This is a genomic window from Pseudomonas sp. A214 (genome assembly GCF_900156295.1).
Classification (GTDB): domain Bacteria; phylum Pseudomonadota; class Gammaproteobacteria; order Pseudomonadales; family Pseudomonadaceae; genus Aquipseudomonas; species Aquipseudomonas rhizophila.
Map to the genome: position 1 here is coordinate 5,253,219 of NZ_LT707062.1, position 225,568 is coordinate 5,478,786.

Annotated in this window: 216 protein-coding genes, 2 tRNA genes, 7 pseudogenes and 1 riboswitch (1 of these 226 running past the window's edge); of the genes and pseudogenes, 103 read left to right on the forward strand and 122 right to left on the reverse strand. The window is 60.3% G+C overall.

The window, feature by feature from the left end:
- The 5 genes from BW979_RS23370 to BW979_RS23390 form a co-directional block, all read right to left on the reverse strand.
- Positions 1-39: the beginning of a YcgL domain-containing protein gene (locus BW979_RS23370; protein ID WP_047227944.1), read on the reverse strand. Its footprint begins 255 nt before the window's first position; the window shows 39 of its 294 coding nt (coding positions 1-39); its start codon is at positions 37-39; the stop codon falls past the left edge of the window.
- A complete protein-coding gene (gene rnd / locus BW979_RS23375; RefSeq protein ID WP_076385932.1) occupies positions 36-1,169 on the reverse strand; it encodes a ribonuclease D in 1,134 nt (377 codons plus the stop codon). The genes BW979_RS23370 and rnd overlap by 4 nt, the downstream gene beginning before the upstream one ends.
- A 121-nt stretch (positions 1,170-1,290) precedes the next feature.
- A complete protein-coding gene (locus BW979_RS23380) occupies positions 1,291-1,932 on the reverse strand; it encodes a class I SAM-dependent methyltransferase (protein WP_076385934.1) in 642 nt (213 codons plus the stop codon).
- A gap of 70 nt (positions 1,933-2,002) precedes the next feature.
- Positions 2,003-3,652 carry a phosphoethanolamine transferase gene (locus BW979_RS23385; RefSeq protein WP_076385936.1) on the reverse strand — a complete coding sequence of 550 codons (1,650 nt, stop codon included), beginning with the start codon at positions 3,650-3,652 and terminating at the stop codon, positions 2,003-2,005.
- 191 nt (positions 3,653-3,843) lie between these two features.
- Complete coding sequence (locus tag BW979_RS23390; RefSeq protein ID WP_076385938.1) at positions 3,844-5,226, reverse strand: glutamine synthetase family protein; 1,383 nt, start codon at positions 5,224-5,226, stop codon at positions 3,844-3,846.
- A 522-nt stretch (positions 5,227-5,748) separates the two neighbouring features.
- Between BW979_RS23390 and BW979_RS23395 the strand changes: the two are divergent.
- Positions 5,749-6,051 (forward strand): annotated as a pseudogene (locus BW979_RS23395) (LysR family transcriptional regulator); the annotation flags it as partial.
- Positions 6,052-6,157: 106 nt separating this feature from the next.
- On the opposite strand, the gene BW979_RS23400 reads toward BW979_RS23395, so the two are convergent.
- The 5 genes from BW979_RS23400 to BW979_RS23420 all read right to left on the reverse strand — a co-directional run bounded on the left by BW979_RS23400 (position 6,158) and on the right by BW979_RS23420 (position 10,890).
- Positions 6,158-6,523 carry a 5-carboxymethyl-2-hydroxymuconate Delta-isomerase gene (locus BW979_RS23400; protein ID WP_047227950.1) on the reverse strand — a complete coding sequence of 122 codons (366 nt, stop codon included), beginning with the start codon at positions 6,521-6,523 and terminating at the stop codon, positions 6,158-6,160.
- Between the two features lie 227 nt (positions 6,524-6,750).
- Complete coding sequence (locus BW979_RS23405) at positions 6,751-8,835, reverse strand: DUF6311 domain-containing protein (RefSeq protein ID WP_076385940.1); 2,085 nt, start codon at positions 8,833-8,835, stop codon at positions 6,751-6,753.
- Complete coding sequence (locus tag BW979_RS23410; RefSeq protein WP_076385942.1) at positions 8,832-9,215, reverse strand: GtrA family protein; 384 nt, start codon at positions 9,213-9,215, stop codon at positions 8,832-8,834. Before BW979_RS23410 ends, BW979_RS23405 begins: the two co-directional genes overlap by 4 nt.
- A complete protein-coding gene (locus tag BW979_RS23415; protein WP_076385944.1) occupies positions 9,212-9,919 on the reverse strand; it encodes a class I SAM-dependent methyltransferase in 708 nt (235 codons plus the stop codon). Before BW979_RS23415 ends, BW979_RS23410 begins: the two co-directional genes overlap by 4 nt.
- 2 nt (positions 9,920-9,921) lie before the next feature.
- Positions 9,922-10,890: a glycosyltransferase family 2 protein gene (locus BW979_RS23420; protein ID WP_047227954.1), complete on the reverse strand. Its 969-nt coding sequence runs from the start codon at positions 10,888-10,890 to the stop codon at positions 9,922-9,924.
- A gap of 337 nt (positions 10,891-11,227) precedes the next feature.
- Here BW979_RS23420 and BW979_RS23425 point away from each other — a divergent pair, with 337 nt between their 5' ends.
- From BW979_RS23425 to BW979_RS23435, 3 genes are all read left to right on the forward strand, one after another.
- Positions 11,228-11,419: a YegP family protein gene (locus BW979_RS23425; protein ID WP_047227955.1), complete on the forward strand. Its 192-nt coding sequence runs from the start codon at positions 11,228-11,230 to the stop codon at positions 11,417-11,419.
- Positions 11,420-11,563: 144 nt separating this feature from the next.
- Positions 11,564-12,370 carry an AraC family transcriptional regulator gene (locus tag BW979_RS23430; RefSeq protein ID WP_076385946.1) on the forward strand — a complete coding sequence of 269 codons (807 nt, stop codon included), beginning with the start codon at positions 11,564-11,566 and terminating at the stop codon, positions 12,368-12,370.
- Between the two features lie 102 nt (positions 12,371-12,472).
- Positions 12,473-12,844 (forward strand): cupin domain-containing protein, encoded by a 372-nt coding sequence (locus BW979_RS23435; protein ID WP_076385948.1) that lies wholly within the window; start codon positions 12,473-12,475, stop codon positions 12,842-12,844.
- Positions 12,845-12,876: 32 nt separating this feature from the next.
- On the opposite strand, the gene BW979_RS23440 is transcribed toward BW979_RS23435, so the two are convergent.
- From BW979_RS23440 to dapA, 9 genes and pseudogenes are all read right to left on the reverse strand, one after another.
- Positions 12,877-13,647, reverse strand: a complete 771-nt coding sequence (locus BW979_RS23440; RefSeq protein ID WP_269458117.1) for a phytanoyl-CoA dioxygenase family protein — start codon at positions 13,645-13,647, stop codon at positions 12,877-12,879.
- Positions 13,648-13,661: 14 nt separating this feature from the next.
- Positions 13,662-14,450, reverse strand: a complete 789-nt coding sequence (locus tag BW979_RS28220) for a methyl-accepting chemotaxis protein (RefSeq protein WP_373685099.1) — start codon at positions 14,448-14,450, stop codon at positions 13,662-13,664.
- A 69-nt stretch (positions 14,451-14,519) separates the two neighbouring features.
- Positions 14,520-15,296, reverse strand: a pseudogene (locus BW979_RS28225) (MCP four helix bundle domain-containing protein); the annotation flags it as partial.
- Positions 15,297-15,501: 205 nt separating this feature from the next.
- Positions 15,502-17,091, reverse strand: a complete 1,590-nt coding sequence (locus BW979_RS27500; protein WP_076385954.1) for an Ig-like domain-containing protein — start codon at positions 17,089-17,091, stop codon at positions 15,502-15,504.
- Between the two features lie 350 nt (positions 17,092-17,441).
- A tRNA-Ser gene (locus tag BW979_RS23455) sits at positions 17,442-17,531 on the reverse strand.
- An 83-nt stretch (positions 17,532-17,614) separates the two neighbouring features.
- Positions 17,615-18,328 carry a phosphoribosylaminoimidazolesuccinocarboxamide synthase gene (gene purC, locus BW979_RS23460; protein ID WP_025212375.1) on the reverse strand — a complete coding sequence of 238 codons (714 nt, stop codon included), beginning with the start codon at positions 18,326-18,328 and terminating at the stop codon, positions 17,615-17,617.
- 28 nt (positions 18,329-18,356) lie between these two features.
- Positions 18,357-19,115, reverse strand: coding sequence for an MBL fold metallo-hydrolase (locus BW979_RS23465; protein WP_047227962.1), 759 nt, complete (start codon positions 19,113-19,115; stop codon positions 18,357-18,359).
- Positions 19,116-19,119: 4 nt separating this feature from the next.
- The gene (gene bamC, locus BW979_RS23470) at positions 19,120-20,235 is read right to left on the reverse strand and encodes an outer membrane protein assembly factor BamC (RefSeq protein WP_047227963.1); all 1,116 of its coding nucleotides are present in this window, start codon (positions 20,233-20,235) and stop codon (positions 19,120-19,122) included.
- A gap of 17 nt (positions 20,236-20,252) precedes the next feature.
- On the reverse strand, positions 20,253-21,131 hold the full coding sequence (gene dapA / locus BW979_RS23475; protein WP_076385956.1) for a 4-hydroxy-tetrahydrodipicolinate synthase: 879 nt from the start codon (positions 21,129-21,131) through the stop codon (positions 20,253-20,255).
- A 316-nt stretch (positions 21,132-21,447) separates the two neighbouring features.
- On the opposite strand from dapA, the gene BW979_RS23480 reads away from it, so the two are divergent.
- Positions 21,448-22,008, forward strand: coding sequence for a glycine cleavage system protein R (locus BW979_RS23480; protein ID WP_047227965.1), 561 nt, complete (start codon positions 21,448-21,450; stop codon positions 22,006-22,008).
- A gap of 10 nt (positions 22,009-22,018) precedes the next feature.
- Positions 22,019-22,492 (forward strand): peroxiredoxin, encoded by a 474-nt coding sequence (locus BW979_RS23485; RefSeq protein ID WP_047227966.1) that lies wholly within the window; start codon positions 22,019-22,021, stop codon positions 22,490-22,492.
- A gap of 135 nt (positions 22,493-22,627) precedes the next feature.
- Here the strand turns inward: BW979_RS23485 and BW979_RS23490 are convergent, their stop codons facing one another.
- Entirely contained in the window at positions 22,628-23,698 is a 1,071-nt protein-coding gene (locus tag BW979_RS23490; RefSeq protein WP_047227967.1) for an AI-2E family transporter, read from the reverse strand.
- A gap of 29 nt (positions 23,699-23,727) precedes the next feature.
- Positions 23,728-23,967 (reverse strand): sulfurtransferase TusA family protein, encoded by a 240-nt coding sequence (locus tag BW979_RS23495; RefSeq protein ID WP_047227968.1) that lies wholly within the window; start codon positions 23,965-23,967, stop codon positions 23,728-23,730.
- Between the two features lie 98 nt (positions 23,968-24,065).
- Here BW979_RS23495 and BW979_RS23500 point away from each other — a divergent pair, with 98 nt between their 5' ends.
- Positions 24,066-25,499, forward strand: a complete 1,434-nt coding sequence (locus tag BW979_RS23500; protein WP_076385958.1) for a M48 family metalloprotease — start codon at positions 24,066-24,068, stop codon at positions 25,497-25,499.
- Between the two features lie 63 nt (positions 25,500-25,562).
- Here the strand turns inward: BW979_RS23500 and BW979_RS23505 are convergent, their stop codons facing one another.
- The 4 genes from BW979_RS23505 to rpoE form a co-directional block, all read right to left on the reverse strand.
- The gene (locus BW979_RS23505) at positions 25,563-26,990 is read right to left on the reverse strand and encodes a DegQ family serine endoprotease (RefSeq protein WP_076385959.1); all 1,428 of its coding nucleotides are present in this window, start codon (positions 26,988-26,990) and stop codon (positions 25,563-25,565) included.
- 226 nt (positions 26,991-27,216) lie between these two features.
- The gene (locus tag BW979_RS23510) at positions 27,217-28,164 is read right to left on the reverse strand and encodes a MucB/RseB C-terminal domain-containing protein (RefSeq protein WP_076385961.1); all 948 of its coding nucleotides are present in this window, start codon (positions 28,162-28,164) and stop codon (positions 27,217-27,219) included.
- A gap of 9 nt (positions 28,165-28,173) precedes the next feature.
- Complete coding sequence (locus tag BW979_RS23515) at positions 28,174-28,761, reverse strand: sigma-E factor negative regulatory protein (protein WP_047227972.1); 588 nt, start codon at positions 28,759-28,761, stop codon at positions 28,174-28,176.
- 30 nt (positions 28,762-28,791) lie between these two features.
- Entirely contained in the window at positions 28,792-29,373 is a 582-nt protein-coding gene (gene rpoE / locus BW979_RS23520; protein WP_003172477.1) for an RNA polymerase sigma factor RpoE, read from the reverse strand.
- A 555-nt stretch (positions 29,374-29,928) separates the two neighbouring features.
- Here rpoE and nadB point away from each other — a divergent pair.
- Positions 29,929-31,545, forward strand: coding sequence for an L-aspartate oxidase (nadB, locus tag BW979_RS23525; RefSeq protein ID WP_076385963.1), 1,617 nt, complete (start codon positions 29,929-29,931; stop codon positions 31,543-31,545).
- On the opposite strand, the gene BW979_RS23530 is transcribed toward nadB, so the two are convergent.
- A complete protein-coding gene (locus tag BW979_RS23530) occupies positions 31,514-31,966 on the reverse strand; it encodes a protein YgfX (RefSeq protein WP_047227974.1) in 453 nt (150 codons plus the stop codon). The two genes, nadB and BW979_RS23530, sit on opposite strands and share 32 nt — an antisense overlap.
- Positions 31,950-32,204 carry an FAD assembly factor SdhE gene (locus tag BW979_RS23535; protein WP_007930227.1) on the reverse strand — a complete coding sequence of 85 codons (255 nt, stop codon included), beginning with the start codon at positions 32,202-32,204 and terminating at the stop codon, positions 31,950-31,952. The genes BW979_RS23530 and BW979_RS23535 overlap by 17 nt, the downstream gene beginning before the upstream one ends.
- 149 nt (positions 32,205-32,353) lie before the next feature.
- Here BW979_RS23535 and ygfZ point away from each other — a divergent pair, with 149 nt between their 5' ends.
- Positions 32,354-33,295 (forward strand): CAF17-like 4Fe-4S cluster assembly/insertion protein YgfZ, encoded by a 942-nt coding sequence (gene ygfZ, locus BW979_RS23540; RefSeq protein WP_076385965.1) that lies wholly within the window; start codon positions 32,354-32,356, stop codon positions 33,293-33,295.
- 36 nt (positions 33,296-33,331) lie between these two features.
- The gene (locus BW979_RS23545; protein WP_047227976.1) at positions 33,332-34,153 is read left to right on the forward strand and encodes an HDOD domain-containing protein; all 822 of its coding nucleotides are present in this window, start codon (positions 33,332-33,334) and stop codon (positions 34,151-34,153) included.
- A gap of 183 nt (positions 34,154-34,336) precedes the next feature.
- Here the strand turns inward: BW979_RS23545 and BW979_RS23550 are convergent, their stop codons facing one another.
- Together BW979_RS23550 and BW979_RS23555 are read right to left on the reverse strand one after the other, a co-directional pair.
- Positions 34,337-35,728: a sensor histidine kinase gene (locus tag BW979_RS23550; RefSeq protein ID WP_047227977.1), complete on the reverse strand. Its 1,392-nt coding sequence runs from the start codon at positions 35,726-35,728 to the stop codon at positions 34,337-34,339.
- Positions 35,721-36,392 carry a response regulator gene (locus BW979_RS23555; protein ID WP_047227978.1) on the reverse strand — a complete coding sequence of 224 codons (672 nt, stop codon included), beginning with the start codon at positions 36,390-36,392 and terminating at the stop codon, positions 35,721-35,723. Before BW979_RS23555 ends, BW979_RS23550 begins: the two co-directional genes overlap by 8 nt.
- A gap of 235 nt (positions 36,393-36,627) precedes the next feature.
- On the opposite strand from BW979_RS23555, the gene BW979_RS27985 reads away from it, so the two are divergent.
- The 5 genes from BW979_RS27985 (at position 36,628) to BW979_RS23575 (ending at position 40,884) form a co-directional block, all read left to right on the forward strand.
- Positions 36,628-36,753, forward strand: a complete 126-nt coding sequence (locus BW979_RS27985) for a hypothetical protein (RefSeq protein WP_256676726.1) — start codon at positions 36,628-36,630, stop codon at positions 36,751-36,753.
- Positions 36,754-36,844: 91 nt separating this feature from the next.
- Entirely contained in the window at positions 36,845-37,822 is a 978-nt protein-coding gene (locus tag BW979_RS23560; protein ID WP_047227979.1) for a Bug family tripartite tricarboxylate transporter substrate binding protein, read from the forward strand.
- Between the two features lie 57 nt (positions 37,823-37,879).
- Positions 37,880-38,338 carry a tripartite tricarboxylate transporter TctB family protein gene (locus BW979_RS23565; protein ID WP_047227980.1) on the forward strand — a complete coding sequence of 153 codons (459 nt, stop codon included), beginning with the start codon at positions 37,880-37,882 and terminating at the stop codon, positions 38,336-38,338.
- 1 nt (position 38,339) lies between these two features.
- A complete protein-coding gene (locus BW979_RS23570) occupies positions 38,340-39,854 on the forward strand; it encodes a tripartite tricarboxylate transporter permease (protein ID WP_047227981.1) in 1,515 nt (504 codons plus the stop codon).
- The gene (locus tag BW979_RS23575) at positions 39,847-40,884 is read left to right on the forward strand and encodes an AbrB family transcriptional regulator (RefSeq protein ID WP_047227982.1); all 1,038 of its coding nucleotides are present in this window, start codon (positions 39,847-39,849) and stop codon (positions 40,882-40,884) included. The genes BW979_RS23570 and BW979_RS23575 overlap by 8 nt, the downstream gene beginning before the upstream one ends.
- Positions 40,885-40,995: 111 nt before the next feature.
- Here BW979_RS23575 and ung read toward each other — a convergent pair whose 3' ends face one another.
- Positions 40,996-41,688, reverse strand: coding sequence for a uracil-DNA glycosylase (gene ung, locus BW979_RS23580; protein WP_047227983.1), 693 nt, complete (start codon positions 41,686-41,688; stop codon positions 40,996-40,998).
- Positions 41,689-41,819: 131 nt separating this feature from the next.
- On the opposite strand from ung, the gene BW979_RS23585 reads away from it, so the two are divergent.
- Positions 41,820-42,932 carry an enoyl-CoA hydratase/isomerase family protein gene (locus tag BW979_RS23585; protein ID WP_076385967.1) on the forward strand — a complete coding sequence of 371 codons (1,113 nt, stop codon included), beginning with the start codon at positions 41,820-41,822 and terminating at the stop codon, positions 42,930-42,932.
- Between the two features lie 215 nt (positions 42,933-43,147).
- Here the strand turns inward: BW979_RS23585 and BW979_RS23590 are convergent, their stop codons facing one another.
- Positions 43,148-43,534, reverse strand: coding sequence for a hypothetical protein (locus BW979_RS23590; protein ID WP_076385969.1), 387 nt, complete (start codon positions 43,532-43,534; stop codon positions 43,148-43,150).
- Positions 43,535-43,840: 306 nt separating this feature from the next.
- A riboswitch (guanidine-I (ykkC/yxkD leader) is annotated at positions 43,841-43,942 on the forward strand.
- 60 nt (positions 43,943-44,002) lie between these two features.
- Between BW979_RS23590 and BW979_RS23595 the strand changes: the two genes are divergently transcribed.
- The 12 genes and pseudogenes from BW979_RS23595 (at position 44,003) to BW979_RS23650 (ending at position 57,100) form a co-directional block, all read left to right on the forward strand.
- Positions 44,003-45,070 (forward strand): putative urea ABC transporter substrate-binding protein, encoded by a 1,068-nt coding sequence (locus tag BW979_RS23595; RefSeq protein WP_076385971.1) that lies wholly within the window; start codon positions 44,003-44,005, stop codon positions 45,068-45,070.
- A 15-nt stretch (positions 45,071-45,085) separates the two neighbouring features.
- Complete coding sequence (locus BW979_RS23600) at positions 45,086-45,901, forward strand: ABC transporter permease (RefSeq protein WP_076385973.1); 816 nt, start codon at positions 45,086-45,088, stop codon at positions 45,899-45,901.
- Complete coding sequence (locus BW979_RS23605) at positions 45,898-46,686, forward strand: ABC transporter ATP-binding protein (RefSeq protein ID WP_047227987.1); 789 nt, start codon at positions 45,898-45,900, stop codon at positions 46,684-46,686. Before BW979_RS23600 ends, BW979_RS23605 begins: the two co-directional genes overlap by 4 nt.
- 13 nt (positions 46,687-46,699) lie before the next feature.
- Entirely contained in the window at positions 46,700-47,425 is a 726-nt protein-coding gene (locus BW979_RS23610; protein WP_047227988.1) for an urea amidolyase associated protein UAAP1, read from the forward strand.
- Positions 47,426-47,436: 11 nt separating this feature from the next.
- Positions 47,437-48,078, forward strand: a complete 642-nt coding sequence (locus tag BW979_RS23615) for an urea amidolyase associated protein UAAP2 (RefSeq protein ID WP_047227989.1) — start codon at positions 47,437-47,439, stop codon at positions 48,076-48,078.
- A 302-nt stretch (positions 48,079-48,380) separates the two neighbouring features.
- Entirely contained in the window at positions 48,381-52,010 is a 3,630-nt protein-coding gene (uca, locus tag BW979_RS23620) for an urea carboxylase (RefSeq protein ID WP_076385975.1), read from the forward strand.
- Positions 52,011-52,032: 22 nt separating this feature from the next.
- Complete coding sequence (gene atzF / locus BW979_RS23625) at positions 52,033-53,817, forward strand: allophanate hydrolase (RefSeq protein ID WP_076385977.1); 1,785 nt, start codon at positions 52,033-52,035, stop codon at positions 53,815-53,817.
- A 301-nt stretch (positions 53,818-54,118) separates the two neighbouring features.
- Positions 54,119-54,730 (forward strand): annotated as a pseudogene (locus tag BW979_RS23630) (GGDEF domain-containing protein); the annotation flags it as partial.
- Positions 54,723-54,941, forward strand: a complete 219-nt coding sequence (locus BW979_RS23635; protein ID WP_047227993.1) for a cysteine-rich CWC family protein — start codon at positions 54,723-54,725, stop codon at positions 54,939-54,941. The pseudogene BW979_RS23630 and the gene BW979_RS23635, both read left to right, overlap by 8 nt.
- A 36-nt stretch (positions 54,942-54,977) precedes the next feature.
- Complete coding sequence (locus BW979_RS23640; protein WP_076385981.1) at positions 54,978-55,670, forward strand: pseudouridine synthase; 693 nt, start codon at positions 54,978-54,980, stop codon at positions 55,668-55,670.
- A gap of 309 nt (positions 55,671-55,979) precedes the next feature.
- Positions 55,980-56,864, forward strand: coding sequence for an alpha/beta fold hydrolase (locus BW979_RS23645; RefSeq protein WP_047227995.1), 885 nt, complete (start codon positions 55,980-55,982; stop codon positions 56,862-56,864).
- A 162-nt stretch (positions 56,865-57,026) separates the two neighbouring features.
- Positions 57,027-57,100, forward strand: a tRNA-Gly gene (locus BW979_RS23650).
- Positions 57,101-57,173: 73 nt separating this feature from the next.
- Here the strand turns inward: BW979_RS23650 and BW979_RS23655 are convergent.
- From BW979_RS23655 to BW979_RS23670, 4 genes and pseudogenes are all read right to left on the reverse strand, one after another.
- A pseudogene (locus tag BW979_RS23655) lies at positions 57,174-57,412 on the reverse strand (type II toxin-antitoxin system HicB family antitoxin); the annotation flags it as partial.
- 185 nt (positions 57,413-57,597) lie between these two features.
- Positions 57,598-57,783, reverse strand: coding sequence for a hypothetical protein (locus BW979_RS23660; protein WP_076385983.1), 186 nt, complete (start codon positions 57,781-57,783; stop codon positions 57,598-57,600).
- Between the two features lie 101 nt (positions 57,784-57,884).
- Positions 57,885-58,079, reverse strand: a complete 195-nt coding sequence (locus tag BW979_RS23665; RefSeq protein ID WP_047227996.1) for a hypothetical protein — start codon at positions 58,077-58,079, stop codon at positions 57,885-57,887.
- Between the two features lie 214 nt (positions 58,080-58,293).
- Entirely contained in the window at positions 58,294-58,659 is a 366-nt protein-coding gene (locus BW979_RS23670; RefSeq protein WP_076385985.1) for a DUF6124 family protein, read from the reverse strand.
- Positions 58,660-59,283: 624 nt separating this feature from the next.
- Here BW979_RS23670 and BW979_RS27505 point away from each other — a divergent pair.
- Positions 59,284-59,898, forward strand: a complete 615-nt coding sequence (locus tag BW979_RS27505; protein WP_156893530.1) for a hypothetical protein — start codon at positions 59,284-59,286, stop codon at positions 59,896-59,898.
- A 363-nt stretch (positions 59,899-60,261) separates the two neighbouring features.
- On the opposite strand, the gene BW979_RS23675 is transcribed toward BW979_RS27505, so the two are convergent.
- Positions 60,262-60,732 carry a hypothetical protein gene (locus tag BW979_RS23675; protein WP_076385987.1) on the reverse strand — a complete coding sequence of 157 codons (471 nt, stop codon included), beginning with the start codon at positions 60,730-60,732 and terminating at the stop codon, positions 60,262-60,264.
- A gap of 131 nt (positions 60,733-60,863) precedes the next feature.
- Here BW979_RS23675 and BW979_RS23680 point away from each other — a divergent pair, with 131 nt between their 5' ends.
- Positions 60,864-61,250, forward strand: a complete 387-nt coding sequence (locus BW979_RS23680) for an Imm41 family immunity protein (RefSeq protein ID WP_076385989.1) — start codon at positions 60,864-60,866, stop codon at positions 61,248-61,250.
- Between the two features lie 412 nt (positions 61,251-61,662).
- Positions 61,663-62,655, forward strand: a complete 993-nt coding sequence (locus BW979_RS23685; protein WP_076385991.1) for a TerC family protein — start codon at positions 61,663-61,665, stop codon at positions 62,653-62,655.
- Between the two features lie 112 nt (positions 62,656-62,767).
- Here the strand turns inward: BW979_RS23685 and BW979_RS23690 are convergent, their stop codons facing one another.
- The 3 genes and pseudogenes from BW979_RS23690 to BW979_RS23700 all read right to left on the reverse strand — a co-directional run bounded on the left by BW979_RS23690 (position 62,768) and on the right by BW979_RS23700 (position 65,363).
- The gene (locus tag BW979_RS23690) at positions 62,768-63,979 is read right to left on the reverse strand and encodes a hypothetical protein (RefSeq protein ID WP_047228000.1); all 1,212 of its coding nucleotides are present in this window, start codon (positions 63,977-63,979) and stop codon (positions 62,768-62,770) included.
- Positions 63,980-64,655: 676 nt separating this feature from the next.
- Positions 64,656-64,877 (reverse strand): annotated as a pseudogene (locus BW979_RS27910) (hypothetical protein); the annotation flags it as partial.
- Positions 64,878-64,883: 6 nt separating this feature from the next.
- Complete coding sequence (locus BW979_RS23700; RefSeq protein ID WP_047228001.1) at positions 64,884-65,363, reverse strand: Lrp/AsnC family transcriptional regulator; 480 nt, start codon at positions 65,361-65,363, stop codon at positions 64,884-64,886.
- 145 nt (positions 65,364-65,508) lie between these two features.
- Between BW979_RS23700 and BW979_RS23705 the strand changes: the two genes are divergently transcribed.
- From BW979_RS23705 to BW979_RS23715, 3 genes and pseudogenes are all read left to right on the forward strand, one after another.
- The gene (locus BW979_RS23705) at positions 65,509-66,138 is read left to right on the forward strand and encodes a LysE family translocator (RefSeq protein ID WP_047228037.1); all 630 of its coding nucleotides are present in this window, start codon (positions 65,509-65,511) and stop codon (positions 66,136-66,138) included.
- Positions 66,139-66,390: 252 nt separating this feature from the next.
- Positions 66,391-66,607: pseudogene (locus tag BW979_RS23710) on the forward strand (type II toxin-antitoxin system HicA family toxin).
- A 1-nt stretch (position 66,608) separates the two neighbouring features.
- Entirely contained in the window at positions 66,609-67,019 is a 411-nt protein-coding gene (locus BW979_RS23715) for a type II toxin-antitoxin system HicB family antitoxin (protein ID WP_047228002.1), read from the forward strand.
- A gap of 137 nt (positions 67,020-67,156) precedes the next feature.
- Here BW979_RS23715 and BW979_RS27655 read toward each other — a convergent pair whose 3' ends face one another.
- Positions 67,157-67,303 carry a hypothetical protein gene (locus BW979_RS27655; protein WP_171061408.1) on the reverse strand — a complete coding sequence of 49 codons (147 nt, stop codon included), beginning with the start codon at positions 67,301-67,303 and terminating at the stop codon, positions 67,157-67,159.
- A gap of 166 nt (positions 67,304-67,469) precedes the next feature.
- Here BW979_RS27655 and BW979_RS23720 point away from each other — a divergent pair, with 166 nt between their 5' ends.
- Positions 67,470-67,883, forward strand: coding sequence for a low affinity iron permease family protein (locus tag BW979_RS23720; RefSeq protein ID WP_047228003.1), 414 nt, complete (start codon positions 67,470-67,472; stop codon positions 67,881-67,883).
- 47 nt (positions 67,884-67,930) lie between these two features.
- On the opposite strand, the gene BW979_RS23725 is transcribed toward BW979_RS23720, so the two are convergent.
- From BW979_RS23725 to BW979_RS23740, 5 genes and pseudogenes are all read right to left on the reverse strand, one after another.
- Positions 67,931-68,839, reverse strand: coding sequence for an SDR family oxidoreductase (locus BW979_RS23725; RefSeq protein ID WP_076385993.1), 909 nt, complete (start codon positions 68,837-68,839; stop codon positions 67,931-67,933).
- Positions 68,840-68,915: 76 nt separating this feature from the next.
- Positions 68,916-69,419 carry a DUF4142 domain-containing protein gene (locus tag BW979_RS23730; RefSeq protein ID WP_076385995.1) on the reverse strand — a complete coding sequence of 168 codons (504 nt, stop codon included), beginning with the start codon at positions 69,417-69,419 and terminating at the stop codon, positions 68,916-68,918.
- Between the two features lie 289 nt (positions 69,420-69,708).
- On the reverse strand, positions 69,709-71,058 hold the full coding sequence (locus BW979_RS23735; RefSeq protein WP_047228038.1) for a sensor domain-containing protein: 1,350 nt from the start codon (positions 71,056-71,058) through the stop codon (positions 69,709-69,711).
- 85 nt (positions 71,059-71,143) lie between these two features.
- Positions 71,144-71,263, reverse strand: a pseudogene (locus BW979_RS27510) (LysE family translocator); the annotation flags it as partial.
- A 13-nt stretch (positions 71,264-71,276) separates the two neighbouring features.
- On the reverse strand, positions 71,277-71,693 hold the full coding sequence (locus tag BW979_RS23740) for a VOC family protein (protein WP_076385997.1): 417 nt from the start codon (positions 71,691-71,693) through the stop codon (positions 71,277-71,279).
- 267 nt (positions 71,694-71,960) lie between these two features.
- Here BW979_RS23740 and BW979_RS23745 point away from each other — a divergent pair, with 267 nt between their 5' ends.
- Positions 71,961-73,196, forward strand: coding sequence for an aminotransferase class I/II-fold pyridoxal phosphate-dependent enzyme (locus tag BW979_RS23745; RefSeq protein ID WP_076385999.1), 1,236 nt, complete (start codon positions 71,961-71,963; stop codon positions 73,194-73,196).
- Between the two features lie 12 nt (positions 73,197-73,208).
- Positions 73,209-74,372 carry an MFS transporter gene (locus BW979_RS23750; protein WP_076386001.1) on the forward strand — a complete coding sequence of 388 codons (1,164 nt, stop codon included), beginning with the start codon at positions 73,209-73,211 and terminating at the stop codon, positions 74,370-74,372.
- On the opposite strand, the gene yiaY is transcribed toward BW979_RS23750, so the two are convergent.
- Complete coding sequence (yiaY, locus tag BW979_RS23755) at positions 74,369-75,517, reverse strand: L-threonine dehydrogenase (RefSeq protein WP_047228009.1); 1,149 nt, start codon at positions 75,515-75,517, stop codon at positions 74,369-74,371. The two genes, BW979_RS23750 and yiaY, sit on opposite strands and share 4 nt — an antisense overlap.
- 140 nt (positions 75,518-75,657) lie before the next feature.
- Between yiaY and BW979_RS23760 the strand changes: the two genes are divergently transcribed.
- Complete coding sequence (locus BW979_RS23760) at positions 75,658-76,677, forward strand: DUF4917 family protein (protein ID WP_047228010.1); 1,020 nt, start codon at positions 75,658-75,660, stop codon at positions 76,675-76,677.
- 96 nt (positions 76,678-76,773) lie between these two features.
- On the opposite strand, the gene BW979_RS23765 is transcribed toward BW979_RS23760, so the two are convergent.
- From BW979_RS23765 to BW979_RS23790, 6 genes are all read right to left on the reverse strand, one after another.
- Positions 76,774-77,118 carry a YegP family protein gene (locus tag BW979_RS23765; protein ID WP_047228011.1) on the reverse strand — a complete coding sequence of 115 codons (345 nt, stop codon included), beginning with the start codon at positions 77,116-77,118 and terminating at the stop codon, positions 76,774-76,776.
- A 68-nt stretch (positions 77,119-77,186) separates the two neighbouring features.
- Positions 77,187-77,768 (reverse strand): DJ-1/PfpI family protein, encoded by a 582-nt coding sequence (locus BW979_RS23770; RefSeq protein ID WP_047228012.1) that lies wholly within the window; start codon positions 77,766-77,768, stop codon positions 77,187-77,189.
- A 231-nt stretch (positions 77,769-77,999) separates the two neighbouring features.
- A complete protein-coding gene (locus tag BW979_RS23775; protein ID WP_076386003.1) occupies positions 78,000-79,217 on the reverse strand; it encodes a class I SAM-dependent methyltransferase in 1,218 nt (405 codons plus the stop codon).
- A gap of 150 nt (positions 79,218-79,367) precedes the next feature.
- Complete coding sequence (locus BW979_RS23780) at positions 79,368-79,985, reverse strand: TPM domain-containing protein (protein WP_076386005.1); 618 nt, start codon at positions 79,983-79,985, stop codon at positions 79,368-79,370.
- 28 nt (positions 79,986-80,013) lie between these two features.
- Positions 80,014-80,736 carry a TPM domain-containing protein gene (locus BW979_RS27990; protein WP_076386725.1) on the reverse strand — a complete coding sequence of 241 codons (723 nt, stop codon included), beginning with the start codon at positions 80,734-80,736 and terminating at the stop codon, positions 80,014-80,016.
- Between the two features lie 110 nt (positions 80,737-80,846).
- Positions 80,847-81,455 (reverse strand): LemA family protein, encoded by a 609-nt coding sequence (locus BW979_RS23790; protein ID WP_047228016.1) that lies wholly within the window; start codon positions 81,453-81,455, stop codon positions 80,847-80,849.
- Positions 81,456-81,717: 262 nt separating this feature from the next.
- On the opposite strand from BW979_RS23790, the gene bglX reads away from it, so the two are divergent.
- A complete protein-coding gene (gene bglX / locus BW979_RS23795; RefSeq protein WP_047228017.1) occupies positions 81,718-84,009 on the forward strand; it encodes a beta-glucosidase BglX in 2,292 nt (763 codons plus the stop codon).
- A gap of 126 nt (positions 84,010-84,135) precedes the next feature.
- Here bglX and BW979_RS23800 read toward each other — a convergent pair whose 3' ends face one another.
- The 5 genes from BW979_RS23800 to BW979_RS23820 all read right to left on the reverse strand — a co-directional run bounded on the left by BW979_RS23800 (position 84,136) and on the right by BW979_RS23820 (position 88,430).
- Positions 84,136-85,293, reverse strand: a complete 1,158-nt coding sequence (locus tag BW979_RS23800) for a phospholipase D-like domain-containing protein (protein ID WP_047228018.1) — start codon at positions 85,291-85,293, stop codon at positions 84,136-84,138.
- 1 nt (position 85,294) lies between these two features.
- Positions 85,295-85,885 (reverse strand): YceI family protein, encoded by a 591-nt coding sequence (locus BW979_RS23805; RefSeq protein ID WP_047228019.1) that lies wholly within the window; start codon positions 85,883-85,885, stop codon positions 85,295-85,297.
- 100 nt (positions 85,886-85,985) lie between these two features.
- The gene (locus BW979_RS23810; RefSeq protein WP_047228020.1) at positions 85,986-86,297 is read right to left on the reverse strand and encodes a hypothetical protein; all 312 of its coding nucleotides are present in this window, start codon (positions 86,295-86,297) and stop codon (positions 85,986-85,988) included.
- A complete protein-coding gene (locus tag BW979_RS23815) occupies positions 86,294-87,388 on the reverse strand; it encodes a serine hydrolase domain-containing protein (RefSeq protein WP_047228021.1) in 1,095 nt (364 codons plus the stop codon). Before BW979_RS23815 ends, BW979_RS23810 begins: the two co-directional genes overlap by 4 nt.
- A 169-nt stretch (positions 87,389-87,557) precedes the next feature.
- Positions 87,558-88,430 carry an acyl-CoA dehydrogenase gene (locus BW979_RS23820; RefSeq protein WP_047228022.1) on the reverse strand — a complete coding sequence of 291 codons (873 nt, stop codon included), beginning with the start codon at positions 88,428-88,430 and terminating at the stop codon, positions 87,558-87,560.
- A 145-nt stretch (positions 88,431-88,575) separates the two neighbouring features.
- Here BW979_RS23820 and olsB point away from each other — a divergent pair, with 145 nt between their 5' ends.
- Together olsB and BW979_RS23830 are read left to right on the forward strand one after the other, a co-directional pair.
- On the forward strand, positions 88,576-89,331 hold the full coding sequence (gene olsB, locus BW979_RS23825; protein WP_047228023.1) for an L-ornithine N(alpha)-acyltransferase: 756 nt from the start codon (positions 88,576-88,578) through the stop codon (positions 89,329-89,331).
- On the forward strand, positions 89,331-90,122 hold the full coding sequence (locus BW979_RS23830; protein ID WP_047228024.1) for a lysophospholipid acyltransferase family protein: 792 nt from the start codon (positions 89,331-89,333) through the stop codon (positions 90,120-90,122). Before olsB ends, BW979_RS23830 begins: the two co-directional genes overlap by 1 nt.
- 145 nt (positions 90,123-90,267) lie before the next feature.
- Here BW979_RS23830 and BW979_RS23835 read toward each other — a convergent pair whose 3' ends face one another.
- Positions 90,268-90,852, reverse strand: coding sequence for an acyl carrier protein phosphodiesterase (locus BW979_RS23835; protein ID WP_047228025.1), 585 nt, complete (start codon positions 90,850-90,852; stop codon positions 90,268-90,270).
- 156 nt (positions 90,853-91,008) lie between these two features.
- Here BW979_RS23835 and BW979_RS23840 point away from each other — a divergent pair, with 156 nt between their 5' ends.
- From BW979_RS23840 to BW979_RS23855, 4 genes are all read left to right on the forward strand, one after another.
- The gene (locus tag BW979_RS23840; RefSeq protein ID WP_047228026.1) at positions 91,009-91,311 is read left to right on the forward strand and encodes an ArsR/SmtB family transcription factor; all 303 of its coding nucleotides are present in this window, start codon (positions 91,009-91,011) and stop codon (positions 91,309-91,311) included.
- A gap of 17 nt (positions 91,312-91,328) precedes the next feature.
- Complete coding sequence (locus BW979_RS23845; RefSeq protein ID WP_047228027.1) at positions 91,329-92,495, forward strand: MFS transporter; 1,167 nt, start codon at positions 91,329-91,331, stop codon at positions 92,493-92,495.
- Between the two features lie 32 nt (positions 92,496-92,527).
- Positions 92,528-93,577 carry an alkene reductase gene (locus BW979_RS23850; protein ID WP_076386007.1) on the forward strand — a complete coding sequence of 350 codons (1,050 nt, stop codon included), beginning with the start codon at positions 92,528-92,530 and terminating at the stop codon, positions 93,575-93,577.
- Positions 93,578-93,905: 328 nt separating this feature from the next.
- The gene (locus tag BW979_RS23855; protein WP_076386009.1) at positions 93,906-94,412 is read left to right on the forward strand and encodes a hypothetical protein; all 507 of its coding nucleotides are present in this window, start codon (positions 93,906-93,908) and stop codon (positions 94,410-94,412) included.
- Positions 94,413-94,623: 211 nt separating this feature from the next.
- On the opposite strand, the gene BW979_RS23860 is transcribed toward BW979_RS23855, so the two are convergent.
- Positions 94,624-95,256, reverse strand: a complete 633-nt coding sequence (locus tag BW979_RS23860) for a TetR family transcriptional regulator (protein WP_047228030.1) — start codon at positions 95,254-95,256, stop codon at positions 94,624-94,626.
- A 265-nt stretch (positions 95,257-95,521) separates the two neighbouring features.
- On the opposite strand from BW979_RS23860, the gene BW979_RS23865 reads away from it, so the two are divergent.
- The 5 genes from BW979_RS23865 (at position 95,522) to BW979_RS23885 (ending at position 104,122) form a co-directional block, all read left to right on the forward strand.
- A complete protein-coding gene (locus BW979_RS23865) occupies positions 95,522-96,679 on the forward strand; it encodes an efflux RND transporter periplasmic adaptor subunit (protein WP_047228031.1) in 1,158 nt (385 codons plus the stop codon).
- A gap of 3 nt (positions 96,680-96,682) precedes the next feature.
- On the forward strand, positions 96,683-99,847 hold the full coding sequence (emhB, locus tag BW979_RS23870; protein ID WP_047228032.1) for an efflux RND transporter permease subunit EmhB: 3,165 nt from the start codon (positions 96,683-96,685) through the stop codon (positions 99,845-99,847).
- Positions 99,844-101,301 (forward strand): AdeC/AdeK/OprM family multidrug efflux complex outer membrane factor, encoded by a 1,458-nt coding sequence (gene adeC, locus BW979_RS23875; protein WP_047228033.1) that lies wholly within the window; start codon positions 99,844-99,846, stop codon positions 101,299-101,301. The genes emhB and adeC overlap by 4 nt, the downstream gene beginning before the upstream one ends.
- A gap of 265 nt (positions 101,302-101,566) precedes the next feature.
- Positions 101,567-101,731: a hypothetical protein gene (locus BW979_RS27515; protein ID WP_153387482.1), complete on the forward strand. Its 165-nt coding sequence runs from the start codon at positions 101,567-101,569 to the stop codon at positions 101,729-101,731.
- A gap of 1,137 nt (positions 101,732-102,868) precedes the next feature.
- Positions 102,869-104,122, forward strand: coding sequence for an OprD family porin (locus tag BW979_RS23885; protein ID WP_076386014.1), 1,254 nt, complete (start codon positions 102,869-102,871; stop codon positions 104,120-104,122).
- Positions 104,123-104,891: 769 nt separating this feature from the next.
- Here the strand turns inward: BW979_RS23885 and pcaC are convergent.
- From pcaC to pcaR, 10 genes are all read right to left on the reverse strand, one after another.
- Positions 104,892-105,284 carry a 4-carboxymuconolactone decarboxylase gene (gene pcaC / locus BW979_RS23890; RefSeq protein WP_047228308.1) on the reverse strand — a complete coding sequence of 131 codons (393 nt, stop codon included), beginning with the start codon at positions 105,282-105,284 and terminating at the stop codon, positions 104,892-104,894.
- 11 nt (positions 105,285-105,295) lie between these two features.
- Positions 105,296-106,096: a 3-oxoadipate enol-lactonase gene (pcaD, locus tag BW979_RS23895; protein WP_076386016.1), complete on the reverse strand. Its 801-nt coding sequence runs from the start codon at positions 106,094-106,096 to the stop codon at positions 105,296-105,298.
- A gap of 12 nt (positions 106,097-106,108) precedes the next feature.
- Complete coding sequence (locus BW979_RS23900; protein ID WP_076386018.1) at positions 106,109-107,473, reverse strand: 3-carboxy-cis,cis-muconate cycloisomerase; 1,365 nt, start codon at positions 107,471-107,473, stop codon at positions 106,109-106,111.
- A 210-nt stretch (positions 107,474-107,683) separates the two neighbouring features.
- The gene (pcaG, locus tag BW979_RS23905; RefSeq protein WP_047228311.1) at positions 107,684-108,250 is read right to left on the reverse strand and encodes a protocatechuate 3,4-dioxygenase subunit alpha; all 567 of its coding nucleotides are present in this window, start codon (positions 108,248-108,250) and stop codon (positions 107,684-107,686) included.
- A gap of 1 nt (position 108,251) precedes the next feature.
- Positions 108,252-108,956, reverse strand: coding sequence for a protocatechuate 3,4-dioxygenase subunit beta (pcaH, locus tag BW979_RS23910; protein ID WP_076386020.1), 705 nt, complete (start codon positions 108,954-108,956; stop codon positions 108,252-108,254).
- A 37-nt stretch (positions 108,957-108,993) separates the two neighbouring features.
- Positions 108,994-110,199: a 3-oxoadipyl-CoA thiolase gene (gene pcaF, locus BW979_RS23915; protein WP_172833803.1), complete on the reverse strand. Its 1,206-nt coding sequence runs from the start codon at positions 110,197-110,199 to the stop codon at positions 108,994-108,996.
- Positions 110,196-110,978 (reverse strand): CoA-transferase subunit beta, encoded by a 783-nt coding sequence (locus tag BW979_RS23920; protein ID WP_171061413.1) that lies wholly within the window; start codon positions 110,976-110,978, stop codon positions 110,196-110,198. Before BW979_RS23920 ends, pcaF begins: the two co-directional genes overlap by 4 nt.
- The gene (locus BW979_RS23925; protein ID WP_047228315.1) at positions 110,975-111,832 is read right to left on the reverse strand and encodes a CoA transferase subunit A; all 858 of its coding nucleotides are present in this window, start codon (positions 111,830-111,832) and stop codon (positions 110,975-110,977) included. The genes BW979_RS23920 and BW979_RS23925 overlap by 4 nt, the downstream gene beginning before the upstream one ends.
- 292 nt (positions 111,833-112,124) lie before the next feature.
- The gene (locus tag BW979_RS23930) at positions 112,125-113,471 is read right to left on the reverse strand and encodes an MFS transporter (RefSeq protein ID WP_047228316.1); all 1,347 of its coding nucleotides are present in this window, start codon (positions 113,469-113,471) and stop codon (positions 112,125-112,127) included.
- A 292-nt stretch (positions 113,472-113,763) separates the two neighbouring features.
- Positions 113,764-114,606, reverse strand: coding sequence for a pca regulon transcriptional regulator PcaR (gene pcaR / locus BW979_RS23935; protein WP_047228317.1), 843 nt, complete (start codon positions 114,604-114,606; stop codon positions 113,764-113,766).
- Between the two features lie 562 nt (positions 114,607-115,168).
- On the opposite strand from pcaR, the gene BW979_RS23940 reads away from it, so the two are divergent.
- Positions 115,169-115,369: a hypothetical protein gene (locus tag BW979_RS23940; RefSeq protein ID WP_047228318.1), complete on the forward strand. Its 201-nt coding sequence runs from the start codon at positions 115,169-115,171 to the stop codon at positions 115,367-115,369.
- Between the two features lie 362 nt (positions 115,370-115,731).
- A complete protein-coding gene (locus BW979_RS23945; protein ID WP_047228319.1) occupies positions 115,732-117,207 on the forward strand; it encodes an inorganic phosphate transporter in 1,476 nt (491 codons plus the stop codon).
- Between the two features lie 254 nt (positions 117,208-117,461).
- Here the strand turns inward: BW979_RS23945 and ccoM are convergent, their stop codons facing one another.
- The 3 genes from ccoM to BW979_RS23950 all read right to left on the reverse strand — a co-directional run bounded on the left by ccoM (position 117,462) and on the right by BW979_RS23950 (position 118,322).
- Positions 117,462-117,578: a cytochrome c oxidase subunit CcoM gene (gene ccoM / locus BW979_RS28020; RefSeq protein WP_025212288.1), complete on the reverse strand. Its 117-nt coding sequence runs from the start codon at positions 117,576-117,578 to the stop codon at positions 117,462-117,464.
- A gap of 146 nt (positions 117,579-117,724) precedes the next feature.
- Positions 117,725-117,886: a hypothetical protein gene (locus BW979_RS27660; protein ID WP_171061412.1), complete on the reverse strand. Its 162-nt coding sequence runs from the start codon at positions 117,884-117,886 to the stop codon at positions 117,725-117,727.
- A gap of 94 nt (positions 117,887-117,980) precedes the next feature.
- The gene (locus tag BW979_RS23950; RefSeq protein WP_047228320.1) at positions 117,981-118,322 is read right to left on the reverse strand and encodes a hypothetical protein; all 342 of its coding nucleotides are present in this window, start codon (positions 118,320-118,322) and stop codon (positions 117,981-117,983) included.
- Positions 118,323-118,570: 248 nt separating this feature from the next.
- On the opposite strand from BW979_RS23950, the gene rapA reads away from it, so the two are divergent.
- Complete coding sequence (gene rapA, locus BW979_RS23955; protein ID WP_047228321.1) at positions 118,571-121,417, forward strand: RNA polymerase-associated protein RapA; 2,847 nt, start codon at positions 118,571-118,573, stop codon at positions 121,415-121,417.
- 230 nt (positions 121,418-121,647) lie between these two features.
- On the opposite strand, the gene BW979_RS23960 is transcribed toward rapA, so the two are convergent.
- From BW979_RS23960 to BW979_RS23970, 3 genes are all read right to left on the reverse strand, one after another.
- Positions 121,648-122,532, reverse strand: coding sequence for an ATPase (locus BW979_RS23960; RefSeq protein WP_076386024.1), 885 nt, complete (start codon positions 122,530-122,532; stop codon positions 121,648-121,650).
- 108 nt (positions 122,533-122,640) lie between these two features.
- Complete coding sequence (locus tag BW979_RS23965; protein ID WP_076386026.1) at positions 122,641-123,633, reverse strand: NAD-dependent epimerase/dehydratase family protein; 993 nt, start codon at positions 123,631-123,633, stop codon at positions 122,641-122,643.
- A 56-nt stretch (positions 123,634-123,689) separates the two neighbouring features.
- Positions 123,690-124,583 (reverse strand): LysR family transcriptional regulator ArgP, encoded by an 894-nt coding sequence (locus BW979_RS23970; protein ID WP_047228324.1) that lies wholly within the window; start codon positions 124,581-124,583, stop codon positions 123,690-123,692.
- A gap of 96 nt (positions 124,584-124,679) precedes the next feature.
- Here BW979_RS23970 and BW979_RS23975 point away from each other — a divergent pair, with 96 nt between their 5' ends.
- The 4 genes from BW979_RS23975 (at position 124,680) to BW979_RS23990 (ending at position 130,009) form a co-directional block, all read left to right on the forward strand.
- Positions 124,680-125,282 carry a LysE/ArgO family amino acid transporter gene (locus tag BW979_RS23975; protein WP_047228325.1) on the forward strand — a complete coding sequence of 201 codons (603 nt, stop codon included), beginning with the start codon at positions 124,680-124,682 and terminating at the stop codon, positions 125,280-125,282.
- A gap of 175 nt (positions 125,283-125,457) precedes the next feature.
- Complete coding sequence (locus tag BW979_RS23980) at positions 125,458-126,054, forward strand: superoxide dismutase (RefSeq protein ID WP_047228326.1); 597 nt, start codon at positions 125,458-125,460, stop codon at positions 126,052-126,054.
- 304 nt (positions 126,055-126,358) lie between these two features.
- Positions 126,359-128,410 carry a putative bifunctional diguanylate cyclase/phosphodiesterase gene (locus BW979_RS23985; protein ID WP_076386027.1) on the forward strand — a complete coding sequence of 684 codons (2,052 nt, stop codon included), beginning with the start codon at positions 126,359-126,361 and terminating at the stop codon, positions 128,408-128,410.
- A gap of 264 nt (positions 128,411-128,674) precedes the next feature.
- Complete coding sequence (locus BW979_RS23990; protein WP_047228328.1) at positions 128,675-130,009, forward strand: imelysin family protein; 1,335 nt, start codon at positions 128,675-128,677, stop codon at positions 130,007-130,009.
- A 215-nt stretch (positions 130,010-130,224) separates the two neighbouring features.
- Here the strand turns inward: BW979_RS23990 and BW979_RS23995 are convergent, their stop codons facing one another.
- The 4 genes from BW979_RS23995 to BW979_RS24010 all read right to left on the reverse strand — a co-directional run bounded on the left by BW979_RS23995 (position 130,225) and on the right by BW979_RS24010 (position 132,810).
- Positions 130,225-131,460 carry an RNA polymerase sigma factor gene (locus BW979_RS23995; protein ID WP_076386028.1) on the reverse strand — a complete coding sequence of 412 codons (1,236 nt, stop codon included), beginning with the start codon at positions 131,458-131,460 and terminating at the stop codon, positions 130,225-130,227.
- Positions 131,460-131,936: an SRPBCC family protein gene (locus BW979_RS24000; protein WP_047228330.1), complete on the reverse strand. Its 477-nt coding sequence runs from the start codon at positions 131,934-131,936 to the stop codon at positions 131,460-131,462. Before BW979_RS24000 ends, BW979_RS23995 begins: the two co-directional genes overlap by 1 nt.
- Positions 131,937-131,963: 27 nt before the next feature.
- Positions 131,964-132,308: a YciI family protein gene (locus tag BW979_RS24005; protein ID WP_047228331.1), complete on the reverse strand. Its 345-nt coding sequence runs from the start codon at positions 132,306-132,308 to the stop codon at positions 131,964-131,966.
- A gap of 67 nt (positions 132,309-132,375) precedes the next feature.
- A complete protein-coding gene (locus BW979_RS24010; RefSeq protein ID WP_076386030.1) occupies positions 132,376-132,810 on the reverse strand; it encodes a YybH family protein in 435 nt (144 codons plus the stop codon).
- Positions 132,811-132,952: 142 nt separating this feature from the next.
- Between BW979_RS24010 and BW979_RS24015 the strand changes: the two genes are divergently transcribed.
- Complete coding sequence (locus BW979_RS24015) at positions 132,953-133,459, forward strand: GNAT family N-acetyltransferase (protein WP_076386032.1); 507 nt, start codon at positions 132,953-132,955, stop codon at positions 133,457-133,459.
- 111 nt (positions 133,460-133,570) lie between these two features.
- Here BW979_RS24015 and BW979_RS24020 read toward each other — a convergent pair whose 3' ends face one another.
- Entirely contained in the window at positions 133,571-134,059 is a 489-nt protein-coding gene (locus tag BW979_RS24020; protein ID WP_047228334.1) for a GyrI-like domain-containing protein, read from the reverse strand.
- Positions 134,060-134,134: 75 nt separating this feature from the next.
- Positions 134,135-134,800, reverse strand: a complete 666-nt coding sequence (locus tag BW979_RS24025; protein WP_047228335.1) for a LysE family translocator — start codon at positions 134,798-134,800, stop codon at positions 134,135-134,137.
- A gap of 210 nt (positions 134,801-135,010) precedes the next feature.
- Between BW979_RS24025 and alaC the strand changes: the two genes are divergently transcribed.
- Positions 135,011-136,228: an alanine transaminase gene (alaC, locus tag BW979_RS24030; RefSeq protein WP_076386034.1), complete on the forward strand. Its 1,218-nt coding sequence runs from the start codon at positions 135,011-135,013 to the stop codon at positions 136,226-136,228.
- 168 nt (positions 136,229-136,396) lie between these two features.
- Here alaC and BW979_RS24035 read toward each other — a convergent pair whose 3' ends face one another.
- The gene (locus tag BW979_RS24035) at positions 136,397-137,749 is read right to left on the reverse strand and encodes a GntP family permease (RefSeq protein WP_047228337.1); all 1,353 of its coding nucleotides are present in this window, start codon (positions 137,747-137,749) and stop codon (positions 136,397-136,399) included.
- A 92-nt stretch (positions 137,750-137,841) separates the two neighbouring features.
- Entirely contained in the window at positions 137,842-138,375 is a 534-nt protein-coding gene (locus tag BW979_RS24040) for a gluconokinase (protein WP_076386036.1), read from the reverse strand.
- A 215-nt stretch (positions 138,376-138,590) separates the two neighbouring features.
- Here BW979_RS24040 and BW979_RS24045 point away from each other — a divergent pair, with 215 nt between their 5' ends.
- The 3 genes from BW979_RS24045 to BW979_RS24055 all read left to right on the forward strand — a co-directional run bounded on the left by BW979_RS24045 (position 138,591) and on the right by BW979_RS24055 (position 141,041).
- Positions 138,591-139,622 (forward strand): LacI family DNA-binding transcriptional regulator, encoded by a 1,032-nt coding sequence (locus tag BW979_RS24045; protein WP_047228339.1) that lies wholly within the window; start codon positions 138,591-138,593, stop codon positions 139,620-139,622.
- Positions 139,623-139,781: 159 nt separating this feature from the next.
- On the forward strand, positions 139,782-140,336 hold the full coding sequence (locus tag BW979_RS24050; RefSeq protein ID WP_076386038.1) for a hypothetical protein: 555 nt from the start codon (positions 139,782-139,784) through the stop codon (positions 140,334-140,336).
- Positions 140,337-140,618: 282 nt separating this feature from the next.
- A complete protein-coding gene (locus BW979_RS24055; RefSeq protein ID WP_047228341.1) occupies positions 140,619-141,041 on the forward strand; it encodes a GNAT family N-acetyltransferase in 423 nt (140 codons plus the stop codon).
- 121 nt (positions 141,042-141,162) lie between these two features.
- Here BW979_RS24055 and def read toward each other — a convergent pair whose 3' ends face one another.
- The 3 genes from def to BW979_RS24070 form a co-directional block, all read right to left on the reverse strand.
- Positions 141,163-141,702, reverse strand: a complete 540-nt coding sequence (gene def, locus BW979_RS24060; protein WP_047228342.1) for a peptide deformylase — start codon at positions 141,700-141,702, stop codon at positions 141,163-141,165.
- A gap of 2 nt (positions 141,703-141,704) precedes the next feature.
- Entirely contained in the window at positions 141,705-142,649 is a 945-nt protein-coding gene (locus BW979_RS24065; protein ID WP_047228343.1) for a YihY/virulence factor BrkB family protein, read from the reverse strand.
- A 175-nt stretch (positions 142,650-142,824) separates the two neighbouring features.
- Positions 142,825-143,016 carry a CsbD family protein gene (locus tag BW979_RS24070; protein ID WP_047228344.1) on the reverse strand — a complete coding sequence of 64 codons (192 nt, stop codon included), beginning with the start codon at positions 143,014-143,016 and terminating at the stop codon, positions 142,825-142,827.
- Between the two features lie 195 nt (positions 143,017-143,211).
- On the opposite strand from BW979_RS24070, the gene BW979_RS24075 reads away from it, so the two are divergent.
- Positions 143,212-143,589 (forward strand): hypothetical protein, encoded by a 378-nt coding sequence (locus BW979_RS24075; protein ID WP_030139341.1) that lies wholly within the window; start codon positions 143,212-143,214, stop codon positions 143,587-143,589.
- A gap of 225 nt (positions 143,590-143,814) precedes the next feature.
- On the opposite strand, the gene fadD1 is transcribed toward BW979_RS24075, so the two are convergent.
- Complete coding sequence (fadD1, locus tag BW979_RS24080) at positions 143,815-145,506, reverse strand: long-chain-fatty-acid--CoA ligase FadD1 (protein ID WP_076386040.1); 1,692 nt, start codon at positions 145,504-145,506, stop codon at positions 143,815-143,817.
- Between the two features lie 368 nt (positions 145,507-145,874).
- Positions 145,875-147,563, reverse strand: a complete 1,689-nt coding sequence (fadD2, locus tag BW979_RS24085; RefSeq protein WP_047228346.1) for a long-chain-fatty-acid--CoA ligase FadD2 — start codon at positions 147,561-147,563, stop codon at positions 145,875-145,877.
- Positions 147,564-147,808: 245 nt separating this feature from the next.
- On the opposite strand from fadD2, the gene BW979_RS24090 reads away from it, so the two are divergent.
- Together BW979_RS24090 and BW979_RS24095 are read left to right on the forward strand one after the other, a co-directional pair.
- Positions 147,809-148,753: an alpha/beta hydrolase gene (locus tag BW979_RS24090; RefSeq protein ID WP_076386042.1), complete on the forward strand. Its 945-nt coding sequence runs from the start codon at positions 147,809-147,811 to the stop codon at positions 148,751-148,753.
- Between the two features lie 40 nt (positions 148,754-148,793).
- Positions 148,794-149,264, forward strand: a complete 471-nt coding sequence (locus BW979_RS24095; RefSeq protein ID WP_003184579.1) for a MaoC family dehydratase — start codon at positions 148,794-148,796, stop codon at positions 149,262-149,264.
- Positions 149,265-149,418: 154 nt separating this feature from the next.
- Here the strand turns inward: BW979_RS24095 and BW979_RS24100 are convergent, their stop codons facing one another.
- From BW979_RS24100 to BW979_RS24115, 4 genes are all read right to left on the reverse strand, one after another.
- Positions 149,419-150,282 (reverse strand): efflux RND transporter periplasmic adaptor subunit, encoded by an 864-nt coding sequence (locus BW979_RS24100; RefSeq protein ID WP_076386044.1) that lies wholly within the window; start codon positions 150,280-150,282, stop codon positions 149,419-149,421.
- 10 nt (positions 150,283-150,292) lie between these two features.
- Positions 150,293-150,499, reverse strand: a complete 207-nt coding sequence (locus tag BW979_RS24105) for a DUF1656 domain-containing protein (RefSeq protein WP_047228349.1) — start codon at positions 150,497-150,499, stop codon at positions 150,293-150,295.
- Positions 150,486-152,486 carry an FUSC family protein gene (locus BW979_RS24110; RefSeq protein WP_076386046.1) on the reverse strand — a complete coding sequence of 667 codons (2,001 nt, stop codon included), beginning with the start codon at positions 152,484-152,486 and terminating at the stop codon, positions 150,486-150,488. Before BW979_RS24110 ends, BW979_RS24105 begins: the two co-directional genes overlap by 14 nt.
- Positions 152,487-152,645: 159 nt before the next feature.
- Complete coding sequence (locus tag BW979_RS24115) at positions 152,646-153,110, reverse strand: ferritin-like domain-containing protein (RefSeq protein ID WP_047228351.1); 465 nt, start codon at positions 153,108-153,110, stop codon at positions 152,646-152,648.
- A gap of 205 nt (positions 153,111-153,315) precedes the next feature.
- On the opposite strand from BW979_RS24115, the gene BW979_RS24120 reads away from it, so the two are divergent.
- Positions 153,316-153,552, forward strand: a complete 237-nt coding sequence (locus BW979_RS24120) for a DUF3820 family protein (RefSeq protein ID WP_047228352.1) — start codon at positions 153,316-153,318, stop codon at positions 153,550-153,552.
- A 12-nt stretch (positions 153,553-153,564) separates the two neighbouring features.
- Positions 153,565-154,752: an aminotransferase class V-fold PLP-dependent enzyme gene (locus tag BW979_RS24125; protein WP_076386048.1), complete on the forward strand. Its 1,188-nt coding sequence runs from the start codon at positions 153,565-153,567 to the stop codon at positions 154,750-154,752.
- A gap of 242 nt (positions 154,753-154,994) precedes the next feature.
- Here BW979_RS24125 and BW979_RS24130 read toward each other — a convergent pair whose 3' ends face one another.
- The 3 genes from BW979_RS24130 to zwf are packed head-to-tail and all read right to left on the reverse strand — an operon-like array spanning position 154,995 to position 157,847.
- Positions 154,995-155,660 (reverse strand): bifunctional 4-hydroxy-2-oxoglutarate aldolase/2-dehydro-3-deoxy-phosphogluconate aldolase, encoded by a 666-nt coding sequence (locus tag BW979_RS24130; protein ID WP_047228354.1) that lies wholly within the window; start codon positions 155,658-155,660, stop codon positions 154,995-154,997.
- 17 nt (positions 155,661-155,677) lie between these two features.
- Positions 155,678-156,391: a 6-phosphogluconolactonase gene (pgl, locus tag BW979_RS24135; protein WP_076386050.1), complete on the reverse strand. Its 714-nt coding sequence runs from the start codon at positions 156,389-156,391 to the stop codon at positions 155,678-155,680.
- Positions 156,378-157,847 carry a glucose-6-phosphate dehydrogenase gene (zwf, locus tag BW979_RS24140; RefSeq protein ID WP_047228356.1) on the reverse strand — a complete coding sequence of 490 codons (1,470 nt, stop codon included), beginning with the start codon at positions 157,845-157,847 and terminating at the stop codon, positions 156,378-156,380. The genes pgl and zwf overlap by 14 nt, the downstream gene beginning before the upstream one ends.
- Positions 157,848-158,043: 196 nt before the next feature.
- Here zwf and BW979_RS24145 point away from each other — a divergent pair, with 196 nt between their 5' ends.
- Positions 158,044-158,904: a MurR/RpiR family transcriptional regulator gene (locus tag BW979_RS24145; RefSeq protein WP_171061416.1), complete on the forward strand. Its 861-nt coding sequence runs from the start codon at positions 158,044-158,046 to the stop codon at positions 158,902-158,904.
- 134 nt (positions 158,905-159,038) lie between these two features.
- On the opposite strand, the gene BW979_RS24150 is transcribed toward BW979_RS24145, so the two are convergent.
- The 11 genes from BW979_RS24150 to edd all read right to left on the reverse strand — a co-directional run bounded on the left by BW979_RS24150 (position 159,039) and on the right by edd (position 172,711).
- Positions 159,039-159,893 (reverse strand): D-hexose-6-phosphate mutarotase, encoded by an 855-nt coding sequence (locus BW979_RS24150; RefSeq protein ID WP_047228357.1) that lies wholly within the window; start codon positions 159,891-159,893, stop codon positions 159,039-159,041.
- Positions 159,894-160,050: 157 nt separating this feature from the next.
- Complete coding sequence (locus BW979_RS24155; protein WP_047228358.1) at positions 160,051-161,397, reverse strand: carbohydrate porin; 1,347 nt, start codon at positions 161,395-161,397, stop codon at positions 160,051-160,053.
- A 144-nt stretch (positions 161,398-161,541) separates the two neighbouring features.
- Positions 161,542-162,702, reverse strand: a complete 1,161-nt coding sequence (locus BW979_RS24160; RefSeq protein ID WP_047228359.1) for an ABC transporter ATP-binding protein — start codon at positions 162,700-162,702, stop codon at positions 161,542-161,544.
- A 2-nt stretch (positions 162,703-162,704) separates the two neighbouring features.
- Positions 162,705-163,550, reverse strand: a complete 846-nt coding sequence (locus tag BW979_RS24165; RefSeq protein WP_047228360.1) for a carbohydrate ABC transporter permease — start codon at positions 163,548-163,550, stop codon at positions 162,705-162,707.
- Positions 163,543-164,451 carry a carbohydrate ABC transporter permease gene (locus BW979_RS24170; protein ID WP_047228361.1) on the reverse strand — a complete coding sequence of 303 codons (909 nt, stop codon included), beginning with the start codon at positions 164,449-164,451 and terminating at the stop codon, positions 163,543-163,545. The genes BW979_RS24165 and BW979_RS24170 overlap by 8 nt, the downstream gene beginning before the upstream one ends.
- 180 nt (positions 164,452-164,631) lie before the next feature.
- The gene (locus tag BW979_RS24175; RefSeq protein ID WP_047228362.1) at positions 164,632-165,933 is read right to left on the reverse strand and encodes an ABC transporter substrate-binding protein; all 1,302 of its coding nucleotides are present in this window, start codon (positions 165,931-165,933) and stop codon (positions 164,632-164,634) included.
- A 116-nt stretch (positions 165,934-166,049) separates the two neighbouring features.
- On the reverse strand, positions 166,050-167,309 hold the full coding sequence (locus BW979_RS24180) for a D-mannose isomerase (protein WP_047228363.1): 1,260 nt from the start codon (positions 167,307-167,309) through the stop codon (positions 166,050-166,052).
- Positions 167,310-167,553: 244 nt separating this feature from the next.
- A complete protein-coding gene (locus BW979_RS24185) occupies positions 167,554-169,023 on the reverse strand; it encodes an ATP-binding protein (protein WP_047228364.1) in 1,470 nt (489 codons plus the stop codon).
- Complete coding sequence (locus BW979_RS24190; RefSeq protein WP_047228365.1) at positions 169,013-169,744, reverse strand: response regulator; 732 nt, start codon at positions 169,742-169,744, stop codon at positions 169,013-169,015. The genes BW979_RS24185 and BW979_RS24190 overlap by 11 nt, the downstream gene beginning before the upstream one ends.
- 184 nt (positions 169,745-169,928) lie before the next feature.
- Positions 169,929-170,888, reverse strand: a complete 960-nt coding sequence (locus BW979_RS24195; RefSeq protein ID WP_047228366.1) for a glucokinase — start codon at positions 170,886-170,888, stop codon at positions 169,929-169,931.
- Positions 170,885-172,711, reverse strand: coding sequence for a phosphogluconate dehydratase (edd, locus tag BW979_RS24200; protein WP_047228367.1), 1,827 nt, complete (start codon positions 172,709-172,711; stop codon positions 170,885-170,887). The genes BW979_RS24195 and edd overlap by 4 nt, the downstream gene beginning before the upstream one ends.
- 219 nt (positions 172,712-172,930) lie before the next feature.
- On the opposite strand from edd, the gene gap reads away from it, so the two are divergent.
- The 7 genes from gap to BW979_RS24235 all read left to right on the forward strand — a co-directional run bounded on the left by gap (position 172,931) and on the right by BW979_RS24235 (position 181,112).
- The gene (gap, locus tag BW979_RS24205) at positions 172,931-173,932 is read left to right on the forward strand and encodes a type I glyceraldehyde-3-phosphate dehydrogenase (RefSeq protein ID WP_047228368.1); all 1,002 of its coding nucleotides are present in this window, start codon (positions 172,931-172,933) and stop codon (positions 173,930-173,932) included.
- 171 nt (positions 173,933-174,103) lie between these two features.
- On the forward strand, positions 174,104-174,622 hold the full coding sequence (locus tag BW979_RS24210) for an RNA polymerase sigma factor (RefSeq protein ID WP_047228369.1): 519 nt from the start codon (positions 174,104-174,106) through the stop codon (positions 174,620-174,622).
- A gap of 169 nt (positions 174,623-174,791) precedes the next feature.
- Entirely contained in the window at positions 174,792-175,697 is a 906-nt protein-coding gene (locus BW979_RS24215; protein WP_442962060.1) for a FecR family protein, read from the forward strand.
- A 118-nt stretch (positions 175,698-175,815) separates the two neighbouring features.
- Positions 175,816-178,410 (forward strand): TonB-dependent receptor, encoded by a 2,595-nt coding sequence (locus tag BW979_RS24220; RefSeq protein ID WP_076386054.1) that lies wholly within the window; start codon positions 175,816-175,818, stop codon positions 178,408-178,410.
- Positions 178,411-178,577: 167 nt separating this feature from the next.
- Positions 178,578-179,168 carry a biliverdin-producing heme oxygenase gene (locus BW979_RS24225; protein WP_076386056.1) on the forward strand — a complete coding sequence of 197 codons (591 nt, stop codon included), beginning with the start codon at positions 178,578-178,580 and terminating at the stop codon, positions 179,166-179,168.
- Between the two features lie 135 nt (positions 179,169-179,303).
- Positions 179,304-179,738, forward strand: a complete 435-nt coding sequence (locus BW979_RS24230; protein ID WP_047228373.1) for a YbaN family protein — start codon at positions 179,304-179,306, stop codon at positions 179,736-179,738.
- A 27-nt stretch (positions 179,739-179,765) separates the two neighbouring features.
- A complete protein-coding gene (locus tag BW979_RS24235) occupies positions 179,766-181,112 on the forward strand; it encodes a CoA transferase (RefSeq protein ID WP_076386058.1) in 1,347 nt (448 codons plus the stop codon).
- Positions 181,113-181,202: 90 nt separating this feature from the next.
- Here the strand turns inward: BW979_RS24235 and arcD (BW979_RS24240) are convergent, their stop codons facing one another.
- Positions 181,203-182,630 (reverse strand): arginine-ornithine antiporter, encoded by a 1,428-nt coding sequence (gene arcD / locus BW979_RS24240; RefSeq protein WP_047228375.1) that lies wholly within the window; start codon positions 182,628-182,630, stop codon positions 181,203-181,205.
- Between the two features lie 395 nt (positions 182,631-183,025).
- Between arcD (BW979_RS24240) and arcD (BW979_RS24245) the strand changes: the two genes are divergently transcribed.
- The 6 genes from arcD (BW979_RS24245) to BW979_RS27665 all read left to right on the forward strand — a co-directional run bounded on the left by arcD (BW979_RS24245) (position 183,026) and on the right by BW979_RS27665 (position 188,766).
- On the forward strand, positions 183,026-184,453 hold the full coding sequence (gene arcD, locus BW979_RS24245) for an arginine-ornithine antiporter (RefSeq protein ID WP_047228376.1): 1,428 nt from the start codon (positions 183,026-183,028) through the stop codon (positions 184,451-184,453).
- 31 nt (positions 184,454-184,484) lie between these two features.
- Positions 184,485-185,741 carry an arginine deiminase gene (gene arcA, locus BW979_RS24250; RefSeq protein WP_076386060.1) on the forward strand — a complete coding sequence of 419 codons (1,257 nt, stop codon included), beginning with the start codon at positions 184,485-184,487 and terminating at the stop codon, positions 185,739-185,741.
- 71 nt (positions 185,742-185,812) lie between these two features.
- Positions 185,813-186,823, forward strand: coding sequence for an ornithine carbamoyltransferase (locus BW979_RS24255; RefSeq protein WP_047228378.1), 1,011 nt, complete (start codon positions 185,813-185,815; stop codon positions 186,821-186,823).
- A 180-nt stretch (positions 186,824-187,003) separates the two neighbouring features.
- Complete coding sequence (gene arcC / locus BW979_RS24260) at positions 187,004-187,933, forward strand: carbamate kinase (RefSeq protein WP_047228379.1); 930 nt, start codon at positions 187,004-187,006, stop codon at positions 187,931-187,933.
- A gap of 64 nt (positions 187,934-187,997) precedes the next feature.
- Positions 187,998-188,357 carry a DUF5064 family protein gene (locus BW979_RS24265; protein WP_047228380.1) on the forward strand — a complete coding sequence of 120 codons (360 nt, stop codon included), beginning with the start codon at positions 187,998-188,000 and terminating at the stop codon, positions 188,355-188,357.
- A 232-nt stretch (positions 188,358-188,589) separates the two neighbouring features.
- A complete protein-coding gene (locus BW979_RS27665; RefSeq protein ID WP_172833804.1) occupies positions 188,590-188,766 on the forward strand; it encodes a hypothetical protein in 177 nt (58 codons plus the stop codon).
- A 7-nt stretch (positions 188,767-188,773) separates the two neighbouring features.
- Here the strand turns inward: BW979_RS27665 and BW979_RS24275 are convergent, their stop codons facing one another.
- Positions 188,774-189,667 (reverse strand): helix-turn-helix domain-containing protein, encoded by an 894-nt coding sequence (locus tag BW979_RS24275; protein ID WP_076386064.1) that lies wholly within the window; start codon positions 189,665-189,667, stop codon positions 188,774-188,776.
- A 163-nt stretch (positions 189,668-189,830) separates the two neighbouring features.
- On the opposite strand from BW979_RS24275, the gene pobA reads away from it, so the two are divergent.
- Positions 189,831-191,021, forward strand: coding sequence for a 4-hydroxybenzoate 3-monooxygenase (gene pobA, locus BW979_RS24280; RefSeq protein ID WP_076386066.1), 1,191 nt, complete (start codon positions 189,831-189,833; stop codon positions 191,019-191,021).
- 51 nt (positions 191,022-191,072) lie between these two features.
- Positions 191,073-192,608 (forward strand): MDR family MFS transporter, encoded by a 1,536-nt coding sequence (locus BW979_RS24285; protein WP_156893533.1) that lies wholly within the window; start codon positions 191,073-191,075, stop codon positions 192,606-192,608.
- A gap of 145 nt (positions 192,609-192,753) precedes the next feature.
- Here BW979_RS24285 and BW979_RS24290 read toward each other — a convergent pair whose 3' ends face one another.
- Positions 192,754-194,103 carry a spinster family MFS transporter gene (locus tag BW979_RS24290; protein ID WP_047228383.1) on the reverse strand — a complete coding sequence of 450 codons (1,350 nt, stop codon included), beginning with the start codon at positions 194,101-194,103 and terminating at the stop codon, positions 192,754-192,756.
- Between the two features lie 364 nt (positions 194,104-194,467).
- On the opposite strand from BW979_RS24290, the gene BW979_RS24295 reads away from it, so the two are divergent.
- Positions 194,468-196,645, forward strand: coding sequence for a hypothetical protein (locus tag BW979_RS24295; protein ID WP_047228435.1), 2,178 nt, complete (start codon positions 194,468-194,470; stop codon positions 196,643-196,645).
- Between the two features lie 297 nt (positions 196,646-196,942).
- Here the strand turns inward: BW979_RS24295 and BW979_RS24300 are convergent, their stop codons facing one another.
- On the reverse strand, positions 196,943-197,248 hold the full coding sequence (locus tag BW979_RS24300; protein ID WP_047228384.1) for a DUF2288 domain-containing protein: 306 nt from the start codon (positions 197,246-197,248) through the stop codon (positions 196,943-196,945).
- A 339-nt stretch (positions 197,249-197,587) separates the two neighbouring features.
- On the opposite strand from BW979_RS24300, the gene BW979_RS24305 reads away from it, so the two are divergent.
- From BW979_RS24305 to BW979_RS24345, 9 genes are all read left to right on the forward strand, one after another.
- Entirely contained in the window at positions 197,588-198,715 is a 1,128-nt protein-coding gene (locus tag BW979_RS24305) for a branched-chain amino acid ABC transporter substrate-binding protein (protein ID WP_076386068.1), read from the forward strand.
- Between the two features lie 229 nt (positions 198,716-198,944).
- Entirely contained in the window at positions 198,945-199,868 is a 924-nt protein-coding gene (livH, locus tag BW979_RS24310; protein WP_047228386.1) for a high-affinity branched-chain amino acid ABC transporter permease LivH, read from the forward strand.
- Positions 199,865-201,121 (forward strand): high-affinity branched-chain amino acid ABC transporter permease LivM, encoded by a 1,257-nt coding sequence (locus BW979_RS24315; protein WP_076386070.1) that lies wholly within the window; start codon positions 199,865-199,867, stop codon positions 201,119-201,121. Before livH ends, BW979_RS24315 begins: the two co-directional genes overlap by 4 nt.
- A complete protein-coding gene (gene livG, locus BW979_RS24320; protein ID WP_047228388.1) occupies positions 201,118-201,885 on the forward strand; it encodes a high-affinity branched-chain amino acid ABC transporter ATP-binding protein LivG in 768 nt (255 codons plus the stop codon). Before BW979_RS24315 ends, livG begins: the two co-directional genes overlap by 4 nt.
- Positions 201,886-202,587 (forward strand): ABC transporter ATP-binding protein, encoded by a 702-nt coding sequence (locus tag BW979_RS24325; RefSeq protein ID WP_047228389.1) that lies wholly within the window; start codon positions 201,886-201,888, stop codon positions 202,585-202,587.
- Positions 202,588-202,805: 218 nt separating this feature from the next.
- Positions 202,806-203,111: a BufA1 family periplasmic bufferin-type metallophore gene (locus BW979_RS24330; RefSeq protein ID WP_047228390.1), complete on the forward strand. Its 306-nt coding sequence runs from the start codon at positions 202,806-202,808 to the stop codon at positions 203,109-203,111.
- Between the two features lie 24 nt (positions 203,112-203,135).
- On the forward strand, positions 203,136-204,005 hold the full coding sequence (gene bufB / locus BW979_RS24335; RefSeq protein ID WP_047228391.1) for an MNIO family bufferin maturase: 870 nt from the start codon (positions 203,136-203,138) through the stop codon (positions 204,003-204,005).
- Positions 204,002-204,772 carry an HvfC/BufC N-terminal domain-containing protein gene (locus BW979_RS24340; protein ID WP_076386072.1) on the forward strand — a complete coding sequence of 257 codons (771 nt, stop codon included), beginning with the start codon at positions 204,002-204,004 and terminating at the stop codon, positions 204,770-204,772. The genes bufB and BW979_RS24340 overlap by 4 nt, the downstream gene beginning before the upstream one ends.
- A complete protein-coding gene (locus tag BW979_RS24345) occupies positions 204,769-205,245 on the forward strand; it encodes a DoxX family protein (RefSeq protein ID WP_076386074.1) in 477 nt (158 codons plus the stop codon). Before BW979_RS24340 ends, BW979_RS24345 begins: the two co-directional genes overlap by 4 nt.
- 125 nt (positions 205,246-205,370) lie before the next feature.
- Here BW979_RS24345 and BW979_RS24350 read toward each other — a convergent pair whose 3' ends face one another.
- Positions 205,371-206,285 (reverse strand): LysR family transcriptional regulator, encoded by a 915-nt coding sequence (locus BW979_RS24350; protein WP_076386076.1) that lies wholly within the window; start codon positions 206,283-206,285, stop codon positions 205,371-205,373.
- 104 nt (positions 206,286-206,389) lie between these two features.
- Between BW979_RS24350 and BW979_RS24355 the strand changes: the two genes are divergently transcribed.
- The 3 genes from BW979_RS24355 to BW979_RS24365 all read left to right on the forward strand — a co-directional run bounded on the left by BW979_RS24355 (position 206,390) and on the right by BW979_RS24365 (position 209,411).
- The gene (locus BW979_RS24355) at positions 206,390-206,989 is read left to right on the forward strand and encodes a short chain dehydrogenase (RefSeq protein WP_047228395.1); all 600 of its coding nucleotides are present in this window, start codon (positions 206,390-206,392) and stop codon (positions 206,987-206,989) included.
- Between the two features lie 59 nt (positions 206,990-207,048).
- On the forward strand, positions 207,049-207,723 hold the full coding sequence (locus BW979_RS24360) for a COG3650 family protein (RefSeq protein ID WP_076386729.1): 675 nt from the start codon (positions 207,049-207,051) through the stop codon (positions 207,721-207,723).
- Positions 207,724-207,797: 74 nt separating this feature from the next.
- Entirely contained in the window at positions 207,798-209,411 is a 1,614-nt protein-coding gene (locus tag BW979_RS24365; protein ID WP_047228396.1) for an NAD(P)/FAD-dependent oxidoreductase, read from the forward strand.
- A gap of 154 nt (positions 209,412-209,565) precedes the next feature.
- On the opposite strand, the gene BW979_RS24370 is transcribed toward BW979_RS24365, so the two are convergent.
- On the reverse strand, positions 209,566-210,663 hold the full coding sequence (locus tag BW979_RS24370) for a PLP-dependent cysteine synthase family protein (protein ID WP_171061417.1): 1,098 nt from the start codon (positions 210,661-210,663) through the stop codon (positions 209,566-209,568).
- A gap of 263 nt (positions 210,664-210,926) precedes the next feature.
- Here BW979_RS24370 and nhaA point away from each other — a divergent pair, with 263 nt between their 5' ends.
- Positions 210,927-212,117, forward strand: coding sequence for a Na+/H+ antiporter NhaA (gene nhaA / locus BW979_RS24375; RefSeq protein WP_047228398.1), 1,191 nt, complete (start codon positions 210,927-210,929; stop codon positions 212,115-212,117).
- Positions 212,118-213,171: 1,054 nt separating this feature from the next.
- Here the strand turns inward: nhaA and BW979_RS24380 are convergent.
- Positions 213,172-213,636, reverse strand: a complete 465-nt coding sequence (locus BW979_RS24380) for a glycine zipper 2TM domain-containing protein (RefSeq protein ID WP_047228399.1) — start codon at positions 213,634-213,636, stop codon at positions 213,172-213,174.
- Positions 213,637-213,808: 172 nt separating this feature from the next.
- Here BW979_RS24380 and BW979_RS24385 point away from each other — a divergent pair, with 172 nt between their 5' ends.
- Positions 213,809-214,045 (forward strand): hypothetical protein, encoded by a 237-nt coding sequence (locus BW979_RS24385; protein WP_076386078.1) that lies wholly within the window; start codon positions 213,809-213,811, stop codon positions 214,043-214,045.
- Here BW979_RS24385 and pdxH read toward each other — a convergent pair.
- The 4 genes from pdxH to dinG form a co-directional block, all read right to left on the reverse strand.
- Positions 214,042-214,689 (reverse strand): pyridoxamine 5'-phosphate oxidase, encoded by a 648-nt coding sequence (pdxH, locus tag BW979_RS24390; protein WP_047228401.1) that lies wholly within the window; start codon positions 214,687-214,689, stop codon positions 214,042-214,044. The genes BW979_RS24385 and pdxH overlap by 4 nt on opposite strands.
- 24 nt (positions 214,690-214,713) lie before the next feature.
- On the reverse strand, positions 214,714-215,826 hold the full coding sequence (locus BW979_RS24395; protein WP_076386080.1) for an OmpA family protein: 1,113 nt from the start codon (positions 215,824-215,826) through the stop codon (positions 214,714-214,716).
- Between the two features lie 118 nt (positions 215,827-215,944).
- Entirely contained in the window at positions 215,945-217,090 is a 1,146-nt protein-coding gene (locus tag BW979_RS24400) for a serine hydrolase domain-containing protein (RefSeq protein WP_076386082.1), read from the reverse strand.
- A 161-nt stretch (positions 217,091-217,251) separates the two neighbouring features.
- Positions 217,252-219,396, reverse strand: coding sequence for an ATP-dependent DNA helicase DinG (gene dinG / locus BW979_RS24405; protein ID WP_047228404.1), 2,145 nt, complete (start codon positions 219,394-219,396; stop codon positions 217,252-217,254).
- Between the two features lie 99 nt (positions 219,397-219,495).
- Here dinG and BW979_RS24410 point away from each other — a divergent pair, with 99 nt between their 5' ends.
- The gene (locus BW979_RS24410) at positions 219,496-219,960 is read left to right on the forward strand and encodes a CopD family protein (protein WP_047228405.1); all 465 of its coding nucleotides are present in this window, start codon (positions 219,496-219,498) and stop codon (positions 219,958-219,960) included.
- Positions 219,961-220,084: 124 nt separating this feature from the next.
- On the opposite strand, the gene BW979_RS24415 is transcribed toward BW979_RS24410, so the two are convergent.
- The 4 genes from BW979_RS24415 to BW979_RS24430 form a co-directional block, all read right to left on the reverse strand.
- Positions 220,085-220,843: a collagen-like triple helix repeat-containing protein gene (locus tag BW979_RS24415; RefSeq protein ID WP_076386084.1), complete on the reverse strand. Its 759-nt coding sequence runs from the start codon at positions 220,841-220,843 to the stop codon at positions 220,085-220,087.
- The gene (locus BW979_RS24420) at positions 220,836-221,108 is read right to left on the reverse strand and encodes a DUF1145 domain-containing protein (RefSeq protein WP_076386086.1); all 273 of its coding nucleotides are present in this window, start codon (positions 221,106-221,108) and stop codon (positions 220,836-220,838) included. Before BW979_RS24420 ends, BW979_RS24415 begins: the two co-directional genes overlap by 8 nt.
- A gap of 145 nt (positions 221,109-221,253) precedes the next feature.
- The gene (locus tag BW979_RS24425) at positions 221,254-221,979 is read right to left on the reverse strand and encodes an OmpA family protein (RefSeq protein ID WP_076386088.1); all 726 of its coding nucleotides are present in this window, start codon (positions 221,977-221,979) and stop codon (positions 221,254-221,256) included.
- Between the two features lie 90 nt (positions 221,980-222,069).
- On the reverse strand, positions 222,070-222,765 hold the full coding sequence (locus BW979_RS24430) for an OmpA family protein (protein ID WP_076386090.1): 696 nt from the start codon (positions 222,763-222,765) through the stop codon (positions 222,070-222,072).
- A 192-nt stretch (positions 222,766-222,957) separates the two neighbouring features.
- Between BW979_RS24430 and BW979_RS24435 the strand changes: the two genes are divergently transcribed.
- The 4 genes from BW979_RS24435 to BW979_RS24450 all read left to right on the forward strand — a co-directional run bounded on the left by BW979_RS24435 (position 222,958) and on the right by BW979_RS24450 (position 224,708).
- Entirely contained in the window at positions 222,958-223,455 is a 498-nt protein-coding gene (locus BW979_RS24435) for a DUF6231 family protein (protein WP_047228410.1), read from the forward strand.
- 14 nt (positions 223,456-223,469) lie between these two features.
- Complete coding sequence (locus BW979_RS24440; RefSeq protein WP_047228411.1) at positions 223,470-223,946, forward strand: YchJ family protein; 477 nt, start codon at positions 223,470-223,472, stop codon at positions 223,944-223,946.
- A gap of 67 nt (positions 223,947-224,013) precedes the next feature.
- Positions 224,014-224,499: an LEA type 2 family protein gene (locus tag BW979_RS24445; RefSeq protein ID WP_047228412.1), complete on the forward strand. Its 486-nt coding sequence runs from the start codon at positions 224,014-224,016 to the stop codon at positions 224,497-224,499.
- A gap of 5 nt (positions 224,500-224,504) precedes the next feature.
- Complete coding sequence (locus BW979_RS24450; protein WP_047228413.1) at positions 224,505-224,708, forward strand: SEC-C metal-binding domain-containing protein; 204 nt, start codon at positions 224,505-224,507, stop codon at positions 224,706-224,708.
- 177 nt (positions 224,709-224,885) lie between these two features.
- On the opposite strand, the gene BW979_RS24455 is transcribed toward BW979_RS24450, so the two are convergent.
- The gene (locus BW979_RS24455; protein WP_076386731.1) at positions 224,886-225,443 is read right to left on the reverse strand and encodes a cysteine hydrolase family protein; all 558 of its coding nucleotides are present in this window, start codon (positions 225,441-225,443) and stop codon (positions 224,886-224,888) included.
- Positions 225,444-225,568: the final 125 nt, after the last annotated feature.

Here is a 225,568-nt window from a genome sequence, read left to right on the forward strand (position 1 = left end):
TTTCTTCGAGCTTCGGTAGATCGAGCAGATACGTTTCAAGGCTGTTCTCCGGCGGTGGCCAGGCTGTCGAGCAGCGCCTGGCCCATCAATTCGCGGCGCCAGCCACGCAGCGAATCGGGCAATTGGTAAGGGCCCTCGGGAAAGCCGCTCTTGATCAGCGCCTCGAGGGTTTTCTTGCGCAGCATCAGTTCAGGGGCGATTCCCAGGCGCTCGGCCTCAGCCTGCCCCAGTGCCCGCAGACGCTTGACCAGCGCCGAAGCCTCGATGGGCAAGGGTTCGGCCACGGCTGGCGGCCATTGTTCGGGCGGCACGCTGGCGGCGCGTTTTATCAGCTCCAGCAGGAACTCGCCGTCCTGGCGCACGGTACGCGGGTGCATGTCTTCGATTTTCGCCAGCGCGCCGAGGTTATCCGGCTGAGTGCGGGCCAGGGGCCACAGCGAGTGCTCGCGAATGACCCGGTTACGCGGCAGGTCACGAGCCCGCGCTTCCCGCTCGCGCCAGGCGCATAGCTCGCGCAGCACGGCCAGTTGGGCACGGGAAAGTTTCCAGGCCAGCTTGGCCTCACGATATACCTCATAGGGGTCGACTTCGCGACGCAGGTTGGCCACCAGCTCGGCGCCATCCTCCAGGACCCAGGCGTATTTTTCGTCAGAAAGCTTCGGGCGTAGCTGTACGAAAACTTCCGCCAGATGCACTGCATCTTCAGCGGCGTAGCTGATCTGCGTTTCCGACAGGGGTCTTTGCAACCAATCAGAGCGGGTTTCGCCCTTGGGCAAGTCGATGCCCAACACGTCCTGTACCAGCCGGGAATAACCCATGGAAAAACCCAGGTTCAGGTAAGCGGCGGCCAATTGAGTGTCGAACAGCGGCGCAGGCAGGCTGCCGGTCAAGCGCAGCAGCACTTCAAGGTCTTCGCTGCAGGCGTGCAGCACCTTGAGCACTGCCGGGTTTTCCAGCAACGCGGCCAGGGGCTTCCAGTTGTCGATGGTCAAGGGGTCGATCAGATAGGCACGCTCGCCGTCGCCGATCTGCAACAAACCGGCAATGGGATAAAACGTGTCGACCCGCATGAATTCAGTGTCGAGGGCGACGAATGGCAACTGCTGCCATTGGGCGCAAAACTGACCGAGGCTATCGTTGTCGCGAATCCAGTGAATATCGATGGCCACACGGCTCTCCCTTGAAGAATGGCGCGCAGTATATATCGCCGTCAGCGATTGCGAGCATCCATAGAGCGGGAGCCTGAGAGAAATCGCCTGCGCGAAGGCAAGAATAGTCCTACATCGGGAATTAACCGGCCTTGCACAACGCATAAACCCGCGTCAGCGCAAACCCGGGCAGAAAATCCTGGTACCACAGCAGGGTGAAACCGGCCTGGCGGAACTCGGCTTCAACTTCAGCCTTGTCGGCCAAGCCGCGGTGCGGTGCAGGTCCGATGTTGAGGCGACCTTCAATTTGCACCGACACAATCACCGTGTCACGGCTGACCCGATGAAATTCGCGCAACAGCGCCAGCCGATGCTCACTGGCCTTGATGTGCCGAAACAGTTGCAGACACAAAATACAGTCCACCGCGTTAGCCGACAGGCCGAGGGTGAATGCCGAACTGGGAAAGGTCGTGACCCGCTCCAGCAACGCGCCGCCATGGTGGGTGCGGGCGTGATCGAGCATGTCTGGCGAGGGGTCCGCCGCCAGGATCACCCGGTTGGCATGTTCGGCCAGCACCGGCCAGAACCGGCCCGCGCCACAGGTCACATCCAGCACCAGCCCCGGTTCACCGGCGGCTTTCAAGGCATTGCGGACCAATTGCTCGTCACGCCAGAACGCCAGGCGCAGTCGCCTGGGCGCCGCTTGACGGCAAATGCGCGCGTGTTCCCGGTCATGATGCCTGGCGAACTCGATCTCTACGGGGGATGGGGGTTGCCCAGACATACCAACCGCTCTTGGGAAAGATGAATAGGAACAGGCTAACCACCCGTACGTGAAAAAAAAGTCGAGGCGCTCACTGCCGGGCCAATACCCCGTCAATGACCGCGCCACGGCAACCGGCAAACAGGTCCAGGTCCCGGTTGTAGACCTTGCTGTTGACTTCCAGCAGCCCGAGCATCGAATGAAACAGATTGTCCTGGCTCAAGGGCTTGTCCCGGCTCAGTTGCAGGCAATGGGTGTCGACGGAGAAGGACTTCTGATAGCTGTCGGAAAACCAGGCCAGCATCGCCACGTGTTTCTGTTGTTCCGGGGCGAGCATGTAGGGCGTGCCATGGAGAAACAGGTTGTACTCGCCCAGGGACTCGCCGTGGTCGGACAGGTACAGCATCGCTGTGTCGACCTTGTCCTGATTGGCCCGCAGCAGCTCGATCAGGGTCGATAACACATGGTCGGTGTACACCAGCGTGTTGTCGTAGCCGTTGACGATGCTCTGGCGGCTGCAATTGTTCAGCGCATTGCTTTGGCACACTGGGGTGAAATGTTCGTATTGCTTGGGATAGCGCTTGAAATACTCCGGCCCGTGACTGCCCATTTGGTGGAGCACCAGCACGGTGTCCTTGTCGAGGGTGTCGATGAAATGCTGCAGGCCCTGGAGCAGAATTTCGTCGCGACACTCACTGTTGGCGCACAGGGCCGGGTCTTTGAGATTGCTGACATCCTGCACAGTGACCCGGTCGCAAGTGCCTTTGCAGCCCGACTGATTGTCACGCCAGATCACCTCCAGCCCGGCGCGCTTGAGCACATCGAGCAGGCCTTCTTCGTTCCTGGCCTTGCTGGCGTCGTAGTTCTTGCGGCCCATGTTGGAAAACATACACGGCACCGATACCGCGGTTTCCGTACCGCAGGAGTGCACATCAGTGAAGGCGATCAGGCCAGCTTCTTGATTGAGTTGCGGCGTGGTATCGCGGTTATAGCCCAGAATGCCGAAGTTCTCGGCACGGGCGCTCTCCCCCACCACCAGTACGGTCAGGGACTTGCGGGCATGGGTTTGCCAGACCGGATTACGACTCGCATCCTCTCCCAAGGTTATGAAGGGCTGTTTGGCCGACGCGACCTGTTCACGCAAGTACCCGATCGACGCACCGATGTAGTTGCTCGGTACCACCATCAAATGCAATTCATGATGATTGCGAAACAATGAAGACAACCCTTGGTAATTGGCCAGGGCGACCATGCCGATCACCGCCGCCGACACCCCACTCACCACTAACTTGCTTAACAGTTCTTTGGGCCAGCGGCGATAGCTGATCGGCGTTTTAAATAACAACCAGGACGGCAACACGCCTAATAAACCGAGGTAGGCAAACAACTTTAACGACAATAAATCACGCACCTCTGTGGCATTGGTTTCAGCAAAGTTACGAAACATCCCGGCATCGATCAGCACGCCATACTGAGCCATGAAGTACGCCACACCGGCGCTGATCAGAAAAAGCAACATCAGCACAGGCTTGAACAGCCCACGGAACGCTACCAGTGTCAGCACCAGGTTGAAGGCGAACAATACCAGCACCGCAAACGCCACGCCGATCAGCACGCCCCCGCCGTCACCTGCCGTAATGGTATGCAGGTGCTGCCAGAGCACAACGTTGAAGCCCACTAATAAAAAGACACTGGCGACCAGCGTCACCCACTCGGGGCGCACGGGTTTAATGGTCAGCATGAGGTTTTAAAGTTTCCTGGAAGTTGCGCTATGGAAAGCAAATACCGCAGGAAAGTTTGAAAAACTACTGTGCTACGGCAACACAAACTTTAGGCAGGTCACTATCAATTTTTCGTGAAAAAGTTGCCATTAAATAATTTTTCAAGTAGCAAGCCGCACGTCCGATCCGACGTGCAGCTTGTGGGCTCAGTTCAAGCCTGATGGATGTACCAACGCCAGTCCTGCTCTCCGACCTCGCCCATGAACTGACGGTATTCGGCGCGTTTGACCGCCAGGTACACCCTGAGGAACTCATCGCCGAAGGCTTGCCTGGCCCAGGTCGAGGCTTCAAGCGTGCGCAAGGTGGTGAGCCAGTCGGTGGGCAGCAATTCGCTCGCCTGGGCATAGCCGTTGCCCGCCACTGGCGCACCGGGATCGCACTGTTCACGAATGCCGCGATGGATGCCGGCCAGTATCGCTGCGGCGGCCAGGTACGGATTGGCGTCGGCACCACAAATACGATGTTCGATATGCCGCGAAAACGCCGGCCCGCCCGGTATCCTCAGGCTCACGGTGCGATTGTCCACGCCCCAGGTTGCCGCCAGCGGCGCATAGCTGTTGCTCTGGAAGCGCCGGTAGGAATTGGCATTCGGACAGAACATCAGCAGTGAGTCGAGCAACGTGTCGAGCATCCCGCCCACCGCATGACGCAGCAGCGGCGTGCCATCGGCGGCTTCGCTGGCAAACAGGTTATGGCCCTCGCGATCCGCCAGGCTGACGTGCATGTGCATGCCCGAACCCGCCAGTTCCGCGAACGGCTTGGCCATGAAACACGCCTGCATGCCGTGTTTATGCGCCACGCCTTTGACCAGACGTTTGTAGCGCACCGCCTCATCCATGGCCTGCAAGGCATCGGTGCGGTGTTGGAGGGTGATTTCCACTTGGCCCGGCGCGTATTCGGAAATGGCCGTTCGGGCCGGGATCCCCTGCGACTTGCAGGCGGAATAGAGGTCCGCCAGGAACGGTTCGATCTGTTCCAGCTCGCGCAAGCCATAAACCTGCGTGGCACCGGGTCGACCGCCATCAGCGTCCCGCGCCGGTTGCGGCCGGCCCTGGCTGTCGCGCTGCGCGTCCAACAGATAGAACTCCAGCTCCGCCGCCATCACCGGGTAATAGCCATCGGCCTGCAAAGCGTCGATCACTTGACTGAGCAAATAACGCGGATCGGCGATGGTCGCGGGCATGCCTTCCTGAGGATGCATGCTGACCTGCACTGCCGCAGTGGGGATCAGCCGCCAGGGCATTCGCTGCAAGCTGCCGCTGATGGGATAAGCCCGGCAATCGATGTCGCCAACATCCCACACCAGCCCGGAGTTTTCCACGTCGTCGCCATTGATGGTCAACCCGAGAATGGTACTGGGCAAGGGCCGCCCACTTTCGTAAAGCGCCAGCAACTCATCCCGGTGCAGCAGTTTGCCCCGAGGCACACCGTTGCTGTCGAGAATAAACAGCTCGAACAGCTCAATATCCGGATTTTGCTCCAGGAACGCCTGGGCTTGATGCAGGGGGGCAAAAGAGAGGTGGGCAGAACTCATGAGAACGCTCGTATTTTCATGTCGGACGGGCGACAAAGCACCGTCAGCCTGTGCTCGCGATCAACGAACACTGTTTAGGATCAACAGGAAATACAAGTATCTGGAGGACGGGCGTGGCGACAATGCCAGAGTGCCCAAAAAGCCAGTTCAGAGGGCAGCGCACACAGCGTGGGAGAGACCCCGGACATAAACCTGCCCACCGGCCCCATTGCGGCGAATGAAGGGTATTGGATTGCTGCGGGCCAACCGTCCATAAAAGACATCACAGGAAACACACTTTGGCAGAGTCCCACGTCACCAAAGCCGGTTAAACCTTGATTTGATGGAGCTTGGATCGCAATGAGCTAAACAATCGGCCAGAGAATCGAATGCTGAACGATCCGTCGTGTTCATTACATTATCTGTCCCACTCGCGACCGTGAAACCGCTCGCCTGGCATTCTCCTGGGACGATCGTTCCGTTAGGATCAAGGGTCTGGTTTGCGCAAGATCCGCGCAAGGAGCACAGAGAGAGACAGAACGGATGCTGAACAGTAACTCCCTCAGAAAACTCGATATGCAAGACCTCATGGTGTTTAACGCTGTGTACGAGCAAAGCAGCGTCACCGGTGTATCCGAGGCTTTGTGTGTCAGCCAGTCAACGGTCAGCTACTGCCTCAAGAAACTGCGGACCTGTTTCGACGACGAGTTGTTCATCAACACCCGCACTGGCATGCGCCCCACTTATAAAGCCGAGGGCATGTACAAGCATGTGCGCGCCATCTTGCAGAGTATCAACCTGTGCCATGCCGGTGCGGCCACGGTTGATCCCGCCCGGCAAACCATCAAGCGCCTGAAGGCTTGTCGGGATTCACCTTGAAACGCCGTGCAGCCAGGCCGCTGATAGCACCTGGCTGCGCGAGCGGATCGTCAAGACGCGAAGCACCTGACCCTCAGGCGCCGACGACAGCCTTGGCATAGGGGCCTCGGTCGATGTCGAGGATTTCCACGCACAGTTGCACGGAAACGTCAGCCGGCCATTCGCCCACCTCCTGGATTACCTCCAACAGTTTTTCGGCCAACTGCTTCTTGACCTCTGGCGAACGGCCGCTCAACAAGGCCAGCTTCACATGCACGAAACCGCGCTTTTCGAAAAGGGTGCCCACCAGGAAATTCTCGATTTTCACAGCCCGGCTTTTGATGTCCGACTCGGCAGCGAACTGACCGGAGGCCACCAGCGTATTATTCAGACGCAACAGTACGACACCCTCGTCAAACTTGGGCAGGTTGGCGGTGTACTCCATGTGCAGGTGAGGCATGTGTTCGACTCCTGTTCGAAAATATGACGATGTGGTTTCAGCCGTCGCAACCATACCTCGACTTTACTTGGCTGACGCAGGTTTTGTTTCGCGCAGCGGAATTTGCAGCGCGCCGGCGCGCTCACGCATGAACGCTTCCAGCCGTATCAGCGTTTCGAAAAACAGCCTCAAATTGTGCATTCGGCGCTGCGCAAAAAACCTTGAAGCACACGATAAAGACGTCCGGCTTAATTCACCGTCAGAGACTTCAGCCCCAACGCCATGACTCGCTCGTCGCTCCCCAACCCCAGCGCCTTGGGACTGACCGCGTCGGGTAGATGAAACTGCACACGCACCTGCCCATCTGCGGCAATCGCTTCGCGGATGGCCGGGCTCAATGACAGCTCCAGGGTGTTCTCCTGCATGCGGGTCAGTTGCGTCGACAGGGCCGCAACGCCATTGATCGAGACCTCGATTCTCTGCCTGGTATGCAGGGGCTGTACGAACGCCGCAGCTTCGATCGAGAGGGCGCGGGCCTCAGGGGGTACACGCAATACAAGCTCTGCCTGAGCACCTTCCGACCAGGTGCCCCAATCTTCGACGCGCCCCCAGCCGCTGACCAACATCGCGTTTATTCGGTTGAACACCTGGCGCTCACCTGGCTTGACCTGCACGTCCAGCGTCTCCTGCGCTATCGGTGGGCATTGGGTACAGGTCTTCCATCCCGGTGCCAGCACCACGAGGCCATCAAGACGGGTCAGCAGATCGGTCTGACGATTAACGGTTTTGATCGCTTCGAGCGCGGTGCGGCTGTCGAGAATGTAGAGGGAATCCGCTTCATACTGACCGGTGGCGAGCATTTGGCCAGCGTGCCGTTGAGCGTGTTCGATCTCCCGAGTGCCCATCCGCCCCAAGTACACGCTATCGGTTTCCAGACCATGGTTCTGGGCGTATTGGCTGATCAACAGCCAGTTGTCCGGCTGATTCTGCGGCAACAACGACCGGACCTTGGCGTAGTGATTTGCCGCGCTGGCCCAAAACGGGTCGGCCAGGGGCGTCGGCCAGCTCGAGGCGGTCGGCATCATCCGGCTCTTGCGCAGGCCTGCCCACCCGCTGCGGGTATCCAGAACCTGCACCACCAGGGCGACAGCCAGCAGACACACCGCAGCTCGTGGCTTATTGCCTCGGACCACCAAAAAGATCAGCGTAAACACGAGAATGTAGAACACCGGCCAGAACATCCTACCGGCCGCGCGAAAGACGTTCGCCAACTGCTCGATGGTTTTCGGCAACCAGTAATGCACATCCAGCATGCCAATACCGAGCTTGTTGGTCAGTGAAAAAAGCGTCAGCCCGATCAGCGCCAACAGCAATAGAGGTCTGCGACGCACGGCCTCCGCCAGGCCGGTGTTGCCTTGCAGCAGTGCCACGCCGGCGCAGATCGCCAGCATCAGCACCCCCAAACCCAGGTAATTGAAACCCTCGTAGTCCCCGGGCCCTTGGGGCATGTCGCGCAATACGTATGACCAGCCACTGGGGTTCACCACCGACAAGAGATTCAGACGATACAAGCCAAAACCACCCGCCACGGTCCCGCCGCCCACACTGAAATAACCCGCTTGCCAGCAGCAGAATGCGACCAGCAGAAACAGACCGGCCAGCTCAATCAAGGCATTGCGCCGGGGTAACCGACCCTTGATGGCTTTGCTGGCCAGATCAGCCAGCCAGATCAATGCCACCATCGCCAACAGATAGGCATGCACCAGCGCCGTCGCGGCCAATAGCACGCCCCAGGCCAGGCGTCGCTTTTGCAGACCGGGCCGCAACGCCAGGTACAGCGCCGCCAGGATCAGGAAATGCCCGGACAAGGAAAGATGCCCTCCCATGCGCAGAAACATCGGGGGCGAAAACACGAACAACCCGGCCCCCAACAACCTGATCCAGACCGAAGGCGTCAGCAGCCCCACCAGCTTCCAGGCAAACCAGGCCTGCAGGACAAAACACGCCAGCAGCCACAGCCCGAAATACTGGAACGTCTCGGGAAGCCAAGCATTGAAGGGCTTGAACATGAACGCCAGCAGCGGGTTGGAATCGGAAAAAATGATCCCGTTGGCCAACTCCAAGCCATAGGAAGGGTTCATGCCCAACGGAAAGGTCCAGGGCGAATCACGGAAAAACGCCCATCCCAGATAATGAGTCGCCGCATCGCCCTCCCCCAGCCAGGCGATATTCGTCGGGTTCAACACCCGAGGGCCGATGACCATCAGAAACGCCAGCACGCCCAACAATACGGGCAACAGGGAAACCAGATAACGCTCGCCACGAACGGTCATCGATACGTCCAGAAATTATGCAAGATGAAGGTAAACACCGGGATGATCAGCGCCACGGCAGCAATGCCTGCCAGGTAATTCAGGCCCGCGCTCTGCGCCACCCAGGCCACCAGCATCGCCAGCCAGAATCCGCCGATCGACACCACCACGAAACGGCCGAGCGTGCGGCCATGCAATCGGCTGGAGAAACTCCAGAGCGTGTTGATCAGGTAAGACACCACGGTTGCCACCACAAACGCAAAACCGTTGGCCAACGGCGGGCTGGCCAGGATCAGGTGCACAAACAACACGGCAGCCAACACATGCACAGCGGTCACGAACAAGCCCGTCATGGCGAACCGCAGCCCACGTCGCAGCAACGGCGACCGCGTCCAGATCATGGTTTTTGTGCCAGACAGAACACCGTCAGGCCGGCCACGCGATTGGCGCCCATAAACGCAAGCTCCAGGCTGCACAGCGACTTCAACACGCCATTGACCAGCGGATGATGCCGAGTGAGCGAGCTGGCCGGCGCGCCGGACGTGTTGCGTTGCAACAGGCGCACGGCGGCGGCGATCGGAAACACCAGGCCGAAATAGTAAGCGCTTTTGTGCACCTGCAAACCCGCCTGGGCCACGACCCCCTCCAGTTGCCCGAGGGTGTAACGGCGTTTGTGTTCCAAAAACACATCATGCCCGCTCCAGAGAAACTGGAACGCCGGCACGGTGATCAGGAAGCGGGTGCCAGAGGGCACCTTGTCGACATAAGCCTTGAGCAGGCCCATGTCATCGCCCACGTGTTCCAACACATCCATCAACAACACCAGATCCGCGTCCAGCGCGTCGATGGCGCGCCGGTAGTGGACGGGTTTGCCGGCGGTGCTGGCATCGGAGTCGGCCGGGTAACTGATGTCCACGCACCAGGCCCGGGCCGTCTCGGTATGGGACAACAAGTGATGGGAAAAAAAGCCCGATCCGGCCCCCACATCCAGCAGTGTTTTGGCCGATGTGCCTTTGAGCATGTGGAGCATGGCGCGCGCCTTGGAACGATAGTACCAATGCTGCCCGATATCAGGCCCCAGGATGTCGGTTTCCTTGAGATCCATTGTCAGTCCTTGGCGTCATAGATGCGCCGTACCAGAAAAACCGGTCGGCGTTTGGATTCAATATAGGTCCGGCCCAGGTATTCACCCAGTACGCCGATGCCGATCAGTTGCAACCCGCCCAGGAACGTGACTGCCACCATCAGGGAGGCATAGCCTGGCAGATCGACCCCGGAAATCAGCGTCCGTAGCACGATGAACACGGCAAACGAAAAGGACACCAGCGAGACGCTAAGCCCCAGGTAGGTCCAGATACGCAGCGGTTCGGTGCTGAAACTGGTGATGCCCTCCAGGGCAAAGTTCCACAGGCGCCAGCCGTTGAATTTGCTTTCACCGGCCGCACGCTCGGGCCTGACGTAATCCACGACGGTGGTTCGAAATCCTACCCAGGCAAACAAGCCCTTCATGAAGCGTCGGGACTCGGGCAGGCTCTGCAGCGCATCGACCACACAACGATCCATCAGCCGAAAATCACCGACATTTTCCGGTAGCTTGTGGTCGGCGATTTTATTGTGCAGCCGATAGAACCCGTTGGCGGAAACCTGTTTGGCCCAAGAGTCGGAGTCACGGTTTATGCGATGGCCCAGTACCACCTCGGCACCGTTGCGCCAGTGGGCGATCATTTGCAGGATCACCTCGGGCGGGTCCTGCAGGTCGACGTCGATCGGCACCACCGCCTGGCCACGAGCCGCTTGCAGACCGGCACTCAGCGCCGCTTCCTTGCCGAAATTGCGGCTCAGGTCGACGATCCGGATGCGCGGGTCGGCTCGCTGTTTTTCCAGCAACAGCATCAATGTTTCGTCGACACTGCCGTCATTGACGAACACCAGTTCCAGGGTCACCAGCGGCTCGTTCGCAAAAACCCGATCGACTCTGGCGATAAACAAATCTATGGACTGGACTTCGTTGAAAACTGGAATGACAAGCGAAAGCGCTAGACATCCTTGCAGATCCGCTCCTGGATATTCAGTCACTTGATGGCTCTTTTTCTTATAGGTTTTTCCAGTCCCATCGGGCTCCCAGCCCCCGGGTTCCCCGGACCGGACGTCAATGACAAACGTCTGAATCGGAATGTATTAAGCAGGACCGCACAAGGCAACGCAAGAACGAAACCGGAACTTTATCCAGCCCCGCGCCCCCAAGATGACCTGTTTCCTGAAAAGGGTCGCCGGAGCAAATCCGAATCCACATCGGCAATATTTGATAACGAATGGAAACGAATTTCCCATAGCCAAAACTATCAGCTTGGCTAGGCTTGGAGCGACATGTGCAAAGCATGTCTTGAATGAATTAATCGCAGGGAGCGAACCGATGTATTTTGAGATCTACAGGCAGACCCGAGGCACCCAGAGCACTGGAAAAGGCCAATGGCGGTGGCGCTTGAGAGCCGGCAACCACGAAACGATCGCCAGCGGCGAATCCTATGTGAACAAGGCTGACTGCCTTCACGTCATCGGGCTGATCAAGAGTGCCCAGGGTGAGACACCCGTGAAAGAAATCTGAAACAGCGACGCACTGTACGACCAGTAAGCCGCCCTGCGTAACGAGCAGCTTTCTGCGTTCCGAAGAATCCGGATCTCGCTTTTTCCTGCGCCAAGGCATATCAGACAGGTATCGTGTGCAGACAAAAGCGAGAGGCCGGTCTAAATGACTCAATCAAATCGTGAGCGCGACTGGCTGGTGCGGGCTCCTGAATCGCGGAAAATGGAACGCATCGAAGCCTATTTCAGTGGCCATGGCTACACCACCCACCGGCATGACACCTACGCCATCGGCGTCACGCTTTGCGGTGTTCAGAGCTTCAACTACCGCCATAGCAAACGCCATAGCCAGCCCGGCGGAACCATCGTCCTGCACCCGGACGAAGTTCACGATGGCGAAGCAGGCACGAGCGACGGCTTTCGCTACCGGATGTTCTATGTAGAGCCCTCCGTGATCCAGCAAGTGCTGGGCGGCAAACCCTTGCCTTTCATCAAAGGAGGGCTGTCGAACGATCCTCACCTCAATGTGGCTACCCGTAGATTATTGCGCTGCATGGATCATCCACTCGATCCGCTGGAAGAGGAGGACGGCATCTACGATGTGGCCCAGGCACTGGACAGCGCAGCGGGTAACCGGCGTGGGCGGCGATTGATCGACTACTCGGCGGCAGAGCGCGCACGACTGTTCATTCATGATGCCCTTGACCAGCCCATCAGTCTGGATGATCTGGTCCAGGCCAGTGGCCGGGATCGATGGAGCCTGTCCCGGGACTTTCGCGCTCTGTACGGCACCAGCCCCTATCGGTATATCAACCAGCGACGCCTGAATAAAGCCCGTCGTCTGGTTATCCAGGGCATGCCATTAAGTGAAGCGGCCCTGGCGTGCGGCTTTTTCGATCAGAGCCACATGACCCGGTTACATAGCCAGGCTTTCGGCATTTCACCAGCACGCTGGCTGAAGATGCTGCGCTGACTTCGGGTGCCGGGCCCCACAAAAGCTGCACAATCATCCAATACCTGCTCAGGCTCAGGCAGTAAGGTCGCGCTCACCCCCTTCACAAGACGAGCATTCCCCATGAGCACTCACTACTCCCCCATCAATTTCGCTCAGAAATACACACTCTTCCAGGAACAGTGGGCCCCGAAAGTCGTGGCCGAAATGAACGACTACCAGTTCAAGATCGTCCGGCTCGAAGGTGACTTCGTCTGGCATACCCACGCCGATACCGATGAAACCTTCATCGTGCTGGAAGGCGAGCTTCGCATTGATTTTCGCGACGGCGCGGTGACGATTGGCCCAGGCGAGATGTACGTGGTGAAAAAAGGTGTTGAGCACAAGCCCAGCGCCGCACTGGAAGTGAAATTGCTGTTGATCGAACCTCGCGGTGTCATTAACACGGGCGATGAAACCAATGAGCGAACAGCGGTGAATGATGTCTGGATCTGACCTCGCCCCGTGACGTAACCGATGCCAGGAGGTCAATCGTACTCAGCCTCCTGGTGATCGCCCAACAGGCGCCGTTGGCGAGGTGTCGCGGCGGCCAGCACAGCAGGGTTGAATTGCCAGTACAGATAAGGCGAGAACTTCTGCGCGATCATCCGCCGGCCATAGTGAACCTGCAGCATATAACGTGAACGATCGACGCTGCGGTTCTCGCTGCCGGCATGCCACAACTCGCTACGCAGCACCAGCACATCACCCGCTCGACACAACACCGGTTGCGCGACGCGCCCTTGCCATTGCGTTTCGCCCGCCACGGGCGCCCGCCCCGCCCGATGACTGCCGGGAATGACGCAGGTGGGGCTCAGTTCGGCATTGATGTCGTCGAGGTAAAACTGTGCGGTGAAAATCTGCATCGGCAACTCGAAAGCTGGATCGGCCAGAAGCTGTGGTGGCAATGCCATCGCCAGGTAATCCAGGTGCAACGGGGCGCCGACAAAACCGGGGTGGCAACGCCAGGCTGTCTGCCCAATGATGTGGCAATCATCCCCCAGAGCCGCCTCGGCCAGCTCGATCACCCCTTCCATATCGAGAAACGGCAACCAGAACGGATCACGATTGAACACGCACTTGTAGTGATCGATCACGCCGCTGTAGTCCCAGTGCTGAGGCTTGAGGCGATCGATTGCAAGGCGCAGATCGGTGATTTGCGCGGTGCTCAACACCGCGGGCATCAGGACGAAACCGTCCTGATGCAGGGCTCGCAAGCGCTCGCTGGTGAGCGCCGCCAAGGCTGGGAGAGTGCTCACCATCGCACCTGGGCTCAGGTGCGGAAACGGCCGGTCAACTCCGCCAATGTCCTCGACAGCCCGGAAAGCTGCTGGCTGGCATGCATGCTCTGGGCAGAGTTCTGCGCCGCTTCGTTGGACAGGTCGCGAATGTCGGAGATGTTGCGGGCGATTTCCTCAGTGACACTGCTCTGCTCTTCGCAAGCGTTGGCGATCTGCGCGGCCATATCGTTGATCCGCTGTATGGAACCGCCCGTGCCGCTGAGCACCTGATCGACACTCGCTGCCCGCTCGACGCTGTCACGGGCCTTGGTGCTACCGACGTGCATGGCTTGAACGGCCTTGGCGACACCCGACTGCAAGCGCTCGATACGGACCTGGATATCCTTGGTCGAATCCTGGGTCCGCGCCGCCAGCGCCCTGACTTCGTCAGCCACGACCGCAAAACCGCGGCCTTGCTCGCCGGCTCGCGCAGCCTCGATGGCGGCGTTCAGTGCAAGCAGGTTGGTCTGTTCAGCGATGCCACGGATCACCTCGAGGACCGCGCCGATACTGGAAGTTTCCTGGGCCAAGGCCTCGATGGTTCCCGACGCGCTTTCCACTTCCTGGGCCAGTTGGCGGATCGATTCGATGGTGCTGCTGACAACGTCGGCACCGTCACGGGACTGACTGGTGGCCTGTTGTGCAGCATCCGAAGCATTCAGCGCGTTGTGGGCGACTTCATGCACGGCGGCGCTCATCTGGGTCGCGGCGGTGCTGACCTGATCGAGTGCCGCATGCTCGCTGCTGATCAGTTGGTCATTGGTCGCGGCCATGCTGGCCATGGCGCGAGCTGCGGCATCGACCTCCCCGGTCACCCGGCCCACCTCGGCAATCAGCGGCTGCAGTTTGTCGAGAAAGCGGTTGAACGCGCTGCCGAGCTGGCCCAACTCGTCAGCCGAACGAACCTCAAGACGCGCCTTCAAATCACCGCCACCCTCCGCAATCTGCTCGACGCGGCTGAGCAAGCGACGCATAGGACGCAGCACGACCATTGGCAAGGCAACAACGACCAGAATGCAGCCAAGCAGACCGATCAACAGAATGGCGCCCTGATACACCCCCACTTTCTCGCCATTTTCTATCGCCGCATCTCCCTCGCGGTGGGACGCCTGGTCTTCCAGCTCGCCAAGCTTGTCGATGGGATCACGCATGGCCTCGAACAGGCGTTCGCTGTCACCAAAACTCAGTTTGCTGGCCGCCTCCCTATCCCCCACGGACAGCTCAATTACTCGTCTCGAAACCTGCTTCCACTTTACAAAAGCGTCATTGAACTGACTGACCAACGCCTGTGCCTCGGCATCGGGCTGCATCGCCGCATATTGCTGCACGCGATCATAAGCCTGCTTCGCATTCTCCTCATGACTGGCGCTCAGCGCTGTCAGATGCTCGTCCGCATGACCATCGAGCAGACTACGCTCGGCAACAAAAGCCTGGTAAAGATCGCGATCGGCATTGAGCAGCAAGCTTATGGCCGGCAAGTAACGCTTGGTCAGCTGTGTGCTGGACGCCGTCACCTGGTCGATGCCTCGCATCCCCGACCACCCCATCAACACCAACAAGAGCGCCAGAAAAGCAATCGGCAGGGTAATTTTCCAGCGAAAGCCCAGGTCGGCAAAGAACCGCATCATGGGGGGCACTCCTTCTATGGGGGTTAGCCTTCTTATCGGCAGGCATGCCTTGAGCTATAGACCATTAGTCTGATTGACACAAAGGAGGGGATTGTTTTAAAGGGCAGGCGAAGACGTTTTTGATCGTCTTGACCGAGGCCAGGGTTTCGGTTGAGGTTAGTGAAAACACCGTCGCCCTGCCCTGCAACGTCCGACACCGGAACGGTTAGAGTTTTTTAATTGCCGGAAAAATGTCCCCGCCGTGCCGGGTTACTTCGGCAGGATTCGGATCATTCAGCGAGAAGGCCAAGGCGTAGGGGCCGGGCGCTCCATCCGATGTCCAGTACAAAGACTCGGGCCAGCTCAATGCCCGCGCCACAAGCCCTTCGGATGGGAAATAGATTCCCCAGAATCTCTTCATTTGGGCCAGATCAAGGTGCAGCTCAGGGTTGGGCCGCACAGCTGAGAAGTTTGGGTCCCACCACATGTTGTCGATACGCTCCACCAGTCGGACACCCGAAAATGTAAGCACGTAGAAGGCCGTCCGACCACTTGCATCGGTAGCGATTATCCGTGCCGACCCATTTCCCGCAGCCCGCACAAGACCCGACTCCGAGTCTACGAGGGCAACCTCCTCGTTCGAGGATGCGTATTGATAAGGAGGTACGCCCCCCGTAGCCGTACGCGTATAAGTTGCAGTTGCGTCATCCGGAGGCATCCTGGGTGGTCGTCCACGCACGATAAAATAATTCGATGCCGTTTGACTGTGGTCCTGTCCGAAACTCAGCGGCTCCAGCACTGTGAAGGTGTAGGCGAGTGACTCCGGGTTGCTGCCGTAGACCGCCTTGGCGGTGAAGCTGTGCTCACCGACGGCCAGACCGATGACGGCGAAACTCCAGATACCATTGCCCTCGACGTGGGCAGAGCCTTTGAAATCCGCACCGTCAAAAATATCCACTCGTTGATCGCCACTGGCGGTGCCGCTGAGCACGACCGAGGTCGCCACAGTGCTTGTGCCATGCGGAATTTCAACCTCTTTGTCGTCTTTCACTGAGGTGATTTCTGGCGGAGCAAGTCGGTTCAGATGAATATCCAGAAAGTACACTGACGACTGACTGGAGTTGCCCAACTGGTCAAAAACCCTAAACTCGACCTGCGCCCTGCGGTTGTCACCCGCTTCCTGGAATTTGTCGGTAAACAGTGTCCTCACCTCCGGGACCGGGGCGTCGTCGGCAATCTCCCATTCATCGGTCGCATCGCCCACCAGAAATCGAATACGGTCGTAGCGCCGCCGGTAGCTGTAGTCGAAACCGAACGTCACGCCTTGCGCTGCTCGCTCGGCGCTGACACCCGCAGTGACAACATCGGAAGGGATCATCAGGTCCAGGCTATCGGGTGCGGGTTCGCCTGGAGCCCGTCGGTGGTACAAAACATTCATATCATTCGATGTTCCGCCACCACCACTGGGACGGGTCACTTTGTAGTACAACCGATTGACGCCTTGAACCAACCGTCCATGAGGCAAGTAAAGGCGCAGACGTTTGTTTTCTTCCCTGATGATATCGCCAGCCGAAGGAGTCGCGTCGTCATTTACATACAGGTCGACCTGGTCGTCAATCTCCAATGTCCCGCCGCGACGCGGGATCTCGAACCATGGGTCGACCAGACATTCAAGCCCCAGAGCCTGATCGTCGTAAATCCTTTTGGGGATACCTCCGTTCGCAAGATTGGCTGGCTTCACTGGGGTCACCCAGCCAGGGATGATCACGGGGATCAATTTGAAAAGCTCATTTAACTCAGAGGACTGAATATCCATCATGTTCTCCTGGCAGGTGGCGGGGCGTGGATCTCTGGGCGACGCCGTTATCACACTCCAGGCAGGAGAACCTGGCTACTGTCAGAACTAACAGGTGCGGGGAGATTTACGACAAATGGCGGGTTGAGGGGAGAGCCCTTGCGCGCCACAAATTCTCATTGCGAAGAGACCTTTTCCTGAAGAGCCCCAGTGCCGGAAAATCTTTACCAGGGAAGAATGTTTCGCGTGGACCGACGATGGCCGGCGCCGGTTCGCCAGCAGTTTGTCCAACGATGCCCTGAATAAAAACCTGAAAACGAAAAAGCCCCTGAAATGTTCAACCATTTCAGGGGCTTAGTCGTATTCAATAATGGCGGAGAGATAGGGATTTGAACCCTAGGTACTGTCGCCAGTACAACGGATTTCGAATCCGTCCCGTTCGGCCACTCCGGCATCTCTCCAGTGGCGCGCATCATACCAGCACATTCGCCGGAAGCGAACCCCCGGGCGAAATTTTTTCCGTGCTATCAGATGCTTGCGTCGATTACAGCGGCACGCCCAGACGCTGGGCAACTTCTTCGTAGGCTTCGATGACATCACCCAGACCCTGGCGGAAGCGGTCCTTGTCCATCTTCTTCTTGGTGTCCTTGTCCCAGAGGCGGCAGCCGTCCGGGCTGAATTCGTCACCCAGGACGATGGAGCCATCGCTGAACACACCGAATTCAAGCTTGAAGTCCACCAGCAGCAGGCCGGCGTCGTCGAACAGCTTGGTCAAAACCTCGTTGACCTTGAGGGACAACTCCTTCATGCGCGCCAGTTGCTCGGCGGTGCCCCAACCGAACGCCACAACGTGGGATTCGTTGATGAACGGGTCGCCCTTGGCGTCGTCCTTCAGGAACAGCTCGAAGGTGTATGGGTTGAGCTTCATGCCCTCTTCCACGCCCAGGCGCTTGACCAGGCTGCCGGCGGCGTAGTTACGCACGACGCATTCGACCGGGATCATGTCCAGCTTCTTGACCAGGCATTCGTTGTCGCCCAGCAACTTGTCGAACTGGGTCGGCACACCAGCAGCTTCGAGCTTCTGCATGATGAAGGCGTTGAACTTGTTGTTCACCATGCCCTTGCGGTCCAGTTGTTCGATGCGCTTGCCGTCGAACGCCGAGGTGTCGTTGCGAAACAGCAGGATCAAGCGGTCTGCGTCGTCGGTCTTGTAAACCGATTTGGCTTTGCCGCGGTAGAGTTCTTCACGTTTTTCCATGATGGGCTCCGCTTGCTAAGTAGATGGGCTAGGCGATATGTCGCCAGTCGAGCCCTGAATCTTGATCGGCCAGTTGCAGCCAGTCCGGGTCGCACCCTAGGGTGTCGACGAAACATTGCCGGGCTAGCTGCGGCAGGTTGTTCTTGCTGCTCAGATGGGCCAGGACCAGGTGTTGCAGGCCTTGCCAGCCCAACTCGGCCACCAGGAACGCCGCCTGGTGGTTGTTCAAATGTCCGTGTTCCCCGCCTACCCGCTGCTTGAGAAAGTACGGGTAGTACCCGCGCGCCAGCATGTCACGGCAATGGTTGGACTCGATCATCAATGCATCGAGATCCCGGTAGCTGTCCATCACCCTGTCGCAATACGAACCCAGGTCGGTCAGCAACCCAAAGCGCCGCTCACCGTCGCTGAACACATACTGCGTTGGCTCCCGGGCGTCGTGCGCCACGCTGACCACACTGACTTCCAGAGCACCAATGCGCAGTTGCTCGCCACCGGCGACGAAGCCAGCAGGTTCGATGGGCTTACGCAGCCCCTCCAGTGTTCCACGGCTCAGGTACACCGGCAGATTGTAGCGCCGAGACAGCAAACCCACGCCATGCACGTGGTCGGCATGTTCGTGGGTTACGAGTATCGCGCTCAATTGCGCCGGGTGCACACCCAGGCGCAACAGGCGTTTCTCGGTTTCTCGCAAAGAGAAACCACAATCGACCAGCACATACGTGCCGGCGCTGGCTATCAGCGTGCCGTTCCCTTGGCTACCGCTGCCGAGAACGGCAAAACGCATCGGATCAGCCCAGGTTGTCCTGAATCACGCTCAATACCTTGCGGGCCACATCGGCCGGCGCCACGGTGTTGATGTTTTTCTCGACGGTCACCTGAACGTTGTCACCCACCTTGCTCAGGCGAACCTGATAACGCTCGGCACGGGCTTCAATTTCTTCCTTGTCCGGCGCGCTGCCGAACAGACCGCTGAAGAAGCCAGGCTTCTCATCTTTCTTCTCGGCCTTTTCGGCGAGGTTGATGTAGTACAGGCCCAAGCTGCGGTTGATGTCTTCAACCCGCCACTCACCTTGTTCCAGCGCACGACCTACGCTCGACCAGGCGCGATCCAGGTCGGAGCCGACGTTGAGCACCGGGTTGCCGCTGCCGTCTTCGCTCAGGCTGACGCGGCTCGGGACGTCGAAGTCCCGGGATGCAAGCATCGAAACCGAACCGCCCTGTTCTGCGGTACGGCTCATGCTGGCGAGCATGTCGTCCACCAGCGCAGCGTCCAGGCCGGTGTTGACCGAACGGTTGGTGAAGGCCACATCGGCGGTACTACCGGCAGGGCGTTCAGCGCTGACCACGTAGATTTCACTGGTGTTGCGCTGCACGCCCGGCTCGATGCGAACCCGCACGCGGCTTTCGCTGTCGGCACCGACACCGGCGGCGCTCAGGCGCTTGGCCATGGCGGCGGACAGCTCATCGGCACGTTGCCAGGTCGTGGTGAATTCGCCCGTTTGCGGGCGCTGCTCATCCAGGCGGAAACCGTTGTCCTGGAAGAACTGGATCGCCACGGGCCAGACTTCGGCCGGTGGATGCTGGGCCATGACCCAGCTTGAATCGCCACTCTTCTGCAGGGTGTAGTCGCTGGCATCGGCCATGGCTGAGAGCGGCTGTGGACGGGGGACGATGTATTCACCCTTGACGCTGTCGTCGGCCACATTACGCGGGATCGGCAACAGCGGATCCAGACGTTTGGCGACATTGACATCGGGAGGCAGTTGCATCGGTGCAGTCTGTTGCGCTTCCAGGTAATCGCTACCACGGTCGCGGAAGTAACCTTCCGGGCCCCAGACCCATCCGCAGCCACTGGTGCTGGAGATAATCAAGGCAAGTGCGGAAAGTCCGGCCATTCGCTTCATGCGTTGTACTTCCTCAATTAAACCAGGACGCCCGACTGGCGCATGGCCTGCCGAAGCGGTTCGTGACAGGCTTCGCTCAGCCAGGTGAGCGGCAGGCGGATGCCTTGATGCATCAGGCCCATTTCAACCAAAGCCCACTTCACCGGAATCGGGTTGGCTTCGATGAACAGATCCTTGTGCAACGGCATCAGTTTTTCGTTGATTGCCCGCGCGGTCTCGGCGTCGCCCTTGAGCGCAGCCTCGCACAGGTCGGCCATTTCGCGCGGAGCGACGTTGGCGGTGACGGAGATATTGCCCTTGCCACCCAGCAGGATCAGCTCGACCGCGGTCGGATCATCGCCGGACAGCACGATGAAGTCATCACTCACGCCAGCGAGGATGGCCTTGGCGCGGTCCAGGTCGCCGGTGGCTTCCTTGATACCGATGATGTTCGGCACGGTGGAGAGGCGAATCACGGTCTCGGCCTGCATGTCGCAGGAAGTGCGGCCGGGAACGTTGTAGAGGATCTGCGGGATGTCGACCGCTTCGGCAATGTGCTTGAAGTGCTGGTACAAGCCTTCCTGGGTTGGCTTGTTGTAGTACGGCACGACCAGCAGGCACGCGTCGGCACCGGCTTCCTTGGCGTTGCGGGTCAGCTCGACGGCTTCGCGGGTCGAGTTGGCGCCGGTACCGGCGATAACAGGAATCTGGCCAGCGACCTGCTTGACCACGGCACGGATGACTTCGATGTGCTCGTTGACATCGAGGGTTGCCGATTCGCCAGTGGTACCGACGGCGACAATGGCATGGGTGCCGTTTTCAAGGTGGAAGTCCACGAGTTTGCTGAGGCTGGCCCAGTCAAGACGCCCTTGTGCATCCATGGGTGTGACCAGTGCCACCATACTGCCCGCAATCATGAAACCGCTCCTGCCGGAAAAAGAGAGCGGTAATGGTACTGGCGCCAAGATGCTTGTACAAGCGAACTACCATTCCCCTTGGCGATGGTTTTCGCTACCCTTCAGGCTTTGATCGGTACCGATAAGCTCATACGCCGGTTCCCAGCCTCCGTTATTCGTCGCCACAAGCCCCATTCCTGCGTTTGTCCTGCCGAATTCCCGCCGTCCCGGAATGCAGCGCAACCCCAGGCACAGGGCTTGAGTCGTTCGTTTATCCCGGTCTGTCGCCGTGCCGAGCTGCAAAAGTGCCGACCGCTCATCGCTTTAGGAATGCTGCATGTCCACCCCCACAGTCCGCGAACAATTCCTTGTTATCAGTGCCCTTGGCGCCAACCCCATGGAGCTGACTAACGTCCTGTGCCGCGCCAGCCATGAAAATCGCTGCGCCGTCGTAACTTCACGCCTGACCCGTCATGGCGAATGCAGTGCGCTCGTGCTTGAGATTTCCGGCAGCTGGGACGCCCTGGCCCGCCTGGAAGCGAGCCTGCCGGTGCTGGCCAAGAAACACGCCTTCACCGTCAACGTGGTGCGCAGCGCCGCCCTGGAGAACCGCCCCCAGGCCCTGCCCTACGTGGCGTATGTGAGTTCAGCCTATCGCCCGGACATCATCAACGAGCTGTGCCAGTTCTTCATGGACCACCATGTCGAGCTGGAAAACCTGACCTGCGACACCTACCAGGCCCCGCAGACAGGCGGCACCATGCTCAATGCCACGTTCACCGTGACACTGCCGGCCGGCACCCAGATCAGTTGGCTGCGCGATCAGTTCCTGGATTTCGCCGACGCGATGAACCTCGATGCCCTGATCGAACCGTGGCGCCCCCAAAACCCAATGTAAGGAAGCGTTCATGGCCGTTGCCATCGACCAACCGGTTACCGATTTCCAGGCGCCCGCCACCAGCGGGCACACCGTCAGCCTCGCGGCCCTTAAAGGCAAGCAGGTGGTGATTTACTTCTATCCCAAGGACAGCACCCCGGGGTGTACCACCGAAGGCCAGGGTTTTCGTGACCAGTACGCCCAGTTCCAGGCTGCCAACACCGAAGTGTTCGGCGTATCGCGCGATAGCCTCAAGTCCCACGAGAACTTCAAGTGCAAGCAGGAGTTTCCGTTCGAGCTGATCAGCGACAAGGACGAAGCCGTCTGCCAGCTGTTCGACGTGATCAAGCTGAAAAAGCTCTACGGCAAGGAATACCTGGGCGTTGATCGCAGCACGTTCCTGATCGACAAAGATGGCGTGCTACGCCAGGAATGGCGCGGCGTGAAGGTGCCGGGGCATGTGGATGCGGTGTTGGCGGCGGCGCAGGCTCTGAACAAGGCCTGAAGTTTTTTGTTGCCTGTTCTGGCGCTATCGCGAGCAGGCTCGCTCCCACACTGGATTTTCGGCGTTAACAAATCCCCTGTGGGAGCGAGCCTGCTCGCGATGAGGCCACCCGCCTCGCCGGATAAGTAGCGGCTGCTACAGCAACGGCGCCACAACCGGCTCACGGCTCGGCCACGCATCCAGCACAGCCTTGAACAGTGTTGCCAGGGGAATGGCAAAGAACACGCCCCAAAACCCCCACAGCCCGCCAAACAGCAATACCGCGCAGATGATCACCACCGGATGCAGGTTCACCGCCTCGGAGAACAGCAGCGGCACCAGCACGTTGCCATCAAGCGCCTGGATGATCCCGTAGACGGCCATCAGATAGATGAACTGATCGCTCCACCCCCATTGGAACAGCGCGATCAACGCCACGGGCACGGTCACCACCACGGTCCCGACATACGGCACCACCACCGAAATGCCCACCAGCAGCGCCAGCAATGCCGCGTAATTGAGCCCCAGGGCCACGAAGCCGATGTAGGTCACGCCGCCGCAGATGAAAATCTCGATGACTTTTCCGCGAATGTAGTTGGCGATCTGGCGATTCATTTCCTGGGCCACCCGGGTGATCAGCGCCCGCTCGCGAGGCAGATAGCCACGGACCCAGCGCCCGATCATTTCCCGATCCTTGAGAAAGAAAAACACCAGGATCGGCACCAGCACCAGGTAGATCATGATGTTCACCAGAAGCGGCAGGCTGGACAAAGAAAACGTCAGCGCCCACTGGCCGAACTTGCCGATCTGGCCGCGCACCACCTCTATGGCCTGCAGTACCTGTTCATCGGACACCAGATGCGGATAGCGCTCCGGCAACAGCAACAACAGCGACTGCCATTTGACGAGCATCCCGGGCAATTCGTTGAACAAGGTCACCAACTGATGCCAGAGCAGCGGCATGATCACGACGACGAACACCACCAACACCCCCATGAACAGGGCGAACACCAGCCCTACCGCCATGGCGCCAGGCAGCCGCATCCGTTCCAGTGTCGTGACCAGCCCCTGCATCAGGTACGCCAGCACCATCCCTGCCAGCACCGGCGCGAGCATGCCGCCCAGCGTGAGGACTGCCGTGAAGGCCAGGAACAGCAACACTGCCAGCACCACCGCCTCTTCGTCGGAGAAGTAGCGCTGGATCCAGTCGCGTAACACTTTGAACATTAAAAATCCTTAAGGGCCGCTGTTGATTTTCAGGCTTTCTTCAGCCAATAACGGTAGACGCCGTTGTCGTCTTCTTCACGCAGCAGCGTATGACCGGCCAGTCGGGCAAAGGTGCGGAAATCGCGCTGGGAGCCCGCATCCGTTGCGGTCACCTTGAGCACGGCGCCGCTGGCCAGGCGATTGAGTTCCAGCTTGGCCTTGAGCAGTGGTAACGGACAATTCAGGCCGCTGGCGTCCAGTTCGGCATCGGGGGCTACAGCATCGGTCATCGGTTCACTCCGCAGCAGGTCGTTGAGCGACTTAGAATATCTGGTCCCGGGCCTGGTGTCCGGCTACAGTAGGGTCTTTGTCGACTAAGGCTTCGTGCATGACATTTCTGCGCCCCACCCTGCTGACGCTCGCTTGCCTGCTTGCCTCACCGGGCTTCGCCGACGACCTGCCGTCACTTGGCGACGCCAGTTCTGCCATCGTCTCGCCGCAACAGGAGCACCAGTTGGGTCGCGCCTGGCTGGCCTTGCTGCGCAGTCAGGTCTCACAGCTCAACGATCCACAGCTCAAGGACTACGTCGAGTCCAGCGTTTACAAACTGGTGGAGACCAGCCAGGTCAACGACCGACGCCTGGAATTCATCCTGATCAACAGCCCGCAGCTCAACGCTTTCGCCGCACCCGGCGGAATCGTCGGGGTCAACGGTGGACTGTTCCTCAATGCGCAGACCGAAGGTGAATACGCCTCGGTCATGGCCCACGAACTGGCGCACTTGTCGCAACGCCACTTTGCCCGGGGCGTCGAAGCTCAACAACGCATGCAGGTGCCGATGATGGCAGCGCTGCTGGCCGGCATTGTGATCGCCGCCGCCGGTGGGGGTGACGCCGGGATCGCGGCCATTGCCGGCACCCAGGCGGCAGCCATCCAGGAACAACGGCGTTTCTCTCGCCAGAACGAACAGGAAGCCGACCGCATCGGCATCCAGAACCTGGAAAAGGCCGGCTATGATCCGCGGTCCATGCCGACCATGTTCGAACGGCTGATGCGCCAGTACCGTTTCGACGCCAGGCCCCCTGAATTCCTGCTGACTCACCCGGTGACCGAGTCCCGAATCGCCGACACCCGCAACCGCGCCGAACAGGCAAGGCCAGGTGGCATCGAGGACAGCATGCGTTATCAATTGATTCGTGCACGGGTCAAGTTGATCTACGAAGAAACTCCGGGGCTGGGCGCCAAGCGTTTCCGGGCGCAGCTGGATGAAAATCCGAAGAACGACGTGGCCCGCTATGGCTTGGCGATCGCGCAGATCAAGGGTGGCCAGCTGAATGAGGCCCGGGAAAACCTCAAGCAGCTCCTGGCCAAATCGCCCAACGAGATCATCTATAACCTGGCCCAGGTCGATCTGGATATCACCAGCAACAAGCTGCCAGACGCTCAGGCTCGCGTCGACCGGATGCTGACCCAGTACCCGGGCAACTATCCGCTGAATCAGGTGCGCGTCGACTTGCTGCTCAAGCAGAACCGCCCCGCCGACGCCGAGAAGGCTCTGGAGAACCTGCTCAAGACTCGTCCGGACGATCCGGATGTCTGGTACATGGTGGCAGAGACCCGCGGACTGTCGGGCAACATCATCGGCCTGCACCAGGCCCGCGCCGAATACTTCGCCCTGGTGGGCGACTACCGGCAGGCCATCCAGCAACTGGACTTCGCCAAACGGCGCGCCGGCAGCAATTTCCCGCTGTCGTCACGCATCGACGCCAGGCAGCGCGAGCTCATGGAGCAGGAGCGCATGGTCAAGGACATGATGGGCTGAGTCTTTTCGGACACAAAAAAACCGCCTCTTTCGAGGCGGTTTTTTTTGGGGACAGCTAAGCGATCACTCGGCCAGCTTGAAGGTAATGAAACTCGCACGGCCCTGACGCAGAACCCGCATCGAGACCGAACGATTCTTCGGCAACGCCTTGGCGATGTCGGTGAACTCCTTGGCCGAACCGATTGCCTGGTTGTTCAGGTGAGTGATGATGTCGCCTGGTTGCAGGCCGATCATGGCCGCAGGCCCCTCCTGCACCTCCTTGATCACTACACCACCTTGCAGCTCCAGGGTCCGTTTTTGCTCTGGCGTAAGCTCCGCCACAGCCACGCCCAGACGATTGCTGCTACGTTCCACGCCTGACTTGGCCAGCGAGTCCAGCTCCTTGCCTTCCTCAGGGATGGCGCCGACGGTCAATTCGACGTTTGTGCGCTTGCCTTCGCGAATCACTTCCAGATTAGCCTTGGAACCGGCCTTGAGGGCGCCCACCAGATGTGGCAAGTCAGCGGACATGACGATCGGCTGGCCATTCATGCTCAGGATCACGTCGCCCACTTGCAGGCCACCCTTGGCAGCCGGACCACCATCCTGAATCTGCGCCACCAGCGCACCGGCTGGTTTCTCCAGGCCGAACGACTCGGCCAGGTCCTTGTTCACTTCCTGAATGACCACGCCCAACCAGCCGCGGCTGACCTTGCCTTCGGTTTTCAGCTGATTGGACACGTCCATGGCGACGTCGATCGGAATCGCGAAGGACACGCCCATGAAGCCGCCCGAACGGGTATATATCTGGGAGTTGATCCCCACGACTTCACCGTCGAGGTTGAACAGCGGCCCACCGGAGTTGCCTGGGTTGATCGGCACGTCGGTCTGGATGAACGGCACGTAGTTTTCGTTTGGCAGGCTGCGACCGATGGCGCTGACGATGCCCTGGGTTACGGTATGGTCGAAGCCAAACGGCGAACCGATGGCCACGACCCACTGGCCGGCTTTCAGGTTCTGGGATTTGCCCAGCTTGAGCACGGGCAGATCTTTCCCTTCGATCTTCAGCAACGCCACGTCAGAACGCGGGTCAGTGCCGATCAGCTTGGCCTTGAGCTCACTGCGGTCTGCCAGGCGCACCAGGATCTCGTCGGCATCGGCAATCACGTGGTTATTGGTCAGGATGTAACCGTCGGGCGAAATAATGAAACCCGAGCCCAGGGACTGCGCTTCACGCTGACGGCCACCGCCAGGCGAACGCGGTTGCGGCATCCCGCGCTCGAAGAACTCGCGCAACATCGGCGGCAAACCTTCCAGGTCCGGCATCTGCTGATCCATCACCCTGCGTTCCGGCAGTTTCTGGGTGGTACTGATGTTCACCACCGCAGGCGAGGCTTGCTCGACCAGCTCAGTGAAGTCAGGCAATTCGACCGCCATAGCGGGAACGGCCTGACCGAGCACAAGCACAGTGGCAAAGATGGAAAGATAGGTTTTCAAGCGTGGTATCGACATACGGCTCCCGTTACGACGAGCGTGGTTAAGCGATATGGAGCAAGAAATACCAGGGGAAGATACGCCGGTATTTTTGTTCCGCAAACAGGCAAGGCCAGAGCCGAGCGGCTCTGACCTATAGAAAAAAAAATGAAGTTTTGCAAATGAAAATGCTGACAGAAAGTTTCGGCATTTCGATCAAGTCCCGACGCTGTAAGCCTCTTGCCCAATCGAACCACCCTGGCAGCTATTGAGTCGCCGTGGCATCGGAACGCATGGAGAGCGCGATCCGTTCCGCTGTGCCGATGGGAATTTCGCCGACCACCGTGACCATCATTTCGCCCTGGGGCGTCGTGAGTCGACGCGAAACAGCTGCTGTCGGGCCGAGCTGCGTACGCGTGTCGGTGACAGTCGCGCCGTTCAACGGTTCCAGAAACACCGAGAAACGAGCCAAGCCATCATCGTACATCAGGCTATTGACCTGAACGTTGGTTTCCGGATCCTTTCTCATCGCACTGCTGGTCAGTTCGAAGCCCGGTGGAAGCCAGTCCGAACGCCATGCAGTTTTCGCCATGGCACTTTTAGCTGGGGTCTGCGCTACTACCTTGCATTCGGCAGTGGTTTGCAGATCAGCGTCGGACGGTGCCGTGATATTCAAGCGTGTGAACTGAAAACGCTCCAGCAACTGGCCCTTGTCATTGAGCAACAGAGACTTGAGCGGCAGGCCGGTCTCTCGGTCCAGATGCAGTTCGAAACCATAACGATGCTGGTCCTTGGGCGTCAGCGCCACAATCACCGCAGGGCGCCCGGCCACGCGCGACTTGCCAATGACGGCAAGATCATACCAATTCTTGAGTTTTTGCGGATCGAGCGCACGTGCCGTGCCTTCAGGCGTATTCCCCACCCCAGCGATCAAGGAGCCGCTTACGCATTGAGTACGTCCATCAATGCGCAGGACTTCCTGTGCCGACCCATCGAGCTGGAGTAACCGCTCGCGGACTTTGCCATCCTGGACACGATGCCAGATGTTATGGGTAGAAAAACTACCGTTACGCTCGTAAACGAAAGTGCCCTGGAAGCTTTGCTGTTGCTCGGCCTGACTCAGACGATTAAGCCAGTCCTGAGCTTCACCGGCATAGGCTGGGATAACGCACCAGCCACCCAACAGAAGCGAAAATAGAGGTATGGCGCGCAATGGTCCTCCTTAGCGGTTTTCCAGACTGGCTGCACGGGCGTAAGGCAGCGCGCTTTCAGTACCTTTCAGGGCTGCTTCCTGGGCATGCTGACGCAGGTAGTTGGGCAGACGCTGATCATGCCAGCCTGGTTGGCCTTGCAGCACACCGTTGGCCATTGGACCGGCGACTTCCGAGCTTTCGCTATAACCGGCCAACACTGCCGGGCCCTTGACCTGTGGAGCGGCCAAGCCAGGCTGATTGGACTGCTGGGCCATTTGCACACCGGCGATCTCATCCTGGTTGTAGAGGCGAACCCCGGCCAGCACGGCCACCGTAACCGAAGCGGCAACCGCAAGACGACCCAGGCTGCGCCAAGGGCTGCGGGAGGCTTTGGCCGGAACAGCTTCATCAGCCAGAGCAGCAGATACAGCCGCAGCGATGTCGAGACGCGGAAGCAGCAGGTCCTTGTGCATGACAGCCCGGGCGATCTGGTAACGAGCCCAGGTCTCACGGGTTTCAACATCGTCGAAGGCATTGAGTACCCGACGCAATTCCAATTCGTCCGCTTCGTTATCCATCACTGCGGACAGCGATTCCTGCAGGGCTTCACGACTCATGGCGTTCCTCTCTTGGCTGTCGCCGCTGTCTCAGTTTTCCTGCAACAAAGGTTGCAGGGCTTTATCGATGGCCTCCCGAGCGCGGAAAATCCGGGAGCGCACGGTACCCACCGGACACTGCATGACGCTGGCAATGTCCTCGTAACTCAGACCGTCGAATTCACGTAAAGTTAGAGCCGTACGCAAATCTTCGGGCAGTTGCTGGATGGTCCGATGGACAGTGCCTTCGATCTCATCCCGCAGCAACGCTCGTTCCGGTGATTCAAGATCCTTGAGGCCATGATCGCCATCATAGAACTCTGCATCTTCAGAACTCACATCGCTATCCGGCGGCCGGCGGCCGCGTGAAACCAGATAGTTTTTCGCCGTGTTAATGGCGATGCGGTAAAGCCACGTGTAAAACGCGCTGTCTCCGCGAAAATTACCAAGCGCACGGTAAGCCTTGATGAAGGCTTCCTGAGCAACATCCTGGGCTTCATGGGTGTCGTGCACAAAACGCACGATCAACCCGAGAATTTTGTGCTGGTATTTCAGCACTAGCAGATCGAAAGCTCGCTTGTCGCCGCGTTGAACGCGCTCGACCAGTTGCTGATCCTCTTCCTGGGTTAGCATGAACACTCCTCGATAAGCTCGAAGGAGGCTTGCATTACTAATCGACCGGGCTTGCAACCATAGACTCGGGCTTTTCGCAAAAGTTCTCCCCTCCAAGCAAGTTTCCGGCGCGCTCTGATCCGGCACGCACGAAAAACGCAGCACGAGATTCCCCGGCTGCGCGAATAATCTGTCGCCGGGCCTGTCGGCAAAGATTCAAATCCTAATCTTGCACCAACCCGACGCTGTTCCCTTTTGCAGACAACCGTCTATTGAACCCAGTCGCTCGGCAAAAGTTCCAACTATTTATAGCCTTGTGTGTGGAACATCGAGCAACCCTGACGAGATAAACAGCCTTTCATCCTCGAAACGGTCGCCTTGTCGCCCATCCACCAAAATCGTGATCCGACGAAGCGTCACGGTTGTGTCATTCTGGTTTCACATTGCCATGAATACGCCGCTATTGTGCCGATCCCCCTCTCTATATACTAGTGGGCTGCATGGCTGCCTGACCCCATTGAAACGGATGTCTTGCGCCAACCCCGACCCGGGTCGTTTTGAGCGGAAACCTTTCGAATGAGCCAACAGTTCCAACACGATGTTCTGGTAATCGGCAGCGGCGCCGCCGGATTGAGCCTGGCGTTGACACTGCCTGAGCATCTGCGCATCGCAGTACTGAGCAAAGGCGACCTGGCCAACGGTTCGACATTCTGGGCCCAGGGTGGCGTCGCGGCCGTGCTGGATGACACCGACACTATTGAATCGCATGTCGATGACACCCTCAATGCCGGGGGCGGCCTGTGCAATCCAGAAGCCGTGCGTTTCACCGTCGAGCACAGCAGGGAAGCCATACAGTGGCTGATCGACCAGGGCGTCCCCTTCACGCGTGACGAGCAATCCGGTACCGAAGACGGTGGTTTCGAGTTTCACCTGACCCGCGAGGGCGGTCACAGCCATCGGCGCATCATTCACGCTGCCGACGCCACCGGTGCGGCGATTTTCAAGACGTTGCTGGCCCAAGCCCGCCAGCGGCCCAATATCGAGCTTCTGGAGCAACGCGTCGCGGTCGATCTGATTACCGAAAAACGCTTGGGCCTAGACGGTGATCGGTGCCTGGGTGCCTACGTGCTCAACCGTGGCACCGGGGAGGTCGACACCTACGGCGCCCGCTTCGTGATCCTGGCCTCCGGCGGTGCCGCGAAAGTCTACCTTTACACCAGCAACCCCGACGGCGCATGCGGGGACGGCATTGCCATGGCCTGGCGTTCAGGCTGCCGGGTGGCGAACCTGGAATTCAATCAGTTCCACCCCACATGCCTCTACCACCCGCTGGCCAAGAGTTTCCTGATCACCGAGGCCCTGCGCGGCGAAGGTGCTCACCTGAAACTTCCTAACGGCGAGCGTTTCATGCAGCGCTTCGATTCCCGCGCCGAACTGGCGCCCCGGGATATCGTCGCCCGGGCCATCGACCACGAAATGAAGCGCCTGGGCATCGACTGCGTCTACCTGGACATCAGCCACAAGCCCGAAGCATTCATCAAGAGCCATTTCCCCACGGTGTACGAGCGTTGCCTGGAGTTTTCCATCGACATCACCAAGCAACCGATTCCGGTGGTGCCAGCGGCGCATTACACCTGCGGCGGGGTGATGGTCGACCAACAGGGGCGCACTGACGTACCGGGCCTGTATGCCATTGGCGAAACCAGCTTCACCGGCCTGCACGGCGCCAACCGCATGGCCAGCAACTCGTTGCTGGAATGTTTCGTCTACGCCCGCTCGGCGGCAGCGGACATTCTTGAGCAATTGCCGCAGATCGCCGCCCCATCCACCCTGCCCTCGTGGGACGCCAGCCAAGTCACCGACTCAGACGAAGATGTGATCATCGCTCACAACTGGGACGAACTGCGGCGCTTCATGTGGGACTACGTCGGCATCGTGCGCACCAACAAACGCCTGCAGAGGGCGCAGCATCGGGTGCGGCTGTTGCTGGATGAAATCGATGAGTTCTACAGCAACTACAAAGTTAGCCGCGACCTGATCGAGTTGCGCAACCTGGCCCAGGTCGCTGAACTGATGATTCGTTCAGCCATGGAACGCAAGGAAAGCCGCGGGCTGCACTACACGCTCGACTACCCGGGCCTGCTGCCCGAAGCGTTGGACACTATCCTGGTGCCGCCCACCTACGCCGGCTGAACTTGAGCCGAACCCGCAGGCGCCGATGCAGATCCGGCGCCAGCGCATCGCGGGGCACACACAGCGAGCGGACCCGCCACTCCCCCCGCAGGCGAAAACGCAGCACGATAATCATCGGCAATGCCAGGCTGTCAGGGCGCAATTGCACCGCCTGCCAGCCAGATGCCCTGTTCCACAGCTGCCAGCCATCGGCGTCACGACGCAACCGGCAAAAAGCCTGACGGTGGGTCAACAATAGATGCCGCGGTAGCGTCCAGGCACCATGGGCCAGGCACAGCAGCACGCCGAGGCTGATTAACCAGAACGGGACGGACAACAGCAACAACGAACCCAAGGCAAAGGCCTGGGCCAGGAGATAGGCCGCCAGCAGTTGCCCGGAAGCCTGCCAGCGGCATTCAAAGCGATTACTTGGGCTGGACACGGTCCAGAATCATCCGAACCATGCGCTGCAGCTCCGGGTCTTCGGATTCGCTGCGCTCCATGAACCAGCCGAACATGTCCTGATCCTCGCACTCGAGCAGACGCACGTAGCACGCACGGTCGACGTCGTTAAGGTGGGGATAAACTTCTTTCACGAACGGCACCAGCAACACGTCAAGCTCAAGCATGCCGCGGCGGCTGTGCCAGTAAAGGCGATTCAGTTCAACATCTTCGACCATGGAGCGCTCCTCAAATAGAGCGCAAGTATACAGGCCCCACCGCGATGGAACAGACGGCTCGGGTCAGGCACCACCGATCCTTTGTGAACTACCCATTTCAAGGGCGCCCCCTTATGATGTCCACCAGACTTTTTACCCTGCGATGACCCATGGCTGATTCCGCTTTTTTCTGCACCCTGTCCCACGAAGGCGTTCTCGCGGTCCGCGGCGTGGACGCTGGCAAATTCCTGCAAGGCCAATTGACCTGCAACCTCAACTACCTGAGCGACAGCCGGGCCAGCCTCGGTGCCCGCTGTACCCAGAAGGGCCGGATGCAATCGAGTTTCCGCATCCTGCTCGAAGGCGATGGTGTACTGATGGCAATGGCCAGCGAATTGCTCGAACCGCAACTGGCGGACCTGAAAAAGTATGCCGTGTTCTCCAAATCCAGACTGACCGATGAAAGCACCGCCTGGGCTCGCTTCGGCCTGGAGAACGCCGACACGGCGCTCGCAGCCTTGGGCCTTGAGCTGCCGGCCGAGACCGACAGCGTCGTTCGTCATGATGGCCTGATTGCCATTCGCGTCTCTCCGAACCGCGCCGAACTTTGGGCGCCCGCCGAACAGGCCGACCCGCTGTCAGCCCGGCTGCGCGAACAGTTGACCGAGGGCGAGCTGAACCAGTGGCTGCTGGGTCAGATCCGCGCCGGGATCGGCCAGGTCATGCCGGCTACCCGCGAACTGTTCATTCCGCAGATGCTCAATCTGCAAGCCGTTGGCGGCGTGAGCTTCAAGAAAGGTTGCTACACCGGCCAGGAAATCGTCGCCCGCATGCAGTACCTGGGCAAACTCAAGCGGCGCCTGTATCGGCTGCAAATGGATGCCGGTGAACTGCCCGAGCCTGGCACCCCCTTATTTTCACCCACGCACGGCAGTTCTATCGGTGAAGTGGTGATGGCCGCTCACGCCGAACGAAACATTGAACTGCTGGCGGTGGTACAGGCCGAAGCTGCAGAAGATGACAATTTGCACCTCGGCGCGCTGGAAGGCCCGGGCCTGCAATTGCTCGACCTGCCTTACGAACTGGACCGCGACCGCGAAATCCAGCGCTGATCGCAGCATTTTGTCGTAATACCCTAGAGAAACGAAATGAGCGATTTGGCGGATAAGGTCCAACGGGATTTGGTGGAGGCCATCGATAACGATGACCTGGTTCTGCCAACATTACCGGAAGTGGCCCTGCAGATTCGCCGGGCCGCCGAAGACCCGGAAATCAGCGTCAGCAACCTGAGCAAGGTGATTGGTCGTGACACGGCGCTTTCGGCGCGCCTGATAAAAGTGGTCAACAGCCCACTGCTGCGTGCGACCCAGGAAGTCACTGACCTGCACACAGCCATCACCCGGCTGGGAGTCAACTACAGCAGCAACCTGGCCATCGGCCTGGTCATGGAGCAGATTTTCCATGCCCGTTCCGAAGTGGTGGAACAGAAGATGCGCGAAGTCTGGCGTAAAAGCCTGGAAATCGCCGGTGTCTGCTATGCGTTGTGCCGGATCTATACGCAACTCAAACCCGATCAGGCCGCGCTGGGTGGGCTGGTGCATCAGATCGGCGTACTGCCGATTCTCACCTACGCCGAAGACAACAATGAATTGCTGTCTGACCCGGTCAGTCTCAATCACGTCATCGAGACGATTCACCCGGTGCTGGGAGACAAGTTGCTCAGTGTTTGGGAGTTTCCAGAAAGACTGGTGAAGCTGCCGGGGCTGTATCTGGACTTCACCCGAGATTCGAAGCAACTCGATTACGTCGACCTGGTGCAGGTAGCTGCGTTGTATTGCTACAAGGACTCCGACCACCCCCTGGGCAGGATCGATGCCTTCGGGGTACCGGCCTTCAATAAGCTGGGCATCGACCCGGAAAACAAAGCCCGGTGCGCGGAGATCGAAGAAGCGCGGTCGATGTTTTATTAAGCAACCAGGCTCAAGCCCCCGAACTTGAGCTCAGGCACTGAACCTGTGCCGAGGGGATTTATCCCCGCTGGGGCGCGAAGCGGCCCCTGGCGTTCTGTCTGATACACCTAAATCGCCAGTTTGGGGCTGCTTCGCAGCCCAGCGGGGATAAATCCCCTCGCCACAATAGGGCTTGGCTCGGGTTCAATCTGAACCGGGGATAAAGCTCACCCTAACTTTCAAACCACCCTCCTGCCCATCATGCAGCGTGATTTGCGCCAGGTGCGCACGGCAGATTTCACCGACGATAGCCAACCCCAGACCCGAACCGGCCACTTGCTGATTGCGTCGATAGAAGCGCTCGAACACGCGGTCTCGCTCATGCGGCGGGATGCCCGGCCCGTCGTCCTCGACCTCAAGCACCGCAGGCGCTGTGACCCGCAGGATCACATTGCCGCCCGATGGGGTATGGGCCAGGGCGTTGTCCACCAGGTTGCTCAACAACTCGTTCAACAAGGTCGGCTCACCTCGCAGCCATACCGGTTCGTCGGCTTCCAAAGCCAACGCCACGCCACGGGCATGGGCCAACGGGGCCATGGCCATACCCAGCTCCCGTGCCAATTGGCTGAGATCAAGCAACTGCGCGCCGCCCTCGGCGATGGCCCGGGCACCATTTTCGACACGCGCCAGGGACAGCAACTGATTCGCCAGATGGGTCAACCGATCCGTGCCTTGGGCCGCGGTTTCCAGGGTTTCACGCCAGATTGCCGGCTCGCTGGCGCGTAGCCCCAGCTCGAGCCGGGCCTTCAGCGCAGCCAAAGGCGTGCGCAGTTCATGGGCGGCGTCGGCGATGAATTGCGCCTGACGCTCGAATTGCCCGCGAAGACGCTCGGTGAAATGGTTGAGGGCCCGCACCAGTGGCCAGAGTTCATGCTGGACCTCCACCAGGGGCAATGGCCGCAAATCATCCGGCTGACGCTCCTCCACCGCCGTGCGCAAGCGCTCCAGGGGGCGCAAGGCGGCACTGACGGCGAACCACACCATCAGCAGCGCGCCCACCGCCAGCATACCCAGGCGCAACAGTGTGTCGGCCATCAAGCCGCGGGCCATGCTGATCCGCGCCTCTTCGGTTTCCGCCACGCGAATCTCCGCCATGCCGTTCATGTTCGGTTCACTCACCGCCTTGAGCAGGCTCACCACCCGCACATCCTGCCCCTGATAGCTGGCGTTATAAAAGCGCGCCAGGGCCGGGTAATCGTCGGTACGCGGCGTACCGGGCGGTGGACCTGGGAGGTTTTCGTAGCCGGAAATCAGCTTCTGGTGGATGTCATTGACCTGGTAGTAAATACGCCCGGCGCTGTCGTAGGCAAAGGTATCCAGGGCCACGTAAGGCACATCCGCGCTGAGGCTGCCGTCGCGTTGCGACAGGCCGGCGGCAATGGTCCGGGCGGAGGCCAGCAGCGTGCGGTCGTAGGCCGTGTCCGCGGCTTCGCGACCGTTCCAGTAAGCACTCAGGCCGCTGGCGAGCATCAGTACCACCAACAGCAGTGCCAGGTTCCAGAGCAGTCGCCAACGCAAACTGTCGGGCTTATGCATCGCGGGTTTCCAGCAGGTAGCCGAGGCCACGGAATGTCACGATCGCCACGGCATGGCCGTCGAGTTTCTTGCGCAGGCGGTGGACGTAGATTTCGATGGCATCGGGGCTGGCCTCTTCGTCCAGGCCGAACACCTGGGCCGCAAGCTGCTCCTTGCTCATCACCCGCCCTGGCCGGGCGATCAACGCCTCCAGCACGGCCTGCTCGCGGGAAGTCAGGGTCAGCAATTCGTCGTCGAGGGTGAAGCGGCGGGTGTCCAGGTCATAAATCAACCCACCACAGCGCTGCTGGCGTTCGCCCCCCAATACGCTACGGCGCAACAGTGCCTTGACCCGAGCCTCCAGCTCCGTGAGCTCGAACGGCTTGGCCAGGTAATCGTCAGCACCCAGGTTCAGGCCATGAACCCGGTCCTTGACGTCGCTACGGGCAGTCAGCATCAACACCGGTAAGGTCTTGCCGCGGGCCCGCAGCCGGGCCAGCACCTCGAAACCGTCCATGCGTGGCAGCCCCACATCGAGAATCGCGACCGCGTACTCCTCGCTGCTCAAAGCCAGGTCAGCCGCCACCCCGTCGTGCAGCACATCCACGGTCAAACCGGTGCTCTTGAGCGCCTGGGCTACACTTTCGGCCAGCTGGAGATGGTCTTCGACGAGCAGGACACGCATTGGATTTCACCTCGATTCAGGGATGGTCGGCACCATTCTGTGGCGCGGAGTTTACAGCCGCATCCACCTCTGTGAAGCCAAAAACATCGTGAAAGCTTTTGAAAGGTTAGCGAAAGGTTGGCCGGTTACAGTCCTCCAACGGCAAGTTTCGACTGCCGGTCGCGAGGCACCTCGCGAACGAAAAACGCCCCGAAGCGTTTTCGCCAAATAAGAACAATAGAGCGGAGTATTCACCATGCTGTCCATACAGCCCCAGGCCCCGACGCCTGCTCGCCCTTCCCGCCTCAACCAGATCGCCTTCACTTGCGCCGCCGCTTTCGCCGGTCTTGCACCGTCGTCTCTGTGCGTCTACGCCACGTGACCTATCGCTCCTGATGGCCCGCTGTCGATTCCCGAAGGGTCCGACAACGGCAAATGTGCAACACACAACAACAACTCCTGTGGAGACAAAAATGAACCTATCACTGCGTAAAGTAGCCCTGGCCGCTGGTTGCCTGATGTTCGCCGGGCAGTTGCTCGCCGAACCCAAGCGTCCGGAATGCATCGCCCCGGCCGCGCCTGGCGGCGGTTTTGACCTGACGTGCAAATTGGCCCAAAGCGCCCTGGTGAACGAAAAACTGCTGACCAAACCGATGCGCGTGACCTACATGCCCGGCGGCGTCGGTGCAGTGGCCTACAACGCAGTGGTCGCGCAGCGCCCGGCCGACGCCGGCACGCTGGTGGCCTGGTCCAGTGGCTCGTTGCTGAACCTGGCCCAAGGCAAATTCGGGCGTTTCGACGAAAACGCCGTTCGCTGGTTGGCAGCCGTTGGCACCAGCTATGGCGCCATCGCGGTCAAGAGCGATTCGCCCTACAAGAACCTCGATGATCTGGTACAGGCACTGAAGAAAGATCCAGGCTCCGTGGTCATCGGTTCCGGCGGCACCGTGGGCAGCCAGGACTGGATGCAAACCGCGCTGATCGCCAAGGCCGCCGGTATCGACCCGCGCAAACTGCGCTACGTGGCGCTCGAAGGCGGTGGCGAGATCGCAACGGCCCTGCTGGGCGGCCATATTCAGGTAGGCAGTACGGACATCTCCGACTCCATGCCACACATCCAGAGCGGCGACATGCGCCTGCTGGCGGTGTTCGCCGAGAAGCGCCTGGATGAGCCGGAAATGAAAGACATCCCGACCGCCCGTGAACAAGGCTACGAGATCGTCTGGCCAGTGGTTCGTGGCTTCTACCTCGGGCCGAAGGTCAGTGATGAAGACTACGCCTGGTGGAAAAATGCATTCGACAAGCTGCTGGCTTCCGAAGACTTCGCCAAGCTGCGTGACCAGCGCGAACTGTTTCCGTTCGCCATGACCGGTCCGGAACTGGACACCTACGTGAAGAAGCAAGTGGCCGACTACAAGATGCTGGCCAAAGAGTTTGGCCTGGTCCAGTAATCGCCTCTGTTCTCGCGGCGGCGCCTGCATCACTGCGGCGCCGCCCAGGAGTTAGTCATGCTCATCCAACGTATTTTCGCTTCAGTGCTGCTGCTGGTTTGCGTCGGCCTCGCGCTGATGGCCTGGCCCTACCAGGCAGCCTTTTCCTATGAACCGGTCGGGCCGCGCGCCTTCCCCTTGCTGATGATCGGGCTGCTGAGCCTGGCCCTGCTTTATATGGTGTTTCGTCCGACGCCCATCGTGCACAGCGACGAAGATCCGCAACTGGATCGCGAGACCCTGCAGAAAATCGGCATCTGCGTAGTGCTGCTGCTGATATTCGCCGGGACCTTCGAACCCCTGGGTTTCATCCTCGCCAGCATTTTGGTCGGGGTTCCGATGGCGCGCCTGTATGGCGGTCGTTGGGTGCCGAGCGTGGTGATCATCAGCCTGATGGCCATCGGTCTCTATCTGTTGTTCGACAAGCTGATGGACGTGCCGCTGCCCCTGGGCCTGCTCGACGTCCTGGAGAATTGATATGGATACCCTGAATTATCTCGGCCAGGGTTTTGGCGTTGCACTGACCCCCTACAACCTCGTTACCGCCCTGAGCGGCACCCTGATCGGCACCGTGGTCGGCCTGCTGCCGGGCCTGGGCCCGATCAATGGCGTGGCGTTGCTGATCCCGATTGCATTCGCCCTCGGTCTGCCACCGGAGTCGGCCCTGATCCTGCTGGCGGCCGTATACCTGGGTTGCGAATACGGCGGACGAATCAGCTCGATCCTGCTCAACATCCCGGGTGAAGCCTCCACCGTCATGACCACCCTGGACGGTTACCCGATGGCCCGCAAAGGCATGGCCGGCGTCGCCCTTTCGCTGTCGGCGTGGAGTTCGTTCCTCGGTGCATTCATTGCCACTTGCGGGATGGTGCTGTTCGCCCCGCTGCTGGCCAAATGGGCGATTGCCTTCGGACCGGCGGAATATTTCGTGCTGATGGTGTTCGCCATTGTCTGTCTCGGCGGCATGGCCGGAGACCGCCCGCTCAAGACCTTCATCGCGGCGCTGATCGGGCTGTTCCTGTCCTGCGTCGGGATTGACGCCAACAGCGGCGTCTACCGTTTCACCGGGGACAATATCCATTTGACCGACGGCATCCAGTTCGTCGTGCTGGTGCTGGGCCTGTTCTCCATCAGTGAAATTCTGTTGCTGCTGGAAAAGACCCATCGCGGCCAGGAAGCGGTGAAAGCCACCGGGCGGATGATGTTCAACGTCAAGGAAGCGGCGTCGGTGTTCTGGGTGAACATGCGATGCGGCGTGCTTGGCTTCATCATGGGCGTGTTGCCAGGTGCCGGTGCGACGCTGGCCAGTGCCGTGGCGTACATGACGGAAAAACGCATCGCCGGTGCAAGCGGTACGTTCGGCCAAGGTGACAAGCGTGGCCTCGCCGCCCCGGAAACCGCCATCGGCGGCGCCGCCTGCGGTGCGTTGGTGCCGATGCTGACCCTGGGTGTTCCGGGTTCCGGCACCACGGCGGTGATGATCGGCGCGCTGTCGCTGTACAACATCACTCCAGGTCCACTGCTGTTCCAGCAACAACCTGACATCGTCTGGGGTCTGATCGCTTCGTTGTTCGTCGCCAACATCATGCTGGTGATCCTCAACATCCCGATGATCCGCGTCTTCACCCGTATCCTGGCCGTGCCGAACTGGGCATTGGTACCGGTCATCGCGATCATCACCGGGATCGGCGTCTACGCGGTGCACGCCACCACGTTCGACCTGTTCCTGATGATCGGTATCGGCATCTTCGGTTACATCCTGCGCAAGCTGGACTTCCCGTTGTCGCCGGTCCTGTTGGGCTTCATCCTCGGTGGCCTGATGGAACAGAACCTGCGTCGTGCGCTGTCGATTTCCAACGGTGCGCTGGAAATCCTCTGGTCGAGCCCGATCACCCTGGGTTGCTGGGTATTGACCGTCATCATGCTGCTGATGCCATTGTTGCGGATCTGGCGCCGTCGCTCGGCTCAACGTCGCGCCCTGGCCAATGTCTAAAGCTACACTCAGACAATGGTGGGGAACACCGCTGGTCGGTCTGGCCGGCGGTTATCTGGCCAGCCTGATCGGCTGGCCTTTGCCCTGGATGGTTGGCTCGTTGCTGGCGATCATCCTGGTGCGCTGCCTCACACCGTGGCAACTGATGGAAATCCCTGGCGGCCGTAAATGCGGCCAGTGGGTGGTCGGCATCGGTATCGGCCTGCACTTCACCCCGGTGGTGATGGAGCAGGTGCTGAGCCATTTTGGCCTGATCTTCTTCGGCGCGCTGATCACCAGCGTGTCTAGCGTGGTGAGTGTGTGGCTGATGCGCCGCACTGGCGAAGACCGCGCCACCGCTTTCTTCTCCAGCATGCCGGGCGGTTCCGGCGAGATGGTCAACCTCGGTGCCCGCAATGGCGCCGACCTGAGCCGCGTCGCTGCCGGCCAGAGCCTGCGGGTACTGGTGGTGGTGCTGTGCGTACCGGCCGCTTTCAAATACTTGCTCGGCGAAGGCGCCCCGGTGCAGCACGCTGCCACGGTGGATTGGCTGTGGCTGGCGCTGCTGTTCCCGGCAGGCGCCCTGCTCGCCTGGGGCTGGGAGCGTTTGCGCCAACCCAACCCGTGGCTGTTCGGACCGTTGCTGGTGAGTGCGGCGGTGAGCATCGGCTGGGATCTGCACATCGGCCTGCCCGACGGCGGCAGCCAGATCGGCCAGTGGTTGATCGGCAGCGGATTGGGTTGTCATTTCAACCGGCAGTTCTTCCGCCGCGCGCCGTCGTTCATGGGACGTACGCTGATTGGCACGGTGTTGACGATGCTGATCGCAACCCTCGCGGCCCTGGGCCTGAGCACGCTGACCCACCTGGACTTGCGGTCACTGACCTTGGGCATGATGCCCGGCGGTATTGCGGAAATGAGCCTGACGGCGGAGACGCTGCAACTGTCGGTACCGCTGGTGACGGCGTTGCAGGTGATGCGGCTGCTGTTTGTGCTGTTTCTGGCGGAGCCGTTGTTCAGGTATTGGATTCGCAAGCCGGGTTCGGTCTGATCGTCCGCGGCGCCTTCATCGCGAGCAGGCTCGCTCCCACAGAATATTGCGGCGCACACAAATCAGTGTGGGAGCGAGCCTGCTCGCGATGGGGCCCGTCAGCTGGGCGCATTAAACCGGCGGCAACCGCCAATCAATCGGCGCTTCGCCCTGTTGCTCAAGAAACTTGTTGGCCCGACTGAAATGCCCGCACCCCAGAAAACCGCGGTAAGCCGACAGCGGCGACGGGTGGACGGAGGTCAGCACCAGGTGTTTGGTGGCATCGATCAGCTTCTGCTTGCCCTGGGCATGGGCGCCCCACAGTAGAAAGACCAAATGCGGCTGGTGCTCACTGACCACTTCAATGACCCGATCAGTAAAGTGCTGCCATCCTTTGCCCGCGTGGGAATTGGCATTGGCACGCTCCACGGTCATGGTGGTGTTGAGCAACAACACCCCCTGGTCGGCCCAACTTTGCAGGTAGCCGTGATTCGGGATGTCGATATTCAGGTCGCGTTTCAATTCCTTGTAGATGTTCACCAGCGAGGGCGGCGCCGGCACGCCCGGCTGCACCGAAAAGCACAAGCCATGAGCTTGGCCTGGGCCGTGATAAGGGTCCTGGCCGAGGATCACGACCTTGACCTTGTCCAGCGGCGTGGAGTTGAGGGCATTGAAAATCAACGATGCCGGTGGGTAAATTTCCTTGCCGGCGGCGTACTCCCGACGCAGAAATTCACGCAACTCTGCCATATAGGGCTGGTCGAACTCGGCACGCAGGGCTTGCTTCCAGCTCGGTTCGAGTTTGATACGGTCGTCAGCAGTCATGGTTGCACCCGGTAAAAACAATGGGCGCACCCTAGGAAAGCCTACATGGCTTGTCAATTGATCTGACGCAGAACCGGCACTTTCCTACGCAGCGGTCATACTGATCATTCAAATTTCTGATCGAGGTCACGATGAATCTGCACTTCGAAGAACTCACTGGCATCAATGGCGCCCGTATCGGCATCGCCACCCTGGATGCTGAAAAATCCTTGAATGCCCTCTCCTTGCCGATGATCAACGCCCTGCGCGATCGTCTCGACGCCTGGGCCAGAGAACCGCAAATCGTCTCTGTATTGTTGCGCGGCAACGGCGCCAAGGCGTTTTGCGCCGGCGGCGAAGTGCGCAGCCTGGTAGAGGCCTGCCGCGCTCAACCAGGTGAAGTACCGCCCTTGGCGGCGCAATTTTTTGCCGCGGAGTACCGACTGGACTTCAACCTGCACACTTTTCCCAAACCCTTGGTGTGCTGGGGCCATGGCTACGTGCTTGGCGGCGGCATGGGGCTGTTGCAAGGCGCGAATATTCGGATCGTCACACCGAGCACGCGCCTGGCGATGCCGGAAATCAGCATCGGCCTGTACCCGGATGTCGGCGCCAGTTGGTTCCTGTCGCGGCTGCCCGGCAAGCTTGGCCTGTTCCTGGGCCTGACGGGCGCCCATATGAATGCCCGGGACGCCATTGACCTGGGTCTGGCCGACCGTTTCCTGTTGGATGAACAGCAGGACGATCTGATCGAAGGCCTGCTGCAACTCAATTGGCAGGAACAGACGCCCATGCAGCTCAACAGCTTGCTCAAGGCCTTGCAACAGGAAGCCGTCGCCCAATTACCCGAGGCGCAATGGCTACCGCGCCGGCAGAAAATCGACGAATGGCTGGATGTCAGCGATGTGCGCTGCGCCTGGAAAACCCTCAGCCTGCTGGTGGACCATTCAGACCCATTGATCGCCCGGGCGGCCAAGACCATGACCGAAGGCTGCCCGCTGACTGCTCATCTGGTCTGGGAACAGATCGCCCGAGCCCGGCATTTGTCATTGGCAAGTGTGTTGCGCATGGAGTACACCTTGAGCCTCAACTGCTGCCGACACCCTGAATTCAGCGAGGGCGTGCGGGCGCGGCTGATCGACAAAGACCACAAGCCCCGCTGGCACTGGCCGGACATCAACCATGTCCCCGCAGCAGCGGTCGAGGCGCATTTTCACAAGGCCTGGGAAGGGCGGCATCCGCTGGCGGATTTGTCTAACGAGTAAAGAACCTGGGTGGCACACCCGTGAGAGTGACATTCTGTGAGAGCGACATTCTGTGAGAGCAAAGCTTGCTCGCGATAGCGGTATGCCAGTCGCCGGGAAGCTAACTGATCCCCTGTCATCGCGAGCAAGCTTTGCTCCCACAAGCGTTATCCCATCGGGTTTGTTACAGGCACAAAAAAGCGGCGCTCAATGCGCCGCTTTTTGCTGCCGATGAATCAGCGGTGGTTACGCCGTCCATCATGATCACCGCGTCCCCGATGATCACGTCCGCCTCGACCACGACGGTCGTCATTCCAGCCGCCCCGGTTATGGCCGTCCCAGCCGCCCCGGTGTGGATGAGACCGGTATGCCGTGCGCGGTGGCGAGTAGTAGCGCGGGCCATGTTGGTAGTAGCGCGGCGCCGAGTAATAGCGCGGTGCCGGTTGGTAATACCGCGGTGCGTAATAGCCGCGCGGTGCCGAGTAGTAGCTCCCGCCACCGTAATAGACCGGCGCCGGTGAGGTGTAGACCTCGGAACGGTAGTAGCTTGAGCCTCCGTCGTAAGGAACACATGCCGAAAGTGTCAAACCCAGAAACGCAATGAGCAGAAGTCGTCGATACATGGCGGCCTCCTGGACCGCTAATGAGCCACATCAGCGACGCTGGCGGGCGGCAGTCATCTATTGGGTGACTGACGATTAATCTGACAGCGAAATCCGAATCTGGTGCGCCCCGGCAATAAGTTGAAACATGTGCTCCGTGCCTCATCCCGGTGCGATAAAGCACCACAACCATGCACAAACCCACTGGCGACGCCGCGCTGTTCTCCCCCCCACCCGCTTTGGACCGGGCCTTTACGCTACTTGGCACGGCTCTCGCTTTAACAAACTCCGTGCAGGAGTCATCACAGGTTCGCGGCACCACAATTTGCAATGGCTGACTAGGGTTCCGGCTCGCCTCTGGCGAGTGGCTGGTCCGAGAGTTGGCGACCTCCAGTTGAGGTTACACGGCGGGACAAAAGCCCGGGAGACAAGCCACCGTTCGCGGTGCCGCGTTGCTCCTGTCCGCCCTTGATCAACTGGAGAACCACCATGCTCAAGCTTCGTCTTTGCGCCCTGCTCCTCGCTACGTTCTCGGCCCTCGTAAGCCCCTCGTCCCCTGCCGCGCAAAAAGACCATTTCAGCGTCTGCTGGACCATTTACGCCGGATGGATGCCCTGGGAGTACGCCGGCAGCCAAGGCATTGTCGATAAATGGGCGAAAAAATACGGCATCACCATCGATGTCGTGCAGCTCAACGACTACGTCGAATCCATCAACCAATACACCGCCGGTCAGTTCGATGGCTGCACCATGACCAACATGGACGCCTTGACCATTCCCGCCGCCGGCGGCGTGGACAGCACCGCGCTGATCGTCAGCGATTTTTCCAATGGCAATGACGGCATTGTGCTCAAGGGTGACGGCAAGAAAGTCGCCGACCTCAAGGGCATGGACGTCAATCTGGTGGAGTTGTCGGTCTCCCATTACCTGCTGGCCCGCGCCCTGGACTCGGTCGGTCTCACCGAGAAAGACCTCAAAGTCGTCAACACCTCCGATGCCGATATCTCCGCGGCCTTCAATACCGACCAGGTCAAGGCCGTCACCACCTGGAACCCGATGCTCTCGGACATCAAGGCCCAGCCCGGCGTGAGCGAGGTGTTCAATTCCAGCCAGATCCCTGGGGAGATCATGGACATGATGGTGGTCAACACCCAGACCCTGCAGGACAACCCGGCCCTGGGCAAAGCGTTGACCGGTGCCTGGTTTGAAGTGGTGGCGCTGATGGATGCAAAAAACGCCGCCAGCAAGACCGCACTCGAACACATGGCCAAAGCCTCGGGCACCGATCTGGCCGGATTCCAGTCGCAACTGGACACCACCAAGCTGTTCGCCACGCCCAAGGAGGCCTTGAGCTTCGCCACCAGCGAGCAACTGCCCGCCACCATGCGCAAGGTCGCCGAGTTTTCGTTCCAGCACGGTTTGCTCGGCGAAGGCGCCAAGGACACCAACGCAGTCGGCATGACGTTTGCCAATGGCGTGACCAGCGGCGACAAGGCCAACCTCAAGCTGCGCTTTGACCCGACCTACGTGCAACTGGCCGCCGACGCCAAGCTGTAAACCGGAGGAGCTGGCATGCGCCTGATCAACCGCTATCCGGATCGCCCCAGCCGCCTGTTGTTGGTGATCCTGCCCTTCGCGCTGGTGCTGTTCGCCTACTTTATGGGCTCGGCCGAACGGTTGACGGACAACCCCAACGACAAGCTGCTGCCCAGCGCAGTGCAGATGGCCGATGCAGTCAAACGCCTGGCCTTCACCGCTGACGTGCGCAGTGGCGATTACCTGCTCTGGCAAGACACCGCATCGAGCCTGCGCAGACTGGCAATCGGCCTGGGCATCAGCGCCTTGGCCGGCCTGTGCCTGGGCATCGCCGCCGGCACGCTGCCGCTGTTCGGCGCGCCGCTCTCGCCGTTGCTCACCGTGCTGTCGATGGTGCCTCCCTTGGCGATCCTGCCCATTCTGTTCATCGTCTTCGGTCTGGGAGAATTGTCGAAAGTGATGCTGATCGTCATTGGCATCACCCCGTGTCTGGCCCGGGACCTGGAACAGCGCGCCCGGGAAATTCCGGTCGAGCTGCTGATCAAGGCCCAGACCCTCGGCGTTTCGACCTGGACCTTGATGCTGCGGGTGGTGCTGCCGCAATTGCTGCCACGCCTGTTGATTTCCCTGCGGCTGATGCTCGGTTCGGCCTGGCTGTTTCTGATCGCCGCCGAAGCCATCGCCTCCACCGATGGGCTGGGCTATCGGATTTTCCTGGTGCGCCGGTACCTGGCGATGGATGTGATCTTGCCGTACGTGGTGTGGATCACCTTGCTCGCCTGGCTGATGGACTGGGGTCTCAAGCACCTGACCCGGCGAGCGTTCCCCTGGTATGAGGGGGCGAAGGCATGAGTTTCATCAAGGTCAATAACGTCTGGCAGCAGTACGCCGATCAGGTGGTGCTCGAACGCTTGAACCTGAGCGTCGCCGAAGGCGAGTTCTGCACGCTGGTGGGGGCGTCGGGTTGTGGCAAATCAACCTTTCTGCGGCTGCTCTTGGGCCAGGAGCGCGCCAGTCGCGGGCAGATTCTGCTGGACGGTGAGCCTCTGGCTGGTGAGCCGGATGCCAGCCGTGGCGTGGTGTTCCAGCGTTACTCAGTGTTCCCGCACCTGACGGTGCTGAACAACGTTGCCCTGGGCCTGGAACTGCCGCGCTCGCCGCTGCTGGGACGCCTGTTCGGCAGCGCCAAACGCCAGGCCCGTGAAGAGGCCGCGCATCTGCTGAACAAGGTCGGCCTCGGCCATGCACTGGACAAATACCCGGCGCAGTTGTCCGGGGGCATGCAACAGCGGCTGGCCATCGCCCAGGCGCTGATCATGAAACCCCGTGTCCTGTTGCTGGACGAACCCTTCGGCGCACTCGATCCCGGCATTCGCAAAGACATGCACGCCCTGTTGCTGGAGCTGTGGCGCGAAACCCGCTTGACGGTGTTCATGGTCACCCATGACCTGTCCGAAGGATTCAGCCTCGGCACACGCCTGCTGGTGTTCGACAAGGTTCGCGTCGATCCCCATGCCCCCGGCGCCTATGGCGCGCGCATCACCTATGACATTCCACTGAACAGCGACCGCCGCACCGCCCGTGCCGCCGTCGACGCCCTGCCCGCCGAACTGGCCGGCGCATTGCGTATCGCTTGAAAGGAGTTTTCCCATGACCGATTCGACCCAATTGTTTCCTCCCTTCGCCGAAGAGCTGCTGCCCGGTGGCGGCCACCGTTCCTTCGTGCTCAAGCGCGGTCAACTGCTGCGCCTGACCGATCTGCGCGGCGGGGCCAACGTGAGCCTGACGCTGCTCAATGCCAATGAGAAAACCGAGCGCCTGAACCTGCCCGACAGCCTCAAATGCCAACACACCGCCAAACTCACCACCGGCCATTGCCTGTACTCGGACATGGGCCGGGTGCTGGCGGCGATCACCGCCGACACGTGCGGCTGGAGCGATAGCCTAGGCGGTGTGCTCTGCGCCGAGGAAGTGGCCGAAAAATACGGCCAGGGCCGCTATCAGGAACTGCGTAACGGGTTCTTTCGCAACGGCACCGACAACCTGTTGGTGGAGCTGGGCAAATGGGGGTTGGGCCTGTCCGACCTGCTGATGACCCTCAACCTGTTCAGCCGGGTCGATGTCGATGAGGCCGGCAACTTTCACTTCGTTGAAGGCAACGCCAAGGCCGGCGATTACATCGAACTCTACGCACCGATGGACACCCTGGTGGTGCTGACTGCGCTGCAACACCCGATGGACCCGAACCCGCAATACGCCCCGCAACCGCTCAAGCTCAGCTGGATGAACGCCGAGCCCAGCGTGGCCGAGCACTGCCGCAACTCGCGCCCGGAAAACCAGCGCGGCTTCATCAATACCGACCGCCTGTTCGCCTGAGGATCGCTGCCATGTCACTTGCCATCGCCACCCTGCAAAAGCAGCCCGACGCCGCTATCTACCGCGCCACCATTCCCGCCGGGGAACCCTGGCTGGTGGAGGTCAAGGCCGGCCAGACCCTGCGCATCCTCGACCTGGAAGGCAACCAGGCGGTCGATACGCTGTTCTACAGCCTGGCCAATCCCAAGGAACGCTACGACGTGCAGCGCACCCTGCGCCGGCAGAACAGCGTGTACCTGAGCACCGGCAGCGTGCTGTATTCCAACCTCGGCCAGCCCATGCTGACCATCGTTGAAGACACCTGCGGGCGCCACGACACCCTCGGTGGCGCCTGCGCCCAGGAAAGCAACACCGTGCGCTACGCCCTGGAAAAACGCTACATGCACAGCTGCCGCGACAACTACCTGCGGGCCTGCGCCCACGACGGTCGTCTGGGCAAGGGCGACATCGGACCGAACATCAACTTCTTCATGAACGTGCCGGTCACCGCCGACGGCGGCCTGACGTTCGAGGACGGGATTTCGGCGCCCGGCAAATACGTCGACCTGCGGGCCGAGATGGACGTGATCGTCCTGATCTCCAACTGCCCGCAACTGAACAACCCGTGCAACGCCTACAACCCCACGCCAGCGGAGCTTTTGATATGGAACTGAAACTCACCCGCCTGCGCCGCTGGCTGTTTGCCTTGTGCCAGAGCCGGTCGGGGCAGTGCATCAAATAAACACTGATTTCATGAACACCCTCAAACCCTTGTGGGAGCGAGCCTGCTCGCGATGGCAGCAGCACATCCAACACTGATGTAACTGACAGACCGCTATCGCGAGCAGGCTCGCTCCCACAGGGGAGTCGGGTGTTTGGAGGTTTCGCTCACGGGGACGACCCCGTCGGCCATCGAAAACTGCGGGACGGCCCGCATCCCAGTTCAGGCAGCACGCATGCCTGAGGGGGCAATGCCATGTTCGAAAAAATCCTCATCGCCAACCGTGGCGCCATCGCCTGCCGGATCCTGCGGACCCTGCGCGAGCTGAAGGTCGAAGGCGTCGCGGTGTATTCCCAGGCCGATGCGGCCAGCTTGCATATCCTGCAGGCCGACGAAGCCCACTGCCTGGGCGAAGGTGCGGCGGCCGGTACGTATCTGGCGGTGGACAAGCTGCTGGCAATCGCCAAAAGCAGCGGCGCGACGGCGATCCATCCCGGCTACGGCTTTCTCTCGGAAAACGCCGCCTTCGCGCAGGCCTGCGAGGCCGCCGGCATCGCTTTCATCGGCCCGACGCCAGAGCAACTGCGTGTGTTCGGCCTCAAGCACACCGCCCGCGACCTGGCTCGCCGGCACGGCGTGCCACTGCTCGAAGGCAGCGAACTGCTCGACAGCCTCGACGCCGCGCTACTGGCCGCCAACCAGGTCGGCTATCCGGTCATGCTCAAAAGCACCGCTGGCGGCGGTGGCATCGGCATGCGTGTCTCTCGCAATGCCGCCGAGTTGAGCGAGTCATTCGAAGCGGTCAAGCGCTTGGGCCAGAACAACTTCAGCGATGCCGGCGTGTTCATCGAGAAGTACATCGAGCGGGCTCGGCATCTTGAGGTTCAGGTATTCGGTGACGGCCAGGGCCAGGTGATCGCACTGGGCGTGCGCGACTGCTCGGTGCAGCGGCGCAACCAGAAAGTCATCGAAGAAACCCCTGCGCCCAACTTGCCCGAAGGTATGGCCGAGGAGCTCTGCGCAGCAGCGATTCAACTGGCCCAGGCGGTCAACTACCGCAGCGCCGGCACCGTGGAGTTCGTGTTCGACAGTGACGCCGGGCGCTTTTACTTTCTGGAAGTGAACACCCGCCTGCAAGTGGAGCACGGCGTCACCGAACAAGTGTGGAACGTCGACCTGGTGCGCTGGATGGTGCAACTGGCCGCCGGGGACCTGCCGCCCCTGAGCGAGTTGAGCCAGGGGTTGCGAGCCCAGGGTCATGCGATTCAGGCGCGCGTGTATGCCGAGGATCCAGGCCGGGACTTCCAGCCGAGCCCGGGGCTGCTGACCGCTGTGCAATGGCCGCCAGCCGACGGCAAACAACTGCGCATCGACACCTGGGTCGAGGCCGGCTGCCAGATTCCACCCTACTTCGACCCGATGATCGCCAAAGTCATTCGTTGGGCGCCGACCCGTGAGCAGGCACGCCTGGGTTTGCATCAAGCGCTGAATGAAAGCCTGTTGTACGGCGTGGAAACCAACCGCGACTACCTGCAACAGATTCTCCTCGATGCACCCTTTGCCAGCGGCCAGCCCTGGACTCGCTGCCTTGAGGCGCTGGTCTATCGCGCCCACACTTTTGAAGTGCTCAGCCCCGGCACCCAGACCAGCATTCAGGACTACCCCGGCCGACTCGGCTATTGGGCGGTGGGTGTTCCGCCATCGGGACCGATGGACAGCCGCTCGCTGCGCCTGGGCAATCGCCTGCTGGGCAACGAAGAAGGCGCTGCGGCGCTGGAAATCACCATGAGCGGGCCGTTGCTGCGTTTCAACTGCGCTGCCAGGGTGGCCGTGACCGGCGCGGTCATTGCGCTGACCCTCGATGGCGAAGCTGTGCCGATGAACACTGCGCTGTCGATTCCTGCCGGTTCCACGTTGGCGATCGGCACCATCGCCGGCGCCGGGGCGCGCAGTTACTTGTGCCTGCAAGGCGGCGTGCAAGTGCCGGATTACCTGGGCAGTAAAAGCACCTTCACCCTCGGCCAGTTCGGCGGCCATGGGGGGCGGGCCTTGTGTACCGGCGACGTGTTGCACCTGGCGCCCCTGGATGAGCGCGCGACCGTGGCGCACACGAGCGAGCCCACTCTGGAGCTGCCCGACGTGCGCCAGGTCCGCGTGATTTACGGCCCCCATGGCGCGCCGGAATACTTCACCGAGCGCTACATCCACACCTTCTTCGACACGGCCTGGGAAGTGCATTTCAACTCCAGCCGAACCGGCGTTCGCCTGATCGGACCGAAACCCGAATGGGTACGCGCCGACGGCGGCGAGGCCGGACTGCACCCTTCCAACATCCATGACAACCCGTATGCCATCGGCGCCGTGGACTTCACCGGCGACATGCCCGTCATCCTCGGTCCCGACGGCCCGAGCCTGGGTGGTTTCGTCTGCCCGGTGACGGTGATCGAGGCGGATCTTTGGCAACTGGGGCAACTGAAGGCCGGGGACAGGGTGCGGTTTGTGCCGGTAGACCTGAAGACCGCCCGCTCTCTGACCTTGGAATGGAATCAATGTGGGAGCGAGCCTGCTCGCGATGAAGTGGATGCGGAGTCTGATCTGGCCCCATCGCGAGCAAGCTCGCTCCCACAGGGGTTTGGGTCGCCAGTGGTGTTGGATATCGGTCAGGACGATACCCGTCTGGTGGCGAGATTGGCCGGCGACACGCACCTGCTGCTGGAGATAGGCGCTCCCGAACTGGATCTGGTGCTGCGTTTTCGCGCCCATGCCTTGATGCAGGCGCTGGAGCACAAACAGTTGCCCGGCGTAATCGACCTCACGCCGGGCATTCGTTCGTTGCAAGTGCATTACCAACCCGAACAACTGCCGCTGGCCGAACTACTGCAAATCCTCAGCGGTGAATGGGACGCGGTGTGCGCCGCGCAGGATCTGCAGGTGCCGTCACGCATCGTGCACCTGCCGCTGTCCTGGGACGATCCGGCTTGCCAGCTGGCCATCGAAAAATACATGACCACGGTGCGCAAGGACGCGCCCTGGTGCCCGAGCAATCTGGAGTTCATCCGCCGTATCAACGACCTGCCCAACCTCGACGCAGTGCAACGCACGGTGTTCGACGCCAGCTACCTGGTGATGGGCCTTGGGGATGTCTACCTCGGCGCGCCGGTCGCCACGCCACTGGACCCTCGGCATCGGCTGGTGACCACTAAATACAATCCGGCCCGCACCTGGACTGCGGAAAACTCGGTGGGCATCGGCGGCGCGTACATGTGTGTGTATGGCATGGAAGGCCCAGGTGGATATCAATTCGTCGGGCGCACGTTGCAGATGTGGAATCGTTATCGCGAGGTCGCCGCATTCGACGGCAAACCCTGGCTGTTGCGGTTCTTCGACCAGATCCGCTTCTACCCGGTCAGCGCCGATGAACTGCTGCGCATCCGCCGGGACTTCCCGCTGGGCCGCTTCGACCTGAACATCGAACACGGTCAACTCAACCTTGCTGATTACCAGCGCTTCCTGGCGCAGGAGGCGGACAGCATCGCCGCGTTCCGAGCGCAGCAACAAGGCGCCTTCAATGCCGAGCGCGAGCGCTGGATCGCCAGTGGCCAGGCACACTTCGACAGCGAAGAACCGGCACCCGCGCCTAGCGAAGATTCACTGCTGAGCGAAGATCAACTCAGTGTCGATAGCCACATCGCTGGCAATCTCTGGCAGGTCCAGGTGCAGGTGGATGCTCGGGTCAGCGCGGGTGACGTACTGGTGATTCTGGAGTCGATGAAGATGGAGATCCCACTCCTCGCCCCCGTGTCCGGAGTGGTGCGCCAGATTCGTGTACAGCCCGGCTCGGCGGTGCGCGCCGGACAACGTGTGGTGGTGCTGGAACGTGACTGAACTCAATCAAAGGATTAATGCCATGACCCCGTCTTTACGCCTGGACGATCTGCGCGACGCCTACCGCAGCGGCGAACTTACACCTCGGAATTTACTGTTGAGCCTGCGGGAAAAAGCCGCGGCGCTGAACCCGGACTACCACCTGTTCATCCACCTGCTGACGCCCGAGGAGCTTGAACCTTACCTCGTCGCGCTGGAGGGCCAGGATCTGGAAAACCTGCCGCTGTATGGCGTGCCGTTCGCGATCAAGGACAACATCGACCTGGCAGGTATTCCCACCACGGCAGCCTGCCCGGCGTTCAGCTACGTGCCGCAACGTTCGGCCACCCTTGTCGAGCAGCTACTGGCCTTGGGCGCGATTCCTCTGGGCAAGACCAATCTCGACCAGTTCGCCACCGGGCTCAACGGCACCCGCTCGCCTTACGGTGCCTGTCGCAATAGCGTGCTGCCCGACTATCCGGCCGGCGGTTCAAGCGCCGGCTCATCACTGGCGGTGGCCCTGGGTGTGACAAGCTTTGCCCTGGGCACCGACACCGCAGGCTCGGGTCGGGTGCCGGCGGCGCTGAACAATCTGCTGGGGCTGAAGGCCACCAAGGGATTGATTTCCACGGCGGGTGTGGTGCCGGCCTGTCGCACGCTGGACTGCGTCACGACCTTCACCGCTACAGCCCGGGAAGCCAGCCAGTTACTCGCGCTGACAGCCCGTCTCGACCCACGCGATGAGTACAGCCGCCGCAACCCGCAGTGGAACAACGGCACAGCGTTCGGCGCGCCACGCAGCTTTCGCTTCGGCGTGCCTCGTCGGCAAGACCTGGCTTTTTTCGGCTGCCATGAAGGTCCACAACTGTTTCAAGCGGCCATCGAGCGCCTCAAGGGCCTGGGCGGCGAAGCGGTGGAACTGGACCTGTCCCCGTTTCTGGAAGCCGCCCGGCTCCTTTATGAAGGGCCTTGGGTGGCTGAGCGCTACAGCGTTGCCGGGGAATTGATGGAGCGCGAGCCCGACGCCGTACTGCCAGTTATCCGCGCCGTATTGGCGAAAGCGCCTACCGTGGATGGCGTACAAACCTTCCGTGCCCAGTACCGTTTGCAAGCGCTCAAAGCCCAATGCGATCGCGTCATGGAAACGCTCGATTGCGTCCTCACCCCGACCATCGGTCGCCCGGTGACCCTCGCCGAACTGGCCGCCGAACCGGTGCTGCGCAACTCGGAGCTGGGTTACTACACCAACTTCATGAACCTGCTGGACTACGCTGCCGTCGCTGTTCCCAGCGCATTCATGGCTAACGGCTTGCCTTGGGGCGTGACGCTGTTCGGTCGGGCCTTCACCGATCAATACCTGTTAAGCGTCGCCGACGCCTTGCAGCGCCAGCAAGCGCCGGCCGTGCCGGCGCCGGCCAACCCGGCTCGCCATGACCGGGCGCGGCTGGTGGTGTGCGGGGCGCATCTGGACGGTTTGGCGCTGAACTGGCAGCTCCAGCAACGCGGAGCCCGTCTGATCGAGGCCACCCACAGCTCAGCCGATTACCGTCTCTACGCACTGGCCGGTGGCCCGCCTCTGCGCCCCGGCATGCTGCGGGTCAGTGAAGACGGCGTGGCCATCGAGGTGGAGGTTTGGGAATTGCCGAGCAGCGAACTCGGTTCGTTCCTGACCGGCATCCCCGCGCCGCTTGGGCTGGGCAAGGTACAACTGGCCGACGGCCGCTGGGAAAGCGGATTCATTTGTGAGCCGTATGGTTTGACGGGCGCGCAGGACATCAGCCATTTGGGGGGATGGCGGGCTTATTTAGATAGTCTGAAAAAGTTGTGATTGTGTGGCGAGGGAGCTTGCTCCCGCTCGGCTGCGAAGCAGACGCTTTTGCGGCCGCTGCACTTCGGTAAATCCCTCGCCACCCTTTACAAACCTGCAAATCCGAGCACCTTTTCCTACAAGGCCACTAAACTGATTTCATTGGGTCTGCGCCAAGGAAATCGCCATGTCGCTCCGTTCGCCGTTGTATTCCCAGCGCAAGCCGCTCCTGCTCGTGGCGGGGCTGCTAGGTGCAGGCTTTCTGATCATTTCATTGTTGGGCTACCACGCTGCCAACACTTCGGTACGGGACCACACGCTCAGGACGCTGTACCTGAACCTGCTGATCGGCCTGATCGTGACGCTGGCGGTGTTGGCAATCCTTTATCAATTGATCAGCAGCTACCAACGCCGCATCGACGCCCAGGCCACCCTCGACAGCCTGACGGAACTTCCCAACCGCCGTGGCTTCGACCTGTTGGCGGTACAAGCCCTGCACGAAGCCCAACGTGAACCCCAACCCCTGGCGGCGCTGCTGCTGGAACTGGACGAGTTCAAGCGACTGGACTCCACCCATGGTCACATCGCCAGCGACCAGTTGTTGACCGGGTTCGCTCGCGACTTGACCGACAGCCTGCGGCATTCGGACATCGTGTGCCGCTGGAGTGGCGAGACGTTTATTGTGCTGCTCAAGGACACCGACGGGCAGAACGGTCTGAAGATCGCTGAGAAAATTCGTCAACGGATCGAACAACAACGTTATTTCTGCAGTGGCAAAGAGCTGCGGGTCACCGTCAGCATCGGCCTCACCACCTTGCAGGACGAAGATACCTTGCACAGCTTGCTGTCGCGGACCGATCATGCGCTGCAACGCGCCCGGCAAACCGGGAACAACCGAACCTGTGTACAGATGCCTCACTCCAGCTATGAATAAACCTGACCTGTGCCCGGCCTGTGGCGCCAGCAATGACTGCACCCTGGCCGACCCGCGAACCGCCGACCGCGCCTGCTGGTGTTACGGCGTGAGCATCGACCCGGCCGTGCTTGAAGCATTGCCGGCCGAGCTGCGCGATCAGTCCTGCCTGTGCCCACGTTGCGCCCAGGTCGAAACCCAGTTGCGGGCCAAGCCGCAGCCGATCGCGTAAGATGCCCGCCCTTCGCTCTCTTGCCTGACCTGCCCCATGCGCCTTGACCGCTTCCTCAGTAATCTGCCGCGTTTCAATCGCCAACAAGTCCGGTTATTGTTGGTGGAACGCCGAGTGCGGATCGACGGGCAGATCATCAGCGACCCTCATGCACAGGTGCGCGAATTCAGCCGGGTCGAAGTCGATGAACAGGTGCTGCAAGCCGGTCGCCCACCCCGATATTTCATGCTGCACAAACCGCCCGGTTGCGTCAGCGCCACCCGCGACCCGCAACACCCCACCGTGCTGGACCTGCTGGATGAGCCAGACAAGGACGACCTGCACATCGCCGGGCGGCTGGACTTCAACACCACCGGGCTGATGCTGATCACCAATGACGGCAGTTGGTCACGGCGCCTGACCCAACCGCAGACCAAACTGCCCAAGGTCTATTACGTCGAGACCGAGCAACTCATCACCGCCGAATACGCCCTTACCTTCGCGCGCGGGCTGTACTTCGCTTTCGAAAACCTCACCACCCAGCCTGCGGAACTGCTCCTGCTGGGGCCAAGATCGGCGCGACTGAGCATCGTTGAAGGCCGCTATCACCAGGTCAAACGCATGTTCGGCCACTTCGACAACAAGGTGTTGCGCCTGCACCGTGAACGCATGGGACCGCTGCTGCTGGACGCCGAGCTTGAGCCAGGCCAATACCGCGCCCTGAGCCCTGAAGAGATCCAGCTGATCTGATCGTATGACCGCTCGGCAGAAGTGTCGGACAATTGTCAAACAACACTTGCGCGACGGCCGGTCCACTGCTTGAATCAAACCGTCGGCCGAAATGTGACCGATGAGTCACCACATACTTCCAAGAAACTTTTTGCCGGCCGGAGCCTCCTCGGGTTCCTTCTTAACTCCGGCAAACTGCCCGCCATAACAATACCCGTCGACCGGCTTTCGTGGATCGACATGGGCCTTATCTTTCAGGCGTATGCCTACCTGTCACATTGCTCGTGCAATCTCATTGCGCGCATACCCGCTTGCCAGGAGTCTTATGACATGAGGCCAGAAATCGCTGTGCTGGATATACAGGGTCAGTATCGGGTTTACACGGAGTTCTATCGCGCAGACGCCGCGCAAAAGACCATCATCCTGGTCAACGGCTCGATGGCCACCACCGCGTCGTTTGCACAGACCGCCAAAAACCTCTACCCGCAATTCAACGTCGTGCTGTACGACCAACCCTATGCGGGCAAGTCCAAGCCCCACAACCGCCATGAAAAGATGCTGACCAAAGAGATCGAAGGCCAGATCCTCCTGGAGTTGATCGATCACTTTGCCGCAGAGCATGTGCTGTCTTTTTCCTGGGGCGGCGCCGCCACCCTCACCGCCTTGGCCCAGCGTCCACGGCGCATCGAAAAAGCGGTGATCAGCTCGTTCTCCCCAGTGCTCAATGCACCGATGCGCGACTACCTGGAACGCGGCGTGGATTACCTGGGCAGCCTGGACGGTGACCGCGTGGGACATCTGGTCAACAGCACCATCGGCAAACACTTGCCGCCGCTGTTCAAGCGCTTCAACTATCGCCACGTCAGCAGCCTGGCCGAGCACGAATATGGGCAGATGCATTTCCACATCAACGACGTGCTCCACAGCGACCGGTTGTGCTACGTCAACGCGGCGAAAAAAATCAACGTGCCGGTGCTGTTCCTGAACGGCGAATGGGACGAATACACCTCGGCCACCGATGCCAAGGTTTTCGCCGACCACGTGCAACACAGCACCTTCAGCACGCTGCAAGCCACGGGGCATTTCCTGGACATGGAACACAAAGCCGCCTGCCGCGACAGCCGTGATGCCCTGCTGGGTTTCCTCAAGCAGCCCCACCAAGAAAGCCGACCGCGCTACAACTACGTGCAGGACTACCATGCCCTGGCTATGTGAAACCGAGTCCTCGCGAGCAAGCCCCGCTCTGCCCCAACAGACACGGGGCTTGCCCGCGAACGACCGCTCTGGTTTGAGGTTTGCGTAGACGCGTCACCGCTGCGCCCGTAAAGAAAAACTTCAAATCCGCGCCCACATCTGGTACAAAGTCAGCCGCTCTGAGCGGGTGTCGTATAATGGCATTACTCCAGCTTCCCAAGCTGATAACGAGGGTTCGATTCCCTTCACCCGCTCCAATCGAATTCTGATCTCACGTCGCGTGGTTTTGGCGGGGGATATGAAAAAACCGGCTCTTGGTGGCCGGTTTTTTTATGGCTGATGTTTGATACTTTTGTGGGCAAGCTGAGCTTTTACGGCGACTGTGGTATGGAGCGCGGGGCGAGGCGTAGGCTGAGATTGCCAGAATAGGGCTTCTGCGGTGCTCGGCCCAGCTTGGCACACGTCTCCAGATAATCAGTTACCGCCTCCTCAAACGCCGCTCGAAGCTCGGTGACAGATTCGCCGTGAAACCCGACGACATCCTTAATACCAGCGATGTGGCCTACAAAGTCCACGGAACGAATGCAAGCCACTGAGCTGAAAGTTTTTTCCCTCGCTCCACTCCATACAACGAAAACGATGCCCCACCCCCACCCTCGACGTCATCGAGAAAGCACCCGATTGCAAGCCGAATACACCTTGAGCCGGCTACCGCCACGGCATCGCCGAAAAAGGGCATCTCAGCGATAGAGCCTCAAACATGCTTAGCAACAAAAGCGACGATAACAAACACGGTCAGAGCGAACGCAGCACCAATGCTGAACGGCAACCACGTAACGCGGAATTTGGTCGGGGTGGGGCGCCTCATTTCTTCAGCTAAAGCCTCCACCTCACGATGTAATTGCTCGATGCTTGATTGACTACTTCGATGTGTGGACATGTCTTTTTCTCCTCCGAGGTCGCGGGGCCCCTGCTGAGTCAGTGAAACGTTTCTAGCAATCCTGAGCCGTTTGATCTTGACGCATTGTCGCGAACTAGTACTCAGATCTTAATCCAAACACCCGTAAAGGCGACAATGGCGGTCACTACCCCAGCCCCTACTGCGTACGGGTACCAGAAGGCTTCGTGCTTCAGCTTCGTTTCTTCGGCCGTAAGCTTACGCGTCTCAGCCAACAATTTTCGGGTTTCGACCAGTAGCTTATCGAGCTCTAAATTATCGCGGTCGTCCTGGAGCATTGGGTCATCCTTGTAGAGTCTCAGCCGCCCTGAGCGTCGCTATCTGCCGGCGAAGCCAGCAAAATCTGTCGGGCGTCAGTCGCTCATTACCTATAGTCCGTCTGCGGAGCACTATTTCCGATCTACGCAGTTGTGGATAGCGGATGATTCCCGCTTGGCTGTAGGCAAAATCAATGTTGTGAGGGCGCAGGCGCCCTCACAACGTACCTGGCGACTACCCAGGTAACTGGTGGTTATCCAGTACGCGATTCACCGCTAACTCACTCAACATAATCACCTGTTGCAGCACCATCATCGTGTTGCGCTGCGAGCCTTCCATTGCGCCGGCGATATCACTGGCCATATCGCTGGCCGACGCCAGCGATTCGCAGGCATGGACAAGCAGCGTTTCGTCATCCACCGTTGGGTCGATGAGGAAGATGTTGCCGGACTTGCGGGGCGGTATCTGCGTTTTCGGCGCCCCGGGGTTGAGGTAGAAGTTGAGTGCGCGGTCTGCCGCCTCTTTTAGCTTCTTAGGATCGAGAGTGGCGTCGTAGGGTACCGGATCGATGTCCGGGGGATTGGGGGTAACCTTGAACATATGTCTAATTCCAGAGTTGGGGCCGCAACCGTTCTCTACTAAAAGAAGGGTGGCGGCTGTGCGCAGGTTAGTAGACCGGTGGAATTAGCAATGCCGGCGCGCCCAAGGGCGCCCTGCGCACAACCACCATCAAGTGCAGGAATAGAAAGACCTGACTGAATGGTGCTCATGCACCTTACTAACACCATCCGGGCTACTAAACCCGACCACTGATGGGCAGTGGCAGGTAAACGATAGGGCCCAGGGGCACAGCGCACAAGCCAGCGGATTCTGACGCACGCGTAAGTAAGGACGCAAGGTGTCGTAGCCTTTAGGACGTAACGCCGGGTGTCTTTAAACATTCGCCTTGGGATATGTTTATGCGCAATAAACATCGAGCGTTTCGTTGATGTTTTTTGGGACTGAATCGCCGGCAGCACTGGACTTATCCCTCCTCAAACGACTGCTTTTGGCCGATTTCAGCCTGTCGCGAAGGGCAGAAACCGGCCAATACAGGAGTTTCGAACGAGCCTATGAAATTGGGGGCGATTTACAGCTCTCCGTGGCCCGATGCCTACATGCTGACTGTTTCGTTGGTGTTAGGATGGGCGCAGCGGCATTCTTCATCGTATCTATGGAGGGGCAATGGCCTCGAAACTTTTCAAACATCAAGACTCCATTACACTGGCGTTTTCGTTACTTGCAATTGTTATTTCTGGCTTGAGTTTTTATTATTCAGTTAGAGAGGTTGATTCTGTAGTTGTTAGAGCGGTCAGTTTTGCAGAGTCGAGCGCAGCGAAGGTTGGTACCGATGTAGAACTTGTATTCTCAAACGGTGGAAATTTACCTTATCTTATTAGCAAGATAGAAATTAAAACCTACCATGGGGTTACTGATGGAGGGTATTTTCCATCCCTATTGGATGAAAGGTTTGCCGAGGTGCCTTTTGTATTAGATAAAGGCGCAATGAAAATGTTGAGGTTGACTGTGCCCCTGACTGAATCGTTACTCGACGGCAATAGAACCATCCCTGTTCATCTCGTTGCAAAAATTACAGCTGTAGATGTGCATGGTCAGCTCCGCAAAGTTGAAGCTTGGTATGGATCATTCTGTTTGGAATCTGAAACTATAACCCAAGACATTATTAGGAGGGACATGGTTTCCATAAGTGATAGCAGAATTGGTTCTTCGCCGGATTTTAATACTGATCCTTGTATTGAGGTTTCACGAACCACTAGAATAAAAGCGAATCGCCACTAGTTTCGGAGACTGTCAGAATGACTGCTTTTGGCCGAAAGCCGTCGGTCGCCAACGGCAGCAATCGGCCAAAAGCAGTCATTCAATGCGCTACGCCACATCAGCAATACGCAAACCGCGTTTGGTGACTTGTTTGACTGCTTCGATCTTGGATTCTTCGGGGTGACGCTGGTTTCTGATAGCACCTCCTGATGGGTCTAATTGTGAGGCTTGGAGATGTCTACAAAACTAGGGGCGATTCATTTCTACCGTGAAAACCAGGGCCGACTTTTTCAACAGAATCGACCGAAAGCTGCCGCTCCCAACGGGTCGCCTTTTGTCCGAAGCTGTCCCTTTAAACCATTCCATTGAATAGAGGATGGACCATCACATCTTTGTCTTGATGGCGCGAATGGCTGCCATGTAAGCACTGTTACCGATTCCGACCTGACCCCAGACCTCGCGATTTTCTCCTCCTTGACGGTCATATTGTTCATCCGCATCCCATAGCGTCAGGATTTGGTTAGGAAATAGGTATTCATATGGTGAGAATTCATGCGGACCGGAATTGTCCGAAGCAGCCATCAGCGAAAACACGTCGATGGCAGAGTGCCTGAAGACATCGATGCCCTTGAAGACGAACGTGACGTTCGGGTTTCCGGAGACACCAATGAAGCTGACTTCATCGTTTGGTCCGTGGGAAACCTGCATGCAGGACTCGCAAAAATAATCGACGCTGTCCTGGGAATGCTCGAGTGGGAACCCAATGGCGGCCATTGTTTGCCTCGCTACAGTGCGTGCTACGCCAAGACGCACAGGACCAATAGCTTCGAGCGGTAAAATTTCAAAAGCAGGCATTTCCTGGGCTCCATAAGGTGAGAGGCTAACCAACAGCTCCGCTGGGGAGGGGGCGGGAGTTTTGCGGTACATTGTCCGAGAGTGGGCAACTCGGTACGCTGTCGACCTTATCTGATATGGAAATTCTTAACATGGATGCGCACGCTCTGATCGCCAGAAATTTCGTCGGGTGCGAAGCATACGAAGACGCCTCGTTCATCGGACGGTTACACGAAGCAGGACTCTGGGATCGTGACGAATACTGGCTACTGGAGTGGGCACTTTATCAAATCGCAACAGAGGCAAGCTTCAGTCAGGCGCTCTCACATAGGGTGTTCGAGATCTTCAGCTACAGCTTTCTGTTATTCGGGTGCCACTTTGATCGGAAGGATCTCTTCAAGATCCGAAACCTAAAAAGAAAGCAGGTCTATGATTTTCGCGAGAGATTCCAGATGGTTTTTGAGGGCTTCTTTGCTGGGAAAATGCCGAAACCGGCTCGCTTTGACGAACCCAATCCGTGGCTCGTAGGAGGCCGGTGATTCTGACCGGACGGGATAATGGCCGCTGATGTCAATCAACCGTTCCTCGGCTAACTACAGCATCTGAGGCAAGTTATTCCTAGCGAGAGTTAGGCGACGAGCTGCATCGACGGCAGCTTTCGGCCATTTCCTACCGGTCATAACAGTCAGCAATCAACCAAACGCGTACCTATAGGCTCCGAGAGTCTTTGAACCTCTCCAGGGAAGCAGGAATTACTCAATTTCTGCCAATCAACATTCCAACCTCAGCAACACCCTCTCCCCCACTGAAACACCTTGCAACCCTTGCGCGATTGAGAATTCCCCCACGCCTCTCTAAATTTTTTCCCACAACGCCGGGCCCCTCTGACAGCGAATCGCTGCCATGTCGGAGTTGCAGTTTGTACAACTTCGACACTGAGAGGAGGGGCTTATGACTGCCCTGGAACCGTTCTTTTTTGCCGAGTTTCTCGGCACCGCTACTTGGTTGTGGCTCGTTTTTATCAGCATCGTTATCAGCCTGTTGGTCTTCGACCTCGGGGTGCTACACCGTGAGCATCGAGAAATCGGCGTTCGTGAAAGCCTGCTGCTGTCTGCTGGCTATATCACGGCCAGCTTGCTGTTTGGGCTCTGGGTCTGGCAGGTCAAGGGCGGTGATGCCGGGATGGATTTCTACACAGGTTTTCTGATCGAGAAATCGTTGTCGATGGACAACGTATTTCTTATGGCGATGATCTTCAGCTTTCTCTCAATCCCGCGTAAGTATCAGCACGAGGTGCTGTTCTGGGGCATTCTCGGTGTGATAGTGCTGCGCGCGATCATGATTGGCCTAGGTGCGGCGCTGATCGCCGAGTTCAGCTGGATTCTCTATGTGTTCGGCATCTTCCTGCTGTTGACCGGGGCCAAGATGCTGTTCAGCAAGATCGATGACCATCCGGACCTTAGTGAAAACCTGCTGGTGAAGTTCCTGCGCAAGCACATGCGGGTGACTGATCGCTTGCATGAAGGGCGCTTCTTCGTCCGTCAGGCGGATGCCAGTGGGAAGTCCGTGCTCTGGGTGACGCCGTTGTTCCTGGCCCTGGTGCTGATTGAATGTGCCGACTTGGTGTTCGCTGTGGACAGCGTGCCGGCGATCTTTGCCATCACCCAGGATCCCTTCATCGTCTACACCTCTAACATCTTCGCCATCCTTGGCCTGCGTGCGTTGTATTTCGCTCTGGCGGCGATGATTCACCGCTTCGCCTATCTCAAGTACGCCCTGGCGCTTGTGCTGGTGTTTATCGGCGGCAAGATCTTCCTGGTCGGCATCATCGGCAAGATTGCGCCGGTGATTTCCCTGAGCGTGACCCTGGCTTTGCTGCTGGGCGGTGTGCTGCTATCGCTTTGGAAAACCCGCGACCAGGCCTCTGCTCGCTCGCAGGTTTAGATCCAAACAGGCGGCGGCCGCTACACGAAAACAATATTTGCAACTGCCATCGGGGGCCATAGGCCGATGTCGTTGAATGGGTGAGGGGCAGCCGAAAGTGAGCCGCCCCTCGTCACTTAAACGCGATGTACTGTTGTGTAGGCGCGTTGGTGAATAGTCCGCCCCCCTTCGATGCGTTCTCGAATGCAGACGCGAATTGGTAGAGTCCGATATCGTTCATCTGCACGACCTTGCTTTCATTTGCCGATCCGTGGAGCGAGTGAAAGACAATGCCTCGAACGGGAATCCCCCCTGGGTTGATTAATGCGTTGAGGATTTTTACAGGTAAATCCGTCTTCGTTTCAGGCCCTATGTACGATGCGTTTTTGCTTGCCATATTGATAAGGCACCAGAACAACCATTTGGGTGACATTTGCTGGCCGGTGCTGGGATGACCCAGTGTCGCGTTGACGCTTCCTTTCGCTTCAACAATCAGGTACTCAATTACGTTGCCTGTGCGCATGTCGCGTTTGACCCAAATCTGGTCTATTCCATTGGGGCGCATCCCGTTTGCGGACTTCCCCATTTTCATCTGGTAGTCCGTGCCATACGCGGTGATCAGGAGTTTGCTTGCTGCATATTCCCCGCGGGCCGACGTTATAGACTGCGGGGTCTTCAGATCTCCACGAAGGTTCGTGTAGTGGGTGCTCAAGCGATTTCCAGATTTGACATCGTTTCTTTTGAACCGGTCCCAGCCGAGGCTGTGATCCTCCCCCCGAAGCCAGGTGTTCACCGCTTCCCTGGTCGTGGCGTCGAGCCTGGAAACGGCGTCGTAGTGATCCCACGCTTCTTTTGCCTGCCGACGCACGATCCCTTGCTGCCGTATATCCTCGAATGCCAGCAACATCTGCGCACGATGCGTCCGAATCCACTGCACATGCTGATTAGTTGAGTCGAACAGCGGATGACTATGGGCGCTACCTTGGGTATGACGCGCATCCCGCCTCAGTGCCTGTGAGATTTCAAGTTGGCCCTGCATGTCGAGTAGAACGAGTTGGTCGGCGCTGGAATTGCTCGGAAGGACGGTGTGACGGTTCACAATCTGGCTGATCAGGCTACTCTCGGGTGGATCCAGCAACTTTCGTATGCCTATCGTTCCAAGGGCTGTGTAAGGGTATTGCTGGCTCGATAAAAGCGTCAGGTTATTCGTGGTCAGATCCAGCGTAGGTTGGTCGCCCAGATAGAGATCTACTTTCAGACCGCCAGGCCGCCCCGCTTCCAGGTTGTTCAAGATGCGTTGATTCAGCTGGTCGTTGGTGTCGGTATAACTTGTCAGCTGGTTCATATCAGGCGCCGTCCGTTGGCAAGGGTAAAGGCCGGATACAGAGCCGCAGTGAACGGTCGTTTACGGTCACTATCACTACGCGGGGCTTGATAGCAGCATAGAACACTGTGTCTGGAGTGTGAGTCTGAATTCAAAACCGGTGTAACGGGCGCTCAGGGGCATTCAGGGGGAATACGCGGATGCCTGCAAGAAGCCGCCTGCGCAAGCGGCATGACGCGAAATGGGCCGGCCACACATCGCCAACATGCGCAGGGTGCTGGATCCTATTGTTTGCAAGGTTCCGGTCAGTCGAAAAACCATCACCGTGCTCAATCAGAACCTTCAGTACCGTAGCGCCAGACTGAAGGCTATCCGCTCGGCCCTTAAAGGCCGTGAGTCACTACGCCAAAAGGTACTGTGATGGATGATAATCAGAGTCAAGGCTCACCAGTCCAGATGGTGAAGGTGAGATGCAATGCCCCACTCGCGTCAGCCCTCCGCTAACAAGCAGAAAATGGGTGGACGCACGTGGCAATTCTCTCTAGATTCGTCCCCATCGAAGCGACTGACCAGATGAGATTGAGCGCTTCCCAGCGACGAAAGTCGTAACCGCGCAAGGCGGTTCGTAAGTGGTGTCTGGATCTGCTTTACCGAATACGAAAAAAGACGCCTGCGGCGTCTTTTTTCGTTTCTGTCTCTAACGCTTGGTCGATGTCGGCTGCCGCATGTGGATCTTACCGCACAGCAATATAAAGCCCATCCTGCCCAGTAATCGAGGCGGTTTGTCGGTTTGATGATAAGCGCTTTCAACGACAAGGTTCAGGTCCTGAGGCTTATTCTTGGCAGCCCGACGTATCTCAAAAAACACGTGATAAGGTCCGTTCGGGTCTACGATCGTCATTGAGTACGCCCAATTGCGAAAATATCAACCGCCCCCCGGCAAATGCCCCAACGGCAGGGCCCCGGGAGTCTTCACCGTATGAATAGCAAAATTACTCCGGATGTCACTCACCCCCGGCAACTTCAGCAGCCGGCCAGTGAGAAAACGGTCGTAGGCCCGCAAGTCCGGCACCACCACTTGCAACAGAAAGTCCGATTCGCCTGAGACCAGAAACGCTGAAATCACCTCCGGCAACGCCGTGACCGCTTGGCGAAACGCTTCGGCCTGTTCGTCGTTGTGCCGTTCAACCTTGACGCCGACAAAGATCGTCAACCCAAGTCCTACTTCATCACGGTCGAGGATGGCTTGGTAACCGCGAATGACGCCGGCTTCTTCCAGCATCCGCACGCGGCGCAGGCATGGCGACGCGGACAGGCCGATTTCCTCCGCCAGTTGCACGTTGCTCAAGCGGCCGTCGCGTTGCAGCGCGGCGAGGATTTTGCGATCGAAGGCGTCCAGTTTCATGGATTGGTAGTTTCCGATTGAACTTCACGATTACTTGGCAGGTTATGCCAATTCCATAAGCTTTAGAAGCTGACTTCGCAACCACCTGCCCTGCCCGTCAGCCATAGACTGGCACTACCGAAATCGTCGATGCAGGGGGTGTGGTGTGGCAGAGCTCTGGTTGTTTTTGATGGCGTTAGTGGTGGTGTATCTGTTGCCTGGGCCGGACATGATCCTGCTTCTGCAAACCGGCGCTCGTCAGGGTAAGGGCGCGGCGCTGGCGACTGCGGTAGGCCTGGGGATCGCTCGGGGGTGTCATGTCGCGCTGGCAGCGTTGGGGCTTTCGGCGTTGTTCAAGACCGCGCCCTGGACCTTTGACGTGGTGCGCCTGGCCGGTGCCGCTTATTTGTTATGGATTGGTTTTCAATGCCTGCGGACTTCGCTGTTGCCAAGCTTTGAAGGGGCCGGCGTTGAGGCAGGAAGACGGCAGTGGCACCCGGCGATTCGGCGCGGGTTGTTGACCAACCTGCTCAATCCCAAGGCGCTGCTGTTTTGCTCGGTGCTTTTGCCACAGTTCATCGACCCACAGGGCGGGCCAGTGCTTGGGCAATTTGCAACCCTCGGCGTGGTGTTGGTCAGCGTCGGCTTATTGTTTGATAGCGCCTATGCGCTGGTGGGCGTGGCGCTCGGTCGCTGGCTCCAGCGTTCTCCTTCGGCCCAGCGCCTGCAGCAGTGGCTATTTGGGAGTCTTTTGATTGGGTTTGCTGTGCGACTGAGCTTTGTGCAGCAGTCGTAGTGCTTATGGGTTCGCGAAACGGCTTTGGTCCGTGCCGTAGCTCCAGCCCTGCTGGAGCAAGCTCTCTCTACACGGTCGCACTTCACATCCAGAAATAACCCCACCGACCTCGCCACCGCCCCTGTGCCGCGCGGCTTCTAGACTTTCCTGCAACGACGCCAACCACCCAACAAGGCCATATCGGTGGTTATAGTGTTGATCATCAAAACCAAGTAGGTATAGTAACCACCAAGCACACCACACGGAGGTGATGTGAATAGCCGATTTTTGATAAGCCAAATTGTTGCGGACGGTTGGTATCTGGTGCGGGTTCGGGACAGTCATCATCACTTCAAACACCCGACCAAACCGGGGGCTGGTCACGGTCCCTCATCCGAAGAAGGACCTGCTCAAAAAAACCGCCATCAGCATTTTGCAACAGGCCCTGCTACAAACGGCCAGTTGCCCTGCCCTCCCGGAGAACGATTGACATGCTTTACCCGATTGCAATTTCCATGGGCGATGAGAAGCACGCCTGGGGTGTTGAAGTACCGGATATTCCGGGTTGTTTTTCTGCTGGCGATGACCTGGACGATGCCATGGCGATGGCCCGCGAGGCGATTGAAGGGCACTTCGAGATTCTGGCTGAGGACGGCTCGCCGATTCCATCGGCCAATACAGTCACCTTGCATGCGGCCAATGCGAAATACGCAGGTTGCACCTGGGCGCTGGTGGATATTGATGTGACCAAATATCTGGGCAAGGCGCAGAAGCTCAACATCACCTTGCCTGGTTATCTGCTGAACCGTATTGACGAGTACGTGCTGCACCATCCTGAAGAAAAAAGCCGTTCCGGGTTTCTGGCCTCGGCGGCGCTGAAGGTGTTGCAGCAAGGACGTTGAAAACCAACCTGCCCTAAATCCCCTGCCCTAACCCTTGTGGGAGCGAGCCTGCTCGCGATGGCGCCCTATCAGTCAAACCCTACTGATCTGCCCATCGCGAGCAGGCTCGCTCCCACATTTTTTTTGCAATAAGCCGGTTATTTTTTCTCCGAACCGGACTCCTGCATCTGCACCGACGACTTGGTGCCATCGGTGTTGTCCTTGGTCTCGTTGTCAGAGTTGTCGAAGCAGCCCTGCAGGGCGAACAGGCAACAGGTGAGGAAAAAGGTGCGCGTGAGATTCATGGTGTACTCCGATTGAGGGCTTTAAGAAGTGACCTCTGAATACGGTGAATGGTTGCGATGACCTTGCAGCTCGCTGAACTTCAGGCTGCGCGGCAAATGTAAGTAGAATTTTCATCGCTTCATTGCTGTCACACCAGACAGGTAAGTCCCAGAAGGAAACGCAGCAATGAACTTCGCAAAAATCGCACAAAAACTGGCCCTGTGGGCAGGCAGTCCCAAGACGTTTTTGGGGGCGCTGGTGTTGTTGGTGCTCTGGGCAGTCAGCGGGCCGTTTTTCCAGTTCAACGATACCTGGCAACTGATCATCAACACCTCGACCACGATCATCACATTCCTGATGGTGTTCCTGATTCAGAACACACAGAACCGCGATACCGACATCTTGCATCTGAAGGTCGACGAATTGATCAGGGCGAACAAAAATGCACACGATGCAATGCTCGGGCTGGAGTCGCTGGACCTCAAGCAGTTGGAGGCGATGAGAAGGCACTACCAGGCCATGGGTGAGAAGGAGGCCAAGAACCTCGGTGCCGAGCAAGGCCTGGAGCCAAAAAACAAGATCGATCTGAATCAGTGCTGATACTGGCGCGCGAGCAGCCTTCGCCACTCGCGCGGCCAAGCGTGAAGTCAGGGCAGCGGATTACCACCCGTCACGCCAAACACTTCCCCGGTGATGTAGCTCGACTCCTGTGACGCCAGCAGCACATAGAGCGGTGCACACTCGGCCGGTTGGCCTGGGCGCTTCATCGGAACTTGAGAACCAAAGGTGGGGATTTTCTCCTGGGGTTGTCCACCGCTGGGTTGCAGCACGGTCCAGATCGGCCCCGGTGCCACGGCATTGACCCGTATCCCCTTGCTGATCACCTGCCCCGCCAGCGCCTTAGTGAATGCGACGATGGCCGCTTTGGTGGTGGCGTAGTCCAGCAGGGTGGCAGACGGATCGTAGGATTGGATCGACGCGGTGTTGATAACCGTCGCCCCCGCCGGCATCAGCGGTAATGCGGCCTTGCAGATCCAGAACATCGCATAGATGTTGGTTTTCATGGTGTCATCGAATTGCGCGGTGGTGATATCGGCAATGTCTTTCTGTGCTTCCTGTTTACCCGCAACATTCACCAGGATATCCAGGCCACCCAGTTGCTCATGGGCGCTTTTCACCAGTTGGACGCAGAATTGCTCATTCTTCAGATCGCCCGGGATTGCAATCGCCTTGCGACCCTCGGCCTCGATCAGCTCGATGACTTGCCGTGCATCCCGCTCTTCGCTGGGCAGATAGTTGATCGCTACATCAGCGCCTTCCCGGGCGTAGGCAATGGCGGCGGCGCGACCGATGCCCGAGTCGCCACCGGTCACCAAGGCCTTACGCCCTTCGAGGCGCCCGAAACCCTGGTAACTTTTTTCACCGTGATCGGGCTTGGGCACCATGTCCTGATCGATACCCGGTGGCGACTGCGGCTGGTCGGGGAAAGGGGGACGGGGATATTGGGTCAAAGGGTTCTGCATCGCGTATTGGTTGGGTTCTCGGCGTGTGGACATCGAGCTTCTCCTTTTCGGCGGGCAAGGTGAGCCGGGACGCAAGCGCCCTGGCCCTGAATGTTAAACGTGCGGCGAATCAGCGACTGGCCTGGAGCGCCCGGGCCATTTCGAGGTGGGTCTGCAACTTAGGCAGGGTTTCGTCGGCGAACGCCTTGATTTCCGGCACTTCCGTGGTCTTGGCCTGTTCCTGGATCTGCGCAATGGCTTCCTCGGTAGCCTTGACCTGGCTGGCGGCATAGGCAGCCTCGAACGACTCGCCTTCCGGCACTTGCGGCATTAGCGTCTTGGCCTTGTCTGCCACTTCTTCCCGTGGCGCGACAGGCAGGTCGAGTTTCTTCGCAATCTTGGCCAGATGCTGGTTGGCGGTGGTGCGGTCGTTGATCACCATGATGGTGTAATCCTTGACTTCCCTGGACTCGGCCTTGCCGTGGGCCATGCGGCTGGCCTCGATGTCGGCCATGCCTTTGGCCGAAGCATCGTTGATAAACTCGGCAGGCGATTGTGCCCAGGCACTATTAACCCCCAGGCCCACCAGCACGACGAGACTGGTGCTGCGTAAAAAGGTGGCCATCCGGCTCATGGTCACGCCCTCCTCTAAAAAGTTGCGGCAGATTTCTCGCCGCTGAATCAGAACCACCTGTAACGATGTGGACAAACGTCTGTTCCGAATACGGCCGATACCGGCTTCAACGGGTAACTCTCGACGACGATGAAGTGGGTGGTTCTCCCACATGTGCGACCCGATCCAGACGCCTTCGTTCGATCCAGGGCAATGTTTCCGGCGAGCGGGCCCCACCTGATATTCGAAAGGGCCGCGAACTGAAAGGTTTGAAAAATCGTTGGGCGCCACGACGAACGGTGGCCCGTGGTCAAATATCGAACGCCTTGTGATTCTGGCGTTTAGCGGCGTACATCGCCTCATCGGCGTGGCGGAACAGTGCGACATCTTCCAGGCCATGCTCGGGGAAACAAGCCACCCCGATGCTCGGCTCGATGCTCAGGCAATGCCCGTCCAGGCGCAGCGGCTGGGTCAGTGCATGACGGATCTTTTCCTGCACATGGTGGGCATCTTCCAAGGCCTGGACACTATGGAGCAGGACAACGAACTCATCGCCGCCAATGCGCGCCACCGTATCGGTGTCGCGCACACAGCCCTGGAGCCGGCTGGCCACCGCCTGCAACAACATGTCGCCCACCGCGTGGCCGTAGGTATCGTTGATCTGCTTGAAGCGATCCAGGTCGATATACAGCAGCGCCATGCGCCCAGACGCCGTCCGGGCGGTGGCCAGTGCGGCCTTGAAGCGTTCGCGCAGCAATTCGCGGTTTGGCACCTGGGTCAACTGATCGTACTGAGCCATGCGCTGCAACCGGGCGTGCAATTGCTGGCGCTCGATGGCGATGGTGAGCTGCGCACAGACGTATTGCAGCAACTCCTTGTCTTGCTCGGTGTAGCGCTGGTTGTCTTGCGTGCTCTTGACGATCAACGCACCGATCGTGCCGTTTTGCGAGATCAGCGGTACACCCAGCCAGCAGGGAGCGTTCGGTTGCGCCACAAGGTCGCAGAACCCCGATGGCAACTGACTGCAACCGGGGGTCAGCAGGATTGGCTGGCCGCTGCGAATCACTTCGGCGCACAGGCGCTTGGTGACCGAGCCCGGCCCATCGGGCTGTCGTTCCAGGTCATCGACGTGATAGGCAAAGTTCAACTGCTCGCACTGCTCGTCATACAGCGCCACCGAAAAATTCAGCGCCGGCAGCCACTCGCCAATGATCAGGTGGATGCGCTTGAACAACGCCAGCAGGTCCGCAGCCGCATGGGCGGCCTCGGAAATCGCATACAACGCCGCCTGCCGAGACTCGGCCTGCTTGCGTTCGGTGATATCCCGGGCCACGGCGATCCGCAACTGGTCCGCCGGCGACCAGCGCGCCGACCACAGGATATGCACCACCCGACCGTCCTTGTGCAGGTAGCGGTTCTCGAAATTGAGCTTGGGTTCGCCGTCCATGATCTCCCGCGCCGCATCAAGAGTCCGCTGGCGGTCGGCAGGATGCACCAGGTCGATCATCGGCTGGCCGATCAGCTCCTGCGGGGTGTAACCGAAAATGCGTTCACAAGCGGCGCTGACAAACACGAAACGCCCCTGGCCGTCGACGGCACACACGGCGTCCAGCAAAAGATCCATGTAACTGGCCAGCGGCGCACGATTGCGAGTGTCCATGGGGCTGGTGGTCTTCCGATAATGCATCGTTGAAAAAAGCCTTGCCTGCGCAGCCGGCACGTCAGCCCTGCGCCTTGCTGGCCAACAACCGATTCGCGCCAACAATACCCATGAGGATAGCGTAGGCCAACGGGCCGCCCAAAAAACTGATTGTTATCAGCAATGGCAATATCGACCCATGCAGCAGCTCGGCACGGCTGCACAGGCGAGGCGAAGAATCAGGGAGCGGTAAAAAACTCCATGGCGGCGTAAGGCGCCTGTCGACAGGCCTGCAGTCGGGACGTCAGATCTCCCACATGGATTTCGAGTTTGTGCCCGTCCGGGTCGAGAAAGTAAAACGAGTCCCCTTCGCTGCGGTTGTCGCGCCACGTCACCACCTGGGCCGCATTGAGCCGCGCCACCAGCACCGGGAAGTCCTCGGCACGGATACTGAATGCGTAATGGGTGTAGTCCGCCGCAGCCCCCTTTTTGCGCAACGGGTCAACAGACAGGCACAGCCATAGTCCGGGCAGCGACAAATAGGCCCCTTTGTCCCATCTGGCCTCAAGACGAAGCTGCAATAGCTCGCTATAAAAAACCACACTGGGGTCCAGCTCGGTGACGGCAAGTGTCAGATGATTGAAGCCTGAGAGCATCGACAAGCAACCTTTGGAAAAGAAACGGATGGGTCAAGTGCAGCAGGCTCAAGGGTGAAAGCATCGCTTTGCCCAGCTCCGACAGCGCAAATGGATTCCCCGCCCAGCCCCTTAGGCAAGATCCTACACAGAAGTCTCCGGTAACACTCAAACACGCCGGAAACGGCCGATTCAAAGCCCTGCATAACGATCTGTAAAGTCTGGAAACACACAGATATCGAAACCACCCACGGACAGCACCACTCAACCAAGGAATGTAACCGCACCATGAACCAGACTGCACAGCCAACCCATCGCTACACCAACTACCGTAAGGTCATTTCCCTGGCGGACCAGGACTGGCAGAGCGCCGAAGTCGGAAAAATCTCAGGGCTGAATGTCGAGGTCAAGACACCCAATGTCCTGGTCGACCAGTACGGCCGAACCTTTCACCATTTCTGTACCACGTCCTATCTGGGCCTGGATCACCACCCGGCGTTGCTGGACGGGGCCATGACGGCCCTGTGGGAAACCGGGACCTTGCGCGTCGCCAATTCGAAAAACCGCTGCAAACTGGCGATCCTGGACCGATACGAAACCCAATTGTCGGAGTTGTTCGGCGCCAGTTGTCTCAGCGCCCTGTCATGCAGCGCAGCGAGCGCCGGGATCCTGCCGTTGCTGGCCAGCGGCGTGCTCACCGACAATCGGCCGCCAGTCATGGTGTTTGACAAACATGCCCATTACTCGATGAACCACGTCAAGGCTGCCTGCGCCGATGAAACCCAAGTCATCACCGGGCCCCACAACGACATGGACTTTCTCGAGGACGTGTGCAAACGACAGCGCAACGTGGCGTATGTGGCCGATGGGGCCTACAGCATGGGCGGGGTGACGGATATGGACAGCCTGCTGTACCTCAAACAGCGCTATGGCCTGTTTCTCTATCTGGATGACTCCCACGCGCTGTCCGCCGTAGGGCAATGCGGAGCGGGCCTGGTCCGGTCACGCTTGCACGCCGTGGACGAGCGCACGCTGATTGTCGCCTCGCTGGCCAAATCATTCGGGGCCAGTGGCGGCCTGGCGATGTTTGGCAGTGAACGGCAAAAAACACTGGTGCAGCGCTACGGCGGGCCGAGCAATTGGTCCCAGAGCCTGAACGCGGCGGCCATTGGCGCCGGCATTGCCTCGATCCGCCTGCACCGCAGTCGAGAATTCAGCGCCTTGCAGGAGCGTTTGCAGGCTAATATCCGCCTCTTCGACAGCCTCATCCGCACCGAGCAGCTCGGCAATGCCATGGCGATCCGCCTGGTGACATGCGGTGAAGCAGCCCTGGCCAACAGCCTGGCGGTCGAATTGGCCGACCTGGGGTATTTCACTTCAGCGGTCTTTTTCCCCGTAGTGCCGCAAAACAAGGCCGCAATCCGCATCACCCTGCGCGCCGACATGGAGACGAACGTGATTCGCTCGTTCTGCGAACGGATCACCGATCTGCTGCTGGCACACGGGCGTGACATCCGTCCTTGAACGAGCGCCTTGATGAAGAACCGTACGACCCTGATCATCACCTGCACCACTGTCTTCCTGGCACAACTGGGCATGAGCATCTACTTGCCGGCCCTGCCCGACATTGCTCGGGATCTGGGGGCCGATGCGTCCCGGGTTTCCTGGGGCTTGTCGGTTTACCTGATCGGCATGGCGCTGCCAATGTTGCTATGGGGCAGCGTGAGCCAGCGTCTGGGACGCAAACCGGTGTTGCTGGCGGCATTGGGGTTGTACGGCCTGAGCAACCTGGCCTTACCGCTGGGTACGACAGTCGAGGCGTTCCTGACGCTCAGGTTGATTCAGGGCATCGGCGCCAGTGGTATCTCGGTAATGGCCAGGGTATTGATCCGTGACAGTTTCAGCGGCGATCTGCTGGCCAAGGCCCTGTCATGGATCTCGATAGCCTTCGTGATTGCCCTTGGCATTGGCCAGTATCTGGGCTCCTTGATCCAGGTTGCCTTCGGCTGGGAAGCGATCTTCTACGGGTTGGGTGCGGTCAGCCTGGCCATGGCGGTGGCAGTGTCCCGGGTCGGTTTCCCAGTGCTGACAGAAAGCAGCCACGGGCAATCAGCGTGGCGCGTCTACGGCAGAATTCTCCGATACCGAGGTTTTTTACTGCCGGCATTGGCTGGTGGCCTGGGTTACGGCGTGATCGTCGCGTTCAACACCGCCGCGCCACTGATCCTGCAGGAAAGCTTTCATTGGTCAGCGATTGAGTACGGCCTGCTGGGCTGGCCGATCAGTGCGGCGTACCTGTTCGGCGCGCTGGCGGTAAACGCCTTTGTGCTGCGCACCGGTCAGCGACGGCTGATGAGCTGGGGCATTGCGCTGGTGCTGGGTGGCAGCGCAACCATGCTGCTGGGGAGCGTCGCGCTGAGCAGTGTTGCGCTGCTGTTCTGGTTGCCGTACTGCTTCGCGGTGTTCGGCCAATCGTTGAATTACCCCATCAGCCTGTCCCTGGCCAATGAGGGTTCACCGGTGGCCGGTGCTTATGCCATGGCGTTGAGCGGTTTCCTGCATCAACTGATGGCATCGGCGATCGGCGCCATGGCCAGCCTGTTGTTGAGTCAACAGGCCTGGCCGCTGGCGGCATTGTGCACACTGCTGGCGGTGGCAGCGATGCTGTGCGTGCGGTTCATGCCGCCACGGGTCGCCTAAAAGGCGCTGCGGAAAATCTCCTCGATCTGCCGTTGATCCCCTGCCCGTGGATTGGTCAGGCCACAAGCATCTTTCAATGCGTTGGTGGCCAGTACCGGCACGTCGTTGAGACGTACGCCCAACTCACGCAGGCCGGCCGGAATGTCCACGTCCCGGGCCAGGCTGCGGATCGCCTCAATGGCCACCCGCGCGCCCTCCTCCGGGCTGAGTCCGCGCGTATCGGCGCCCATGGCATGGGCCACGTCGGTCAGCCGAGCGGCACATACCGAGGCGTTGAAACTCTGCACATGGGGCAACAGCACGGCATTACACACGCCGTGGGGCAAGTCATAAAAACCGCCCAGTTGATGGGCCATCGCATGCACAAAACCCAGCGAAGCATTATTGAACGCCATCCCCGCGAGAAACTGCGCGTAGGCCATGTTCTCCCGCGCCGTCAGATCGTTGCCGTCGCGCACGGCCTGACGCAGATTGTTGCTGATCAACGTGACTGCTTTCAGCGCGCAGGCATCGGTGATCGGATTGGCGGCAGTGGATACGTAAGCTTCGATCGCATGGGTCAACGCATCCATGCCGGTGGCGGCCGTCAGCCCCTTGGGCATCGCCACCATCAACGCCGGATCGTTGACCGACATGAGCGGCGTCACGTTGCGGTCGACAATCGCCATTTTCACGTGGCGGGTCTCGTCGGTGATGATGCAAAAACGGGTCATCTCGCTGGCAGTACCTGCCGTGGTGTTGATGGCGATCAGCGGCAACTGCGGTTTACTCGAGCGATCAACGCCCTCGTAGTCGCGAATTTCCCCGCCGTTGGTGGCACACAAGGCGATGCCCTTGGCGCAATCGTGGGGCGAGCCACCACCCAGCGACACCACGAAATCGCATTGGCTCTCCTTCAGCAACCCCAGCCCGCGCTCGACATTGGCGATGCTGGGATTGGGCTTGGCACCGTCGAAAATCACCGAGTCGATGTCCTGTTGCGCCAGCAGGTCGGCCACCTTGCTGGCGACGCCGGCCTTGGCCAACCCTGTGTCAGTGACGATCAGGGCCTTGCGAAAGCCGTAGTTACGGATGGCGGTCATGGCCTCGTCGAGGCAACCCAGCCCCATGACGTTCACGGCGGGAATGAAAAAGGTGCTGCTCATGGGAGATGCTCCTGGAAGAGGCCGGGATTGGCAGGGCTACCAGAATGACCGACTGGTCACAGCGCATCTTGATCTGGCTCAAGACTGGGTCGTGATAAAGTCGCGCCCTGCCTTAACCACGTTTTGAGATAACTTTCGCAATGACCGACTTCCAGCAATACGACGCCCAGCTCGAAGACTGGGATGCCTTGCGCGCCAGCACCGCTTTCAGCGGCTTGCTGCTGGGTAACGGCGCCAGCCGCGCCGTTTGGGACGATTTCGGCTACGACTCGCTGTTCGAAAACGCTCGCACAGTCGAAGAAAAACCCTTGAGCCCGTCGGAAATGAGTGTGTTCGACGCGATGCAGACACGCAGTTTCGAACAGGTACTCGGCGCGCTGAAAACCACCAGCCGGGTCAACAAGGCTCTGGCCGTCAGTTCCGCTGCACCGCGTAACCGCTACTACGCAATCAAGGAAGCACTGATCAACACCGTGCACGCGGTGCATATCCCGTGGCGACTGGTCGAACCCTCGACCCTGGCGACGCTTAATCAGGAGCTGGGCCGCTATCGCACGGTGTTCACCACCAACTACGATCTGCTCAACTACTGGGCGATCCAGCATGCGCCCGAGACCGTCACCGACCTGTTCCTGGGCAACGATCACAGCTTTGATCTGAGCCAGGCAGACACGGACAAACCACGTCTGCTGTACCTGCACGGTGGCCTGCATCTGGTACGCAACCAGGACGGCACGGCACGCAAGCTGACCGCCACCGAAGGCACGCTGCTGGGCAGTTTCGCCATCAACAATACGATCAAGACCCTTGACGACGTGCCGCTGTTCGTCAACGAAGGCCCGAGCCAGGACAAGCTCAAGACCATTCGCAGCTCTGATTACCTATCGTTCTGCTACGACCAGTTGCTGCACCACGGCGACAACCTGTGCCTGTTCGGCCATGCCTTGGGCGAACAGGACAGTCACATCGTCCATGCCCTGCGCCAGGCGGCACCGAAAACCGTGGCGATCTCGATCTACCCCCGCAGCCAGGCATTCATCCAGCACCAGAAGCGCCATTACGCCAAGGTGTTCCAGGGGTTGGCGGTTGAACTGCGGTTCTTCGATGCCAAGACGCATCCGCTGGGCAACCCGAAACTGTCGGTGCCGGTGGAGGTTTAGAGCCAGGGCAGGCATGGCCCCGTAGCTTGTGGGGAAGGGATTTATCGGTGGGAGCAAAGCTTGCTCCCACATTGGCCCTCGGCTTTTGGCGTCCTGTCAAAGCGCCGCCAGCGTCTTGTCCTTGATCACCGTCGTCGGTCCGTTGGCCATGACGCTGGCAATGCCCTTGTCCCGGGCGGCGTCAGAGGAATAGCTTTCGCTGCTGCCGATCACTTCGTGATTGCCAGCCTTGAGGTTGAAGTAAGGATGGCCGTCCTTGGTGCTCTTGAGTTCATAACGTTCAGCCAGTGGGCTGTTCTTCTGCACCGAAGCGATGCCACCGTCGGCACCGCTGCGGGTCGTGTACAGCTCGCTGGTCAAAATCGTTTCGGCGTTCGCCGCCTTGAGCACAAACTTAAACTGGCCGTTGCTGCTTTTGCTGACTTCGTACCATCCGGACATGTTCTTTCTCCTGGGCGGTTGAGGCATCCCCAAGAGTAAAGACCCGCTGCGCTTGTTCTGCCAGTGCCTTACAAGGTGATGGCCGTGCCCAGCAACGTCAGGAACCCCGCCAGCCAGTTCGGATGTGCCGGCCAGGCGGGCGCGGTCGCCAGATTGCCTTGAACGTGGCCTTCGGTGACCGCGCACTCGATAAAGGTCCCTCCCGCCAGACGCACCTCCGGGGCACAGGCGGGATAGGCGCTGCATTCGCGCCCTTCCAGGATACCCGCCGCTGCCAGCAATTGCGCACCGTGGCATACCGCTGCAATCGGCTTGCCCGCCTGGTCAAATTCACGCACCAGTTGCAGGACTTTCTCATTCAGGCGCAGATATTCCGGCGCACGTCCGCCCGGCACCAGCAACGCATCGTAATCAGCGGCCTCGACACCGACGAAATCATGATTCAGTGCGAACAGATGCCCCGGTTTTTCGCTGTAGGTCTGGTCGCCCTCGAAGTCGTGGATCGCCGTGCGCACGGTCTGCCCGGCGCTTTTGTCCGGGCACACGGCATGAACGGTGTGGCCGATCATCTGCAAGGCCTGGAATGGCACCATGACTTCATAGTCTTCGACGTAATCGCCGACCAGCATGAGGATTTTCTTTGCGGCCATGGGGTGGACTCCTTGAAAAATGCGTAGGGGGTGAACGCATTAAAGGTAGACCGGTACGTCGGTAGATGAGGGATAAGCGGCGATTACCTGACGGGCTGCACATCGCTGGATGCTGAATGCAACGTGTGGGAGCGAGCCTGCTCGCGATTCAGGCGACGCGGTTTTTCAGGTGCGCCGCGTCATCGTTCAATCGCGAGCAGGCTCGCTCCCACAGGGTAATGTGTCAGTCACTCAGGCGAGGTAACCGTCAGCCCGCAGCAGGGTTTCGAGGCAGTGCTCGGTGATGTGGTAGAACGCCTTGAGTTCCTGGATCTTCGCCAGCAGCTCTGCCGGGTCCACCGGTTCGGCGCGTTTGACCGCCAGGATCATCTTGTTCTTGTTGGTGTGGTCCAGGGAAATGAACTCGAACACCTTGGTTTCGTAGCCGCATGCCTCCAGAAACAGCGCCCGCAGACTGTCAGTGACCATTTCTGCCTGCTGGCCCAGGTGCAGGCCATATTGCAGCATCGGCTTGAGCAACGCCGGACTCTGGATTTGCAAGCGGATCTGCTTGTGGCAGCACGGCGAGCACATGATGATCGAAGCGCCCGAGCGAATGCCCATGTGGATCGCGTAATCGGTGGCGATATCACAGGCATGCAAGGCAATCATCACATCCACCGCGGCCGGCGCCACGCTGCGCACATCGCCGTGCTGGAAGCTCAGGCCCGGGTGCTCCAGCCGCGCGGCAGCTTCGTTGCACAGCTTGACCATGTCCTCTCGCAGTTCGACGCCGGTCACAATCCCTTCAGCCTGCAAGGTGTTGCGCAGGTAGTCATGGATGGCGAACGTCAGATAACCCTTGCCCGAGCCAAAGTCCGACACCCGCACCGGTTGATCCAGGGCCAGCGGCGAAGATGTCAGCGCATGGCTGAAGACTTCGATGAACTTGTTGATCTGCTTCCACTTGCGCGACATCGCCGGGATCAGCTCGTGCTTATGGTTGGTCACGCCCAAATCCGCCAGGAACGGGCGGTTCAGGTCGAGGAAGCGGTTTTTCTCGCGATTGTGCTCGGCCGATGGCACTTCTCGCAGTTGCTGGGGCTTGCTCTTGAACAGCGAGCTTTTGCCCTTTTTGCTGTATTCCAGCTGCGCTTCGTCGGTGACAGCCAGCAGGTGCGCGTTCTTGAACGACATCGGCAACAACGCGGCGATGGTCGCCACGCCTTCGGCCAGCGGGAAATTCTTGGTGATGTCGCGGGTTTTGTAGCGGTAAACGAAGGACAGGCATGGCTGATCCTTGACCGTCAACTGCTTGATGATCAGCCGTTGCAGGTCCGCTTCGTCACCGACGTACTTGGCCAGCACCAGTTTGATGAAGGCGTTCTGCTCAAGGCTGCTTTGCAGCAGCTCGATGAACTGGGCGTGGTGATCCGGCGCAGGACGGGCGGGGGTAGCGGTGACAGACATGGAAAAAGCGGCCTCGGGGCGGGCGGATCGGGAATGGCGGTTATTTTAGGGGGGATGGGCAGTGAGGGCACGGAAAAGTTCGTGTGGCGAGCAGTATCCCCTGTGGGGGCAAAGCTTTGCTCCCACAGGCTTGTGCTGGCAGAAATTTTTTCAGCCCAGCACCACCAGCCGATTCGGCAATTCATTGCGCGCGTGAGTCACGGGTACATGCTCCTTGAGCAATTCGCCGCAGGCCTCGATGCAGGTGACAAAACCCTGCAACGTCTGTCCTTGGCGGACCTGCTGGGTGAAGGTGGCGACAATGGCCTCCCAGCGCGTGTTGTCGAGACGCTTGGAAATGCCTTCGTCCACCAGGATTTCCACATACCGCTCGGCCTCGCAAACGAAAATCAACATTCCTGTGCCGCCGACGGTGTGGTGCAGGTTCTGCTCGAGAAACTGCCGGCGCGCCAGGTTGGAGGCGCGCCAGTGGCGCACGGAACGGGGGATCAGGTGGGTGGTGATTGCAGGAATGCGAAACGCCAGGCACAGCACGATAAACAGGACCCACTGCACCAGCAGCAGACTGTGCATGTTCAGCCAGCCCGTGAGGTAATGCACCATGCCGGGCACCACCAAGGCCAGAAGGCTGGCCCACAGCAGCGGGATGTAGGCGTAGTCGTCGGCGCGGGCAGCAAGCACGGTGACCAGCTCGGCATCGGTATCGCGCTCCACCCGGGCGATGGCCTCGGCGACCTTGCGTTGTTCGTGTTCAGTCAGTAATGCCATGGTTAAAAGTGCCTGCTCATTATTATTGTCACCAGCCGCCCGACGAACCGCCGCCCCCGAAACTGCCACCACCACCACCACCACCACCACCACTGAAGCCGCCGCCACCGCCGCCGCCAAAACCGCCGCCACCGCCATAGCCGCCCCCGGAACCACCGCGTCCGGCCGGCAGGATACCGAGCATCTGGCACACGAACACCGTTACGATGAACAGCAGCACCAACAACACGAACAGCCCCGGATGGCGCCCGACGAAATCGCCCTCCTCCTGGCCGTCGGCACCGTACACCGCAGCCGGCTCATCCAGCGCATTGCCGCCCAGCACCATCAGCATCGCCGCTACGCCGTCGCTGATACCTTTGTTGAAATTGCCGGCCTTGAACGCCGGAGTGATCACCTGGTTGATAATCACCGAACTCTGGGCGTCAGTCAGACGATCTTCCAGGCCGTAGCCCACTTCGATCCGTAGTTTACGGTCATCCCGGGCCACGATCAGTAGCGCGCCGTTGTTTTTATCCTTCTGCCCAATGCCCCAGTGACGCCCCAGTTGATAACCGAAGTCTTCGATGCTGCTGCCTTGCAGGTCCGCCAGCGTGACCACGACCACCTGTTCATCGGTGGCCTGTTCATGGGCCTTGAGCTGTGCATCCAGTTGCGTGCGCACCGAGGGTTCCAGCATCTGGGCAGTGTCCACCACCCGCCCGGTCAGTGCCGGAAAACTCAACTCGGCCTGGGCCGTGATGGCAAACATGCAGAGCAGCAGCAAGGCGCAGCTGCAAGCTGCAAGCTTCAAGCTATAAGCAAAAGCAGTGCGTATTGACTGTGCTTGAGGCTTGTAGCTTGAAGCTTGCAGCTGCTCCATCAAAACTTCACCTCAGGTGCTTTTTCGGCGTTGGGGCTGGTGGCTTCGAAGGTTTCGCGGATCGGCAGATCGCTGTACAGCACGCTGTGCCACAAACGACCGGGGAAGGTGCGGATTTCGGTGTTGTATTTCTGCACCGCCAGGATGAAGTCGCGACGAGCCACGGCGATGCGGTTCTCGGTGCCTTCGAGTTGTGATTGCAAGGCCAGGAAGTTCTGGTTGGCCTTGAGGTCCGGATAACGCTCGACCACCACCATCAGCCGGCTCAACGCACCACTCAACTGGTCCTGGGCCTGTTGGAACTGCTTGAGTTTTTCCGGGTTGTCCAGGGTACCGGCATCGACCTGGATGGACGTGGCCTTGGCCCGCGCCTCGACCACCGCCGTCAGGGTTTCCTGTTCGTGCTGCGCATAGCCCTTGACGGTTTCCACCAGGTTGGGGATCAGGTCGGCTCGGCGCTGGTACTGGTTCTGCACCTGTCCCCAGGCGGCCTTGGCCTGTTCGTCCAGGGTTGGAATATTGTTGATGCCGCAACCGGCCAGCAGCGTGGTGAACAGCATCAGCGCCAGTATTGGCAGGTGGCGAAGGTGATCGAGTCGTAGATTCATCGGTTGAAACTCCCCTATACAGTCCATTGAAGAAAACACAGCCACCTATCTCACCAGCGTCTGGGGCATAATCTGCCGCCGCCACGGGATTGAATCGGGTCGATGGGCTAAAAGATGCCCGGTGCGAAACTAAGTTCATCCGCGTGCGTTCGAAAACAGTGCTGCTCTTATTCAGACAATACTCGAACAACAATAGCCGCTCCTCACATTTTGCTGACCGGCGAGTCCTGATTACCGCCCTTAGGCTTGCGAGAAACCATTCATGAAGAAGCTGTGTTTGCTGGGCCTGTTCGTCACACTGGCCAGTCAATCCGTATTAGCCGACAACCTGCCAACCCCGATAGAGAACAAGAATGCCTTCATCAGCAACCTGATGAAGCAGATGACCCTCGAGGAAAAGATCGGCCAGTTGCGCCTGATCAGCATCGGCCCCGAGATGCCTCGGGAGATGATTCGCAAGGAAATCGCCGCCGGCAACATCGGCGGTACGTTCAACTCCATCACCCGGGATGAAAACCGCCCGATGCAGGACGCGGCCATGCGCAGCCGGCTGAAGATCCCGATGTTCTTCGCCTATGACGTGATCCACGGCCATCGCACGATTTTCCCGATCCCCCTGGCCCTGGCCTCCAGCTGGGACATGGACGCCATCTACCGCTCCGGCCGCGTCGCTGCCAAGGAAGCGGCGGCCGACAGCCTGGACATCACCTTCGCGCCGATGGTGGATATTTCCCGCGACCCCCGCTGGGGCCGGACCTCCGAGGGCTTTGGCGAGGACACTTACCTGGTGTCGCGCATCGCCGGGGTGATGGTCAAAGCGTTCCAGGGCAGTGGCGCCAACGCGGCCGACAGCATCATGGCCAGCGTCAAGCACTTCGCCCTGTACGGCGCAGTGGAAGGTGGCAGGGACTACAACATCGTGGACATGAGCCCGGTGAAAATGTACCAGGATTACCTGCCACCCTACCGCGCCGCCATCGATGCGGGTGCCGGCGGGGTGATGGTCGCGCTGAACTCCATCAACGGCGTGCCCGCCACCGCCAACACCTGGCTGATGCACGATCTGTTGCGCAAGGAATGGGGGTTCAAGGGCCTGGCGGTGAGTGACCACGGCGCCATCTTCGAACTGATCAAGCATGGCGTGGCCCGGGACGGTCGCGAAGCGGCGAAGCTGGCGATCAAGGCCGGCATCGACATGAGCATGAACGACTCGCTGTACGGCAAGGAGCTGCCTGGACTGCTCAAGGCCGGTGAAATCGAGCAGAGCGACATCGACAATGCGGTGCGCGAAGTCCTCGCCGCCAAATACGACATGGGCCTGTTCAAGGATCCGTACCTGCGCATCGGCAAGGCCGAGGACGACCCGGCCGACACCTACGCTGAAAGCCGCCTGCACCGCGACGATGCCCGTGACGTGGCCCGCCGCAGCCTGGTCCTGCTGGAAAACCGCAACCAGACCCTGCCCCTGAACAAAAACGCAAAAATCGCCCTGGTCGGACCGCTCGCCAAGGCGCCGATCGACATGATGGGCAGTTGGGCCGCTGCCGGGCGCCCTGCGCAATCGGTGACCTTGTTCGACGGCATGACCCGCGCACTGGGCGCAGAATCGAAACTGATCTACGCCCGTGGCGCCAACATCACCGGCGACAAGAAGGTGCTCGACTACCTGAACTTCCTCAACTTCGACGCCCCGGAAGTGGTGGATGACCCGCGCCCTGCCCAAGTGCTGATCGACGAAGCCGTGAAGGCCGCCAAGCAAGCCGATGTGGTGGTGGCCGCCGTGGGTGAGTCGCGCGGCATGTCCCACGAATCCTCGAGCCGCACGGAACTGAGCATCCCCGCCAGCCAGCGCGAGTTGATCAAGGCCCTGAAGGCTACCGGCAAACCACTGGTGCTGGTGCTGATGAACGGCCGCCCGCTGGCGCTGGTGGATGAAAAGCAACAGGCCGATGCGATCCTGGAAACCTGGTTCAGCGGCACCGAAGGCGGCAACGCCATCGCCGACGTGTTGTTCGGCGACTACAACCCGTCGGGCAAACTGCCGATCTCCTTCCCGCGCTCGGTAGGACAGATTCCGACCTACTACAACCATCTGAGCATTGGTCGACCGTTCACGCCGGGCAAGCCGGGCAACTACACCTCGCAATACTTCGATGACACCACTGGCCCGCTCTACCCGTTCGGCTACGGCCTGAGCTACACCGAATTCAGCCTGACGGACATGGCCCTGTCGTCCACCACGCTGAACAAGACCGGCAAGCTCGATGCCAGCGTGACCCTGGAAAACACCGGCGAGCGTGACGGCGAAACCGTGGTGCAGCTCTATATCCAGGATGTGACCGGCTCGATCATCCGCCCGGTGAAGGAGCTGAAGAACTTCCGCAAGGTGATGCTCAAGGCTGGCGAGAAGAAAGTCATTCACTTCACCATCACTGAAGACGACTTGAAGTTCTACAACGCCCAGCTCAAATACGCCGCTGAACCGGGCAAGTTCAACGTCCAGATCGGCCTGGATTCCCAGGATGTGAAACAACAGAGTTTCGAGTTGCTCTGATTCATCAACAGCGCAAATAACCGTGGGAGCGAGCCTGCTCGCGATGAGGGCCTACCAGTCACCGCATCATTGACTGTCAGGCCGCCATCGCGAGCAGGCTCGCTCCCACATTGTTTTTGCTGAACCTTAACCCCGCCGCCCCAGCACATTCACCACCAACCGATCCACCAACCCCCACACCCGTTGCTTGACCCGTTTCCACAGCGGCCGGCGCTTCCAGGTGTCGAGACTGACCTCCAGGCTCTGGGCGAAGTCTCGCTCGAAACTCGCCGCCACTGCCGTGCTGAGTGCGGAGTCGAGGGCTTCGAGGTTGGCTTCCAGATTGAAGCGCAGGTTCCAGTGATCGAAATTACAGGAGCCGATGCTGACCCAGTCGTCCACCAGCACCATCTTCAGGTGCAGGAAACACGGCTGGTATTCGAAGATTTTCACCCCAGCCTTGAGCAGACGCGGGTAATAACGGTGCCCGGCGTAGCGCACGGACGGGTGATCGGTGCGCGGGCCGGTGAGCAGCAGGCGCACATCGATGCCCCGGGCGGCAGCCTTGCGCAAGGAGCGACGCACGTTCCAGGTCGGCAAAAAGTACGGGGTCGCCATCCAGATCCGCTTCTGGCCGCTGTTCAGGGCCCGGGACAACGATTGCAGAATGTCGCGATTCTGGCGGGCATCGGCATAAGCCACCCGCCCCATGCCCTCACCCATCGGCGGAACCCGGGGCAAGCGCGGCAAGCCGAAGTTGGAAGCCGGTTTCCAGGCACGGCGATGGCGGTTGGCGAGCCATTGGCGGTCAAACAGCAACTGCCAGTCGAGCACCAAGGGGCCGACGATTTCCACCATGACCTCGTGCCACTCGCAGCGGTCATCCAGCGGGCTCCAGAACTCATCGGTGACCCCGGTGCCGCCAACCACCGCCAGGCGCTGGTCCACCAACAGCAGCTTGCGGTGGTCCCGATATAAATTCCGTACCCAGCGGCGCCAACTCAGGCGATTGTAAAAACGCAGCTCCACGCCCGCCTCGATCAGACGGTGGCGCAGGTCCTGGGTAAACGCCAGGCTGCCGTAGTCATCGAACAGGCAACGCACGCGAACACCGCGCTCGGCAGCCTGGACGAGTGCCTGGACCATCGCCTCGGCGCAAGTTCCCGCCTCCACCAGGTACAGCTCCAGCTCGACCTGTTCCTGGGCGCGGGCAATTTCCACCAGCATGCGCGGGAAAAACTGCGGGCCATCGATCAACAGCTCGAAGCGATTGCCCTCGCGCCACGGAAATACCGGGCCTCCCATGTCAGCGCGCCGTGAAAATCAGCACCGCATTCACCGGCACTGCGAGGCTGATGGCCGACAGCCCGGCCTGTTTGCGCAACTTCTCCAATCCCGGCGCCAGATCGAAATCCGCCGCATTGAGCACCACCGGCTCCAGGGTCACGACCTGGAACCGTCGTTCATCCAGGCGCGTTGCCAGCAGTTCGGCCTGATACACATGTTGCTTGCCGTGCAGGTCAACGGTCAGCGGCAAACGCAGTTCCAGTTGAGCGCCGTTGGCCAGGTCCTGAATCGGTAACAGGTCGAGCTGCGCGGTAATGGCGGCGTCGGCAAATTGCTTGATCTCGAACAACTCGGCGCGCATGCGCTCGTCACGCAGGGGAATGCCACTGTTGACCGACTCCAGCTCCACTTCCAGCCGGACCATCCCCTTGGGCTGGACCTGACCATGAAGCACCAGGAAACGCTGGACCTCGGAAACGTTGCCGTTTTTGCTGCTGATAAACGACAGCCGCGACGATTCGCCGTCCAGATACCAATTGGCTTGGACCGGCAGCGCGGCGCAGGCCAGCAGCAAGGTCGCGACAGCGTGAGAAAAAGACCGCTTGAACATACACACTCGGAGGGCAGATAAACCTGTGGCGAACCTTAACCGGGCCGAGGGCACTTGCAAACCTTCTGTTTCAATCCTCTATGGGAATACACAGGTCCGGTCACGGCTCCAACCGACAGCCCTGCCGCTCCCCCAGCCATCGTGCGCTATTGCTTCGTCCCAACCCGGCGACGGTGATGCGTTTCGCTTCAGGCGTTTCGAGAAAATCGCTGATGGGCACCGACTGCTTTACATAGCCACGGCAATAGTCAGCCGGTTGCTCCATCACGTAGCGACACGAGCAATACTCCTTGGCGGTGTAGGCGCTGATGATGTCGGGGAAGGCCCGCAGCGCCACCCGCTCGAGCCAGATCCAGCCGAGCAGCGCCACAACAAGCACCGACATCAGCGTGAGCAGCGGTCTGCGTCTCATGGCTGCACCGTCCCGGCGAACGCCGCCATGGCTCGCTTGAGCAACTCGTTGTGGCGGTAGCTGCCGTCGCGGTCATCAGCGTAGCGCACGATCACCAACCGGGCGCTGGGGATCACGTACAACGCCTGCCCCCAATGGCCCAGCGCGGCAAACGTATCCGGCGGTGCATCGGGCCACGGGTGGATGGCCGGGTCGGCCGCGCGGTTGAGCCACCAATGCCCACCGGGCACCGCTTCATCCTGGCCGGCCCGGAAGCGGGCGAAGGGCTCGCGATTGAACGCCACCCAGGCTTGCGGGATCAGTTGCCGCTCGCCCCAGCGTCCCTCGCGTTGCATCAACAGCCCCACACGCGCCAGGTCCCGCGCCGTAAGGTAGGCGTAGGAGGACCCGACAAACGTGCCGGCGGCGTCGGTTTCCCAGGTGGCGTGGCGGATACCCAGCGGCTCGAACAGGGCCGTCCAGGGATAATCGGCATACCGCGCCGGGCCAACGATATTTTTCAATGCCGCTGCCAGCAGGTTGCTGTCACCACTGGAGTAACGAAACACCTGCCCCGGCGGCCTGTCGCGTTCATGCTGCGCAGTGAACGCCGCCATGTCATGACGCCCACGGGTATAAAGCATCGCCACCACCGAGGACTTGAGCGGTGCGTATTCGTAATCTTCCTGCCAATCCAGCCCCGAGGCCCAATGGAACAGATCGGCCAAGGTCATGTCCGGATGCTTGCTCAACGCCGGGTAATACCTGGCGGCAGGATCCTGCAGACTGAACAGCTTTTGCCCATAGGCCACGCCAAACACCGTCGCCATCAGGCTTTTGCTGATCGACCAGGTCAGGTGCGCAGTGTCGGCACGGGTGGGCCCGGCATAACGCTCGTAGACCAGCCGCCCGTCCAGGATCACCAGCAGCGCATCGGTACGGATGCCCTGGCGAGAGGCATCGTCGCGGGGTGGGAAGGCGTATTGCTCCAGGGCTTCGATGGCCAGCCCGGTGGGGGTCGGGCCACTTGGCCATTGCTCACCGGGCCAGTCTTCAGCCTGGGCGTACAGGTTGAGCAACAGCAGCGGGATCAGGAACCAGCCTTTGGACATGCTCGGGGCTCGCAGGATTGAACCTTCTGAGCCTATTCAGACTTGATGACAATTTGGGTATGGGTGGCATCTCCCTGTGGGAGCGAGCCTGCTCGCGATAGCGCTGGCTCAGCAGCATTGATGTCAACTGACACTCCGCTATCGCGAGCAGGCTCGCTCCCACAAAGGGTTATCCCAACGCCTTGGCCAACCGCTTGGCCCGCGCACCCGCCGCCATGTCCATCACGGCTTTATCTCGCGTCCACATCTCGCGCCACACCGCCGGGCCGGCGGCCAGGGCGTCGTTCAGTTCTTCATCGAGCCCGCTGAACTGAGCGAACAACCCACCCAGCAGCACATGCCCGGCCGCGCTGGACGGGTTGTGACGACTCACTTCAGCGCAACCGGCCAGCAATCCCAGCAGACGCAGCTGCAGGGCTTGGGGCCAAGCGCACTCCTGCCCCACGCCATACAGCCAGGCGGCCATGGCACTGAGCACATAAAGGTCTTCCAAGGTGCGGAACGGTTTGACGTAGGCGTCCCAACCGTCCCCGGCCAACAACTCGCACAGCGCGCCATCCAACAGCACCCGGCCATGGCTGATGTCTGGCATCAGGGCGATGGCCGGGAGTTTTTCCAGGGTCACCCCCGGCTCTCCGGGATAAACCACCGCAAGATTCAACCGCGGCGGCTCGCCGGCTGCTTCGCTGCGGGCGGCAATCAGCAGCCACTCGGCCGCATCGCCCGCAGTAACGAAATCCTTGCGCCCGTTCAATCGCAGGTCGGTGATGCGAGTCTGCATGTCCGCCGGGCGCAGGCTGCGCTGCTCCGTGGCGCACAAGGCGCCCAGGCTCTGGGGCGCGCTCGGCCAAAGCACCCGCAGCGCCGCCTGATACCCCACCAGAAAAGCCAACCCCGGCGTTGCCATCAATCGCGCCCCCATGACGGCCAGTTCGAACGGCGTAACCGGCCCCAGGCGTTGCAGCAAGGCCGCATAACCCTCAGCCAGGTCCGGATGGGCGGGAAACCGTTCGCCGCGTTCGATCAGGTTTTGCCAGGGCATGGGAGGCTCCTCAATGGGCTGTCATATAAGCATCACCAAAGCTTCATGGCGATGACACCGGGGCTACATAGCCTGACTTTGCACAACATGGCTGCATAAAGAAAGTCGATCGGCTGCAACTGAACAGCCCGCACGGAGATTCGCTATGACTCAGATCGCCCGCATCAGCGACACTGGCAATGAACGCCGCCTGCAAGCCGAACGCCTGATTGGCGCCAAGGCTTTGCAAGAAGCCCAGGCCCTGCGCTTCAACGTCTTCAGCGGCGAATTCAACGCCAAGCTCAAAGGCGCGGAAATGGGTCTGGACATGGATGACTATGATGTTCACTGCGCCCACATCGGCGTACGCGACCTGAATACCGGCCGACTCGTGGCGACGACACGCCTGCTCGATCACCACGCCGCCAGCAGCCTGGGCCGGTTCTACAGTGAAGAAGAGTTCAACCTTCACGGCCTGGTCCATCTCAAGGGCCCGATCCTGGAAATCGGCCGCACCTGCGTCGATCCGGCCTACCGCAACGGCGGCACCATCGCGGTACTGTGGGGCGAACTGGCCGAGGTGCTGAACGAAGGCGGCTACAGCTACCTGATGGGATGCGCGAGCATTCCAATGCAGGACGGCGGCGTCCAGGCCCAAGCGATCATGCAGCGTCTGCGCGAACGTTATCTGTGCACCGAACACCTGCGGGCGGTACCGAAAAAACCGTTGCCGGCCCTGGACGTACCGTCCAACGTCATCGCCGAAATGCCACCTCTGCTCAAGGCTTACATGCGCCTGGGCGCGAAGATTTGCGGTGAGCCGTGCTGGGATGAGGATTTCCAGGTGGCCGACGTGTTCATCCTGCTCAAGCGTGACGAACTCTGCCCACGCTACGCCCGCCACTTCAAGGCAGCGGTGTGATGAGTCGGTTGCGGGTGTACGCGCGAATCGCGCGAGTGTTGCTGGTGGTGACGCTGGGTCTGAGCATGGCCAGCGTATTCGGGCTGTTCGAACGGTTGGGTGTGGCCAACTCCATGGTGCGCCGCCAGCGCTGGTCGCGTTTTTTCATGGCGCGCCTGAGCAATGCCCTGCCCTTCTGCGTGACGGTGCACGGGCAAATGCCGCAACAGCCCATGCTGTGGGTCAGCAACCATGTGTCCTGGACCGATATCCCGCTGCTGGGCATGCTCACGCCAATGTCGTTCCTGTCCAAGGCCGAAGTACGCACCTGGCCCGTGGCCGGATGGTTGGCGGCCAAGGCTGGCAGCCTGTTTATCCGGCGCGGCTCGGGCGACAGCCAGTTGATCCGCAAGCAAATGAGCCGACACCTGGAACAGGCCCATCCGCTGCTGATGTTTCCCGAAGGCACCACCACCGATGGCCGCTCCCTGCGCACTTTCCACGGTCGTTTATTGTCGGCGGCCATCGATGCGGACGTGGCGCTGCAACCGGTGGCGATCCGCTACCTGCGCAACGGTGAACCGGACTCGCTGGCGCCGTTCGTTGGCGATGATGATTTGCTGTCGCACCTGATGCGCCTGTTCGCCAATGACCGGGGCGAGGTGCACATCCATCTGCTGGAACCGATTGCCTGCCACGGCCAGGAGCGAGCTGCCCTGGCCTTCCAGGCGCAACAGGCGGTGCACAAGGCATTGTTTGGCGAAATCCCACAAAAGCAGCAAGTGCCGATGCGGCCTGCGATCGCGGCCTGATCCGGCGGCCCGATGCAGAGCCCTTGTGGGAGCGAGCCTGCTCGCGATAGCGGTCAGTCAGTTGGTTCTTGACTGCCAGGCCTTCATCGCGAGCAGGCTCGCTCACACATTTGAACTTCAGTGACGGCAAGAACCGGCTCCAACATCACCCCTGCCGTGTTGTCTGGCTCAACGCAAAATCCTGCAACTGCGGGTAGAACAGCTGAAAGTCTTCGCTCAACGGTTCATAGAGCCTGATCAATTCTTCCATGGCCCCGGCCAGTTCCTCCGGCCGGGACAGGCGTCGGGAAATCCCCCGCAATACTTGCCCAAGCACATCGAATTCTCGATAAGACCCCAGCCAGTCATCCGCCGCCATGTAAGGCGCGATTTGCGCCAGACGCCCAGGCAACTGCGGCTCGGCGGCGAGCACTCGGTAGACCTGGGAGGTGAAATCCATCAACGGCCCTTCGCCATACAGCGCCCAGTCCCGGGCCAGGCAATGATCAAAAAACACGTCGAGCACAATTCCGGCATAGCGCCGCCGTACGGTGGAAAAGCGCGACAAAGCGATATCCACCACGGGGTGGCGATCGGTGTACATGTCGATGCGCCGATGCAGGGCAATCGCCGCTTCGATTTGCGGATCGTACAGCCCTTGCAACGGCCCTTTGACGAAGTCGCCGTAGAGGCTGCCGAGCAGTCGTTCCCGGCCGGGACCGCCGAGGTGCAGGTGTGCGAGATAGTTCATGGCGCGAAGCTTAGCACCGCCGCGCCAATATCGTTATAACCCGATATAGCGATTTATTCGGTTTTCAGATCAAATCCATATTGGTGTATCGCGAAATAACGATTTAAAGTTCGCCCCATCGCGATATAGCGTTTTACTCATTCCGAGCAGCCAACCATGCCCCTCGACCTCGACGAAATAATAAAAGCCCTGGCACACCCAGTACGGCGAGACATCCTCAACTGGCTCAAAGACCCCAAGGTCCAGTTCCCCGAACAGTTGCACAACCACGAATTCGGCATTTGCGCCGGGCAGATCGACCAGCGTTGCGGCCTGTCGCAGTCCACGGTGTCCGCCCATCTGGCGGTGTTGCAACGGGCGGGGCTGATCACCAGCCAGAAGGTCGGTCAATGGCATTTCTTCAAACGCAACGAGGACGTGATCCAGCAGTTCCTCAAGCAAATGAGCCAAGAGCTCTGACCCGACAAGGATCCACCATGCCCCTCTCACTTCTCATCCTGGCCCTGAGCGCCTTCGCCATCGGCACCACCGAGTTCGTCATCATGGGCCTGTTGCCTGAGGTGGCGGCCGACCTGGGTGTATCGATTCCCGGCGCCGGCTGGCTGGTGACCGGCTACGCCCTGGGCGTGGCCATCGGGGCACCGTTCATGGCCCTGGCCACCGCACGGTTGCCGCGCAAGGCCGCCCTGGTCGCGCTGATGGGGATCTTCATCGTCGGCAACCTGCTCTGCGCCATCGCCAGTGATTACAACGTGCTGATGTTCGCCAGGGTCGTCACCGCCCTGTGCCATGGCGCGTTCTTCGGCATCGGTTCGGTGGTGGCCGCCGGTCTGGTGGCACCCAACAAGCGCGCCTCGGCCGTGGCCCTGATGTTCACCGGCCTGACCCTGGCCAACGTACTCGGCGTACCGCTGGGCACCGCGCTGGGTCAGGAAGCCGGCTGGCGCTCGACCTTCTGGGCCGTGACCGTCATCGGCGTGATTGCACTGATCGGCCTGATCCGCTTTCTGCCGGCCAAGCGCGATGAAGAAAAACTCGACATGCGCTCGGAACTCGTCGCCCTCAAGGGCGCAGGCCTGTGGCTGTCCCTGAGCATGACCGCGCTGTTCTCCGCCTCGGTGTTCACCCTGTTCACTTACGTCGCCCCGCTGCTGGGAGAAGTCACTGGCGTATCGCCCCGCGGCGTGACCTGGACCCTGGTGCTGATCGGCCTGGGCCTGACCCTGGGCAACATCATCGGCGGCAAGCTGGCGGACAAGAGCCTGGCGAACACGCTGATGGGGGTTTTCACCACCATGGCTGTGGTGTCCACCGTATTGAGCTGGACCAGCGTCGCGCTGATCCCCACTGAAATCACCCTGTTCCTCTGGGCCACCGCCTGCTTCGCCGCCGTGCCGGCCCTGCAAGTCAACGTGGTGACCTTCGGCAAAGACGCGCCAAACCTGGTTTCCACCCTGAACATCGGCGCCTTCAACATCGGCAACGCCTTGGGCGCCTGGGTCGGCGGCAGTGTCATCGACCACGGCCTGGGCCTGACCAGCGTGCCCCTGGCCGCCGGTGCGCTGGCCGTGCTGGCGCTGCTGGTCACCCTGATCACTTTCCGCCAGGGCGGCAATGCCGACCTGGCCCCTGCCACTCACTGACTTTTAACCCTTAACTTTCGAGGTTGTAATTGATGACGACTATTTTCGATCCAATCAAACTCGGCGACATCGAGCTGAAGAACCGCATCATCATGGCGCCGCTCACCCGCTGCCGTGCCGACGCCGGCCGTGTGCCCAACGCGCTGATGGCCGAGTACTACGTGCAGCGTGCCTCCGCTGGCCTGATCCTCAGCGAAGCCACCTCTGTCACGCCCATGGGCGTGGGCTACCCCGATACCCCCGGCATCTGGTCCAACGACCAGGTGCGCGGCTGGAGCAACGTGACCAAGGCCATCCACGGCGCCGGCGGCAAGATTTTCCTGCAACTGTGGCACGTGGGCCGGATCTCCCATCCGTCTTACCTGAACGGCGAATTGCCGGTGGCGCCCAGCGCCATCCAGCCCAAGGGCCATGTAAGTCTGGTGCGTCCGCTGGCCGACTACCCGACGCCACGCGCGCTGGAAACCGAGGAAATCGCCGATATCATTGAGGCTTACCGCGTAGGCGCCGAGAACGCCAAGGCCGCCGGTTTCGACGGCGTGGAAATCCATGGCGCCAACGGCTACCTGCTCGACCAGTTTCTGCAAAGCAGCACCAACCAGCGCACCGACAACTATGGCGGCTCCCTGGAAAACCGTGCCCGCCTGCTGCTGGAAGTGACCGACGCTGCCATTGAAGTCTGGGGCGCCGGCCGGGTTGGCGTGCACCTGGCACCACGCGCCGACTCCCATGACATGGGCGACGAGAACCGCCTGGAAACCTTCAGCTATGTGGCCCGCGAGTTGGGCAAGCGTGGCATCGCCTTTATCTGCTCCCGTGAAAAGGAAGGCGAAGACAGCATCGGCCCGCAGCTCAAGCAAGCTTTCGGTGGCCCGTACATCGCCAACGAACGTTTCACCAAGGACAGCGCCAACGCCTGGCTGGCCGAGGGCAAAGCGGATGCCGTTGCCTTTGGTGTGCCGTTCATTGCCAACCCGGACCTGCCGGCGCGCTTGAAAGCTGACGCACCGCTGAACGAGCCGCATCCGGAAACGTTCTATGGGAAAGGCCCGGTGGGTTACATCGATTACCCCGTGATGTAAATAAAAAACCGGCCTTACAAAAAGCCCCGACTCGCAAGAGCCGGGGCTTTTTTACATCTGTTGACGGCTGACGCAATCAAACTCCGCAGACATCGAAACATCAAATAACAACACCACACTTACTCACTATGGATTAACACACCGGACAGCGCTAATAATAAGCCCGAACAACAACCCACTCAACCAATGGATTTAACCGACATCTATCAAACTTAATAAGCAACTTCAATTCTTGTAAAAAACAACACTAAACCAAGTAACTTCAATTACGCGCCATTATCTTACGCAGGCTTTAGCGCGCCTCGTAATACATGAGAGACACATTACAATGAACATGATGAAAAAATTAATCCTCGCTCTGCTACTGGGACCGGCAGCCGTCGCCACCAGCCTGGCCAACACCGGCATCACCGTGGAGCTGGTAAACAAAACTTCTCACGCCTTGGAAATGACCAACATTTTAAGTGAGCAACCCACGCCCCCGGACATGTCCTTGAGCGCTTATGATGTCCCCGCCAAAACAACCCGCGAATTCTATTTCGCCCATAACAGGAAATTCACTTATCCCGCTGCTGGCTGGCAACCGACGCTGAGAAAAATCAAACCGATTGAATTAGTTCTCTCCTATCAAATGAGCACCTTCAACTTCGGCTGCCAAATGCAAACCCGCTTTGAAGCCCCCATCGGTTTTGGCGTCCTGGAATCCAGTTACAGGCCAAACAGGAAAAGCAAAACTGCGTATACCGGCAATGGTGAATACACCTGCCGCTCGGAAATCTTCCAGAAGATGCTCGAACCCCCTTTCAACTATTCCGTGCGCCTCATTGTTGAATAAACCAGAGGGTCGGTAACAGGCCGGCACGACAAGTACAGGCGCCTCAATGGCGCCGGTACATCAACACGCCATAATCCTCCTGCACAATAGCGACTCGCGAGCGATCAACGTGTCTGCAGTTCGTCTATAAATGACTCTGCCGGGATCAAGGCCCGGCGGGGTCCTCACCGTTCAGCTATTGACACAAACCGATGAAATTGAGCATTTTGTTTTATTTGCGCAGGTTGGGGCTCAGGTGCAGCATATCCAGCCCGATCTCCACCCAGCGCTCGGCCTCACCCGCCAGTGCGAAGCTGTCGGGAGCCAGTAGCCACTGGTACAAAATGCCGTCGATGTAGGCATGAATGGCGACTGCTGCCCTTTCGGGATCCAGATCGTCCGGCAACTGGCCACGCTTCATCGCATTGCGCAACGACAACGCGATACGCACGTTGCAATCGAGACTGACCTGGCGCCGCTGCTGGCGCAAATCGCACATTTCATCGGTGAATTCGCACTTATGAAACAAAATCTCATTAATGCGTCGGGTTTTCGGGTCCAGGGCCACCTGTTGGAACAACCGCACCAGCAGCTTGCGAACACAACCCAGGGGGTCAAGCTCCTCTTCACTTTCACTGGCGCGGGCCAGATCGTCGAGCGGCTCGTGCAACGTATCGAGCATGGCCTGGAGCAGGTCCGCCTTATTGCTGAAATGCCAGTAGATGGCACCGCGCGTTACACCGGCCAGCGTCGCGATGTCAGCCAGTGTCGTGCGGGCCACACCGCGCTCGAAAAAGGCTTTTTCGGCCGCTTCGAGTATCTGGCTGCGAGTCTCCAGAGCTTCCTCTTTGGTACGACGGACCATGGCAGTAAACACCTCAATCAGGATGCGTAAGCAATGCGTAAGGATCAACTGAACAAAATGTGAGGCGGCGTTCTTCACAACGCTTCTGCGACCTGCGCAGGCCTTTTGTCAGGCTTTTGTAAATACCGATGGTACGCAATTTGGGTGTTTACAAACAACCGTGTACGTAAGTATATTTCTTAGCATCCTACTAATTGTTTATCTCGCTCTTTTTCACCTTCCACTTTCTTGTGCGCCTCTTACGCGCCTGGACCCGAGGATTTCCATGCAATTCAAGCCAGCTGTTACCGCTCTGGTTACCGCCATCGCCCTGGCATCGCTGCTCAGCGGATGTAAAAAGGAAGAGGCGGCACCTGCCGCACCGGCTCCTCAGGTCGGCGTCGTAACCCTCAAGACCCAGCCGTTCACCCTGACGTCGGAGCTTCCCGGTCGCACCAGCGCGTTCCGCATCGCGGAAGTTCGTCCGCAAGTCAACGGCATCATCCTCAAGCGTCTGTTCAAGGAAGGTGCCGACGTCAAGGCTGGCCAGCAGCTGTATCAGATTGACCCGGCCATGTACGAAGCGACCCTCAAAAGCGCCGAAGCAAACCTGCGCTCAACCAAGTCCATTTCCGATCGCTATAAACAATTGGTGGACGAACAGGCCGTCAGCCGCCAGGAATACGACACCGCCTTGGCCAACCGCCTGGAGTCGGAAGCCAATCTGCAGACCGCCCAGATCAATGTGCGCTACACCAAGGTCTACGCACCGATTTCCGGTCGCATCGGTCGCTCCTCGGTGACAGAGGGTGCGCTGGTCAGCAACGGCCAGGCCGATGCCCTGGCAACCATTCAGCAACTGGACCCGATTTACGTCGACGTGACGCAGAGTTCCGTGGAACTGCTGCAACTGCGCCGTGAACTGGAAAGCGGCCGCCTGCAGAAGGCTGGCGACAACGCCGCCATGGTCAAACTGACCCTGGAAGACGGCAGCCAATATGCCCATGAGGGCAAGCTGGAGTTCTCCGAAGTGTCGGTCGACCAGACCACCGGTTCGGTAACCCTGCGCGCGGTGTTCCCTAACCCTGACCACACCCTGCTGCCGGGCATGTTCGTCCACGCGCAATTGCAGGCCGGGGTCAACAGCGCGGCGATTCTCGCGCCGCAGCAAGGCGTGACCCGCGACCTCAAAGGCATGCCGACCGCCCTGGTGGTGGGCCCGGACAACAAGGTCGAGCTGCGCCAGCTCAAGGCCAGCCGTACCGTCGGTAGCCAATGGCTGATCGAAGACGGGCTCAAGGCTGGCGATCGTTTGATCACCGAAGGGTTGCAGTACGTACGGCCAGGGGTGGAAGTCAAAGCCACTGAGGCCACCAACGTTGGCGCAAAGAACCCGGCCCCCGCACAGGCAGCTGACAAAGCCGCCGGCGGCAAAGGGGAGTAAACCATGTCGAAATTTTTTATCGACCGTCCGATTTTCGCCTGGGTTATCGCCCTGGTGATCATGTTGGTCGGGGCCCTGTCGATCCTCAAATTGCCGATCAACCAATACCCCAGCATCGCGCCGCCGGCCATTGCGATCCAGGTCACCTACCCGGGCGCATCCGCGCAGACCGTGCAGGACACCGTGGTGCAGGTCATCGAGCAACAGCTCAACGGCATCGATAACCTGCGTTATGTCTCCTCGGAAAGTAACTCCGACGGCAGCATGACCATCACGGCGACCTTCGAACAAGGCACCAACTCCGATACCGCCCAGGTCCAGGTCCAGAACAAGTTGAACCTGGCCACTCCGCTGCTGCCGCAAGAAGTGCAGCAACAGGGCATCCGCGTGACCAAGTCAGTGAGAAACTTCCTGATGGTGATCGGCGTGGTGTCGCGCGACGGCAGCATGACCCGGGAAGACCTGTCCAACTACATCGTGTCCAACATGCAGGACCCGATCTCGCGCACAGCCGGTGTCGGTGACTTCCAGGTCTTCGGTGCCCAGTACGCAATGCGAATCTGGCTCGACCCGGCCAAGCTGAATAACTACAGCCTGACCCCGGTAGATGTGACCAACGCCATTTCCGCGCAGAACGTCCAGATCGCGTCCGGCCAACTCGGCGGCCTGCCTGCCCTGCCCGGTCAGCAACTGAACGCCACCATTATTGGCAAGACCCGCCTGCAGACCGCCGAACAGTTCAAGGCCATCTTGCTCAAGGTCAATCCGGATGGCTCGCAAGTGCGCGTCGGCGACGTGGCAGATGTCGCCCTGGGCGGCGAGAGCTACAGCATCAATGCCCAGTTCAACGGTGCCCCGGCCTCCGGTCTGGCAGTGAGACTGGCCACCGGTGCCAACGCCCTCGACACGGCCAAGGCCCTGCGCCAGACCGTCGAAGATCTCAAGCCGTTCTTCCCGCAAGGCCTGGAAGTGGTGTTCCCCTACGACACCACACCGGTGGTGAGCGAGTCGATCAAGGGTGTGGTTGAAACCCTGATCGAAGCGGTTGCCCTGGTGTTCCTGGTGATGTTCCTGTTCCTGCAGAACTTCCGCGCCACCATCATCACCACAATGACGGTGCCGGTGGTATTGCTCGGCACTTTCGGGATCCTCGCGGCATTCGGCTTCAGCATCAACACCCTGACCATGTTCGGCATGGTGCTGGCCATCGGTTTGCTGGTGGACGATGCCATCGTCGTGGTGGAGAACGTCGAACGGGTCATGAGTGAAGAAGGCCTGTCACCCAAGGAAGCCACCAAGAAATCCATGGGCCAGATCCAGGGCGCCCTGGTGGGTATCGCCCTGGTGCTCTCGGCGGTGCTGCTGCCGATGGCGTTTTTTGGCGGCTCCACCGGCGTGATCTACAAGCAGTTTTCCATCACCATCGTCTCGGCCATGGCCCTGTCGGTACTGGTGGCCCTGATCTTTACCCCGGCCCTGTGCGCCACCATGCTCAAGCCGATTCCCAAGGGTGAGCACGGCACGCCGAAACGCGGCTTCTTCGGCTGGTTCAACCGCACCTTCGACCGCGGCGTCAGAAGCTACGAGCGCGGCGTGGGCAACATGCTCAAGCACAAGGCGCCGTACCTGCTGGCCTATGTGATCATCGTGGTTGGCATGGTCTGGCTGTTCACCCGCATCCCGACGGCGTTCCTGCCGGAAGAAGACCAGGGCGTGCTGTTTGCCCAGGTACAGACCCCGGCCGGTTCCAGCGCCGAACGGACCCAGGTGGTGGTGGACAACATGCGCGAGTTCCTGCTGCGTCCAAGCAAGGATGGCGGTGAAGGCGATGGCGTGGCCTCGGTGTTCACCGTGACCGGCTTCAACTTCGCTGGTCGTGGCCAGAGCTCCGGCCTGGCGTTCATCATGCTCAAGCCGTGGGAAGAGCGTGACGCTGAGAACACCGTGTTCAAAATCGCTGGCCGCGCCCAGCAACACTTCTTCACCTTCCGCGACGCAATGGTGTTTGCCTTCGCTCCGCCGGCGGTGATGGAACTGGGTAACGCCACCGGTTTCGACGTGTTCCTGCAGGACCGCGCCGGCATCGGCCATGAGAAGCTGATGGAAGCCCGTAACCAGTTCCTGGGCATGGCTTCCCAGAGCAAGATTCTCTCCCAGGTGCGTCCGAACGGCCTGAATGACGAGCCGCAGTACCAGTTAGAAATCGATGACGAGAAGGCCAGCGCCCTGGGCATCACCCTCTCGGACATCAACAACACCCTGTCGGTTGCCCTGGGCAGTAGCTACGTGAACGACTTCATCGACCGTGGTCGGGTGAAGCGGGTGTACGTCCAAGGTCAGCCGAATGCACGCATGAGCCCCGAAGACCTGCAGAAGTGGTATGTGCGCAACAGCGCCGGGACTATGGTGCCGTTCAGCGCATTCGCCAAGGGCGAGTGGGTCTACGGCTCGCCGAAACTGGCCCGTTACAACGGCGTGGAAGCGATGGAAATTCTGGGGTCCCCGGCCCCGGGTTACTCCACCGGCGAAGCCATGGCCGAAGTCGAGGCCATCGCCCAGAAACTGCCGGCCGGCGTCGGTATTTCCTGGACGGGTTTGTCCTACGAGGAACGTCTTTCCGGCTCCCAGGCGCCTGCGTTGTACGCCTTGTCGCTGCTGATGGTATTCCTCTGCCTGGCTGCGCTGTATGAAAGCTGGTCGATTCCGATCGCGGTCATGCTCGTGGTACCACTGGGGATCATCGGTGCCTTGATGGCGACCAGCCTGCGCGGCCTGTCCAACGACGTGTACTTCCAGGTGGGTTTGTTGACGACCATCGGTCTGGCGGCGAAAAACGCTATTCTGATCGTGGAATTCGCCAAGGAACTTCACGAACAGGGCCGCACGCTGGTGGAAGCCGCCATTGAAGCCTGTAGGATGCGTCTAAGGCCGATCATCATGACGTCCCTGGCGTTCGTTCTCGGCGTGGTGCCGTTGGCGATTTCCACCGGCGCAGGTTCAGGCAGCCAGCACGCCATCGGCACCGGTGTGATCGGCGGTATGTTGACCGCCACCATCCTGGCGATTTTCTGGGTGCCATTGTTCTTCGTGACTGTGTCGTCGATAGGCCGTCGCAAAAATATCGACCAGGACGACACTCCTGAAACTTCTAAAGAGGCTGGCCAATGAGCAAGTCGCTCCTCTCTCTGACCATCGCCGCCGTCGTGCTCAGCGGCTGCTCGCTGATCCCCGATTATCAGCGGCCCGAAGCACCGGTCGCCACGCAGTACCCGCAAGGTCCGGCCTACGAGCCGGCCAAGGCGGCCAGCCAGGCCGCCGCCGAACAGGGCTGGAAACAGTTTTTCCATGACCCGGCCTTGCAACAGCTGATCCAGGTTGCCCTGGAAAACAACCGCGACCTGCGCGTCGCGGCGCTGAATATCGATGCTTACGCCGCGCAATACCGCATCCAGCGGGCGGACCTGTTCCCGGCGGTCTCGGCCACCGGTTCCGGCAGCCGTCAGCGAGTGCCGGCACGGGCGTCGCAAACCGGTGAGGCAGCCATCAGCAGCTCCTACTCCGCGACCCTGGGCATCAGTGCTTATGAACTGGACCTGTTCGGCCGGGTGCGCAGCCTGAGCGAGCAAGCGTTGCAAAGCTACTTCGCCACCGAAGAGGCCCGTCGCAGTACCCAGATCAGCCTGGTGGCCAGCGTTGCCAACGCCTACCTGACCTGGCAGGCCGACAAGGAACTGCTCAAGCTGACCCAGGAAACCCTGGGCACCTACGAGCAAAGCCTCAAGCTGACCTCCCGCAGCGCCGAAGTCGGCGTGGCCTCGGCCCTGGACCTGAGCCAGGCACGCACGGCGGTGGAAAACGCCCGCGTACAACTGGCGCGCTATACCCGCCAGGTGGCTCAGGATGAAAACAGCCTGACCCTGCTGCTGGGCACTGGTCTGCCGTCCAACCTGAGCACCCAACCGCTGAGCGATGACCTGCTCAGCGAAGTGCCGGCGGGGTTGCCGTCAGACCTGTTGCAACGTCGCCCGGACATCCTCCAGGCCGAACGCAACCTGCTGGCCGCCAACGCCAACATCGGCGCCGCACGGGCCGCGTTCTTCCCCAGCATCAGCCTGACGGCCAACGCCGGCACCCTGAGCCCGGACCTGTCCGGCCTGTTCAAGGGCGGTTCGGGCACCTGGACCTTCGCCCCGCAAATCAACCTGCCGATCTTCAACGCCGGCAGCCTGCGGGCAAGCCTGGATTACGCCAAAATCCAGAAAGACATCAACGTCGCCAATTACGAGAAGTCGATTCAGACCGCGTTTCAGGAAGTCTCCGACGGCCTGGCCGCACGCCGGACCTACAATGAACAGTTGCAGGCCCAGACCGCCTTCGTCGCCGCCAACCAGGACTACTACAGCCTGGCCGAGCGTCGCTATCGCATCGGTGTCGACAGCAACCTGACCTTCCTCGACGCCCAACGTCAGTTGTTCAGCGCCCAACAATCGCTGATCACCGACCGCCTGGCGCAACTGACCAGCGAGGTCAATCTGTACAAGGCGTTGGGCGGTGGTTGGAATGCCGAACCCGGCAAGAACGAACCGGTGGCGGAGAAAGCGCCGCCGTTGAAACTGTTCTGACTTGATGCCTGAACGCTGAAACACGAAGCCCACCGGAAGGTGGGCTTTTTGTTTGTGCACGCTGTGTGGGAGCAAGGCTTGCCCGCGATGGCGGCCTGACAGTCGGCCAGGGTTTTGTTGATTGCGTACATATCCGTTTCTGCGGTAACGGCCACTTAGGGTTCCGCCCTTACGGCGGGTCACTTTCGAAAATCCGGAAGCCGGCCCAGGCGAAAGTAACCAAAGCGCTTCTGCCCCACCACTCGGTGCCTCGCCTAGGCTCGGCATGCCCTCACTCCGGCATTGCTCCGTGGGCCGCCGCGAAGGGCCATCCATGGCCCAGCGCGGCTACCTCGGCATCCATGCCGAGGTGCCCACTGCGCAATGCCTGCGTTCGGCCAGCGTGGTTAACGGGGCGCCCGAGATCAACGTCCACCGCGAGGCGGCCTGATAGCCGACCTGATTTTTTGGTGATCGCGTTCCTCCTGTGGGAGCGAGCTTGCTCGCGAAGAGGCTGGAACATTCAACATTATTCATCGACTGTGCCATCGCCTTCGCGAGCAGGCTCGCTCCCACAATTGGACCGGGATACGACCGGGAGAGCCAGGTCGGCTATCAGGCCGCCTCGCGAGCAAGCTTTGCTCACACAGTTCTGACCGGCGTACGACCGGGAGAGCCAGGTCGGCTATCAGGCCGCCTCGCGAGCAAGCTTTGCTCACACAGTTCTGACCGGCGTACGACCGGGAGAGCCAGGTCGGCTATCAGGCCGCCTCGCGAGCAAGCTTTGCTCACACAGTTCTGACCGGCGTACGACCGGGAAAGCCAGGTCGGCTATCAGGCCGCCTCGCGAGCAAGCTTTGCTCCCACAGTTCTGACCGGCGTACGACCGGGAAAGCCAGGTCGGCTATCAGGCCGCCTCGCGAGCAAGCTTGCTCCCACAGTTCTGACCGGTGTACGACCGGAAGAATCAGGTCGGCTATAAGGCCGCCTCGCTTTTGATTTTGATCTGGGGCGCCCCGTTAACCACGCTGGCCGAACGCAGGCATTGTGGAGTGGGCATCCCGGCATGGATGCCGGGATAGCCGCGCTGGGCCATGGATGGCCCTTCGCGGCGGGCCCACGGAGCAATGCCGGAGTGAGGGCACACCGAGCCTAAGCGAGGTGCCGAGTGGTGGGGCAAGAGCGCTTTGGTTACTTTCGCCTGGGCCGGCTTCCGGATTTTCGAAAGTGACCCGCCGTAAGGGCGGAACCCTAAGTCGCCGTTACCGCGAAATGGATATGTACTCAGTCAAAAACATCCTGGCCGACTGTAGGCCGCCATCGCGATCAGGCTCACTCCCACAAAGATCCAATCAGTTTTTGCCGTTCGATAATCGCCCAAAACCCGCAAACGACAATTGAACCGATCCCAGCCGGCCCTTCACCATCCCTGGCACAAAACCAATAACAACAGGTTCGATGCCATGCCCATAGACCCCGCCTCATCCGGCTGATCCTTCGATCGCCTTACCGTCCAGCTCCACCGTGCCGACTGCAACCCAAGGTTGCGGCAGCGACCCGCTTTGCCCACAAAACTAGAGACATGCCCATGAAACCTACACAGCATTTATTCCCCAGTCTTATCGCTATTGCCCTGTCTGGCGCCACCCTGCCCGTCCTGGCCGCAGAGTCGGGTTTTGTCGAGGACGCCAAGGTCAATCTCAACCTGCGCAACTTCTACATCAACCGCAACTTCACCAACCCGGCTAACGCCCAAGGCAAAGCCGAGGAATGGACCCAGAGTTTCATTCTCGACGCCAAGTCCGGCTTCACTCAGGGCACCGTGGGTTTCGGTATGGACGTGCTGGGCATGTACTCGCTCAAGCTCGACGGTGGTCGCGGCACGGCCAATACCGCCTTGTTGCCGGTGCATGACGATGGCCGTCCGGCAGATGACTTCGGTCGCCTGGGTGTCGCACTCAAGGCCAAGGTGTCGAAAACTGAGCTGAAAGTGGGCGAATGGATGCCGGTGCTGCCGATCCTGCGCTCTGACGATGGCCGGTCCCTGCCGCAGACTTTCCGCGGCGGTCAGGTCACCTCCACCGAGATCAACGGCCTGAGCCTGTACGGCGGCCAGTTCCGCGCCAACAGCCCGCGTAACGACGCGAGCATGGAAGACATGTCGATGAACGGCCGCGGCGCGTTCACGTCCGACCGCTTCAATTTCGGCGGCGGCGAATACGCCTTCAACGACAAGCGCACTCAGGTCGGCGTCTGGTACGCGGAACTGTCGGACATCTACCAGCAAAAATATTTCAACCTGACCCACAGCCAGCCCATCGGTGACTGGACCCTAGGCGCCAACCTGGGCTACTTCATCGGCAAGGAAGAAGGCAGTGCCCTGGCGGGCGACCTGGACAACAAGACCGCGTTCGCCATGCTCTCGGCCAAATACGGTGGCAACACCTTCTACGTCGGCCTGCAAAAACTCAGCGGCGACGATGGCTGGATGCGCGTCAACGGCACCAGCGGCGGCACCCTGGCCAACGACAGCTACAACTCCAGCTACGACAACGCCCAGGAAAAATCCTGGCAAGTGCGCCACGACTTCAACTTTGCCGCCGTCGGCGTACCGGGCCTGACCCTGATGAACCGCTACATCAGCGGTGACAACGTACACACAGGCACCATCACCGACGGTAAGGAATGGGGTCGCGAAAGCGAACTGGCCTACACCGTACAAAGCGGTGCGTTGAAGAGCCTCAATGTGAAATGGCGTAATTCAACGATGCGTCGGGATTACAGCACCAATGAGTTCGATGAGAACCGGCTGATCGTCAGCTATCCGATCAGCTTGTTGTAAAAGCCAAACATAAGTGGAGGCTGTACCGGCGTCATCGCGAGCAGGCTCGCTCCCACAGGGGGATCAGTGTCGAGCAAAAAATTTGTGTTCACCGAAGATCCAGTGTGGGAGCGAGCCTGCTCTCGATGGCGTCATCACATTCAACATCGATGCAAGCTGACCCACCGCTTTCGCGAGCAAGCTCGCTCCCACAGGGGGATCAGCGTTGAGCATAAAATTTGTGTTCACTGAAGATCCAGTGTGGGAGCGAGCCTGCTCTCGATGGCGTCATCACATTCAACATCGATGCAAGCTGACCCACCGCTTTCGCGAGCAAGCTCGCTCCCACAGGGGGATCAGCGTTGAGCATAAAATTTGTGCTCACTGAAGATCCAGTGTGGGAGCGAGCCTGCTCGCGATGGCGTCATCACATTCAACATCGATGCAAGCTGACCCACCGCTTTCGCGAGCAGGCTCGCTCCCACAGGGGGATCAGTGTCGAGCATAAAATTTGTGTTCACTGAAGATCCAGTGTGGGAGCGAGCCTGCTCGCGATGGCGTCATCACATTCAACATCGATGCAAGCTGACCCACCGCTTTCGCGAGCAAGCCCGCTCCCACAGGGGATCAGTGTCGAGCATAAAATTTGTGCTCACTGAAGATCCAGTGTGGGAGCGAGCCTGCTCGCGATGGCGTCATCACATTCAACATCATCGCCAACTGACCCACCGCTTTCGCGAGCAAGCTTTGCTCCCCCAGTCTTGACTTCCACAGGGATTGGCGGTGGATCTCAAGCCCGTGATTCGACGCCCAGTTCATCCCACACCGACTCGGCCAGGTGGAAGGTGGCGTTGGCCGCAGGGATGCCGCAATAGATAGCACTCTGCATGATCACTTCCTTGATCTCGCTGCGGCTCACACCATTATTGGCAGCAGCGCGCAAGTGCAGTTTGAGTTCTTCGCTGCGGTTCATGCCGATCAGCATGGCGATGGTGATCAGGCTGCGGGTGTGGCGCGGCAGGCCGGGGCGGGTCCAGATGTCGCCCCAGGCATGACGGGTGATCATCTCCTGGAATTCGCTGTTGAACTCAGTCAAGGCATTCAGGCTGCGGTCGACGTGGGCATCGCCCAGCACCGCGCGGCGTACTTGCATGCCTTCGTCGTAACGTTGTTTCTCGTCCACAAAATACTCCCTCAAGAACGACTGGAACCTAGCAGGAAAGCCAGCACCCGCTCGCTGAACGCGGCACCGGCCTGGACGTTGGACAGATGCGCGGCATGGAATTCGGCGTATTCGGCGCCGTTGACCCGCTCCTGGATAAAGTGCCCGCCCGACGGTGGGGTCACGGCATCTTTGGTGCCGGCGACCACCAGCAGCGGCACGCGAATCGACGACAACTGCTCGCGGAAATCGGCATCGCGCACCGCCGCGCAGTTAGCCGCGTAGCCCTGGGGCGAAGTGGCAGCAAGCATGTCGGTGATTCTCCTGACCTTCTCTGGATGAGCCTGGGCAAAGTCCGATGTGAACCAACGGGCAATCGAGGCATCCCGCAGCGCGACCATCGCCGCCTTGCCATCACGCAGTACGGTTTCGATCCGCGGGTCCCATACGGATGGGTCGCCGATCTTGGCGGCGGTGTTGCACACCACCAGTTTGTGCAGCCGCTCACCGGCATTGATCCCCAGCCATTGGCCGATCAATCCGCCCATGGACAACCCACAGAAATGCACCTTGTCGATGTTCAGCTGATCGAGCATCGCCAGCACGTCGCGGCCCAGTTGGTCGATGCTGTACGGCCCTTCAGTCACCAAGGATTGACCGTGCCCGCGCGTGTCAAAACGCAACACGCGAAAGTGTTCACTGAAGGCGGCGATCTGCTCGTCCCACATGTGCAGGTCGGTGCCCAGGGAGTTGGAGAGCACCAGCACCGGGCCATCCTGCGGTCCATCGAAACAATAGTTCAGTTCGCCTTCGGCGAGTTTGACGAATCCCACAACAGTCTCCTTTCAGGCGTTCAAGGCAAGGTGTTCAGCCACCGCGCGCGCGACCCAGGTCTGGGCCTGGCCGAGGTAGTGGGCGGGGTCGAGCAAATGATCCAGCTCAGCGGCAGACAACTGCGCAGTGACTTGGGGCTCGTCCCCCAACACGTCCCGCAAATGACGTTGTTCAGCCACGGCGCGTTTGCAACATTGCTCCAACAGATGATGCGCAGTGTCGCGTCCGACCCGCTGGGCCAGGACGATGCTCACCGCCTCGGCCAGCACCAGCCCTTGGGTCAGTTCCAGATTGCGAGCCATGCGCGCCGCGTCCACTTCCAGACCTTCGGCCAGCAGCCGCGCCTGTTGCAGGGCGCCGGACACCAGGCAGCAGATCTCCGGCAAGGTTTCCCATTCGGCGTGCCACAGGCCCAGGCTGCGTTCGTGCTCCTGGGGCATGGCGCTGAACAGCGTCGACAACAGGCCAGGGACTCGGGTCGCCGCACCGATCAGCACCGCCGCGCCCACCGGGTTACGTTTGTGCGGCATGGTGGACGAACCGCCCTTGCCCGGCGCCGAGGGTTCGAACGCTTCACCGGCCTCGGTCTGCATCAACAAGCTGATGTCGCGGCCCAGTTTGCCCAGGCTGCCGGCGATCAACCCCAGTACCGAACCGAACTCAACCAGGCGATCGCGTTGGGTGTGCCACGGCTGCTCCGGCAAGCTCAGTTGCAGCTCGGCGGCCAGGGCTTCGGCGATGGGCAAGGCCTGCTCACCCAGTGCGGCAAGCGTTCCGGAGGCACCACCGAACTGCAACACCAGCAAGCGCGGCTTGAGCTCATTCAGGCGCTGGCGGCTACGGGTGATGGCTCCCAGCCAACCGGCGATTTTCATGCCCAGGGTCACCGGTGTTGCGTGTTGCAACCAAGTGCGCCCGGCCAATGGCGTGGCGGCGTAGCGTTCGGCTTGGCGGGCGAGAATCGTGGCCAGTTGCGCCAGTTCGCCTTCGATCAAAGCCAATGCCTGGCGCAGTTGCAGCACCAACCCACTGTCCATCACGTCCTGACTGGTAGCCCCCAGGTGCACGTAGCGCTCAGCCTCGGCGTCTTGCGCGGCAATGCGCTTGCCGAGGGCCTTGACCAGTGGAATCGCCGAATTACCCGCCGTGGCAATCGCCTCGCTCAACGCCGAAAAATCGTACAACTGCGCGTCACAGGCCTTCTCGATCGGAGCCACTGCACTGACAGGGATCAAGCCCACCTTCGCTTCCGCCCGGGCCAGCGCCGCCTCGACATCGAGCATGGCCTGCACCCGGCCCGCATCACAAAACACCTCGCGCATGTGGCGGGTGGTGAAGTAGGCATCAAAGAGCTGATTACCCGGTCGTTCGCTCATAAAAAGTCCTTGGGTGTGCAGGTCTGCCGGCCTGACGCGGTTGGGTCAAAAGCTGCAACGTAAATACGTGGGTTGTCGCACATCCTATTCATCACCCGCGCAGGCCAACCCTACGCCTTCGGGTGGAACAGGGTCATCAGTATTTTGTACAACCCACGCCCCACCGTTGTTGCGGGGCTGGGCCAAGAGCATTCGCCACACGGGTTTCAATCAGTAGTCGAAGAACACCGTCTCGGCATCCGTCCCCTGCAAAACCACGTTCCACTGATACACGCCCGAAGCATCGGGCTTGCTCACGATAGTGGCGCGACGTTCCTCGGGCACGCAGGCCAGCAGCGGGTCGGTTTCGTTGGCCTGCTCACCATCGAAGTAGATTCGCGTCAGCAAATGCTTGACCAGACCGCGGGCGAACACCAGCACGACAAGATGCGGCGCCTGGGTCGTGCCGCCAAGGCCCGGCACGGAGCCCGGCTTGATGGTGGTGAAACGAAAACGCCCTTCGGCATCCACCGGCACCCGGCCAAAGCCTTCGAAATTCGGGTCCAGGGGCTTGTCCTGGTCGTCTTCCGGGTGTGCGTATTTGCCGGCGGCGTTGGCCTGCCAGACTTCCAGCATCGCGTCATTGACGAATTCGCCGTTGCCGTCGATCACCTGCCCGGTGATCGCCACGCGCTGGCCGAGGGTTTGGGCAACGGTCAGGTCTTCGCGGTTCAGCCAGGTCAGGCCGATGTGGTAGTAAGGACCAACGGTGTGGGAGGTGGTGGCAGTGAGCGTCATCTTATTTCTCCATCGGCGTGGCATCGCGGCCGCGCAATACGATGTCCCAGCGATAACCGAGGGCGTAGTGAGGAATGGTTTTTTCCAGGTCGAAACGGGCGATCAGACGTTCCTTGGCGCTGGTGTCCGGCACGCAGTTGTAGATCGGATCGTAGGCCAGGAGTGGGTCGCCGGGGAAATACATCTGCGTCACCAGGCGCGTCAGGATGCTCGGGCCGAACAGTGAGAAATGGATGTGCGCCGGGCGCCAGGCATTGTGATGGTTGCCCCACGGGTAGGCGCCGGGCTTGATGGTCTGGAACTGGTACCAGCCATCGGCGTCGGTGACGGTGCGACCGGTGCCGGTGAAGTTCGGGTCCAGCGGTGCGTCGTGCAGGTCGCGGTCATGGTTGTAACGACCGGCGGCGTTGGCCTGCCAGATCTCCACCAGGATGCCAGGGACGGGTTGGCCATGCTCATCCAGCACGCGCCCGTGAATGATGATTCGCTCCCCCAGTGGCTCGCCGGCATGCTGGGCAGTCAGGTCGTTGTCCTTCTCCTGCAGGCGATCGGCACCTACGGTCGGACCGGTAATTTCCGACAGCGAATGGGGCAGGTACACCAACGGCTTTGAAGGCGAGCGCAGGTTGGTGGACTGGTACGGCGGGTGCAGGTACTCCGGTTGGGTGCCCGCTTGGGGGCGACGATAACCAGGCTTGTCAGTCATGAAGCATTCCTCGGTTTCTTATTAGTGGAACGACGTGTCAGACGCGTTCGATTGCCAACGCCAGACCCTGGCCGACGCCGACACACATGGTCGCCAGGCCTTTCTTGCCACCGGTCTTTTCCAGATGATGCAGCGCCGTCAGCACCAGCCGTGCTCCGCTCATACCCAGCGGATGGCCGAGGGCGATGGCGCCGCCATTGGGGTTCACCTGCGGCGCGTCGTCCGCAAGACCCAGATCGCGCAGCACCGCCAGGCCCTGGCTGGCGAAGGCTTCGTTGAGTTCGATCACATCAAAGTCTGCGACCGCCAGGCCCAGGCGCTCAGTGAGTTTGCGCACCGCGGGCACCGGGCCGATGCCCATCACCCGTGGAGCCACGCCGGCACTGGCCATGCCCAACACTTTACCCCGAGGCGTCAGCCCGTGTTTCTTCACCGCTTCGGCCGAAGCCAGGATCATAGCCGCCGCGCCATCATTCACGCCCGAGGCGTTGCCGGCCGTGACGGTTTTGTCTGGACCGTTGACCGGCTTGAGTTTGCTCAAGGTCTCCAGCGTGGTGTCGGCGCGAGGATGCTCGTCCTGCTCGACCACGGTTTCGCCTTTCTTGTGGGCTACGCGCACCGGGACGATTTCCTCGGCGAAATACCCTGCGGCCTGGGCTGCTGCCGTGCGCTGCTGGCTGCGCAAGGCGAAAGCATCCTGGTCAGCGCGGGACACTGCGTAATCATCGGCCACGTTATCGGCGGTCTGGGGCATCGCGTCCACACCGTACTGGTTTTTCATCAACGGGTTGATGAAGCGCCAGCCGATGGTGGTGTCTTCCAGTTTCATGTTGCGGGAGAACGCGGCATCGGCCTTGCCCATCACGAACGGTGCGCGGGACATCGACTCCACGCCGCCGGCGATGGCCAATTCCATTTCGCCGCTGGCGATGGCGCGGAACGCCGTGCCGACGGCGTCCATGCCCGAGGCGCAGAGGCGGTTGAGGGTTACGCCGGGAATGCTCTGCGGCAGGCCAGCCAGCAGCAGCGCCATGCGCGCCACGTTGCGGTTGTCTTCCCCGGCCTGGTTGGCGCAACCGAGAAACACTTCGTCCACGGCAGTCCAGTCCACCGATGGGTTGCGTTCCATCAGCGCCTTGATCGGCACCGCGGCCAGGTCATCGGCGCGCACCGCGGCCAAACCGCCCCCGAAGCGACCGATGGGGGTTCGAATCGCATCACAGATATAAACGTCGCGCATCACGCTTCTCCCGGTGCCTGGCCGTGGGCCGCGGCAGTGCGCGCTTCCAGGTCGCGCAGTGCGCGCAGCTCTGTTTCGGTCGGCTCGGCGGTGGTTTGCACCTGGTCGGCAAAACGAATCGCCCAACCGGTGGCGGCAACGACTTGCTCACGGGTCACGCCGGGGTGCAGCGCAGTGACCACGAACTCATGGCTGCCGGCTTCCGGCTCCATGATGCACAAGTCGGTGATGATACCGACCGGACCTGCGCCCGGCAGGCCCAGGCGTTTACGCGAATCCCCGCCCTCGCCGTGACCGACCGAGGTGATGAAATCCAGCTTGTCGACGAACGAGCGCGCCGACTGCTTGAGGATGATCAGCACGCTCTTGGCCGAACCGGCGATTTCCGGTGCACCACCGGCGCCCGGCAAGCGGACTTTCGGTTGATGGTAGTCGCCCACCACCGTGGTGTTGATGTTGCCGAACCGGTCGACCTGAGCTGCACCGAGAAAGCCGACGTCGATGCGTCCACCCTGCAACCAGTAGCGAAAAATCTCACCGGTGGGTACGACAGTGTCCGCGGTTTCAGCCAGCTCACCATCACCGATAGACAGGGGCAATACGCTGGGTTTGGCCCCGATCGGACCGGACTCGTAGATCAGCACGACATCCGGCGACGAGGTCAGCCGCGCCAGGTTGGCTGCCTTCGATGGCAGGCCGATGCCCACGAAGCACACAGCGTTGTTCTGCAATCGACGGGCTGCGGCGACGGTCATCATTTCATTGGTGGAGTACGTCATTATTTCACCTGCGAAGTGGCAGCCAGTCGGGCCTGGAATTCACTGAAATCTTTCGTTGCGTGGATGTATTCATTGATCCATGCGGTAAAGGTCTCACGGTCCCGGGCGATCGGATCCCACGCCTGATAGAAACGGTTGTCACGTTCGGTGTAGCCGTGCGCGTAGGAAGGATGAGCGCCGCCCGGTACATGGCACACCGCGCTCAGCGCCCAGGTCGGCAGCACGCAGGCGTTCATCGGTGCGTTGAGGTCATCGACGATTTCTTCCACGGTGACGATGCAGCGCTTGGCGGCCAGGGCGGCTTCTTTCTGCACGCCGAGAATGCCCCACAACAGGACGTTGCCCTTGCGGTCGGCTTTTTGAGCGTGGATCACTGTAATGTCCGGGCGCACGGATGGCACGGCGGCCAGCACTTCCCCGGTGAAGGGGCAGGTCACGGTTTTGATCAACGGATTGACCTTTGGCAGGTCGGAGCCGGCGTAGGCCCGCAGCACCGCGAATGGCAGGCCCGAGGCCCCGGCGACGTAGGCATTGGCCAGGTCGGCGTGGCTGTGCTCTTCGATCTCCAGCGGCTGCGGCCATTGTTTTTCCACGGCATCGCGCAGCCGGTGCAGGGAGCCCACCCCAGGATTGCCGCCCCAGGAGAAAATCAGCTTGCGAGCACAACCGGCGCCGATCAACTGGTCGTAGATCAGGTCGGGTGTCATCCGCACCAGGGTCAGGTCTTTCTTGCCCTGGCGAATGATTTCATGACCCGCCGCCGTCGGAATCAGGTGAGTGAAGCCTTCGAGCGCGACGGTATCGCCGTCATTGACGAATTGCTTCACTGCGTCGTGCAGCGAAAGGATTTCAGCCATGGGGCAGGCTCCCGTTTTTCAGTAGACCAAGATGAAGAAAAAGGCGCGAGGTTAAGCGCCGGAGTGACTGAAGATTAAGCTCGGGGTTACAGCCAAACAATCCGATAATCGACTGAGTGTTCGTTTATCGAACAGATTGTTGTTTGGCTATCGATTTCCCAGACACCCTGATCCTGTGGGAGCGAGCCTGCTCGCGATTGAGGTGGGTCAGTCAACACTTATGCAAGTTGACCCACCGCTATCGCGAGCAGGCTCGCTCCCACCGGTCTGCCGCAAGGTTCAGATCATTGCCTCACGTCGCATCCGCATGACTGACCATGCCCTTGATCACCACCGCCGCAGTCGCCAGGGCCGCTGGAATGACCAGGGCGGTCAGGACCTGTTCGAAGTTCCAGCCCAGGCCCAACAATGTCGCGCCCATCCAGGCGCCGAGGATCGCGCCGAACCGGCCGATACCCAGCATCCACGAGACACCGGTGGCCCGGCCTTGGGTCGGATAGAACCGCGCCGCCAGCGACGGCATCGCCGATTGCGCGCCGTTGACGCACATGCCGGCCACCAGCACCAACGTGGCAAGCAAGGTAATGTTGCCCAGACTCTGCCCTACCGCGTAGGCGAATATCCCGGCCATCAAGTAGAAAATGCCGATGACTTTGTGCGGATTGAACCGATCCATCGCCCAACCCACCCCAACCGCGCTCAATACGCCGCCGAACTGGAACAACGCCCCGATAAACGCCGCCTGCTCCATGCTCGCGCCGCTGTCGCGCATCAGCGTCGGCAACCAACTGGTCAGCAGGTAAACAATTACCAGCCCCATGAAATAGGTCAGCCACAACAAGAGCGTCCCGGCGCTGTAGGTGCCGGAGAAAATCACCGCCAGCACGTTGCGGGCTTTAACGATTTTTTGTTCCGGCACACTGAAACTCGCCGCCTGGGCGACGGTGTGCGGATCGATCGGTGCCAGGGTCTTGCGCACCTTGTCCGTGCCACGATTGCGCACCACCAGATAACGTGCCGACTCCGGCAACCAGAACACCAGCACCACCGCCAGGATCAACGGCAGGATCCCGCCGATCAGCAGCAGACTGTGCCAACCGAACGCCGGTATCAACTTGGCCGAGATAAACCCGCCGCCGGCCATGCCCAGGTTGAAGCCGCAGAACATGCTGGTCACCAGCAACGACTTTTTACGCTCCGGGGTGTATTCCGACAGCAAGGTAGTGGCGTTCGGCATACCGGCGCCCAACCCCAGGCCGGTCAGAAAGCGCAGCACCAGCAATTGATCGATGTTGGTGCTGTAAGCCGATGCCAGGCTGAACGCGCCGAACAGCACGACCGCGCCTACCAGCACAACTTTTCGGCCGAAACGGTCTGCCAACGGACCGGAGCCGAGAGCACCGAAGACCATGCCGATCAGCGCCGCACTCATGACCGGACCGAGGCTGGCCCGATCAATGCCCCAGTCCTGGGAGAGCGCCGGAGCGATGAAGCCCATGGCCGCAGTGTCGAGCCCGTCGAGAAAAACAATCAGAAAGCACAGAATCACTACCCGCCATTGATAGCGCGAGATGGGTTGAGCGTTGATGAAGGACTGCACGTCGAGGCAATTGCCTACGGAGGTCTGGGGTTGGTTCATCTTGTTTTTATTCCACGCAAGAAAACGCAGGCGAACAGAGGCCCGGCAAATAAACCGCAAGGCTGCAAAAAAGGTGTTGGTTAGCGGGCGATCCGGGACAGACAGGTCGGTCGATCGTCAAGGTGAAGGCCGAGGAAGGTATACATGGCAGGTGTGCCTCTCATTATTATTGGGCCGCCATCCATCGGTCGAGCCAGGCTCGATCACGTCGGATGACGCTGCCGCGACATTAATGATCCGAGGCAAATACCGTCAATTCGTCAGAGGCGACTCTGTGCGTTTATCGAACAGCTTAAGTGAACAGTTGCGCGCTCAAGTCACGGCTGGCTCCCAACAGCCCCGGCAGGAAGCGCTGTTCCAGTTCATTGCGGCTGACCCGCCCGGCATGGGTACTGACATTCAGCGCCGCCACCACCTGGCCGGAGGCGTCGTAGACTGGCACGGCAATCGAGCGCAGCCCCTGCTCCAGTTCCTGATCGACGATGCACCATCCCTGCCGCCGCACCTCTTGCAAACACTCCAGCAAAGCCTGGGGAGTGTGCAGGGTCCGGCTGGTCTTGGCCTGCAGGTCGGCATGGTCGAGGTAATCACGCAGGGAAGCGTCGTCCAGTGCCGCCAGAAGAATCCTGCCCATCGAGGTGCAATAGGCCGGCAGACGTCCACCGACGGACAGGTCCACGGATATCAGCCGCTGGGTGGTGGCCGAACGGGCGATATAAAGAATGTCGTCGCCTTCAAGCGTCGCCATATTACAGGCCTCATGCAGCTGTTCGCTCATGCGATCCAGATACGGCTGCGCGGACACGGCCAGAGGCGTCGATGACAGATAGGCATGGCCCAGGGTCAATACTTTGGGCAGCAGCGAATAGGTTCGTCCGTCGGTGGTGGCGTAGCCGAGTTTGATCAAGGTATGCAGGCAACGTCTGACGGCGGCGCGGGGAATTTCCGTGCGGTGGCTGATCTGAGCGATGGTCAGGTGCCGTTTGCGCTCCTGAAACGCCTGGACCACGGCCAACCCTCGGGCCAGGGACGTCATGAAGTCCGGGTCACCGGTCAGGGCCTGGATGCGCTTGGCCGGCGAAGCAACGATGGGTGGCGCTACAGAAGCAAAGGCGTTGCGCAATTGGTCGTTCATATCTGGTCCTTCCCGGGGAATGGCGGCTATTACAAGCGGCTGCCCGCTGAGCAGACAAGGGCTGGCTGTCAGCACCGTTCGATTATCGAACCATCAACCGATAATCGCAATCAAGGCACCCTACCCCCCTCTTGCTTCTGTGTGAAGGGTTGATAAATAAGTAAGACGACACGAGTATTGAACGTAGTTCGCGCCAGCAGAGTGGATAGCGACATTGTCTGGCATTGCCTGAAACCTAATTGCCACAAGTTGCACATACAAATATTGATTCACACAACAACAGATTCTTTTAACTTTTCCCGATAGTGTTCTTCGGGCAGCCCGCTATAATGCACCACAGTGACGGTGCGGCAATCGACCGCTCCCGTCCGCAGGCATTGCAGGTTTCTATCCTGCGTGGTGCCGGCAGCCGGTGCCCGAAGCACCCGGATGGCGCTTCCCCGTATCGGCGGTATACGAAACTCCTGATGCTACGTCAGCTGTCAGCTCTGGTGCCGTGGCCGTCTGCATGTCTACATGCAGTGCGTATCACCAGATCCAATTCAATCCATTAGGTAATACTGTGACGAAAGACGAACTGCGCGCGGAACTTGAGCGCCAGGAACAACGTTACAAGGAAGTTTACGGCGGGGAAATCACCACCTACGCCGCGCAACCTGAACCGGAACGCAAACCCTGGCGTAAACGCGCCACCGTTCAGGACCAGGCCTTTACCCAGGAACTTCAGAAAATGGAACAGGAACTCAAAGCGGAAGAGCGGTAATGCTCAGCGCTTGATGTTCTTGTGAAGCGGTATCCGGCCGACACCCTGGCCGGCCCCGTACCGGACGCCCGCCATGAGCGGGCCGCCATTTCCCCGACAACGGTCGAGGAATGGCCTTGGCTTACCTTCTTTTCGGATTTTTCGCACAACCGCTTGAGGCTCTTGCAACGACGAGCGGCCCCCTGCCTGGCGCGCTTTCCGCTCCCGAATCAATGGGTTGCGCAACCCGCTAAACGCCAGGGTTCGAAGGGGTGCCTGCAAATTATTTCGTTGAAGAATGTTACCGATGAGCAGGCAATGCATCGATTACCGAGGTTTTCTGGCATAATCGCGCCCCCTTACGACCGGGTCAGAAAACCTTCATGATCGATTTATTTAGCGGACTGGATGCTTGGGTGCTTGTGAGCCTCTTGCTCGCCCTGGCCTTTGTCCTCGCCTTCGAGTTCATCAACGGCTTTCATGACACCGCAAACGCGGTGGCCACTGTTATCTACACCAAAGCCATGCCGCCTCATCTGGCGGTGTTCTTTTCCGGTGTGTTCAACTTCCTCGGCGTGCTGCTGGGCGGTGTGGGCGTGGCGTATGCCATCGTTCACCTGCTGCCGGTAGAGCTGCTGATCAATGTGAACACCGGACACGGGCTGGCCATGGTGTTTTCGCTGCTCGCAGCGGCCATCACCTGGAACCTGGGCACCTGGTATTTCGGTATCCCAGCCTCCAGCTCCCACACGCTGATTGGTTCGATCCTCGGCGTGGGCCTGGCCAACGCGCTGATCAACGATATCCCGTTGGCCGACGGAGTGAACTGGCAAAAGGCAATCGATATCGGTGCCTCCCTGGTGTTCTCGCCCATGGCGGGCTTCCTGATTGCCGCACTGGTATTGATCAGTCTGAAGTGGTGGCGTCCGCTGTCGAAGATGCACAAGACGCCGGAACAGCGCCGCAAGATCGATGACAAGAAACACCCCCCGTTCTGGAATCGCCTGGTGCTGGTCATTTCAGCCATGGCCGTCAGCTTCGTCCACGGCTCCAACGATGGCCAGAAAGGTATCGGCCTGATCATGCTGGTGCTGATCGGTATCGTACCGGCGCAGTTCGTGCTTGACCTGAACAGCACCACCTACCAGATCGAGCGTACCCGCGACGCGACGTTGCACCTGAGCCAGTTCTACCAGCGCAACAGCGAATCGCTGGGTGAATATCTGGCGCTGGGCAAAAGCGTGAAGGGCGATCTGCCAGAGAAATTCCGCTGCAACCCGCAGCAGACCGAGCCCACCATTGCGGCGCTGCTCGACACCCTCAAAGGCGTGGCGGATTACCAATCGCTGCCGTCGGAAAGCCGCATCGAGGTTCGCCGCTACCTGCTCTGCCTGGATGACACGGCGAAGAAGGTTGGCAAGCTGCCAGGCCTGGCAGCTCGGGAAAAAGACGACCTGAACAAGCTGCGCAAGGACCTGACCGCCACCACCGAATACGCCCCGTTCTGGGTGATTCTGGCAGTCGCCCTGGCCCTGGGCCTGGGCACCATGGTCGGCTGGAAGCGTGTGGTGCTGACCATCGGTGAGAAGATCGGCAAGCAAGGCATGACCTACGCTCAAGGTATGTCGGCGCAAATCACCACGGCGTGCATGATCGGTGCGGCGAACATCTTCAGCCTGCCGGTTTCCACCACCCACGTACTGTCGTCCGGCGTGGCGGGCACCATGGTCGCCAACAAGAGCGGTCTGCAAGGTGGCACGGTACGGACCATCCTGCTGGCCTGGGTACTGACCCTGCCGGCGACAGTGGCCCTCTCGGCCGCGCTGTTCTGGCTGGCGTCCAAGGCCATCGGCAGCTGATATCAGCGGCTTGCAAAAAAGGTGCGACCCTTACGGTTCGCACCTTTTTTTATGCCCGGACACCTGACTACTGTGGGAGCGAGCTTGCTCGCGATGGCGCCGGGTCAGTCAACACATGTATCTACAGACATACCGCTATCGCGAGCAAGCTCGCTCCCACAATGGGCTTGTGTGGAACAGGGGAAATCTGCTCAAAAAAAAGGGCGACCGAAGTCGCCCAAAATGCCTTGCGTGCTCGTTGTAGCTGGAAAGACCTACGGCTTTTTGCGCTTGTGTGCATCTTTCCAGATGAATAATCCGAAGCCGGCGAAAAACACGAACATGAGGCCGACGGTCAACACTCCGGCAAACACCACATTATCGAAAAACATGACTGGCCTCCTGGTCTTGCCCCTGTTGCGATGGGTGCAAGTTAACCAATCAGGCCTGGATGAAAATTGACCGGGGTCAATAACGCTCGCGACGCGGCGAAAAGGAAGGGAAATAACTGATCTGTATCAATGGATAGAGGGGGGAGTCAGCGCTTTTTGGGTTTTTTCTTCGGTTTTTTCTGGGCTTTGCCCAATGGCATGGCTTGCTCAAAAGCCTGGCGGACTTCGTTAAGGCGTTTTTCGTTGAGGTCGTGAACGCGCTTGGCGCGCTCAGCACTGAGGTCGATCAGTTTGTCGTCTTGGCTCATGGCGTGTCGGCATCGTACGGTGAACTGCGGATGCTCTCATGATGAAGGCTGTCGAGCGGGTTGACCAGCCTGCATGCGTCGACAAAAGCCTGGATCAGACCTGGATATCGACCCACAAGCCCTGACGCTCTTCCCCTTCCACCAACGGCACCACAGGCACGGTGTTATCGGCGTTCAGTTCAGTGCCCGGTACGGCCAGGTGCGCTTCGGGATCTTCGTCGGCTTCGCGGCGGCGCTTGTTGCGTTCCTGCTGGCGCTGTTGCTCCTCGCGCAGCAACAGAGCAGCCTCCTCAGGGTCGCGATTTTTCAGGTCGATGGTGCTTTCGTTGGAGCTTTGCTGCACCGGGACCACGGGCGGTATGTCCGGCCGCTGGCGGACCGGATCCTGTTGAGCGGTGATGGGTACGGCGCTCAAAGGGAGCATGGGTGGCAACATAAAGGTCTCCTGTCTTCAGGTTGTCGGCTGAGCGAGGGGCAGCTTGAACCGCTGGTCTGAAACTTGTGACCCGGTTGGCATTATCACAATAGGCCGGGCCGAGCTTGTTTGATCACTCAGCACACTTAAGTTCCGCACCGCCGGTAAGTAATCAATGCCCATGGCGACCCGATGTCTACGTAAATCCTTTGGTCTGAGGGATCATTCCGTTAAGATAACCGGCTTTTTCAAGGCGGGAGTCAGGCAGCATGGCGCAGCAGTATCAACCGGGGCAACGCTGGATCAGTGACAGCGAAGCCGAGCTGGGTTTAGGCACCGTTCTGGCACAGGACGGCCGCTTGTTGACCGTGCTCTATCCGGCCACTGGCGACACTCGCCAGTACGCGCTACGGAATGCGCCCCTCACCCGCGTGCGGTTTTCGCCGGGCGATGTGATCACTCACTTCGAAGGCTGGAAAATGACCGTGCGCGAAGTCGACGATGTCGATGGGCTGCTGGTCTACCACGGCCTCAATGGGCAGAACGAGGTTGTCACCCTGCCGGAAACCCAGCTGTCGAACTTTATCCAGTTCCGCCTGGCCAGTGACCGTCTGTTCGCCGGCCAGATCGACCCGCTGGCGTGGTTTTCCCTGCGCTACCACACCCTGGAACACACCAGCCGCCAGTTGCAGTCGCCGCTCTGGGGCCTGGGTGGCGTACGTGCCCAGCCCATCGCCCACCAATTGCACATCGCCCGTGAAGTGGCCGACCGCATCGCGCCACGGGTATTGCTGGCAGACGAAGTGGGCCTGGGCAAGACCATCGAAGCCGGCCTGATCATCCACCGCCAACTGCTCTCCGGCCGCGCCAGCCGCGTGCTGATCCTGGTACCGGAAAACCTTCAGCATCAGTGGCTGGTGGAAATGCGTCGGCGCTTCAACCTGCAGGTCGCCTTGTTCGACGAAGAACGCTTCATCGAAAGCGATGCCAGCAACCCGTTCGAAGACACCCAACTGGCCCTGGTGGCGCTGGAATGGCTGGTGGACGATGAGAAGGCCCAGGACGCGCTGTTTGCCGCCGGCTGGGACCTGATGGTGGTCGACGAAGCCCATCACCTGGTCTGGCACGAAGATCAGGTCAGCCCGCATTACGCTCTGGTCGAACAGCTTGCCGAAACGATTCCCGGCGTACTGCTGCTGACCGCGACCCCGGAACAGTTGGGCCAGGACAGCCACTTCGCCCGCCTGCGCCTGCTGGACCCGAACCGTTTCCACGACCTCAAGGCCTTCCGCGCCGAGAGCGAGAATTATCGCCCGGTGGCCGAGGCCGTGCAGGAGCTGCTGGACAAGGGCCGTCTCTCACCCGAGGCGCACAAGACCATCCACGGCTTCCTGGGTAACGAGGGCGAAGCGTTGCTGACCGCCGTCAATGATGGCGATGTCGAAGCCAGCGCCCGCCTGGTCCGCGAACTGCTGGACCGCCACGGCACCGGCCGCGTGCTGTTTCGCAATACGCGCGCCGCCGTGCAGGGCTTCCCGGAGCGCAAGCTGCACGCCTACCCGCTGCCGTGCCCGGACGAATACCTCGAACTTCCGCTAGGCGATCACGCCGAGCTGTACCCGGAAGTCAGCTTCCAGGCTCAGCCGGACGCCAACGAAGAACAGCGCTGGTGGCGTTTCGACCCACGGGTCGAGTGGCTGATCGACACCCTGAAGATGCTCAAGCGCACCAAAGTGCTGGTGATCTGCGCCCACGCCGAGACCGCCATGGATCTGGAAGACGCTCTGCGCGTACGTTCCGGCATCCCGGCCACGGTGTTCCACGAAGGCATGAACATCTTGGAGCGGGACCGCGCGGCGGCTTATTTCGCCGACGAAGAGTTCGGCGCCCAGGTGCTGATCTGCTCGGAAATCGGCAGCGAAGGCCGTAACTTCCAGTTCGCCCACCATTTGGTGCTGTTCGACCTGCCCTCGCACCCGGACCTGCTGGAACAGCGTATTGGCCGTCTGGACCGGATCGGCCAGAAACACACCATCGAGCTGCATGCGCCGTACCTGGAAACCAGCCCGCAAGCGCGGCTGTTCCAGTGGTATCACGAGGCCCTGAACGCGTTCCTCAATACCTGTCCGACCGGCAACGCCTTGCAGCATCAGTTCGGCCCGCGCCTGCTGCCATTGCTGGAAGAAGCCGATGACGGCCAGTGGCAAGCCTTGATCGACGAAGCCCGCACCGAACGCGAACGCTTGGAGGCCGAGCTGCACACCGGTCGCGACCGTCTGCTGGAGCTCAACTCTGGCGGCGCGGGTGAAGGCGATGCCTTGGTAGAGGCCATTCTCGAACAAGACGACCAGTTCGCCCTGCCGATCTACATGGAAACCCTGTTCGATGCGTTCGGCATCGACAGCGAGGACCATTCGGACAACGCGCTGATCCTCAAGCCGAGCGAAAAAATGCTCGACGCCAGCTTCCCGCTGGGCGACGACGAAGGCGTGACCATCACCTACGACCGCAACCAGGCGCTGTCTCGCGAAGACATGCAGTTCATTACCTGGGAGCACCCGATGGTGCAAGGCGGCATGGACCTGGTGCTGTCCGGCTCCATGGGCAATACCGCCGTAGCGCTGATCAAGAACAAGGCCCTCAAGCCCGGCACCGTGTTGCTGGAACTGCTCTATGTCAGTGAAGTGGTTGCCCCGCGCTCCCTGCAACTGGGCCGTTACCTGCCGCCGGCCGCCCTGCGCTGCCTGCTGGACGCCAACGGCAACGACCTCGCCGCCCGAGTCTCGTTCGAGACTTTGAACGATCAATTGGAAAGCGTGCCTCGGGCCAGCGCCAACAAGTTCATCCAGGCCCAGCGTGACCAGCTCTCGCCACGGATCAACGCCGGTGAAGAGAAGATCGCCCCGCGTCACGCCGAACGCGTGGCCGAAGCCCAGCGTCGCCTGGCAGCCGATACCGACGAAGAACTGGCGCGCCTGACTGCCCTGCAAGCGGTCAACCCGACGGTACGCGACAGCGAACTGGTGGCTCTGCGCCAACAGCGTGAGCAAGGTTTGGCGATGCTTGAGAAAGCGGCGCTGCGCCTGGAAGCCATTCGGGTGTTGGTGGCGGGCTGATTGCCGCCGCTACTCAACAAAAGGCCCGCAGCGATGCGGGCCTTTTTTTGTGCATTTGTCTGGTCCTACTTGCCGATCACCGCAAGGATCGGCAAGCCCACCGGTTTGCAGCGGCTGAACACTTTGCAAGCGCACGACTCACGATGTGGGAGCGAGCCTGCTCGCGATGGCGGTGGCACATCAGCCATTGATGCAAACTGACTGACCCACCGCTCGCGACTACAGCCTCGTCACTGAGCTCGGCTGCCAAGTTGCTGCTGCAGGTTGCGGATCTGCGCTTGCAGCGTGTTGATATTGCGGGTGACCTGGCCGCGGAAGGCGTCGAACTCGGCGGTGTTGTTGCCCCCGTTGTCCTGCTGGCTCTTGAGCACGATCACGTCCTGCTCCAGACGCTCGATGGCAGAGTTGGAAGTGGCGCGTTTCAGGGCGGTGATGTCGGCACCGATGCTCTTGAGCCGGGCATCGAGAGCACCATCCTCGCCCTGGTTTTTCAGGGCGGAAACTTCAGCCGCCAGCGCTTTGACCTGATCCTGGAGTTCCTTGTTGGAAGCTTGCAACTGAGTGCTGGCGTTCTGCTGCTCAGTGGTCTGGGCAATGATCTGGGCCAGCTCCTTGTCCAGGTCGGCGGACGGACCGAACGCGACCATCTGTTGTTTGTACTGCTCCTGCAGCTTGCTTTCGAATTGCTTGCCCTGCTCCTGAAGCTTGCCTTCCAGCTGTTTGATCTGCAACTTCAAGGCTTCACTGTCGCTCATGACATTGGACTGACCGGCTACCACCTTGCCGGAAATGTCCTGCAAGCGTCCCGCCGCATCTTCACTGATACGGGCGAAACTTTCCTGGGTGGCCACCAGTTGCTGTTCCATCAAGGAAATCTGCTGGAAGCTCCACCACGCCAGGAAGGCAAGCGCACACAACAGCGCACCGACCAGTGCCCACAGTGGCCCGGTACTGGCCCCCTTGACCTTGGCCGCCGCAACGGGTGCCGGGCGCGCTTGCACGTGGGGCGGGCGTTCGCGCTCAGGCAGAAAGTCATCGTCATCGGGAATGTCGGCCCGCATCCGCAAGCTCGGTATATCATCGAAGTCGTCGTTGGAATCGTTACGCATGGGCATTGGGTTCAACCTTTGGGAAACCGGTGTTGGCTTGATGCAGCGAGTATAACCCCCTCGCCCGCCGCACCGATTGACCCCGAACCTGGCACTCGGTTCATGACGGGGCGATCAGCGGGCATCCTGGGCTTTCCACCAGGCGCAGAACTCATCAAGAGCGGTCCACAGGCTGACCTGTGGATCGTAATCCAGATAATGCCGGGCCCGGCTGATGTCCAGGGTGAAATTCTTGTTCATGACCTGCATGCCCAGGCGCGACAACGTCGGTTCGGGACGGCCCGGCCATAACGTGCAAAAACCTTCATTCAGGGCGGCGACGCTGTAGGCCAGCCGGTAGGAACGATAACGCCGGACCTGTGGGACTTCCATCTGTCGCATCACATAATTGACCACATCCCACAACGGCACCGGCGTGCCGTTGCTGATGTTGTAAGCCTTGCCAAGGGCCGATTCGCCGGCCAAAAGACTGCTGAGCAGCGCTTCGTTGAGATTCTGCACGCTGGTGAAATCCACCTTGTTCAACCCGTTGCCGACAATGGCCAAGCGGCCCTTGCGTTGCATGTTCAACAGCCGGGGGAAAATGCTCATGTCGCCGGCGCCGGTGACAAAGCGCGGGCGCAGAGCCAGTACTTCGAGACCGAACTCCTGGGCCCCGAAGACTTTCTGTTCAGCCAGGTATTTGGTGGCAGCGTAGGGATGTTTGAAGCGCTTGGGCACTTGTTCTTCGGTCAGGTCCAGATGGTCCCGGCCGTCGAAGTAAATCGACGGCGATGACAGATGAACCAGGCGCCGGACCTTCTGCTTGAGGCAGGCCTCGACAATATTTTCCGTGACCTGGACGTTGCCCTGGTGAAAATCCTGATAGCGGCCCCAAAGCCCCACGGAACCGGCGCAATGCACGACGCTGTCAACATCAAGGCACAGGTCGCGAGCCAGCAACGGGTCACTCAGATCCCCCTGAATGAACTGCGCCCCGCGACGCACCAGGTGCTCAACGCTCTCGGCCCGGCGACCGTTGACCCGTACATCCAGGCCCTGCTCCAGAGCGAAACGCGCAAAGCGCCCGCCAATGAAGCCACTTGCGCCGGTAACCAGAATTTTCATGAAGACTCCTAAAATCAGATTCGAGCTTCAAGCTACAAGCTTCAAGCCAATCGCTTTCAACTTACCGCTTGGAGCTTGCTGCTTGCCGCCTTGATCAATCGTTCAGTCAACAAACCCAGTAACTGCCCACCATTGCGCCAATGATGCCAGTACAACGGCACATCAATCGGTTTATCTGCCAGCAATTCCACCAACTCGCCCCGCTCCAGTTGCTCACGCATTTGCAACTCAGGCACCAGTCCCCAGCCAAGCCCCGCTTCGGCGAGCCGAATGAAACCTTCGGACGACGGGCAGAGATGATGTTCGAAACCGCCTTCGACCCCCAGGGAAGCAAGGTAGCGATGCTGCAGGAAATCATCCGGGCCGAACACCAGCGCCGGCGTGCGCGCCAGTTGATCGGCGCGCACCCCATCGGGGAAATGCCTGGCGATGAACGCCGGGCTGGCCAACGCCCGGTAGCGCATGGCCCCCAACAACACACTACGGGCACCAGCCACCGGACGTTCACTGGCGCAGACGCACGCCGCCACCTCACCAGCACGCATGCGTTTGAGGCCGACGGTCTGGTCTTCCACCACCAAGTCGAGCAACAGATGATGTTCGGCGCAGAAATCTCCAACGGCCACCGCCCACCAAGTGGCCAGGCTGTCGGCATTCAAGGCGATCCGCAGGCGCTCAGGCAGCCCCTCCTCATCCAGCGCTGGCACCAGGCTTTGCAGGTCGCGCTCCAACAGCCGCACCTGCTGCACATGGTTGAGCAAGCGGCGTCCGATTTCGGTCGGTGCCGGCGGCGTGACGCGCACCAGCACCGGCTGGCCGACCCGCGCCTCCAGCAGTTTGATCCGCTGGGAAATCGCCGACTGCGACAAACCCAGCACTTGGGCGGCACGCTCGAATCCAGCCTGTTCGACAACCGCCGCAAGAGCGGAAAGCAATTTGTAATCGAACATCAGTTTCCCTAATGAGCAATCAGCAATATTGGTTTTTCTTATACCGCTTTGCACCAGAGAATGACACCGCATTCATACCTACTCGGGGAGTAATTTATGTGGCAAAGCTACATGAACGGACTACTGGTGGCCCTCGGGCTGATCATGGCCATCGGCGCTCAGAACGCCTTCGTGCTGGCGCAAAGCCTGCGCCGCGAACATCACTTGCCGGTCGCCGCCCTGTGTGTAACTTGCGATGCGTTGCTGGTGGCCGCCGGGGTGTTCGGCCTGGCGACACTGCTGGCCCAAAGCCCGTTGCTGCTTTCAATAGCCCGCTGGGGCGGCGCCGGGTTCCTGCTCTGGTATGGCAGCCTGGCGTTGCGTCGGGCCTGTTCGAAACAAAGCCTGCAACAAGATGAAAAACAGGTCGTGCGCTCGTTACGGGCGGTGCTGCTCAGTGCGTTGGCGGTGACCCTGCTCAACCCCCACGTCTATCTCGACACCGTGTTGCTGATCGGTTCCCTCGGGGCCCAGCAAAGCGTGCCTGGCGCCTATGTCGTGGGAGCGGCCAGTGCCTCGTTGCTGTGGTTCTTCACACTGGCAATCGGTGCGGCATGGCTGGCACCGTGGCTGGCCCGGCCGAGTACCTGGCGGATACTGGACGTGCTGGTGGCAACGATGATGTTCAGCGTGGCCATACAGTTGATCGTCTCTGGCTGATTATTCCAAACCGCTCTGGAACCTCTATCCCACACAGTTGTTGCGTGGTTATGCCGTTCCCCCGGTGCTATGATCCGACTCCTGCGCCGCAATGAGTACAAACTCCCCGGCGCTAGTCTGGCCGCCCGTGATCGGCCTTGCGCTCACCGCAACTGACCTGATTAGGAGAATCACCATGGCTTTCGAATTGCCGCCGCTGCCTTATCCACACGATGCACTGCAGCCGCACATCTCCAAAGAGACTCTGGAATTCCACCACGACAAGCACCACAACACCTACGTCGTGAACCTGAACAACCTGGTACCTGGCACCGAGTTCGAAGGCAAGACCCTGGAAGAAATCGTCAAGACTTCCTCGGGCGGTATCTTCAACAACGCCGCTCAGGTCTGGAACCACACCTTCTACTGGAACTGCCTGGCGCCAAACGCCGGTGGTCAACCTACCGGCGCGCTGGCCGACGCCATCAACAGTGCGTTTGGCTCGTTCGACAAGTTCAAGGAAGAATTCACCAAGACTTCCGTCGGCACCTTCGGTTCCGGTTGGGGCTGGCTGGTGAAAAAGGCTGACGGTTCCCTGGCCCTGGCCAGCACCATCGGCGCCGGCAACCCGCTGACCAGCGGCGACACCCCGCTGCTGACCTGCGACGTTTGGGAACACGCCTACTACATCGACTACCGCAACCTTCGTCCGAAATACGTCGAAGCGTTCTGGAACCTGGTCAACTGGAAGTTCGTGGCCGAGCAGTTCGAAGGCAAGACCTTCACCGCTTGATCCGTAATGCCAGACAAAAGAACCCGGCGCTTTGCCGGGTTTTTTTTAGCTGGCACAAAGCCCTCGGATCTTGTCCGGCCCCCTACCTCGTGTCTGAAATCCAACAAAAATCAAACCCAGGCCTCAAGTTGGGGGCCCTTCCATCCGACACAATGGTCGTAGAGCAATAACTCTGGAAACACCGTATAACGGCCAGGTTTCAGGCGAAGACCCTTGTGTTTGATTGTCCCTTTGACTGACATCACAGGATTGCCAATACTCATGGCAACTTGACGCTACTCGCACGGAACAAGGAACCCCCTCTTTGAAGCTGGAACTCAAGAACAGCTTGTCTGTGAAGTTGCTCCGGGTCGTGCTCCTTTCGGCATTGATCGTCGGCGTGGTATTGAGCTGCGCCCAGATCGTTTTCGATGCCTACAAAACCGACCATGCCGTCGCCAGCGATGCCCAACGAATTCTTGATATGTTCCGCGACCCTTCGACCCAGGCCGTCTATAGCCTTGACCGGGAGATGGGCATGCAAGTGATCGAGGGGCTGTTTCAGGACCAAGCGGTGCGCATGGCTTCTATCGGTCACCCTCACGAGACCATGCTCGCCGAAAAAACCCGGCCTTTGCAGCACTCTGGAAGTCGCTGGCTGACCGACCTGATCCTTGGCAAGGAACGCACATTCACCACGCAACTGGTGGGTCGCGGGCCTTACAGTGAATATTACGGTGACCTGAGCATTACTCTCGACACCGCCACCTACGGCCAGAGTTTCATCGTCAACTCTGTGATCATTTTTATATCGGGCATGTTGCGAGCCCTGGCGATGGGCCTGGTGTTGTACCTGGTCTATCACTGGCTGCTGACCAAACCGCTGTCGCGGATCATCGAACACCTGACCGAAATCAACCCCGACCGGCCGAGTGAACACAAGATCCCGCAGCTACGCGGCCACGAACAAAATGAGTTGGGGCTCTGGATCAACACCGCCAACCAATTGCTCGCCTCCATCGAGCGCAATACACACCTGCGCCACGAGGCGGAAAACAGCCTGCTGCGCATGGCCCAATATGACTTCCTTACCGGCCTGCCCAATCGTCAACAGCTTCAACAGCAACTGGACAAGATCCTGGTGGATGCCGGGCGCTTGCAACGCCGGGTGGCCGTACTGTGTGTGGGGCTGGATGACTTCAAGGGCATCAACGAACAGTTCAGCTATCAAACCGGCGACCAGTTGCTGCTGGCCCTGGCAGATAGGCTGCGAGCCCACAGCGGCCGCCTTGGCGCGCTGGCGCGACTGGGGGGCGACCAGTTCGCCCTGGTCCAAGCCGATATCGAACAACCTTACGAAGCCGCCGAGTTGGCCCAGAGCATCCTCGATGACCTGGAGGCGCCGTTCGTCCTCGACGATCGGCAAATCCGCCTGCGGGCGACCATCGGCATCACCCTCTTTCCCGAGGACGGGGACAGCACCGAGAAGTTGCTGCAGAAAGCCGAGCAGACCATGACCCTGGCCAAGGCCCGCTCGCGCAATCGCTACCAGTTCTACATCGCCAGCGTCGACAGTGAAATGCGCCGCCGTCGCGAGCTGGAAAAAGACCTGCGCGAGGCTCTGCTCCTCGAGCAGTTCAGCCTGGTGTACCAGCCGCAGGTCAGCTATCGCGACCTGCGAGTGGTCGGTACCGAGGCGCTGATTCGCTGGCATCACCCCGAACACGGCCTCGTGCCGCCGGACCTGTTCATTCCCCTGGCCGAACAGAACGGCACCATCATCGCCATTGGTGAATGGGTACTGGATCAGGCTTGCAAACAGTTGCGCGAATGGCATGACCAGGGCTTCGTTGACCTGCGCATGGCGGTCAACCTGTCCACCGTACAATTGCACCATGCCGAACTGCCGCGGGTGGTGAACAACTTGCTGCAGATGTACCGCCTGCCGCCGCGCAGCCTGGAGCTGGAGGTCACGGAAACCGGCCTGATGGAAGACATCACGACAGCCGCCCAGCACTTGCTCAGCCTGCGCCGCTCCGGCGCGCTGATTGCCATTGATGACTTCGGGACCGGTTATTCGTCCCTGAGTTATCTCAAGAGCCTGCCGCTGGACAAGATCAAGATCGACAAGAGTTTCGTCCAGGACCTGCTCGATGACGAGGATGACGCGACCATCGTCCGGGCCATCATCCAGTTGGGCAAGAGCCTGGGGATGCAGGTAATCGCCGAGGGGGTGGAGACGGTCGAGCAGGAAGCCTACATCATCTCCGAGGGCTGCCATGAAGGTCAGGGGTACTACTACAGCAAACCGCTGCCGGCACGGGAGTTGGGCATCTATCTCAAGCAGGCGCAGCGCAGCAAAGTCTCCATCATCTGATTCTTTCTCCTCGGGTAGTCATGCCTCTGCCGGAGTTGGCGAAGCCTGCGCTCTTTGGTTTGTTCGCTTGAGACTCAAGCGTCTGGGCAGAGATCGCCGCCTCGCTTAGCTCGGCGGCGCCTACGGAAGGCTGCCCGCGCCGCATCACAAATAAGAAATATTTACAGCTACAACCCTTTACACATAATGCAAATCTTTCGCATTATGTCGCAGCTTTGCGCACCTCGCGCCTGTCCCATCCATCACCGAAGCAGGATGTTCGCCATGATTCGTATGCCTCTGGCTACCGCCAGTTTGCTGGCCATCGCTATTTCCCTCGCCGGTTGCGGCGAAGGCAAAGACAAGGCCGCCGCGCCGCAAGCGCCCACGCCTGCAGCCAGCACCGCCGCCCCAGCCGCAGCCGGCAAAATCGACGAGGCCGCTGCCAAGGCCGTTGTCGCGCACTACGCCGACATCGTCCATGCGGTCTACAGCGATGCCGAATCCACCGCGAAAACCCTGCAAACCGCGATCGATGCGTTCCTGGCCAAACCGAACGACGAGACCCTCAACGCCGCCAAGGCCGCCTGGGTCGCTGCGCGCGTCCCTTACCTGCAAAGCGAAGTGTTCCGCTTCGGCAACACCATCATCGACGACTGGGAAGGCCAATTGAACGCCTGGCCGCTGGATGAAGGCCTGATCGACTACGTCGACACCTCCTACGCGCACGCATTGGGTAACCCGGGCGCCACCGCCAATATCATCGCCAATACCGAAGTCCAGGTAGGCGAAGACAAGGTCGACGTGAAAGACATCACCCCGGAGAAACTCGCCAGCCTGAACGAGCTGGGCGGTTCCGAGGCCAACGTCGCCACCGGCTACCACGCCATCGAATTCCTGCTGTGGGGCCAAGACCTCAACGGCACCGGCCCTGGTGCCGGCAAGCGTCCGGCTTCCGATTATCTGGAAGGCGCCGGGGCTACTGGCGGTCACAACGACCGTCGTCGCGCCTACCTCAAGGCCGTGACCCAACTGCTGGTCAGCGATCTGGAAGAAATGGTCGGCAACTGGAAGCCAAACGTGGCTGACAACTACCGCGCCACCCTGGAAGCCGAGCCTGCCGAAACCGGCCTGCGCAAGATGCTGTTCGGCATGGGCAGCCTGTCCCTCGGCGAACTGGCGGGCGAACGCATGAAGGTGTCCCTGGAAGCCAACTCGCCAGAAGACGAGCAGGACTGCTTCAGCGACAACACCCACAACTCGCACTTCTACGATGCCAAAGGCGTACGCAACGTTTACCTGGGCGAATACACCCGCGTCGACGGCACCAAGATGACCGGCGCCAGCCTGTCGTCCCTGGTGGCCAAGGCTGACCCGGCCGCTGACAACGCCCTCAAGGCCGACCTGGCCGACACCGAAGCCAAGATCCAGGTCATGGTCGATCACGCCAACAAGGGTGAGCACTACGACCAACTGATCGCTGCGGGCAACACCGCTGGCAACCAGGTCGTGCGCGACGCCATTGCCGCACTGGTCAAGCAAACCGGCGCGATTGAACAGGCCGCGGGCAAACTGGGCATCAGCGACCTGAACCCGGACAGCGCTGATCACGAGTTCTGATCAAGGCTGGTTGACTGACGGGTTATGCCCGTCAGCCAAGCCATAAAACCCTGTGGGAGCGAGCCTGCTCGCGATAGCGATGTTTCAGCCAACAGCAATGTGACTGACATGACGCTATCGCGAGCAGGCTCGCTCCCACAGTGGTTTCGGCTGTTCATAAATACGATGCACACCACAACGCCCGCTCCCACAGGAAATTTCATCGTTTGTGGTCATCACTGCAACCCCGCAAGCCGCCCCTCGATAAACCGCCTCTCCGGCAATTGCTGAGTCAATTCAAGCGCGCGTCGATATGCCGCTCTCGCCTCCTCCACGCGTCCCAACTGCCGACAGAGTTCTGCCCGCGCCGAGTGGGCCAGGTGATAATCGAGCAACTCGCCCCGGTCCAGAATCGCGTCGATCCGCTGCAAGCCCGCTTGCGGTCCATCGCGTTTGGCCAGGGCCGCGGCGCGGTTGAGTTCGATCACCGGCGAAGGCACCGCACGCAGCAACACATCATAGAGGCCGACGATCTGCGGCCAGTCGGTCTCCTGCGCCGTGGGGGCTTCGGCATGCACTGCCGCAATCGCAGCTTGCAGGCAATAAGGCCCGAACCTTCGGGTATTGAGCGCGGCTTCCACCAGGGCGCAGCCTTCGGCGATCATGTCGGCGTCCCACAAGGACTGGTCCTGCTCATCCAGCAGGATCAGTTCACCGCCGGGAGAGGTTCGTGCTCGCCGCCGCGACTCGTGCAGCAGCATCAATGCCAGCAAACCCATGACTTCGGCTTCAGGCAACAGCTCCATCAACAGGCGGGCCAGGCGGATGGCTTCGCGGGTCAAATCTTCACGCGTCACCTCAGCCCCCATCGAGGCCGAATAGCCTTCGTTGAATACCAGGTAGATCACTCGCAACACACTGTCCAGCCGCTCGGGCAGTTCCGAGCGGGACGGCACCTGATAGGGGATCTTCGCATCGCGAATTTTTGCCTTGGCCCGCACGATGCGCTGGGCGATGGCCGCCGGGGCGGCGAGAAAAGCCCGGGCGATCTCTTCGGTGGTCAGGTCGCACACTTCCCGCAACGTCAGCGGCACCTGGGCATCAGCGGCCAGGGCCGGGTGGCAACAGGTGAAGATCAGCCGCAGGCGATCGTCTTCCACGTCCTCATCACTCCAGTCGCTCTGCTCCAGTTCTTCGAGCTGGGCAATCAGCATCGGCCGGCTCGCCGCGAAGCGAGCGCGCCGGCGCAAACTGTCGATGGCCTTGAAGCGCCCGGCCGACACCAGCCAGGCCCGAGGATTGTCCGGCACACCGTCGCGCTGCCAGCGCTCGACCGCGATGAAGAAGGCCTCGTGCAAGGCCTCTTCAGCAAGGTCGAAATCCCCCAGCAGGCGAATCAGCGTCGCCAGGATGCGCCGCGAGTCTTGCCGATAAACCTGCTCGACCCGTGCGCTGACTTCTTCGGCCGACATCAGTCGGGCATGCCCTGGGTCACCAGCGCTTCGAGCCGATCCAGGCTCTGGCCCCAGCCGTCATGAAAGCCCATGGCTTCGTGGGCCTGGCGGTCTTCTTCGTTCCAGTGCAGGGCGCGGGCGGTGTAAAGGGTTTTATCGCCCATCTCCTCAAGCAACACTTCGCCGGTCATGAAGGCTTTGCCGGAGGGGATCCAGCCGGGCACAAACGCATCGGTGAAGACCAGCCGCTGCGGGGCAACGATTTCCAGGAACACGCCCATGGTCGGATATTCACTGCCGTCCGGGGCACGCATCAGGGTGCGAAACTGACCACCGACCCACAGCTCCATTTCGCACTCCGGCGTAGTCATGCCGTGGGGTCCCCACCATTGGACAAGCAGCGCCGGCTCGGTCCAGGCGCGGAAAATCTTCTGGCGCGAGGCGTCGATCACTCGGCTGATGGATAACTCGAACGCGGCAGGTTTGAGGTTCATGAATGAAATCCTGTTTGTGATTGTTGTTCAGGGATTCAGTTGGCGTACCGGTCGGACCTCGACGCAGCCGACCCGGGCCGCCGGAATGTTGCCGGCGACCTGGAGAGCTTCGTTCAGGTCCTTGGCGTCGATCAGGTAGAAGCCCGCCAGTTGCTCCTTGGTTTCGGCAAACGGACCGTCCGTGATCGACAACTTGCCGCCGCGCATGCGCACCGTGGTAGCGGTCTGCACCGACTCCAGGGCCTCGGCGGCAATCATACGACCGCTGCCCTGGACCGACTCGGCGTAGGCCATGCATTCAGCGTCCTGCGGGCTGTCGGGTGAGTTGTGCAGCGCATGCTCGTTGCTATAGACCAGGCATAAGTACTTCATGGAAAGCTCCGTGATCGAACTGATCAACTATGGACCGCAGAAAAGCGCTCAGCGAAAAAACCGACGATCAGGGCTGCAGGTCGAACATCACCGTACCGGCCATCGGATCAAACGGCGCGGACCAGTGTTCGTGGACAATCTTCCATTGCCCGGCCACCCGTTGATAGCAGGCGGTCGTGCGCATCCAGCAAGCCTGCTCTTCACCTTTGTCGTTGGTGCCGCCGCAATAGGCCAGCCAGTGAGCGAAGGCGATCGTGTCAGCTGCGGTAATCTCGATCTGATGGAAGTCGAACTTGTGCGGTCCAGGGCACATCTCCATGCACGCCTGCCAATGGGCCCGGTAAGCGACTTTGCCCTTGAATTGCAGGGCCTGGATGGCATCGAACGAAACGATATTGTCGTCATAGAGCGCCATGACTTTTTCAACATTTTTTTCCATGACAGCCTGGCGATAAGTCTCGATCAAGGCCTTGATTTCGGTTTCGATGGCTTGGGTATTCATGGTGATTCTCCGCAGGTTTTTGTTGAAGACACCCTTTGTCGTTTAGAGAAACTGCGAATCGACAACCCAAACAAAAATAATTCAAAGAAAAAAATTCGCTAGAATCCCAGGCCCATTCTGTCGGCAAACAACGGATGCTTTTGTGACCGCTCAGCTCGTACCCTACGAAGACCTCACCGAGCTGCAGCGCACGCAGGTCGAAGCCATCGAAATCCACCCCGAACAGATCAAGTTCGCCGGCGATATCCACGGCGCACTGCACACGCTGTTGTCCAGGCCCGGCCCTGGCGTCAAAGGGTTTGCGTTGCTGGCAGGCGAAGTGCCAGTGGCGTTCCTGTTACTCAAGCGCCCGCCAGTACTGCCCGCCTGGGCCAACGAACACAGCGCCACCCTGCACGCCCTGCAAGTCGATTATCGGGCCCAGGGCAAGGGTTACGGCAAGGCCTGCCTACTAGCGCTTCCTGCCGTGGCTCGGGCGGCATGGCCGCAAATCAGAGGACTGGAGCTTTCGGTCGACGCCGATAATGTCTCGGCCATCGGCCTGTATACCCGGCTGGGCTGGGTCGACAGTGGCGAAGCGTACAAGGGCCGCATCGGTTATGAGCGGCGGATGGGGCTGGTGTTTGACCAGGAGATAACCTGTCTGTGAGCGCGAGCCTGCTCGCGATTGTGGTGGGCCAGCTTGCATGAATGTTGGATGTGGCACCGCTATCGCGAGCAGGCTCGCTCCCACCGGTTTGCATTGCCGAGAGGATGGCAATCAGCTCGGTTTGAGAGGAATCCAGATTTCCAGAGAGCCTTCGCCGGTCCTGGGGTTGAAGTCTTCGCTGTAGCGTTCGAACTCCGGGGCCTCGGCAGCTGTGTGGCCGGATCGCGGCAGCCACTCTTTCCAGATGTAGTGGAACGTCTGCGGCAGGGCTTTCAACGGACCTTTGTGTTCGAACACTGCGTAGTGCGCAGGCTGTATTTCGATCCAGCGCAACTGTTCAGGCAAGTCATCGAGCCGGCTGACTTCCACGCCGGCAATGTATTCAAACCCACCCTTCCCGTCCGGGTTGCAACACACGCCATAGGTGACCTCATCTTTCTGCCCTGGCACTTTACCGAGCCAGGGCAAAAACTTTTCCCAGAGCAGCGGGATATCCTCGGCGGTGTCCGGGGTAAAACAGCCACCAAAACCGGCGATTATCTGAAAACGTCCGTGTTCGAAGCGTGGTTCGGCTGCGTTATCGGGTTCGTGCTTTTCCATGCGTCAACACTCCAGAAACGTGAGGTCGGGTGTTGCAGTATAGAAGCCTGATGAAGATTGCCAGGCCCGTTTCGCTTATCCGAGTCCAGGCACAACGGCCGGCGCCACTTTCCCGATAAACTCGTTGTAGCCAGAAACAATCACGTACACCGCGAAATAGCAGAAGATGGCGGCCGATGCCCAATAGCAATAGCGCAACAGTTTATCCCCCAGCAGCCTGCCGCCCTGGGTTGCTGCCAGGCACAGGCCTGCACACCAGAGAAGTCCGGCACAGAGAAATCCACTCAGGAACAGCGCCGAGCTGAGGATCGTTCCGCCGCCCGAGCGAGCGATCAATGTGCCGCCCACCGCCGCGAACCAGAGAATGGCACTGGGCGACGACATCGCCAGGAAAATCCCGCGAAAAAACTCCTGCCCGGATGAATGACTCCGCACCTCGCCAGCCTCGGCCAACGCCGCATGGTGATAGATCGCCGAATGAATCATCTTCGCTGCGAAATACAGCAGCACCACCGAGCCGCCGATCCACAGCACCCAGCGCACCGTTTCGTATTGCAGCAGCACCGTCATGCCGGCCAAGGCCAGGACCGCGTAGACCAGGTCCCCCACACATGTGCCCAGGCCCAGGGCGAAACCTTGGAAATAGCCACGTTGCATGGCCAGGGTAATCATCGCGATATTGGCCACGCCAATGTCCAGGCACAAAGAAAGGCTCAGCAGGAAACCGCTGGAAAATTCCATCATTCAGTCCATTCGTTTTTTGAACAGGGCGAGTCGTGCAGTGCGCAGGTGTTACTGAAAGTCCCCTGAGCGGATCGACAGTGTCGTCGAAAATAGTTGCGCGCCGCTACTGGACAATTGGCCATCAGCCCCTTTATCTTGCGCCGCAGGCCACCGCAGTGGCCAACGTCGCTCGGACGGTTCCGGGCGCTCACGTATCTCGAGGCAATAATGGCCAACCAAGGTTCGCCGCGCCGCTTTGCGCGCATCGATCGACTCCCCCCGTATGTATTCAATATCACTGCCGAGCTGAAGATGGCTGCGCGGCGGCGCGGCGAAGACATCATTGACTTGAGCATGGGTAACCCCGACGGCGCCACACCGCCACACATCGTGGAAAAGCTGGTCACCGTCGCCCAGCGTGAAGATACCCACGGTTACTCCACCTCCAAAGGCATACCGCGCCTGCGCCGCGCCATTTCGCGCTGGTACAAGGACCGCTACGAGGTGGACATCGACCCGGAAACCGAAGCCATCGTCACCATCGGATCCAAAGAAGGCCTGGCGCATCTGATGCTGGCGACCCTGGACCAGGGCGACACCGTGTTGGTGCCCAATCCCAGTTATCCGATCCACATCTACGGCGCGGTGATCGCCGGCGCCCAGGTGCGTTCGGTGCCACTGGTGCCGGGGGTGGATTTCTTCGACGAGCTGGAGCGCGCCATTCGCGGCTCGATTCCCAAGCCGAAAATGATGATCCTGGGCTTTCCGTCCAACCCTACCGCGCAATGCGTGGAGCTGGATTTCTTCGAACGGGTCATCGCCTTGGCCAAACAGTACGACGTGCTGGTGATCCACGACCTGGCCTACGCCGATATCGTCTACGACGGCTGGAAAGCCCCGTCGATCATGCAGGTGCCGGGTGCAAAAGACATCGCCGTGGAATTCTTCACCCTGTCCAAAAGCTACAACATGGCCGGCTGGCGTATCGGCTTCATGGTGGGCAACCCGGAACTGGTCAACGCCCTGGCGCGGATCAAGAGCTACCACGACTACGGCACCTTCACACCGCTGCAAGTGGCGGCCATCGCCGCGCTTGAAGGCGATCAGCAGTGCGTGCGGGATATCGCCGAACAGTACCGCCAGCGCCGCAATGTGCTGGTCAAGGGCCTGCATGAGCTGGGCTGGATGGTGGAAAACCCCAAGGCGTCGATGTACGTCTGGGCCAAGATCCCCGAGGCTTATGCACACTTGGGTTCGCTGGAGTTTGCCAAGAAACTGTTGGCCGAAGCCAAGGTCTGCGTCTCGCCGGGGGTGGGGTTCGGTGAATATGGCGATGATCACGTGCGCTTTGCACTGATCGAAAACCAGGACCGGATTCGCCAGGCCGTTCGCGGCATTCGCGGGATGTTCCGGGCGGATGGGTTGGTCAGCAAACCGAACGCCTGATACCAAAATCAATGTGGGAGTTTGCTCCCACTCTGGATCTTCAGATCACCAGAAGCCAATGTGGGAGCGAGCCTGCTCGCGATAGCGGCATGACAGTCGACTTCGTTGCTGACGGTCAGTGCGCTATCGCGAGCAGGCTCGCTCCCACAATGGGTGATGCGTCGTCGCTTAGATCACCAGCGACAGCAACAGGATGAAGATCAGCGCTACCACGGACAGGATGGTTTCCATCGCGGTCCAGGTCTTGAAGGTTTCGGCCACGGTCATGTTGAAGTACTGCTTGACCAGCCAGAAGCCGGCATCGTTGACGTGAGACAGGATCAGCGAACCGGCACCGGTCGCCAGGACCAGCAGCTCACGGTTCACACCCGGAATCATCCCGACCACCGGTACCACGATCCCGGCACCCGTAATGGTTGCCACGGTCGCCGAGCCTGTGGCGATGCGAATCACCGCCGCCACCAGCCAGGCCAACAGGATCGGTGAGATCTGCGCACTCACCGCCATGTGACCGATCACATCACCCACACCGCTGGTGACCAGCATCTGCTTGAAGCCACCGCCTGCACCGATGATCAGAATGATCGCCGCAGTCGGTGCCAGACTCGCGTCCAGCCACTTGAGTATCTGGCTCGAACCGATGCCCTGCTTGTAGCCGAAGGTGTACAGCGACAGCAGTAATGCCAACAGAAGTGCAGAAATCGGATGCCCGATCAGGTCCATGAACGTGCGGAAGAAATTGCCTTCAGGCAACACCACATCGGCAAAGGTCTTGAGCAGCATCAGGAACACCGGCGAGAGCACGGTGATCAGCGTGATGTTGAAGCTCGGCAGATCGGCAGAATCGGTCTCACGTGCCAGTTGGTCCACCAGCTCCTGATTCGGATGGCCGGGGATATGCTTGGCAATGAATGTACCGAAAATCGGCCCGGCAATAATGGCCGTCGGCAGCGCCACGATCAGGCCATAGAGAATGGTTTTACCGATGTCGGCACCGAATACGCCAATCGCCAGCAGCGGGCCCGGGTGCGGTGGCACCAGGCCGTGGACCGCGGAAAGACCGGCCAGCAGCGGGATACCGATCTTGATGATCGAGACACCGGTGCGACGCGCCACGATGAACACCAGCGGGATCAGCAGCACGAAACCGATTTCGAAGAACAGCGGAATGCCCACCAGGAAGGCGGCGAACATCATGGCCCACTGCACTTTATCCTTGCCGAAGGCGCGGATCAGGGTTTGGGCGATCTGATCGGCCCCGCCCGATTCGGCCATCATTTTACCGAGCATCGTACCCAACGCCAGAATGATGCCGACAAAGCCCAGCACGCCACCGAAGCCGTCCTGGAACGCCTTGATGATGGTGCCGATCGGCATGCCCGAGGTCAGGCCCAGAAAAGCGGCCGCGATGGTCAGTGCAATGAACGGGTGGAGTTTGAACTTGGTGATAAGGACGATAAGTCCGATCACCGTAACCACTGCATCAAGCAGCAGAAACGTCTCGTGGGACATGCCGAACATGGGAGGTGTCTCCTGATTTGTTGTTGTTATTGAAGCGGTTATTTGTAAGCCGTCGGGACAGCGCTATCTTTCTGACGCAAATTTTTTGCAACTCAACTGGCCAGCTTCAAACCGTGATCCACCCACCAGACATAAGCCTGATGAGCCAGTTCATCGACGCTGTGGCTGGATGCATCCAGAGCCAGGGTCAGGGGCTCGCCAACAGGGGATTGAAGGGTGGCAAACTGGCTGTCGATCAGGGTCGACGGCATGAAATGCCCCGGACGATGGGACACGCGGTCGGCGGCCACTTCAGGGGTCAACTCAAGAAATACGAAGCCCAGGCCCGGCAAGGCACTGCGCAGACGCTCGCGATAACTGTGCTTGAGGGCCGAACAGGTCAGCACCGGACGCTCGCCCATCGCATCGACACGGCGCAACTCGTCGCACAGGCTGTCAAGCCAGCCGGCACGGTCGTCGTCGTTCAAGGGGATACCGGCGCTCATCTTCTGGATGTTGGCCGCAGGGTGGAAAGTGTCGCCTTCAATGGCGGTGGCGCCGCTCAACTGGCACAGGGCCTGGCTGACGCAAGTCTTGCCGCAACCGGCAACGCCCATGATGACCAGGGCGGTGATGGGATTATTCATGTAACACCTCAGCGCGCAGACAGCGCTACCTTTGCAAGTTGTGACACCAGAGCAAAAGCAGAAGTTGCCGACGCCTTCTTGTCATTTTTGTGGTTGCAGCATGTTCGTTCACAACGCTAACGGTCAGGGCTCAGGCAAACCCCGCTCACGCATTTGCAGCCGCGTCGAGACAGCGCTACCTTAGTGCCTTGATTTTTGTTTGGCAAGCCGCCCTGATGACCGTCACTAAAAACGATAAGAATACCCGCACCACCGGTCGCCCCACGCTCAACGAAGTCGCACGCCTGGCCGGTGTCAGTCCTATCACCGCCTCCCGTGCCCTGCGCGGCGTCAGCACCGTTGCCGAAAGCCTGGTGGAAAAAGTCCGCCAGGCCGCCCGCGACCTGAACTACGTGGTCAACCCCGCCGCCCGCGCCCTGGCTTCGGCCCAGAGCCATTCGGTGGTGGTGCTGGTGCCGTCGTTGTCCAACCTGTTGTTCATCGACACCCTGGAAGCCATTCATCGTGTGCTCAGGCCCAAGGGCTTCGAAGTGGTGATCGGCAACTATCACTATTCCCGGGACGAAGAAGAAGACCTGCTGCGCAACTACATGGCCTATCAGCCACGCGGTCTGTTGCTGACCGGCTTCGACCGTACCGAAAGCGCCCGGCGCATGATCGAGGCCAGCAACATTCCCTGCGTGTACATGATGGAACTGGACCCCGGTGCGGGCCTTAACTGCGTCGGCTTTTCGCAACTCAAGGCCGGCGAGACGGCGGCCGAGCACTTGATCTCCCGGGGTCGCAAGCGCCTGGCCTATGTCGGCGCACAACTGGACCAGCGCACGTTGCTGCGTGGCGAAGGTTTTCGCCGTGCTTTGCAGAAAGCCGGCCTGTACGACCCGGATCTGGAACTGCTGACCCCACGGCCATCCTCGGTGGGCCTGGGCGGCGAACTGTTCCTGCAGTTACTCGCCAGCCATCCGGACGTCGATGCAATCTTCTTCGGCAACGACGACCTGGCCCACGGCGCGCTGTTCGAAGCCCTGCGCTGTGGCATCAAGATTCCCGAACAGGTTGCGGTCCTGGGCTTCAACGATTTGCCCGCCTCGGCCCACATGGTGCCGCGCCTGAGCAGCATCAGCACGCCACGGGAAGCCATCGGCCAGCGCGCCGCCGAACAGATGCTCACGTTGATGGCCGGCAACCGCATCGCTCAGCCGGTGGTGGACATGGGATTTGAACTCAAGGTTCGCGAAAGCACCTGAGCCCGACGGTCATGTGCGGTCGATCTATGCCGTCCGACGGCAAGGATTGGCCGCCATGATCGCCGGCATACGCTACACAGGCCTTTGGATCCAGGGCTCGCGACGGCGGCATGGGATTTGCTCCTGCACATGGCTCAGCCATAACCGCAGGTATCCATCATGTTGGTCAGTGCACAACAGCAAACGATGATTTTGCTGCCCAAGCGTCCGGGCGAGGATCCCACCGCAGAAGCCGCCAGCGGCCTGCAAAGCGCCGCGCTGCAGGCATTGCGCGATAACGTCCAGGCTCAGGCCAGCCAGGGCAGCACGCAGGTGCAGGCTTCGATCGCGCGACAAGCCACACAGCAGGTCAATGCCGCCACCGCCATCAGCGACAAGGTTGATGAAGCGTTTGCCAAGACCCGGGTTCAGTTGCAGACCGTTGCTTCATCAGCCTCCGATGAGGCCAAGACACAGGGCAGCTCTGCTCTGGACGCATTCAAGGACTACATGAGCAAGACGCCTGAAGAGCGTCTGCGCGACAGCATTCTTGAAGAGATGGGCATCACCCAGGAGGAGTTCGAGGCGATGCCGCCCGAGAAGCAATTGGCGGTCAGTCAGGAGATTGCCCAGCGCATGCAGGACAAGACGGCGATGGCGCAGGTCGAGAAGGACCAGGAAAGTCGCACTTCCGGCAAAGACCCGGCTACGGACATGTTCCTCGCCTCGCTTTGATAGGCTGCTGGGGTCAGCGGGCCGATGGCCGGGATGCATCCCTGGCCCGTCGCCCGCTGGCGTCGATTCAATGACCGAACAGATTCACCTTCTTGGCCTTTTTGTCGGCGCGCTTTTCATCGGCGGTCTTCGCCGGTTTTTTCTTTGCCGCTTTTTTTGAATCCATGCCTTTGGCCATGATACGTACTCCACTCATACGGGATGTGAAGTCAGGTATACACCTATCGCCGCAGACATGTTCTTTTATAATCACCCTCCCCTTCACCGCCCCCTGACTTTGCCATGTCCCAGATCCACTACACGCGGCTCGACGAACCCTTGTGGCCGCTGATGAACAAGTTTTATCGCGCCCACCAATCTTCAATGAAAGCGGTGCGTGAAGCGCAGTTGTGGGTGGCGCGGCAGGATGAAATCATCGCGGCCCTGTGCTTGCGAGCGGTGTCGGGTGGGCATTGGCTGACGGGGTTGTTTGTCGACCCGACGTATCGCATGCAGGGGATCGCGGCGCGCTTGATCGACGAAGCGGTGAAAGGCGTGGAAGGACCGGTCTGGTTGTTCTGCCATCCTGATTTGCGCGGCTTTTATGAGCGGCTGGGGTTCAGCTTCGACCCCGTGCTGCCTTATGCGATGGCCGAGCGCCTGAGTCGCTATGCGCGCAGCAAGCCGATGATTGCGATGGGGATGGAGCCTAAAACACTCTCCTGAAGCGCATCACAATCCAATGTGGGAGCGAGCCTGCTCGCGATAGCGGCGTGTCAGTCAACAGCTTCATAGCTGACTCACCGCTATCGCGAGCAGGCTCGCTCCCACAGAGGGTTTGCGTAGGCTAGTCGTCCGCCGCCGGGTCCAGGTCCGGAAACATGACCTCGGTAAAGCCGAACTTACTGAAATCGGTGATGCGCGAGGGGTACAGCCGCCCGATCAGGTGGTCGCACTCATGCTGCACTACCCGCGCATGAAAGCCCGAGGCCGTGCGCACAATGGCTTCGCCTTTGGGGTCAAAGCCTTCGTAGCGAATGTGTTGATAGCGATCGACCGCACCGCGCAGGCCCGGCACCGACAAGCAGCCCTCGAACCCCTCCTCCATCAGTGGGCCCAACGGCGTAATCAGCGGGTTGATCAGGATCGTCTGGGGCACCGCCTCGGCGTCCGGGTAACGCTCGCTGTGCTCGAAGCCAAAGATCACCAGTTGCAGGTCGACACCGATCTGCGGCGCGGCCAGGCCGACGCCGCCCACACTTTCCATGGTCTGGAACATGTCGTCGATCAACTGCCACAACTCTGGGCTGTCGAACATTTCCGGCGGCACCGGCGGGGCAATACGCAGTAGGCGTTCGTCGCCCATTTTCAGGATTTCACGAATCATGGTCAGGTTTCGTCAGTGTGGGGGTGAGGAATGGAATGGTCACGGCCCAGGCCCGACACATGCTGTTTTTCGTGCTCGCCCGGGCTCTTTTCACCACGGTCCTTGCCCTCGGCGGACATGTGCTCGATCACCGCGTTCATCTCCGCACCGAGCAACAGCACCGCCGAAGAAATGTAGAAGTACAGCAACAGCACGATGATCGCGCCGATACTGCCATACATGGCGTTGTAGTTGGCGAAGGTCTTGACGTAAAACGCAAAGCCCAGGGACGCGATGATCCACACCACCACCGCCAGCACCGACCCCGGTGTAATAAAGCGAAACTCCTGTTTGACGTCAGGCATCACGTAATAGATCAACGCCACAGCCACCATCAGCAAAAACACGATCACCGGCCAGCGCACGATGGTCCAGAGTGTGACGATGAACTCCTCCAGCCCGACCTGGGCCGCGATCCAGCCCATCACCTGCGGCCCGAGCACCATCAGCGCCGCGGCGGCCAACAACATGCCGGCGATGCCGATGGTGTAGAAAATCGACAGCGGGAAGCGCTTCCAGATCGGACGGCCCTCTACCACATCGTAGGCGGCGTTCATCGCACTCATCATCAACCGGACACCGGCCGAGGCAGTCCACAACGCAATGACGATACCCACCGACAACAACCCCCCCTTGGATTGCTGAAGCTGGTCGATCACCGGGTTGACCTGCTCCAGGGCCTGGGGTGGCAACACCAGCTCCGATTGCAGGCGCAGCCAGGAGAAGAAGTCCGGCAAATGCAGGAAACCGATCAGTGCGATCAGGAACAGAATGAAGGGGAACAGCGAAAACAGCATCTGGTAGGCCAATGCCGAGGCGTAGGTCGACATCTCGTCGTCGAGAAACTCGGTCACGGTGCGCATCATCACACGATGCAAGGGCAAGCCTTTCAAGGCCGGGAACATCATGTGCGTCTCCTTTCGCCGCAAAAAAGGAAGGTCGCCTGGCGACTCTCGGGGTTGCTATCCAAGACAAAAGTAACCTGTTTGGCGACTTTGGAACAATTTCCCCGGTGCAAGTTCGAGCAGACATGACAACGGCCACCCGCGGATGGCCGTTCCAATCGGTTATTCAACAGGCCGGTTATGCCTCGTCAACGCCTTTCTTGACTGCGTCCTTGGCCTTGCCCACGTTTTGCTGAACCTCACCTTTTTTCTCCTGGACCACGCCCTCAGCGCGCATGCGGTCATTGTCGGTGGCCTTGCCGACGCCTTGCTTGATGTTGCCGACGGCTTCGTTGGCAACGCCCTTCACTTTATCGCTCGTGCTACCCATGATGTCTCTCCTGTGAACAACTGTACGAAAAGTCATTACATAAGGGTTGACCGAGGCCGTTTGCGGGGAGTTTCATTTTTTCAGCAGCGCATTTCATCGTCAGATGCAGGTTGAGCTTTATGTTTGCCGATCCACCCCCGAGAATGCCCCACGTATTCAGGCTGCGACCTGAAGCTCCAATCTCGTAGGAACGTTATGAAACTCGATAAAAAGCAGGCCATCGCCCGCAGAAACCAGGAACTGGGCGGCGCCGTACTGGGCGTCAATAACTGCCACTTCAGCGAATTGAACCGCAACCGCAACATCTTCTGGTTCGATATCCCGGTGGCACGCCTGGCCATCGGTCAGTACGAATGGATCCACCTGCTGCTGCACACGCCGGCCACCGATGAGCTGCTGCACCTGAAGGTACCGACCGTGTTCCTGCGCGAAAAAATGGAAGGCCTGGAAGTACGCAACCAGGGCAAGCGCAAGGCGGCCCTGAGCCTGGAGCTGAGCGCCGACAAGGATTCGTACCTGCAGGACATGCGCCCGGGTGGCACCAACCTGGATTTTGCCCAGTTTCGGTTGTAACCAATCCGTATGGCTGCCGGGCTTCCTGTGGCGAGGGGATTTATCCCCGCTGGGCTGTGAAGCAGCCCCACGCTTTCATGAGCCACACCAATCTGTCATACAAGAGGCAGGGGGTTGCTGCGCAACCCAGCGGGGATAAATCCCCTCGCCACAGATTTTTGGGGCCTGCCAGGGCAATCCCAAACAAAAAGCCCCGCACTGGCGGGGCTTTTTATTGGCAGGGTTTTACTTCTTCAGACCTAACTTCTTCAGTTCTTCATCACGCAACTCGCGTCGCAGGATCTTACCCACGTTGGTGGTCGGCAGCGCGTCGCGGAATTCCACCGCCTTGGGCACTTTGTAGCCCGTGACGTTGGCGCGCATGTGTTCCATCACCTGCTCTTTGGTCAGCGTGACACCCGGGCGGGGCACAATGAAAATCTTGATTGCCTCGCCGGATTTTTCGTCCGGTACACCGATGGCCGCGCACTGCAGGACGCCCGGCAGGGTCGCCAGCACGTCTTCCAGCTCGTTGGGGTACACGTTGAAACCGGAGATCAGGATCATGTCTTTCTTGCGATCGACGATGCGCATGTAGCCGTCCGGCTGGATCAGCGCGATATCGCCGGTCTTGAGCCAGCCTTCGCTGTCGAGGATCTCGTCGGTGGCGTCCTGGCGCTGCCAGTAGCCCTTCATGACCTGTGGACCTTTCACACACAGTTCACCGATTTCGCCCAATGGCAGTTCTTCGCCGGCGTCATTGATAATCTTGCACAGCGTCGACGGCACCGGAATGCCGATGGTGCCAATCTGGATTTTCTGGATCGGATTGACCGTGGCGACCGGACTGGTTTCGGTCATGCCGTAACCTTCGCAGATCGGGCAGCCGGTAACCTCTTTCCAGCGCTCGGCCGCCGCCAGTTGCAGGGCCATGCCACCGGACAACGTCACCTTCATTGCCGAGAAATCCAGGTTGCGGAAGGCTTCGTTGTTGCACAGGGCCACGAACAACGTGTTGAGACCGACAAAACCGCTGAACTTCCACTTCGACAGTTCCTTGACCATCGCCGGGAGGTCGCGCGGGTTGCTGATCAGGATATTGTGGTTGCCGATCAGCATCATCGCCATGCAATGGAAGGTGAAAGCGTAGATGTGATACAGCGGCAGAGGCGTGATCAGGACCTCGCAACCTTCGTTGAGGTTGGACCCCATCAGCGCCTTGCACTGCAACATGTTCGCCACCAGGTTGCGATGGGTCAGCATCGCGCCCTTGGCCACGCCAGTGGTGCCGCCGGTGTACTGCAACACGGCCACGTCGTCACTGGTGGGGTTGGCTTCGGTCACTGGCTGGCCGTGGCCCTTGCTCAGCACATCGTTGAACTTGATGGCCTTGGGCAAGTGATAAGCGGGGACCATCTTCTTGACGTACTTGATCACGCTGTTGATCAGCAGACGCTTGAGTGGCGGCAGCAAATCGGCAACTTCGGTGACGATCACATGCTTGACGCCCGTCTTGGGCACCACAGCCTCGGCCAGGTGCGCCATGTTCGCCAGGCACACCAGCGCCTTGGCGCCGGAGTCGTTGAACTGGTGTTCCATTTCCCGCGCGGTGTACAGCGGGTTGGTGTTGACCACGATCAGGCCGGCGCGAATCGCACCGAACACGGCAACCGGGTACTGGAGAACGTTGGGCAGTTGCACGGCGATTCGATCGCCAGGCTGCAAGTCGGTATGCTGTTGCAGATACGCAGCAAAGGCACCGGACAATTCATACAGTTCCCCGTAGGTAATTGTCTTGCCCAGGTTGCTGAATGCCGGCTTGTCGGCGAAGCGTTGGCAGGACTGCTTCAACACCGCCTGAATATTCGGATACTCGTCTGGATTGATGTCGGCAGCAATCCCAGCTGGGTACTTATCCTTCCAAAAGTCTTCGATCATGGAAGCCCACTCCTCAGCAACGCGAATTCTCACCGCATTTGATGCGATTATTATTGGTGTGTGTTTATTGGTGAATCTGGCCTAATTCAACGCCGAGAAGTCACAAAAGCGCGCCGAGAGTAGCAGCTTTGCCAAGGGTCGCCTAGAGCCAAAAGTGGCCCCTACAGTCATAAATATGACTCAAGAATATGCAGTGGTCATTTTTAGAGTAAAAATACTAAGCGCTGGTTAATCACTGCGAATACATAAAAACCGTGGGAGCGAGCCTGCTCGCGATGGCGGCGCCTCAGTCGACATCTCTGTCACTGATACACCGCCATCGCGAGCAGGCTCGCTCCCACAGGGTTTATTCCAAAGGATGGCCGGCATCAGGCGATATCCCGCAACTCCCGCCGCAATATCTTGCCCACTGGCGTCATCGGCAACGACTCTCGCAGCACGATGTGCTTGGGTATCTTGTAGCCGGTGAAGTTCTCCTTGCAGTAAGCCTTGAGCTCCTCAAGGCTGACGCCCGTTTCGCGTGGCACCACGAACAGTTTCACCGCCTCCCCCGAACGTTCGTCCGGCACACCGATCACCGCGCAGTTGGCAACTTTCGGATGGGCCATTACCACGTCTTCGATTTCGTTGGGGTATACGTTGAAACCCGAGACGATGATCATGTCTTTCTTGCGATCGACGATGCGCACGAAACCGTCCGGGTCGATCACCGCGATGTCACCGGATTTGAACCAGCCTTCGCTGTCCAGCACCTCGGCGGTGGCTTCGGGTTTGTTCCAGTAGCCTTTCATGATTTGCGGGCCCTTGATGCACAACTCACCGCGCTCGCCCAGTGGCTGTTCGGCGCCGTCGTCGCTGACCACTTTCATGAGCGTGCCCGGCACCGGCAGCCCCACCGTGCCCAGCCGGGACTTGGTGCCGTAGGGGTTGGTGCAGGCCACCGGCGAGGTTTCGGTCAGGCCATAGCCTTCGGTGATACGGCAGCCGGTGAGCTGTTCCCAACGCTCGGCCGTGGCCTTGACCAGCGCAGTGCCACCGGAGTTGGTGAGCTTGAGGCTGGAGAAATCCAGGGTCTTGAAATCCGGATGGTCCATCAACGCCACGAACAGCGTGTTGAGCCCCAGCAGCGCCGAAAAACGCCAGTTCTTCAGCTCCTTGATAAAGCCACCGATGTCCCGCGGGTTGGTGATCAGCACGTTGTGGTTACCGGTGACCATCATGCACATGCAATTCGCCGTGAAGGCATAGATGTGGTACAGCGGCAGCGGCGCGATCATCACCTCCTGGCCTTCGCGCAGCAACGGTTGGCCGTCGTCGCCGAACTGGCCCAGGCATGCCCGGGCCTGCTGCATGTTCGCTACCAGGTTGCCATGGGTCAGCATCGCCCCCTTGGCAAGGCCGGTGGTGCCGCCGGTGTATTGCAGCACCGCGATGTCCTCGAGGCTGACTTTCAGCGGTTTGATGCCATGGCCCCGCCCCAGGCGCAACGTGCTCTTGAAGGAAACGGCCTGGGGCAGCGAATAGTCAGGGACCATCTTCTTGACCTTGCTCACCAGCGTATTGACCAGCCAGCCCTTGGCAGTGGGCATCAGGTCGCCCATCTTCGCCTCGATGAGATACTGCAGATCGGTGTCAGGCAGCACCTCCTGGACTTTCTGTCCGAACAGGTTCATGTACACCAGTGCCCGGGCGCCGGAGTCCTTGAACTGGTGGCGCATTTCCCGCGGGGTGTACAACGGGTTGGTGTTGACCACGATCAGCCCGGCGCGCAAGGCACCGAACACGGCGATGGGGTATTGCAGGACATTGGGCATCTGCACCGCGATACGATCGCCAGGCGCCAGGTCGGTATGGGCTTGCAGGTAACCGGCGAAGGCAGCGCTGTAGCGCTCGAGTTCGGCATAGGTCAGGGTAACCCCCATGTTGCTGAACGCCGGACGGTCGGCGAATTTCTTGCAGGAACGCTCGAACACCTCGATCACCGATTTGTAGGCCCCCACGTCAATGTCCAGGGGCACGCCGGCCGGGCGTTTGTCATTCCAGAAATCAGGCTGCATTGTTTTTATCCTCTTTACCTGAACGTGTCCGGGCCGCTTCTGTGGCTCTTGCACAGGCGGTGCTCTTGGGACACTAGCAGCTATGGCCAATCAGGCAAATATGGCAACCTGCTTCATAGATTGTGTGAATCTACCTGCCACGACTAACGTAACGTGACTTGATCAGGCGAGACGCAACGGATGCGCTATACAATGCAGCGACGCTGTGTTTGCCCTTGTGTATGCCCGTGAGTAAAGGAATGACCATGATCCACCAAACGTTCATGCTCACCGCCACCGACCACACCCGCCTGTTCGTCAATCAGTGGCTGCCTGAAACCGCCCCTGAAGCGGTGATCATGCTGGCCCACGGCATGGCCGAACACAGCGGCCGCTACGCGCGTCTGGCCCGGGCGCTGTGCGATGCAGGCTACGGTGTCTACGCGCCGGACCTGCGCGGCCATGGCAAAACCGGCGAAGCAGCGACGCTCGGCCATTTTGCCGACGAGGATGGCTGGGCCAAGGTGGTCGGCGACCTGGCCAGCCTCAATCAACACATCGGCCAGCAACACCCCGATGTTCCCATCGTGTTGCTGGGTCACAGCATGGGCAGCTACATCGCCCAGGGTTACCTGTTACATCACAGCGCCAGTCTGCACGGGGCGATTCTCAGCGGCTCGAATTTCCAGCCCGTGGCGCTCTATCGTGCCGCGCGCCTGATCGCCTGTTTCGAGCGCAAGCGCCAGGGCCCAAAGGGCCGCAGCGCCCTGATCGAGTGGCTGTCCTTCGGCAGTTTCAATAAGAAATTCAAACCCACGCGTACCCCCTTCGACTGGCTCAGCCGCGACCCGGCCGAGGTCGACAAGTACCGCCTCGACCCGCTGTGCGGCTTTCGTTGCACCAATCAGTTGTGGGTCGACCTGCTCGGCGGGTTGCAGCAGATCAGCAAAGCGTCCAATCTCGCCCAGATCGATCCGGGCCTGCCCCTGCTGGTGATCGGCGGTGAATGTGATCCGGTGAGTGAAGGCAAACGTCTCAAGGATCTGGCCGACGCCCTGCGCGGCGCCGGCAGCCAGCACTTGCAATTGACGATTTACCCGCAAGCCCGGCACGAACTGTTCAATGAAACCAACCGCGATGAAGTGACGGCCGACGTGCTGGCCTGGATTGCCCAGGCCCTGAGTCACAAGCGACCGCCACGCAGCGAATAGGTTTGCAGCGTTTTCCTTTACTCGTCACAGGATTTGATAGATGACCCAGGTTACCAACATCCCCTACGAAGCCCTCGAAGTCGGTCAGACCGCCAGCTACAGCAAGACCGTCGAAGAGCGCGACATCCAGCTGTTCGCCGCCATGTCGGGCGATCACAACCCGGTGCACCTGGATGCCGAATTCGCTGCGGCGAGCATGTTCAAGGAGCGCATCGCCCATGGCATGTTCAGCGGTGCACTGATCAGCGCGGCGGTGGCCTGCGAGCTGCCTGGGCCGGGCACCATCTATATCGGCCAGCAGATGAGCTTCCAGAAGCCGGTGAAGATTGGCGACACCCTGACCGTGCGCTTGGAGATCCTTGAGAAACTGCCGAAATTTCGCGTACGCATTGCCACTCGCGTGTTCAATCAGCGCGATGAGCTGGTGGTGGACGGCGAAGCGGAAATCCTCGCGCCACGCAAGCAGCAGACCGTGACCTTGCCGACGCTGCCGGCGATTACTGTCGGCTGATTGCCACTATCTAAAGTGAATGACCTGTGGCGAGGGGATTTATCCCCGCTGGGCTGCGAAGCAGCCCCCTGCGCTCGGGCAGACACACCTCAGAGGTCTTGAGATATTGGGGCCGCTTCGCGCCCCAGCGGGGATAAATCCCCTCGCCACAAAGTTATTGCAAGTCTTCACGCACCTGCACGCTCGCCGTCATCCCCGCGCTCAGGTTTACCCCTTCAGGCACCTTGTCCAGCTTGATCCGCACCGGAATCCGCTGGGCCAGGCGCACCCAATTGAAGGTCGGCTCGACCTCCGCCAGCAACTGCGCATCGGGATTGGTATTGCGGTCGGTAATGCCGCGGCTGATGCTTTCGACGTGGCCTTGCAGGGCATGACCGGCGCTCATCAACCAGACCTTGACCGGATCGCCCACGCGGATCCTGGGCAGTTTGGTTTCTTCGAAATAGGCCTGCACATAAAACGTTGAATCGTCGATCAGCGCCATGACCGGTTGCCCGGCATTCACGTAGTTGCCCTCGGCCAGGCGCAGGTTGGTGATATGGCCGCCCCGTGGGGCCAGGACCTGGCTGCGGGCCAGGTTGAGTTCGGCGACCTTGGCCTCGGCCTGGGCCTCGCGCAGTTCGCCCCGGGCGATGCCGGCGTTGATCTGGGCGTTTTCCCGCAACTCGGCGCTGATAGCCTGGGGCCCCAGAGCGGCGCGTCGACTGGCTTCGTGTTCACGCAAACTCAGTTGCTGCTGCCGGGTCTGGACCACCGCCCGGGCTTTCTCCAGCGCGGCCTCGAAACGTTCGCGGTCGATGCTCAGCAATAAATCGCCGGCCTTGACCTGCTGGTTGTCCACCGCCTTGAGCTCGCGCACCCAACCCGACACGTCGGGGGCGATCACCACCACGTCGGCGCGAATCCGCGCATCCCGGGTCCAGGGCGTGAGCATGTAGTACTGCCACAGATGAAACCCGGCGAAGATCGCCACGGCCACCACGCTCAGCGTGACGGCAACACGTACGGAAGTACGCATGTTCAACTCCTTATAGCGGTCCGAGGACCACGGTAATAACAGTCAGGACACAGACATACAGGGCGCAGTCGAACAAGGCTTCATGCCAGATCCAGCGCCCGGCCGGCACGAGGCTGAGCAACAGGCGAAGCCCACCGGTCACCAGCAAGGCCAGCACCACATAAATCAAGAACGGGCTGAGCAAAACCCCGCCTATCGACCACTCACGCAAGCCCATGGCTGTGCTCCCGTTGTTCAGGTTCGTGCTGACGGCACCAGGCGCGCCAGCTGTTCTGCAATTGCACCACCGCGCCCTGGGCCAGTTTCAGCGCATCGCCGGGCGGTTGCGTCGACAACACCTTCAGGAACTCGTCGCTCGCCGGGCCGAGTGCTTCGGCCTGATCAACTGCCGGACCGCGCTCAAGCACCTGCTCCAGCGCATCGAAGTAACGGCGCTGGGCCCGGTTGTCGGGCATTTGGGCGACGGCCAGACTCAAACGCAGGTGCAGCAACTCGTCACCCATGTCCAGGCCAAGCAATCCGTCATCCCAACGGCTACGCGCCGGCACCGGCAGTTCGGGATAATGCCGCGCCAGTTGCAACAGCCGATCAGCCATGCGTCCGCCGAACCAGCTCTCGGCGCCCCGCAGGCTACGGCGCGTCAACCGCACCAGATCATCCAGCGTGGCGGCCAGCAGGCGCCGGCTATGCCAGGCCGGATCGCGCAGAATCAGCAGGTTGAAGGCCAACACCGCCGCACCCACACCGATCATCATCGCTTGAGCATTGTTGAAGAACGCCGCCACGTCATATTTCATGGCGTTGAGCGGCGATATCAGCACCACGAAATGCAGACAGAACGAGGTGGCCGTGGCGAAAATCTGCGGCTTGGCCATACCCAGCGCTCCCAGGAACAGCGGCACGCCCATGGCCATGCACAACATCGCAAAACTGCTCCACTGCGGCAGCAAAATCTCACCGATGACAAACGCCGTCGGCACCGCCAACAGAATTCCCCGAAGAAAACTCATGCCGATCTGCGCGCCGTTTTCGCGACTGGCGAACAGACTGCACACCACGCAGGTGAGCACCAGCGCGCCTGAGGCGGCGGGCCAGGCAGTCGCCAGCCAGAAACAGGCGACCGCCAGAAACGCCAGGGCGCTACGCGCACCAAAGACCATGGCCAGGGGCAGGTCACGATGGGGCGCCAGGGTGCGAGGCGGATCCACCGCCTCCCTGCCCTCTTGCACCGCCTTCAAGGCTGCGCAGGCAGCCAGGGCGGTATCGAGCAACAAGGCGAAGCGGGCCAGGCAATAACTTTGCGCCGGGCTGATCAGTGGATCGTGGGATGCATCCAGCACCCGTGGTCGCAAGGCTTGCAGGGTCGCGCTGTCGGCGTCGAGGGCTTGTTGCACCTCGCTCATCCACGGCTTGAGGGCCTCGGCTTCCTCAGGATCGAGTTGTTTCCATTGCCGCCGAACCGAGCGGGAGATGCGCAGCAGCATCAACAGTTTCTGGCTCAGAGCGCTGATGGCCCGAGCCCGTTGCCGACCCAGGCTGCCTTCGAACCAGGCGTGTTCACGCTGGGCGTCCACGGCGACGATCTTGCCGAGGATTTCCAGCAGTCCTTTACGGGCCTGGGCGTCGCCCGTCAGGGTGGCACGGGCCGCCTGCATGCCGCTCTGCCAGGCGACACGGGCCTGATCGGCCAATTGCCGCTCGACCCGCAACGGCCAGAGCAACGCGCTGGCCGCCGTGGCGCAGACAATGCCCAGACTGATCTCCGTACAGCGCGCCACGGCCTGATCGAACACCCCCAGCGGATGGGAAATGGCCGGCAAGGCAATGATTGCCACTGTGTAACCGGCCAGCACGAACGAATAGGACCAGGCGCTGCGCAGCAGTGTGGAGCAAGCCGTGCACAAGCCCAGCCACACGGCCAGCGCCAGTAGGAACAACCAGGGTGCCTGAGCAAACAGCCCCATGAACACCACCGACATGACGGTGCCCACCAGCGTGCCGACCAATCGCGCCAAGCCTTTCTGCACCACCATCCCGGACAGCGGTTGCGCCACGATGATCGCGGTCATCAGCGCCCATGAAGGCTGCTCCAGGCCCCAGCGCAAGGCCAGCCAAAGCGCCAAGCCGCCACCAAGCACGGTCTTGATGGCGAATTGCACAGCGAGGCGGTCGGGAGCGAACAGGGCCTGGAAAGTAATGGGCACGCGAAAAACTCTTCTGGGGACGCAGTAACGATAGATGCAATAAAGGGTGATGGAGGGTGCAATTATTAGCTGGCTATCTATTTGAGTCCAGAGCCACCGTTACATGATCGGCATAAAAAAACGCCAGACAGGCTGGCGTTTTTTGTACAGCGCGCGTGTTTAGCTGGCGCGCGCCTGGTTACGCAGGGCTTTTACCTGGTCATGGTTGCGCTGCACGCCATGGTACTGACGCTCAACCAGATCGCGAATACCAACCAGGTTGTGCTTGCTGATTTTCTCCATGGCTTCTTTGTAAGCCTTAAGGGCATGGTCTTCACCGCGCTCGGCTTCGTTGAGCACTGCTTCTTCGTCCTTGCCAGTGAACATGGATTTCACGTCCACCCAACGGCGATGCATATCACCGGCAACGCTGGTGGAAGTTTCCGGATCGCCACCCAGGGCCCGTACGGCAGCTTGCAGCTCAGCCGCGGCGGCAGCGCAGTCTGCGGCGCGCTGGACGAACAAATCCTTGAGTTGTGGATGCTTGATGTCTTCAGCGCAAGTCTTGAAACCTTCCTGACCATCTTTGCTGGTCTCGATCAGGTCGTTCAGGACGGAGATGGATTCTTTGTTGATGTCGGTCATTTTTCAATTCCTTTGCTTGGTGAATAAAAAACCTACAAGGAATATTGCATCGGTCGTGCCAGCCGCAATCACAAATAAAAACATTAAAAATCAATAAGTTAATCAATCGCTCGATAACTGTATCCGTGTTCTTTGCATGATCTGTCATTTGGCCTGCATGCAGAATGCCTGTATTTTCCAGGCTGACTGAATTAAGACCCCTGCCATGAACCCGGAAAAGCTCGAACTGCTGGTGACACGCCAGATGCCCTTCGGCAAATACAAAGGCCGAATCCTGGCCGACCTGCCCGGGCAGTACCTGAACTGGTTCGCTCGCGAGGGTTTTCCTCACGGGGAACTGGGCGGTTTGCTGGCGCTGATGCAGGAGATCGACCACAACGGTCTGTCGGATCTGCTTGACCCCCTGCGTGCCAAACACGGCAAACCCAAGCCCCAACATTGATTGAGCCACGCCATGCCCGAGAACACCCTGCGCGCCCACGATGAAGCTTTCTGGGAAACTTTTGTGGGTCGCTACGATGTCGACCCCAATGGGCCGCTCAATCTGGAAAACGGCTACTTCGGCCGCATGTCCCGGACCGTGGTCGAGGAGTACCAACGCAATATTGAGTTCGTCAATCGCGGTAACTCGGTGTACGTGCGCCAGCATTTCGACCGGGACCATGGCGAAGCGATTCGCCAGCAAGTGGCGCAACTGATCCACGCGTCCCCCGCTAGCGTAGCGCTGGCCAACAGTGCCGGAGACGCCCTGCAAACGCTGATTCGCAACTACAACGGTCTCATGCCTGGCGATCAGGTGCTGATCTGTGATCTGGAATACGCGTCGGTCAAAAGCGCAATGCGCTGGCTGGCCCGGCAGCGTGGCGTAGAGGTGATTGAACTCGTCCACCCGCACCCCGCCAGTTTCGAAAGCCTGGTGGGCACTTATCGCCAAGCGTTCATTCGTTACCCGCGTCTCAAGCTGATGGCGCTGACCTACGTCAACCACCTCACTGGGCTGGTGATGCCGGTCCAGGCCATTGCCGAAACCGCCCGTGAGTTTGGCGTCGATATCATTCTCGACGGTGCCCACGCCCTGGGCCAAATCGATTTCGATCTGAAGAAGCTCGGTATCGAATTCGCCGGGTTCAACCTGCAGAAGTGGATCGGCGGGCCGCTGGCCCTGGGCTTTTTATACATCGCACCGCAACGGCTGGCCGACATCGACCCGGACATGGACGAAGATCATTATCCAGCCGCAGACGTGCGCTCGCGAACGCCCCACAGCACGCCCAATATCCCGGTTTTGCTCACCCTGCCCTTGGTCCTGGAGGAGCACCGTTCATTGGGTGGCGCATCGGCCAAGGGCGTGCGGCTCAGTTATCTGCGCGACCTGTGGGTGAACGCCGTGCGTGATGTACCGGGGATCGAAATCATGACGCCGGACGATCCGCGCCTGTACTGTGGCATCACGTCGATGCGCTTCACCGCCCAGCCCGATCAACAGGCGATGGCCGATCGACTGCTCAATGACTACGGGATCTTCACCGTGGTGCGCAACACCAGTGTCGGGCCGTGTATTCGCATTACTCCAGGGTTGATCACCTTGGCGAAGGATATCGAGCGGTTGACTACGGCGCTGATTAACCTGAGCCGAATGTAGTTGTGGCGAGGGGATTTATCCCCGCAGGGCTGCGCAGCAGTCCAGCAAGGAGGACTTAACCTATCTGACGCACCGAGATGTCAGGTTTCGGGGCCGCTGCGCGCCCCAGCGGGGATAATTCCCTCGCCACAAATCCAGCGTTCATCCAGCGCGGTACGATAAAACCCAGGCAAAAAAAAACGGCGCGCCGACCAAGCGCACCGTAAAACCGTAGAACACCCAACGAAGGTTCGGTAAGACAATCAGTCCAGCAGCGCCAGCGCCTCGGCGGTGCACTCCTGGATGCGGGCCCAGTCGCCGTTCTTGATCCACTCGGGATCAAGCATCCAGCTACCGCCCACGCACATCACGTTTTTCAACGCCATGTAGCTCTTGATATTGGCCGGGCTTACGCCGCCGGTCGGGCAGAATTTCACTTCGCCGAACGGGCCGCCCAGGGCCTTGATGGCCGCGACACCGCCGCTGACTTCCGCCGGGAACAGTTTGAAGCGGCGATAACCCAGGCCGTAGCCTTCCATGATGCCGGAGGCGTTGCTGATGCCCGGCAGCAACGGGATCGGGCTGTCGACGCTGGCTTCCAGCAGATCACGGGTGATGCCTGGGGTGACGATGAACTGCGAACCGGCAGCCTCGGCAGCGGCCAGCATATGGCGGTCCAGCACCGTACCGGCCCCGGTCACCAGTTCCGGACGTTGCTCGCGCAGCACCTGGATGGCCTTAAGGCCGTATTGGGAGCGCAAGGTCACTTCCAGCGCCGTCAGGCCGCCGGCGGCCAGGGCATCGGCCAGCGGCAGGATGTCCTGCTCACGGGCGATGGTGATCACCGGCAGAATCCGCGCCTTGGCGCAGAGGCTGTCGATCAGGGTAACTTTGTCCGCCATGGAAACGGTCGGGGATGGGTTTGTCATAGCGGCTGATCCTTGGTTCATGGGCACCAGTAAATCTCTAACGTAGGTTGCAAAAACGCGCGGATCGGCATTTCGGCGACATTGTCACCGGCCACCGCAGCGTTCAGGGTGGTCAATTTCGACTGACCGGAAATCGACAGCACTTTGTGTTTCGCCGAGGCTAGCAAAGCGCGACTCATGGTCAGGCGCTGGTGCGGCACGGTGGGCGCCAGCATCGGCCAGCAGCGGCGAGCACCATTGGCATCCAAGGCTTGAGCCAGGTTCGGACTGTCGGGGAACAGCGAGGCGGTGTGCCCGTCATCGCCCATGCCCAATATCAGTACGTCGATGGGCGGCAGCTCGGCCAGCAAACGATCGGCCTGCTCGGCTGCGGCTTCCAGATCGGCGCTGGCGCTGTAGAGGCTCAGGAACTGGGCCTTGGCTGCCGCACCTTGGAGCAGGTAACGCTTGAGCAGACCGGCGTTGCTGTCAGCGTGCTCAACCGGCACCCAACGCTCGTCGGCCAGGCTCACCACCACGTTCGACCAGTCCAGCGCCTGTTTGGCCAGGCTCTGGAAAAACGCCACGGGGCTGCGACCACCGGAGACCACCAGGGTCGCCGTGCCGCGCGCCTCGATGGCCTCGCGTAATTGCTCGGCCACCTTCAACGCCAAGCCCTCGGCCAGCAGCACCGGGGTTTTGAATTCGTGGGCGCTGACGCCCTGCGGTAGTTTCACTTCAGATATCGCCATACCATGACCTCCCGTCCCGCGTGATCAGTGCAATGGAGCTCATTGGCCCCCAGGACCCGGCCGCATACGGCTTGGGCGCATCGCCGGATTTCTTCCATCCGGCAATCAACTGGTCACACCACGTCCACGCGGCTTCAATTTCATCTTTACGGACAAACAGGTTCTGATTGCCGTTCATGACTTCCAGCAACAACCGCTCGTAGGCATCGGGAATCCGCGCGCTGCGATAGGTGTCGGAAAAGTTGAGTTGCAACGGACCGCTGCGCAATTGCATGCCCTTGTCCAGGCCTTGCTCCTTGGTCATCACTCGCAAGGAAATCCCTTCGTCCGGCTGCAGGCGGATGATCAGTTTGTTGCTGATCTGCAAGCGCTGCTCGGGGGCGAAGATGTAGTGGGACGGTTCCTTGAAGTGAATGACGATCTGCGACAGTTTCTGCGGCATACGCTTGCCGGTGCGCAGGTAAAACGGAACCCCGGCCCAGCGCCAGTTGCGAATGTCGGCGCGCAGGGCCACGAAGGTTTCGGTATCGCTCTGGGTGTTGGAGTTGGGCTCTTCCAGGTAACCCGGCACCGACTTGCCCTCGCTGTGGCCGGCGATGTACTGGCCGCGCACCACCTGAGTGGTCAGGCCTTCCGGGCTGATGGGGGCCAGGGCCTTGAGCACTTTGACCTTCTCGTCACGGATGCTGTCGGCGGACAGGTCGGCCGGCGGGTCCATGGCAATCAGGCAGAGCAACTGCAACAGGTGATTCTGGATCATGTCGCGCAGTTGGCCGGCTTTGTCGAAATAGCCCCACCGGCCTTCGATGCCGACCTTCTCGGCGACGGTGATTTCCACATGGGAAATGTAATTCTGGTTCCACTGGGTTTCGAACAGGCTGTTGGCGAACCGCAGGGCGATCAGGTTCTGGACCGTCTCTTTACCCAGGTAGTGGTCGATACGGTAGGTGCGGTTTTCCGGGAAGAACTGCGCCACGGCGTCGTTGACCTTGCGCGACGATTCCAGGTCCGAGCCGATGGGTTTTTCCAGCACGACGCGGGTGTTTTCGCACAAGCCGACCTTCGCCAGGTTCTCGCAGATCGCTCCATACACCGCCGCTGGGGTGGCAAAATAGGCAATGACTTGCTGGGCTGAACCGGCCTGCTCGGCCAGGGCGACATAGTCCTCGGCCTTGAGGAAATCCACGTGCAGATAAGTCAGGCGCCCCAGGAAGCGCTCAACCACGGTCTCGTTCAGATCCTTGTCGCCCACGTAACGGCGCAACTCCGCGGCGATGAACGCCAGGTGTTGCTGTTCGCTACCCGGCTCCCGGGCCAGGGCAATGATCCGCGTGTCCTCGTGCAACAGGTCCGCGCCATCGAGCTGATAAAGGGCAGGAAACAGCTTGCGCAAGGCCAGGTCGCCCAACGCGCCGAACAAGGCGAAGGTGCACGGTTCAACCGTAATCGAATGCATGATGTTTGTTCTTTTATCAAGTTAAGCTACAAATACCTTTTTTCAAGGCATCACTCAAGGAAAAATGTAGTAATAACCACAACATTTTTCGAAAATACCGATTCCGAGTGGTGGTACACCGGAGCCATCAGTAGGATAGGCCACCGCAAAGGGTCGTATCAAAGACCCGTCTTTCTAGGAATCTTGTATGGACCGCGTGCGAAATTTACTGGAACAGATCCAGAGTCGCCTTGAAGACCTGAACAAGGCAGAACGCAAAGTGGCCGAAGTGATCCTGCTCAACCCACAGCAGGCCACCCGCTTCAGCATCGCCGCCCTCGCCCAGGCCGCTTCGGTCAGCGAACCCACCGTCAACCGCTTCTGCCGCTCATTCGGCGTCAGCGGCTACCCGGAACTCAAGCTGCAACTGGCCCAAAGCCTGGCCAGCGGCGCCGCTTACGTCAGTCGCGCAGTGGAGGCCGATGACAACCCGGAAGCCTACACCCGGAAAATCTTTGGCAGTGCCATTGCCTCATTGGACAGCGCCTGCCAGGCCCTTGATCCCAATTTGATCAGTCGTGCCGTGGACCTGCTGATCCAGGCCCGGCAGATTCACTTCTTCGGCCTCGGTGCCTCGGCACCGGTGGCGCTGGATGCCCAGCACAAGTTCTTCCGCTTCAACCTGGCGGTGACCGCCCACGCCGATGTGCTGATGCAGCGGATGATCGCGTCAGTGGCCCACACGGGCGAGCTGTTCGTGATCATTTCCTACACCGGCCGTACCCGCGAGCTGGTGGAAGTCGCACGCATCGCCCGGGAGAACGGCGCGTCGGTACTGGGGCTGACCGCCGAAGGCTCGCCCCTGGCCAAGGCCAGCACCCTGAGCCTGAACATCCCGCTGCCCGAAGACACCGACATCTACATGCCGATGACCTCGCGGATCATCCAGCTCACTGTGCTGGACGTGCTCGCCACCGGCATGACCTTGCGCCGCGGTGTGGACTTCCAGCCGCATCTGCGCAAGATCAAGGAAAGCCTCAATGCCAGCCGGTATCCGGTGGGGGATGAGTTCAACTGAACTGGCTTGGGTAATTGAGCGCCTGACAGGCCGTCATCGCGAGCAGGCTCGCTCCCACAGTGGATCTTCATTGACCGCAGATCCATTGTGGGAGCGAGCCTGCTCGCGATGGGGCCAACAGCTGCCCCCCTTGATCAAGCCCCCACCCGCGCCTGCAAACTCAAATGCGCCCGCTCCCCCGGCGCCAGGCACAGGCTGTCAGTGCCACCGCTGGCCGCTTCGACGCAGACGAACTCCGACACCTCATCCCAACTCACCCCCAGCAAAGGCCGGGCACCGGGATGCCACACCACGGTATCGGCGCTGGCGCCGGTGTCGATGCACAGCTCACGCTGCCAGGCGTGGTCTTTAAGCTGCAGTTCACCCTCGTGCTGGAACACCCGCTGACAACCGCCCTCGACCCGCAAATCGCCTTCCTGCTGGCAGGCTGCACGGTTCAACTGGTCGTAGCCCAGCGCGCCTTCAAGCCCAGACAGCGCTATCTCACCCACGTCACCAATACGCCAATAGGCGTGCAGAGCCTGGCTCAATTGACACGGCAGGCTGTCTTGATGCTCGGTGCTCAAGCGTAATTCCATGCGTTCGCCCAGATCGGCGTACAGATCGACCTGCCAGTCGCACAACTGGAGCTGCCAGTGCAGGTGCACACCGTCTTCATCGCTGCGGCTGTCGAGCAGTTTCCAGTCGATCAACCGTGCCCAGCCATGGGACGGCCAGGCATTTTCGCTGGGATGACGGCCATACCACGGCCAGCACACCGGCACCCCGCCGCGGATCGCACCGACTTGTGGCCACTTGGCCGCACACCACAACCAGGGTTTCTGACCCCGCGGCTGAAAGTGCAACAGCTGCGCGCCCTGGCGACTGAACACCGCCTGGCACAGAGGATGATCGATCACCAACACATCACGTTGCTGATAGCGCTCCCACGCAAACACCGGGCGCTCGCGCAAGGATCTGAAAAAGCGTTGTAGCGGATGCTCATGCATGAGCTGCGGTCCTGGAAATCATTGAACTGGATTGATGCGACAGCTTTTTGTGGCGAGGGGATTTATCCCCGCAGGCCTGTAGGCCTCACAAAAAAAAGCGGACAGCCTTGGCCATCCGCAAATATGCGCACATAGAGAGGAGCTTATCGCAACAGCGTTAGAACACCGACTGAATTTTCAGACCGGCGACCAGCGCGTCGTCGACTTCATTCACACCACCCGGATGAGTGATGTATTGCAGGTTAGGGCGTACGGTCAGCCAGTTGGTCACGTGGAAACCGTAGTTGATTTCGTAGTTGTATTCGGTGCCACGCAACGGCGAGAACAACGGATCGTCGTAGTCGCTGACACCATTGGCCGCGTTGACCAGCTCGGCGTTTTTCTTCACATCTTCGTTGACATGGATGCGGGAAAAACCAATCCCGACGTCATCTTTAGGACGCGCATTGAACGGCCCCTTGTACACGAACATCAGCGACTGGTAGTTGTCGACGACGTTGGTTTCCTTGTCATGGAAGGTGGCGTTGGCCGCAATGTTCAGACCGCGCGATGCATCACCGTTGTGGGTGGTGAGCTGTTGCTGCACCACGAACCAGTAGCCATCCTTGCTGCTGTGGCTGCGGTAGGCGTTACCGGTTGTCGCGGCATCCTGGCCATTGTCGTCTTCGCGCACGTCGTCAGCCTTGGCCGTACTTTTGTAGTAACCGACACGGTATTCGCCTGGCAGGCCATTGAGCTTGGGCGACCAGACCAACTCGACCGGAATGAGCGTGCCCTTGGTGCCACTGCCGCTGAGCTTGTAGCGGTTTCCGTTTTCCAGCTGCGAAGGGTTCTGGTTGTAAGCACCGATCTGCGCATAGAGTTCGGGCGTGAGGTTGTACTTGACGCGAATCGCCGCCTGCATGATCGGCCAGTTGTACCAGATGCCGGTTGCCCAGTTACCCGCTTGCGAACCGCAGAACGCCAGGTTCTGGAACTCGCACGGGAAACTGTTGAAATCTTCACCGACCCCGTAATAACCGGCTTTGACATCCAGCTTACTGTCGAAATACTGCTGCTTGATCCACAACTGCGTCAGACGGGTGGTTTGCCCACGGCCCCAGACTTCCTGGGAAGAGCTGAGGGTGCCGGCACGTGGATCACCGATACGGTCGTTGGAGATGTTGCGACCGTCACGGCGAGTGAATTGAATCTTGGCCGTGGTATCACCCCAACCTGCCAGTTTCTCCAGGTCGAGGGCTACACCCAAGCCAAACTGCTGGGACCAACGCGCAGTCTTGTCATCGTTGTAACCGCCGTCGAGATTGGCCCCCATCTCACCGACGAAATCAGCCTTGATATCGATACCTTGCTCGATCAGCCTGGTCCGCTCGCCACCCCAGTCGCCCGTCATCCACTGCGAATCGGCGCTGAAAGCCTCGGCCGCGTGCGCACTACCGGCCAGCATCATCGCCGCAACAGCGGACAATTGGCAGACACGCCGGGCGTTGTTGTTCTTCTTCATCCCTACATCCTCGTCTTTATTGTTATTAACTGTTTTTATCTAACGCGGTTTACAACGATTGCGGCGAATGGTCCCCCACTCACCGCATACTCCCTGGTGGGAGAGAGCTTGTTTGGGAGCAAAGCCCCCTCCCCCATTTGTTCTTCATCGGCCTTTGAACTGCGCTACGTTTGCGGTCCGGGCATCTGTCTGCACTTGGCCGGCCACGCCCAGGCGTTCGCCGGACTTGGCGTCGAACAGCAGCACTTTCGAAGGATCGAATTGCAGCGTCAGGGTCTCCCCCACCTGCGGCGCCACGTCCGGCGCCAGGCGGCAGCAGACCTTGGTGTCGTTCAGGTTGACGAACACCAGCGTGTCCGGTCCGGTGGGTTCGGTGACCTGGACTTCGGCGCGAATGGTCGGCAAACCATTGGGCTCGTTGCCCGCCAGCATGATCTGTTCCGGGCGCAGGCCGAGGATCACTTCACGGTCTTCCAGACCCGCATCCTGCATGCCCATCGGCAGCTCGCAACGAGCCTGGCCGCTGTCGAGCAAGGCCAGCAGACGGCCGTCCTTGCGTTGCAGGCGCAGGGGGATGAAGTTCATCGGTGGCGAACCGATGAAGCTCGCCACGAACAGGTTGGCCGGGTTGGTGTAGATGTCTTTCGGCGTGCCGAACTGCTGGATGATGCCGTCCTTCATCACCGCCACTTTGTCGCCCAGGGTCATGGCTTCGATCTGGTCGTGGGTGACGTAGACCGTGGTGGTCTTCAGGCGCTGGTGCATCAGTTTCATTTCGGTACGCATCTCGACCCGCAGCTTGGCGTCGAGGTTGGACAGCGGTTCGTCGAACAGGTAGATCTTCGGCCGCCGCGCCAGCGCCCGGCCCATGGCCACGCGCTGTTGCTGGCCGCCGGAAAGCTGGCCGGGCTTGCGGTTGAGCAGGTGTTCGATCTGCAACAGCTTGGCCACGCGGGTGACTTCTTCGTCGATGGCCGGCTGGCTCATCTTGCGAATCTTCAGACCGAACTCGATGTTCTCCCGCACGCTCATGGTCGGGTACAGCGCGTAGGACTGGAACACCATGGCGATGTCGCGATCCTTCGGACTCATGCCGCTGACATCCTGGTCACCGATCATGATCGCGCCGCCGGTAATGGTTTCAAGGCCGGCGATGCAGTTCATCAGCGTCGACTTGCCGCAGCCCGAAGGGCCGACGAGGATCAGGAACTCACCGTCCTTGATCGACAACTCGATGTTCTTCAGGGTGTCCGGCAGGCCGGCACCATAGGTCTTGTTTACATTGCGAAGTTCGAGCGTTGCCATGATTACCCCTTGACTGCGCCGGCCGTCAGACCGCGCACGAAATACTTGCCTGCCACCACATAGACCAGCAGGGTCGGCAGCCCGGCGATCATCGCCGCCGCCATATCAACGTTGTATTCCTTGGCCCCGGTACTGGTGTTGACCAAGTTGTTCAGCGCCACCGTGATGGGCTGCGAATCGCCGCTGGAGAACACCACGCCGAACAGGAAGTCGTTCCAGATCTGGGTGAACTGCCAGATCAGGCAGACCATGATGATCGGGGTGGACATCGGCAGGATGATCCGCCGGAAGATGGTGAAGAAACCCGCACCGTCCAGTCGCGCCGCTTTCACCAGCGCATCGGGAATGCTCACGTAGTAGTTACGGAAAAACAGCGTGGTGAACGCCAGGCCGTAGACCACATGTATGAACACCAGCCCCGTGGTGGTACTGGCCAGGCCCATCTTGCCGAGCGTGAACGAAGCCGGCAGCAGGACGGTCTGGAACGGCAGGAAGCACCCGAACAACAACAGGCCGAAGAACAACTGCGAACCGCGAAAGCGCCACATCGACAACACGTAGCCGTTCAATGCACCGATCGCGGTGGAGATCAGCACCGCCGGGACGGTGATCTTGATCGAGTTCCAGAAATACCCGTCAACCGTGGCCCAGGCCTTGACCCAGCCGATGCCGGTGACCACGGTCGGCCAGCTCAGCAGGTTGCCGGTGCTGATGTCTTCCGGGGTCTTGAAGCTGGTCAACAGCATGACTACCAGCGGCACCAGGTAAAGCAATACGGCAAGGATCAGTACCGCGTAGATCGCGATGCGACTCAGGCTGATGGAAGGTTTGGCAGCGAGACTAGTCATGACGCTTGGTCCTCAGCTCGGAGTACAGGTAAGGCACGATGATTGCGAGAATCGCACCGAGCATCAGAATCGCACTGGCCGAGCCCATGCCCATCTGGCCGCGACTGAATGTGAAGGAGTACATGAACATGGCAGGCAGGTCAGAGGAGTAACCCGGGCCGCCGGCTGTCATCGCCGCCACCAGGTCAAAGCTCTTGATCGCGATGTGCGCCAGGATCATTACGGCGCTGAAGAACACCGGACGCAGGCTCGGCAGCACCACTTTCCAGTAGATGCGCGGCATGCTCGCGCCATCGATCTGCGCAGCCCGGATGATCGATTGATCCACCCCACGCAGGCCGGCCAGGAACATCGCCATGATGAAACCCGAGGCCTGCCACACTGCGGCGATCACCAGGCAATACACCACACGGTCCGGGTCGATCAGCCAGTCCAGGCGAAAACCTTCCCAGCCCCAGTCACGCAACAATTTGTCCAGGCCCATGCCCGGGTTGAGCAACCACTTCCAGGCCGTACCGGTGACGATCATCGAGAGCGCCATCGGGTACAGGTAAATGGTGCGGATGAAACCTTCACGACGAATGCGCTGGTCAAGAAACACCGCCAGCAGCACGCCGATCACCAGGGTGATGCCGATGAACATGCCGCCAAAGAGCGCCAGGTTCTTGCTCGCCACCCACCAGCGGTCGTTGTCCCACAGCCGCGCGTATTGCGCCAGGCCCGCCCACTTGTAGTTCGGCAGAAAGGTCGAGGTGGTGAACGACAGAACAAACGTCCACAAGATATAACCGTAGAAGCCCACCAGAACGATGAACATGCTCGGCGCCAGCACCAGTTTTGGGAGCCAGCGCTGCAATGCATCGAACGGCGAGGCCTTGCTGAACACAGCAACAGAACTCATGGGAAGATCCAGTACTTGAGAAAAAGACTACTCGCATCCCTTGTGGGAGCGGGCTTGTGTGGGAGCTGAGCTTGCTCGCGATGAAAGCGCTACGGTCTTTCGAATGACCGCGTTATCGTTCATCGCGAGCAAGCTTTGCTCCCACAGGCTCGCTCCCACAGGGGGTCGCGGTGCTAACGGTTACTTGGCAGACTGGACCGCTGCGCCAAGTTTCTTGGCGGCGTCGGCTGGGTCGGCTTTCGGGTCGTTGATGAAGTTGGTCACCACGTCAAAGAACGCGCCCTGTACTGCCAACGTGGTCGCCATGTTGTGCGCCATGCTCGGCTGCAGGCCGCCGGACTTGGCGTCCGCCAGGAAGTCCTTGGCAGCGGTCTGGGCGCAGGAATCGAAACCGTACTTGGCCATGTCGGCCAGCATGTCGTTGCGCACCGGGATCGAACCCTTGTTGATGCTGAAGACTTTCTGGAAGTTCTCACCCAGCACGACCTTGGCGATGTCCTTCTGACCGGCCGCGGTGCCTTCGTCTTTCTGCTTGAACACCGCCAGGGAGTCGATGTTGTAGGTGAAGGCCTTGTCGGTCCCCGGGAAAGCTACGCACTCGTAGTCCTTGCCGGCGACTTTCTTCGCAGCGGTCCATTCGCTCTTGGCCCAGTCACCCATGATCTGCATGCCGGCCTTGCCGTTGATGACCTTGGCCGCTTCCAGGTTCCAGTCCTGCCCCTTGCCGTCCACGTCCATGTAGGTCGCGACTTTCTTGAGCTCGGTCAACGCCTTGACCATGTCCGGACCGGTCAGGGCCTTGTTGTCCAGATCGACCAGGGCTTTCTTGTAGCCATCGACGCCCATGACCGAGAGCACCACGGCTTCGAACACCGTGCTGTCCTGCCAAGGCTGGCCGCCGTGGGCCAGCGCAATGAAGCCTGCTGCCTTGAGCTTGTCGCCGGCGGCGTAGAATTCTTCGAGGGTGGTGGGGTTTTTGGTGATGCCGGCTTTCTTGAAGACTTCCGGGTTGATCCACAGCCAGTTGACGCGGTGGATGTTCACCGGCACGGCAACGTAGTCACCTTCGTACTTCACGGTATCGGAGACTTTCTTGTCGAGCAGGCTGTCCCACTTCTCTTCTTTGGCAACGTCTTTCAGGACGTCGGTGTCGAGCAGTCCGGTAGACGCCCACTCCTGGATGTCCGGGCCTTTGATCTGGGCCACACCCGGTGGGTTACCGGCCACGGCACGACTCTTGAGCACGGTCATGGCAGTTGAGCCGCCACCACCGGCAACAGCGCCATCCTTCCAGGTAAAGCCGTCTTTCTCTACCTGGGCCTTGAGCACATCGACCGCGGCTTTTTCGCCACCGGACGTCCACCAGTGAACGACTTCCACGCTGCCTTTGGATTCGGCGGCAAGGGCGCTGACAGGGAATGCTGCGACGGGAAGCAGGGAAGCAAGAGAAATGACAGTAGCGAGGCGAGAAATCGCATTCATCTAGAAGTACCTTTCTTGTTGTTATGCATGCAAGTCTGGTGCTTGCGCTGCATGGATTCTAAACAGGAGAAATCCCTTCGCAGGTAACGAAGGGACGCGTAAATGTCACGGTATGGTTACACAGGTGTGGGACTGGAGAGTTTCGCCAACGCCGTCGCCATGCTGGGGGCGAGGGGCAAACGCGGGATCAGCACGGCCTGCCAGGCGTGATACAGGTCCGGCTTGCCCGGCCAGATGTCGGCGCTGGGGCGGTTTTGCGGATCGAGCTCGTGGTGCCAGCTGCCATTGCAACGGTCGATGAAATGTTTGTCACAGAACTCCCAGAACCGCCGGTACCAGGCTTCGTATTGCGCCTCGTCGGTGCGTTTGAGCAAGGCACTGGCGGCGGCCGCTGCTTCGGCATGCACCCAATGCAGGCGATGGCGAACTACCGCGCGATTGTCCCAGTCCAGGGTGTAGACAAGGCCTGGGGCGCCGTCGACCTCCCAACCGTGGCGGCAGTTCTGGTCAAAAAGTTTCTGCGCATCCTGGGCCAGCCAGCCCGGGGTCAACATGCCAATCTGCACCCGTGCAGCCTCAAGGTGCAACAGCAGCCGCGCCCATTCGAAACCATGGCCGGGCGTGGTGCCGTAAGGGCGAAAACCGTCGGCGGGGTTGTCGTGGTTGTACTCGCGAAGCGGCTGCCAGTGACGATCGAAGTGTTCCACCACCAGGTAGTCATTGGCGGCGGCGTGGCCGTGGATTACCCGCTCAACGATACGCAGCGCACGGACCAGCCAGCGAGGCTCGTCCGTGGCATCGGCCAGGGCCAGGAAGGCTTCGGTGGCGTGCATGTTGCTGTTGGCGCCGCGATAGGCTTCTTCGTCGCTCCAGTCGCGGTTGAAGGACTCGCGCAGGGCGCCCTCCTCTTCGCTCCAGAAGTGCGCATCGATCACCCGCACGGCTTCATCCAGCAACGCCTGGGCGCCAGGACGTTGGGCCACCACCGCGGAACTGGCCGCCAAGGCGACAAATGCGTGCAGGTAGGCGGCCTTGCCGGTGTCGTTCTCATGGGGTTGCGCCGTGGCGAACCAGCCGCCGTGCTCGGCGTCCCGCAGAGGGCCGCTGAGGGCCTGGACACCGTGGTCCACCAGCTCGGAGAACCCCGGCAGCCCCTGGATATGGGCCATGGCGAAGCTATGGGTCATGCGTGCGGTGTTCATGGTTTCAGCCCGGGCATCGTCCGGCAGGCGACCCTGCTCGTCCAGGTTGCCAAAGCCGTCCGGCAGCTTCGAGGCCTTGGCGAACGCCAGCAGACGCAAGCCTTCGGCGGCAAGCCATTGCTGGTGGGCAGGCGCATTCAGCCAACTGCTGAAGGCCGGTTGGAAGGTGTCCATGGGAGTACCTTTTTTTGTTGTTTTGACGCAGGGAGTCTAAACAAGGGATGGCGGGCGGCAGGTAACGAAAGGGGCGAGTTATGTCACCGACTTGTGACATTCACTTGAGCGATGTGCTGAAGCTGACGGCGTCATCGCGAGCAGGCTCGCTCCCACATTGGCGCCAGGGAATAAACAATTTTTGTGGTCACCACCGAGCCCTGTGGGAGCGAGCCTGCTCGCGATCAACGAGAACGCGGTCCGGCTAATCCACACTGCGAGGCAACTGCAACGTCACCCGCAACCCACCCTCGCGCAGGTTCTGCAGGCTGACTTCGCCGCCATGGCTATGGGCGATGTTGCGGGCGATGCCCAGGCCCAGGCCATAGCCCTGCTGCTGCCCGGCCAGGCGAAAGTGCGGTTCGAAGACTTGCTCCAGACGTTGCTCCGGCACACCTGGCCCCTCGTCGTCGACGTGCAGGATGAACGCGGTGTCATCGTCATCGATGTGCAAATGGGCGTTTTGCCCGTACTTCAGCGCATTGTCGATCAGGTTACCGATGCAGCGCTTGAGGGCCAGCGGCTTGCCAGGATACGGCGCCAACGCGCGGCCATCCTGGGTCACCCGACCATTGCCATTGGGCGCCAGGTACGGCTCGACCAGGCAATCGAGCACATGGTTGAGGTCCACCGGCTCGATGTTTTCGTGAATGTCGGTGTCCTTGACGCATTGCAACGCACCTTTGACCAATAACTCCAGCTCGTCCAGGTCGCGGCCGAACTTGGCCTGCAGGTTTTCGTCCTCCAACAGTTCGACCCGCAAGCGCAGCCGCGTGATCGGCGTGCGCAAGTCATGGGAAATCGCGCTGAACAATTGGCTGCGTTCGGTCAGGTAACGGCTGATGCGTTCACGCATGGCATTGAATGCCCTGCCCACTTCCACCACTTCGCTGCCGCCGCCTTCAGCTACCGGTTCCACTTCGGCGCCCAGGGACATGTCGCGTGCCGCGCGGGCCAGGCGTTTGAGGGGCCGGCTCTGCCAATGCACCAGCAAACCGATGAACAGCAACAACAGGCTGCTGGTCAGCACGATGAAACCGACCTGCTGCGTCGGCAGGCTCTGCTCTTCAAGACTGGTGTAGGGTTCTGGGAGCAGCGAAGCGATGTACAGCCATTCGCCCGGCGCCATCTGGATTTGCGTGACCAGCACCGGCGGGTTCACCGGTTCCAGGGTCAAGGCGTAGTGGGCCCAGGAGCGCGGCAATTCATCAAGCTTCAGGCCGCCGTTGAAAATCCGCAGGTCTTCGGGACTGACAAACTTCACCGAGATGTCGGCGCTGTTGCCCAGGGATTTTCGCAGTACGTCGTCCACCGCCTTGAGCACCGCCAACTTGCGCGGCGTAACCGGCAGCACGTCCATGCCCAGGGGTTTGTCGTTGAGCGTGACGACAAACCGCGTGCCGCCCATGCTGCGCAATTGATCCAGCACCAATGGCCGGTAAGCCACCGGCAACGAGCGCAGATAGCTGACACTGGCGGTCATCGAATGGGCCAGGCTACGGGCGCTGGTGACCAGGCCTTCGAGTTGGGTGGCGCGCAGTTGCGAGACCCAGATCAGGCTGGACAAGGTCTGGGCGAACAGCACCACCAGCAGGGTCAGCAGCAGCATTCTTCCAAGCAACGAACGCGGCACCGGCACCCGGCGGGCTATTTTCTTGATCCAATCAATGACCATTGCTGGCAATCACACTGGCCGCCAGTTGATAACCACTGCCGCGCACCGTGCGGATCAACCGTGGTGGCTTGTCGGTGTCACGCAGGCGCTGGCGCAGACGACTGACCGCCATGTCGACGATTCGGTCCAGGGGCATCAACTCCCGACCGCGAGTGGCGTTGCCAATGGTGTCGCGGTCGAGGATTTCCTGGGGATGGTCAAGAAACAGCTTGAGCAAGGCGAAATCGGCGCCGGAGAGGATCACTTCTTCGCCGTCGGTGTGGAACAGTCGATGGCTGACCATGTCCAGCCGCCACTCGTCGAAGGCCAACACTTCGCCGCCGGAGCGTTCCTGGCCAAACTGCGCACGACGCAACAGCGCCTTGATGCGCGCCTGGAGTTCACGCGGACTGAAAGGTTTGCCCAGATAATCATCGGCCCCCAGCTCAAGGCCGATAACCCGGTCGGCCTCGTCGGAACTGGCCGTGAGCATGATGATTGGTACGTGGGCCTGGCGCGGGTGCTGACGAACCCAGCGGCAAAGGCTGAAGCCGTCCTCGTCAGGCAACATCACGTCGAGGATCACCAGATCGCTGGCTGCTTCGTTAAGTGCCTGGCGAAACCCGGCGCCATCAGGGGTAGTACGTACCTGAAAACCCGCGCGACTGAGGTAAGTGTCCAGCAGTTCGCGAATCTCCTGGTCGTCGTCGACCAACAAAATCGATTTGTTCACTGAACTCACGGGGCCTCGTCCTTGTTGTTTGGGTTGGGCGGATTATGCCTGAAGGACGGAATCTACAAACACTGCAAAACCTTGTGGGAGCGAGCCTGCTCGCGATAGCAGTGTTTCAGTCGCCACGAATGTTGGCTGATACACCGCTATCGCGAGCAGGCTCGCTCCCACAGGGGGAGGCCACACTTCAACTTTAAACCGGGTTCGACTGCTCCAACGCCACACCCGCGCCCATCAGCCCGGAATACGGCGCCGTCACCAGCCAGACTGGAATGCCCTTGAAATAATCGCTCATGCAGCCCTTGTCGGCGAAGCAACGGGCGAAACCGCTTTCAAGGAAAAAATCAGCGAATCGCGGGACCACCCCGCCGACGATGTATACACCGCCACGCCCACCCACCGTCAGCACATTGTTACCGGCCACCCGCCCCAGCCAGCGGCAGAATTGCTCGAGTACTTCCAGGGCAATGGGGTCTCCGGCCAGGCCGGCGGCGGTGATGGATTCGGGCGTGTCGAGCACCGGCGTATGGCCATCCACCGCGCAGATGGCGCGGTACACCCGAGGTAACCCGCTGCCGCTCAGGGCGGTTTCGGCACTGACATGACCGATCTCGTTGTAGATGTGCTGCCACAGCTGGGTTTCCCGCGGGCTGCTCATGGGCAGGTCGACATGGCCACCCTCCCCCGGCAATGCCGCAAAACGACCGCCGCCCAAATCCAGCAACGTGCCCACACCCAGCCCGGTGCCAGGACCGATCACCACCGCCGGACGCAACGGCTCCGGCGTGCCCTCGCAGACAACCCGGTATTCATCGGGACGCAAGCACGTCATGCCCAGGGCCATGGCCGAAAAGTCATTGACCAGCAGCAGCTTCTCGACCTCAAGGGTCTTGCAAAAGGCCAGATTGCTCAGGCGCCAGTGATTGTTGGTGAAGCGAAACTCATCGCCGCTGACCGGCCCCGCCACGGACAGGCAAACCGAACCGATCGAACCCGGCTTCAGGCCTACGCCGCTCAGGTAAACCTTGATGGCATCTTCGGGGCAGGCGTAATCCGCGGTCGCCAGCACCTGGATATTTTCCAGGTTGTGGTTCTTCCACAAGGCGAACCGGGCGTTGGTCCCACCGATGTCACCGACCAAAGCCAGTTTCAATTAAGCGTCTCCAGGGCAGAAGTGAAGGCGCTGGCGCCCTGCTCTGCCGAGCTGAAGGCCATGCGCATGAAACCAAACAGCTCGCGACCGGTGCCAATGTTGTTGCCCAACAAGCCCTTGGCCGGTGTGCGTGCGGCGAATTCCTCGGCGTCCACCTTCAACTCCAAGGTGCCTTTGACGCCATCGACGCGGATGATATCGCCCTCCTGCACGCGGGCCAATGCGCCGCCAACGTAGGCTTCGGGGCTGACGTGGATAGCCGCCGGAATTTTCCCCGACGCGCCAGACATGCGTCCGTCCGTCACCAACGCCACTTTGAAACCGCGATCCTGCAATACGCCGAGGAACGGTGTCATCTTGTGCAGCTCCGGCATGCCATTGGAGCGCGGGCCCTGGAAGCGCATCACCGCGACAAAATCTTTCTCCAGCAGGCCGGCCTTGAACGCATCGGCCAGGTCCTGTTGATCCTGGAAGACCATGGCCGGGGCTTCGACGACCTGGTTTTCCAGGGCCACCGCCGAGACTTTCATCACGCCGCGCCCCAGGTTGCCTTCCATCACCCGCAACCCGCCCTCGGCCGAGAACGCGCGGGCCACCGGGCGCAGGATGTTTTCATCGAGGCTTTCGATAGGGCCTTCGCGCCATACCAGCTCGCCGTCTTCAAGAAACGGTTCCTGGGTGTAGCGGCTCAGGCCGTGACCCAGCACGGTATTGACGTTTTCGTGGAGCAAGCCGGCTTCCAACAATTCGCGGATCAGGAACGACATGCCGCCCGCCGCCTGGAAGTGGTTGATGTCGGCCTTGCCGTTCGGATAGACGTGACTCAGGGTCGGCACCACCTCGGAGAGGTCGGCCATGTCCTGCCAGGTCAGCTGGATGCCTGCGGCCATGGCAATGGCTGGCATGTGCAAGGTGTGATTGGTGGAACCGCCGGTGGCGTGCAGCGCGACAACGGAATTGACCAGCGACCGCTCGTCGACGATTTCGCCGATGGGCATGAAGTTGCCGCTCTGCTTGGTCAGGCGCGTGACCTGGAACGCCGCTTCGCGAGTCAGCGCATCACGCAACGGCGTGTTCGGATTGACGAACGAGGCACCCGGCAAGTGCAGGCCCATTACCTCCATCAACAACTGGTTGGTGTTGGCCGTGCCGTAGAAGGTGCAGGTGCCGGGGCTGTGGTAGGACTTCATCTCCGACTCCAGCAGCTCTTCGCGGGTGGCCTTGCCCTCGGCATAGCGCTGACGCACATCGGCTTTCTGCTTGTTGGAAATGCCTGAGACCATGGGCCCGCCTGGCACGAAAATCGTCGGCAAATGACCGAAACGCAACGCGCCCATCATCAGGCCTGGCACGATCTTGTCGCAGATGCCGAGCATCAGTGCGCCGTCGAACATGTTGTGGGACAACGCGACCGCCGTCGACAGCGCGATCACTTCGCGGCTCGGCAGGCTCAGTTCCATCCCCGCCTCACCTTGGGTCACGCCATCGCACATGGCCGGCGTGCCACCGGCAAACTGGCCGACCGAGCCGATCTCGCGCAAGGCTTTCTTGATCTGTTCCGGGAAGGTTTCGTAGGGCTGGTGGGCCGAGAGCATGTCGTTGTAGGAAGACACGATGGCGATGTTGGCGGCGTTCATCATCCGCAGGTGATGCTTGTCTTCGGTGCCGCAACCGGCCACGCCGTGGGCGAAGTTGGCGCATTGCAACTTACCGCGCATCGGACCGTCGCTGGCTGCACCGCGGATCAATGCAAGGTAAGCCTGACGCGTGGCGCGGCTGCGGGCGATAAGCCGTTCGGTGACCTCAAGTACGCGGGGATGCATGTGTAGAACTCCAGGCTAACGGGTGTGGCGACCTGATTGTCTATGCTGGTCAAAACCCCGCCACGCATTGGGCGACAGCGGATTTCTTGACCATTCGGACCAGTTGATTCAGGTCACTCGTTGTAGATAAAACAAAATATTGCCACTAAAAAGGCTTGTTTTCTATTTTTATGCGAATAATCTTGTAATTCCAACAACAAATCGACGGCGGCGCAGTTAATGACTCTTCGAATCGCAATCAATGGTTTTGGCCGCATCGGCCGCAACGTCCTCCGTGCACTGTATACCCAAGGTTATCGTCGCGACTTGCAGATCGTCGCCATCAACGACCTGGGCGACAGCGCAATCAATGCTCATCTGCTCAAGTTCGACACGGTTCACGGCACCTTCGATGCCGACGTGCAGCACGATCACGAAAGCCTGACGGTCAATGGTGACCGTATCTCGGTCAGCGCCATCCGCAACCCGGCCGAACTGCCCTGGGCCGCCGAAAAAATCGACGTCGTGTTCGAATGCACCGGTTTGTTCACCGACCGAGCCAAGGCCGCCGCCCATATCAGCGCCGGCGCCCGCAAGGTGATCATTTCGGCCCCGGCCAAGGGTGCCGACGCCACCGTAGTGTATGGCGTGAACCACGACATCCTGCGCCAGTCCCACCAGATCATCTCCAACGCTTCGTGCACCACCAACTGCCTGGCCCCGGTGGCCCAGGTGCTGCACCGCGAGCTGGGCATCGAAAGCGGCCTGATGACCACGATCCATGCCTACACCAATGACCAGAACCTGACCGACGTCTACCACAGCGACCCATACCGCGCCCGTTCGGCCACGCAGAACATGATCCCGAGCAAGACCGGTGCCGCCGAGGCGGTGGGCCTGGTGCTGCCGGAACTGGCGGGCAAGCTGACCGGCATGGCCGTGCGCGTGCCGGTGATCAACGTGTCGCTGGTGGATTTGACCGTGCAGCTCAAGCGTGAAGCGTCGGCCGAAGAAGTCAACGAACTGCTGCGCCAGGCTAGCCAGCATTCGAAGATTCTCGGCTACAACACCCTGCCGCTGGTCTCCAGCGATTTCAACCACAACCCGCTGTCGTCGATTTTCGACGCCAACCACACCAAGGCCAGCGGCAAGCTGCTCAAGGTACTGGCCTGGTATGACAACGAATGGGGCTTCTCCAACCGCATGCTGGATAACTGCCTGGCGTTGTGTAACGCCGAGTAACTCACCGCGCAGCCGGTAATGTGGGAGCAAGCTTTGCTCCCACAGGTTTGCTTCCACAGGCCTGCTTCCCAGGCTTGCTCCCCACATGGACTCGGGGTGGTGAAATGAGGGCTTGACCCATTGACTAGATGATAAGCATTATCATCTAGTCAAATCGAATCGGGCCCTACCGTGAGTCAATCGCGCTTTCATCACGTCTTCCTTGCCCAGCGCACGCCACTGCTGCGCACCCTCCAGCGCATGGTCAACAACCCCAGCACCGCCGAAGACCTGCTTCAGGAAACCTACCTGCGTGTCACTCGCGCCTTGGGCGAGCGCACGGTCGAGCACCTCGAACCCTTCGTTTTCCAGACCGCCCGCAACCTGGCGCTGGACCACTTGCGTGCGCGGCGTATTCAGTCCCGGACCCTGCTGGACGACGTGCCGCAGGAAGTTGTCCACAACGTGGTCGCCCCCCAAAGCAGCGCCGAAGACGCGGCCCATGCCGAGCAGATGCTCGAACGCCTCAATCTCCGCCTGCAAGCGCTGAGCCCGCGACAGCAGCAGATTTTTATCCTCAGCCGGCTGCACGGTCACAGTTACCAGGACATCGCTAAACGGCTGGACGTGTCGCTGAGCACCGTGCAGAAGGAACTGAAGCTGATCATGGCGATCTGTGTGGGCGTGGCCGAACGCCTTGGTGGCGACTGAACCTGTAAGGACTTTCTCTAAGAGGCCGTCGCCGATTGCGCTGGCCTGCGACCCTGCTAGGCTTGGTCGCTGACGCTAAATAGCCGTGCAAAAGACACTGCGAGGAACCACCGTGACAGACAAACAACGTGCCCCTGAGCACGCTGCGGCGCAGGACACCGCCCATGCCATGGAACAGGCGCTGGACTGGCTCATTCTGCTGGATAACCCCAGCGAGGAGCAGACCCGGCAGTTCCAGGCCTGGCTGGCGGCCGATCCGCGCCATGGTCAGGCATTCAAGCGGGCCCAGGCGATCTGGAACGGCCCGCAAGTGATGCAAAGCGCCCGGCAACTCAAAGGCCGCCCCCAAGCCAGTGCACTGTCACGCTTGCGCGCCCATTGGAAACCCTTGGCCACCGCTGCCGTGCTGTTTCTGGGCCTGTTCAACTTCAGCGACCTGCCCCTGCGTCTGCAGGCCGATCACCTGACCGTGGTCGGTGAACGCCAGCGCCTGCAACTGGAGGATGGCTCCAAGGTCCTGCTCAACACCGACTCGGCCTTTTCCAGCACGTTCAACGACCAACGGCACATAGCTCGGTTGTACAAAGGCGAGGCGTTTTTCGAAGTCCCGGACACACGCACCCTGCCTCTGCAAATCGACGCCGGGCCGGTCATCGCCAGCGTCAGTAACACCACCTTCGCGGTACGCTACCTCGATGGCGTGACGCAAGTGCAGGTGCAGCGCGGTGATGTGGATTTGCGGGCCACGCGTTATGACGCCCATGTCAGGCTGTCGGCCGGGGAAAGCATCCGCATCGGCCCCAACGGCTTCGACCGCCCTGCCCGGATGGATGCCAGCACCGATCTGGCGTGGGTCCAGGGACGGCTGGTGTTCGAGAATCGACCGCTGAACCAGGTGCTGGCCGAGCTGCGACGCTACTACCCCGGCTGGATCATCAACAACAACGAACGGTTGGCCCAGGTTGCAGTGACCGGCAATTATCGCCTCGACCAGCCGCTGGACGTGGTCCGTTCTCTGGCCCACATCACCTCTGCGCGCCTCCAGGAATTCCCGGCGCTGGTGATCCTGAACTAAATGAGAATTATTTTTACTCGATAGGCTTCGCTGGTTCGTCTCGTTATAGCCAATGCAATTGATTCGCATCCAGCGACATCATCTGCACCTATAACAGATGCGACACGGAGCGCTATCGATGTCCTCTCGCCTTACCCGCCGGTCCCTTGCCCCTGCGTGCACGCTGTCATTGCTGACCGCCGCCATCCTGATCGCCGGCACCGCGCCGACCGCCCTCGCCGCCACCACGGTGGAGCCGCCTGCGCGCAATATCGGTGATTACACCTTTGCCATTGCCCAGCAACCGCTGGTCTCGGCACTGAATGCGTTCACCGCCGTCACGGGCTGGCAGGTCGGCTTGCCCGCAGAACTGGCCGAAGGCGTCGCGTCGCCGGGCGTAAACGGCTCGCTACCAGCGGAAAAAGCCCTGGAGCGCTTGTTGGTGGGGACCAACCTGAGCTACCGCAAGCTGGGCAACACCAGCATTGTTCTGCAAAAGCACAGCACCAGCAGCGTACTGAACCTGCAGCAGGTGACGATCAGCGCCACACGCCAGGAACAGGACATCGTCAGCGTACCCAGCAGCGTCAGCGTCCACGACCGGCAGGAACTGGACCGCAACAACGTCAACACCCTCAAGGATCTGGTGCGCTATGAACCCGGCGTTTCAGTGGGTGGGGCAGGCCAGCGCGGCGGCATCAGCGGCTACAATATTCGCGGAATCGACGGCAACCGGGTGCTGACGCAGGTCGACGGTGTGGAAATTCCCGGAGGTTTCTTCAACGGCCCGTACGCCAAGACCCAGCGCAATTACGTGGACCCGGAAATCGTCAAGCGCGTGGAGATCCTCCGCGGCCCGGCCTCGGTGCTGTACGGCAGCAATGCCATCGGCGGCGCCGTCAGCTATTTCACCCTTGATCCGGACGACATCATCAAACCGGGTAACGACGTCGGCGCCCGCCTGAAGACCGGCTACAGCTCCGCCGACGAAAGCTGGCTCAAATCCGCCACCCTCGCAGGTCGCAGTGGGCCGTTCGACGGCCTGTTGCATTACAGCCAGCGCGACGGTCATGAAACCCAATCCTACGGCAATAACAACGGCACCGGCCTGGACCGCACCGCGGCCAACCCTGAGGACGTGCGCACCCACAATGTGCTGGCCAAGCTCGGCTGGAACTACAACGATGATTCGCGCCTGGGTCTGGTCTACGAGAAGTACAAGGATGACCGGGACACCGATCTGAAAAGTGCCTATGGCGGCCCCTACTCCGACGGCCAGCCGGCAATTCCTGACTTTGTATTGCCCGGCGGCATGTATCAGTGGCGCACCGGTAACGACACCATCAGCCGCGAGCGCTTCGGCCTGGAGCACAGCTTCGCCCTCGACAGCCTGCTGGCCGACCACGTGAAGTGGAGCCTGAACCACCAGATCGCCAAGACCGACCAGAGCACCGCCGAGTTTTACTTCCCCATCACCCGCCAGGTGCTACGCACACGAGAGACCCTCTACGAAGAAAAACAGTGGGTTTTCGACGCCCAGCTGGACAAGGCCTTCAGCCTCGCCGACACCGATCACGCGCTGACCTACGGCACCACGATCAAGCAGCAGAAAGTCACCGGTTCGCGCAGTGGCAATGGCGTCTGTCTGGCCGTCGGCGTGGGTTGCTCCGCCGTCGGTGACATCAGCACCCGGGACGTGCTGGAAAAAGCCAGCGACTTCCCGGACCCGACCATCAACACCTACAGCCTGTTCGCCCAGGATCAGATCCGTTGGAACCGATGGACTTTCACGCCGGCCCTGCGCTACGACTACACGCGGCTCAAGCCGCACCTGACCGAGGCATTCCTCAACACCGTGGACCCCACCAGCGGCGGTGAAGTCAGCGACAAGAACAAGACCTGGCATCGCGTCTCGCCCAAATTCGGCCTGACCTACGCCCTGAGCGACCAGTACACCTGGTACGGCCAGTACGCCGAAGGCTTCCGCACGCCAACCGCCAAGGCGCTGTATGGTCGCTTTGACAATCCCGGCGCCGGCTACAGCGTGGAACCCAACCCCGATCTGGAACCGGAAAAAAGCAAAAGCTATGAGACTGGCCTGCGGGGCCGTTTCGACTCCGGTTCGTTCGATGTGGCGGTGTTCTACAACAAGTATCGCGACTTCATCAACGAGGATGCGATCACGCCCGGGGCCGATGCGCTGACCTTTCAGAGCAATAACATCAAGCACGCCACCATCAAGGGCGCCGAGGTCAAGGGACGCCTGAACCTGGATCTGTTCGGCGCACCGCAAGGCCTGTACACCCAAGGCTCGGTGGCCTATGCCTACGGTCGCAATAACGACACAGGCGAGCCGATCAACAGCGTCAACCCGCTCACCGGCGTGTTCGGCCTGGGTTACGAGCAGGACCGGTTCGGCACGTTGCTCAGCTGGACCCTGGTCAAGAAAAAAGACCGCGTCGACGACAGCAACTTCAACTCGCCCGATGGCGTCAGCAGCCAGTTCAAGACCCCGGGCTTCGGCATCCTCGACCTGACCGGTTTCTACAAGGTGACCCACGACGTCACCGTCAGCGGTGGTCTCTACAACCTCACCGACAAGAAGTACTGGCTGTGGGATGACGTGCGTGGCTACGACAGCGTTGGCGAAGCAGCGGTGCTGAGCCCCGCCAACCTCGACCGTCTGACCCAGCCCGGGCGTAATTTCGCGGTCAATCTGATCTGGGATATCTGACTCGGTTGCCAGGCAAAACAAATACCTGTGGCGAGGAGCGTCATGTGAGAGCAAGGCTTGCCCGCGATGAAGGTGATGCGGTCTTCCAGGAATCGAGGCGCCTGTTCGCGAGCAAGCTTTGCTCCCACAGCCTCTCGCCACAATGTGCTCATTCGAAGGAGTTTTTCATGACTACCCAACACCCCGTTTTACGCTCCCAACGCTTGAACCAGATCACCCACGAGCCCCACAGCAGGCTCGATGCACTGGTCAAGGCCCACGCCCCGTTCGAAACCAAGGCCAACTTCGCCCGCTTCGTCGTGGCCCAGTACCTGTTCCAATCGGAACTGGTGGCGCTGTACAACGACGCCGAACTGTCCAGCCTGATCCCCGACCTGCCGGCCCGTTGCCGGGCAGAAGCGGCCAAGGCAGATCTTGCGGACCTGGACACCGACGTCCCCGCGCCAGTAGCCGGCGCGGTAAAAAATCCGACCCAGGCCGAGGCCCTGGGTTGGCTGTTTGTCTCCGAAGGCTCCAAGCTCGGTGCTGCATTTTTGATCAAGCGCGCCGTCGGCCTGGGCCTGAGCGAAACCTTCGGCGCTCGGCACCTGGCAGAACCTGCCGGCGGTCGTGCTGAAGGCTGGAAAACCTTCATCCGCACCCTCGACGGCCTGGCCTTCACTGAACAGCAGGAAGCCGAAGCGGACAAAGGCGCGCTGGATGCCTTCAATCGGTTTACGGTGTTGCTCGAGCACGGCTATGAAGCTGAACTGGCCTGAAATTCACCACCACTGCCTGTGGGAGCGAGCCTGCTCGCGATTGCGGTGTGTCAGCCTCCAATGATGGCGCCTGGCACACAGCTATCGCGAGCAGGCTCGCTCCCACAAGGAAATGCGTAGGCCTGAAAGAAGTTCATGAACTGTCCAGCCTCGAAAACCGCCCAACTACTCTTCGCCCTGCTCGCCTACACCAGCCTGGCCATCGGCCTGGTCGCCATCGTCGTGCCCGGCCTGCCGACCACCGAGTTCATCCTGTTGGCAGCCTGGGCCGCCACCCGCAGTTCACCGCGACTGAGCGCCTGGCTGGAAAGTCACCGGCTGTTCGGGCCGATGCTGCACAACTGGCGCAACGGCAAGGTCATCCCGCGCCGGACCAAGGTCGGTGCCACCGCCAGCATGCTGTTCTGCGCCGGGCTGATGCTGGTGATGCTCGACCACGGCTGGCCGGTGTATCTGGCCTTGGCCGGCATGGTCCTGGGTAACCTGTGGATCTGGTTCCGCCCGGAACAAGTGCGGGAGCTTGCTCCCGCTGGGCCGCAAAGCGGCCCCCAACGCGATTTTGAACTATGATCGCCCTCTCGTTCCGGAGGGCTTTCGATGTCAGATCTGCTCACGTCCATGCAAGCCGCGCTTGGTTTGCCCACGACCCCGATCACCTTCACCGGCGTCGGTGCCCTGCCGTCGGCGTTCGCCGTCACGGAGCTGGCCTGCGCCAGTATTGCCGCAGCCGGCCAAGCCGCCGCCGAGCTCATCCACCAACAAACCGGCCGTCTGCCGGCCCTGGAGGTCGACCGACGGCTGGCGTCGTTCTGGTTCTCCACCTCCCTGCGCCCCATCGGCTGGAGCGTACCGCCGATGTGGGATCCGGTAGCCGGCGACTACCCAACCACCGACGGCTGGATTCGCCTGCACACCAATGCGCCGCATCATCGCCTTGCCGCGGAAAAAGTCCTCGGCACCTGCACCGACCGCGCCGACATGGCGGCCAGGGTGGCTCGCTGGAACAAGGCCGAGCTGGAGCAGGCGGTGGTCGAGGCGGGCGGTTGCGCCGCCGAGATGCGTTCATGGCAAGCGTGGCAAACCCACCCTCAAGGCTTGGCAGTCAATGCCGAGCCGCTGGTGCACCTGAGTGAAACGACTGGAGAGCAGCGCAAGCCCTGGCTCGGCTCCGTGACCCAGCCACTGGCGGGCCTCAAGGTACTGGACCTGACCCGCGTCCTGGCAGGCCCCATCGCCAGCCGGTTCCTCGCAGGCCTGGGAGCCGACGTGCTGCGCATCGACCCACCGAGCTGGAACGAGCCCGGCGTGGTGCCGGAAGTCACCCTCGGCAAACGCTGCGCCCGCCTGGATTTGCACCGAGCTGAAGATCGCGTGGCTTTCGAGGCTCTGCTCAAGGACACCGACATCCTCCTGCATGGCTACCGCGCCGACGCCCTGGAACGTTTGGGCTACGGTGCCGAACAACGCCAGCGAATCGCCCCTGGTCTGATCGATGTCAGCCTCAACGCCTACGGCTGGAGCGGCCCCTGGCAGAACCGGCGCGGCTTCGACAGCCTGGTGCAAATGAGCAGCGGCATCGCCGAAGCCGGCATGGGCTGGAAACACACAGACAAGCCAACCCCGCTGCCGGTGCAGGCCCTGGACCACGGCACCGGATACCTGATGGCCGCCAGCGCGATTGTGTTGCTGTCCCGACGATTGATGAGCGGCCAGGGCGGCTCGGCACGCTTGTCACTGGCGCGCACGGCGAAGCTCTTGATCGAGCGTGGCGCGGGGGATCCGACCTCATTGCGGGCCGAGGCCGAGGATGATCAGGGACTGGTGGTCGAACAGACGCCGTGGGGACCGGCCCATCGCCTGCAGGTGCCCTTGAAAATCACCGGAACACCACTGCAATGGACCTTGCCGGCGGCGGAGTTGGGCGCGCATCGGGCCCGGTGGTGACGACCGTCCGTTGTGGCGAGGGGATTTATGTGGGAGCAAGACTTGCTCCCACATAAATCCCTCAACGCCCCCAAAAAGCTGACCTTCGCCTCAAAGCGCCAAAAACCCACTGTACAACCCATAAGCCGCCATGCCCGCCCCGGCCATCACACAGGCAAAGACCCCCTTCTCAACGTGAGTGAACAAGGGCTGCCCCTGTTCGCGCTTGGCCTGGGCAAACAGAATCACCCCGGGGGCATACAACAGCGCCGACAACAGCAGGTATTTCACGCCACCGGCATACAACAACCACACCGCGTAGCACAGGGCAACGCCACCGATGCACAGGTCTTTCATGCGCCGAGCCGAGGCCTGTTCATAGGTTTCCCCACGGGCGCACAGCAGCACCGCATAGGCCGCCGACCACAGATACGGCACCAGAATCATCGACGAGGCGAGATAGATCAGGCTGGTATAGGTGCCTGCGGAAAACAGGGTGATCAACAAAAACAGCTGGATCATGCCATTGGTCAGCCACAGCGCATTGACCGGCGCATGGTTGGCGTTTTCCCTGGTCAGGAATGCCGGCATGGTCTTGTCCCGGGCGGTGGCGTAAAGAATTTCCGCGCACAACAACGCCCAGGACAGCAGCGCGCCGAGCAGTGACACCGCCAGTCCCACACTGATCAGCAACGCGCCCCACGGCCCGACGATATGCTCCAGGACGCCGGCCAAGGATGGGTTCTGCAACTGCGCCAGTTCAGGCTGGCTCATGACCCCCAGGGACAGCACATTCACCAGCACCAGCAACGCCAACACCCCGAGGAATCCGATCACTGTCGCACGCCCTACGTCCGCGCGTTTTTCTGCCCGCGCCGAATACACACTGGCGCCTTCGATACCGATGAACACGAACACCGTGACCAGCATCATGTGCCGCACCTGGTCCATCACACTGCCCAGGTCCGGGCTCAGTGTGCCCCAGATATCGCGGGTGAAAATCTCGGCCTCGAAGGCCACCCCGGCCATTACAACGAACATCAACAGCGGCACGATCTTGGCCACGGTGGTCACCAGGTTGATGAACGCCGCTTCTCTGATGCCCCGCAGCACCAGGAAATGCACCGCCCACAGCAGCAACGATGCACAGCCGATGGCCACCGGCGTATTGCCTTGGCCGAACACCGGGAAGAAATAGCCCAAGGTACTGAACAGCAGCACGAAGTAACCGACGTTGCCCATCCAGGCGCTGATCCAGTACCCCCAGGCGGACGAAAAACCCATGTAGTCACCGAACCCGGCCTTGGCATAGGCATACACGCCCGAGTCCAGTTCCGGCTTGCGATTGGCCAGGGTCTGGAACACAAAGGCCAGGGTCAGCATGCCGACGGCGGTAATGGCCCAGCCAATGAGCACCGCTCCGACATCAGCCCGAGCCGCCATGTTTTGCGGCAGGGAAAAGATCCCTCCACCGATCATCGACCCCACCACCAATGCGATCAGGGCGCCGAGGGGTAACTTTTCGATGGGCTGCGGCATGTTCTCTCACTATTTAAATAAGTAAATAAAGCGACATAACGTTTTTGAATAACGCCATCCACGAAAAGTCCAAATACTTATGGACCGACCATTGTCCAATGGCATCAATTAAAAAGTCCATGTGGCAAGATTATTTTTGTCATGTCAGCAGCCTACAAAATAGTTGCGACTCATTGAAAATCAACTAGCGTGAATAATCCCGAGGGAAGGAAACTTTATATTCCCCTGCCGAACGCCCCATAGAGTGGGCCTTTCGCACAACTACAGACGCCTACGGACGCCGTTAACGCCTTCATTAACAATGGAATGTTGTCATGCACTGATCCAGATCAGCTATTCAACTTTCAAATCGACTTAGTCTGTTGATTCTCTTCTCCTGCGCTGGAGTCTCGCAAATGTCTGATACCCCCGCAAAACTTCGATTGGGTGCACTGGTCGCCCTGGTCGTCGGTTCGATGATCGGCGGCGGAATCTTTTCCTTGCCGCAAAATATGGCGGCCAGTGCCGATGTCGGCGCCGTGCTGATCGGCTGGGCCATTACCGCCGTCGGCATGCTGACCCTGGCTTTCGTATTCCAGACCCTGGCCAACCGTAAACCCGATCTGGACGGGGGTGTATATGCCTATGCCAAGGCCGGGTTCGGTGACTACATGGGCTTCTCGTCGGCCTGGGGTTACTGGATCAGCGCCTGGCTGGGCAACGTCGGTTACTTCGTGCTGTTGTTCAGCACCCTGGGCTACTTCTTCCCGGTGTTTGGCGAGGGTAATACCGTCGCGGCGGTGATCGGTGCATCAGTGCTGCTCTGGGCGGTGCATTGGCTGGTCCTGCGGGGCATCAGAGAAGCGGCGTTCATCAACTTGGTGACCACCATCGCCAAGGTGGTGCCGCTGTTGCTGTTCGTGCTGATCGCGGTGTTCGCCTTCAGGCTCGATATCTTCACCGCCGATATCTGGGGCTTGAAGAACCCGGACCTGGGCAGCGTGATGAATCAGGTGCGCAACATGATGCTGGTCACCGTGTGGGTGTTCATCGGCATTGAAGGGGCGAGCATATTTTCCGCCCGTGCCGAGAAACGCACAGACGTAGGCAAGGCGACCGTGATCGGTTTCATCACCGTGCTGCTGTTTCTGGTGCTGGTGAACGTGCTGTCCCTGGGGATCATGACCCAGCCTGAACTTGCAAAGTTGCAGAACCCGTCCATGGCCGCCGTGCTGGAGCACGTCGTCGGCCATTGGGGCGCGGTGCTGATCAGCGTCGGCCTGATCATCTCGCTGCTCGGTGCCCTGCTGTCCTGGGTGCTGCTGTGCGCCGAGATCATGTTCGCCGCGGCCAAGGACCACACCATGCCCGAGTTCCTGCGCCGGGAGAACGCCAACCACGTACCGGCCAACGCCCTGTGGCTGACCAATGCGATGGTCCAGCTGTTCCTGATCATCACTTTGTTCTCGGCCAGCACTTACCTGTCACTGATCTACCTCGCCACCTCGATGATCCTGGTGCCCTACCTGTGGTCGGCGGCTTACGCCGTGCTGTTGGCGGTACGCGGCGAGACCTACGAAAACGCCCTGGCCGACCGCCGCAAGGATCTGACCGTGGCGGCTATCGCCCTGATCTACGCGGTGTGGCTGCTGTATGCCGGCGGGATCAAATACCTGCTGCTCTCCGCCCTGCTCTACGCCCCCGGCGCGATCCTGTTCGCCAAGGCCAAGCGCGAGCTGGGCAAACCGATTTTCACCTCTGTCGAGAAGCTGATTTTCGCCGCAGTGATCGCAGGCGCCCTGGTGGCCGCCTATGGGCTCTACGACGGCTTCCTGACCTTGTAGCTGGCTGATTGTCTTAACTGGAGGATTTGTAATGACCACGGAAAAAGTGAAATACGGCGTTCATTCCGAAGCCGGTAAATTACGTAAAGTCATGGTGTGTTCCCCAGGCCTGGCCCATCAGCGGCTGACCCCGAACAACTGCGACGAGCTGCTTTTCGACGACGTGATCTGGGTCAACCAGGCCAAGCGCGATCATTTCGATTTCGTCACCAAGATGCGCGAGCGTGACATCGACGTGCTGGAAATGCACAACCTGCTGACCGACATCGTCGCCATCCCCGAAGCCCTGGACTGGATCCTGCAGCGCAAGATCACCGCCAACTCGGTGGGCCTGGGCCTGGTGAATGAAGTCGGTTCCTGGCTGCGCAGCCTGGAGCCACGCCATATCGCCGAATTCCTGATCGGCGGCGTCTCGGCCGATGACCTGCCGGACAGCTTCGGCGGCAAAACCATCCAGATGTTCCGCGACTTTCTCGGGCACTCAAGTTTCATCCTGCCGCCGCTGCCCAACACCCAGTTCACCCGCGACACCACTTGCTGGATCTATGGCGGCGTGACGCTGAACCCGATGTACTGGCCGGCACGCCGCCAGGAAACCCTGCTGGCGAGCGCCATCTACAAGTTCCACCCGGAGTTCACCCAGGCTGACTTCCAGATCTGGTACGGCGACCCGGACCAGGATCACGGCAACGCGACCCTCGAAGGCGGCGACGTGATGCCCATTGGCAACGGCGTCGTGCTGATTGGCATGGGCGAACGCTCGTCGCGCCAGGCCATCGGTCAACTGGCGCTGAACCTGTTCAAGCACAAGGCCGTGGAACGGGTGATCGTCGCCGGCTTGCCGAAATCCCGCGCCGCCATGCACCTGGACACCGTGTTCAGCTTCTGCGATCGCGACCTGGTGACGGTTTTCCCGGAAGTGGTGAGCCAGATCGTCGCCTTCTCCCTGCGCCCAGACGAGAGCAAGCCCGGCGGCATCGATGTGCGTCGCGAAGAAGGCAGCTTCCTCGATACCGTCGCTGCGGCCCTCAAGCTGCCGGCGCTGCGGGTGGTGGAAACCGGCGGCAACAGCTTTGCCGCCGAACGCGAACAATGGGACGACGGCAATAACGTGGTGGCCCTGGAACCGGGCGTGGTGATCGGCTACGACCGCAACACCTACACCAACACCCTGCTGCGCAAGGCCGGGGTGGAAGTCATCACCATCAGCGCCAGCGAACTGGGCCGCGGCCGCGGCGGTGGTCACTGCATGACCTGCCCGATCATTCGCGACCCGATCGACTACTGACCTTTGAGCCTGGGCCGGTATTTACCCAATACCGGCCCAGGGGATAACCGAAACCCAAGGAGATCCAAATCATGGCTTTCAACATGCGCAACCGCAGCCTGCTGAGCTTGATGCACCACACCAACCGCGAACTGCACTATCTGCTGGACCTGTCCCGCGACCTCAAGCGTGCCAAGTACACCGGCACCGAGCAGCCACACCTCAAGGGCAAGAACATCGCGCTGATCTTCGAGAAAACCTCGACCCGCACCCGCTGCGCCTTCGAAGTCGCGGCCCATGACCAGGGCGCCCACGTCACCTACATCGACCCGGTGTCGTCGCAGATCGGCCACAAGGAAAGCATGAAAGACACCGCCCGGGTGCTGGGACGGATGTTCGACGCCATCGAGTATCGCGGCTTCGAGCAGGAGATCGTCGAGGAGCTGGCCAAATTCGCCGGCGTGCCGGTGTTCAACGGCCTGACCGCTGAATTCCACCCCACTCAAATGATCGCCGACACCCTGACCATGCGCGAGCACAGCGACAAGCCGCTGCACGACATCAGCTACGCCTACTTGGGCGATGCCCGCTATAACATGGGCAATTCGCTGCTGATGATCGGCGCCAAACTGGGCATGGACGTACGCATCGGTGCGCCAAAGGCCCTGTGGCCGCACCAAGATTTCATCGACCAGTGCCAGGCCTTCGCCGCCGAAAGCGGCGCACGCATCACCATCACCGAGGACCCGAAGGAAGCCGTCAAGGGTGTGGACTTCATCCACACTGACATCTGGGTCTCCATGGGCGAGCCGGTGGAAGCCTGGGACGAGCGCATCGAGCAACTGCTGCCCTACCAGGTCAACGCGCAAATGATGAAGGCCTCGGGCAACCCGCGGGTGAAATTCATGCACTGCCTGCCGGCGTTCCATAACAGCGAGACCAAGGTCGGCAAGGACATCGCCGCGCGCTATCCGAACCTGGCCAATGGCGTGGAAGTGACCGAGGAGGTGTTCGAATCCCCGGCCAACATCGCCTTCGAGCAAGCGGAAAACCGCATGCATACCATCAAGGCGATCCTGGTGTCGGCGCTGGCGGATATCTAGAACCTCAGGCAACTCGCGCGTTCTGGAGCAGAACTGTGGGAGCAAGGCTTGCCCGCGATACAGACACCTGGGTGTAGCTGATGGACCAGGCGATGCCATCGCGGGCAAGCCATGCTCCCACAGGCCAGCTCCCACAAGGGGGCCGAGTCGTCCATTATTTCTCTGTCAGAGGACAGCATTATGCGCATCGTCGTAGCCCTGGGCGGCAACGCCCTTTTGCGTCGGGGTGAACCCATGACCGCCGACAACCAACGCAGCAACATCCGCACGGCGACCGAACAGATCGCCAAAATCCACCCCGGCAACGAGCTGGTCATCGCCCACGGCAATGGCCCCCAGGTCGGCCTGTTGTCGCTGCAGGCCGCGGCCTACACCTCGGTCTCGCCGTATCCGCTGGACGTGCTCGGCGCCGAGACCGAGGGCATGATCGGTTACATCATCGAACAGGAACTGGGCAACCTGCTGGACTTCGAAGTGCCGTTCGCCACGTTGTTGACCCAGGTCGAAGTGGACGCCAACGACCCAGGCTTCCAGAACCCCACCAAGCCCATTGGCCCGGTCTACACAAAGGCTGAGGCGGAAAAACTCGCGGCTGAAAAAGGCTGGTCCATCGCCCCGGATGGTGACAAGTTCCGCCGCGTGGTCGCCAGCCCTCGCCCCAAGCGCATCTTCGAAATCCGCCCGATCAAGTGGCTGCTGGAAAAAGGCAGCATCGTGATCTGCGCTGGCGGGGGTGGTATCCCGACGATGTACGACGCCGACGGCAAGCTACGGGGCGTGGAAGCGGTGATCGACAAAGACTTGTGCTCGGCGCTGCTGGCTGAACAACTGGAAAGCGATCTGTTGGTGATTGCCACCGATGTCAACGCCGCGTTCGTCGATTTCGGCAAGCCGACCCAGAAAGCCATTGCCCAGGCCCACCCCGATGAAATGGACAAGCTGGGGTTCGCCGCCGGTTCCATGGGGCCGAAAGTCCAGGCCGCCTGCGAATTTGCCCGCAACACTGGCAAGGTCGCGGTGATCGGCTCACTCTCGGACATCGAAGCGATCGTCCAAGGCACCGCCGGCACCCGCATCAGCACGGCCCAACTTGGCATCGCTTATCGATAACAGGAAACTTGCGGGGCAGATTCACGGTCTGCCCTACACCCACGCCTTCGAAGGAGAGTCGTTTATGGCCATGTTCGAACCCGGTCACCTGCACATGGAACGCCATGCACTGAACAAGGATGATTTCAGCTATAACCTGTGCATCGACTATAAGGTCGACCAGAACAAAAAAGAGGGCACGGGCATGTCGTTCCGGGTGCATGGCACCGTTGAAGACAAGCCTGTGGACGAAGAATTTTTCCTGGCCAAGGACCAAGCCTTCGACTTCGCCCGCCATGCCACGCGCATCGCCCAGAAATACGGCCTGCCCAAGACCGCCAGCATCGGCTCGATGCACAAGTACTACGACGAGATGTTCGAAGACGTACGCAAGCAACTGGACGTCAAGCCGGGCGACCCGATGAAGCCTGAACACCTGGAGTAACCTGGTTCAAAGCCCCCCAATTCCCGGTGGGAGCGAGCCTGCTCGCGATAGCGGTGCAACAGTCAACATCAATGGGGGCTGACCCACCGCATTCGCGAGCAAGCCCGCTCCCACAAAGGGTTATCAGCGTCCTGAATATCGGTTACATCAAACCACTGACTGGCTGGCAACCCGCTACGGCTGACCTATGCTGAAAGTAGTACCCACGGGTATTCGTTCAGAGGTCATCGCCATGAACATTAAAACAAGAAGACGCCTCGCCATTTTTATCACCTGCACCGCCACGCTTGCGCTGTATGGCACGGCGGCCTATCGGGTCGAACAGACTAGGCAGTTGCCGCGTGAATACGCCAGTTGCAACTTCGAACGCTGCATTCCTCACACCGCGACCCTGAACGCCTTGCGCTGAGGCGTGTTCAGTCGTCCGGTTGATCGGTCTTGAGCCGGTCCCGGAATGCCTTGGGAGAGATGCCAACCCGCCGGCGAAACAACCGGGTGAAATTGGTCGGGTCGGAAAAGCCGAGCATTTCAGAGATCTCGTAGATGGTCATGCCGGTGTAGGTCAGCAGCCGTTTGGCCTCCAGCAGTTGGCGCTCATGCATGATCTGCAGGGCCGGCTGCCCCGCCAGTTCCCGACAGGTGCCGTTGAGGTGCGACACGGAGATGCCCAGACGATGGGCCAGGTCTTCGACCTTGACATGCTGGCGATAGGTTTCTTCCACCAACTGAATGAACCCGTTGAGGTACTCCCGCGCGCGTTGTGGGCGCTGGGCCTGCGTACGCCGCTGCATCACCTGACGACTGACCCAGACCATGATCACGCTGACCAAGGCATGCATCAGCATTTCCCGGGCCGGCTGATGCCCACCGTATTCAGCCTGCAGGGCGCTGAACAGGCTATTGAGGTACTCGGCATCTTCCAGGGCCGGGTAGCTTTCGGCCTGGGCCAGCACGTTGACCGAATGACCCAGCTGCGATTGCAGGTGCGTCACCAGCGGTGCGGCCAGGGTCACCACGTAACCCTGCACATCCTCGGAAAAACGGAAGCCATGCACCGACAACGGCGGCAGGATCTGCACCGCCGGCTCGTCGAGCTGTGTGCGCTGGCCTTCGATTTCCAGCTCCGCCTGGCCCTTGAAGACAAACAACAACTGACAGAGATCGGCGTGCCGATGGGGTTTGATCTCCCATTGGTGCTCTCGGCTGCGCTTGGAAATGGTTTCACAGTGCAGCAGGTCCGGGGTCGGCCAATCCTGGCTCTCGCCGTAGAGCTTGAATACCGGGATTGAAGGCAGGTCTGTTTTTTTCATCACGAGGATCGGCCTGGGTTGCGGGCGATAATCGCACCGATTGGTAGAAAGTACAGGTATCGGCTCAGTTTTCCCCTTCAATTGACAGGTCCGCAAGCGAAAAATGCAAGCACCCCAATCAACACCGACCCTGGTCAGGTGCTTCGTGCGAGTCATAACAACAATGAAAACCCTCAAGACCCAAGTTGCCATTATCGGTGCCGGCCCTTCTGGGCTGCTGCTCGGCCAGTTGTTGCACAACGCTGGAATTGACACGGTGATCCTCGAACGCCAGACCCCGGACTATGTGCTGAGCCGCATCCGCGCCGGTGTGCTGGAGCAAGGCATGGCCCAACTGCTGCGCCAGGCCGGCGTCGGCCAGCGCATGGACGCCGAGGGACTGCCCCATGACGGCTTTGAGCTGGCGCTCAACGGCCGTCGGGTGCACATCGACCTGAAGGGGCTGACTGGCGGTAAAAACGTCATGATCTACGGCCAGACTGAAGTCACCCGCGACCTGATGGCCGCCCGAGAAGCCGCCGGCGCCCGCACGCTTTATCAGGTCGGCAATGCCCAGCCCCACGACATGCAAACCGAGAGCCCCTTCGTGACCTTCGAGCACCAAGGGCAAACCTGGCGCCTGGACTGCGATTACATTGCCGGTTGTGACGGTTTCCATGGTGTGGCGCGCCAGTCGATCCCCGCGGAAAAACTCAAGGTCTTCGAGCGGGTCTACCCGTTTGGCTGGCTCGGCATCCTGGCCGACACCCCACCGGTTCACGAGGAGTTGGTCTACGCCCGTCACGAACGTGGTTTTGCCCTGTGCAGCATGCGTTCCAAGACTCGCACCCGTTATTACCTGCAAGTGCCCGCCGAGGAGCAAGTGGCCGATTGGCCGGACGAGCGCTTCTGGTCTGAACTGAAAAACCGCCTGCCAGCCGACCTGGCCCAAGCACTGGTGACAGGTCCCTCCATCGAGAAAAGCATCGCGCCGCTGCGCAGCTTCGTGGTCGAGCCGATGCAGTATGGACGGATGTTCCTGGTGGGGGACGCCGCCCACATCGTTCCGCCCACCGGCGCCAAGGGGCTGAACCTGGCGGCCAGCGACGTCAGCACGCTGTTCAACATTCTGCTCAAGGTCTATCGCGACGGCCGTACGGACTTGCTGGAAAAGTATTCCGCCATTTGCCTGCGACGGGTGTGGAAAGCCGAGCGTTTCTCCTGGTGGATGACGTCCATGCTGCACCGCTTCGACGACGACGCCTTCAACCAGCGCATCAGCGAAGCGGAGCTGGAATATTTCGTCGACTCCGAGGCGGGTCGAAAAACCATCGCGGAAAACTACGTCGGACTTCCTTACGAGGCTATCGAATAGCCGGCTATCGACTTAAACTGCGGGCTCAGTCCTATTCGCCCCCCAGGCGTGATGCCCGCAGGTTCCGCCTTGACTCAACTCCATACCTCCCACGCCCCACAGCCTGCCATCCGTAGTGTGCTGGTGGCCCTGATGCTGGCGATTTTTCTCGGCGCATTGGACCAGACCATCGTCGCCGTCTCGATGCCGGCCATTTCCGCCCAATTGGGTGATGTCGGCCTGCTGGCCTGGGTGATTTCCGGCTACATGGTCGCCATGACCGTGGCGGTGCCGATCTACGGCAAGCTCGGTGACCTCTACGGTCGGCGGCCGTTGATGCTGTTCGGCATGGGGCTGTTCACCCTGGCCTCACTGTTCTGTGGGCTGGCGCAAAACATGGAGCAACTGGTGCTGGCGCGCATTTTCCAGGGCATCGGCGCCGGCGGGATGATCTCGGTGAGCCAGGCGATCATCGGCGACATCGTGCCGCCCCGCGAACGTGGCCGTTATCAGGGCTATTTCAGCAGCATGTATGCGCTGGCCAGTGTGGCGGGGCCGGTATTGGGCGGCTACATGACCGAGTACCTGTCGTGGCGCTGGGTGTTCCTGATCAACCTGCCCTTGGGCCTGGGGGCCTGGCTGATTGCCCGGCGCACCCTCGTCGGGTTGCCGGTGCCGCACCGTAAGCCGATCATCGATTACCTGGGCACCGTGCTGTTGATCATCGGCCTGACCGCGCTGCTGCTGGGCATCACCGAGGTTGGCCAGGGCCACGCCTGGCACAGCAGAGAGGTACTGGGGCTGCTGGGTTGCGCCGTGGTGGCATTGTCAGTGTTCATCTGGCAGGAGCGCCGGGCCCGGGAACCGTTGTTACCGATGCACCTGTTCGTCAACCGCAACGCCGTGTTGTGCTGGTGCACGGTGTTTTTCACCAGTTTCCAGGCGATTTCCCTGACCGTGCTGGTGCCGTTGCGCTATCAGAGCGTGACCGGGGCTGGCGCCGACAGCGCAGCGCTGCACTTGTTGCCGCTGGCGATGGGGTTGCCCATAGGTGCTTATTTCGCCGGACGCCGTACCTCGATCACTGGCCACTACCAACCGATGATCCTCAGCGGCGCCCTGCTCTTCCCGTTTGCGATCCTCGGCATGGCCTTCACCCCGCCCGACGCGTTCTGGCTCAGCAGCCTGTTCATGCTGCTCAGCGGCATCGCTTCCGGCATGCAGTTCCCGACTTCGCTGGTGGGGTCGCAAAACTCGGTGCAACAGCAGGACATCGGGGTCGCCACCAGTACCACCAACCTGTTCCGCTCTCTCGGCGGTGCCGTGGGTGTAGCGCTGATGTCGGCGTTGCTGCTGGCCTTGCTGCAGGACTCAAGCGTTGCCCAATTCGCCGGTTCGTCGCCGTTGGGTGAAGGGCATTCCGGCAATGTTTTGCTGGATGGATTGAACGCTGCCCCCGGCGAAGCACAACACGCCTTGCGTCAGCAATTGCAGACGACGTTCCGGCATTTGTTGCTGATCAGCGCCGCGGTGTCGTTGTTGGGGCTGGCGGCGGCAGTGGCGATGCCCAATCGCGTGTTGCGTGGGCGGGATGACAAGGCGCGCTAGTCAGAATGCACAAATAACCTGTGGTGGGAGATCTGTGGGAGCAAAGCTTGCTCGCGAAACAGGCGCCTCGGTTTTCTGAACGACCGCATCGCCTTCATCGCGGGCAAGCCTTGCTCCCACACAAGCCTTGCTCCCGCAGATGCTATCAAGCCGGCGCCACTACTCCCTCCAGCGGCGCCACCGCGCTCATCCCATCCTTCATCCGCTTGGCATCGCGCACGAAACAGCGCGACGCCAGGAACAGGAACACCATGGTCAGGAACAGCGCCACCGGAATCAGGAACATCGCGTCATGCAAGCCAATGGCCTTGAACGCCTCGGTCATCTGCGAGGCGCCGGTCGCGGCCATGGCCGCATGGGCAAAGTAGTCAGACAAGCCGCCTACCACCACCGGCCCCATGCCTCCCCCCAACAGATACAACCCGGCAAAGAACAACGCCATCGCCGTGGCCCGCAGACGCGGTTCGACTACGTCCTGGATCGCCGTGTATACGCACGTATAAAAGGTATAGGCAAACAGCCAGCCGACACTGAACACCGCAACGAACACACCAATTTCAATCCGTCCGGCATACAACGCCCAAGCGGTGGTGGCCGTGGAGATCACCAGGCTGAACGCGGCGAACAGCAGGCGTCCGTTGGGCACCCGTTGATGAATCTTGTCGGCAATCCAGCCGCCCAGGGTCAACCCGAACAGCCCGGTCACGCCCACCATGATCCCGGTGGCAACCGCCGCGTCGTGCAGCGGCATCAGGAAATAGCGCTGTAACATGGGTACCAGGAACGAGTTGCAGGCATAGGTGGCGAAGTTGAAACACAGCCCCGCCAACACCAGCCACAGAAAAGTAGGAATCGCCAGCACCCGACGGATCGGCTTGTCGATTTTTTCCTGGGAGATCTGCACCGCTTCCGCCGCGCCGCGCTTGGGCTCCTTGATGAAAAACATGAACACCGCCAGCACCAGCCCCGGCACCGCCGCGATAAAGAACGGCGCGCGCCAGCTGTCGAAGGCCTTGACCATCGCCCCGATGGTGAAGAACGCCAGCAGCAGACCGATCGGCAGGCCCAGCATGAAAATGCCCATGGCCCGCGCCCGACGGTGGGCCGGAAACAGATCACCGATCAGCGAGTTGGCCGCTGGCGCGTAACTGGCTTCACCGATCCCCACGCCCATGCGTACCACCAGAAACGCCCAGAAACTGCCCACCAAGCCATTGACCGCCGTCAGCCCGCTCCAGGTCGCCAGGCCCCAGCCCATCAACTTGCTGCGCGAACCGGTATCGGCCATGCGCCCCAGCGGCAGCCCGGCGATGGCGTAAACGATGGTGAAGGCGGTGCCGATGATGCCGATCTGGAAGTCGCTGAGGCTCCACTCCATACGGATCGGCTCGATGATGATCGCCGGGATGGTGCGGTCAAAGAAGTTGAACAGGTTGGCCAGGAACAGCAGGAACAGAATGCGCCAGGCATTCGCCGCTTGGGTCGAGTTCTGCATGGGTCCGTCTCTTTATTGTTATGGGGCACGGCGAGGCATCCGAACCCGGAGTCTGCAATCTAGACAGCGGCGCGCAGACTGTCTCCAATCATTCGCATGACTGATACCCGGCCATGGCGGGCGGCGTGTTTAGTGACTATGGTCAATTCCCTGAAGCAATTGACATCATTTTGCCTTATTTCGACTAAAGATCGCCTTCCGATGGCCGATTCAACCTATCAGGAAAGATTTTCCCGAGCGCTGCTCAGGCTGCCCCCCCTGAACGCTTGGGCCGACCTTCGCGCCGTCAAGGACGCGAGCTCCCATCCGCGATGGTTTGATGACAGTGGTCATCGAACCGACCAGTTCAGGCATATGGCGCACAATGACCTCTAAAAAAACAGCCACTGCAGTATCCGATCTTACGTTGAGCCCGGCCGCCAACGGTCCTGAAACCCCGAAGCCGCCGAGGCGCTCACGTTCCCTGTCGACTCAGCAGTATCTGTATTTCACCGAAACCAACACCGACCGCATCCTCGACAACCTCGACGGCCTGCGTGACAGCGTGTTCCCGCGCCCGCCGCACCTGGTGGACGACGAAAGCGAACGCGATCAGCAGGAGTTCCCGTCCGTATGCCTGATCGGCCTGGGTCGCTGTGGCTCCAACATCGCCCTGGACGTAGCCGAGCTGGTGTACAACGCCCGCAAGTTCTACCTCAACGAATTCAATGCCGAAGACAAGGGCTACAGCGACAAGGGTTACAGCCCGGCGCAGTGGATCCGCAACAATTTGCGCCTGGGCACCAGCAAGGTGAGCAAGCCGGTGTTTTTGGTTGAGCCGCTGGTGATGCTCGGCGACCTGGACAAGGACATCGCCGGACGCATCCGTTTTTCGCGCAAAGGCGAAAAAAGCGGCTTTTTGCGCGACTACAGCAAAATGAAAATCATGGACCTGTCGGAAGTCCATGCCGGGGGCGCCGGTAACGCGCCGATCCTGGGGCAGTACCTGGCCAAGATCATCCTGAACAAGGACACCCAGCGTTTCTCCAGCCCCGACTGGAAAATGATCCACTCGTACCTGATCGACAGCTGCGGCATCAAGGCCAACCAGTCGCGCCTGTACTTCTCGATCTTCAGTGCCGGTGGCGGTACCGGTTCGGGCATGGCCTCGGAGTTCGGCCTGGCTCAGCAGTACTCGTACATGAACAAGACGTTCGACACCAAGCCGATGGACGAACACGACAGCAAGAGCGGTCATTCCTTCGTCTTCGAGCCGATCTTCACCAGCGGCATTTGCGTACTGCCGAACATTTCCGATCACCGCAGCGAAATGTCCGAGGCGCTGCACATCAACGCTGGACGCCTGCTGTGCAAGTACCTGTCGGAAGAATGGGATTTCTCGTACAACTTCGCCAACGAAGACAGCAGCGAAGCCAGCGTGATGGGCCGCATCCGGCCCTGGAACGCGATGATGCTGATCTCCAACGACATCATGCGCTACGCCGAAGAGAGCGATGACGGCAACATCCAGAACATCGATGTCAATGCCATGGAGAAGCACGCCAACCAGTACATCTCCCAGCAGATCTTCAACATCCTGACCGCCCAGGCGGTGACCACCGACTACGACCAGAACTATTTCCGTCGTGCCGGCATCGACATTGGTGAAACCATTCGCCTGGACGCCAACGACCTGTTCATGAGCCTGGCCGGCCCGGTGGCGATTGCCTACGCCGAGTCCGTCGTTCCGGAAACCCCAGCGCCCAGCGGCGACAAGTTCAAGGTGTTCGAGAAGGAGCCGCCGCGCCTGAACATCGACGACCTGTTCTTCCGCTCCATCGACCTGCCGCACTTCAACAAAGTCACCCAGGCCATCGAAGGCATCAGCCTGTTGCCGATCGAGTCCAAGCGCTACCGCGCCTCGCTGGAGCAGTACAAGAATTCCGGCTACGACGCCGCGGCCCTGCATGACCTGCACTTCTTCAAGAACTGCTCGTCGGTGGTGTCGATCGTATCGTTGCCCAAGGACTACAAGCTGTCCTACATGGACCTGAACCGGCTCAAGACTCACCTCAACAGCCTGTTCCCCAACACCACCCTCAAGCGTTACGCGCTGGTGATCGGTGCCTCGGCCAACCTGTCGCTGACCACCCTGATCGCCAAGAGCCCCTGCCTGTCGGATGACTTCCTGACCCTGATCGTGGCGTTCATCAAGCGCTGTTTTGCCCGCACCCCGTATCGCTTCGATGACACCCTGGACAACTCGATCCTGGACTTCATCATCAACGAAGACTTCGACGAAGAGCGCATCGACGATCTGCTCAACGAGTTCGAAAACCCGGCGAAGATCCTCGACACCAACTGGTACGCGATCAAGCCGATGTACGAGAAGAAATACCGCGAGCTGATCAGCGACAAAGACAAGTTTGTCTCGATCAATGACATCCGCCTGTCCCGCGACTGCGTGAAAAAGGCGATCAAGTATTTGCGTGAGATCTACCGTCACCGCATCGGCAAGACCAAGGTTATTTCCCTGAATAACCATACGGGCAAGACTTATTGAGGCAGGCGCAGGACCGCGTCGCGCCAATCGCGAGCAGGCTCGCTCCCACATTAATCGCGTTCTTTCTGAGAAACGCGGTTCACTGTGGGAGCGAGCCTGCTCGCGATTGGCGGCCTCGACCAAAACACAAAATCAACATTCAGAAACAATTAAGCAGCCCAAAGGCTGCCCAATAAACTGTTCCCGTTACGTATACGTCACCCTCCGCTGTGGCGTTTCACCACGGCAGGATGCCATCACGCTACTCACCTACACACTTTTACTCCGCAGAAAATACGAACCAACTTGGTGCAGGCATCAAACCGACGCCCTTTCCTGGACCATAATCCACGGTGAAACCACCACCGCCCATAGCTGCGGATCACGTTCGAAAAAGTCCAGCGCCCGCGTTTCAGACAGCTTGGCCAACTGGTCGGCAGCCAGCCAGGCGGCGACTTTGGTACCTTCGTCCTGGGCAACGGCCTCGGCCGCGGCGATCAGATCCAGGGCCGGGTCGACCCACAATAGGGCACCCTTGGCAAAGAACGGCTCCAGCTCCTTCCAAGTGATGGATGCGGTTTCACCAAGCAGTTTGGCATAGAGGGTGCTAGGTTCTTGATTCATGGGAGCTGTCCGGAAAAGAAATCGGCGCGAATGATAACGTCGGTGGTCTGGCAGAAAAACCCGGTAGCAATTGGAGTACCGATTGGAAAGCGCAGGAAAGCCAGGGATTGCCGATTTGTCCGGACGAACCCCGCCGCCATTCTGTCTTTTTCTTTCAATTAAGCGACACCCTCAGGTTTTGCCCCCAAGCGCCAGCTTCCCTTGCCAACAATCGGCGCTCTACACTGTACCGGTACAGTTGCCGGGGGCATTTTCCGCGAGGATATCCAAGATATCTGACCCGGTTCTGCTGCTTCGGCGCCAGGACTATAAAAACTACAACAGCATGAGTGGAGCACTATGACTAAGGCTACTAAGCAGATTTCCAAACTGTTTGCCGCTATGGTTCTGGCCGGGGTTGCCAGCCATTCGTTCGCCGCCGACACCATCAAGGTCGGCATCGCCGGCCCAAAAACCGGCCCCGTAGCCCAGTACGGCGACATGCAATTCAGTGGCTCCAAAATGGCCATCGAGCAGATCAACGCCAAGGGCGGCGTCAACGGCAAACAACTGGTCGCCGTTGAATACGATGACGCCTGTGATCCAAAACAAGCGGTCGCGGTGGCGAACAAAGTCGTCAACGACGGCGTCAAGTTCGTGGTCGGCCACCTGTGCTCCAGCTCCACCCAACCGGCTTCGGACATCTATGAAGACGAAGGCGTGATCATGATCACGCCAGCCGCTACCAGCCCGGACATCACCGCTCGCGGCTACAAGATGATCTTCCGCACCATCGGCCTGGACAGCGCCCAGGGCCCTGCCGCCGGTAACTACATTGCCGACCACGTCAAGCCGAAAGTCGTTGCGGTCCTGCACGACAAGCAGCAATACGGCGAAGGTATCGCCAGTGCCGTGAAAACGACCCTTGAGAAGAAAGGCGTGAAAGTCGCCGTGTTCGAAGGCGTGAACGCCGGCGACAAAGACTTCTCCTCGATGATCGCCAAGCTCAAGCAAGCCAACGTCGACTTCGTCTACTACGGCGGCTACCACCCGGAGCTGGGCCTGATCCTGCGTCAATCCCAGGAAAAAGGCCTGAACGCCAAGTTCATGGGTCCGGAAGGCGTGGGTAACGACTCGATCTCGCAGATCGCCAAGGAAGCTTCCGAAGGTTTGCTGGTGACCCTGCCGAAATCCTTCGACCAGGATCCGGCCAACATCGCCCTGGCTGACGCGTTCAAAGCCAAGAAGGAAGACCCGAGCGGTCCGTTCGTGTTCCCGTCCTACTCGGCCGTTCAAGTGATTGCCCAGGCCATCACCGAAGCCAAGAGCGAAGACCCGGAAAAAGTGGCTGAAGCCATCCACGCCGGTACTTTCAAGACCCCGACCGGTGACCTGAGCTTCGACGACAAGGGCGACTTGAAGGACTTCAAGTTTGTGGTTTACCAGTGGCATTTCGGCAAACCTAAAACCGAAGCTTCGCCTCAGTAAGGCCTGGCCTGACTGACTGCCAATAAAGCCCACGGCGTGCCGTGGGCTTTGTTTTAAATGTATTGGGCCGCGCTGGCGTGATCCGCCAGTCTCCCCACCTGAAAATCTCAAAACCGTCATCAGCGGTTCGCTGGCAAACCTCGTGCTCGAAGTGGATGCAGATCCACGGGGCCGGGCGGGAAAATGACTCCACCAGTGAAATGCGTATCAGGTTTTTAGGAGCGCTGTAATGCCTGACATCTATCACTTCTTCCAACAGCTGGTTAACGGCCTGACCGTTGGCAGCACGTATGCCCTGATCGCCATCGGCTATACGATGGTTTACGGCATCATTGGAATGATCAACTTCGCCCACGGCGAGGTGTACATGATCGGCTCCTACGTGGCGTTCATCGCCATCGCCGGGCTGGCCATGATGGGACTCGACAGTGTCCCGCTGTTAATGACCGCGGCGTTCATCGCGAGCATCGTGGTGACCAGTTCCTATGGCTACAGCATCGAACGGATCGCCTACCGCCCCTTGCGCGGCAGCAACCGTCTGATCCCGCTGATTTCGGCCATCGGCATGTCGATCTTCCTGCAGAACACCGTTCTGCTGTCGCAAGACTCCAAGGACAAATCCATTCCCAACCTGATTCCGGGTAACTTTACCTTCGGGCCAGGGGGGGCACAGGAAGTGCTGATTTCCTACATGCAAATCGTGGTGTTCGTGGTGACCCTGGTCGCCATGCTCGGCCTGACGCTGTTCATCTCCCGTTCCCGCCTGGGCCGCGCCTGCCGCGCCTGCGCCGAGGACATCAAGATGGCCAACCTGCTGGGCATCAACACCAACAACATCATTGCCCTGACCTTCGTCATCGGCGCGGCCCTGGCGGCCATCGCCGCCGTGCTGTTGAGCATGCAATACGGTGTGATCAACCCCAACGCCGGTTTCCTCGTGGGCCTGAAGGCCTTCACCGCCGCGGTACTGGGCGGCATCGGCAGCATCCCCGGAGCCATGCTCGGCGGGCTGGTGCTGGGCGTGGCGGAAGCCTTTGGTGCCGACATCTTCGGCGATCAATACAAGGACGTCGTAGCGTTCGGCTTGTTGGTTCTGGTGCTGCTGTTCCGGCCGACCGGCATCCTGGGCCGTCCGGAGGTTGAGAAGGTATGACTAAACATCTTAAATCGGCGCTCTTCAGCGCGCTGTTGGTCTGGGCGGTCGCGTACCCGGTACTCGGCCTGAAACTGACCATCGTGGGCATCGACCTTGAAGTGCACGGCACCAGCCCCGCCATCCTGGCGACCATCGCCGTGTGTTCGGTGCTGATGTTCCTGCGGGTGTTGTTCAGCACGCAGATCAGCGCCGCCTGGAAGGCCTCGCCAGGCCTGCCGATAGTCCCGGCCAAGGCCAGCAACTTCCTGACCCTGCCGACTACCCAGCGCTGGATCATCCTGGCCCTGATCGTCATCGCGTTGGTCTGGCCGTTTTTCGGCTCTCGCGGTGCGGTGGACATCGCCACCCTGATCCTGATCTACGTGATGCTGGGCCTGGGCCTGAACATCGTGGTAGGGCTGGCCGGTCTGCTGGACCTGGGTTACGTCGGCTTCTATGCCGTCGGCGCCTACAGCTACGCGCTGCTGTCCCATTACTTCGGCTTGAGCTTCTGGATCTGCCTGCCAATTGCCGGGATGATGGCCGCCACCTTCGGTTTCCTGCTGGGTTTCCCGGTGCTGCGCTTGCGCGGTGACTACCTGGCAATCGTGACCCTGGGTTTCGGCGAGATCATCCGTCTGTTCCTGCGCAACCTGACCGACATCACCGGTGGCCCGAACGGCATCAGCAATATCGAGAAACCGACGTTCTTCGGCCTGACCTTCGAACGCAAAGCCGCCGAAGGCCTGCAGACCTTCCACGAGTACTTCGGACTGCCCTACAACTCGATCAACAAGGTGATTTTCCTCTACCTGGTTGCGCTGTTGCTGGCCCTGGCTGCGCTGTTCGTCATCAACCGCCTGCTGCGCATGCCTATCGGCCGTGCGTGGGAAGCGCTGCGTGAAGACGAGATCGCCTGCCGTGCCCTGGGTCTGAACCCGACCGTGATCAAGCTTTCGGCTTTCACCCTCGGTGCCGCCTTCGCCGGTTTCGCCGGTAGCTTCTTTGCTGCCCGTCAGGGCCTGGTGACGCCGGAATCCTTCACCTTCATCGAGTCGGCGATCATCCTCGCCATCGTGGTGCTGGGTGGGATGGGCTCGCAGCTGGGTGTGATCCTGGCGGCAATCGTGATGATCCTGTTGCCTGAAATGATGCGTGAATTCAGCGAATACCGCATGTTGATGTTCGGCGCCTTGATGGTGCTGATGATGATCTGGCGTCCTCAAGGTCTGCTGCCTATGCAACGCCCGCACATGGAGCTGCGCAAATGAGCCGCGAGATCCTGAAAGTCGAAAACTTGAGCATGCGCTTCGGCGGCTTGCTGGCGGTCAATGGCGTGGCCCTGACCGTGAAAGAGAAACAGGTCGTAGCATTGATCGGGCCGAACGGCGCGGGCAAGACCACCGTGTTCAACTGCCTGACCGGCTTCTATCAGCCTACCGGCGGCACGATCCTGCTGGACGGCGAGCCGATCCAGGGCCTGCCTGGTCACCACATCGCCCGCAAGGGTGTGGTGCGCACCTTCCAGAACGTGCGGCTGTTCAAGGACATGACGGCGGTCGAGAACCTGTTGATCGCCCAGCATCGCCACCTGAACACCAACTTCTTTGCCGGTCTGTTCAAGACCCCGGCGTTCCGCAAGAGCGAACGCGAGGCCATGGAGTTCGCCGAGTACTGGCTGGAGAAGGTCAATCTCAAGGAGTTCGCCAACCGTACCGCCGGCACCCTGGCCTACGGTCAGCAACGGCGCCTGGAAATCGCCCGCTGCATGATGACCCGCCCGCGGATCCTCATGCTCGACGAACCGGCCGCCGGCCTGAACCCGAAGGAAACCGAAGACCTCAAAGCGCTGATCGGCGTGCTGCGCGAGGAGCACGATGTCACCGTGTTGCTGATCGAGCACGACATGAAGCTGGTCATGAGCATTTCCGACCATATCGTCGTGATCAACCAAGGCACGCCGCTGGCCGACGGTTCGCCGGAACAGATCCGCGACAATCCTGAAGTGATCAAAGCCTACCTGGGGGAAGCGTAAATGCTGCAGTTCGAAAACGTTTCCACCTTCTATGGCAAGATCCAGGCCCTGCACAGCGTCAACGTCGAAGTCCGCCAGGGCGAAATCGTGACGCTGATCGGTGCCAACGGTGCCGGCAAATCCACCCTGCTGATGACGCTCTGCGGTTCGCCCCAGGCCCACAGTGGCAGCATCCGCTACATGGGTGAGGAACTGGTGGGCCAGGACTCTTCGCAAATCATGCGCAAGAGCATCGCCGTGGTGCCGGAAGGCCGTCGGGTATTTGCCCGACTGACCGTGGAAGAAAACCTCGCCATGGGCGGTTTTTTCACCGAAAAGGGTGATTTTCAGGAGCAAATGGACAAGGTGCTGCACCTTTTCCCCCGCCTGAAAGAACGCTTTAGCCAGCGCGGCGGCACCATGTCCGGCGGCGAACAGCAAATGCTCGCCATCGGCCGTGCGCTGATGAGCAAGCCCAAGTTGTTGCTGCTCGACGAACCGTCCCTGGGCCTGGCGCCGATCATCATCCAGCAGATCTTCGACATCATCGAACAACTGCGCAAGGATGGCGTGACGGTATTCCTGGTGGAGCAGAACGCCAACCAGGCGCTGAAAATCGCTGACCGGGCGTACGTGCTGGAGAACGGCCGCGTGGTGATGCAAGGCACGGGTGAGGCGCTGTTGACCGACCCGAAAGTACGCGAGGCGTATCTGGGCGGTTGAGTCTGTTGCTGCATGAGAAAACGGCCTTCGGGCCGTTTTTTTTTTGCCCAGTTCTCAGGTGAATGCTGTTGTGGCGAGGGGATTTATCCCCTCGCCACAATGGATTTCGAAACAAACAAAAAAAATCGAGAACCTGCTGTAACGCATTCCCCCACCCCCTCTCTAGTTCAGCAGACCGGCGCTAACGCCGGTTCATTTCCTGAAACTGGAGAATCATCATGACTGCTTCGACCCGCACCCTGTCCGCCGCCGCCCTGGCCCTGGCACTTGGCTCTGCCTTGAGCATGACAGGCGTCTCGACTGTCCATGCCGCCGACGACACCATGGAAAAATGCTTCGGTGTCGCCCTCAAAGGCAAGAACGACTGCGCCGCCGGCGCTGGCACCACCTGTGCCGGCACCGCGAAAATGGACTATCAGGCCAACGCTTGGAAATCGGTCCCCAAGGGCACCTGCACCACCCTCAAAAGCGAAACCTCGCCCACCGGCTTCGGCCAGCTTGAAGCCTATAAAGCCAAGTCCTGATCGCACCGCCTGAGGCCTGCCGCCATGTCGAACACCGCTTCCCTCGCCTTCGATACCCGGCTACCGCCGCGGGCGGGGCTGGGGCTCAAGACCGAGCATTTTCGTGAAGTGCTCCAGACCCGACCGGATCTGGGTTTCTTCGAAGTGCACGCGGAAAACTACATGGTGGCCGGCGGGCCGTTTCATCACTTCCTGGGGCGGATACGCGAACAGTATCCGCTGTCACTGCACGGCGTCGGCCTGTCGATCGGTGGAGAGGGGCCGCTGGATGTTGCGCATTTGCAGCGCCTGGCCACACTGATCGAACGCTATCAGCCCCAGTCTTTTTCCGAACACCTGGCCTGGTCCAGCCATGGCCCGGTGTTTCTCAACGATCTGCTGCCCCTGGCCTACGATGAAACGACGCTCAGGCGCGTCTGCGAACACGTCGATCAGGTCCAGTCCAGCCTCAAATGCACACTGCTGCTGGAAAACCCGGCCACTTATCTGGCGTTCGAGGACTCGACCCTCGACGAGCCTGACTTCATCAGTGAAGTCATCCGTCGCACCGGCTGCGGACTACTGCTGGATGTGAACAACGTCTACGTTTCATGCATCAACCATTGCCGTGATCCCCAGGCTTACCTCGACGCACTGCCCCTGCAGGCCACCGGCGAAATTCATCTGGCCGGGTTTGCCGAAGACTCCGACAGCCTGGGCGAGCGTTTGCTGATCGATGACCACGGTGCGCCAATCGATAACGAGGTCTGGCGCTTGTATCGCACGGCGCTGGCGCGGACCGGGCCAGTCGCCACGCTGATCGAGCGCGACAACCGCATCCCGGCGTTGGCAGTGCTGTTGGCCGAAGCCGGTCAGGCCGACCAACTATTAAACGCCGCCAGGGTCCAGCCATGAGCCGCTACAGCGAATTCGCCGCCGCCCTGCTCGACCCGCGCAAAGCTTGTCCGCAGGGTTTGACCTGCGCCACCGGCGCCGATCCAGAGAGCCGGTTCGCGGTGTATCGCAACAACGTGCTCAGCTCATTGATCAACGCCCTGGCCGACAACTATCCGGTGGTGGCGCAACTGGTGGGCGAGGAGTTCTTCGGCGCGATGGCCGGAATGTACGTCCAGTGCGCCGCACCGCGAAGCCCAGTCATGAGTGACTACGGTGCCGACTTTGCCGGGTTCATCGAACATTTCGAACCCGCCGCCAGCGTGCCGTATCTGGCGGATGTCGCCCGACTGGAGCGCCTGCAGGTGCAAGCCTGGCACGCCGCCAACGCCCGGCCCATGGATGCACAACAGGTCATGCAAGTGCTGTCATCGCCGGCATCCCATGATCATCTGAGGGTCGGTCTTCACCCGTCACTGCACCTGTTGCAATCGCCCTTCGCCGTGGTGGCGATCTGGGCCGCCCATCAGCAAGAGCCCGTCATGCCGGTCGACCCCTTCACGCCGCAATGCGCCCTGGTGCTGCGCAACAACCTGGACGTGGAGGTGTTTGCGATCAGTCCCGGCGCCCATGATTTCCTCAAGGACCTGCTGCAAGGTTGTTTCCTGGGCGCGGCCATTGATGCTGCAATCAGGCGCGACAGCGATCTGGAACTGGAGCACACCCTGGCGCAGCTCATCAGCCATCAAGCCGTCACCCATCTGTTAGCCGAGCAGGTATTGCCATGAACGCCCTGATCACTCGCTCCATTGAATGGCTGGATAAAATCCCTCACAGCCTGATCGCCTTCGTTGGGCGCTTTTGCATCGCGGCGGTGTTCTGGAAATCCGGCCAGACCAAAATCGAAGGCCTGGCCATCGACCTGATCGACGGCACCTTCCAGCTCGGCCTGCCGCGATTGGCCGATTCAACCATTCCCCTGTTCAAAAGCGAATACGCCTTGCCGCTGTTGTCGCCAGAACTGGCAGCGCATCTGGCGGCAGCGGCCGAGCATGTGTTCCCGATCCTGATCCTGTTTGGCCTGGCGACACGCTTCTCGGCCCTGGCCCTGCTGGGCATGACCTTGACCATTCAACTGTTCGTCTACCCCGACGCCTATCCGACCCATGGCACCTGGGCGGCGGTACTGCTTTATCTGATGGCGCGCGGGCCGGGCAAGCTGTCGCTCGACCACCTGATCGCCAGGCACTACGCTCGCTGATCAAGATCGGGACTCCTGTGGGAGCGAGCCTGCTCGCGATAGCAGTGTCAGCTTCAGCACAATTGTTGCCTGACCCACCGCTATCGCGAGCAGGCTCGCTCCCACAAGGTTCGTGTGATGCCTTGCTATCGCTGAAGCCGATCCAGCGCCTCGCCACTGCGCTTGAACCAGTCGATCAGATAATCGGCCAGCACCTGGGTGCGCTTGGGCAAACCGCCCTGGTACGGGTGCACGAGGTACATCGGCATGCGACGGGTCTGAAAATCCCTGAGTAACCAGCGCAAACGTCCGTCAGCCAATTCCTCATGCAACAGATAGGACGGCAACCGGGCGATCCCGGCGTTGGCCAGGGCGGCTTTTTTCAGCAGGCTGTAGTGATTGCTGGCGAACGGTCCCGATACCCGCACCCGCAACAATTCGTGTTGCTGGTGATAGAGCCATTCTTCGCGGCCGCTGTAATGACTGTTGAGCAGGCAACGATGTTCGGCCAGGCTCTGGGGCGTCAGGGGTTCGCCGTAGTGTTCGAGGTAGGCCGGGCTGGCGCAGGTCAGCTCATGCCAGGCCAGCAGCGGACGCGCCACCAGGCGCTCATCGAGGGTAGCGTCGGAGCGGATCGCCAGGTCGAAACCATCACGGGACAGATCCCGGTAGCCATTGTTGAGTTCCAGTTCAATCTGCACGTCGGGGTAGCGCTGGGCGAACTCCGTCAGCAAACCCTCAAAGAAGGTTTCGCCCAACGACACCGGAACCGTCATACGCACCGGCCCGGAAATTTCATCCTTCAGGCGAGCCAGGGCCTGACGCGCCCTTTGCACCTGCACCAACAACGCCTGGGCCTGAGGCAATAACGCCGCCCCCGCTGCCGTGAGACTCAAGCGCCGCGTGGTGCGCTGTAGCAACACCACCGAAAACCGACTCTCCAGCAGGCTGATGCGCTTGGACAACTGGCCCTTGCTGCAGCCCAATTGCTGGGCCGCCAGGGTGAAACTACCGGCCTCGATCAACACGGCGAACGCCGCCAGGTCGTCCATTTCGCTCATCGGATTGTTTCCAATTGAAAACCAAAGGTTGCCTATTACCACGATTATCAAGAGAAAGAACCTCTCTAGACTGCAATCTCATCCAGCCCATTGAGGAACAGCTAATGAAAATCCTGTTGATCGGCGCCAGCGGCACCATCGGTTCGGCCATTGATAAAGAACTGTCGCCGCGTCACGACATTGTGCGCATCGGCCGTCACAGCGGCGACCTGCACGTGGATATCAGTGACAGCTCTTCGATCCGTGCCCTATTCGAGAAAACCGGTCGCTTCGATGCACTGGTCTGCGCCGCGGGCAACGTCACCTTTGCGCCCTTGGACGAGATGACGCAGGACAGCTTCGCCCTGGGTTTGAAAGACAAACTGATGGGCCAGGTCAACCTGCTGCTGATCGGCCGCGAATTCGCCAATGACGGTGCGTCCTTCACCTTCACCACTGGCGTGCTCAGCCACGATCCGATCAGAAGCGGTGCGTCGGCGGCGCTGGTCAACGGTGCCCTGGACAGTTTCGTGCGTGCCGCGGCAATCGAATTGCCCCGGGGCTTGCGGGTCAACTCGGTGAGTCCGAACGTGCTGCTCGAAGCCATGGACAACTATGCCCCGTACTTCCGTGGCTATAAGCCGGTACCAGCCGCCGATGTCGCATTGGCCTACGCCAAGAGTGTCGAAGGCCTGCAGACTGGCCAGACCTTTCACGTCGGTTGACCTCTTGTGATGCAGGATCAGTCTGCGTAACGTGGCGGCACTTGTCTGGAGACTCAATGATGCGTGCCGCCCGTTCCCTGCTGTTTGTCGCCCTCCTGCCGCTTTTCGCCGGCTGCCAGTTGCTCGACGCTCCCCCCCAGAGCGTTTCCCATGCCGGGCAGATGCGCATGCAGGGCGAACTTACGGCGGCCGATGGCAAGCTGGTGTTCCAGTCCTGCCAGGAGCAGCGTCGCTACATCGTCAACGACAGCGGCGGCACCAGCGTACTGCAACAGGCCGCCAGCCTGGCCGATGATCAGGGCAAACTGTTTGCCGATGTGCGCGGCCATATCGTCACCAGCGCAGCGGCCGGTACCGACAGCCAGTTGAATCTTGAGCAGCTGTATCGCCTGGAGCGTTCGGGCAGCGCTTGCGACGACGCCGACTTCAAGCGACTGCTCCTGCGCGCCACCGGCCATGGCCCCGAGTGGAATCTGAACGCCAGCGGCAAGGGCCTGGTGCTCGAACGTGAGGGCCAGCCGCCTCTGGCAGTGCCTTTCGTTGAAGAACAACTGGGCGATGGCCGCTTCAATCTCGGCACCGAAGCCAACGGCCAGAAGGTCGAGCTTTGGGTCACTCCCCAGCGCTGCGTCGACAGCGCGACCGGCAGCGTGCAACACATGAGCGCCGAGCTGCGGGTCAACGGTCAGGTCCAGCGCGGATGCGCTTACTTCGGCGGTGCGCGTAACGACTGATTCGAAGTTTTTTGGCTTATAATCGCCGGCTCACGCCCTGGCGCAGTTGTGCGTCCCGCGAACCGGATCCTGTCATGTTACGAATCACCGAACTCAAGCTGCCGATCGACCATCCCGAAGAAGACCTGCGCCCAGCCATCGTGCAGCGCCTGGGCATCGCCAGCGATGACCTGCTCGACTTCACCCTGTTCAAACGCAGCTACGACGCGCGTAAGAAGTCCTCCGAACTGTGCTTCATCTACACCATCGACCTGACGGTGCGCGATGAAGCCGGCTTGCTGCGCAAGTTCGCCGATGACCGTAACGTCAACCAGGCGCCGGATGTCAGTTATAAAGTGGTGGGCCAGGCACCGGCTGACCTGAGCGAACGGCCGATCGTGGTCGGCTTCGGCCCGTGCGGGATCTTCGCCGCCATGTTGCTGGCACAGATGGGCTTCAAACCGATCATCCTCGAGCGCGGCCCCGAAGTGCGGCAGCGCACCAAGGACACCTGGGGCCTGTGGCGCAAAAGCGTGCTCAACCCCGAATCCAACGTGCAGTTCGGCGAAGGCGGTGCGGGGACGTTCTCCGACGGCAAGCTCTACAGCCAGATCAAGGATCCCAAGTTCCTGGGTCGCAAAGTCCTGCACGAATTCGTCAAGGCCGGCGCGCCGGAAGAAATCCTCTACGTCAGCAAGCCGCACATCGGTACGTTCCGTCTGACAGGCGTCGTGGAAAACATGCGTGAGCAGATTCGCGCCCTGGGCGGCGAAGTTCGCTTCCAGCAGCGGGTCACGGATGTGTTGATCGAGGACGGCCAGTTGGTCGGTGTTGAACTGGCCAGTGGCGAACGTATTCATTCAAAACATGTGATTCTGGCCCTGGGCCACAGCGCCCGGGACACGTTCCGCATGCTCCACGGCCGCGGCGTGTACATGGAAGCCAAGCCGTTCTCGGTGGGTTTCCGCATCGAACACCCGCAATCGCTGATCGACAGCGCGCGCCTGGGCAAATATGCCGGCCACCCGAAGCTTGGCGCCGCCGATTACAAACTGGTGCACCACGCCAAGAACGGTCGCTCGGTGTACAGCTTCTGCATGTGCCCGGGCGGCACCGTAGTGGCGGCCACCTCCGAGCCGAACCGCGTCGTGACCAACGGCATGAGCCAGTATTCACGTAACGAGCGCAACGCCAACTCCGGCATCGTGGTGGGCATTACGCCTGAAGTGGATTACCCGGGCGGCCCCTTGGCGGGCATCGAATTGCAGGAGCGTCTGGAATCCCACGCTTTCGTGCTCGGTGGCAGCAACTACGAAGCCCCGGCACAACTGGTGGGCGACTTCATTGCCGGCAAACCGTCTACGGCGCTGGGCAGCGTCGAGCCGTCCTACAAGCCGGGTGTGTCTTTGGGCGACCTGGCCTTGGCCCTGCCCGACTTCGCCATCGAAGCCATCCGTGAAGCCCTGCCGGCGTTCGAAAAGCAGATTCGCGGCTACTCGCTGCATGACGCCGTGCTGACCGGCATTGAAACCCGCACCTCGTCGCCGCTGCGCATCACCCGCGACGAAACGTTGCAAAGCCTGAACGTCAAGGGCTTGTTCCCGGCTGGCGAAGGCGCCGGCTACGCGGGCGGGATTCTCTCGGCGGGCGTGGACGGAATCCGGATTGCCGAGGCGGTGGCGCGGGATATCCTGGGCCTCAAGGCCTGACCCCTACCCACTGCGGGAGAAGCTTTGTGGGAGCTGGGCTTGCCCGCGATGCAGGCAGCTCGGTCTATCAGGTGAACCGAGGTGATGCTATCGCGGGCAAGCCCAGCTCCCACACAAGCTCGCTGCCACAAGGAAATTCAGTGTTTTCCAGTGTTCAGATATTGGCTCGGAGCACACTTTCCGGCAGCGCCTCACCCCGCTCCACACTCGCCGCCACGGCGTCCATCAATCCACTCAGCTCGTAGCCCTGGGCCTTGAGCCACGCCGGATCGTAATAGGTCGTGGCATAGCGCTCACCGCCGTCACACAAGATTGCCACGATCGAGCCCATCTCACCTGCTTGCACCATCTGCCTAGCGGCGATCAGCGCGCCGATCAGGTTGGTGCCGCTGGATCCGCCGACCCGTCGGCCCAATCGCTGGGCCAGGTAGTGCATGGCCGCCAGCGACAGGGCATCCGGCACTTTGACCATCGCATCGATCACCTTGGGCAAAAACGACGCTTCGACCCTTGGCCGGCCGATACCTTCGATCCGCGAACCACAATCCAGGCGCAGGCTCGCATCGCCGCTGCGGTAATAGTCGAAAAACACCGAACGCTCGGCGTCGGCACACAGCACACGGGTACAGTGCTGGCGGTAGCGTACGTAACGACCCAGGGTCGCGGTGGTGCCGCCGGTGCCGGGGCTGGAAATCAGCCAGCTCGGCTCCGGATGCCGCTCGAAACGCATCTGCTGGAAGATCGATTCGGCAATGTTGTTATTGGCGCGCCAGTCCGTGGCGCGCTCGGCGTAGGTGAACTGGTCGATGAAGTGGCCGTCATGCTCACGGGCCAAACGCTCGGACTCGGCGTAGATCTGCGTAGGATCGTCCACCAGGTGACTCTGGCCACCATAGAAGGCGATCTGTGCGATTTTTTCCCGGGAGGTGGTCGCCGGCATCACCGCAATAAAGGGCAAGCCCAAAAGCCTCGCGAAGTAAGCCTCGGAAATAGCCGTCGATCCGCTTGAAGCCTCGATCACCGGGGCGCCAGGCTTGAGCCAGCCATTACACAGCGCGTAGAGAAACAGCGAGCGGGCGAGTCGATGCTTGAGGCTGCCGGTGGGGTGGCTGGACTCATCCTTGAAGTACAACTCGATACCCGGCAGCCCTGGCAACGCCAGTGGAATCAGATGGGTGTCGGCGCTGCGCTGGAAGTCAGCCTCGATGATACGGATCGCTTCACGCGCCCACTGGCGGTGGTCATTCATGATGTCTTCTCACTGGATCAATGCGACGCGAGGAACCTGACGTACAGGCAGGCACGACTTGTCTCGGAAAAACCAGTCGCAAGCTTAGGAAAAAACCGACATCGCGCACAGGTACAGCTAAGGTCCAATATGGCCTGTCACTGCCTGACCACGCGTTGCATGCGTTGTAACGACATATAACAAAAAAGAATATAACTTTTGTTTTAACAACTAACAGTACCGGTTAGGGTGGACCATCTTTTTGATTTGATCCATGGAGAGCAACCGTGCCTCTACGTAATACTTTGACCCGTTTCCTTCAGTTGGAAGCTGCCAGCGGCCTGCTATTGATCGCCGCCGCCGTGCTGGCCCTGATACTCAATAACTCACCGCTGTCGTGGCTCTATACGGACTTTCTGGACACCCCTGTGGTGGCCCAGATCGGGGCGCTGAAAATCGCCAAACCGGCGTTGTTGTGGATCAACGACGGCCTGATGGCCATGTTCTTTCTGCTCATCGGCCTCGAAGTCAAACGTGAGGTTCTCGACGGGCAGCTGTCGAAACCCTCGCAGATCGTCTTGCCGGGTGCGGCAGCGATCGGTGGCATGGTCGTCCCCGCCCTGATCTACTGGTTCCTCAACCGCGACAATCCGGCCGCCCTCGCAGGCTGGGCGATTCCAACGGCCACCGACATCGCCTTCGCCCTTGGCGTGCTGGCCCTACTGGGCAAACGGGTACCCGTGTCGCTCAAGCTGTTTTTGATGACCCTGGCGATCATCGACGACCTGGGCGCCATTATCATCATTGCCATCTTCTACTCGGGCGCCCTGTCGACCTTGTCACTGGTATTGGCAGCCGCCTGCATCGCCGCGCTGGTGGCGATGAACCGCGCGGGAGTGGTCAAGCTCGGCCCCTACATGGTTGTCGGCCTGATTCTCTGGGTCTGCGTACTCAAGAGCGGTGTCCATGCCACCCTGGCCGGTGTGACCCTGGCGTTCTGCATTCCGCTGCGCACAAAAAATGCCGAGACCTCGCCGCTGCTGACCCTGGAACATGCCCTGCACCCCTGGGTGGCCTATGGCATCCTGCCGCTCTTCGCCTTCGCCAACGCCGGCTTGTCCCTGAGCGGCGTCACCGTCGAGAGCTTCACCCATCACGTGCCGATGGGCATCGCCATCGGCCTGTTGCTGGGCAAGACCGTCGGCGTTTTCGGCCTGACCTGGCTGGCGGTCAAGATCGGTATCGCCAGCCTGCCCGCCGGCGCCAACTGGGGGCAGATACTGGGCGTGGCAATCCTGTGCGGCATCGGCTTCACCATGAGCCTGTTCGTCGGCTCCCTGGCGTTCGCGCCCGGTACCAGTGAGTATGCCGGTATGGACCGGATGGGTATTCTCACTGGCTCGATCCTGGCGGCGTTGCTGGGTTATGCGGTGACAGCGGCGGCTAGTCGTAAGCAGACTGCATTTAAAGCCAACTAAAATTACCTGATCGGGGTGATGTTTGTTGTGTGTTTATTGGTGTGCATATCCGTTTCTTCGGTGACGGCCACTGGCGGTTCCGCCCTTACGGCGGGTCACTTTTGAACAGCGCAAAAGTAACCAAAACGCTTCTGCCCCACCACTCGGCACCTCGCTTAGGCTCGGTGTACCCTCACTCCGGCATTGCTCCGTGGGCCCGCCGCGAAGGGCCATCCATGGCCCAGCGCGGCTATCCCGGCATCCATGCCGGGATGCCCACTCCACAATGCCTGCGTTCGGCCAGCGTGGTTAACGGGGCGTCCGAGATCAACGTCCACCGCGAGGCGGCCTTATAGCCGACCTGTTTTTTTGATGATCGCGTTTTTCCTATGGGAGCGAGCCTGCTCGCGAAGAGGTCGACACATGCAACATCTTCGTCAACTGTGTAGCCGCCTTTTCAGCCTTGCGATAGTTCAGTTACATAGCGATTGAATGGACTGCCGTCATCGCGAGCAGGCTCGCTCCCACATTCGACCTTTCAGTGAGCACAAATTTATATCCAACACAGAACCACTGAGGGAGCGGGCTTGTTCGCGAAAAGGCCAACATACCCAACATCTTCATCGACTGTGATACCGCTTGCGTGAGCAAGCCCGCTCCCACAGGAGAAACGCGGTCCCACCAAGAATCAGGCCGGCTATAAGGCCGCCTCGCGGTGGACGTTGATCTTGGACGCCCCGTTAACCACGCTGGCTGAACGGAGGCGTTGTGGAGTGGGCAACCCGGCATGGATGCCGGGTTAGCCGCGCTGGGCCATGGATGGCCCTTCGCGGCGGCCCACGGAGCAATGCCTTCGTTCAGGCACACCGAGCCTAAGCGAGGTGCCGAGTGGTGGGGCAGAAGCGCTTTGGTTACTTTCGCGCTTTTCGAAAGTGACCCGCCGTAAGGGCGGAACCGCCAGTGGCCGTCACCGAAAAAACGGATATACACACCGCCCCCCCACCGAAACGAAGCCATAAAAAAATCGCGCCTCCCCGTTCAGGAAAAAGCGCGATTTTCTCTTAGCGATTCCAGCTTAGTGCGATACGCGGCTCGTACCATCCACAGTGGAAATACGAACTCGCTCACCCACACGGAACACTTCGTTTTCCTGAACCTGCTGCACATAGGCGCGCATGCTGCCGTCGTCTTCACGAACGGTGATTTCCACACCCTGGGTACGGGTCAGGCCTTCTTCGGTCGCGGAGCCGATCAGGCCGCCGGCCACGGCGCCGATCACGGCAGCAACGATACTGCCACGGCCACCGCCGATGGCGCTGCCACCCACACCACCTACCACCGCACCCGCCGCGCCGCCGATCGGGGTCTTGGTGCCTTCGATCTTGACCGGACGCAAGGCTTCAATGGTCCCCATGCGGATGGTCTGCACGCGACGCGCTTCGTCACGGGAATAGGAGTCACCGGTCAGGCTCGACTGACAGCCAGTGAGCAACATCGCCATCGTGGAAAAGGAAGCAACCAGCAAAACAGACTTACGCATAGCATCAAACTCCAAAAGACAGGTATTCATTAAACTCCGCAGCTTGACGCCTGTCACGGCCTCGCCGGGATAAAATTGTTTTCATTCAGGTGGGATACAGACTCGCCCGAAAAATTCACCCAAACAGTAGCGCCAATTTCCGCTATCCGCGTCACTGGCCTGAGGATTTCTCATGGATTATTTCATCATAGCCGCTACCACCGTCGCCGGTTTGTACTTTCATTGGTGGCTGTACGTGCGGATCAAACGCTGGATGGACCGCGATCTGGCGCTGTCATTGGCGGGGCAGGATGAGCTGAAAAAAACTTACATGCTGCAACAATTGGCCGACGCCCAGAAGCAAGGGATCAAGCGGCGCGACCTGCCGCAATGGCTTCAGGCCGCGGCGGCAGGGTATACCCAGGGCTAAGGCGCCAGACGCTCGCGGATCCAGCTCGCCTCTTGCAGGCGGTAGTTGAGGCGATCATGCAGACGGCTGGCCCGTCCCTGCCAGAATTCGATACGCTCGGGCAGCAGACGATAGCCCCCCCAATGCTCCGGGCAGTGAGGCTGGCTGTCACTGAAGCGTTGTTCGGTGGCCTTGAGCAAGTCTTCCAGCTCACCTCGACCCGCAATCACCCGGCTTTGAGGTGAAGCCCAGGCCCCGAGGCGACTGCCCAATGGCCGTACCTGATAATAGGCGTCCGACTCTTGCGCCGTGACCTTCTGCACCTTGCCCTCGATACGCACCTGACGCTCCAGCGTCGGCCAGAAAAATGTCATGGCCGCGAACGGGTTCGCGGCCAGTTGCTGACCCTTGGCGCTCTCGTAGTTGGTGAAGAACGTGAAGCCTTGGGCATCGAGCCCCTTGAGCAGCAAGATCCGGCAGTGCGGGCGCCCATCGGCATCCACGGTCGCCAAGGTCATGGCGTTGGCCTCCACCGGCGCCTGTTCGGTTTTCACCGCGTCGGCGAACCACTGGTGGAACAGCGCGAACGGCTCGGCCGGGGCCTGCGCCTCGGTCAGGCCATCGCGGGTGTAGTCGCGGCGCATATCAGCCAGCGTCTGGGTCATGGCGCGTTCCTTGTAGTTAGCCCATCACTGCTTGGATGCATCGGCAGCCGCGACTTTCTTGGCATCGGTAGCGGCTTTGGTCGGTTGCGGCTTCTTCGCCACCGGCGCTTTCTTGGCCGGGGCTTTTTTCGCAGGAGCCTTGGCGACAGCCTTCTTGGCCGGCGCTTTTTTGCTGGCAACAGCCTTGGATTTTTTAGCCGCCGGCGCGGGCGCTGGCGCCAAAGCCGCAGGTTTCACGTCCTGGACCGCCACCAACCTTACTGGTGCCGGGGCCGGCATGTTGTACTTGCTCAGCAGCGCAACCATGGTGTTTTGCGGCGTGACCAGCAGCTCGACACGACGATTCAAAGCGCGACCTTCAACGCTGTCATTGGCGGCACGGGGCGCAACCGAACCCATGCCACGCAGCATCAGGCGATCACGCTGCAAGCCGCTGAGACGGAAAATCGCCGCCACGGATTGGGCGCGTTCCTGGCTGAGCTTCAGGTTGACCGGCGCGGCGCCCGACGTGTCGGCGTGGCCGAGGATCAGCACGGCTGTTTTCGGATCAGCTTCCAGAATTTTCGCAACGCGGGTGAACGGGCCGAGGCTCACCGGCAGCAGCATGGCCGGACGATCCGGGTTGAAGGAGCCGTCCACCGGTGCGGTGACCACCAGCACGTCGTCGCGGCGTTCAAGTTCGAGCTTGCTGTCCTTGATGGCCGTGCGCAATTTTGGCTCGTAGTCGTCGAGCCAGGCCTGGGTGACTTTCGGATCCGGCATCGGCACCGTCTTGGCGGTTTCCTGATCTTTACCGCCGAATGGCCACCACCACTTGCCGTTGCTTTCAGCTTCAGCCTTGGCGACGGTAACCGGCGTCTTGACTTCAGGTTTGGCGTCGACTTTTTTGGCGACGCCGTCGGTGGCGTCATCGGAAGAAAACGGCCACCACCAGTGAGTGGCACCCTCGGCCTTGGCTTGTGGCGCGACGGCAGCCGGTTTCAGCGGCGCCGCTGACGTCGGTTCTTTGGCCGCGACCTTGTCGGAGGCGCCGAACGGCCACCAGCCACTGCCGCCCTCGGCATCATTTTGTGGGGTTTGTGCGCAACCGGTGATAGCGAAGCACAGCGCCAGAGCGAAAGATTTATTCAATGACATTGGATATCCACAAAATGATGTAAAAAAAAAAACAAAGGCCATGTTCGGGCCGCATAAACAGACGGTTGGAAACTGAAAGGAACACGAGGTTCCTGTGCCCGCCGCCTTCGCTAACGTTTTATAGACAAGTGGCAAGTACCCGCGCAAGGTTCTGCGCCCGCGGATCCATCAAAACGTATGGCCCGAGGGTGTTTGTCACAAAGCCAAAAGCCACATCGTGCTCCGGGTCGGCAAAACCGATGGAGCCCCCTGCCCCAGGATGACCGAATGCCCGAGGGCCGAGGCCGTAGGTCGCGTTCGGTACATCCGGCTGATCGAGCATGCAACCCAGGCCGAAACGGGTCTGGGTCAACAATGTCTTGTCCTCGCCGAAGCTGTGCTGGCGAGTCAGTTCGTCGAGCATTTCGCCCTCCAGCAGGCTGCCGTCCAGCAGGCCGGCATAAAACCCGGCCAGGCTACGGGCGTTACCATGGCCGTTGGCCGCCGGTTGTTCCATGCGCCGCCACTCTGGCTTATTGGTGCTGGTCATGATCGAGGGCGGGTTAGTAAAGGCCCGGGTAGTCATGGCCGTGGGTTCGCGCATCGTTACTTGTAAAAGGCGCTGGGCCGCCGCATCACCCGCATTGCCTTTGCCGCGAGCGATGTGGGCCACGCGATGAAACTCTTCATCAGCCAGGCCGACGTGAAAATCCAGGCCCAACGGCTTGGCAATACGGGCCACGATGGATGCCCCCGGCCCACGACCGTCAGCCCTGCGCAGCAGTTCGCCGACCAGCCAGCCATAAGTGATCGCCGCGTAGCCGTGACCGTCACCCGGCGTCCACCAGGGCGCTTCAGCGGCCAGAGCATCGACCATGGTCTGCCAGTTATAAAGTGCTTCGGGCGCCAGCAATTCACGTAACGCCGGCAACCCGGCCTGGTGGCAAAGCAACTGACGGAGCGTGACGGCTTGCTTGCCGGCTGCCGCGAACTCAGGCCAGTAGCGGGCGACAGGGGCGTCCAGTTGCAGCTTGCCTTCGGCCACCAGTTGCAGGGCGGTGACGGCGGTGAACGTCTTGGTGCAGGAAAACAGATTGGCGATGGTGTCGCTGTGCCAGGCCTCACTGCCATCCTTGTCGGCCGTGCCGGCCCACAGATCGATGACCGTGCGGCCACCAACCTGAATGCACAACGCCGCGCCGCGCTCCTGAGGATCGTCGAACAGCGCGGCGAAGGCTTCACGCACCGCCTCGAATTGAAGCTCATAATGGCCTTGAATCTGCACCCGCAACTCCCTTGAAACAAACACTTTTTTGAAGTGGCCTGCATTGTTTCAGCCATTGAGGTTTTTGGGAACCGCCGCAAGACGGCTGACCGGACTGACACTGCCCGTTTCGCTAAATCCCCTCGCCACAGAGACCTCCTCAGTCAAAAATCACCGGGAGGCTAGGATATCTCCCGCCGAAACGGTGGCAGGGCGTTGAGGATCGCCTTGCCGTAGCGCTGGGTCACCAGTCGGCGGTCGAGCAAGGTGATGGTGCCGCGGTCTTCTTCGGTGCGCAGCAATCGACCACAGGCCTGGACCAGTTTCAGCGAGGCGTCCGGCACGGAGATTTCCATGAACGGGTTACCACCGCGGGCCTCGATCCATTCGGCCAACGCGGCTTCCACCGGGTCGTCCGGAACCGAAAACGGGATCTTGGCGATCACCACATGCTCACAGTAGGCACCGGGCAAATCCACGCCTTCGGCAAAACTCGCCAGGCCGAACAGCACGCTGGAATCGCCGCCATCGACCCGCGCTTTGTGCTTGTTCAGGGTTTCCTGCTTGGACAGGTTGCCTTGGATGAACACTTGCTTGCGCCAGTCGCGGTCGAGGCCGTCGAACACGTCCTGCATCTGTTTGCGCGAGGAAAACAGCACCAGGGTGCCCCGCGAGCCTTCCACCAGTTCCGGCAGGTCGCGAATAATCGCCGCGGTGTGGGCGGCGGCATCCCGCGGATCAGCCTTGAGGTCCGGGACCCGCAGCACGCCGGCGTCGGCATGATGGAAGGGGCTCGGAACCACGGCGGTCACGGCTTTTTTCGGCAGGCCGGCGCGCATGCGGAAACGGTCGAACGTGCCCAGGGCGGTCAGCGTGGCGGAAGTCACCAGCGCGCCGTAGGCGACATTCCACAGGTTGCGACGCAGCATTTCCGCCGCCAGGATCGGGCTGGCATTGACCTCGATGTCGAACAGCGAGCCGCTTTCGGCCAGGGTCAACCAACGCGCCATCGGCGGGTTGTCTTCCGGGTCTTCAGTCGTGAACGCGGTCCACAACTCCCAGTTACCCTGGGAGCGGGACAGCAGACTGCCGAACAACGGGTACCACTCCTCGGCCTGGTTGCTGGCGATACCGATATTGACCTCGCCATCCATGCCTTCCTTGAGCAGGTCGGTCAGACGGGTGAACAGGTCGGTCAGGCGGGCAAAGCCTTTCTTGAGCTCGATGCCCATCTCGCGCATGTGCTCGGGAATGACGCCGCCGACAAAGCGATGGCGAGGTCGATCACGACCCTCGACGTCTTCGCCGGGCTTGAAATCCGCCACTTGTTCGCAGGCACTGAACATGAACTGCTGGTTCGTCTTGATTTCACGGGCCAGCTCGGGCACCTGCTCGATGAACTTGCCCAGGTCACCCGGCAGCGGGTGTTGGGCCAACAGCTTGGTGAGGTTCTTGGCGGTGGTTTCCAGCCAGTCAGCGGTGGAGCGCAGCCGGGTGTAATGGGCGAAATGGCCGATGGCCTTGTCCGGCAGGTGGTGACCTTCGTCGAACACATAGATCGTGTCACGCGGATCCGGCAGCACCGCGCCACCGCCCAGGGCCAGGTCGGCCAGGACCATGTCGTGGTTGGTGACAATGACGTCGACCTTGCCCATGCCTTCGCGGGCCTTGTAAAAGGCGCACTGGCCGAAGTTCGGGCAATGACGGTTGGTGCACTGGCTGTGATCGGTAGTCAGGCGTGACCAGTCGGCGTCTTCCAGGGCGGTGGACCAGCTGTCGCGGTCGCCGTCCCATTTATTGCCGGCCAGTTTTTCGATCATGCTGGTAAACAGCTTCTGACTGGCCTCATCGACTTCGATCTTGAAGCCTTCTTCCTCGAACAACTGGGCCGTGGCGGTCTGCGCCTGGCCTTCCTGGAGCAACATGTCGAGCTTGGACAGGCACATGTAGCGCCCACGGCCCTTGGCCAGGGCGAAGCTGAAATTCAGCCCGCTGTTGCGCATCAGGTCAGGCAGGTCCTTGAAAACGATCTGCTCCTGCAAGGCGATCGTGGCCGTGGCGATCACCAGGCGTTTGCCGGCGGCCTTGGCGGTGGGGATTGCCGCCAGGCTGTAGGCCACGGTCTTGCCGGTGCCGGTGCCGGCCTCCACCGCCACGACGGCAGGCTCGCCACTGCGCCGGCCTTCGTCGTCGGTGTCGATGTCACCCAGGACTTTTGCCACTTCGGCAATCATCAGGCGCTGGCCATATCGCGGCTTGAGGCTCTTGGCTTCGAGAAAACGCGAATAGGCGCCCTGGATCGTGGTTTTGAGTTCGGTGCTGATCATGAATGGTCGGGCGCTAAAAACGCTGGATAAATTTTCAGTGGTTCGGATCGGCGGCTATCATACCCCGCTAATCAATCCTGCGCAGAACGGAGTAACTCAATGACACCCTTTGCCCTCGTCTACACCCTGCATTTACTGGCGGCCCTGGTCTGGGTCGGCGGTATGTTCTTCGCCTGGATGATCCTGCGCCCCGCCGCAATCGCGGCCCTTGAGGGGCCGGCCCGGCTCAAATTATGGACAGAAGTGTTTCAGCGTTTTTTCGTTTGGGTCTGGGTCGCAGTGGTGCTTTTGCCGATCAGCGGCGTGGGCCTGATCCACATGCGCTTTGCCGGCTTCGAGACCGCGCCACGTTATGTGCAGATCATGATCGGCTTGTATGTGGTGATGACGGCGCTGTTTATCCGCATCCAGGGATTGCAATTGCCGGCCCTGCGCAAGGCCGTAGCAGCCCAGGACTGGCCGACGGGCGCGGCGGTACTGGGGAAAATCCGGCAGTTGGTGGGGATTAATCTGTTGATCGGGTTGCTGGTGGTGGCGATTGGCGCGGCGCGGCCGATGTTCTGAACTTAGCGTATCCCCTGGTGGGAGCGAGCCTGCTCGCGATAACGGTGGGTCAGTCACATCAAGGTTGACTGATACCCTGCCAACGCGAGCAGGCTCGCTCCCACAGGTCTCGAGCTCAGTCCTCTTAGAATCGCTGCACCGTCACCGCCCCCGCTGCTCCGGCTGGTCCCGGCTGGCCATCGGCACCAGGGCGACCGCTTTTGCCACCGTCGGCGGTATAGACGAAGCACCCCTTGGCCTTGCCGCCAGCGCCGGGTTTACCTCCGGCTCCAGCGGCGCCGCCCGCGCCACCCTCCACCGTAACCTTGATCTGCTCATCGGGATAATCACGGGGCAGTTCGAGACGCACCTGCGCACCCGCCGCACCCGGCTGGCCATCGCTGCCATTGCTGCCGTCGGCACCGCGACCGGCTGCCCCCCACGTACAACCCGGCGCCTGGCCGTTGGCGCCGTCGAGGCCCACGTAACCTGGCGCTCCGGTTCCACCGCGGGCATCCACCGACAACAATGGCGCATTCAAGGCATTGAAGCGCAGATTGAGATCACGCCCCGGTCGTGCCGCTTTGGTATAGGTTCCGGGCGCGCCCCGAGCCGTGATCTGACTGCCGTCGCCCAGTTCCCCCTCGGCAACTTTTATCTGCAGTGTCTGTTGCCCAGGCACGATGGCGATCCGTGCTTCGCGCCCCAGGTGCAGTTGGCCAATGGTCAATTCAGTGACGTTGGCAGGCACCAGCAACGTGCCGTAATCGGCCACCTCCAGCCGTTCCAGTGTCAGGGCGCTGGTGGTATTGGGCAGGCGCATCAAGGAATGGGTTTCGACCTGGATCACTTGGGCACTGGCCCAGGGGCACACGAGTGCGACAAGCAGACACAATTTACGCATGGGAAGCCTCGGCGGCGATCGGGAGGGTTTGCAGGTGGAAGATGCCGAACAGCAGCACTCGCAGGCGATCACGGCCTGAAGCCGGCCGGCCGCGCAAGCTGGCTCGAAACCACACCAGTTCCAGCAAATGGATCGCCAGCAACATCGCTGCGCCAAAATTGACCAGCAGATGCAGCGGATGAACGAACGGCATGACCAGGTTGACCAGCACCACCAGCCAGAACAGCAGGGTCAACAAGCGCCCCAGCGCCCATAACAGCTTCATACATCCCCCCGGTAAGTATTATTCTTTGCACGCACAGTAACGGCTTGCGCGCAGAATAAGCCAGAGGCCAGGGCAAATTTAATCTGACGCAAACCTCGGCTCGTCGGGTCGCCCCACTGGCGACCCGACGGCTCTGGCACGCGGCTCAGCGTTGGATATGCAACTCAACCCGACGATTCTGCGCCCGCCCCTCATCGGTCTCGTTGTCGGCCACAGGCTCGCTTTCACCCTTGCCCTCACTGGTGAGCTTGTCCGGTGAAAGCCCCTGGGTAAGCAGATATTCCACCACGCTGCTTGCCCGACGCTCGGACAACCCCTGGTTGTAGGCGTCAGTGCCGACGCTGTCGGTGTGCCCCACCACGCGAATACTGGCGACATTGGCATGACTCAATTTGCTCATCAGCCCATCGAGCTGGCTTCGCGCGTCTTGAGTGAGATCGGATTTATCGAAGTCGAACAGCACCTTGCCGGCATCGTTGAGGGTGATCACTTCAGTGGCCGGTGCCTGAGGTTCAACCGGCGGAGCGCTGACCGGGTATTGCGGCAACGGGCAACCATGATGTTCAACCGGGGTATTGGCCGGCGTGTCGGGACAACGGTCACGGCGGTCGAACACGCCGTCATCGTCCTCGTCGCCATCCTGGGCGTAGCAGATCAGGCCGCCGGTCAACAGCCCCAGCGCAGCACCGCCCGCCGCCCAACCGCTGCTTTCGAGGGCCCCCAGGCCGCCGCCAACCAGACCGCCGATCAAGCTACAGACTGGCCAGGTGCGTTGATTGAGCGGTGCGCCGCCATCGCTGTGAGTGGCACAACCTGACAACAGACTGCCCGCCAGCAGTACCGGTAAGGCGGCCCTGAGTAGAACGTTCATGGTGAATGCTCCTGTGTTACCGGCCCATACCGGTCACACAGGAGTAAAGACCCGCATCCGCGACTGTACAAGCCGCGGATGACGGGGGCTTCAGCGATTTATCTTGATCTCCGTGCGGCGGTTCATGGCCCGACCATCGGCGGTGCTGTTGTCCGCCACCGGCTGGCTCTCACCGGCCCCCTCCACCGAAACGAAGCTGGAACGGGGCACGCCGCTCTCAACCAGGTATTGCACCACCGCGTTGGCCCGTTGTTCAGACAGGCGCTGGTTATAGGCATCGCTGCCGACGCTGTCGGTGTGGCCGGTGACGCGCAGTTGCGCGGTGGACGTTTCCTGTTTGAGTCGGGTTGCAATCGTGCTCAGGACCTCCTTGTCTGCCGCCGTCAGCGTGACCTTGTCGAATTCGAAATGTACGTCACGGATCACAATGGTTTCTTCCTGGACCACCACGACTTCTTCAACCATCGGCGCCGGTGCCGGTGGCGGGCAGCCGTCGGCATCGACTTGCACGCCCTTAGGCGTGCCCGGGCATTTGTCGCGGCTGTCCGGCACGCCATCGCCATCCTCATCGCCGTCGCCATGCACCCAGCAATAAGCCGCCGCCATGGTGCCGACAAACAATGCACCACCGCCGGCCCAGGAGGTGCTTTCGATGGCGCCCAATCCAGCGCCCGTCACACCGCCAACCGCCGCGCAGGTCGGCCAATCGGTTTTCTGCAAACCTGCGCAACCAGTCAACACACCGGTCAGCAGAACCAAGGGTAACGCTGTGCGAACTATGCTCATTGGGTTTTCTCCTTGAGGGATCGGCTTTGCGCCGATTCAGGGGAGTAAAGACCCGACTCCGCATCCGCGCCAGCATCACGCTATCGCGGTTTTTGCCCCCTATTTGCCGTAGATCGATACGTTTAAGCACAAACCGCTCTAGGCCATGGGGTCCGCGCAGGCTATCGTGGCGGCTCTGACAGAGGAACTTCGATGACCGTTGCCATTTCTTCCCGTACGCCCCAGCAAGCCCTGGCTGCCGTGCTGGACCGTTATGCCCCGAAAAAACTGCTGTTGATCGGGGCCAGCAGCTTCCCTGCCCTTGAGGCGTTCCAGCAAGCGCATCCTGATACTGAAGTGGTCCACGCCGCCCCTGGCGCCCTTGCGGCGGACGTGGCGGCGCGACGTTTTGACCTGGCCCTGGCGCTTGATTGCCTGGAGCATTTGCCCAAACGTGACGGTCTGAACCTGTTGGGTGGCATCCGCAATCTCAACGCCAGCCGTATCGCCGTGCTGGCGGACCTCAATGCCTGCGGCTGGCAAGAAACTGATTTCTTTTCCCTGGCCCTGCAGGCCAGTGAGCGATTCCAGCGCGAGGAGCAGGTGCTGACCCTGTTTACCTACGATCTGCTTGAATACAAACAAGTCCCTGACTGGCTCAACTCACGCTTTTGGGCCAACCCGGAAAACTTTGGAAAATACTGGTGGTAGCCGTGAACACAAGCATGCACACAACCATTTGCCCGTGCGGCAGTGGCAACCCACTGGACGCCTGCTGCGGCCATTACCACGATGGTCACCCGGCGCCCTGCGCCGAAGCCTTGATGCGCTCGCGTTACAGCGCCTACGTGCTGGGGCTGGTGGACTATCTGGTAGCCACGACCTTGCCCGCCCAGCAGGACGGCCTGGATCGCCAATCCATCAGCGAGTGGAGCGCCAAAAGCACATGGCTCGGACTGGAGGTGGAAAGCAGCGAAGTATTCGGTGGCCAACCCGAACACGCCTTTGTCACCTTCACCGCGCGCTGGCACGACGGCCAGGGGGAACACAGCCACCGCGAACAGTCATCCTTCGTACAGAACGGCGCACGCTGGTACTTCATCGACCCGACAGTGCCAGTCAAGACCGGACGCAACGACACCTGCCCGTGCGGCAGTGGGCACAAATTCAAGAAGTGCTGCGCAGGCTACTTTAATCGCTGATATCGGAATCGTCCGACACTGCTGCGCTCGCCAGCAGGCTAGACTGGGATAAACCAGAGGCACGGACATGACCCTTTCATCACATCTGCTGCGCATCACCTGCCTGCTGCTGTTCATCGGGCTCGGCAGTTGTGCGTCCTGGCGAGGTGATGAGGCCCCTGAACCGCAGGTGCATCTGACCAAGGTCGAGGTGGTACGGGCGCGGCTGGTGGAGCAGAAGTTCATGCTGCACTTTCGTGTGGACAACCCCGACGACAGTGATTTGACCGTGCGCGGCATAACCTACCGCATTCATCTGGGCGACCTGTTGCTGACCGAAGGAGAGCACGAGCACTGGTTCACGGTGCGTCCCGGGCATAGCCGCTACTTCAGGGTTCCGATCCGCACCAACCTGTGGCCGCAGGTACGCAAGCTGGTGAAAATGCTCGAAAAACCCCGCCAGCAGATCCCCTATCGCCTGGAAGGTGAGCTGGAAACCGGTTTATTCATCGCCCACTACGTGCACCTGAGGCGCAATGGCGTGATAATCGCCGCCGATTTTATTGCGGAGTAACCCCGATGACCCAGCAACCCCACGTCCATGGCCCTGACTGCAACCACGATCATGACCATCACCACGATCATGATCACGGACATGTCCATGGCCCGAACTGTGGCCACGCCCACCAGGAACCGGTGCGCAACACCCTGAAGGATGTCGGCCGCAACGACCCTTGCCCATGCGGCAATGGCAAGAAATTCAAGAAGTGCCACGGCGCTTGATGATCCGGGCGAAGATAATCTTCGCCTGTTGAATCGTCCTCGCGAGCAGGCTCGCTCCCACAGGGGCCTGCGGCGACCACAAAATCCGGATTCACCACTGAGCCCTGTGGGAGCCTGCTCGCGATGGGGCGTTTGAGGCTAATCCATACCGGCTGGGGCAACCCCACACACTCGGTTTCAACCCGCCGCAAGAATCTGCTTCACGCTGACCACCGTCGCATACTCGCCATGCAAGTTGCCCAGCGACATGGCATGGACCTCGCCAGCCGAACGGGCATGGCCGAAATAGTCAGCCTTGTCGAAGGTAAAACACGCGTCTTCGGCCACCCAAGTGTCGAATCCCAGATTGCCGGCCGTACGCGCCGTGGACTCCACCGAGTTGTTCGTCGCCACGCCCACGATCACCAATTGCTCAATCCCCGCTTCCCGCAAGTCTGTCTCCAGGCGCGTGCCGCAGAACGCATCCGGCACCTGCTTTTGAACCAGCCTTTCCCCGGCTAACGGCTCGAACCGCTCCTGAACCTCCACGCCCGATTGCCCGGGCCAGAACACTGAGTCCGGCGAGCGGGACAGGTGGTGGACATGAATCACCGGCCGTGCCGATTGTCGCCAGAAATCGAGCAACTGGAGCATGCGCAGCTCCGCATCGGGGTTGTTGCGAGGGCCTAGCCTGGGGTGAAGGATGCCTTTTTGTTGATCGATAAGAATCAACGCTGCGTTTTTCTGTAACTCCATGCCGGTTTTCTCGTGTTCGGTCATTGAATTTTCCACACTTGAGCATCACCTCTTCCTACAGGCAAGCCTTTCGGCAATCAGGACGACCTCCCGCCGTCATGTGTTGTCCATCCATCACGCTGTCT

Excerpts from the sequence above, each read along its gene's own strand:
- BW979_RS23380 (WP_076385934.1), bottom strand. The coding sequence starts at position 1,932 with ATGTCTGGGCAACCCCCATCCCCCGTAGAGATCGAGTTCGCCAGGCAT.
- BW979_RS23385 (WP_076385936.1), bottom strand. The coding sequence starts at position 3,652 with ATGCTGACCATTAAACCCGTGCGCCCCGAGTGGGTGACGCTGGTCGCC.
- BW979_RS23390 (WP_076385938.1), bottom strand. The coding sequence starts at position 5,226 with ATGAGTTCTGCCCACCTCTCTTTTGCCCCCCTGCATCAAGCCCAGGCG.
- BW979_RS23400 (WP_047227950.1), bottom strand. The coding sequence starts at position 6,523 with ATGCCTCACCTGCACATGGAGTACACCGCCAACCTGCCCAAGTTTGAC.
- BW979_RS23405 (WP_076385940.1), bottom strand. The coding sequence starts at position 8,835 with ATGACCGTTCGTGGCGAGCGTTATCTGGTTTCCCTGTTGCCCGTATTG.
- BW979_RS23410 (WP_076385942.1), bottom strand. The coding sequence starts at position 9,215 with ATGATCTGGACGCGGTCGCCGTTGCTGCGACGTGGGCTGCGGTTCGCC.
- BW979_RS23415 (WP_076385944.1), bottom strand. The coding sequence starts at position 9,919 with ATGGATCTCAAGGAAACCGACATCCTGGGGCCTGATATCGGGCAGCAT.
- BW979_RS23425 (WP_047227955.1), top strand. The coding sequence starts at position 11,228 with ATGTATTTTGAGATCTACAGGCAGACCCGAGGCACCCAGAGCACTGGA.
- BW979_RS23430 (WP_076385946.1), top strand. The coding sequence starts at position 11,564 with ATGACTCAATCAAATCGTGAGCGCGACTGGCTGGTGCGGGCTCCTGAA.
- BW979_RS23435 (WP_076385948.1), top strand. The coding sequence starts at position 12,473 with ATGAGCACTCACTACTCCCCCATCAATTTCGCTCAGAAATACACACTC.
- BW979_RS28220 (WP_373685099.1), bottom strand. The coding sequence starts at position 14,450 with ATGGCCAGCATGGCCGCGACCAATGACCAACTGATCAGCAGCGAGCAT.
- BW979_RS27500 (WP_076385954.1), bottom strand. The coding sequence starts at position 17,091 with ATGGATATTCAGTCCTCTGAGTTAAATGAGCTTTTCAAATTGATCCCC.
- purC (WP_025212375.1), bottom strand. The coding sequence starts at position 18,328 with ATGGAAAAACGTGAAGAACTCTACCGCGGCAAAGCCAAATCGGTTTAC.
- BW979_RS23465 (WP_047227962.1), bottom strand. The coding sequence starts at position 19,115 with ATGCGTTTTGCCGTTCTCGGCAGCGGTAGCCAAGGGAACGGCACGCTG.
- bamC (WP_047227963.1), bottom strand. The coding sequence starts at position 20,235 with ATGAAGCGAATGGCCGGACTTTCCGCACTTGCCTTGATTATCTCCAGC.
- dapA (WP_076385956.1), bottom strand. The coding sequence starts at position 21,131 with ATGATTGCGGGCAGTATGGTGGCACTGGTCACACCCATGGATGCACAA.
- BW979_RS23480 (WP_047227965.1), top strand. The coding sequence starts at position 21,448 with ATGTCCACCCCCACAGTCCGCGAACAATTCCTTGTTATCAGTGCCCTT.
- BW979_RS23485 (WP_047227966.1), top strand. The coding sequence starts at position 22,019 with ATGGCCGTTGCCATCGACCAACCGGTTACCGATTTCCAGGCGCCCGCC.
- BW979_RS23490 (WP_047227967.1), bottom strand. The coding sequence starts at position 23,698 with ATGTTCAAAGTGTTACGCGACTGGATCCAGCGCTACTTCTCCGACGAA.
- BW979_RS23495 (WP_047227968.1), bottom strand. The coding sequence starts at position 23,967 with ATGACCGATGCTGTAGCCCCCGATGCCGAACTGGACGCCAGCGGCCTG.
- BW979_RS23500 (WP_076385958.1), top strand. The coding sequence starts at position 24,066 with ATGACATTTCTGCGCCCCACCCTGCTGACGCTCGCTTGCCTGCTTGCC.
- BW979_RS23505 (WP_076385959.1), bottom strand. The coding sequence starts at position 26,990 with ATGTCGATACCACGCTTGAAAACCTATCTTTCCATCTTTGCCACTGTG.
- BW979_RS23515 (WP_047227972.1), bottom strand. The coding sequence starts at position 28,761 with ATGAGTCGTGAAGCCCTGCAGGAATCGCTGTCCGCAGTGATGGATAAC.
- rpoE (WP_003172477.1), bottom strand. The coding sequence starts at position 29,373 with ATGCTAACCCAGGAAGAGGATCAGCAACTGGTCGAGCGCGTTCAACGC.
- nadB (WP_076385963.1), top strand. The coding sequence starts at position 29,929 with ATGAGCCAACAGTTCCAACACGATGTTCTGGTAATCGGCAGCGGCGCC.
- BW979_RS23535 (WP_007930227.1), bottom strand. The coding sequence starts at position 32,204 with ATGGTCGAAGATGTTGAACTGAATCGCCTTTACTGGCACAGCCGCCGC.
- ygfZ (WP_076385965.1), top strand. The coding sequence starts at position 32,354 with ATGGCTGATTCCGCTTTTTTCTGCACCCTGTCCCACGAAGGCGTTCTC.
- BW979_RS23545 (WP_047227976.1), top strand. The coding sequence starts at position 33,332 with ATGAGCGATTTGGCGGATAAGGTCCAACGGGATTTGGTGGAGGCCATC.
- BW979_RS23550 (WP_047227977.1), bottom strand. The coding sequence starts at position 35,728 with ATGCATAAGCCCGACAGTTTGCGTTGGCGACTGCTCTGGAACCTGGCA.
- BW979_RS23555 (WP_047227978.1), bottom strand. The coding sequence starts at position 36,392 with ATGCGTGTCCTGCTCGTCGAAGACCATCTCCAGCTGGCCGAAAGTGTA.
- BW979_RS27985 (WP_256676726.1), top strand. The coding sequence starts at position 36,628 with ATGCTGTCCATACAGCCCCAGGCCCCGACGCCTGCTCGCCCTTCCCGC.
- BW979_RS23560 (WP_047227979.1), top strand. The coding sequence starts at position 36,845 with ATGAACCTATCACTGCGTAAAGTAGCCCTGGCCGCTGGTTGCCTGATG.
- BW979_RS23565 (WP_047227980.1), top strand. The coding sequence starts at position 37,880 with ATGCTCATCCAACGTATTTTCGCTTCAGTGCTGCTGCTGGTTTGCGTC.
- BW979_RS23570 (WP_047227981.1), top strand. The coding sequence starts at position 38,340 with ATGGATACCCTGAATTATCTCGGCCAGGGTTTTGGCGTTGCACTGACC.
- BW979_RS23575 (WP_047227982.1), top strand. The coding sequence starts at position 39,847 with ATGTCTAAAGCTACACTCAGACAATGGTGGGGAACACCGCTGGTCGGT.
- ung (WP_047227983.1), bottom strand. The coding sequence starts at position 41,688 with ATGACTGCTGACGACCGTATCAAACTCGAACCGAGCTGGAAGCAAGCC.
- BW979_RS23585 (WP_076385967.1), top strand. The coding sequence starts at position 41,820 with ATGAATCTGCACTTCGAAGAACTCACTGGCATCAATGGCGCCCGTATC.
- BW979_RS23590 (WP_076385969.1), bottom strand. The coding sequence starts at position 43,534 with ATGTATCGACGACTTCTGCTCATTGCGTTTCTGGGTTTGACACTTTCG.
- BW979_RS23595 (WP_076385971.1), top strand. The coding sequence starts at position 44,003 with ATGCTCAAGCTTCGTCTTTGCGCCCTGCTCCTCGCTACGTTCTCGGCC.
- BW979_RS23600 (WP_076385973.1), top strand. The coding sequence starts at position 45,086 with ATGCGCCTGATCAACCGCTATCCGGATCGCCCCAGCCGCCTGTTGTTG.
- BW979_RS23605 (WP_047227987.1), top strand. The coding sequence starts at position 45,898 with ATGAGTTTCATCAAGGTCAATAACGTCTGGCAGCAGTACGCCGATCAG.
- BW979_RS23610 (WP_047227988.1), top strand. The coding sequence starts at position 46,700 with ATGACCGATTCGACCCAATTGTTTCCTCCCTTCGCCGAAGAGCTGCTG.
- BW979_RS23615 (WP_047227989.1), top strand. The coding sequence starts at position 47,437 with ATGTCACTTGCCATCGCCACCCTGCAAAAGCAGCCCGACGCCGCTATC.
- uca (WP_076385975.1), top strand. The coding sequence starts at position 48,381 with ATGTTCGAAAAAATCCTCATCGCCAACCGTGGCGCCATCGCCTGCCGG.
- atzF (WP_076385977.1), top strand. The coding sequence starts at position 52,033 with ATGACCCCGTCTTTACGCCTGGACGATCTGCGCGACGCCTACCGCAGC.
- BW979_RS23635 (WP_047227993.1), top strand. The coding sequence starts at position 54,723 with ATGAATAAACCTGACCTGTGCCCGGCCTGTGGCGCCAGCAATGACTGC.
- BW979_RS23640 (WP_076385981.1), top strand. The coding sequence starts at position 54,978 with ATGCGCCTTGACCGCTTCCTCAGTAATCTGCCGCGTTTCAATCGCCAA.
- BW979_RS23645 (WP_047227995.1), top strand. The coding sequence starts at position 55,980 with ATGAGGCCAGAAATCGCTGTGCTGGATATACAGGGTCAGTATCGGGTT.
- BW979_RS23660 (WP_076385983.1), bottom strand. The coding sequence starts at position 57,783 with ATGTCCACACATCGAAGTAGTCAATCAAGCATCGAGCAATTACATCGT.
- BW979_RS23665 (WP_047227996.1), bottom strand. The coding sequence starts at position 58,079 with ATGCTCCAGGACGACCGCGATAATTTAGAGCTCGATAAGCTACTGGTC.
- BW979_RS23670 (WP_076385985.1), bottom strand. The coding sequence starts at position 58,659 with ATGTTCAAGGTTACCCCCAATCCCCCGGACATCGATCCGGTACCCTAC.
- BW979_RS27505 (WP_156893530.1), top strand. The coding sequence starts at position 59,284 with ATGGCCTCGAAACTTTTCAAACATCAAGACTCCATTACACTGGCGTTT.
- BW979_RS23675 (WP_076385987.1), bottom strand. The coding sequence starts at position 60,732 with ATGCCTGCTTTTGAAATTTTACCGCTCGAAGCTATTGGTCCTGTGCGT.
- BW979_RS23680 (WP_076385989.1), top strand. The coding sequence starts at position 60,864 with ATGGATGCGCACGCTCTGATCGCCAGAAATTTCGTCGGGTGCGAAGCA.
- BW979_RS23685 (WP_076385991.1), top strand. The coding sequence starts at position 61,663 with ATGACTGCCCTGGAACCGTTCTTTTTTGCCGAGTTTCTCGGCACCGCT.
- BW979_RS23690 (WP_047228000.1), bottom strand. The coding sequence starts at position 63,979 with ATGAACCAGCTGACAAGTTATACCGACACCAACGACCAGCTGAATCAA.
- BW979_RS23700 (WP_047228001.1), bottom strand. The coding sequence starts at position 65,363 with ATGAAACTGGACGCCTTCGATCGCAAAATCCTCGCCGCGCTGCAACGC.
- BW979_RS23715 (WP_047228002.1), top strand. The coding sequence starts at position 66,609 with ATGCTTTACCCGATTGCAATTTCCATGGGCGATGAGAAGCACGCCTGG.
- BW979_RS27655 (WP_171061408.1), bottom strand. The coding sequence starts at position 67,303 with ATGAATCTCACGCGCACCTTTTTCCTCACCTGTTGCCTGTTCGCCCTG.
- BW979_RS23720 (WP_047228003.1), top strand. The coding sequence starts at position 67,470 with ATGAACTTCGCAAAAATCGCACAAAAACTGGCCCTGTGGGCAGGCAGT.
- BW979_RS23725 (WP_076385993.1), bottom strand. The coding sequence starts at position 68,839 with ATGTCCACACGCCGAGAACCCAACCAATACGCGATGCAGAACCCTTTG.
- BW979_RS23730 (WP_076385995.1), bottom strand. The coding sequence starts at position 69,419 with ATGAGCCGGATGGCCACCTTTTTACGCAGCACCAGTCTCGTCGTGCTG.
- BW979_RS23735 (WP_047228038.1), bottom strand. The coding sequence starts at position 71,058 with ATGGACACTCGCAATCGTGCGCCGCTGGCCAGTTACATGGATCTTTTG.
- BW979_RS23740 (WP_076385997.1), bottom strand. The coding sequence starts at position 71,693 with ATGCTCTCAGGCTTCAATCATCTGACACTTGCCGTCACCGAGCTGGAC.
- BW979_RS23745 (WP_076385999.1), top strand. The coding sequence starts at position 71,961 with ATGAACCAGACTGCACAGCCAACCCATCGCTACACCAACTACCGTAAG.
- BW979_RS23750 (WP_076386001.1), top strand. The coding sequence starts at position 73,209 with ATGAAGAACCGTACGACCCTGATCATCACCTGCACCACTGTCTTCCTG.
- yiaY (WP_047228009.1), bottom strand. The coding sequence starts at position 75,517 with ATGAGCAGCACCTTTTTCATTCCCGCCGTGAACGTCATGGGGCTGGGT.
- BW979_RS23760 (WP_047228010.1), top strand. The coding sequence starts at position 75,658 with ATGACCGACTTCCAGCAATACGACGCCCAGCTCGAAGACTGGGATGCC.
- BW979_RS23765 (WP_047228011.1), bottom strand. The coding sequence starts at position 77,118 with ATGTCCGGATGGTACGAAGTCAGCAAAAGCAGCAACGGCCAGTTTAAG.
- BW979_RS23770 (WP_047228012.1), bottom strand. The coding sequence starts at position 77,768 with ATGGCCGCAAAGAAAATCCTCATGCTGGTCGGCGATTACGTCGAAGAC.
- BW979_RS23775 (WP_076386003.1), bottom strand. The coding sequence starts at position 79,217 with ATGTCTGTCACCGCTACCCCCGCCCGTCCTGCGCCGGATCACCACGCC.
- BW979_RS23780 (WP_076386005.1), bottom strand. The coding sequence starts at position 79,985 with ATGGCATTACTGACTGAACACGAACAACGCAAGGTCGCCGAGGCCATC.
- BW979_RS27990 (WP_076386725.1), bottom strand. The coding sequence starts at position 80,736 with ATGTTTGCCATCACGGCCCAGGCCGAGTTGAGTTTTCCGGCACTGACC.
- BW979_RS23790 (WP_047228016.1), bottom strand. The coding sequence starts at position 81,455 with ATGAATCTACGACTCGATCACCTTCGCCACCTGCCAATACTGGCGCTG.
- bglX (WP_047228017.1), top strand. The coding sequence starts at position 81,718 with ATGAAGAAGCTGTGTTTGCTGGGCCTGTTCGTCACACTGGCCAGTCAA.
- BW979_RS23800 (WP_047228018.1), bottom strand. The coding sequence starts at position 85,293 with ATGGGAGGCCCGGTATTTCCGTGGCGCGAGGGCAATCGCTTCGAGCTG.
- BW979_RS23805 (WP_047228019.1), bottom strand. The coding sequence starts at position 85,885 with ATGTTCAAGCGGTCTTTTTCTCACGCTGTCGCGACCTTGCTGCTGGCC.
- BW979_RS23810 (WP_047228020.1), bottom strand. The coding sequence starts at position 86,297 with ATGAGACGCAGACCGCTGCTCACGCTGATGTCGGTGCTTGTTGTGGCG.
- BW979_RS23815 (WP_047228021.1), bottom strand. The coding sequence starts at position 87,388 with ATGTCCAAAGGCTGGTTCCTGATCCCGCTGCTGTTGCTCAACCTGTAC.
- BW979_RS23820 (WP_047228022.1), bottom strand. The coding sequence starts at position 88,430 with ATGCCCTGGCAAAACCTGATCGAACGCGGCGAACGGTTTCCCGCCCAT.
- olsB (WP_047228023.1), top strand. The coding sequence starts at position 88,576 with ATGACTCAGATCGCCCGCATCAGCGACACTGGCAATGAACGCCGCCTG.
- BW979_RS23830 (WP_047228024.1), top strand. The coding sequence starts at position 89,331 with ATGAGTCGGTTGCGGGTGTACGCGCGAATCGCGCGAGTGTTGCTGGTG.
- BW979_RS23835 (WP_047228025.1), bottom strand. The coding sequence starts at position 90,852 with ATGAACTATCTCGCACACCTGCACCTCGGCGGTCCCGGCCGGGAACGA.
- BW979_RS23840 (WP_047228026.1), top strand. The coding sequence starts at position 91,009 with ATGCCCCTCGACCTCGACGAAATAATAAAAGCCCTGGCACACCCAGTA.
- BW979_RS23845 (WP_047228027.1), top strand. The coding sequence starts at position 91,329 with ATGCCCCTCTCACTTCTCATCCTGGCCCTGAGCGCCTTCGCCATCGGC.
- BW979_RS23850 (WP_076386007.1), top strand. The coding sequence starts at position 92,528 with ATGACGACTATTTTCGATCCAATCAAACTCGGCGACATCGAGCTGAAG.
- BW979_RS23855 (WP_076386009.1), top strand. The coding sequence starts at position 93,906 with ATGAACATGATGAAAAAATTAATCCTCGCTCTGCTACTGGGACCGGCA.
- BW979_RS23860 (WP_047228030.1), bottom strand. The coding sequence starts at position 95,256 with ATGGTCCGTCGTACCAAAGAGGAAGCTCTGGAGACTCGCAGCCAGATA.
- BW979_RS23865 (WP_047228031.1), top strand. The coding sequence starts at position 95,522 with ATGCAATTCAAGCCAGCTGTTACCGCTCTGGTTACCGCCATCGCCCTG.
- emhB (WP_047228032.1), top strand. The coding sequence starts at position 96,683 with ATGTCGAAATTTTTTATCGACCGTCCGATTTTCGCCTGGGTTATCGCC.
- adeC (WP_047228033.1), top strand. The coding sequence starts at position 99,844 with ATGAGCAAGTCGCTCCTCTCTCTGACCATCGCCGCCGTCGTGCTCAGC.
- BW979_RS27515 (WP_153387482.1), top strand. The coding sequence starts at position 101,567 with ATGCCCTCACTCCGGCATTGCTCCGTGGGCCGCCGCGAAGGGCCATCC.
- BW979_RS23885 (WP_076386014.1), top strand. The coding sequence starts at position 102,869 with ATGAAACCTACACAGCATTTATTCCCCAGTCTTATCGCTATTGCCCTG.
- BW979_RS23900 (WP_076386018.1), bottom strand. The coding sequence starts at position 107,473 with ATGAGCGAACGACCGGGTAATCAGCTCTTTGATGCCTACTTCACCACC.
- pcaG (WP_047228311.1), bottom strand. The coding sequence starts at position 108,250 with ATGACGCTCACTGCCACCACCTCCCACACCGTTGGTCCTTACTACCAC.
- pcaH (WP_076386020.1), bottom strand. The coding sequence starts at position 108,956 with ATGACTGACAAGCCTGGTTATCGTCGCCCCCAAGCGGGCACCCAACCG.
- BW979_RS23925 (WP_047228315.1), bottom strand. The coding sequence starts at position 111,832 with ATGGCTGAAATCCTTTCGCTGCACGACGCAGTGAAGCAATTCGTCAAT.
- BW979_RS23930 (WP_047228316.1), bottom strand. The coding sequence starts at position 113,471 with ATGAACCAACCCCAGACCTCCGTAGGCAATTGCCTCGACGTGCAGTCC.
- pcaR (WP_047228317.1), bottom strand. The coding sequence starts at position 114,606 with ATGAACGACCAATTGCGCAACGCCTTTGCTTCTGTAGCGCCACCCATC.
- BW979_RS23945 (WP_047228319.1), top strand. The coding sequence starts at position 115,732 with ATGATCGATTTATTTAGCGGACTGGATGCTTGGGTGCTTGTGAGCCTC.
- ccoM (WP_025212288.1), bottom strand. The coding sequence starts at position 117,578 with ATGTTTTTCGATAATGTGGTGTTTGCCGGAGTGTTGACCGTCGGCCTC.
- BW979_RS27660 (WP_171061412.1), bottom strand. The coding sequence starts at position 117,886 with ATGAGCCAAGACGACAAACTGATCGACCTCAGTGCTGAGCGCGCCAAG.
- BW979_RS23950 (WP_047228320.1), bottom strand. The coding sequence starts at position 118,322 with ATGTTGCCACCCATGCTCCCTTTGAGCGCCGTACCCATCACCGCTCAA.
- rapA (WP_047228321.1), top strand. The coding sequence starts at position 118,571 with ATGGCGCAGCAGTATCAACCGGGGCAACGCTGGATCAGTGACAGCGAA.
- BW979_RS23960 (WP_076386024.1), bottom strand. The coding sequence starts at position 122,532 with ATGCCCATGCGTAACGATTCCAACGACGACTTCGATGATATACCGAGC.
- BW979_RS23965 (WP_076386026.1), bottom strand. The coding sequence starts at position 123,633 with ATGAAAATTCTGGTTACCGGCGCAAGTGGCTTCATTGGCGGGCGCTTT.
- BW979_RS23970 (WP_047228324.1), bottom strand. The coding sequence starts at position 124,583 with ATGTTCGATTACAAATTGCTTTCCGCTCTTGCGGCGGTTGTCGAACAG.
- BW979_RS23975 (WP_047228325.1), top strand. The coding sequence starts at position 124,680 with ATGTGGCAAAGCTACATGAACGGACTACTGGTGGCCCTCGGGCTGATC.
- BW979_RS23980 (WP_047228326.1), top strand. The coding sequence starts at position 125,458 with ATGGCTTTCGAATTGCCGCCGCTGCCTTATCCACACGATGCACTGCAG.
- BW979_RS23990 (WP_047228328.1), top strand. The coding sequence starts at position 128,675 with ATGATTCGTATGCCTCTGGCTACCGCCAGTTTGCTGGCCATCGCTATT.
- BW979_RS23995 (WP_076386028.1), bottom strand. The coding sequence starts at position 131,460 with ATGTCGGCCGAAGAAGTCAGCGCACGGGTCGAGCAGGTTTATCGGCAA.
- BW979_RS24000 (WP_047228330.1), bottom strand. The coding sequence starts at position 131,936 with ATGAACCTCAAACCTGCCGCGTTCGAGTTATCCATCAGCCGAGTGATC.
- BW979_RS24005 (WP_047228331.1), bottom strand. The coding sequence starts at position 132,308 with ATGAAGTACTTATGCCTGGTCTATAGCAACGAGCATGCGCTGCACAAC.
- BW979_RS24010 (WP_076386030.1), bottom strand. The coding sequence starts at position 132,810 with ATGAATACCCAAGCCATCGAAACCGAAATCAAGGCCTTGATCGAGACT.
- BW979_RS24020 (WP_047228334.1), bottom strand. The coding sequence starts at position 134,059 with ATGGAAAAGCACGAACCCGATAACGCAGCCGAACCACGCTTCGAACAC.
- BW979_RS24025 (WP_047228335.1), bottom strand. The coding sequence starts at position 134,800 with ATGGAATTTTCCAGCGGTTTCCTGCTGAGCCTTTCTTTGTGCCTGGAC.
- alaC (WP_076386034.1), top strand. The coding sequence starts at position 135,011 with ATGGCCAACCAAGGTTCGCCGCGCCGCTTTGCGCGCATCGATCGACTC.
- BW979_RS24035 (WP_047228337.1), bottom strand. The coding sequence starts at position 137,749 with ATGTTCGGCATGTCCCACGAGACGTTTCTGCTGCTTGATGCAGTGGTT.
- BW979_RS24040 (WP_076386036.1), bottom strand. The coding sequence starts at position 138,375 with ATGAATAATCCCATCACCGCCCTGGTCATCATGGGCGTTGCCGGTTGC.
- BW979_RS24045 (WP_047228339.1), top strand. The coding sequence starts at position 138,591 with ATGACCGTCACTAAAAACGATAAGAATACCCGCACCACCGGTCGCCCC.
- BW979_RS24050 (WP_076386038.1), top strand. The coding sequence starts at position 139,782 with ATGTTGGTCAGTGCACAACAGCAAACGATGATTTTGCTGCCCAAGCGT.
- BW979_RS24055 (WP_047228341.1), top strand. The coding sequence starts at position 140,619 with ATGTCCCAGATCCACTACACGCGGCTCGACGAACCCTTGTGGCCGCTG.
- def (WP_047228342.1), bottom strand. The coding sequence starts at position 141,702 with ATGATTCGTGAAATCCTGAAAATGGGCGACGAACGCCTACTGCGTATT.
- BW979_RS24065 (WP_047228343.1), bottom strand. The coding sequence starts at position 142,649 with ATGATGTTCCCGGCCTTGAAAGGCTTGCCCTTGCATCGTGTGATGATG.
- BW979_RS24070 (WP_047228344.1), bottom strand. The coding sequence starts at position 143,016 with ATGGGTAGCACGAGCGATAAAGTGAAGGGCGTTGCCAACGAAGCCGTC.
- BW979_RS24075 (WP_030139341.1), top strand. The coding sequence starts at position 143,212 with ATGAAACTCGATAAAAAGCAGGCCATCGCCCGCAGAAACCAGGAACTG.
- fadD1 (WP_076386040.1), bottom strand. The coding sequence starts at position 145,506 with ATGATCGAAGACTTTTGGAAGGATAAGTACCCAGCTGGGATTGCTGCC.
- fadD2 (WP_047228346.1), bottom strand. The coding sequence starts at position 147,563 with ATGCAGCCTGATTTCTGGAATGACAAACGCCCGGCCGGCGTGCCCCTG.
- BW979_RS24090 (WP_076386042.1), top strand. The coding sequence starts at position 147,809 with ATGATCCACCAAACGTTCATGCTCACCGCCACCGACCACACCCGCCTG.
- BW979_RS24095 (WP_003184579.1), top strand. The coding sequence starts at position 148,794 with ATGACCCAGGTTACCAACATCCCCTACGAAGCCCTCGAAGTCGGTCAG.
- BW979_RS24100 (WP_076386044.1), bottom strand. The coding sequence starts at position 150,282 with ATGCGTACTTCCGTACGTGTTGCCGTCACGCTGAGCGTGGTGGCCGTG.
- BW979_RS24105 (WP_047228349.1), bottom strand. The coding sequence starts at position 150,499 with ATGGGCTTGCGTGAGTGGTCGATAGGCGGGGTTTTGCTCAGCCCGTTC.
- BW979_RS24115 (WP_047228351.1), bottom strand. The coding sequence starts at position 153,110 with ATGACCGACATCAACAAAGAATCCATCTCCGTCCTGAACGACCTGATC.
- BW979_RS24120 (WP_047228352.1), top strand. The coding sequence starts at position 153,316 with ATGAACCCGGAAAAGCTCGAACTGCTGGTGACACGCCAGATGCCCTTC.
- BW979_RS24125 (WP_076386048.1), top strand. The coding sequence starts at position 153,565 with ATGCCCGAGAACACCCTGCGCGCCCACGATGAAGCTTTCTGGGAAACT.
- BW979_RS24130 (WP_047228354.1), bottom strand. The coding sequence starts at position 155,660 with ATGACAAACCCATCCCCGACCGTTTCCATGGCGGACAAAGTTACCCTG.
- pgl (WP_076386050.1), bottom strand. The coding sequence starts at position 156,391 with ATGGCGATATCTGAAGTGAAACTACCGCAGGGCGTCAGCGCCCACGAA.
- zwf (WP_047228356.1), bottom strand. The coding sequence starts at position 157,847 with ATGCATTCGATTACGGTTGAACCGTGCACCTTCGCCTTGTTCGGCGCG.
- BW979_RS24150 (WP_047228357.1), bottom strand. The coding sequence starts at position 159,893 with ATGCATGAGCATCCGCTACAACGCTTTTTCAGATCCTTGCGCGAGCGC.
- BW979_RS24155 (WP_047228358.1), bottom strand. The coding sequence starts at position 161,397 with ATGAAGAAGAACAACAACGCCCGGCGTGTCTGCCAATTGTCCGCTGTT.
- BW979_RS24160 (WP_047228359.1), bottom strand. The coding sequence starts at position 162,702 with ATGGCAACGCTCGAACTTCGCAATGTAAACAAGACCTATGGTGCCGGC.
- BW979_RS24165 (WP_047228360.1), bottom strand. The coding sequence starts at position 163,550 with ATGACTAGTCTCGCTGCCAAACCTTCCATCAGCCTGAGTCGCATCGCG.
- BW979_RS24170 (WP_047228361.1), bottom strand. The coding sequence starts at position 164,451 with ATGAGTTCTGTTGCTGTGTTCAGCAAGGCCTCGCCGTTCGATGCATTG.
- BW979_RS24175 (WP_047228362.1), bottom strand. The coding sequence starts at position 165,933 with ATGAATGCGATTTCTCGCCTCGCTACTGTCATTTCTCTTGCTTCCCTG.
- BW979_RS24180 (WP_047228363.1), bottom strand. The coding sequence starts at position 167,309 with ATGGACACCTTCCAACCGGCCTTCAGCAGTTGGCTGAATGCGCCTGCC.
- BW979_RS24185 (WP_047228364.1), bottom strand. The coding sequence starts at position 169,023 with ATGGTCATTGATTGGATCAAGAAAATAGCCCGCCGGGTGCCGGTGCCG.
- edd (WP_047228367.1), bottom strand. The coding sequence starts at position 172,711 with ATGCATCCCCGCGTACTTGAGGTCACCGAACGGCTTATCGCCCGCAGC.
- gap (WP_047228368.1), top strand. The coding sequence starts at position 172,931 with ATGACTCTTCGAATCGCAATCAATGGTTTTGGCCGCATCGGCCGCAAC.
- BW979_RS24215 (WP_442962060.1), top strand. The coding sequence starts at position 174,792 with ATGGAACAGGCGCTGGACTGGCTCATTCTGCTGGATAACCCCAGCGAG.
- BW979_RS24220 (WP_076386054.1), top strand. The coding sequence starts at position 175,816 with ATGTCCTCTCGCCTTACCCGCCGGTCCCTTGCCCCTGCGTGCACGCTG.
- BW979_RS24225 (WP_076386056.1), top strand. The coding sequence starts at position 178,578 with ATGACTACCCAACACCCCGTTTTACGCTCCCAACGCTTGAACCAGATC.
- BW979_RS24230 (WP_047228373.1), top strand. The coding sequence starts at position 179,304 with ATGAACTGTCCAGCCTCGAAAACCGCCCAACTACTCTTCGCCCTGCTC.
- BW979_RS24235 (WP_076386058.1), top strand. The coding sequence starts at position 179,766 with ATGTCAGATCTGCTCACGTCCATGCAAGCCGCGCTTGGTTTGCCCACG.
- arcD (WP_047228375.1), bottom strand. The coding sequence starts at position 182,630 with ATGCCGCAGCCCATCGAAAAGTTACCCCTCGGCGCCCTGATCGCATTG.
- arcD (WP_047228376.1), top strand. The coding sequence starts at position 183,026 with ATGTCTGATACCCCCGCAAAACTTCGATTGGGTGCACTGGTCGCCCTG.
- arcA (WP_076386060.1), top strand. The coding sequence starts at position 184,485 with ATGACCACGGAAAAAGTGAAATACGGCGTTCATTCCGAAGCCGGTAAA.
- BW979_RS24255 (WP_047228378.1), top strand. The coding sequence starts at position 185,813 with ATGGCTTTCAACATGCGCAACCGCAGCCTGCTGAGCTTGATGCACCAC.
- arcC (WP_047228379.1), top strand. The coding sequence starts at position 187,004 with ATGCGCATCGTCGTAGCCCTGGGCGGCAACGCCCTTTTGCGTCGGGGT.
- BW979_RS24265 (WP_047228380.1), top strand. The coding sequence starts at position 187,998 with ATGGCCATGTTCGAACCCGGTCACCTGCACATGGAACGCCATGCACTG.
- BW979_RS27665 (WP_172833804.1), top strand. The coding sequence starts at position 188,590 with ATGAACATTAAAACAAGAAGACGCCTCGCCATTTTTATCACCTGCACC.
- BW979_RS24275 (WP_076386064.1), bottom strand. The coding sequence starts at position 189,667 with ATGAAAAAAACAGACCTGCCTTCAATCCCGGTATTCAAGCTCTACGGC.
- pobA (WP_076386066.1), top strand. The coding sequence starts at position 189,831 with ATGAAAACCCTCAAGACCCAAGTTGCCATTATCGGTGCCGGCCCTTCT.
- BW979_RS24285 (WP_156893533.1), top strand. The coding sequence starts at position 191,073 with ATGCCCGCAGGTTCCGCCTTGACTCAACTCCATACCTCCCACGCCCCA.
- BW979_RS24290 (WP_047228383.1), bottom strand. The coding sequence starts at position 194,103 with ATGCAGAACTCGACCCAAGCGGCGAATGCCTGGCGCATTCTGTTCCTG.
- BW979_RS24295 (WP_047228435.1), top strand. The coding sequence starts at position 194,468 with ATGACCTCTAAAAAAACAGCCACTGCAGTATCCGATCTTACGTTGAGC.
- BW979_RS24300 (WP_047228384.1), bottom strand. The coding sequence starts at position 197,248 with ATGAATCAAGAACCTAGCACCCTCTATGCCAAACTGCTTGGTGAAACC.
- BW979_RS24305 (WP_076386068.1), top strand. The coding sequence starts at position 197,588 with ATGACTAAGGCTACTAAGCAGATTTCCAAACTGTTTGCCGCTATGGTT.
- livH (WP_047228386.1), top strand. The coding sequence starts at position 198,945 with ATGCCTGACATCTATCACTTCTTCCAACAGCTGGTTAACGGCCTGACC.
- BW979_RS24315 (WP_076386070.1), top strand. The coding sequence starts at position 199,865 with ATGACTAAACATCTTAAATCGGCGCTCTTCAGCGCGCTGTTGGTCTGG.
- livG (WP_047228388.1), top strand. The coding sequence starts at position 201,118 with ATGAGCCGCGAGATCCTGAAAGTCGAAAACTTGAGCATGCGCTTCGGC.
- BW979_RS24325 (WP_047228389.1), top strand. The coding sequence starts at position 201,886 with ATGCTGCAGTTCGAAAACGTTTCCACCTTCTATGGCAAGATCCAGGCC.
- BW979_RS24330 (WP_047228390.1), top strand. The coding sequence starts at position 202,806 with ATGACTGCTTCGACCCGCACCCTGTCCGCCGCCGCCCTGGCCCTGGCA.
- bufB (WP_047228391.1), top strand. The coding sequence starts at position 203,136 with ATGTCGAACACCGCTTCCCTCGCCTTCGATACCCGGCTACCGCCGCGG.
- BW979_RS24340 (WP_076386072.1), top strand. The coding sequence starts at position 204,002 with ATGAGCCGCTACAGCGAATTCGCCGCCGCCCTGCTCGACCCGCGCAAA.
- BW979_RS24345 (WP_076386074.1), top strand. The coding sequence starts at position 204,769 with ATGAACGCCCTGATCACTCGCTCCATTGAATGGCTGGATAAAATCCCT.
- BW979_RS24350 (WP_076386076.1), bottom strand. The coding sequence starts at position 206,285 with ATGAGCGAAATGGACGACCTGGCGGCGTTCGCCGTGTTGATCGAGGCC.
- BW979_RS24355 (WP_047228395.1), top strand. The coding sequence starts at position 206,390 with ATGAAAATCCTGTTGATCGGCGCCAGCGGCACCATCGGTTCGGCCATT.
- BW979_RS24360 (WP_076386729.1), top strand. The coding sequence starts at position 207,049 with ATGCGTGCCGCCCGTTCCCTGCTGTTTGTCGCCCTCCTGCCGCTTTTC.
- BW979_RS24365 (WP_047228396.1), top strand. The coding sequence starts at position 207,798 with ATGTTACGAATCACCGAACTCAAGCTGCCGATCGACCATCCCGAAGAA.
- BW979_RS24380 (WP_047228399.1), bottom strand. The coding sequence starts at position 213,636 with ATGCGTAAGTCTGTTTTGCTGGTTGCTTCCTTTTCCACGATGGCGATG.
- BW979_RS24385 (WP_076386078.1), top strand. The coding sequence starts at position 213,809 with ATGGATTATTTCATCATAGCCGCTACCACCGTCGCCGGTTTGTACTTT.
- pdxH (WP_047228401.1), bottom strand. The coding sequence starts at position 214,689 with ATGACCCAGACGCTGGCTGATATGCGCCGCGACTACACCCGCGATGGC.
- BW979_RS24395 (WP_076386080.1), bottom strand. The coding sequence starts at position 215,826 with ATGTCATTGAATAAATCTTTCGCTCTGGCGCTGTGCTTCGCTATCACC.
- dinG (WP_047228404.1), bottom strand. The coding sequence starts at position 219,396 with ATGATCAGCACCGAACTCAAAACCACGATCCAGGGCGCCTATTCGCGT.
- BW979_RS24410 (WP_047228405.1), top strand. The coding sequence starts at position 219,496 with ATGACACCCTTTGCCCTCGTCTACACCCTGCATTTACTGGCGGCCCTG.
- BW979_RS24415 (WP_076386084.1), bottom strand. The coding sequence starts at position 220,843 with ATGCGTAAATTGTGTCTGCTTGTCGCACTCGTGTGCCCCTGGGCCAGT.
- BW979_RS24420 (WP_076386086.1), bottom strand. The coding sequence starts at position 221,108 with ATGAAGCTGTTATGGGCGCTGGGGCGCTTGTTGACCCTGCTGTTCTGG.
- BW979_RS24425 (WP_076386088.1), bottom strand. The coding sequence starts at position 221,979 with ATGAACGTTCTACTCAGGGCCGCCTTACCGGTACTGCTGGCGGGCAGT.
- BW979_RS24430 (WP_076386090.1), bottom strand. The coding sequence starts at position 222,765 with ATGAGCATAGTTCGCACAGCGTTACCCTTGGTTCTGCTGACCGGTGTG.
- BW979_RS24435 (WP_047228410.1), top strand. The coding sequence starts at position 222,958 with ATGACCGTTGCCATTTCTTCCCGTACGCCCCAGCAAGCCCTGGCTGCC.
- BW979_RS24440 (WP_047228411.1), top strand. The coding sequence starts at position 223,470 with ATGCACACAACCATTTGCCCGTGCGGCAGTGGCAACCCACTGGACGCC.
- BW979_RS24445 (WP_047228412.1), top strand. The coding sequence starts at position 224,014 with ATGACCCTTTCATCACATCTGCTGCGCATCACCTGCCTGCTGCTGTTC.
- BW979_RS24450 (WP_047228413.1), top strand. The coding sequence starts at position 224,505 with ATGACCCAGCAACCCCACGTCCATGGCCCTGACTGCAACCACGATCAT.
- BW979_RS24455 (WP_076386731.1), bottom strand. The coding sequence starts at position 225,443 with ATGGAGTTACAGAAAAACGCAGCGTTGATTCTTATCGATCAACAAAAA.